Annotated in this window: 208 protein-coding genes and 4 pseudogenes (2 of these 212 only partly in view); 110 read left to right on the top strand and 102 right to left on the bottom strand. The window is 72.9% G+C overall.

The features are described from left to right. Window positions 1-43 carry the 3' portion of an aromatic-ring hydroxylase C-terminal domain-containing protein gene (locus O1G22_RS39435; RefSeq protein WP_270085701.1) on the top strand. It extends 602 nt beyond the left edge of the window, so only the last 43 of its 645 coding nucleotides appear in the window; the start codon falls outside the window, past its left edge; its stop codon occupies window positions 41-43. Between the two features lie 63 nt (window positions 44-106). Here O1G22_RS39435 and O1G22_RS39430 read toward each other — a convergent pair whose 3' ends face one another. Then, window positions 107-529: a CBS domain-containing protein gene (locus O1G22_RS39430; protein WP_270085700.1), complete on the bottom strand. Its 423-nt coding sequence runs from the start codon at window positions 527-529 to the stop codon at window positions 107-109. A gap of 180 nt (window positions 530-709) precedes the next feature. On the opposite strand from O1G22_RS39430, the gene O1G22_RS39425 reads away from it, so the two are divergent. Continuing rightward, entirely contained in the window at window positions 710-1,381 is a 672-nt protein-coding gene (locus O1G22_RS39425; protein ID WP_270086658.1) for a dienelactone hydrolase family protein, read from the top strand. Window positions 1,382-1,396: 15 nt separating this feature from the next. On the opposite strand, the gene O1G22_RS39420 is transcribed toward O1G22_RS39425, so the two are convergent. The 3 genes from O1G22_RS39420 to O1G22_RS39410 all read right to left on the bottom strand — a co-directional run bounded on the left by O1G22_RS39420 (window position 1,397) and on the right by O1G22_RS39410 (window position 3,434). Next, window positions 1,397-2,512, bottom strand: coding sequence for a CapA family protein (locus tag O1G22_RS39420; RefSeq protein WP_270085699.1), 1,116 nt, complete (start codon window positions 2,510-2,512; stop codon window positions 1,397-1,399). Window positions 2,513-2,530: 18 nt separating this feature from the next. Next, entirely contained in the window at window positions 2,531-2,716 is a 186-nt protein-coding gene (locus tag O1G22_RS39415; protein WP_270085698.1) for a hypothetical protein, read from the bottom strand. Between the two features lie 415 nt (window positions 2,717-3,131). Further along, complete coding sequence (locus tag O1G22_RS39410; protein WP_270085697.1) at window positions 3,132-3,434, bottom strand: muconolactone Delta-isomerase family protein; 303 nt, start codon at window positions 3,432-3,434, stop codon at window positions 3,132-3,134. 227 nt (window positions 3,435-3,661) lie between these two features. On the opposite strand from O1G22_RS39410, the pseudogene O1G22_RS39405 reads away from it, so the two are divergent. Both O1G22_RS39405 and O1G22_RS39400 read left to right on the top strand, forming a co-directional pair. Continuing rightward, window positions 3,662-4,325 (top strand): annotated as a pseudogene (locus tag O1G22_RS39405) (LysR family transcriptional regulator); the annotation flags it as partial. A gap of 152 nt (window positions 4,326-4,477) precedes the next feature. After that, a complete protein-coding gene (locus O1G22_RS39400; RefSeq protein WP_270085696.1) occupies window positions 4,478-4,990 on the top strand; it encodes a DUF2231 domain-containing protein in 513 nt (170 codons plus the stop codon). Between the two features lie 375 nt (window positions 4,991-5,365). Here the strand turns inward: O1G22_RS39400 and O1G22_RS39395 are convergent, their stop codons facing one another. Beyond that, window positions 5,366-5,950, bottom strand: coding sequence for a hypothetical protein (locus tag O1G22_RS39395; RefSeq protein ID WP_270085695.1), 585 nt, complete (start codon window positions 5,948-5,950; stop codon window positions 5,366-5,368). A 369-nt stretch (window positions 5,951-6,319) separates the two neighbouring features. Here O1G22_RS39395 and O1G22_RS39390 point away from each other — a divergent pair, with 369 nt between their 5' ends. The 4 genes from O1G22_RS39390 (at window position 6,320) to O1G22_RS39375 (ending at window position 12,111) form a co-directional block, all read left to right on the top strand. Then, the gene (locus O1G22_RS39390; RefSeq protein ID WP_270085694.1) at window positions 6,320-7,969 is read left to right on the top strand and encodes an allantoin permease; all 1,650 of its coding nucleotides are present in this window, start codon (window positions 6,320-6,322) and stop codon (window positions 7,967-7,969) included. Between the two features lie 190 nt (window positions 7,970-8,159). After that, a complete protein-coding gene (locus O1G22_RS39385) occupies window positions 8,160-9,887 on the top strand; it encodes a carbohydrate binding domain-containing protein (protein ID WP_270085693.1) in 1,728 nt (575 codons plus the stop codon). A 197-nt stretch (window positions 9,888-10,084) separates the two neighbouring features. Next, window positions 10,085-10,504: a tautomerase enzyme gene (locus tag O1G22_RS39380; protein ID WP_270085692.1), complete on the top strand. Its 420-nt coding sequence runs from the start codon at window positions 10,085-10,087 to the stop codon at window positions 10,502-10,504. A 164-nt stretch (window positions 10,505-10,668) separates the two neighbouring features. Beyond that, entirely contained in the window at window positions 10,669-12,111 is a 1,443-nt protein-coding gene (locus tag O1G22_RS39375) for an eCIS core domain-containing protein (protein WP_270085691.1), read from the top strand. Window positions 12,112-12,199: 88 nt separating this feature from the next. Here O1G22_RS39375 and O1G22_RS39370 read toward each other — a convergent pair whose 3' ends face one another. From O1G22_RS39370 to O1G22_RS39325, 9 genes are all read right to left on the bottom strand, one after another. Further along, window positions 12,200-14,950: an alkaline phosphatase family protein gene (locus tag O1G22_RS39370; protein ID WP_270085690.1), complete on the bottom strand. Its 2,751-nt coding sequence runs from the start codon at window positions 14,948-14,950 to the stop codon at window positions 12,200-12,202. A gap of 4 nt (window positions 14,951-14,954) precedes the next feature. Then, a complete protein-coding gene (locus tag O1G22_RS39365; RefSeq protein WP_270085689.1) occupies window positions 14,955-16,319 on the bottom strand; it encodes an ABC transporter permease in 1,365 nt (454 codons plus the stop codon). Continuing rightward, a complete protein-coding gene (locus tag O1G22_RS39360; protein WP_270085688.1) occupies window positions 16,316-17,329 on the bottom strand; it encodes an ABC transporter ATP-binding protein in 1,014 nt (337 codons plus the stop codon). Before O1G22_RS39360 ends, O1G22_RS39365 begins: the two co-directional genes overlap by 4 nt. Before the next feature lie 213 nt (window positions 17,330-17,542). Then, window positions 17,543-18,637 (bottom strand): enoyl-CoA hydratase/isomerase family protein, encoded by a 1,095-nt coding sequence (locus tag O1G22_RS39355; RefSeq protein ID WP_270085687.1) that lies wholly within the window; start codon window positions 18,635-18,637, stop codon window positions 17,543-17,545. Between the two features lie 96 nt (window positions 18,638-18,733). Further along, complete coding sequence (locus O1G22_RS39345; protein WP_270085686.1) at window positions 18,734-19,039, bottom strand: hypothetical protein; 306 nt, start codon at window positions 19,037-19,039, stop codon at window positions 18,734-18,736. A 130-nt stretch (window positions 19,040-19,169) separates the two neighbouring features. Beyond that, window positions 19,170-19,805, bottom strand: coding sequence for a DUF7003 family protein (locus O1G22_RS39340; RefSeq protein WP_428986532.1), 636 nt, complete (start codon window positions 19,803-19,805; stop codon window positions 19,170-19,172). A 427-nt stretch (window positions 19,806-20,232) separates the two neighbouring features. Then, window positions 20,233-21,930 (bottom strand): DUF885 domain-containing protein, encoded by a 1,698-nt coding sequence (locus tag O1G22_RS39335; protein ID WP_270085684.1) that lies wholly within the window; start codon window positions 21,928-21,930, stop codon window positions 20,233-20,235. A 70-nt stretch (window positions 21,931-22,000) separates the two neighbouring features. Beyond that, complete coding sequence (locus O1G22_RS39330; RefSeq protein ID WP_270085683.1) at window positions 22,001-22,831, bottom strand: M55 family metallopeptidase; 831 nt, start codon at window positions 22,829-22,831, stop codon at window positions 22,001-22,003. Between the two features lie 48 nt (window positions 22,832-22,879). Beyond that, on the bottom strand, window positions 22,880-23,890 hold the full coding sequence (locus O1G22_RS39325) for an alpha/beta hydrolase (protein WP_270085682.1): 1,011 nt from the start codon (window positions 23,888-23,890) through the stop codon (window positions 22,880-22,882). Window positions 23,891-24,014: 124 nt separating this feature from the next. Between O1G22_RS39325 and O1G22_RS39320 the strand changes: the two genes are divergently transcribed. Continuing rightward, entirely contained in the window at window positions 24,015-24,926 is a 912-nt protein-coding gene (locus O1G22_RS39320; RefSeq protein WP_270085681.1) for a TolB-like translocation protein, read from the top strand. Window positions 24,927-24,976: 50 nt separating this feature from the next. Here the strand turns inward: O1G22_RS39320 and O1G22_RS39315 are convergent, their stop codons facing one another. From O1G22_RS39315 to O1G22_RS39295, 5 genes are all read right to left on the bottom strand, one after another. Next, window positions 24,977-25,540 (bottom strand): hypothetical protein, encoded by a 564-nt coding sequence (locus O1G22_RS39315; RefSeq protein WP_270085680.1) that lies wholly within the window; start codon window positions 25,538-25,540, stop codon window positions 24,977-24,979. A gap of 82 nt (window positions 25,541-25,622) precedes the next feature. Continuing rightward, entirely contained in the window at window positions 25,623-29,243 is a 3,621-nt protein-coding gene (locus tag O1G22_RS39310; RefSeq protein WP_270085679.1) for a hydantoinase B/oxoprolinase family protein, read from the bottom strand. A gap of 85 nt (window positions 29,244-29,328) precedes the next feature. Then, on the bottom strand, window positions 29,329-30,186 hold the full coding sequence (locus O1G22_RS39305) for a 5-oxoprolinase subunit C family protein (protein ID WP_270085678.1): 858 nt from the start codon (window positions 30,184-30,186) through the stop codon (window positions 29,329-29,331). Beyond that, complete coding sequence (locus O1G22_RS39300) at window positions 30,183-30,839, bottom strand: 5-oxoprolinase subunit B family protein (protein ID WP_270085677.1); 657 nt, start codon at window positions 30,837-30,839, stop codon at window positions 30,183-30,185. Before O1G22_RS39300 ends, O1G22_RS39305 begins: the two co-directional genes overlap by 4 nt. Continuing rightward, window positions 30,836-31,588 (bottom strand): LamB/YcsF family protein, encoded by a 753-nt coding sequence (locus O1G22_RS39295; RefSeq protein ID WP_270086657.1) that lies wholly within the window; start codon window positions 31,586-31,588, stop codon window positions 30,836-30,838. Before O1G22_RS39295 ends, O1G22_RS39300 begins: the two co-directional genes overlap by 4 nt. Before the next feature lie 176 nt (window positions 31,589-31,764). Between O1G22_RS39295 and O1G22_RS39290 the strand changes: the two genes are divergently transcribed. From O1G22_RS39290 to pcp, 3 genes are read left to right on the top strand one after another with little or no spacing between them, the layout of a single operon-like run. Next, entirely contained in the window at window positions 31,765-32,484 is a 720-nt protein-coding gene (locus tag O1G22_RS39290; RefSeq protein WP_270085676.1) for a DUF969 domain-containing protein, read from the top strand. Continuing rightward, window positions 32,481-33,455: a DUF979 domain-containing protein gene (locus tag O1G22_RS39285; protein WP_270085675.1), complete on the top strand. Its 975-nt coding sequence runs from the start codon at window positions 32,481-32,483 to the stop codon at window positions 33,453-33,455. Before O1G22_RS39290 ends, O1G22_RS39285 begins: the two co-directional genes overlap by 4 nt. A 40-nt stretch (window positions 33,456-33,495) precedes the next feature. Further along, complete coding sequence (gene pcp / locus O1G22_RS39280; RefSeq protein ID WP_270085674.1) at window positions 33,496-34,146, top strand: pyroglutamyl-peptidase I; 651 nt, start codon at window positions 33,496-33,498, stop codon at window positions 34,144-34,146. Window positions 34,147-34,174: 28 nt separating this feature from the next. On the opposite strand, the gene O1G22_RS39275 is transcribed toward pcp, so the two are convergent. From O1G22_RS39275 to O1G22_RS39260, 4 genes are all read right to left on the bottom strand, one after another. Next, window positions 34,175-34,795, bottom strand: coding sequence for a phosphatase PAP2 family protein (locus O1G22_RS39275; protein WP_270085673.1), 621 nt, complete (start codon window positions 34,793-34,795; stop codon window positions 34,175-34,177). Between the two features lie 156 nt (window positions 34,796-34,951). After that, on the bottom strand, window positions 34,952-36,202 hold the full coding sequence (locus tag O1G22_RS39270) for an MFS transporter (protein ID WP_270085672.1): 1,251 nt from the start codon (window positions 36,200-36,202) through the stop codon (window positions 34,952-34,954). Then, a complete protein-coding gene (locus O1G22_RS39265) occupies window positions 36,202-36,957 on the bottom strand; it encodes a GntR family transcriptional regulator (protein WP_270085671.1) in 756 nt (251 codons plus the stop codon). Before O1G22_RS39265 ends, O1G22_RS39270 begins: the two co-directional genes overlap by 1 nt. A 601-nt stretch (window positions 36,958-37,558) precedes the next feature. Then, entirely contained in the window at window positions 37,559-38,752 is a 1,194-nt protein-coding gene (locus tag O1G22_RS39260; RefSeq protein WP_270085670.1) for an acyl-CoA dehydrogenase family protein, read from the bottom strand. A 243-nt stretch (window positions 38,753-38,995) separates the two neighbouring features. Here O1G22_RS39260 and O1G22_RS39255 point away from each other — a divergent pair, with 243 nt between their 5' ends. The 3 genes from O1G22_RS39255 to O1G22_RS39245 are packed head-to-tail and all read left to right on the top strand — an operon-like array spanning window position 38,996 to window position 41,558. Beyond that, window positions 38,996-40,387 carry an MBL fold metallo-hydrolase gene (locus O1G22_RS39255; RefSeq protein WP_270085669.1) on the top strand — a complete coding sequence of 464 codons (1,392 nt, stop codon included), beginning with the start codon at window positions 38,996-38,998 and terminating at the stop codon, window positions 40,385-40,387. Continuing rightward, window positions 40,384-40,803, top strand: coding sequence for a rhodanese-like domain-containing protein (locus O1G22_RS39250; RefSeq protein WP_270085668.1), 420 nt, complete (start codon window positions 40,384-40,386; stop codon window positions 40,801-40,803). The genes O1G22_RS39255 and O1G22_RS39250 overlap by 4 nt, the downstream gene beginning before the upstream one ends. Then, entirely contained in the window at window positions 40,800-41,558 is a 759-nt protein-coding gene (locus tag O1G22_RS39245; RefSeq protein ID WP_270085667.1) for a sulfite exporter TauE/SafE family protein, read from the top strand. Before O1G22_RS39250 ends, O1G22_RS39245 begins: the two co-directional genes overlap by 4 nt. 140 nt (window positions 41,559-41,698) lie before the next feature. On the opposite strand, the gene O1G22_RS39240 is transcribed toward O1G22_RS39245, so the two are convergent. After that, window positions 41,699-41,986, bottom strand: coding sequence for a metal-sensitive transcriptional regulator (locus O1G22_RS39240; protein ID WP_270085666.1), 288 nt, complete (start codon window positions 41,984-41,986; stop codon window positions 41,699-41,701). 84 nt (window positions 41,987-42,070) lie between these two features. Between O1G22_RS39240 and O1G22_RS39235 the strand changes: the two genes are divergently transcribed. Beyond that, window positions 42,071-42,661, top strand: coding sequence for a rhodanese-like domain-containing protein (locus O1G22_RS39235; RefSeq protein WP_270085665.1), 591 nt, complete (start codon window positions 42,071-42,073; stop codon window positions 42,659-42,661). A 215-nt stretch (window positions 42,662-42,876) separates the two neighbouring features. Further along, window positions 42,877-44,163 carry an FAD-dependent oxidoreductase gene (locus O1G22_RS39230; RefSeq protein WP_270085664.1) on the top strand — a complete coding sequence of 429 codons (1,287 nt, stop codon included), beginning with the start codon at window positions 42,877-42,879 and terminating at the stop codon, window positions 44,161-44,163. 25 nt (window positions 44,164-44,188) lie between these two features. Here O1G22_RS39230 and O1G22_RS39225 read toward each other — a convergent pair whose 3' ends face one another. After that, window positions 44,189-45,175 (bottom strand): M56 family metallopeptidase, encoded by a 987-nt coding sequence (locus O1G22_RS39225; RefSeq protein ID WP_225094758.1) that lies wholly within the window; start codon window positions 45,173-45,175, stop codon window positions 44,189-44,191. Window positions 45,176-45,194: 19 nt separating this feature from the next. Then, on the bottom strand, window positions 45,195-45,605 hold the full coding sequence (locus tag O1G22_RS39220) for a BlaI/MecI/CopY family transcriptional regulator (protein ID WP_270085663.1): 411 nt from the start codon (window positions 45,603-45,605) through the stop codon (window positions 45,195-45,197). 142 nt (window positions 45,606-45,747) lie between these two features. Between O1G22_RS39220 and O1G22_RS39215 the strand changes: the two genes are divergently transcribed. The 5 genes from O1G22_RS39215 to O1G22_RS39195 all read left to right on the top strand — a co-directional run bounded on the left by O1G22_RS39215 (window position 45,748) and on the right by O1G22_RS39195 (window position 50,792). Further along, on the top strand, window positions 45,748-47,130 hold the full coding sequence (locus O1G22_RS39215) for a glycosyltransferase (RefSeq protein WP_270085662.1): 1,383 nt from the start codon (window positions 45,748-45,750) through the stop codon (window positions 47,128-47,130). Continuing rightward, a complete protein-coding gene (locus tag O1G22_RS39210) occupies window positions 47,127-47,924 on the top strand; it encodes a polysaccharide deacetylase family protein (RefSeq protein ID WP_270085661.1) in 798 nt (265 codons plus the stop codon). Before O1G22_RS39215 ends, O1G22_RS39210 begins: the two co-directional genes overlap by 4 nt. 88 nt (window positions 47,925-48,012) lie before the next feature. After that, the gene (locus O1G22_RS39205; RefSeq protein WP_225094762.1) at window positions 48,013-48,681 is read left to right on the top strand and encodes a DedA family protein; all 669 of its coding nucleotides are present in this window, start codon (window positions 48,013-48,015) and stop codon (window positions 48,679-48,681) included. A 117-nt stretch (window positions 48,682-48,798) separates the two neighbouring features. Further along, the gene (locus tag O1G22_RS39200) at window positions 48,799-49,524 is read left to right on the top strand and encodes a polysaccharide deacetylase family protein (RefSeq protein ID WP_270085660.1); all 726 of its coding nucleotides are present in this window, start codon (window positions 48,799-48,801) and stop codon (window positions 49,522-49,524) included. Between the two features lie 83 nt (window positions 49,525-49,607). Then, the gene (locus tag O1G22_RS39195) at window positions 49,608-50,792 is read left to right on the top strand and encodes a glycosyltransferase family protein (RefSeq protein WP_270085659.1); all 1,185 of its coding nucleotides are present in this window, start codon (window positions 49,608-49,610) and stop codon (window positions 50,790-50,792) included. Between the two features lie 21 nt (window positions 50,793-50,813). On the opposite strand, the gene O1G22_RS39190 is transcribed toward O1G22_RS39195, so the two are convergent. The 5 genes from O1G22_RS39190 to O1G22_RS39170 form a co-directional block, all read right to left on the bottom strand. Then, entirely contained in the window at window positions 50,814-52,085 is a 1,272-nt protein-coding gene (locus tag O1G22_RS39190; protein ID WP_270085658.1) for a KAP family P-loop NTPase fold protein, read from the bottom strand. Window positions 52,086-52,175: 90 nt separating this feature from the next. After that, window positions 52,176-52,751, bottom strand: coding sequence for a TerD family protein (locus O1G22_RS39185; protein WP_225094766.1), 576 nt, complete (start codon window positions 52,749-52,751; stop codon window positions 52,176-52,178). A gap of 131 nt (window positions 52,752-52,882) precedes the next feature. Beyond that, window positions 52,883-53,167, bottom strand: coding sequence for a Sec-independent protein translocase subunit TatA (tatA, locus tag O1G22_RS39180; protein WP_225094767.1), 285 nt, complete (start codon window positions 53,165-53,167; stop codon window positions 52,883-52,885). Window positions 53,168-53,230: 63 nt separating this feature from the next. Continuing rightward, window positions 53,231-53,926, bottom strand: a complete 696-nt coding sequence (locus O1G22_RS39175; RefSeq protein ID WP_270085657.1) for a lytic transglycosylase domain-containing protein — start codon at window positions 53,924-53,926, stop codon at window positions 53,231-53,233. Between the two features lie 80 nt (window positions 53,927-54,006). After that, window positions 54,007-54,876, bottom strand: a complete 870-nt coding sequence (locus O1G22_RS39170; RefSeq protein WP_270085656.1) for an NmrA family NAD(P)-binding protein — start codon at window positions 54,874-54,876, stop codon at window positions 54,007-54,009. Window positions 54,877-54,983: 107 nt separating this feature from the next. On the opposite strand from O1G22_RS39170, the gene O1G22_RS39165 reads away from it, so the two are divergent. Further along, window positions 54,984-55,670: a TetR/AcrR family transcriptional regulator gene (locus O1G22_RS39165; RefSeq protein WP_270085655.1), complete on the top strand. Its 687-nt coding sequence runs from the start codon at window positions 54,984-54,986 to the stop codon at window positions 55,668-55,670. 69 nt (window positions 55,671-55,739) lie between these two features. Here O1G22_RS39165 and O1G22_RS39160 read toward each other — a convergent pair whose 3' ends face one another. The 7 genes and pseudogenes from O1G22_RS39160 to O1G22_RS39130 all read right to left on the bottom strand — a co-directional run bounded on the left by O1G22_RS39160 (window position 55,740) and on the right by O1G22_RS39130 (window position 63,993). After that, entirely contained in the window at window positions 55,740-56,408 is a 669-nt protein-coding gene (locus O1G22_RS39160) for a response regulator (RefSeq protein WP_270085654.1), read from the bottom strand. Then, complete coding sequence (locus tag O1G22_RS39155) at window positions 56,405-57,661, bottom strand: sensor histidine kinase (RefSeq protein ID WP_270086656.1); 1,257 nt, start codon at window positions 57,659-57,661, stop codon at window positions 56,405-56,407. The genes O1G22_RS39160 and O1G22_RS39155 overlap by 4 nt, the downstream gene beginning before the upstream one ends. A 65-nt stretch (window positions 57,662-57,726) precedes the next feature. Continuing rightward, on the bottom strand, window positions 57,727-58,572 hold the full coding sequence (locus O1G22_RS39150; protein WP_270085653.1) for an ABC-2 transporter permease: 846 nt from the start codon (window positions 58,570-58,572) through the stop codon (window positions 57,727-57,729). After that, window positions 58,569-59,516, bottom strand: a complete 948-nt coding sequence (locus tag O1G22_RS39145) for an ABC transporter ATP-binding protein (protein WP_270085652.1) — start codon at window positions 59,514-59,516, stop codon at window positions 58,569-58,571. Before O1G22_RS39145 ends, O1G22_RS39150 begins: the two co-directional genes overlap by 4 nt. A gap of 129 nt (window positions 59,517-59,645) precedes the next feature. Next, window positions 59,646-60,749: a LacI family DNA-binding transcriptional regulator gene (locus O1G22_RS39140; RefSeq protein ID WP_270085651.1), complete on the bottom strand. Its 1,104-nt coding sequence runs from the start codon at window positions 60,747-60,749 to the stop codon at window positions 59,646-59,648. 603 nt (window positions 60,750-61,352) lie between these two features. Beyond that, window positions 61,353-62,614 (bottom strand): annotated as a pseudogene (locus O1G22_RS39135) (beta-galactosidase); the annotation flags it as partial. 170 nt (window positions 62,615-62,784) lie between these two features. Then, window positions 62,785-63,993 carry an MFS transporter gene (locus O1G22_RS39130; protein WP_270085650.1) on the bottom strand — a complete coding sequence of 403 codons (1,209 nt, stop codon included), beginning with the start codon at window positions 63,991-63,993 and terminating at the stop codon, window positions 62,785-62,787. Window positions 63,994-64,217: 224 nt separating this feature from the next. Here O1G22_RS39130 and O1G22_RS39125 point away from each other — a divergent pair, with 224 nt between their 5' ends. Then, window positions 64,218-65,096 carry an MBL fold metallo-hydrolase gene (locus O1G22_RS39125; protein WP_270085649.1) on the top strand — a complete coding sequence of 293 codons (879 nt, stop codon included), beginning with the start codon at window positions 64,218-64,220 and terminating at the stop codon, window positions 65,094-65,096. A gap of 58 nt (window positions 65,097-65,154) precedes the next feature. Here the strand turns inward: O1G22_RS39125 and O1G22_RS39120 are convergent, their stop codons facing one another. From O1G22_RS39120 to O1G22_RS39110, 3 genes are all read right to left on the bottom strand, one after another. Then, complete coding sequence (locus O1G22_RS39120) at window positions 65,155-65,808, bottom strand: maleylpyruvate isomerase N-terminal domain-containing protein (RefSeq protein ID WP_270085648.1); 654 nt, start codon at window positions 65,806-65,808, stop codon at window positions 65,155-65,157. A 52-nt stretch (window positions 65,809-65,860) separates the two neighbouring features. Next, complete coding sequence (locus O1G22_RS39115; RefSeq protein ID WP_270085647.1) at window positions 65,861-66,223, bottom strand: 5-carboxymethyl-2-hydroxymuconate Delta-isomerase; 363 nt, start codon at window positions 66,221-66,223, stop codon at window positions 65,861-65,863. A gap of 98 nt (window positions 66,224-66,321) precedes the next feature. Then, on the bottom strand, window positions 66,322-66,879 hold the full coding sequence (locus O1G22_RS39110; protein WP_270085646.1) for a TetR/AcrR family transcriptional regulator: 558 nt from the start codon (window positions 66,877-66,879) through the stop codon (window positions 66,322-66,324). 103 nt (window positions 66,880-66,982) lie between these two features. Here O1G22_RS39110 and O1G22_RS39105 point away from each other — a divergent pair, with 103 nt between their 5' ends. Next, window positions 66,983-67,399 (top strand): nuclear transport factor 2 family protein, encoded by a 417-nt coding sequence (locus O1G22_RS39105; protein WP_270085645.1) that lies wholly within the window; start codon window positions 66,983-66,985, stop codon window positions 67,397-67,399. A 51-nt stretch (window positions 67,400-67,450) separates the two neighbouring features. Next, window positions 67,451-68,119: a hypothetical protein gene (locus O1G22_RS39100; protein WP_270085644.1), complete on the top strand. Its 669-nt coding sequence runs from the start codon at window positions 67,451-67,453 to the stop codon at window positions 68,117-68,119. Between the two features lie 195 nt (window positions 68,120-68,314). Here O1G22_RS39100 and O1G22_RS39095 read toward each other — a convergent pair whose 3' ends face one another. Beyond that, a complete protein-coding gene (locus tag O1G22_RS39095) occupies window positions 68,315-69,655 on the bottom strand; it encodes a COG1470 family protein (protein ID WP_270085643.1) in 1,341 nt (446 codons plus the stop codon). Window positions 69,656-69,882: 227 nt separating this feature from the next. On the opposite strand from O1G22_RS39095, the gene O1G22_RS39090 reads away from it, so the two are divergent. The 17 genes from O1G22_RS39090 (at window position 69,883) to O1G22_RS39010 (ending at window position 90,435) form a co-directional block, all read left to right on the top strand. Then, window positions 69,883-70,605 carry a helix-turn-helix transcriptional regulator gene (locus O1G22_RS39090; RefSeq protein WP_225094779.1) on the top strand — a complete coding sequence of 241 codons (723 nt, stop codon included), beginning with the start codon at window positions 69,883-69,885 and terminating at the stop codon, window positions 70,603-70,605. Window positions 70,606-70,840: 235 nt separating this feature from the next. Continuing rightward, the gene (locus O1G22_RS39085) at window positions 70,841-74,008 is read left to right on the top strand and encodes a hypothetical protein (protein WP_270085642.1); all 3,168 of its coding nucleotides are present in this window, start codon (window positions 70,841-70,843) and stop codon (window positions 74,006-74,008) included. Next, window positions 74,005-74,721 carry a Pvc16 family protein gene (locus O1G22_RS39080; RefSeq protein ID WP_270085641.1) on the top strand — a complete coding sequence of 239 codons (717 nt, stop codon included), beginning with the start codon at window positions 74,005-74,007 and terminating at the stop codon, window positions 74,719-74,721. Before O1G22_RS39085 ends, O1G22_RS39080 begins: the two co-directional genes overlap by 4 nt. Continuing rightward, on the top strand, window positions 74,718-77,048 hold the full coding sequence (locus O1G22_RS39075) for an ATP-binding protein (RefSeq protein WP_270085640.1): 2,331 nt from the start codon (window positions 74,718-74,720) through the stop codon (window positions 77,046-77,048). The genes O1G22_RS39080 and O1G22_RS39075 overlap by 4 nt, the downstream gene beginning before the upstream one ends. 113 nt (window positions 77,049-77,161) lie before the next feature. Continuing rightward, window positions 77,162-78,712, top strand: a complete 1,551-nt coding sequence (locus O1G22_RS39070; protein WP_270085639.1) for a phage tail sheath family protein — start codon at window positions 77,162-77,164, stop codon at window positions 78,710-78,712. Between the two features lie 35 nt (window positions 78,713-78,747). Further along, window positions 78,748-79,188: a phage tail protein gene (locus tag O1G22_RS39065; RefSeq protein WP_067043798.1), complete on the top strand. Its 441-nt coding sequence runs from the start codon at window positions 78,748-78,750 to the stop codon at window positions 79,186-79,188. Further along, the gene (locus tag O1G22_RS39060) at window positions 79,185-79,688 is read left to right on the top strand and encodes a hypothetical protein (protein WP_270085638.1); all 504 of its coding nucleotides are present in this window, start codon (window positions 79,185-79,187) and stop codon (window positions 79,686-79,688) included. Before O1G22_RS39065 ends, O1G22_RS39060 begins: the two co-directional genes overlap by 4 nt. Continuing rightward, window positions 79,685-79,843, top strand: coding sequence for a DUF6760 family protein (locus tag O1G22_RS39055; protein WP_177235491.1), 159 nt, complete (start codon window positions 79,685-79,687; stop codon window positions 79,841-79,843). Before O1G22_RS39060 ends, O1G22_RS39055 begins: the two co-directional genes overlap by 4 nt. A gap of 4 nt (window positions 79,844-79,847) precedes the next feature. Further along, window positions 79,848-82,733: a hypothetical protein gene (locus O1G22_RS39050; RefSeq protein ID WP_270085637.1), complete on the top strand. Its 2,886-nt coding sequence runs from the start codon at window positions 79,848-79,850 to the stop codon at window positions 82,731-82,733. A 25-nt stretch (window positions 82,734-82,758) separates the two neighbouring features. Further along, window positions 82,759-83,184: a phage tail protein gene (locus O1G22_RS39045; protein ID WP_225094786.1), complete on the top strand. Its 426-nt coding sequence runs from the start codon at window positions 82,759-82,761 to the stop codon at window positions 83,182-83,184. Beyond that, window positions 83,184-83,903, top strand: a complete 720-nt coding sequence (locus O1G22_RS39040) for a CIS tube protein (RefSeq protein ID WP_428986450.1) — start codon at window positions 83,184-83,186, stop codon at window positions 83,901-83,903. Before O1G22_RS39045 ends, O1G22_RS39040 begins: the two co-directional genes overlap by 1 nt. Continuing rightward, complete coding sequence (locus tag O1G22_RS39035) at window positions 83,900-85,726, top strand: VgrG-related protein (protein WP_270085636.1); 1,827 nt, start codon at window positions 83,900-83,902, stop codon at window positions 85,724-85,726. Before O1G22_RS39040 ends, O1G22_RS39035 begins: the two co-directional genes overlap by 4 nt. Window positions 85,727-85,790: 64 nt before the next feature. Beyond that, the gene (locus tag O1G22_RS39030) at window positions 85,791-86,108 is read left to right on the top strand and encodes a PAAR domain-containing protein (protein ID WP_270085635.1); all 318 of its coding nucleotides are present in this window, start codon (window positions 85,791-85,793) and stop codon (window positions 86,106-86,108) included. After that, the gene (locus tag O1G22_RS39025; RefSeq protein ID WP_225094788.1) at window positions 86,108-86,530 is read left to right on the top strand and encodes a GPW/gp25 family protein; all 423 of its coding nucleotides are present in this window, start codon (window positions 86,108-86,110) and stop codon (window positions 86,528-86,530) included. The genes O1G22_RS39030 and O1G22_RS39025 overlap by 1 nt, the downstream gene beginning before the upstream one ends. Continuing rightward, window positions 86,530-88,488, top strand: coding sequence for a putative baseplate assembly protein (locus tag O1G22_RS39020; RefSeq protein ID WP_270085634.1), 1,959 nt, complete (start codon window positions 86,530-86,532; stop codon window positions 88,486-88,488). The genes O1G22_RS39025 and O1G22_RS39020 overlap by 1 nt, the downstream gene beginning before the upstream one ends. Beyond that, the gene (locus O1G22_RS39015; protein ID WP_270085633.1) at window positions 88,485-89,048 is read left to right on the top strand and encodes a phage tail protein; all 564 of its coding nucleotides are present in this window, start codon (window positions 88,485-88,487) and stop codon (window positions 89,046-89,048) included. The genes O1G22_RS39020 and O1G22_RS39015 overlap by 4 nt, the downstream gene beginning before the upstream one ends. A 4-nt stretch (window positions 89,049-89,052) precedes the next feature. Continuing rightward, window positions 89,053-90,435: an NADase-type glycan-binding domain-containing protein gene (locus tag O1G22_RS39010; RefSeq protein ID WP_270085632.1), complete on the top strand. Its 1,383-nt coding sequence runs from the start codon at window positions 89,053-89,055 to the stop codon at window positions 90,433-90,435. 22 nt (window positions 90,436-90,457) lie between these two features. On the opposite strand, the gene O1G22_RS39005 is transcribed toward O1G22_RS39010, so the two are convergent. Further along, the gene (locus O1G22_RS39005) at window positions 90,458-91,309 is read right to left on the bottom strand and encodes a helix-turn-helix transcriptional regulator (protein ID WP_270085631.1); all 852 of its coding nucleotides are present in this window, start codon (window positions 91,307-91,309) and stop codon (window positions 90,458-90,460) included. An 87-nt stretch (window positions 91,310-91,396) separates the two neighbouring features. On the opposite strand from O1G22_RS39005, the gene O1G22_RS39000 reads away from it, so the two are divergent. Next, the gene (locus tag O1G22_RS39000) at window positions 91,397-92,200 is read left to right on the top strand and encodes an SDR family NAD(P)-dependent oxidoreductase (protein WP_270085630.1); all 804 of its coding nucleotides are present in this window, start codon (window positions 91,397-91,399) and stop codon (window positions 92,198-92,200) included. A gap of 12 nt (window positions 92,201-92,212) precedes the next feature. Here the strand turns inward: O1G22_RS39000 and O1G22_RS38995 are convergent, their stop codons facing one another. After that, window positions 92,213-93,085 (bottom strand): SGNH/GDSL hydrolase family protein, encoded by an 873-nt coding sequence (locus O1G22_RS38995; protein WP_270085629.1) that lies wholly within the window; start codon window positions 93,083-93,085, stop codon window positions 92,213-92,215. 221 nt (window positions 93,086-93,306) lie between these two features. Between O1G22_RS38995 and O1G22_RS38990 the strand changes: the two genes are divergently transcribed. Further along, on the top strand, window positions 93,307-95,142 hold the full coding sequence (locus O1G22_RS38990) for an AAA family ATPase (RefSeq protein WP_270085628.1): 1,836 nt from the start codon (window positions 93,307-93,309) through the stop codon (window positions 95,140-95,142). Window positions 95,143-95,232: 90 nt separating this feature from the next. After that, window positions 95,233-96,234: an NAD-dependent epimerase/dehydratase family protein gene (locus O1G22_RS38985; protein ID WP_270085627.1), complete on the top strand. Its 1,002-nt coding sequence runs from the start codon at window positions 95,233-95,235 to the stop codon at window positions 96,232-96,234. Between the two features lie 125 nt (window positions 96,235-96,359). On the opposite strand, the gene O1G22_RS38980 is transcribed toward O1G22_RS38985, so the two are convergent. The 3 genes from O1G22_RS38980 to O1G22_RS38970 are packed head-to-tail and all read right to left on the bottom strand — an operon-like array spanning window position 96,360 to window position 98,423. Continuing rightward, complete coding sequence (locus tag O1G22_RS38980) at window positions 96,360-96,533, bottom strand: hypothetical protein (RefSeq protein ID WP_270085626.1); 174 nt, start codon at window positions 96,531-96,533, stop codon at window positions 96,360-96,362. Between the two features lie 40 nt (window positions 96,534-96,573). Beyond that, window positions 96,574-97,686 carry a sensor histidine kinase gene (locus tag O1G22_RS38975; RefSeq protein WP_270085625.1) on the bottom strand — a complete coding sequence of 371 codons (1,113 nt, stop codon included), beginning with the start codon at window positions 97,684-97,686 and terminating at the stop codon, window positions 96,574-96,576. Between the two features lie 2 nt (window positions 97,687-97,688). Then, the gene (locus O1G22_RS38970; RefSeq protein ID WP_225094800.1) at window positions 97,689-98,423 is read right to left on the bottom strand and encodes a response regulator transcription factor; all 735 of its coding nucleotides are present in this window, start codon (window positions 98,421-98,423) and stop codon (window positions 97,689-97,691) included. Window positions 98,424-98,536: 113 nt separating this feature from the next. On the opposite strand from O1G22_RS38970, the gene O1G22_RS38965 reads away from it, so the two are divergent. The 3 genes from O1G22_RS38965 to O1G22_RS38955 are packed head-to-tail and all read left to right on the top strand — an operon-like array spanning window position 98,537 to window position 100,547. Further along, the gene (locus tag O1G22_RS38965) at window positions 98,537-99,229 is read left to right on the top strand and encodes a glycosyltransferase family 2 protein (RefSeq protein ID WP_270085624.1); all 693 of its coding nucleotides are present in this window, start codon (window positions 98,537-98,539) and stop codon (window positions 99,227-99,229) included. After that, window positions 99,226-99,843, top strand: a complete 618-nt coding sequence (locus O1G22_RS38960; RefSeq protein WP_270085623.1) for a TIGR04282 family arsenosugar biosynthesis glycosyltransferase — start codon at window positions 99,226-99,228, stop codon at window positions 99,841-99,843. The genes O1G22_RS38965 and O1G22_RS38960 overlap by 4 nt, the downstream gene beginning before the upstream one ends. Next, complete coding sequence (locus O1G22_RS38955) at window positions 99,840-100,547, top strand: class I SAM-dependent methyltransferase (protein ID WP_270085622.1); 708 nt, start codon at window positions 99,840-99,842, stop codon at window positions 100,545-100,547. Before O1G22_RS38960 ends, O1G22_RS38955 begins: the two co-directional genes overlap by 4 nt. Here O1G22_RS38955 and O1G22_RS38950 read toward each other — a convergent pair. Both O1G22_RS38950 and O1G22_RS38945 read right to left on the bottom strand, forming a co-directional pair. Next, on the bottom strand, window positions 100,450-100,917 hold the full coding sequence (locus O1G22_RS38950; RefSeq protein WP_270085621.1) for a hypothetical protein: 468 nt from the start codon (window positions 100,915-100,917) through the stop codon (window positions 100,450-100,452). The genes O1G22_RS38955 and O1G22_RS38950 overlap by 98 nt on opposite strands. After that, a complete protein-coding gene (locus O1G22_RS38945; protein ID WP_270085620.1) occupies window positions 100,917-102,149 on the bottom strand; it encodes a molybdopterin-dependent oxidoreductase in 1,233 nt (410 codons plus the stop codon). Before O1G22_RS38945 ends, O1G22_RS38950 begins: the two co-directional genes overlap by 1 nt. A gap of 113 nt (window positions 102,150-102,262) precedes the next feature. Here O1G22_RS38945 and O1G22_RS38940 point away from each other — a divergent pair, with 113 nt between their 5' ends. Together O1G22_RS38940 and O1G22_RS38935 are read left to right on the top strand one after the other, a co-directional pair. After that, on the top strand, window positions 102,263-103,633 hold the full coding sequence (locus O1G22_RS38940) for a hypothetical protein (RefSeq protein WP_270085619.1): 1,371 nt from the start codon (window positions 102,263-102,265) through the stop codon (window positions 103,631-103,633). 178 nt (window positions 103,634-103,811) lie between these two features. Continuing rightward, on the top strand, window positions 103,812-104,594 hold the full coding sequence (locus O1G22_RS38935; RefSeq protein WP_333492450.1) for a hypothetical protein: 783 nt from the start codon (window positions 103,812-103,814) through the stop codon (window positions 104,592-104,594). 74 nt (window positions 104,595-104,668) lie between these two features. Here the strand turns inward: O1G22_RS38935 and O1G22_RS38930 are convergent, their stop codons facing one another. After that, complete coding sequence (locus O1G22_RS38930) at window positions 104,669-105,139, bottom strand: DNA-binding protein (RefSeq protein ID WP_270085618.1); 471 nt, start codon at window positions 105,137-105,139, stop codon at window positions 104,669-104,671. A gap of 79 nt (window positions 105,140-105,218) precedes the next feature. Then, window positions 105,219-106,712: a long-chain-fatty-acid--CoA ligase gene (locus tag O1G22_RS38925; protein WP_270085617.1), complete on the bottom strand. Its 1,494-nt coding sequence runs from the start codon at window positions 106,710-106,712 to the stop codon at window positions 105,219-105,221. A gap of 159 nt (window positions 106,713-106,871) precedes the next feature. Here O1G22_RS38925 and O1G22_RS38920 point away from each other — a divergent pair, with 159 nt between their 5' ends. After that, on the top strand, window positions 106,872-108,038 hold the full coding sequence (locus O1G22_RS38920) for a PucR family transcriptional regulator (protein WP_270085616.1): 1,167 nt from the start codon (window positions 106,872-106,874) through the stop codon (window positions 108,036-108,038). A gap of 42 nt (window positions 108,039-108,080) precedes the next feature. Here O1G22_RS38920 and O1G22_RS38915 read toward each other — a convergent pair whose 3' ends face one another. Continuing rightward, window positions 108,081-108,821 carry a class I SAM-dependent DNA methyltransferase gene (locus O1G22_RS38915; RefSeq protein WP_270085615.1) on the bottom strand — a complete coding sequence of 247 codons (741 nt, stop codon included), beginning with the start codon at window positions 108,819-108,821 and terminating at the stop codon, window positions 108,081-108,083. A 222-nt stretch (window positions 108,822-109,043) separates the two neighbouring features. Between O1G22_RS38915 and O1G22_RS38910 the strand changes: the two genes are divergently transcribed. Next, on the top strand, window positions 109,044-111,572 hold the full coding sequence (locus tag O1G22_RS38910; protein WP_270085614.1) for a glycoside hydrolase family 127 protein: 2,529 nt from the start codon (window positions 109,044-109,046) through the stop codon (window positions 111,570-111,572). A gap of 261 nt (window positions 111,573-111,833) precedes the next feature. Continuing rightward, window positions 111,834-112,583: pseudogene (locus O1G22_RS38905) on the top strand (sugar-binding domain-containing protein); the annotation flags it as partial. Between the two features lie 92 nt (window positions 112,584-112,675). On the opposite strand, the gene tpg reads toward O1G22_RS38905, so the two are convergent. Beyond that, the gene (gene tpg / locus O1G22_RS38900) at window positions 112,676-113,230 is read right to left on the bottom strand and encodes a telomere-protecting terminal protein Tpg (protein ID WP_270085613.1); all 555 of its coding nucleotides are present in this window, start codon (window positions 113,228-113,230) and stop codon (window positions 112,676-112,678) included. 156 nt (window positions 113,231-113,386) lie between these two features. On the opposite strand from tpg, the gene O1G22_RS38895 reads away from it, so the two are divergent. The 4 genes from O1G22_RS38895 (at window position 113,387) to O1G22_RS38880 (ending at window position 116,853) form a co-directional block, all read left to right on the top strand. Further along, window positions 113,387-114,370, top strand: coding sequence for a TIGR01777 family oxidoreductase (locus O1G22_RS38895; RefSeq protein ID WP_270085612.1), 984 nt, complete (start codon window positions 113,387-113,389; stop codon window positions 114,368-114,370). A 145-nt stretch (window positions 114,371-114,515) separates the two neighbouring features. Continuing rightward, entirely contained in the window at window positions 114,516-115,430 is a 915-nt protein-coding gene (locus tag O1G22_RS38890; protein WP_270085611.1) for a TIGR01777 family oxidoreductase, read from the top strand. A 164-nt stretch (window positions 115,431-115,594) separates the two neighbouring features. After that, complete coding sequence (locus O1G22_RS38885) at window positions 115,595-116,464, top strand: class II glutamine amidotransferase (protein ID WP_270085610.1); 870 nt, start codon at window positions 115,595-115,597, stop codon at window positions 116,462-116,464. A gap of 155 nt (window positions 116,465-116,619) precedes the next feature. Further along, a complete protein-coding gene (locus O1G22_RS38880; RefSeq protein ID WP_270085609.1) occupies window positions 116,620-116,853 on the top strand; it encodes a hypothetical protein in 234 nt (77 codons plus the stop codon). A 103-nt stretch (window positions 116,854-116,956) separates the two neighbouring features. Here O1G22_RS38880 and O1G22_RS38875 read toward each other — a convergent pair whose 3' ends face one another. Further along, entirely contained in the window at window positions 116,957-118,663 is a 1,707-nt protein-coding gene (locus O1G22_RS38875; RefSeq protein WP_270085608.1) for an LCP family protein, read from the bottom strand. Between the two features lie 331 nt (window positions 118,664-118,994). Next, window positions 118,995-120,125 (bottom strand): TerD family protein, encoded by a 1,131-nt coding sequence (locus tag O1G22_RS38870; protein ID WP_270085607.1) that lies wholly within the window; start codon window positions 120,123-120,125, stop codon window positions 118,995-118,997. Between the two features lie 201 nt (window positions 120,126-120,326). On the opposite strand from O1G22_RS38870, the gene O1G22_RS38865 reads away from it, so the two are divergent. The 3 genes from O1G22_RS38865 to O1G22_RS38855 all read left to right on the top strand — a co-directional run bounded on the left by O1G22_RS38865 (window position 120,327) and on the right by O1G22_RS38855 (window position 122,146). Further along, a complete protein-coding gene (locus O1G22_RS38865; protein ID WP_067050267.1) occupies window positions 120,327-120,593 on the top strand; it encodes a GlsB/YeaQ/YmgE family stress response membrane protein in 267 nt (88 codons plus the stop codon). Window positions 120,594-120,811: 218 nt separating this feature from the next. Further along, a complete protein-coding gene (locus O1G22_RS38860) occupies window positions 120,812-121,195 on the top strand; it encodes a BlaI/MecI/CopY family transcriptional regulator (protein WP_270085606.1) in 384 nt (127 codons plus the stop codon). Between the two features lie 18 nt (window positions 121,196-121,213). Further along, window positions 121,214-122,146: a M56 family metallopeptidase gene (locus O1G22_RS38855; protein ID WP_270085605.1), complete on the top strand. Its 933-nt coding sequence runs from the start codon at window positions 121,214-121,216 to the stop codon at window positions 122,144-122,146. 8 nt (window positions 122,147-122,154) lie between these two features. On the opposite strand, the gene O1G22_RS38850 is transcribed toward O1G22_RS38855, so the two are convergent. From O1G22_RS38850 to O1G22_RS38840, 3 genes are all read right to left on the bottom strand, one after another. Further along, entirely contained in the window at window positions 122,155-123,834 is a 1,680-nt protein-coding gene (locus tag O1G22_RS38850; RefSeq protein WP_270085604.1) for an FAD-binding oxidoreductase, read from the bottom strand. A 424-nt stretch (window positions 123,835-124,258) separates the two neighbouring features. Continuing rightward, a complete protein-coding gene (locus O1G22_RS38845; protein ID WP_270085603.1) occupies window positions 124,259-124,987 on the bottom strand; it encodes a LamG domain-containing protein in 729 nt (242 codons plus the stop codon). An 829-nt stretch (window positions 124,988-125,816) separates the two neighbouring features. Continuing rightward, the gene (locus O1G22_RS38840; RefSeq protein ID WP_225094823.1) at window positions 125,817-126,419 is read right to left on the bottom strand and encodes an Rv1733c family protein; all 603 of its coding nucleotides are present in this window, start codon (window positions 126,417-126,419) and stop codon (window positions 125,817-125,819) included. Window positions 126,420-126,799: 380 nt separating this feature from the next. Here O1G22_RS38840 and O1G22_RS38835 point away from each other — a divergent pair. Then, window positions 126,800-126,947, top strand: a pseudogene (locus O1G22_RS38835) (pyridoxamine 5'-phosphate oxidase family protein); the annotation flags it as partial. A gap of 32 nt (window positions 126,948-126,979) precedes the next feature. On the opposite strand, the gene O1G22_RS38830 reads toward O1G22_RS38835, so the two are convergent. The 3 genes from O1G22_RS38830 to O1G22_RS38820 form a co-directional block, all read right to left on the bottom strand. Further along, a complete protein-coding gene (locus tag O1G22_RS38830; protein ID WP_270085602.1) occupies window positions 126,980-127,759 on the bottom strand; it encodes a TIGR03943 family putative permease subunit in 780 nt (259 codons plus the stop codon). Continuing rightward, the gene (locus tag O1G22_RS38825; RefSeq protein ID WP_270086654.1) at window positions 127,756-128,793 is read right to left on the bottom strand and encodes a permease; all 1,038 of its coding nucleotides are present in this window, start codon (window positions 128,791-128,793) and stop codon (window positions 127,756-127,758) included. The genes O1G22_RS38830 and O1G22_RS38825 overlap by 4 nt, the downstream gene beginning before the upstream one ends. A 145-nt stretch (window positions 128,794-128,938) precedes the next feature. Beyond that, window positions 128,939-129,172, bottom strand: a complete 234-nt coding sequence (locus O1G22_RS38820) for a hypothetical protein (RefSeq protein ID WP_270085601.1) — start codon at window positions 129,170-129,172, stop codon at window positions 128,939-128,941. 358 nt (window positions 129,173-129,530) lie between these two features. Between O1G22_RS38820 and O1G22_RS38815 the strand changes: the two genes are divergently transcribed. Beyond that, complete coding sequence (locus O1G22_RS38815) at window positions 129,531-129,785, top strand: response regulator transcription factor (protein ID WP_270085600.1); 255 nt, start codon at window positions 129,531-129,533, stop codon at window positions 129,783-129,785. 196 nt (window positions 129,786-129,981) lie between these two features. On the opposite strand, the gene O1G22_RS38810 is transcribed toward O1G22_RS38815, so the two are convergent. Together O1G22_RS38810 and O1G22_RS38805 are read right to left on the bottom strand one after the other, a co-directional pair. Then, window positions 129,982-131,787 carry an alkaline phosphatase family protein gene (locus O1G22_RS38810; RefSeq protein ID WP_270085599.1) on the bottom strand — a complete coding sequence of 602 codons (1,806 nt, stop codon included), beginning with the start codon at window positions 131,785-131,787 and terminating at the stop codon, window positions 129,982-129,984. Between the two features lie 191 nt (window positions 131,788-131,978). Then, the gene (locus tag O1G22_RS38805; protein WP_270085598.1) at window positions 131,979-132,899 is read right to left on the bottom strand and encodes a hypothetical protein; all 921 of its coding nucleotides are present in this window, start codon (window positions 132,897-132,899) and stop codon (window positions 131,979-131,981) included. A gap of 235 nt (window positions 132,900-133,134) precedes the next feature. Between O1G22_RS38805 and O1G22_RS38800 the strand changes: the two genes are divergently transcribed. Next, window positions 133,135-134,223 carry an FUSC family protein gene (locus O1G22_RS38800; protein WP_270085597.1) on the top strand — a complete coding sequence of 363 codons (1,089 nt, stop codon included), beginning with the start codon at window positions 133,135-133,137 and terminating at the stop codon, window positions 134,221-134,223. Next, complete coding sequence (locus tag O1G22_RS38795; protein WP_270085596.1) at window positions 134,220-135,425, top strand: PP2C family protein-serine/threonine phosphatase; 1,206 nt, start codon at window positions 134,220-134,222, stop codon at window positions 135,423-135,425. Before O1G22_RS38800 ends, O1G22_RS38795 begins: the two co-directional genes overlap by 4 nt. 9 nt (window positions 135,426-135,434) lie before the next feature. On the opposite strand, the gene O1G22_RS38790 is transcribed toward O1G22_RS38795, so the two are convergent. Next, window positions 135,435-135,785, bottom strand: a complete 351-nt coding sequence (locus O1G22_RS38790) for a DoxX family protein (protein ID WP_270085595.1) — start codon at window positions 135,783-135,785, stop codon at window positions 135,435-135,437. 61 nt (window positions 135,786-135,846) lie between these two features. Between O1G22_RS38790 and O1G22_RS38785 the strand changes: the two genes are divergently transcribed. Further along, complete coding sequence (locus O1G22_RS38785; protein ID WP_270085594.1) at window positions 135,847-136,743, top strand: LysR family transcriptional regulator; 897 nt, start codon at window positions 135,847-135,849, stop codon at window positions 136,741-136,743. 19 nt (window positions 136,744-136,762) lie between these two features. On the opposite strand, the gene O1G22_RS38780 is transcribed toward O1G22_RS38785, so the two are convergent. From O1G22_RS38780 to O1G22_RS38770, 3 genes are all read right to left on the bottom strand, one after another. After that, window positions 136,763-136,966, bottom strand: a complete 204-nt coding sequence (locus O1G22_RS38780; protein WP_270085593.1) for an antitoxin — start codon at window positions 136,964-136,966, stop codon at window positions 136,763-136,765. A gap of 183 nt (window positions 136,967-137,149) precedes the next feature. After that, window positions 137,150-137,854, bottom strand: coding sequence for a polysaccharide deacetylase family protein (locus tag O1G22_RS38775; protein ID WP_270085592.1), 705 nt, complete (start codon window positions 137,852-137,854; stop codon window positions 137,150-137,152). Next, a complete protein-coding gene (locus O1G22_RS38770) occupies window positions 137,851-138,522 on the bottom strand; it encodes a glycoside hydrolase family 11 protein (RefSeq protein WP_270085591.1) in 672 nt (223 codons plus the stop codon). Before O1G22_RS38770 ends, O1G22_RS38775 begins: the two co-directional genes overlap by 4 nt. Before the next feature lie 355 nt (window positions 138,523-138,877). Here O1G22_RS38770 and O1G22_RS38765 point away from each other — a divergent pair, with 355 nt between their 5' ends. The 8 genes from O1G22_RS38765 to hypA all read left to right on the top strand — a co-directional run bounded on the left by O1G22_RS38765 (window position 138,878) and on the right by hypA (window position 145,216). After that, window positions 138,878-140,350 (top strand): hypothetical protein, encoded by a 1,473-nt coding sequence (locus tag O1G22_RS38765; RefSeq protein WP_270085590.1) that lies wholly within the window; start codon window positions 138,878-138,880, stop codon window positions 140,348-140,350. Then, on the top strand, window positions 140,347-141,435 hold the full coding sequence (locus O1G22_RS38760) for an NADH-quinone oxidoreductase subunit B family protein (RefSeq protein WP_270085589.1): 1,089 nt from the start codon (window positions 140,347-140,349) through the stop codon (window positions 141,433-141,435). The genes O1G22_RS38765 and O1G22_RS38760 overlap by 4 nt, the downstream gene beginning before the upstream one ends. Window positions 141,436-141,501: 66 nt before the next feature. Then, a complete protein-coding gene (locus O1G22_RS38755; protein WP_270085588.1) occupies window positions 141,502-143,295 on the top strand; it encodes a nickel-dependent hydrogenase large subunit in 1,794 nt (597 codons plus the stop codon). Continuing rightward, window positions 143,288-143,848, top strand: a complete 561-nt coding sequence (locus O1G22_RS38750) for a NifU family protein (protein ID WP_270085587.1) — start codon at window positions 143,288-143,290, stop codon at window positions 143,846-143,848. The genes O1G22_RS38755 and O1G22_RS38750 overlap by 8 nt, the downstream gene beginning before the upstream one ends. Then, on the top strand, window positions 143,845-144,435 hold the full coding sequence (locus tag O1G22_RS38745; RefSeq protein ID WP_270085586.1) for a DUF5947 family protein: 591 nt from the start codon (window positions 143,845-143,847) through the stop codon (window positions 144,433-144,435). Before O1G22_RS38750 ends, O1G22_RS38745 begins: the two co-directional genes overlap by 4 nt. A gap of 19 nt (window positions 144,436-144,454) precedes the next feature. Continuing rightward, window positions 144,455-144,661, top strand: coding sequence for a hypothetical protein (locus O1G22_RS38740; RefSeq protein WP_270085585.1), 207 nt, complete (start codon window positions 144,455-144,457; stop codon window positions 144,659-144,661). Window positions 144,662-144,678: 17 nt separating this feature from the next. After that, window positions 144,679-144,861: a hypothetical protein gene (locus tag O1G22_RS38735; RefSeq protein ID WP_270085584.1), complete on the top strand. Its 183-nt coding sequence runs from the start codon at window positions 144,679-144,681 to the stop codon at window positions 144,859-144,861. Window positions 144,862-144,868: 7 nt separating this feature from the next. After that, window positions 144,869-145,216 (top strand): hydrogenase maturation nickel metallochaperone HypA, encoded by a 348-nt coding sequence (gene hypA, locus O1G22_RS38730; protein ID WP_270086653.1) that lies wholly within the window; start codon window positions 144,869-144,871, stop codon window positions 145,214-145,216. Between the two features lie 44 nt (window positions 145,217-145,260). Here the strand turns inward: hypA and hypE are convergent, their stop codons facing one another. The 7 genes from hypE to O1G22_RS38695 are packed head-to-tail and all read right to left on the bottom strand — an operon-like array spanning window position 145,261 to window position 153,385. Next, complete coding sequence (gene hypE / locus O1G22_RS38725; protein ID WP_270085583.1) at window positions 145,261-146,334, bottom strand: hydrogenase expression/formation protein HypE; 1,074 nt, start codon at window positions 146,332-146,334, stop codon at window positions 145,261-145,263. Continuing rightward, on the bottom strand, window positions 146,327-147,472 hold the full coding sequence (hypD, locus tag O1G22_RS38720; RefSeq protein WP_270085582.1) for a hydrogenase formation protein HypD: 1,146 nt from the start codon (window positions 147,470-147,472) through the stop codon (window positions 146,327-146,329). Before hypD ends, hypE begins: the two co-directional genes overlap by 8 nt. After that, window positions 147,469-147,759: a HypC/HybG/HupF family hydrogenase formation chaperone gene (locus O1G22_RS38715; protein ID WP_225094843.1), complete on the bottom strand. Its 291-nt coding sequence runs from the start codon at window positions 147,757-147,759 to the stop codon at window positions 147,469-147,471. Before O1G22_RS38715 ends, hypD begins: the two co-directional genes overlap by 4 nt. A gap of 3 nt (window positions 147,760-147,762) precedes the next feature. Continuing rightward, complete coding sequence (gene hypF, locus O1G22_RS38710) at window positions 147,763-150,117, bottom strand: carbamoyltransferase HypF (RefSeq protein WP_270085581.1); 2,355 nt, start codon at window positions 150,115-150,117, stop codon at window positions 147,763-147,765. Continuing rightward, the gene (gene hypB, locus O1G22_RS38705; RefSeq protein ID WP_270085580.1) at window positions 150,114-150,836 is read right to left on the bottom strand and encodes a hydrogenase nickel incorporation protein HypB; all 723 of its coding nucleotides are present in this window, start codon (window positions 150,834-150,836) and stop codon (window positions 150,114-150,116) included. The genes hypF and hypB overlap by 4 nt, the downstream gene beginning before the upstream one ends. A gap of 60 nt (window positions 150,837-150,896) precedes the next feature. Then, window positions 150,897-151,679, bottom strand: a complete 783-nt coding sequence (locus O1G22_RS44995; protein ID WP_428986448.1) for a hydrogenase maturation protease — start codon at window positions 151,677-151,679, stop codon at window positions 150,897-150,899. Next, complete coding sequence (locus tag O1G22_RS38695) at window positions 151,676-153,385, bottom strand: hydrogenase maturation protein (protein ID WP_270085579.1); 1,710 nt, start codon at window positions 153,383-153,385, stop codon at window positions 151,676-151,678. The genes O1G22_RS44995 and O1G22_RS38695 overlap by 4 nt, the downstream gene beginning before the upstream one ends. Before the next feature lie 868 nt (window positions 153,386-154,253). Here O1G22_RS38695 and O1G22_RS38690 point away from each other — a divergent pair. Next, the gene (locus tag O1G22_RS38690; protein WP_270085578.1) at window positions 154,254-154,706 is read left to right on the top strand and encodes a DUF2267 domain-containing protein; all 453 of its coding nucleotides are present in this window, start codon (window positions 154,254-154,256) and stop codon (window positions 154,704-154,706) included. A 273-nt stretch (window positions 154,707-154,979) separates the two neighbouring features. Here O1G22_RS38690 and O1G22_RS38685 read toward each other — a convergent pair whose 3' ends face one another. Beyond that, window positions 154,980-155,135, bottom strand: coding sequence for a hypothetical protein (locus O1G22_RS38685; protein ID WP_270085577.1), 156 nt, complete (start codon window positions 155,133-155,135; stop codon window positions 154,980-154,982). 179 nt (window positions 155,136-155,314) lie between these two features. Between O1G22_RS38685 and O1G22_RS38680 the strand changes: the two genes are divergently transcribed. From O1G22_RS38680 to O1G22_RS38655, 6 genes are all read left to right on the top strand, one after another. Then, complete coding sequence (locus O1G22_RS38680; protein ID WP_270085576.1) at window positions 155,315-158,209, top strand: ATP-binding protein; 2,895 nt, start codon at window positions 155,315-155,317, stop codon at window positions 158,207-158,209. Window positions 158,210-158,598: 389 nt separating this feature from the next. Further along, entirely contained in the window at window positions 158,599-159,429 is an 831-nt protein-coding gene (locus O1G22_RS38675; protein ID WP_270085575.1) for a hypothetical protein, read from the top strand. After that, complete coding sequence (locus O1G22_RS38670; protein ID WP_270085574.1) at window positions 159,426-161,561, top strand: bifunctional serine/threonine-protein kinase/ABC transporter substrate-binding protein; 2,136 nt, start codon at window positions 159,426-159,428, stop codon at window positions 161,559-161,561. The genes O1G22_RS38675 and O1G22_RS38670 overlap by 4 nt, the downstream gene beginning before the upstream one ends. Before the next feature lie 2 nt (window positions 161,562-161,563). Next, a complete protein-coding gene (locus O1G22_RS38665) occupies window positions 161,564-163,702 on the top strand; it encodes a bifunctional serine/threonine-protein kinase/ABC transporter substrate-binding protein (protein ID WP_270085573.1) in 2,139 nt (712 codons plus the stop codon). 83 nt (window positions 163,703-163,785) lie between these two features. Beyond that, window positions 163,786-164,487: a nitroreductase gene (locus tag O1G22_RS38660; protein WP_270085572.1), complete on the top strand. Its 702-nt coding sequence runs from the start codon at window positions 163,786-163,788 to the stop codon at window positions 164,485-164,487. A 102-nt stretch (window positions 164,488-164,589) separates the two neighbouring features. After that, window positions 164,590-165,777 (top strand): AI-2E family transporter, encoded by a 1,188-nt coding sequence (locus O1G22_RS38655; protein ID WP_270085571.1) that lies wholly within the window; start codon window positions 164,590-164,592, stop codon window positions 165,775-165,777. Between the two features lie 101 nt (window positions 165,778-165,878). Here O1G22_RS38655 and O1G22_RS38650 read toward each other — a convergent pair whose 3' ends face one another. Further along, window positions 165,879-166,436: a TetR/AcrR family transcriptional regulator gene (locus O1G22_RS38650; protein WP_270085570.1), complete on the bottom strand. Its 558-nt coding sequence runs from the start codon at window positions 166,434-166,436 to the stop codon at window positions 165,879-165,881. A gap of 103 nt (window positions 166,437-166,539) precedes the next feature. On the opposite strand from O1G22_RS38650, the gene O1G22_RS38645 reads away from it, so the two are divergent. Then, window positions 166,540-167,700 (top strand): FAD-dependent monooxygenase, encoded by a 1,161-nt coding sequence (locus tag O1G22_RS38645; RefSeq protein ID WP_270085569.1) that lies wholly within the window; start codon window positions 166,540-166,542, stop codon window positions 167,698-167,700. Between the two features lie 90 nt (window positions 167,701-167,790). Here the strand turns inward: O1G22_RS38645 and O1G22_RS38640 are convergent, their stop codons facing one another. Continuing rightward, on the bottom strand, window positions 167,791-168,474 hold the full coding sequence (locus tag O1G22_RS38640) for a hypothetical protein (protein WP_270085568.1): 684 nt from the start codon (window positions 168,472-168,474) through the stop codon (window positions 167,791-167,793). A gap of 311 nt (window positions 168,475-168,785) precedes the next feature. Between O1G22_RS38640 and O1G22_RS38635 the strand changes: the two genes are divergently transcribed. Then, window positions 168,786-169,142, top strand: coding sequence for a hypothetical protein (locus O1G22_RS38635; protein ID WP_270085567.1), 357 nt, complete (start codon window positions 168,786-168,788; stop codon window positions 169,140-169,142). Between the two features lie 142 nt (window positions 169,143-169,284). Here O1G22_RS38635 and O1G22_RS38630 read toward each other — a convergent pair whose 3' ends face one another. The 3 genes from O1G22_RS38630 to O1G22_RS38620 all read right to left on the bottom strand — a co-directional run bounded on the left by O1G22_RS38630 (window position 169,285) and on the right by O1G22_RS38620 (window position 173,026). Continuing rightward, entirely contained in the window at window positions 169,285-170,133 is an 849-nt protein-coding gene (locus O1G22_RS38630; RefSeq protein WP_270085566.1) for a lysozyme, read from the bottom strand. Window positions 170,134-170,283: 150 nt separating this feature from the next. After that, the gene (locus O1G22_RS38625) at window positions 170,284-172,155 is read right to left on the bottom strand and encodes a M1 family aminopeptidase (protein WP_270085565.1); all 1,872 of its coding nucleotides are present in this window, start codon (window positions 172,153-172,155) and stop codon (window positions 170,284-170,286) included. A gap of 214 nt (window positions 172,156-172,369) precedes the next feature. Continuing rightward, window positions 172,370-173,026, bottom strand: coding sequence for a maltokinase N-terminal cap-like domain-containing protein (locus O1G22_RS38620; protein ID WP_270085564.1), 657 nt, complete (start codon window positions 173,024-173,026; stop codon window positions 172,370-172,372). A 26-nt stretch (window positions 173,027-173,052) separates the two neighbouring features. On the opposite strand from O1G22_RS38620, the gene O1G22_RS44590 reads away from it, so the two are divergent. Together O1G22_RS44590 and O1G22_RS38610 are read left to right on the top strand one after the other, a co-directional pair. Next, window positions 173,053-173,361 (top strand): hypothetical protein, encoded by a 309-nt coding sequence (locus tag O1G22_RS44590; RefSeq protein ID WP_333492446.1) that lies wholly within the window; start codon window positions 173,053-173,055, stop codon window positions 173,359-173,361. Window positions 173,362-173,586: 225 nt separating this feature from the next. Next, window positions 173,587-174,504, top strand: coding sequence for an SGNH/GDSL hydrolase family protein (locus tag O1G22_RS38610; protein ID WP_270085563.1), 918 nt, complete (start codon window positions 173,587-173,589; stop codon window positions 174,502-174,504). A gap of 51 nt (window positions 174,505-174,555) precedes the next feature. Here O1G22_RS38610 and pgm read toward each other — a convergent pair whose 3' ends face one another. Together pgm and O1G22_RS38600 are read right to left on the bottom strand one after the other, a co-directional pair. Beyond that, on the bottom strand, window positions 174,556-176,196 hold the full coding sequence (gene pgm / locus O1G22_RS38605) for a phosphoglucomutase (alpha-D-glucose-1,6-bisphosphate-dependent) (protein WP_270085562.1): 1,641 nt from the start codon (window positions 176,194-176,196) through the stop codon (window positions 174,556-174,558). A 270-nt stretch (window positions 176,197-176,466) separates the two neighbouring features. Continuing rightward, a complete protein-coding gene (locus tag O1G22_RS38600) occupies window positions 176,467-177,315 on the bottom strand; it encodes a chitosanase (RefSeq protein ID WP_270085561.1) in 849 nt (282 codons plus the stop codon). Window positions 177,316-177,585: 270 nt separating this feature from the next. Between O1G22_RS38600 and mgrA the strand changes: the two genes are divergently transcribed. The 5 genes from mgrA to O1G22_RS38575 all read left to right on the top strand — a co-directional run bounded on the left by mgrA (window position 177,586) and on the right by O1G22_RS38575 (window position 181,442). Continuing rightward, window positions 177,586-178,629, top strand: coding sequence for an L-glyceraldehyde 3-phosphate reductase (mgrA, locus tag O1G22_RS38595; RefSeq protein WP_270085560.1), 1,044 nt, complete (start codon window positions 177,586-177,588; stop codon window positions 178,627-178,629). Between the two features lie 140 nt (window positions 178,630-178,769). Then, the gene (locus O1G22_RS38590) at window positions 178,770-178,952 is read left to right on the top strand and encodes a hypothetical protein (RefSeq protein WP_270085559.1); all 183 of its coding nucleotides are present in this window, start codon (window positions 178,770-178,772) and stop codon (window positions 178,950-178,952) included. 101 nt (window positions 178,953-179,053) lie between these two features. Further along, window positions 179,054-179,539, top strand: a complete 486-nt coding sequence (locus O1G22_RS38585; protein WP_270085558.1) for a cation:proton antiporter regulatory subunit — start codon at window positions 179,054-179,056, stop codon at window positions 179,537-179,539. Window positions 179,540-179,543: 4 nt separating this feature from the next. After that, window positions 179,544-180,773: a cation:proton antiporter gene (locus O1G22_RS38580; protein ID WP_270085557.1), complete on the top strand. Its 1,230-nt coding sequence runs from the start codon at window positions 179,544-179,546 to the stop codon at window positions 180,771-180,773. A gap of 45 nt (window positions 180,774-180,818) precedes the next feature. Beyond that, the gene (locus O1G22_RS38575) at window positions 180,819-181,442 is read left to right on the top strand and encodes a DedA family protein (RefSeq protein ID WP_270085556.1); all 624 of its coding nucleotides are present in this window, start codon (window positions 180,819-180,821) and stop codon (window positions 181,440-181,442) included. A gap of 28 nt (window positions 181,443-181,470) precedes the next feature. On the opposite strand, the gene O1G22_RS38570 is transcribed toward O1G22_RS38575, so the two are convergent. The 4 genes from O1G22_RS38570 to O1G22_RS38555 form a co-directional block, all read right to left on the bottom strand. Then, the gene (locus tag O1G22_RS38570; RefSeq protein ID WP_428986531.1) at window positions 181,471-183,138 is read right to left on the bottom strand and encodes an MFS transporter; all 1,668 of its coding nucleotides are present in this window, start codon (window positions 183,136-183,138) and stop codon (window positions 181,471-181,473) included. A gap of 197 nt (window positions 183,139-183,335) precedes the next feature. Next, window positions 183,336-183,758: a MarR family winged helix-turn-helix transcriptional regulator gene (locus O1G22_RS38565; RefSeq protein ID WP_270085555.1), complete on the bottom strand. Its 423-nt coding sequence runs from the start codon at window positions 183,756-183,758 to the stop codon at window positions 183,336-183,338. 62 nt (window positions 183,759-183,820) lie between these two features. Further along, entirely contained in the window at window positions 183,821-184,840 is a 1,020-nt protein-coding gene (locus O1G22_RS38560) for an MASE1 domain-containing protein (protein ID WP_270085554.1), read from the bottom strand. 218 nt (window positions 184,841-185,058) lie between these two features. Continuing rightward, window positions 185,059-185,889: a PP2C family protein-serine/threonine phosphatase gene (locus O1G22_RS38555; protein WP_270085553.1), complete on the bottom strand. Its 831-nt coding sequence runs from the start codon at window positions 185,887-185,889 to the stop codon at window positions 185,059-185,061. 413 nt (window positions 185,890-186,302) lie between these two features. Between O1G22_RS38555 and O1G22_RS38550 the strand changes: the two genes are divergently transcribed. Beyond that, window positions 186,303-187,466: a Cmx/CmrA family chloramphenicol efflux MFS transporter gene (locus tag O1G22_RS38550; RefSeq protein ID WP_270085552.1), complete on the top strand. Its 1,164-nt coding sequence runs from the start codon at window positions 186,303-186,305 to the stop codon at window positions 187,464-187,466. A gap of 14 nt (window positions 187,467-187,480) precedes the next feature. Here O1G22_RS38550 and O1G22_RS38545 read toward each other — a convergent pair whose 3' ends face one another. After that, the gene (locus O1G22_RS38545) at window positions 187,481-188,707 is read right to left on the bottom strand and encodes a hypothetical protein (protein ID WP_428986446.1); all 1,227 of its coding nucleotides are present in this window, start codon (window positions 188,705-188,707) and stop codon (window positions 187,481-187,483) included. A 193-nt stretch (window positions 188,708-188,900) separates the two neighbouring features. Here O1G22_RS38545 and O1G22_RS38540 point away from each other — a divergent pair, with 193 nt between their 5' ends. Further along, window positions 188,901-190,346: a glyceraldehyde-3-phosphate dehydrogenase gene (locus O1G22_RS38540; protein ID WP_270085550.1), complete on the top strand. Its 1,446-nt coding sequence runs from the start codon at window positions 188,901-188,903 to the stop codon at window positions 190,344-190,346. 75 nt (window positions 190,347-190,421) lie between these two features. Here O1G22_RS38540 and O1G22_RS38535 read toward each other — a convergent pair whose 3' ends face one another. The 3 genes from O1G22_RS38535 to O1G22_RS38525 form a co-directional block, all read right to left on the bottom strand. Then, entirely contained in the window at window positions 190,422-192,374 is a 1,953-nt protein-coding gene (locus O1G22_RS38535; RefSeq protein WP_270085549.1) for a collagenase, read from the bottom strand. A gap of 158 nt (window positions 192,375-192,532) precedes the next feature. Then, window positions 192,533-193,489: a LysR family transcriptional regulator gene (locus tag O1G22_RS38530; protein ID WP_225094877.1), complete on the bottom strand. Its 957-nt coding sequence runs from the start codon at window positions 193,487-193,489 to the stop codon at window positions 192,533-192,535. Between the two features lie 583 nt (window positions 193,490-194,072). Next, on the bottom strand, window positions 194,073-194,960 hold the full coding sequence (locus O1G22_RS38525; protein WP_270085548.1) for an NAD(P)-dependent oxidoreductase: 888 nt from the start codon (window positions 194,958-194,960) through the stop codon (window positions 194,073-194,075). Between the two features lie 79 nt (window positions 194,961-195,039). Between O1G22_RS38525 and O1G22_RS38520 the strand changes: the two genes are divergently transcribed. Then, complete coding sequence (locus tag O1G22_RS38520; protein WP_270086651.1) at window positions 195,040-195,396, top strand: winged helix-turn-helix transcriptional regulator; 357 nt, start codon at window positions 195,040-195,042, stop codon at window positions 195,394-195,396. 184 nt (window positions 195,397-195,580) lie between these two features. On the opposite strand, the gene proS is transcribed toward O1G22_RS38520, so the two are convergent. Beyond that, a complete protein-coding gene (gene proS / locus O1G22_RS38515) occupies window positions 195,581-196,993 on the bottom strand; it encodes a proline--tRNA ligase (protein ID WP_270085547.1) in 1,413 nt (470 codons plus the stop codon). 142 nt (window positions 196,994-197,135) lie between these two features. Here proS and O1G22_RS38510 point away from each other — a divergent pair, with 142 nt between their 5' ends. The 5 genes from O1G22_RS38510 to O1G22_RS38490 all read left to right on the top strand — a co-directional run bounded on the left by O1G22_RS38510 (window position 197,136) and on the right by O1G22_RS38490 (window position 202,861). Further along, window positions 197,136-198,668, top strand: coding sequence for an alpha-N-arabinofuranosidase (locus O1G22_RS38510; protein WP_270085546.1), 1,533 nt, complete (start codon window positions 197,136-197,138; stop codon window positions 198,666-198,668). Between the two features lie 3 nt (window positions 198,669-198,671). Continuing rightward, window positions 198,672-199,988, top strand: a complete 1,317-nt coding sequence (locus O1G22_RS38505; RefSeq protein WP_270085545.1) for a glycoside hydrolase family 27 protein — start codon at window positions 198,672-198,674, stop codon at window positions 199,986-199,988. Window positions 199,989-199,990: 2 nt separating this feature from the next. Further along, a complete protein-coding gene (locus O1G22_RS38500; protein WP_270085544.1) occupies window positions 199,991-200,998 on the top strand; it encodes a LacI family DNA-binding transcriptional regulator in 1,008 nt (335 codons plus the stop codon). A 62-nt stretch (window positions 200,999-201,060) separates the two neighbouring features. Then, window positions 201,061-201,630 carry a TetR/AcrR family transcriptional regulator gene (locus tag O1G22_RS38495; RefSeq protein ID WP_270085543.1) on the top strand — a complete coding sequence of 190 codons (570 nt, stop codon included), beginning with the start codon at window positions 201,061-201,063 and terminating at the stop codon, window positions 201,628-201,630. 64 nt (window positions 201,631-201,694) lie between these two features. Further along, on the top strand, window positions 201,695-202,861 hold the full coding sequence (locus tag O1G22_RS38490) for a GDSL-type esterase/lipase family protein (protein ID WP_270085542.1): 1,167 nt from the start codon (window positions 201,695-201,697) through the stop codon (window positions 202,859-202,861). A gap of 18 nt (window positions 202,862-202,879) precedes the next feature. On the opposite strand, the gene O1G22_RS38485 is transcribed toward O1G22_RS38490, so the two are convergent. Both O1G22_RS38485 and O1G22_RS38480 read right to left on the bottom strand, forming a co-directional pair. After that, a complete protein-coding gene (locus O1G22_RS38485; protein ID WP_270085541.1) occupies window positions 202,880-203,629 on the bottom strand; it encodes a class F sortase in 750 nt (249 codons plus the stop codon). 174 nt (window positions 203,630-203,803) lie between these two features. Then, window positions 203,804-204,205 (bottom strand): hypothetical protein, encoded by a 402-nt coding sequence (locus tag O1G22_RS38480; RefSeq protein ID WP_270085540.1) that lies wholly within the window; start codon window positions 204,203-204,205, stop codon window positions 203,804-203,806. On the opposite strand from O1G22_RS38480, the gene O1G22_RS38475 reads away from it, so the two are divergent. After that, complete coding sequence (locus O1G22_RS38475) at window positions 204,200-204,814, top strand: hypothetical protein (RefSeq protein ID WP_270085539.1); 615 nt, start codon at window positions 204,200-204,202, stop codon at window positions 204,812-204,814. The two genes, O1G22_RS38480 and O1G22_RS38475, sit on opposite strands and share 6 nt — an antisense overlap. Before the next feature lie 447 nt (window positions 204,815-205,261). Beyond that, window positions 205,262-206,140: an SCO6745 family protein gene (locus O1G22_RS38470; protein ID WP_270085538.1), complete on the top strand. Its 879-nt coding sequence runs from the start codon at window positions 205,262-205,264 to the stop codon at window positions 206,138-206,140. Window positions 206,141-206,361: 221 nt separating this feature from the next. Here the strand turns inward: O1G22_RS38470 and O1G22_RS38465 are convergent, their stop codons facing one another. After that, window positions 206,362-207,567 carry a cytochrome P450 gene (locus tag O1G22_RS38465; protein WP_270085537.1) on the bottom strand — a complete coding sequence of 402 codons (1,206 nt, stop codon included), beginning with the start codon at window positions 207,565-207,567 and terminating at the stop codon, window positions 206,362-206,364. Beyond that, a complete protein-coding gene (locus O1G22_RS38460) occupies window positions 207,564-208,274 on the bottom strand; it encodes a cyclodityrosine synthase (protein ID WP_270085536.1) in 711 nt (236 codons plus the stop codon). The genes O1G22_RS38465 and O1G22_RS38460 overlap by 4 nt, the downstream gene beginning before the upstream one ends. Window positions 208,275-208,462: 188 nt before the next feature. Here O1G22_RS38460 and O1G22_RS38455 point away from each other — a divergent pair, with 188 nt between their 5' ends. Beyond that, the gene (locus O1G22_RS38455; protein ID WP_270085535.1) at window positions 208,463-209,338 is read left to right on the top strand and encodes a fructosamine kinase family protein; all 876 of its coding nucleotides are present in this window, start codon (window positions 208,463-208,465) and stop codon (window positions 209,336-209,338) included. Window positions 209,339-209,345: 7 nt separating this feature from the next. On the opposite strand, the gene tap is transcribed toward O1G22_RS38455, so the two are convergent. Next, complete coding sequence (gene tap, locus O1G22_RS38450) at window positions 209,346-211,946, bottom strand: telomere-associated protein Tap (protein ID WP_270085534.1); 2,601 nt, start codon at window positions 211,944-211,946, stop codon at window positions 209,346-209,348. A gap of 16 nt (window positions 211,947-211,962) precedes the next feature. Then, complete coding sequence (locus O1G22_RS38445) at window positions 211,963-212,394, bottom strand: hypothetical protein (RefSeq protein ID WP_270085533.1); 432 nt, start codon at window positions 212,392-212,394, stop codon at window positions 211,963-211,965. 159 nt (window positions 212,395-212,553) lie between these two features. Between O1G22_RS38445 and tgmA the strand changes: the two genes are divergently transcribed. From tgmA to O1G22_RS38420, 5 genes are all read left to right on the top strand, one after another. Beyond that, complete coding sequence (gene tgmA / locus O1G22_RS38440; RefSeq protein ID WP_020938095.1) at window positions 212,554-212,745, top strand: putative ATP-grasp-modified RiPP; 192 nt, start codon at window positions 212,554-212,556, stop codon at window positions 212,743-212,745. 17 nt (window positions 212,746-212,762) lie between these two features. Continuing rightward, window positions 212,763-213,746: an ATP-grasp ribosomal peptide maturase gene (gene tgmB, locus O1G22_RS38435; protein WP_270085532.1), complete on the top strand. Its 984-nt coding sequence runs from the start codon at window positions 212,763-212,765 to the stop codon at window positions 213,744-213,746. A 35-nt stretch (window positions 213,747-213,781) separates the two neighbouring features. Beyond that, a complete protein-coding gene (locus O1G22_RS38430; RefSeq protein ID WP_270085531.1) occupies window positions 213,782-214,669 on the top strand; it encodes a Gfo/Idh/MocA family protein in 888 nt (295 codons plus the stop codon). Between the two features lie 204 nt (window positions 214,670-214,873). Continuing rightward, a complete protein-coding gene (locus O1G22_RS38425; RefSeq protein ID WP_270085530.1) occupies window positions 214,874-215,935 on the top strand; it encodes a PP2C family protein-serine/threonine phosphatase in 1,062 nt (353 codons plus the stop codon). A 178-nt stretch (window positions 215,936-216,113) separates the two neighbouring features. Beyond that, on the top strand, window positions 216,114-216,581 hold the full coding sequence (locus O1G22_RS38420) for a hypothetical protein (protein WP_270085529.1): 468 nt from the start codon (window positions 216,114-216,116) through the stop codon (window positions 216,579-216,581). 4 nt (window positions 216,582-216,585) lie between these two features. On the opposite strand, the gene O1G22_RS38415 is transcribed toward O1G22_RS38420, so the two are convergent. Further along, window positions 216,586-217,065: a hypothetical protein gene (locus tag O1G22_RS38415; RefSeq protein WP_270085528.1), complete on the bottom strand. Its 480-nt coding sequence runs from the start codon at window positions 217,063-217,065 to the stop codon at window positions 216,586-216,588. 244 nt (window positions 217,066-217,309) lie between these two features. On the opposite strand from O1G22_RS38415, the gene O1G22_RS38410 reads away from it, so the two are divergent. After that, on the top strand, window positions 217,310-218,560 hold the full coding sequence (locus tag O1G22_RS38410; protein ID WP_270085527.1) for a serine hydrolase domain-containing protein: 1,251 nt from the start codon (window positions 217,310-217,312) through the stop codon (window positions 218,558-218,560). A 120-nt stretch (window positions 218,561-218,680) separates the two neighbouring features. On the opposite strand, the gene O1G22_RS38405 is transcribed toward O1G22_RS38410, so the two are convergent. Then, on the bottom strand, window positions 218,681-220,222 hold the full coding sequence (locus O1G22_RS38405; protein ID WP_270085526.1) for a helix-turn-helix domain-containing protein: 1,542 nt from the start codon (window positions 220,220-220,222) through the stop codon (window positions 218,681-218,683). A 248-nt stretch (window positions 220,223-220,470) separates the two neighbouring features. Further along, entirely contained in the window at window positions 220,471-220,602 is a 132-nt protein-coding gene (locus O1G22_RS38400; RefSeq protein WP_270085525.1) for a hypothetical protein, read from the bottom strand. A 421-nt stretch (window positions 220,603-221,023) separates the two neighbouring features. Here O1G22_RS38400 and O1G22_RS38395 point away from each other — a divergent pair, with 421 nt between their 5' ends. The 3 genes from O1G22_RS38395 to O1G22_RS38385 all read left to right on the top strand — a co-directional run bounded on the left by O1G22_RS38395 (window position 221,024) and on the right by O1G22_RS38385 (window position 223,904). Then, window positions 221,024-221,644, top strand: a complete 621-nt coding sequence (locus O1G22_RS38395) for an L-threonylcarbamoyladenylate synthase (RefSeq protein ID WP_270085524.1) — start codon at window positions 221,024-221,026, stop codon at window positions 221,642-221,644. A gap of 152 nt (window positions 221,645-221,796) precedes the next feature. Then, window positions 221,797-222,552 carry a dienelactone hydrolase family protein gene (locus O1G22_RS38390; protein ID WP_270085523.1) on the top strand — a complete coding sequence of 252 codons (756 nt, stop codon included), beginning with the start codon at window positions 221,797-221,799 and terminating at the stop codon, window positions 222,550-222,552. Window positions 222,553-222,704: 152 nt separating this feature from the next. Then, window positions 222,705-223,904, top strand: a complete 1,200-nt coding sequence (locus tag O1G22_RS38385; RefSeq protein WP_428986445.1) for a glycoside hydrolase family 64 protein — start codon at window positions 222,705-222,707, stop codon at window positions 223,902-223,904. Window positions 223,905-223,957: 53 nt separating this feature from the next. On the opposite strand, the gene O1G22_RS38380 is transcribed toward O1G22_RS38385, so the two are convergent. Then, window positions 223,958-226,375, bottom strand: a complete 2,418-nt coding sequence (locus O1G22_RS38380) for a M4 family metallopeptidase (protein WP_270085522.1) — start codon at window positions 226,373-226,375, stop codon at window positions 223,958-223,960. Between the two features lie 196 nt (window positions 226,376-226,571). Further along, window positions 226,572-226,846: the final stretch of a prolyl oligopeptidase family serine peptidase gene (locus O1G22_RS38375; RefSeq protein WP_270085521.1), read on the bottom strand. It continues 1,801 nt past the right edge of the window; the window shows 275 of its 2,076 coding nt (coding positions 1,802-2,076); its start codon lies off the right edge, out of view; it ends in the stop codon at window positions 226,572-226,574.

Here is a 226,846-nt window from a genome sequence, read left to right as displayed (position 1 = left end):
GGGCGACCGGGCCGAGCCCTCGCTCAGCGGCGCGGGCCGCTGACCCGCGACGAGGACGACGAAGAGCCGGCCGTCGGCTTCCTCGCGGGTCGAGGCCCGCTTCCGCTCACCTCGCGTACACGCGGTGCACGAACTCCGCGAGCTTCTCGTCACTGAGGTGCCGGGCTATGTCTGCCTCGCTGATCATTCCGATCGTCCGCTTGTTCTCGACCACGGGCAGGCGCTTGATCTGGTGCCCCTCCATCTCCCGCAGGACCTCGGAGACGTCGGCGGCGGCGTCGATCCAGCGCGGTGTGCCCTCGCAGAGGTCACCGCACGTCACCCGCGCAGGGTCGTGGCCTTCGGCGACACACTTCACCACGATGTCGCGGTCGGTGATGATGCCGCACATACGGTCGCCCTGGTCGGGGTCGCTGACAGGGAGTGCGCCCACGTGATGGTCCCGCATCATCTGGGCCGCGCGGTCCAGCGTCTCGTAGCGGGGTATCCACTGGGTGCCCGGGCTCATGATGTCTTTCGCAGTGGTCATCGCTGTTCCCTCCGTCCTCAGCCAGCGTGCACCCGGCGGACGGCCTCTGTCCTGTTCAGCTTTCAATTGGTATCAGGGCGCGCCGCGGGGTAGGTGGGGCGCACGGGGGTAAGTGAGATATGCACGAGGTTCGACCCGACGACCGAGGATCCACACGGTCCTCCGGGGAAGTCGATGACCATGATGTCCGAGACGGTTGTGGTGCCCGCCGACGGCGCCCAGCTCCCAGGTGATCTGGTGGTGCCGGACTCCGCACCGGCCGTGGTGCTGTTCGCGCACGGCAGTGGCAGTTCCCGGCACAGTCCGCGCAACCAGGCGGTGGCCGCGGCTCTGCGGGAGGCCGGGCTGGCCACGTTGCTGATCGATCTGCTCACCGCTGAGGAGGAGCGCCGGGATGTCGTGACCGGTGAGCACCGCTTCGACATCGCGCTGCTGGGGCGTCGCCTCGTGGCCGCCATGGAGTGGCTCGGCGCCCGGCCCGGCACCGGTGAGCTGCCCGTCGTCCTCTTCGGCGCGAGTACCGGCGCGGCCGCCGCTCTGCGGGCCGCCGCGCAGCACCCCGACCGCGTCCTGACCGTCGTCTCCCGGGGCGGCCGGCCCGATCTGGCCGGCGACGCGCTGCCCGCCGTACGCGCGCCGGTCCTGCTCGTCGTGGGCGGCGACGACCACGAGGTGCTGCGGCTCAACGAGGAGGCGGCACGGCAGCTGCGGGCCCCGCACTCTCTGCGGGTGATCCCGGGAGCCACCCACCTCTTCGAGGAGCCGGGCGCCCTGGAGCAGGTCGCCGACGCGGTCCGGCAGTGGTGCGCGGAGCGTCTGCGCACGACGGCGACGGAACAGGAGCCGTCGTAGACGTCGTCGCGGAAGTCAGCTTCGCTCCGGCCCGGCCACAAGACTGAGCGTGCCGTCGGCCGCCGCGTCGACGCGCACGCCGCGGCTGATCCGGTCGAGGGTCGTGCACAGCCAGGCACGGTCCTCCTCCCCCGCATGCTCCAGCCGCATCCGCCGCGCCCGCAGGGGGAACATCCGCAGGCCGGCCAGGCGCCCGGTGTCCGCGTCGACCGAGGCGACGTACCCGAGCCGGAGGTCGTCGCGGTACTCCTCGTAGCCGGAGATGCCCTCGTAGTCGTCGATGAAGTCGCCGCAGCCGTAGAGGATCAGCCGGTCCCGGTACACCTCGACCGGGCGGGGATGGTGCGAGGAGTGGCCGTGGACGAGGTCGACGCCGCCGTCGATCACGGCGTGCGCGAAGTGCCGCTGCTCGCGGGGGACGAGATAGCCCCAGTTGGTGCCCCAGTGGATGGACAGGACGACGATGTCGCCCGGTCGCCTGGCCGCGCGCACCCGCCGGACAGCGCTCGCGGCCGCCGCCGACAGGTCACGGACGTGGGCGACACCGGGCCGGTCCGCGGTCGCGGCCCAGTCGGACGGGATGCCGCTGGACAGTGCGCCGAGGGCGAGGACGAGCACCCGGCGGCCGGGCCCGACGGGCACCGCCACCGGTGCGCGGGCCTCGTCGGCGTCATGTCCGGCGCCGGCGGCCCGGAGCCCCGCACCGCCCAGCACGTCCAGCGTTTCCCGCAGCCCCGGCCGGCCGAAGTCCAGCACATGGTTGTTGGCCAGGACGCACACATCGGGCCGGGCCACCGTCAGGGCGGCGAGGTTGTCCGGGTGCATCCGGTAGTGGATCGCCTTGCCCGGCGCGAACGCGTCACTGCGCGTGACAGCCGTCTCCAGATTCACGATCCGTGCGTCCGGGGCGCACCGCTCCAGCACCCGCAGCGCCTCGCCCCACGGCCACGCGGGATCGACCGGTGCGGGGATCGGACCACTGACCGCCTCGGCCAGCTCCACGTACGACCGCGCGTCCTTGACGTAGTCCTCGCGCAGCTCCGGCTCCGAGGGATGCGCCAGAATCTGATCGACACCGCGCCCGAGCATCACATCACCGCACAGGAACAGCGTCACCACACCGCCGCCCACATGCCCACCCTAAGACTTTCAGCGGGCCGGTCGGCGGCCACGGAGGCCGGCTGCCCTGCAGCAGGGGGTTGAGGGCCGGCGGGCCGGGTGCTCCCGCAGGTGGATCGGGAGGGAGTTGACAGCGACGACGAAGACCAGGGCGCCGGCCACCCCGGCGAGCAGCCGCAGCGCGAACAGCACCGGCGTCCCGTGGATGGCGGGCATGCCGGGCATGGCGGCCGGGCTCACGGTCAGCACGGCCGGGGAGGCACGCAGGAGAGCGGCGAGCGCACCAGTGCGGGGCGCAGGATGCGCGCGAGCGCGCCGATGAGACAGCCGACATAGTCGGCGGCGCCGGGTTCGCGCCGGCGCCCACGTACACCCGCCTGGGTGTGCGTGAGGGGAAGGGTCGGGGTGTGGACAAAGCGGCGACTCTCATGCCGGCGGCGGCCTGGGCGACGTGGCCGCAGGATGAGCGGAGCGGGCCGCTGCCTCGGTCCGGGGCCGCGCGCAGGGGTCGTGCGGTCGTGGGAGGAGTTCTCCTTGTCCGGCCCGTGGACCACGTGGCTGTCCGGAGCCTGGTATGTGCCGCGCCGTCTCGGCCCGGCGCCGCTGTGATGCCGGACCGACGGCGTACGGGTCAGCGGGTGCCGGCGCTCCGGCCGGGGTCGTTGGGGTGCGGCTCCAGCGCGGTGACGGCGAAGTTCATCCACGGGTTCAGCGGGAGCGTGCCGAGCACCCTCTCGTGCAGCTCGTCCTCGTCGGTGGCCAGCCAGACGCCGATGCTTCGCCGCTCGCCGACCGGGCGCCACAGCCGTGCCGGATGGCCGGCGGCGGCCAGCTCCCGGGCGCGGACGGCCTCGGCGGCGCGCCGGCGGTCGATCTCGTCCTGACTGGTGCCCTCGGGAATCGTGGTGGTGATCTCGACCAGGAACTCTCGCATGGCCCGACTCCGTTCGCTGGGGCGTCCGGGGGAAACCGGTGCGCCGCGGATGCTGCGGCGCCCTGGGTTCCGGACCGCCGGACCGCGGGCCGCCGGACCGCGGGCTGCCGGACCGCGGGCCGCCGTTCTCTCATCGTCCGTCGGCGGGCGGCCAGGCGCCACGGCCGGCTGTCTCCCTGCCGAGAGGCACAGCCTCCGACAGGCCGTAGCGTGAGGGCCGCGGGGAGCTGCGCGGACCCCGGTACTTCGTCGCGGTCGCCGAGGAGCTGAACCTCAGCCGGGCCGCCGAGCGGCTCCTGATCGCCGGCCCCTCCCTCTCCCAGCAGATCACGGCCCTGGAACGCGACCTCGGGGCGCGCCCCTTCGACCGCGACCGCCGGTCGGTCTCCCTCACCCCGGCGGGCTCCGCCCTGCTCTTCCGGGCCCGCGATCTGCTGGCCCACGCCGCCGGCCTGCAGCGCCACGCCGGCGCCCGGTCCGGGTCGGCACCGGTACGGCTGGGCTACGTCAACTGGCTTCCGCCGGAGCTGACCGCACGTACGTCGGCGGCGGCACAGGTCCATGTCGGCGCCTGGCTCGCCCCTCCCACACCCAGGCAGCCCGGGTCGCCGACAGCGGCCTGCACCTCGCGGTGTGCCGGGTCCGCACCGAGTATCTGGAGCGGCGCGGCCTGCGGGCCGGACTCATCGGCGCCGAGCGGCTCCACGCCGTCGCGACCGGTGCCGGCACGGATACGGTCCGCGTCCGCGCGGTGCACATCTCCGACGGCGGCATCACCGGCGCGGCCTTCTTCGACCACGTCCGCCGCTGCGACCCCCGGTCGTCAACTGCCCCAAGAGCCGGGCCACTTCGCTCCCGCCCGGTCTCGTACGACGCCCGGTCGTGGCGTCGTAGCTCTACTGGACCTGGTTCGTGATGTGGCGCGCCGACGAGGCCCGTGCCGCGGTGCTTCACGGGGGCGATCCGCGGCAGAGAAGGCTCAGAGGTAACTGAGAGCCTGCTGTGGCAGGCTGGCGCGCCTCACCCCCCTCAGGAGCGCCTGAATGACTCTGATCAACGGTCTGCCCGCCCATGTCCTGTTCGTCCATGTCGTGGTCGTGCTGATACCCCTCACCGCACTGGCCCTGGTCATGGCCGCGCTGTGGCCGCGGGCCGCCCGGCGGCTGGGTGTGCTGCTGCCGCTGGTGGCCTTCCTCGCCCTGGTCAGTGTGCCGCTGACCACCCACGCCGGCGAGTGGCTCGAACGGCACGTGGGTGACGACGCCCTGGTACGCCGGCACACGGAGCTGGGCGACGGGCTGCTGCCATGGGCCCTGGGTCTGTTCGTGCTGGCGGCGGTCGTGTGGTGGGCGGGCCGACGCGCCCAGGCGGAACCCGGCCGGGGCCGTACCGTGCGCTGGTCGGCCCTGCCCGTGCGAATCGTCGTGGGCGTGCTCTCGCTGGCCGTCGCCGTGGGAGCGGTCGTGGACGTCTACCGGATCGGCGACTCCGGCGCGAAGGCCGCCTGGCATGACGCCTACTCGAAGACGGCGACCGGCTCGGGCAACGGCTCCTGACGACGACGCTTCCCGACTGACTGAGCCTCGCTCGGCGGCGGTCGGGGAAGCGTTCGCCGGATGCAGGCGTACGAGCTTCGGGTGTGCGTGACCTCCCGGGGCGGACGCCGGCGCCCGGAGGCTCACGGACAACGGCTCGCACCACGCGGCGCACGGCCGGCAGACACCCGCCCGGCGCCGCGGACCGCGTGTGCTCGCGGCGGGCCCGGCGCAGGCCCGGCCGCATCCGCAGGATGGAGCGCGGTGTGGATGGCATCCATCTCGGTTGGCAGGCTCGGGTCATGTGCGAGCATGCGCTGCTCCCACACCCGTGACGCCCGGCCCGGTTCGGTTCCCAGCACCGTTCGCGGTACGGCGCCTCGATCATCGGCTGGTTCACGGCCGCGAGCGCGAACGCTGCAGCGTTCCTACGGCACCGGACGGAGCGGCGTCGGTCAGCTCCCCCGCGCCGCGCTCCACCCACTGCCCGAACAGGCCGCGGTCGGTCGCCTCCCGGGCCGGCGTGAGCCGATGGCCCTGCGGGACTCCAGGCACCTCCGGCAGTCGGCTCGGGGTCCCCGACCGCTTCGGCGAGCGTCGGCAGGAACCCGACGGCCCCGGCGCCGGCGGCGAGCGCCGGCGGCAGGCTGCGGGAATCGGGCCACCGAGCTCCGCGGCCCGACCGTCGGTCTCGACCCCGATCGGGCCGAGGGCCCGGCAGAAGATCACCGGCTGACCGTCGGTGATGGCACACGGACTCGCGCTTGCCGCAACGGCGTCGACGCCCACCACGGGCCTGGCGGCGACCGCCGACACCGGCCCGCGTCGGGCACGTACGGCTTCTTTCGGCGGCACCGTCAGCGGACCGACCCGCCCCGTCGAGCCCTTCAGCTCAGCGACACGTGTCTGCGCGATGCCGGACGAGTACAGGGCCGCACTGGCGCTCAGCCGGTCGGCCTGCCACCGGGGTTGCTTCGGCACGGCCGCCGCGGCGCTGGACACCGGCGGCGCAGCACGCCCCGACCATCCCGAGGGTACGCACCGCAGGTGGCGGGCGAATACCTGATCTCCCGGCTCGAAGCGACGCGTCCGTACCGGAATCCGCTGGCGGCGGCCCACGGACGGGCCGGAGGCGGAACAGCGGGTGAGCTCCCGGAAACGCCGCGTTCATGACAGGAGGAACCGGCGGCAACAACCCCTTTCTAGCGTGACCGGCCGTGGGATCAGAGTCGTATACACGGCCGCACGCGACACATGACGGTCCGTCGGCTCCCCCGGCCTGCCGATGACGCCAAGCGGGGGCTCATCCCTCGACGCAGTACGCGCACCAGGATCATCGGGAGGCGAGACATGAGCACCACCGAGTCACGGTCGCCTGCGGCAGGCACGGCGGAGGCAGCCGGCGGTCAGGCCGTCAAGGAGACACTGGAGGACTACACCCTCCGCTTCGCGCCCCGCAGTTACCGCCGCTGGACCCCCATGGTCGTGGCGACGACCGCGCTCGGCGGCATCGCCTACATGGCCGACTTCTCCATCGGCGCCGGTATCGGCCTGGCCCACGGCACCGGCAACGCGCTCGTGGCCATCGCGGTCGCCGCCGTCGTCATCTTCGTCACCGGCTTCCCGCTCGCCTACTACGGTGCCCGCTACAACATCGACCTCGACCTGATCACCCGCGGCTCCGGCTTCGGCTACTACGGCTCGGTCCTCACCAGCGTCATCTTCGCCAGCTTCACCTTCATCTTCTTCGCCCTCGAAGGCTCGATCATGGCCCAGGGCCTGAAGCTCGGCCTCGGACTGCCGCTGTGGTTCGGCTACTTGGTGTCCACGCTGATGGTCATCCCGCTGGTGATCTACGGCATGAAGGCGCTCAGCAAGCTCCAGGTGTGGACGACCCCGATCTGGCTGCTGCTGATGGTCGGCCCGCTGGTCTACCTGATCGCCACCGACCCGAGCACCGTCCACCGCTTCCTCTCCTACGCGGGCACCGGCGGCGACGGCGGCGTCAACACCGCGTCCGTCCTGCTCGGTGCGGGCGTGTGCCTGTCCCTGATCGCGCAGATCGGCGAGCAGATCGACTATCTGCGCTTCATGCCGCCCAAGTCCGAGGCCAGCAAGCGCACCTGGTGGACCGCCGTGGTCATGGCCGGTCCCGGCTGGGTGGTGCTGGGCGCGCTGAAGCAGGCCATCGGTGTCTTCCTCGCGGTGTACATCCTCGCGAAGGTCGGCCCGGCCGCGGCGACCGAGCCGATCCACCAGTTCCGCGGTGCTTTCGACGCGATGATGCCGTCCTGGATGGTCGTCCCGCTGGCCGTGGCGCTGGTGGTCATCAGCCAGATCAAGATCAACGTGACGAACGCGTACTCCGGTTCGCTGGCATGGACGAACTCTTTCACCCGCATCACCAGGCACTACCCCGGCCGCATGGTCTTCGTCCTGGTCAACCTGGGCTTCGCGCTCGCCCTGATGGAAGCGGACATGTTCAGCTTCCTGAACAGCATCCTGGGCTTCTACTCGAACTGTGCGATCGCCTGGGTGGTCACCGTCGCCACCGACATCGGCGTCAACAAGTACCTGCTGAAGCTGTCCCCGCTCACCCCGGAGTTCCGCCGCGGCATGCTGTATGCCGTCAACCCGGTGGGGGTCGTGGCCTTCGTCGCCTCCTCCGGCCTGTCGATCGCGATGTACTTCCACCTCCTGGGCGACGCCCTCCAGCCGTACTCCCCCGTCGCCGCGGCCCTGCTCGCCTTCGTCCTCACCCCCGTGATGGCCGTCGTCACCAAGGGCCGGTACTACCTGCGGCGCACCGACGACGGGATCACCGAGCCGCTGCTCGACGCGGACGGCAACCCGAGCGCGGTCACCCTCGACTGCCACGTCTGCCACCAGCCGTACGAGCGCCCGGACCTGACGGCCTGTGCCACGCACGACGCGGTGGTGTGCTCGCTGTGCCTGAGCACGGACAAGCTCGGCGACCACGTGCTGCCGGCCGACGCATAGGCCGGGCCCCATGGAAGCGCCGGTGGGAGAGGGCACCCACCGGCGAGAGGCCCGAGGACGCCGGTGACTATTTGGTCTAGTCCTCTTGACGGGTGCGCTCGCGGGCGGTTTGGTATGTACCAACGTCGGCCCGGTACGGCATCTCCCCACCCTTCAACACCCGAAGGGCATCCCCGAAAGGGGTACTGTCATGCACCTGGCAAGATTGGCGCGATGCGTGGCCTCCGCCTGCGCGCTCGCACTCACGGCCACCGGCGCGGCCGTCGCCCTGGCACCCGCCGGCCACGCGGCTGCGGCGGCGAGCAGCGTCTACTCGGTAGCCCCCTATGTCGACATGTCGAACGGTCAGGAAGGGCTGCTCGACACCGCCATCACCGGACACCAGCTCAAGGCCTACACCGCGGCCTTCGTCATCGGCGAGGGCTGCAACCAGATCTGGGGCGACACGCTCCCCATCGGCAACGACTCCTACACCGACCCCGAGATCGCCAGGGCGAAGTCGGAGGGCGCGTCCGTCGTCATCTCCTCCGGCGGGGCGAGCGGTGAGCCGCTGGCCTGGACGTGCTCCACCCAGAGCAGCATCGACGCCGGGTACCAGGCGATCATCGACGACTACGGCGTCACCCAGCTGGACTTCGACGTCGAGGGCGCCGCCGTCGCCGACACCGCGGCGGCGGCCCGGCAGATGCAGGCGATGAAGGACCTCAAGGCATCCAACCCCAGCCTGCAGTTCTCGATGACCCTGCCGGTGCTGACGAGCGGCCTCACCAATGACGGCGTCAACATCCTCAAGGCCGCCAAGAACGCGGGCATCAGGATCGACGTGGTCAACATCATGGCCATGGACTACTACGCGGGCACCGGCACCGAGATGGGCCAGGGCGCCGTCGACGCCGCCAGGGCCACCCTGGCGCAGATGCAGTCCGTCGACTCCGGCTACACCTACGCCAACCTCGGCATCACCCCGATGATCGGCAAGAACGACGACGGCTCCACGTTCACCCTGGCGGACGCCCGGACGGTGGAGAACTTCGCCGCGCAGAACGGCGTGGGACGGCTGGCGTTCTGGGCGGTCACCCGGGACCAGCCGTGCAGCGGCAGCGCCAACTCCCTGCCCACGTGCAGCGAGATCAGCCAGAACAGCCTCGCGTTCACGGACGCGTTCGTCCCGTACGAGGGCAGTGCGGGGGGCGGGGGCGGCGGCACGAGCGGCGACTTCTCGCTGTCGCTCGCGCCCGGCTCCGCCTCGGTCGCGCAGGGCGGTTCCGCGACCGCGACCGTCAACACGGCCGTCACCTCCGGCAGTTCGGAGTCCGTCAGCCTCTCCGCCGCCGGCGCGCCGTCCGGGGTCAGCGTCTCCTTCAGCCCCGGCTCCGTCACCTCCGGGGGCACATCGACACTGACGGCGGCGGTCGGCTCGTCCGTCCCTGCGGGCACCTACCCCATCACCGTCACCGGCAGGGCCTCCAGCGGCAGCCACAGCGCGACGTACACGCTCACCGTCACCTCCGGCGGAGGCGGAGGCGGAGGCGGCGGGGGCTCGCTGACCGACCCCGGCTTCGAGAGCGGCAGCCTCAGCCCCTGGACCTGCACGGGCGGCAGCGCGGTGGTCTCCAGTCCGGTCCACTCCGGCAGCCACAGCCTCCAGATCGTCCCGAGCGCGAGCAGTACCGGCGAGTGCGACCAGACCGTCACCCTGTCCCCCGACCACACGTACACGCTCACCGGCTGGGTCCAGGGCCCCTACGCCTATCTCGGCGTCAGCGGCGGAGCCGGCGCCAGCACCTGGTCGAGCAGCTCCAGCTGGAACCAGCAGTCGGTCACCTTCACCACCGGCAGCAGCGGAACCGTCACCGTCTACGTCCACGGCTGGTACGGCCAAGCCGACGTCTACGCCGACGACTTCACCCTCGGCTAGCCCACCCCGGACCGCTCCTCGCCGCGTGCGGCGCACCTCTCCCCCCACAGGAGGTGCGCCGCACGTCCGCCCGCCCGCTATGACAGTCGTTATAGGAACGGTGTAGGGTCCGGCTATAACGAGCGTTATAGGAGGCAGTCCATGACCGTCGTCACCTCACCACCTCGAAGGGGCGTCTGGATCGCGAGCAGCGCCGCGTGCTGGCCGAGACCCTGACGGACGCGGTGCTGGTCCCCGAGGTCGGCCGCTTCGCGCCCGCCGCGCGGGCCGGCTTCCAGGTGCACTTCACGGAGCGCGAGCCGGACATGACGGCCATCGGCGGCCGGCTGCTGGCGGATGCCGGTCCGGGAGCCGACGTCATGGTGATCGATGTGACGGTGATGGACGGCGACTGGCCGGGGGAGGTCCGGGCCGAGGTCATCGAGCGCGTGCTGGCCGCGCTGGCCGAGGCGTGCGGTCTGCCGGAGCCGTCGCCGGCCTGGTGGGTCACCTTCCGGGTGATCGAGGAGGGCAGCTGGGGCTCGCGCGGCGGTGTGCTGTCCGTCCTCTCCCTCCTCGACAGCGGGGTGTTCAGCGCGGGGAAGGCCGAGGCGATCCGGGCCGCCCTCAGCGACTGAGGCCGGTGGGACGGACTCCGGCCCACGAGGGCAGCGGCCACCGGCCGTTCGCGCCACGGAACCGCCCGGCGGTCCCCGTACTCTGCCCGCCGGTACATGGCCGTACGTCACGCCGCTCCGGTATACCGGGACGGCAGGTACACCGGCGCCAGGGAGCAACCGCCTTGTACGACCGCACGAGCAGCCGCGCAGCGAACCGCACCAGCGCCGCGACGACCCGGAAGGCCCCGGGGCGGGCGGTCGTACCCGCCGAGGCCCTGCTCGCCCTGCAGCGCTCGGCCGGGAACGCGGCCGTCGTCCAGATGGTGCGCCGGTCCGGGGCGCACGGCCGGCACCGGCACGGCCCCGGTGAGGACCAGGAGCAGTACGCGGTGCAGCGCTCCGCCGTGCACGACGTCCTGCGCGGCAGCGGACGGCCGCTCGGTGAGCGGGACCGCACCGAGATGGAGGCGCGCTTCGGCGCCGACTTCTCCGATGTGCGCATCCACACCGACGCGGCCGCCCAGGCCTCCGCCGCCGAGGTCGGCGCGGCCGCCTACACCTCCGGCAGCCACATCGTCGCCGGTGCCGCCGGCCTCGACCGGCACACCCTCGCCCATGAACTGACCCACGTCCTGCAGCAACGCTCGGGGCCCGTGGCCGGGACCGACCGGGGCGACGGGCTGCGGGTCAGTGACCCGGCGGACCGGTTCGAGCGCGAGGCCGAGGCCACCGCACGGCGCGTGCTGAGCGCCCCCGCGTCGGCGGGGCACGCGCTCACCGGACCGCATCCGGCGCGGACTGGGGCCGTCCCCGGCCAGCCGGCCGGCATTCAGCGGGTCGAGTACCCGGACAAGATCGACGACGAGGTCCAGCGGATTTTCACCCAACTCCAGGACGGTCTGGACGACTACCTCACGCACTACGGCACCTGGAGTGCGGGCGACTACAAGTGGATCACGAGGAATGCCGATGTCGCCGACATGATCGAGACCCTCGATTTCTATCTGGGCGAGCCCGACGGGCGCAGCAAGGGTGAGCTCCGCACCGCCCTCGCGGCGGGCATCCGGAGCGATCTGACGGACACCGCGGCGCAGACGATGACGGACACGCGGACGGCGAGCCGCGACGCGAAGAACAAGCTCGTCCTCGGCCGCACCGGCGACACATTGCGCTGGGCTGACCGGCAGAAGCTCAAGGCGGAGGGCGGCGACCGGCTTCCGCTGAGCGCGCGGCTGGGCAGGAGGCTGAACACCGGAAAGTGGTCCGTGCCCGTCAACTACGCCTTCATGGACGGCGGTATCGAGGAACGCGCGGTCTTCAAGATCCTCACCGGTCTGGGGCCCCGGCTCGAAACCATGCTGATCAGCGGAACACTTGACGCGAACAACTTCTGGGACGAGGTCGAGAAGCAGGGGAACAGCGCCCTGTGGGACACCGGCAAGACCGCCGACGAGGGCGGACCGCAGGCGATGCTGGGCCACGAGATCCTCCAACTGCTGCGGGCGGGCTACCGGTTCTACGGGCGGGACAGCCGGTACGCCCAGGGCTCCCGCCTGGTCGCGGTGCACCCCGACAAGCCGGCCGTCGACCCCGAGGACAAGACGCAACCGCTCACCCTTCCCTGAGCCCGCCGATGACGCCGCCGTCCGAAAGCGCAGCGGCCCCCGGCCGGCGCTGCTGCCGGTCGGGGGCCGTGTGCCGGATCGGCCTGGGTCAGCCGTCGTTCTCCGCGGACGGGATGTAGGCGCCGGGCACGTCGTTCGGCGCGTAGATCCTGTTCTCACCGGGGTACGGCTTGGTCCAGTTGTGGGTCTCGTACCACGTGAGGTGGTTCATCTGCGCGGGGTTCGCGTAGTCGGGCACGGCGTTCGGACCGGTCAGCCGCTGCTGCGACTTCCAGGTGTTCCACTGGGCCACGAGCGACTTCTTGTCCGCCGGGACCTTCGTCGCCGGGACGAGAGCCGCCTTGGTGTTCTGCGCGGCCGGGGTGTCCACACCGCAGGACGGCGGGGTGCTCAGGCCGTCGGTCAGCGAGGTCCGGTTGGGCAGCGCCGTGAACGGCGTGTAGTCCGGGTGGCTGGTGAAGGCGCCGCGCATCGGGGTGGCCGCGGTGTCCTTCTGGTTCATCGGGCGGATCCCGAGGATCTGCTCGATGGTGCGGATCATGGTGATCTGCGAGTAGTAGTGGCTGTCGACCGTGTCGTGCTGGGCCCACGGGCTGATGATCTGGATCGGCGCACGGTGGCCGTCGACGTGGTCGAGGCCGGCCTGGGAGTCGTCCTCGACGACGAAGATCGCCGAGTCCTTCCAGTACTTGCTGTGCGAGATCTCGTCGACGATCTTGCCGGTCGCGAGGTCGTTGTCCGCGACCTGGGCGGCGGGGCTCGCCGGGCCACCGGTGTGGTCGCTGGAGAGCCAGAACATGTTCAGGTTGGCCGGACCGTTCTTCTCGAAGTCCTGCTTCCAGATCTGCTCCCGGTAGACGTCCGGGACACTGGTGTCGAACTTCGGGAAGCCGGGCACCGACACGCTGTTGAGCGACGGGATCGGCGAGGAGGAGTTCAGGGGGTAGGCGGTGCCCTGCCCGGTCGCGGCCATGTTCTTGGCGTCGCAGTACAGGTTCTGCCAGGTCGCGCCGGCCGGCTTGGTCAGGAACTGCTGGAACTCGCCGAAGTCGCGCACGGACTTGCCGGCCGCCTGGGCGCCGGACCACAGGAAGCCGGACTTCTGGTGGCCGAGGGCGTCGTCCTCGGTGTCGTAGCTGCGCTGGTACTCACCGGCGGAGGACTCGGTGTACTCGGGGTTGTCGGCCTGCATCAGCCAGTTGTGGCCCTCGGCCGAGTTGGTGCCGATGTCGTAGGTGTTGTCGTAGAGCCCGAACTGCTCGGCCAGCGCGTGCTGGTTGGGCGTCACGTTCTCGCCGAACTGGGTCAGCGACGGGTCGCCGTTGCCCTTCGCGATGTCGCCGTAGACCTGGTCGTAGGTCCGGTTCTCCTTGACGATCAGGAAGACGTGCTTGATCGTCGAGGGGTCGCCGAGCCGCGCCGGGACCGGCACGGGCCTGGCCTTGCTGTTCTTGTTCGCCTGCTGGACCGCGCCCGCCGTCCAGCCGTTCTGCTGGAAGACCTTGCGGGTCTCGGACCGGATGACCCGGTCGCTGGGCAGCGCGAACTGCGTCAGGCTCGACGTGGTGTCGTGGGTGCCGTGGCCGGCGCTGTCGGGGCGGCGGGCGTCGATACCGCGGGTGTTGGAGACGACGACGGTCTTGCCCACGGTGGTGATCTCCGCCGGGAAGTAGTCCGTCGGGAGCAGGCCGACGTAGGAGACCGGCTCCTGCGCGGAGGTGTAGCGGTAGACGGCGACCGCGTTGGCCCGGCCGAGCGTCACCAGCAGGTGGCCGTCGTCGGTGAGGGTCACCGCGTTCGGCTCGTAGCCGACCGAGGCCTCCGGCCAGGGCTGGGTGGAGATGGTCTGGACGACCTTGTCGTTCTTGGTGTTGATGACCGACATGTTGTTGTCGGCCGTGTTGGTGACGAACACCGCGCCGTTCTTGGCGTACACGGCGGTCGGGTGCAGACCGACGTCGATGCTGCCGACGGCGGCGGACGGGTTCTTCAGGTCGATGACGCTGACCGTACCGGTGGTGGTGGCACCGGTCTTCGGGTTGGCCGGCACCTGGGTGCCGTAGGAGTTGATCGTGGTGTCGCCGGCCTTCGCCGGACGGCCGCCCTCGTTGCTGACGTAGAGCTTGTCGCCGACCTGGACCATGCCGCGCGGGGCGTTGCCCACGGACCAGCTCTGCTTGACGGCGCCGGTCGCCGCGTCGATGGCGACGACCCGGTTCTGGCCGTTGACCGCGGAGTACACGGTGGAGCCGTCGGCGGAGAACACGGCCGCGCTCGCCAGGGCGTGCTTGGTGCCGTCGGCCGGGATGGAGACGGTCACCGGGTTGGCGAGGGTACCGTCGGCGTTCACGGTGAACTTGGTGTAGCCGTCCAGCTGGCCCAGCCACAGCTGCGTGCCGTCGGGCGAGTACGTCGGGCCTTCCTGGCCGACGGAGCCGCTCTTGATGCGCAGGTCGTCCGCCGCGTTGGTGCCGACCTTCTGCTTCACCTGGCCGGTCTTCAGGTCCACGACGACCAGTGCGGCGTCACCGTCGGCGACCGCGGCGGCAAGGTGGCCACCGTCCGGGCTGACCGTGGACGACATGATCTTGCCGTCGTTGATGACGAGGCGGCTGCCGTACGGGTTGATGTACTGGTCGCTGGCGATGACCTGGCCCTTGTCGGTGACCTGGCCGACCTGGTCGGTGCCGAACTGGTGGGTCGAGGCGACCGCGGTGCCGGTGGCCAGGGCGACCGTGGTGATGCAGGCCGTGAGCAGCGCTGCCCGGCGGCCGACGCGTCTGCCCAGCAGGTCGACGTACTCCTTCTCGACCTGTCGACGGCGGCGCGTTATCTGCATGACGTCATCCCTTCGGGGAGGTGGTGAGCAGATCGACATGGCCGTCGAACTGCCAGAGCGGATTCGGTGCGTCGCCGGTAGCGGTGCGCACCAAGAAGTAGCCGTTGACTTCCTTCGGTCCGTCGCCGTCGGCCACGAACCGCCCGTCAGCGGTGATGTCGAGCTGGTAGACGGCCTGTCCCGTGGTCTGGGTGCCGGGCAGGTGCCAGGAGACGACGCAGCGCCAGTCGTTGCCCGCTCCCTGCGCGTCGTCCGCGACGTCGCCCTTGGTGCAGGCGGCCGTGGACCTCAGCTGGGCCTCGGTGACGGCGGGCCGGTTGAGCTGCGCGGTCTGCATCCGGTAGAGGTGGGCGAACGCCGTCGCGAGCGAGCGCTGCACCTTGTCCTGCTGGATGCCGGAGCCCGTACCCGCCCCGGTCACCGCGAAGACGACCGCGACCGTGACGCCGGTCAGCCCCGCGAGCGGCAGCAGCCCGGCGGTGACCGCGCGGCGCCCCGAACCGTCGTCGGTCGGGTTGGTGAAGTCGCGGCGCAGGAACAGCAGATACGCGAGCGTCGTCGCCGTCACGGCCCACGCCAGGCTGACCACGATGCCGATGACGAGCGGACCGAGCTGTGCCGGGCTGGTGAACAGGCCGTTCCAGGCGATGAAGGCCCAACTGGGCAGGGCGAGCCGGACGGTGACGGGCAGCGGCAGCATCTGGGCGAGCTGCATCGCGAGCGCGACGACCGCGGGCAGCAGCAGCCCCATCGGAGAGCGCCCCAGTGCGACGGACCCGAGGAGGCCGATCCCGGCGAGGGCCAGGGTCGGGGCGAGCACGCTGAGCCAGGCGAGCAGGACCTTGCCGGCCGCGTCACCGGGGGAGAGCAGATGGCCGTCGAGGCCGACCAGCGGATGGCTGCCGATGGCCAGCAGCCCGCCGATCGTGCTCGAAGCGGCCAGTCCGAGCACGAGCAGCAGGATGACGGTGAGACTCGCCAGGGCCTTGGCCACGAAGATCCGCCGGGGCGAGCGGACGGCGACGAGCAGATGCCGCCAGGTGCCGAGCCGGTCCTCGGCGGCGAACACGTCACCGGCGGCCACGGAGGTCAGCAGCGGAAGGGCCCATGTGCCCGAGAACCCGAGGATCACCAGGGGTCCGGCCCAGCCGGTGGCCAGCATCCAGCGGCCGAAGAGGGTGTCGGAGGGCAGGGTGCTCTGCTGGCTCACCCCGGCGACGAAGAGCGCCGACGCGATCCAGCAGGCGAGGACCAGCAGCCGGATCCGCCACTGTGAGACGAGTTTGACCAGTTCGAAGCGGTAGCCACGGGCCACGGAGACGCGGCCGGCGTCGGCGACGGGGGTGGGAGCGACGGCGGTCGAGGTCACGTGTCGGCCTCCTGCCGCGCGCTGTCGTGGTCCTGTCGTAGGGCTGGTACGGCGTCGGTCCGCTGCCGGTCGGCGCCGGCTTCCTGCTGCTCGGTGAGGGCGAGGAACGCGGCTTCGAGCGGGGAGACCACGGGGGCGAGTTCACGCAGCGCGATGCCGGCCCGCACGAGCCGCGTCACGAGTTCGTCCAGGTCGGGCACGAGCCCGCGCACGACGACCGGCTCGCTGCCCTGGCGTGCGCCGACGCCGTCGACCAGGCGGATCCCGGGCGCGTCGGCGGCGAGTGCGCGGGCGGCCGGCGGGTCGGAGGTGACGAGCCGGTAGTCGAGTTCGCGGTGCTCGGCCGCCAGTTTGCTCAGCGGACCGGAGAAGACCACCCGTCCGGTGGCGATGATGGTGACCTCGGAGCACAGCGCCTCCAGGTCGTCCATGCGATGACTGGAGAGCACGACGCCGGTTCCCTGCTCCGCGAGCCGGGTGAGCACCCCGTGCACATGTCTCTTGCCGGCCGGGTCGAGACCGTTGGCCGGCTCGTCCAGCACGAGCAGCCGGGGCTTGGTGAGCAGGGCGGCGGCGAGTCCGAGCCGTTGACGCATGCCCAGGGAGAATCCGCGGGCCTTGTCGTCGGCGACATCGGTGAGCCCGACCTGGTCCAGCACGTCGTCGACGCCGGCCGCCCGCGCGTCATGGCCGCGCAACGCGGCCAGCGCGGCGAGATTCTGCCGGGCGGTGAGCGACGGATAGAGACCCGGGCCGTCCACGAATCCGGCGACACCGTCGGGTGTGGCGTACGTCCGCCCGACCGGCGTGCCGAGGATCTCCAGGCTCCCGCCGTCGGCGACGGCCAGGCCGAGCAGCAGCCCGAGCAACGTCGTCTTGCCCGCGCCGTTCGGTCCGACCAGGCCGTGGATCTGACCCTGCGCCACATCCAGATCGATGCCGTCGAGCGCGACGACCTCACCGAAACACTTGGTGATACCGCGCGCCCGGACCGCAAGGAGTGTGTCCATGTGCCCCTTCCTTCACAAGCCTCAAGGAGGCTAAGGAGGGCACACAACGGTGACAGGGGTGGCCGGTTGAACGCTAGGGGAACGGAAGCCAACCGTGGCCCCCGTCCCGGGTGGCGCCCGGTGGGCGAGGCTGTGCTCCAACTGGCTTGTCGATAGGGACTGTTGTGATGAGGACAAGGCGCTCCGGAGCCCGCCCGTGCTGCCGCCACCGCCCTACGTGATCTGCCTCTCACGCCCGGCAAGTCCCAGTTCGCGCGCTCCGAGCGGGGCGAAGAAGCGGTCCACGTCGGTGTCGGTGACCTCCGCGAGGCTCGCCGGGGACCAGCGGGGACTGCGGTCCTTGTCGATGACCTGGGCGCGGATGCCCTCCACCAGGTCGGGGGTGCCGAGCGCGGCGCAGGAGACGCGGTACTCCTGGTCGAGCACCCGCTCCAGCGAGCCGAGGCGGCGGGCGCGGCGCATCGCGGCGAGAGTGACCTTCAGGGCCGTCGGCGACTTGGCGAGCAGCGTCTCGGCCGCCTCCTTGGCTCCCGGGTCGCCGTGGTCGAGGAGCCGCTGGAGGATCTCCTCGACCGTACCGGCGCTGTAGCAGGCGTCGATCCATACCCGCTGCTCGGCCAACTCCCCCGGCGGCGGCTGCTGCACATGGTGCGCGACGGCATCGTGCACGGGCTGTACGGCGAGGGCGGCCACGAAGTCCCGGAGTGCGGCGGACGGGATGTAGCGGTCGGCGAGCCCGCACAGCAGGGCGTCGCCGGCGCCGGTCTGCGCGCCGGTCAGCGCGAGATGGGTGCCCAGCTCGCCGGGTGCCCGGCCGAGCAGAAAGGTGCCGCCTACGTCGGGGACGAAGCCGATGCCGGTCTCCGGCATCGCCACCCGCGACCGTTCGGTGACGATCCGGACGCCGCCGTGCGCGGAGAGACCGACCCCGCCGCCCATCACGATTCCGTCCATGAGGGCGACGTACGGCTTGGGGTAGCCGGCGATACGGGCGTTGAGGTGGTACTCGTCGCGCCAGAACGCCGCGGAGGCGGTGCCGTCGCCGTCGCGGGCGTCGTCGTGGACGGCGCGGATGTCACCGCCCGCGCACAGGCCGCGCTCCCCGGCACCGGAAAGAACCACGGTCTCCACGTCGGGATCGTGCTCCCACGCGGTGAGGGCCGCGTCGATGCGGCGCACCATCTCATGGTTGAGGGCGTTGAGGGCCCTCGGCCGGTTGAGGGTGATGTGGGCGGCCCGTCCGGCGGTGTGGAACAGGACGGGTTCGTCGTCGGGGTGCGGCCGGTCGGTTCCCCCGGTGCCGGTCATCCGAACACCTCCGTCGGGCCAGGGGCCGCGTTGACGTGCATGATCTCTCCGGTTCCTTCCAGCATGCGGTGCGCCCGCAGGTCACGGACGATCTTCTCAATGCCGCACCCACTCCGGTAGCCCGGCCCCCGTGCACCCCGAGACGCGGACCCGCTCCTGGCGGAGGCCTCCGTGGCCGGTCCGGTCGACGGGGCGGTGTTCGTCGTGGGCGGCTGTCCAGGTCGCGAGGAGTTGAAGGCGTCGTGGCCGGGGGTACGGGGTGCGGAGCTGCAGGCGGTGGGGGGTCGTCATGGACTCCAGGACGCGCAGCGCACTGTCCGGCAGGGCAGCCCCGGCCTGCCGGGGGCTGATCTTGGCGCGGCGGGAGACGAGGAAGGAGCGGACGTCGCTCTCGGTACTCACGCCTTCCCATCCAGGCCGGTGGATCCGGGCTGGGGGTCCTGCCCTCACCTGGCATGCCGGCCCGGCGACACCCTTGCGACCTGGGTTTCCCGCGGGCCGGGAGCGGCCGCACCGGTCGGCACCGGCGGAACTACAGCGTGCCGGCCTCGGGCCAGTGGGACCAATGGGTGTTCGCGGGCAGGGTCGGCCGGTAGCGAGCCGGATCCCCGGAGTCCAGCACCTCGGCGATCAGCTGGAACGTCTCGTGGGCACTGGGCAGAACGTCCCAGAGGTCTTCCGGCTGGTTCCACTCGTCGATCCGCAGCAGCACCGGCACATCGCCGGGCAGGTCGGCCCGCAGCTCCGTCTCGTCGGCCAGCAGCAGCTCCCGGTGCTCCGGGACCAGTTGCCGGAACACGTCCTGCAACGGGGTGCCTGCGGCGGCCTCGACCGCCAGACCGGTCCCTCGTACGACGACCGGTGCCGTCGCCCCGTAGACCTCGGCGCCGTCGGGATCGACCTCCGCCATGTTGTCCACGCGGGCCAGGAAGTCCCCGAATCCCGGTTCGCCGCGCGTCAGACAGTTGCCGAAGCGGTGCACGACGTCGAAGAGGTTGCCACCCCGCGGGCTGTATCCGAGCAGTTCGGCGACCATGGCCCAGCGCGTGGCATCACCGAACAGGTGGATCCGCCCGTCGACGGGGTAGTAGTAGCCGTTGTCCAGGTCGGGGAACTCCGCCTTGTCCGCGCACAGGTCGAACTGCCCGAGGATCGATGAGATGGTCATCACGGGTCTCAGGCTAACCAGCCCGGTCAGGTGCCGATTCCGTCGACGAATGAGCCATCGAAGACGACGGCTCTCCCGCGCCGCGCCCCCGACGGACCCCCATCGAGTGGCCCGGACCGGGCAGGGTCGGGGGGAAATCAGGTCCGCCCGGGCCGGGCGGCGGACCGTGACGGCCTTGATCGCCCGCCGCGGGAGCGGGCCGGGCAGGGAGCCGTACATGGCGCCCCAAGGCGATCGGAGCAGCGCCCGAGCCCGTGCTCGACACGATGCCGGTGCGCCGCCTCGTGGCCACGCGGTTTTCCGCAATGGACCGAGCTGCCCCCTGGAGTTGCCGAGCCGGCGGGCTCGGACCAGGTGGAGCGTTCCATCGGCCGCCGGACGCAGGCCGGCCAGACGCACCGCCCGCCCGCGCCGGCGGAGCCGTGTCTCACAGCGCCGCGAGGGTGTCCGCCAGGTCGGCGAGGCCGAGCGAGCCCAGGGCGAGCGCCTTCGTGTGCCAGGCCCGCAGGTCGAAGTCGGCACCGAGACGGCGCCGGGCGGCGGCGCGGCCCTCCAGCCAGGCGCGTTCACCGAGTTTGTAGCCGATGGCCTGGCCGGGCCAGCCGAGGTAGCGGTCGATCTCGCTGGTGCGGCGGGCGGTGTCGCTGCCGTGGCGGGCGGCCATGAACGCGGTGGCGAGGTCCGGCGTCCAGCGTGCGCCGGGGTGGAAGCCGGAGCCGGCCGGGATGGCCTGCTCCAGGTGCATGCCGATGTCGACGATCACGCGGATGATCCGGAGCATCTGCTTGTCCAGGTAGCCCAGGCGGCGGGCGGGGTCGGTGAGGAAGCCCAGTTCGTCCATCAGGCGCTCGGCGTACAGAGCCCAGCCCTCCTTGTCGGCGCTGACCGCGCCGAGGGTGATCTGGTAGGCGCTGAGGCGGTCGGCCTCGGCCGTCCAGCGGGCGGTCTGCAAGTGGTGCCCCGGTACGCCCTCGTGGTACCAGGTGCTGACCATCTCCCAGGTGGGGAAGGTCTGTTGGCCCAGGGTGGGGAGATAGGTGCGGCCGGGGCGGCTGAAGTCGAGGCTGGGGCCGGTGTAGTAGGGCGCGCCCGAGCTGCCCGGGGGCGCGATGCGTGTCTCGACCCTGCGGATCGGCCCGGAGATGTCGAAGTGGGTGCCGTCGAGGGCGTCGATCGCCTCGTCCATGATCTGCTGGAGCCAGACACGGATGTTCTCCTCGCCGGTGACGGCGTGGCCGTGCCGGTTCAGGTGGTCCATGGTCTCGCGGACGCCGGCACCGGGGAGGACCCGGGCGGCCTCGGCCCGCATCTCGGCGTGCGTGCGGTGGAACTCCTCCCAGGCCCAGGCGTAGGCCTCCGCCGGGTCCAGGGCGGCGCCGGTGGCCCAGCGGGCCGCGCGCAGATAGCGTTCACGGCCGACGGCGTCCGGGGTACCGTCCGCGGCGGGCAGATAGGCGGTGCGCAGCCAGTCGCGGAACCCGGCAACCGCGGCCGTGGCCCGCTCGGCGGCGGCGTCCAGTTCGGTCCTGAGGCGGTCCGGGGCGCTCGCCACGAACGTCGCGAACCAGCTCGGTCCACCGGTGTCCTGGCCGGTCCAGGCCGCGAGCTGGCCGCGCACGACGTGGACCTGACGGGGCGCGCACAACAGAGCGCGGGCGATGCCCTCGGACAGGGTCGCCCGGTAACCGTCCAGGGCGCCGGGCAGGTTGCGCAGCCGGCCCGCGACGGCCGCCCAGTGCTCGTCGGTCTCGGTGGGCATCAGGGTGAAGATGCCCCGCACCCGGTGCAGGGGTGAGCCCACGTTGCGCAGCTCGCGGAGGTGGTCGCCCGCCTCGTGCTGGGCGAGTTCGGCGGTGAGCCGTTCCCGCAGGAGCCGGGCGCAGTTCCGTTCGGCCGCCGCGAACTCCGTGCCGTGCTTCTCGCCGTACCGCTCGGCCGCGTCGAGCGCGGACAGCGTGCGCCGGGCCACGTCGGCCAGTGCCGCGAAGCCGTCCGGCGACAGATCCGGCTGCCGGTCGTCCTCGGGACGCAGGCCGAGCCGGGTGGAGGCCATGGGGTCCAGGGCGGCAACCTGTGTGACATGGTCGTCGGCGATACGGCGTGGCGTGCTGGGTGTGTCGGCCATGACATCCATGCTGACGTACCCTCACGGAGCGTGTCAGCAGGGCGCGTTCCGTTTCGGCCGAGGGGGCGGTTCAGCAGTACGGCGGCTGGTCGGTGAGGGAAGCGGCCACGCGCATCCATACGACGAACTGGCGGTAGAGATCCGGGAGCGGGCCCCGCGCCTGGACGGTCCGGCTGTCCGTCGAGGTGACTCCGGGGATTCCCGGCAGGGTCGAGGCCACGGAGGCGGATTGCCAGCGGACGGTGAGCGTGGCCGGGCCGGCGGGGGCCGCCGGGGCCGGCAGAGGTGCGGAGAGGGCCGCCGTGACCGCCTCCTGGATGGCCGCATGTACCTCCCCGGCCGGGCGCAGTTCGGCCGCGAAGCGGCCCCGGGCGTACTTCACGGGCACGGTGGTGACTGCCGGGTCCCACGCGGTCATCTCCGCGCAGGCGCTGTCGTCGCCGGTGAGGACCACGGTCGGCACGCCCATGGCCGCCGCGGTGGCGTGGGCGAGCCCGATCTCCCCCACCGGCCGGCCGTCCAGCCAGATGTCCTCGATCTCGTGGCCCATGAAGCTGTGGCTCAGCACCCCGAGTTCGCCCGCCCGGGCGTGGTAGCCGACACAGACCATGGCGTCGTGCTCGGGCGTGAGACCTTCGAGCATGCTCATGTGCTTGGGCTTGCCGCGGACGAGGCGGACCGCCGGGTTCAGGTCTTCGGGAAGGATGTTACGCATGGGGCCGTGGGCGTCGTTGACGAGGAGGTCGGTGGCGCCGGCCGCCACGGCGCCCCGGACGGCCGCGTTGACGTCCTGCGCCATCATCCGGCGGCCGCGCTCGTAGTCCCGGCCGCCGGGCTGGACGTCGTGGGCGTCCACGAGCCCGGTAATGCCCTCCATGTCCACGCTGATGTAGATCCGCACCGTGTGCACTCCTCAGGCTTGATCACTTGGGAGACATCCGCCGCCGGGTCATCGGTTCCCGGATCGCTCCAGGATCCGGCGGAGCCAGCGGGTGCGGGCGTCGCGGGCGTCACGGCTGAGGGCGGCTTCGGGCGCGAAGGTGTCGAAGCCGTGGCACGCCCCGGGCCACACGTGCAGTTCGGCCTGGCCGCCCGCCTGCCAGAGGGCGTCGGCATAGGCCACGTCCTCGTCCCGGAACGTCTCGGCCGCGCCGACCTCGATATAGGCCGGAGGCAGCCGTGACAGGTCCGTGGCGCGGGCGGGGGCGGCGTACGGCGGCAGGTCGGCGGCGCCGTACCGGTCGCCCAACAGAGCTTGCCACGCGGTCGCGTTGGAGGTGCGGTCCCAGACGTCGACGCCGGCCATCTGGTGGCTGGAACGGGTGTCGTTGCGGTCGTCGAGCATGGGGCAGATGAGCAGTTGCCCGATCGGGGCCGGGCCGCCACGGTCCCGGGCGAGGAGGGCGAGGGCGGCGGCGAGTCCGCCGCCCGCGCTCTTTCCGCCGACGATGACACGGCCGGCGTCGATGCCCAGTGCGGTCGCGTGCTCGGCCGCCCAGACGAACCCGGCGTAACAGTCCTCCAGCGGACCGGGGTAGCGCGTCCGCGGCGCCAGCCGGTACTCGACCGAGATGACGGCCAGTTCCAGCGGGAGGGCCCAGTCGCGGAGCAGCTTCGGCAGGACGGACCAGGCGTTGCCCATGATCATGCCGCCGCCGTGCATGTAGTACAGCAGCGGCAGCGGCCCGGCGACCCCCGCGGGCCGTGCGCTGACGAGCGTGACGTCCGGTGCGTCCGGTGCGCCCGGCACCCGCAGTTCCTCCACCTCGAAGCGGCCGTCGGCCCGGAGGTCCCGCGCCGTCGGCCTGGGCCGGGCCGTGGCGTCGCGCGCCTGCCGGGCCGCGAGGTTCTCGGGGGTGAAGGGCTCCCTCGCCGCCGGCCCCAGCGCCGCCAGGGCCTCGCTCAGTTCGGGGTCGAGCGGCGGTGCCTCCCGGGTCGTCGAGGGCGAAGTGAAGTCCATACGGCGTAGTCAATCACCGTCACGGAACGGTGTTACGCCCCTGTGACGCGGAGCGGACCGTTCCGAAGACGGAAGCCGGTCATGCTCGGTCCCACCGAACCACGCTCCTGGGGGACTGCCAGTCATGACCACGCGTACCCGCACCACCACCGCTGCCGCCATCGCCGTGGCCGCGGCCGTCACCGGCACGGCCCTGCTGGGCGCCTCCGGCGCCGCCTCGGCCGCCGCCGGCACCTCGCACGGCACCCTGACCATCAGCAACGGCACCAACTACGTGCTGATCGGCGGGCACCGGGTGAACTTCGGGGTGCCCGTCCGGGACCTCGCCTGGTCCCCGGACGGCACCAAGGCCGCCTTCGTCGACGGTTCCGGAAACCTGGACATCGCGGACGCGGACGGCAGCCACCGCGTCGTCGTCGCCAAGAACCCCGGCAACCAGAACTGGTCCCACCCGACCTGGCAGGTGACCGCGAAGGACACCCAGAACGGCATCCCCGCCAAGGACAACCTCATCTTCGCGGCCCGGGACAAGGGCGTGTCGCGCCTGAAGTTCATCTCCGCCAAGGCCGTCCACGGCACGCCGAAGACGCTGTCCCTGTTCGGCGACCCGGGTCCGGGCGGGGCGCTCCCGCAGACCGGCAACGTGTGGCCCGACGCGGCCGGGCACTACGGCACTTCGGTCTACGCCAACGTCGACACCGGCGCGGTCTACATCCGTGACGACTACCTGCGTCAGCAGGGCGGCAAGCTCACCAAGGGCTCCCAGCCCGCGCTGTCCCCGAACGAGGAGGAGGTCGTCTTCGTGCGCTCGGTCGCCGGTCACGACCACGTCCTCGTCGAGGACTTCATGCACCACGACCGGGTCACGGACCTCACGCCGCACGCGACCACCGACTACACCGAGCCGGCCTGGTCCCCCGACGGCAAGACCCTCGCGGTGCGCACCCCGTCGGGCACGGTGACCCTGCCGGCGAACGGCACCGGCCGGCCGACGAAGGTCACCTCGACCGTGGGTCTGGCGGCGTACCGCCCCTGACCCAGGGGCCGATCATGCGGGCCGGGCGGGTACGGGCGGCGGGGTGCGGGTCACTTCGCCGTCCGGGCCAGCTCGGCCCGCAGTGCGTCCAGGTGCGTGTCGGCGGTGTCGTGCGGCAGGAACTCCACGACATCGAGGAACCGGAACAGCACCTGGCTGCTCGTGACGGCGTACTCGTACTCCGCGAAGCCCACCACCGCGCCCAGCGCGCCGCGGACGGCGCCACGCACCACATGTGCGGTCATCTCGTCCGGCTCGGCCGCCGACATGCCGCGCCGGGCGTTGGGCCGGGCCAGATACGGGCAGACCATCGAGGCGTAGAGCATGCAGGCCCGGTGTCCCGGTCCTTCGAGGGTCGGCGCGAGGTTGCGGTAGGGCCGGCCGACGGCCCGTGCCTCCGCGATCGCCGCGCTCTCCGCGGCCCCCACCACGCGCCACACCGGGCCCTGGGGCATGGCCCGGTTGCACACCGAACACAGCCGCTTGCGTGCACATTCGGCGCTGCGGTCGTAGTCGGTCAGGGCGAACTGCGGCTCGTCGTTCTCCCACGGAGTGATCGCCGGCACGGGATATCCGCGCACGTCCCGGGGACGCGCCTCGATGCCCGCGGGCATGGGAACCTTCTCGAATCGCACAGGACATGCCTATCAGGCCAGGCCCCCCGGCACCACCACGAGGCAGACACCGCCCGGCACGTCAGCGAGTGTCCTGGTCGCCGTCCACGGAGCCGTACCCGCCTCCGCCGGGTGTGCGGATCACCAGCACGTCGCCCTCGGTGACGTCCGCGGTGTCGCAGCCGCGCAGCCGCCGGCTGCGGCCGTCGGCGTGTTCGATCAGGTTCTCGCCGAGGGCGCCGGCCTCGCCGCCCGCCATGCCGTAGGGCGGGACGCGGCGGTGGCCGGAGACGACCGCGACCGACATCGGCTCGGTGAAGCGGATCCGGCGCTCCACTCCGCATCCGCCGTGCCAGCGGCCCGCGCCGCCGCTGCCCTCGCGGATACGGAACTCCTCCACCCGTACCGGGTAGCGCCACTCCAGGATCTCGGGGTCGGTCAGGCGGGAGTTGGTCATGTGGGTCTGTACGGCGTCCGCCCCGTCGAAGCCCTCGCCCGCGCCGGCACCGGAGGCGACGGTCTCGTAGTACTGGACGCGGTCGTTGCCGAAGGAGACGTTGTTCATCGTGCCGGAACCCTCGGCCTGGGCGCCCAGGACGGCGTACAGAGCACCGGTGACGGCCTGGGAGGTCTCCACGTTTCCGGCGACGGTGGCGGCCGGGAAGGCGGGCGACAGCATGGAGCCGGCGGGGATGCGCACGTCGAGGGGTTTCAGGCAGCCGCTGTTGAGCGGGATGTCGTCGGCGACGAGGGTCCGGAAGACGTACAGCACAGCCGCCATGACGACGGAGGAGGGCGCGTTCAGATTGCCGGACTGCTGGGGTGAGGTGCCGGTGAAGTCCAGTACGGCGCCACGCCGTTCGCGGTCGACGCGCAGGGCGACCTGGATGACGGCGCCGTTGTCGGTCTCGTAGCGGTGTTCGCCGTCGTGGAGGGTGGCGATGATGCGGCGCACGCACTCCTCGGCGTTGTCCTGGACGTGGCGCATGTAGGCGTGGACGACATCGAGGCCGAACTGGTCGATGACGCGGCCCAGTTCGTGGATGCCTTTCTCGTTGGCGGCGATCTGGGCGCGCAGGTCGGCGAGGTTGGTGTCCGGGTCACGTGAGGGGTGGCGGGCCGTGGTCAGCAGCTCCCGGGTCTCGTCCTCGCGGAAGTGTCCGCCGCGCATCAGCAGCCAGTTGTCGAAGAGCACGCCCTCCTCGTCGATGGTGGTGCTGAACGCGGGCATGGATCCGGGGCTGATGCCGCCGATCTCGGCGTGGTGGCCGCGCGAGGCGACGAGGAAGAGCAGCCGCTCGCCCGCCTCGTCGAAGACCGGGGTGACGACGGTGATGTCGGGCAGGTGGGTGCCGCCGTGGTAGGGGTCGTTGATGGCGTAGACGTCGCCGGGGCGGAGCGAGTCCTCGTTGCGGCGCAGGACCTCCTTGATGGACTCACCCATCGAGCCCAGGTGGACGGGGATGTGGGGCGCGTTGGCGATGAGGTTGCCGTCCGGGTCGAACAAGGCGCAGGAGAAGTCGAGGCGTTCCTTGATGTTGACCGAGTGGGCGGTGCTCTCCAGCCGCACACCCATCTGCTCGGCGACGGACATGAAGAGGTTGTTGAAGACTTCCAGCAGCACCGGGTCGACGGTGGTGCCGACCGCCGTACGGGCCGCGCGGGGCCGGGAGCGGGTGAGGACGAGGTCGCCGTGCTCGTCGGCCGCGGCGCGCCAGCCGGGGTCGACGACCGTGGTCGCATCCGACTCGGCGATGATCGCCGGGCCCTCCGCCGTGTCCCCCGGGCGGATGTCCTCGCGCCGGTAGAGCGGAGTGGGCAGCCGGCGGCCCTCCGTGAACATCCGTGCCGTGGCGGTTCGTTGCAGCGGGCCGGTCCGCGCCGGCAGCACCGGCGTGGTCTCGGTGCGCGGACCGGAGGAACCGATGGCTTCGACCGAGATGGCCTCGACGACCAGCGGCTTGTGCATCGTGAAGCCGTAGCGGTCGCGGTGCTCGCGTGCGAAGTCGGCCCGCATGCCCTCGGCCGGGCCCAGCGGCACGGGCAGCGAGAAGTCGGTGCCCTCGTAGCGCAGCAGCGCGCGGGCACTCGTACGGATGCCGTCCTCCGGCACGCCGTCCTCGCGCAGCTGGGTGCGCGCCCGCTGCGCCAACTCCGCGTGGACGGCTTCGAGGCGGGCGGCCGTCTCCGGCCGGTCGAGGGGGGCCTCGACGGAGCGTTCGCGCAGCGCGACCGCGTCCGCCGTCCCGATGCCGTACGCGGACAGGACCCCGGCGAGCGGCGGGATCAGGACGGTGTCGATGCCGAGCCGGTCGGCGACCGCACAGGCGTGCTGGCCGCCCGCGCCGCCGAAGGCGACCAGCGCGTAGCGGGTGATGTCGCGGCCGCGCTGGACGGAGATCTTCTTCACGGCGTTCGCGATGTTGAGCACGGCGATGTCGAGGAAGCCCGCCGCGACCTCCTCCGGGCTTCGGCGCTGCCCGGTCGCGGCGGCGGTCCGCTCGGCGAGTTCGGTGAAGCGGGCACGGACCGCGGCCTCGTCCAGCGGCTGATCACCGTCCTTGCCGAACACGCGGGGGAAGAAGCCGGGTTGGACGCGGCCCAGCATGACGTTGGCGTCGGTGACGGTCAGCGGTCCGCCGCGCCGGTAGCTGACCGGGCCGGGGTCGGCGCCGGCCGAGTCCGGCCCGACCCGGTAGCGCATGCCGTCGAAGTGCAGGACCGAACCGCCGCCCGCGGCGACGGTGTGGATGTCGGTCATCGGTGATCGCATCCGCACCCCGGCCACCTGGGTGCCCAGGACCCGTTCGATCTCGCCCGCGTAGTGCGAGACGTCGGTCGACGTGCCGCCCATGTCGAATCCGATCGCCCTGGTACGGGCCGCGCCGGTGGCGGCCCGTGCCATGCCCACGACGCCGCCCGCCGGGCCGGACAGCACGGCGTCCTTCCCCCTGAAGTGACCCGCCTCGCGCAGGCCGCCCCCGGACTGCATGAACATCAGCCGCACACCGTTCAGCTCAGCGGCCACCTGGTCCACATAGCGGCGCAGGATGGGGGAGAGATAGGCGTCCACCACCGTCGTGTCGCCCCGCGGCACGAGCTTGATCAGCGGGCTCACCTCGTGCGAGCAGCTGACCTGCGCATAGCCGATCGCGCGGGCCGCCTCGGCGACGGCGGTCTCGTGGTCCGGGTGACGGTAGCCGTGCAGGAAGACGACCGCGGCGCTGCGGAACCCGTCCGCGTACGCCTCCCCCAGCGCCTCGCGCGCGGCGTCCAGGTCGAGCGGGCGGATGAGTTCGCCGTGCGCGCCCAGCCGTTCCGGTACCTCGATCACCCGGTCGTACAGCGGCTCCGGGATCAGGATGCGGCGGTCGAAGATGTGCGGGCGGTTCTGGTAGGCGATGCGCAGGGCGTCCCTGAAGCCCCGGGTGACGACCAGGACGGTCGGCTCGCCGGTGTGCGTCAGCAGCGCGTTGGTGGCGACGGTGGTGCCCATCTTCACCACCTCGATCCGGTCGGCCGGGATCGGCTCGTCCGCCTCCAGCCCCAGCACCAGCCGGATCCCCGCGACCGCGGCGTCCCGGTACGCCTCCGGCCGCTCCGACAGCAGCTTGCGGCTGATCACCTCGGAATCCGGCGTCACCGCCACCACATCGGTGAAGGTGCCGCCGCGGTCGATCCAGAACTGCCAGCGACCGGTCATGCACCCATTGTGCGCCCTCGGCAGGTGACCGGAGGGCCGGTGAGCCGCGTCTGCGGACCCAGGGGCCTGCCGCGCGGGCGGTGTGTCAGCCCAGGGTGAAGCGGACCGGTGTCCCCGCCGCGGCCTGGGCCGCCGCCGCCAGGGCCGGTTCCGTGACGACGCCGATCACCGGGTATCCCCCGGTGGTCGGGTGGTCGTGCAGGAACACCACCGGGCGGCCGTCGGGCGGCACCTGTACGGCGCCGAGCACCATGCCCTCGCTGGGCAGTTCGCCCGTCGACGCGCGTGCCAGCGGCGGGCCCTCGGTGCGCAGGCCGATGCGGTTGCTGTGCTGGGACACGTGGTACGTCGCCGAGGTGAGGGTGCGCAGTGCCCCGGGGGTGAACCAGTCGGCGCGGGGTCCGAGCCGCAGCGGCAGGGTCAGCCGGGCGGGCGGCGCGGGCCAGGGGGCGAGGTCGGCGGGCGCTGGCTGCGGGGCGGGCGTGCCGAGCGGAAGGACGTCTCCGGCGCGCAGCGGGTCGGGGCCGAGTCCCGAGAGCAGGTCCGCCGAGCGGCTGCCGAGGACGGGCTCGACGGCGACGCCGCCGGCGACGGCCACGTAGGAGCGCACGCCCGCGGTGACGGCGCCCACGTCCAGGACGGCGCCCGCGGGCACCCGTACGGGCAGGCCCCAGGCGGCCGGCCGTTCGTCCACCGTCACCGGGCAGGGCGCGCCGCCGACCACGACGGTCACGGCGCGGTCGGGACGCAGGGCGCAGCCCGTCAGGGTCGTCTCCAGGACGGCGGCGTCCGGGGTGTTGCCGAGCAGCCGGTTGGCCAGGGTCATCGCCGGGGCGTCGAGGGCGCCGGAGCGGGGGACGCCCAGGTGGGCGTGGCCGCGCCGGCCGGCATCCTGGACGGTGGTGAGGGCTCCGGGGCGTACGACGGTGAGTCCGGCGGTCATGGCGCACCGCCCTCGGCGCCCTCGGCCACGAACCGCACGCGCGTGCCCGGGGTGAGCAGCGCCGGTTCGTCGCGGCTGAGGTCCCACAGCGGGGCCGGGTCCGGCATCGTGCCGATCAGCTGCCAGCCGCCCGGCGTGGCCCGCGGGTACACGGCGCTGTACGGACCGGCGAGGGCCACGGCGCCGGCCGGCACCCGGGTGCGTGGTGTGTCGCGGCGCGGCAGGTGCAACTCGGTGGGCAGTCCGGTGAGGTAGCCGAAGCCGGGGGCGAAGCCGCAGAAGGCGACGCGGTAGGTGTACGCGGAGTGCCGCACGGCGACCTCCTCGACGGCGACGTCCCACAGCGCGGCCACGTGGGGCAGGTCCGGTCCGTCGTAGCGCACGGGGATCTCCACGGCTCCGCTGTCGTCGGCGGCACGGGACGGCACGTCCCAGTCGGCGATCCGGCGCGCCAGCTGTTCGGGGTGCGTGACACCGTCCAGCAGCACGGTCCGTGCCCCCGGGACGATCTCCCCGAGCGCCGGCAGGGTTCCCGCCGCGCGCCGCCGCAGCAGCTCGGTGTGGAAGGCCGCGGTCTGCTCGGCGTCCGGCAGTTCGACGAGCAGTGCGCGTCGCCCGGCGAGGCGCACCCGCACGGACCGGCTCCCTGTCATGCGAACGCCCCGACCTCGACCCCGGCCGCCTCCAGGGCCGCGCGTACCCGCGTCGCGATCCGGGCGGCGCCCGGGGTGTCGCCGTGGACGCACAGGGAGCGGGCGGTCACCTCGACGGTCGTACCGTCCACGGCCTCGACCGCGCCGTCCACCGCGAATGCCAGCGCACGCCGGACCACCGTCTCCTCGTCGGCCACCACGGCGTTCGTCTCGCGCCGTGGCACGAGCGTGCCCTCCGGGGTGTACGCGCGGTCCGCGAACGCCTCGGGCACGCCGGTCAGGCCGGCCTCCTCGGCCGCGGCGAGCAGGCGGGAGCCCGGCAGACCGAGCACCGACAGCGCCCCGCCCGCCAGTCGTACGCCCGCCACCACGGCCGCGGCCTGCTCGGCGTCGTGCACGGTGCGGTTGTAGAGCGCGCCGTGCGGCTTGACGTAGGCCACCTCGGCCCCGGCGGCCTGCGCGAAGACCCGCAGGGCGCCGATCTGGTAGGCCGTCTCGGCCGCCAGTTCGTCGGGCGGTACGTCCATGGCGCGGCGGCCGAAGCCGGCCAGGTCGCGGTAGGACACCTGGGCGCCGATCCGCACGCCGCGTTCGGCGGCGAGGTCACAGACGCGGCGCATCACGACAGGGTCACCCGCGTGAAAGCTGCAGGCGACATTGGCGCTGGTCACGACGGAGAGCAGAGCGTCGTCGTCGGTGAGGGTCCAGCGGCCGAAGCCTTCACCGAGGTCTGCGTTGAGGTCGATCACCACGCGGAGAACGTAGTCGATTGTTGAACGATCCGACAAGACCTCGATTTTTCTGAACGCCCTCTTGTTCGATCGTTGAACGATCCCCTACGGTCCCTGCATCCCCGCGGATCCGAAAGGCCCCGGATCCGCGTCGCCCGGGCGCCCAGCCCCGTCTGCGGGAAGAAGGCCACCGCATGATCGTTCTCCTCGGCGTGGTCGTGGTGATCCTCGGATTCGTCACGCGCCGCAATCCCGTCCTCGTGATCGGTGCAGCCGGTGTCTTCACCGGACTGATCGGCGGGATGAACCCGCTGGAGGTCCTCGCGGCCTTCGGCCGGTCCTTCGCCGACAGCCGCTCGGTCACCGTCTTCGCCGTCGCGCTGCCGGTGATCGGCCTGCTGGAACGCTACGGCCTGCGCGAACAGGCCCGCCGGCTCATCGGCCGGCTCGGCGCCCTGAGCGCCGGCCGGTTCCTCACCGTCTACCTGCTGATCCGTCAGACCACCGCGGCACTCGGCCTCACCGGCATCGCCGGTCCCGCGCAGACCGTACGGCCGCTGGTCGCCCCCATGGCCGAGGCCGCCGCCGAACGCTCGACAGGCGCCGCGCTGCCCGACCGCCTGCGCGAGAAGGTGCGCTCCTACGCCGCCTCGGCCGACACCGTGGGCCTCTTCTTCGGCGAGGACTGCTTCATCGCCATCGGCTCGATTCTGCTGATCACCGGCTTCGTGAACTCGACGTACCACCAGGATCTCGAACCGACCCAGCTGGCCCTGTGGGCGATCCCGCTCGCCGCCTGCGCCTTCGTCATCCACGGTGCCCGACTGCTGCTCCTGGACCGGCAGTTGCAGCGAGAGACGGCTCTCGCCCACGCCGAGCACGATCTGCCGCTGCCGAAGGGAACCGACAAGTGATCAAGGTCGAATGGCTCTACTGGCTGGTGGGCCTCGTCCTCGTCGTCATGGCCGTACAGATGGCGGCCGACCGCACCAACCCCAGGCGCTGGACCTCCGCCGCCTTCTGGGGCCTGCTCGGGCTCGCCTTCCCCTACGGCACCGGGGTCGCCGACGCCACCGCGCACAACGGTGGTTGGACCCTGCCGGCCGAACCGCTCGGCGTCGCCGTGCTCGCCCTGATCGTGCTCGCCGGATTCAACTTCCTCGGCAAGGGCGAACCCGTCACCAGCACCGCGGAGGAACGCGAGGCCGCCGCGACCCGGCTCGGCAGCAGGATCTTCGTCCCCGCGCTGACCATCCCGCTCGTCGCCCTCGTGTGCGCCTCGCTGCTCGACACGTCCGGCCTGTTCGAGAAGGGCAAGGCCACGCTCCTCGGGCTCGGCATCGGCTGTCTCGTCGCCCTCCTCGTCGGCATGCTGGTCACGGGCGAGCGCAAGCTGTCCGTGCCGCTGCACTCCGGCCGCTCCATGCTGGAGGCGATGGGCTCCGCCCTGCTGCTGCCCCAGCTCCTCGCCGTGCTCGGTTCGATCTTCGCGCTGGCCGGGGTCGGTACCCAGGTCGGCAGGATCGTGCACGACGTCCTGCCGGACCACTCCAAGTACCTTGCCGTGATGGCGTACTGCGTCGGAATGTTCCTGTTCACCGTGATCATGGGCAACGCCTTCGCCGCGTTCCCGGTGATGACCGCGGCGATCGGCTGGCCCGTCCTCGTCCAGCAGATGCACGGCAATGAAGCCGCCGTCCTCGCGCTCGGCATGCTGGCCGGCTTCTCGGGCACGCTGTGCACGCCGATGGCCGCCAACTACAACATCGTCCCGGCCACGCTGCTCGAACTGAAGGACCAGTACGGCCCCATCAAGGCCCAGATCCCGACGGCGCTGCCGCTGCTGGCCTGCTCCACCGCGATCATGGCGCTGTTCGCGTTCTGACCGGTACCGGCCGCCCCTCTGCCCGCAGGAAGGAAGCGCCATGACCCGCGTACTCATCACCGGCTTCGCCCCCTTCGGCGGCGAGAGCGTGAACCCGTCCTGGCAGGCTGCCTCCCTCGTGGCCGCCGAGCCGCCCGCCGGACTGACCGTCACCGCCGTCGAACTGCCGTGTGTCTTCGGCGAGTCCGTCGACACACTGCGCGACGCCGTCCGCGTGTCGGCCCCCGACCTGGTCCTGTGCCTGGGCCAGGCCGGCGGCCGCCCCGGCGTGACGGTCGAACGCGTCGCCGTCAATCTCGACGACGCGCGGATCCCCGACAACAAGGGCCGTCAGCCGATCGACGAACCCGTGGTCCCGGGCGGCCCCGCCGCGTACTTCTCGTCCCTCCCCGTGAAGGCCTGCGTCGCCGCGGTGCGCGAGGCCGGAGTCCCGGCCGCCGTCTCACTCACGGCCGGCACGTTCGTCTGCAACCACGTCGCGTACGGCCTGGGCCACCTCATCGCCACCGAACTCCCGTACGTCCGGGGCGGTTTCGTGCACGTCCCCCGGGCCCCGGAGCAGGTCACCGACGGCACCGCCCCGGCCCTGGAGCCCACCACGGTCGCCCGCGGTCTGCGCGCCCTGCTGCGTACGGCGGCCACCACCCCCGCGGGCCAGGACCTGAAGGTCACCGAGGGGGCCATCCACTGACCGGACGGACGGGGCGGCGCAGCGGACGCTACGACGTGAGCAGCGGGCGCAGCGCGCCGTCCCGCAGCCGGTCCACCAGGGGCGGGGCGAAGCGGCGGGCCGCGAGGACCGTGGCGAGGGCGACGACACTGCCGACCAGGGCGCCCACCGCGACGTCGTGCGGGTAGTGGGCGCCGACATAGACGCGCGAGGCCCCCATCACGACGGCCGCGAGCAGGGCGACGGAGCCGAGCCACCGGCTCACCAGGAGGAGCGATACCGCGAAGGCGAAGGCGACAGTGGTGTGGTTGCTGGGGAAGGCGTAGTCGTCGGGGGCCGGGCACGCCTCGATGAGGAAGTCGTGGGGCAGCGCCCGGCAGGGCCGGGGCTCCTGGAAGACCGTCTTGATTCCGCTGTTGACCACATAGGCGAGGACGACGGCGAACGGCGTGGCCAGCACGGCCGCCATCATCGAGCTCCCCTGCCCCCGGGCGCGCCACCAGGCGACCAGCAGAACGAGTGCGAAGATACCGGTGCCGTACGCGCTGTACGCGGCCGCGGCCCCGTTCAGCCAGTGCGTATGGCGGGCGAAGTCGGTGACGTCGGTGTACAGGCCGCCGTCTATGGCCGCGCCGTCGAGTGCCTGAGCAGTCGGGGAAGAAGTCGTCATCGAGCGGATCTCCGGGCCGTGGTGCACGCGCGGCGCGCTCCGGGGAACGCACAGCGACACTGAGTGGACGTACAGATGACTGGCAGGCGTCCAGAAGTTGAACGTCTACAAGTGCGTAGACGTTATCAGGCGAAGATCGGTTCCCCCACCAGCGCGTCAGCTGATCGGGGCGAGGTCCGTGCGCAGGACCACCCGGCTCGCCCGGCGCAGGACGAGAGAGCTCAGTGTCATGCCGGCGGCACCGATCCACAGCGTCACCGCGGCTCCCCACACCGAGCCCGACACTCCGCCCAGCACTCCCCCCAGCGGAATGCCGCCCCAGGACACGAATCGCGCCGTCGCGCTCATCCGGCCCAGGAGCCGGTCCGGGGTGAGGGACTGCTGAAGGCTCGACTGGGACACCACCCGGACGACTCCGCCCAGGGAGAGAGCCGCGAGCCCGACCGCCGCCGCGCACACGCTCCAGCCCGGCCGCGCCCAGGACATCAGGGCGGTCGGCGGACACGTCACCAGGGGCGCGAGCCAGATGACCCGGCGCTGTCCGAGCCGCCGCGCGACTCCGGTCGCCAGCAGAGCACCGAGCAGCGCGCCGCAGCCCATTCCCGACAGGACGAGACCGATACCGAGGGAGCCGAGCCCGATGTCCCTGCCCAGGTAGACCAGCAGCATGGTCTGATACAGAACGAGGAAGAGATTGAACATCGCGTCCCCCGCTGTGATCGCGCGCAGCACGGGGTGCTGAAGAACGAAATTCAGCCCTTCCTTCACTTCCCGTGCCAGGTGACGTTTCCCACCCGCCGACGGTTTCTCCTCGCGGCTGCGCATACGGAGGGCGAGAAACCCCGACGCGGCCATTCCGACCGAACTCGCCAGCAGCGCCGCGGGAGCGCCGACCCAGCCCACCAGCGGGCCCGCCACCGCCGGGCCGCCGATGCTCGTCACCGAGCGCACGGCGGAGAGTCTGGTGTTCCCCTCGATCAGGTGGTGCCGTCCCACCAGGTGCGGGACATAGCTGACGTAGGCGACGTCGAAGAAGACGGTCAGCACTCCGTGCAACAGCGCAGCCGTGCAGAGCCACCCGATCGTCAGCAGATGCGCCCACCAGGCCAGCGGAATCGACAGCAGGAGCAGCGCACGCACCAGATCGGCGCTGATCATCACCGACCGTTTCCGCATCCGGTCCACCCACGCACCGGCCGGGAGTCCGATCAGAAGCGAGCCCGCGGTGGTCGCCGCGGTCAGCAGGCCGACCTGGAATTCACCGGCGTTCAGGACCGCGATCGCAACCAGGGGCAGGGCCAGGAAAACGATCCGATCGCCCAGCTGACCGAGCGCGGTGGCGGTGAAAAGGAGCCCGAAATCCGGATTGCGCAGGAGACCGAGCCGGGAGGAAGTCTCCTTCGACATCACCGTTCGACACCGAATTCGTAGACCACTGCCCGGCGGGCGTCCGGAATGACGATGTCGGCGGTTTCCACCGGGCGGCCGTCGGTGTCGTAGATGGTCCGCTCGATCTGCAGCACGAGGTCTCCGACGCCGATCCCCAGCAGGTTCGCCTGTGCCTGGGTGGCGCGGGCCGGGCGGGGCAGTTCGACGACGGTGTCGATGACCACACCGATGGAGCGCATGCGCGCCGGCACCCCCTTGCCCGCCAGGGGTCCCCGCTCGGGCAGCACGATCGGCGTGCCGTCCGTGATCGCCATCGGTTCCCAGGACTCGGAGAGCTGGACGGGCTGCCCGTCGGCCAGGAACTCGTAGTGCGTGGTGACGCAGGGCTCCCCGGGGCCGATGGCGAGCCGCTCGGCGATCGCCTCCGGCGCGGGGACCCGCACCTGACTGTGCGCGTCCCAGGCATCCGCCCTGCCCCGCTCCCGCGTGCCGGCGAGGAACGGAGGACCGCCCCGGCGCTCCTGGTGCCGTGTGCGGACCAGCCGCAGGCGTTCGCGGGGCGTGCGGACGTAGGTGCCCGAACCGGCACGCCCTTCGAGGAAGCCGTCGCCGATCAGACGGTCCATGGCCCGCTGGACGACATTGCGCCCGACCCCGTACTCCTCGGCGAGCCGGGCCCGGGACGGCAGGCGCTCGCCGATGTCCCACTCCCCCGAGAGAACGCGGGCGCGCAGCACGTCGGCCATCGCGAGATACGGCGCTTGTCGGGGCATGGGCGGCTCTCTCTCCGGTCGCTCCACCGGGCGACAGACAGTGATGTCAGGCGAGTTGAGAAGCTACCGCGCCACGCGAAAGCTACTGGAGCAGCAATACGCTGGGCCACACGCCCAGGATCGCGGCGGCGGTGCGGGCGAGGGCGCCGTCCCGGGAGCGCAGCCGTCCGTGCCGTACATAGGTGTCCTCACCAACTCGCCCGCCGCCCCGAGGCGTTGGTGATCAAAGGCGAGCAGCGCACCGGCCCAGCCCGCCGGGCCGGTGCGCGGGATCGGCGAGGCCGCGGGCCGGCAGGGTGACGGCGATGGCGAACACGCCGTCGCTGAACGCCCCGGCCCGGGTGGTCCCGAACCGGGAGAAGTCACGGCATCAGGTGCGGGACACACCGGCTCCTGACCTGCTCGGCCGGCGCCGCGACGATCAGGGTGTCTCCGGTCGCCCGCCGGCCTCTTGCCTCGCCGTGCCCCGCGCTGCCCGGGCAGTGCGCCGACCGCGCCCGCGTACCGACGTCCGGGACGGGCCCGGTGGCGGCGCAGGGCCGACCCGGTGGGCGGTGCGGTGGCGGCCGTCCTCCGCCGCCGCCACGGCTCCGCCCGCAACTCAGTGCCCGCGCTCCGCACCCTCCACGCCGAGCACCCAGGCGCCGAACGCGGCCCCGGCGGTCTCGAAGTCGAAGATCACATGGGACGCGGCGGTGTTGATGTCCCGCCAGTAGCGCTGGACGGGGTCGGACTCGAAGTGGGCCGTGGTTCCGCCGGATTTGAAGATGCGGTCGACGGCCGACACCAGCAGTTCCACGGCCAGCGCGAGGTCCCGCGGCCCGCGGACCGCCGCCTCGCCCTCCCGGGCCGGTTCGTCGCCGTCGGCGACCCGGGCGGCGCGCTGCATGAGGAGTTCGGCGGCGTCCACCTCGCCGGCCGCGCGGGCCAGTTCGATCTGCACCGGCGGCTTCTCCCGCGCCGGGGCGCCCCGGCGGTCGACCCGGCGCATGGTCTGCTCGGCGCCGACGCGCAGCGCACCCCGGGCGGCGCCCAGCAACGGGACGGCGAGCGGAAGGGCGTTCAAGGCGTCCACGGGGACGGTGTGGCAGCGGGCCTCGGAAGCGGGCGCCCGGCCCGCGTTGATGTCGAACCGCGACAGGGTCCGGTGCCCGGGCACGAAGACGTCGTCCAGAACCATGGTGTCGCTGCCGGTCCCGCGCATGCCCATCGTGAACCAGGTGTCCTTGACGGCGATGTCCGCCCGCGGCACCGCGAAGAACCGCACCTCGGGCCGCCCGTCGGGACCCACCTGACCGTCGGGCACGGCCGAGCAGGCGAACACCCAGTCCGCGAAGCGCACTCCGCTGATGTACTTCCACTCGCCGCTGAGCCGCCAGCCACCGGAGGCGGGCTCGGCCTTGCCGGCCGGCATCAGCGCGCCCGCCATCAACGCGTCCGGACCGTCGGCCCAGATCTCGGCCTGTCCCTCCAGGGGCAGGAAGGCGCCGTACCGGGCCGCGTACGCGGACAGCGAGGCGGCCCAGGCGGCCGAGGCGCAGCCCTGGCCGACCAGGGTGACCGCGGCGGTCATGTCCGTGAAGCGGCCCTCCGCGCCGCCGAAGGCCGCGGGGACGAAGTGCCGGCCGAATCCGGCCTCGCGCACGGCCTCGACCACCTCGGGCGCGAGCCGCCGGGCGGCCTCCGTCTCCGCGGCGCACCGGGCCGCGATCTCCGCCACGCGCGGCGCGCCGGCGACGACATCCGCCACGAGCGGACGCTCGGTCACGATCGTCGTTGTGCTGTCGCTGAGCATGCTGTTCGCCACCTCCACTGGGATGGCGGCAGTCTCCACGGCCGAGCCCACCAGGGGCCGCACCCGAGCCCTGGACCGGCCCGCCGATCACCCGAGTGGCTTCAGAACACACCGGGCGACTCCCGCTTCCCGCCCTGTCCAGCGCGGCGTCCACGGCTCCAAAAATACCCCCGGGGGTACCGTGCTACTGTCGGACACATACCCCCCGGGGTAATTGATGCACGGGAAAGGAAGGAGCACGTGGTGTACTTCGTCGACACGATCGAGGTGCCGGGGCTCGGCAACCGCAGCTATCTGGCGGGCGGCGAGCGGACGGCGGTGGCGGTCGATCCGCCGCGTGACATCGACCGCGTGATCGCGGCGGCGGCACAGCGGGGCGTGCGCATATCCCACGTGGTGGAGACACACGTCCACAACGACTACGTCACCGGCGGCCTGGAGCTGGCCCGGACCACCGGCGCCGCCTACCTCGTCCCCGCCGGCGCCCGGGTCTCCTACGCACGCGTGCCGGTGCACGACGGCGACCGCCACGAGGTCGACACCGCCGCGGGACTGGTCCTGCGCGCGCTGGCGACCCCCGGCCACACCCCGCACCACACCTCGTACGCGCTGGAGCAGGACGGATCGGCGGTCGCGGTGTTCACCGGCGGTTCGCTGCTGATCGGCACCGTCGGCCGTCCCGATCTGGTCGAGCCGCGCCTGACGGAGGACCTCGCCCGGGCCCAGCACGCCTCCGCGCACCGGCTGGCCGCCGAGCTGCCGGACGAGACGGCGGTGCTGCCCACCCACGGCTTCGGCAGCTTCTGCGCGTCGAGCCAGGCGGGCGGCGGCGAGACCACGACGATCGGCAAGGAGAAGGCGGACAACACAGCCCTCGTCCGTGACGTCGACACCTTCGTCGCCGGCCTGCTGGCCGCCCTGGACGACATCCCCGCGTACTACGCGCACATGGGCCCGGCCAACGCCGCCGGTCCCGCTCCGGTCGACCTGACACCGCCCCCCGTCGCGGACGCCGACGAGATCGCCGCGCGGCTCGCCGCCGGGGAATGGGTGGTCGACCTGCGCCATCGTGTCGCCTTCGCCGCCGGACATGTGGCGGGTTCGTTCAACTTCGAATCCGGCGGGCAGCTCGCCACCTACCTGGCCTGGCTGATCCCCTGGGGCAAGCCGGTGACGCTGCTGGCCGAGTCGGCCGATCAGCTCGCCGCCGCCCAGCGTGAGCTGGTCCGGGTCGGGATCGAACGTCCGGCCGCCGCGGCCACCGGGAATCCGGCGCACTGGGTGCCCGAGGGCACGGACCCGGCCTCCTTCCCCAGGGCCACATTCACCGATCTCGCCGAACGGCCCCGGGACGGCGTGGTCGTCCTGGACGTCCGCCGGGCTTCCGAGCGGTCGGGCGGTTTCATCGAGGGCTCGGTGCACATCCCCGTCCACAGCCTGCGCGACCGCCTCGGCGAGGTGCCCGCGGGGCAGGTGTGGGTGCACTGCGCGGGCGGCATGCGCGCCGCCGTCGCCGCGTCCCTGCTGGACGCCGTGGGGCGCGACGTCGTGGCCGTCGACGACTCCTTCGACTCCGCCGTACGGGCCGGGCTCGTCGTCCGCTCCCGGGAAGCCGGACAGGAGCGAGCGGCATGACGCGTCACGTCGGAGGAGGCCGCGCCGGCCGTCGCGGGCGACGGCGGGTGACCACACCCGAGGCCGCCGCGCGCACCGGCCACGGCCCGGTCAGCGGGACCCGTCAGATCACCGGGGGCGGCGAGGCCGCCGTACTGCTGGACGTCCGGCAAGCCGACGAGTGGCCGGCCGGGCACGCGCCGGGCGCCGTACGCCTGCCCCTGCCGGCGTCGGCCGCCGGTGCCGGGCTGCCCCCGGCGGCAGGGGTGCGGCCGGTGGTCGTGATCTGCCGTTCCGGGCGCCGCCCACAGCAGGCCGTCGAGCTGCTGCGGGCCAGGGGCGTCGAGGCCGTCGACGTGGTCGGCGGCATGCGGGCATGGGCCGACGCGGAGCTGCCGGTGGTGGGCCCGGCCGGCGCGAGCGGGATCGTCGCGTGAGCGCGGTCCTGCTCGCCCTGGCCGCCGGGGCCGTCATCGGTCTGACGCTCGGGGCGCTCGGGGGCGGTGGCAGTGTGCTGGCCGTTCCCGCCCTGATCTACCTGCTCGGCTTCACCCCGGTCGCGGCCACCACGGCCGCGCTGGTCATCGTCTCCGTCACCTCCGCGACCGCCCTGTCCGCGCACGCCCGCGACGGTCACGTGCGCTGGCGTACGGGGCTGCTGTTCGCGGCGGCGGGCATCGGTCCGGCCATGCTGGGCGGAGCGCTCGCCGCGCGGCTGCCGGCGGCCGCGCTGACGCTGGGCTTCGCCGTGGTCGCGGCGGTCGCCGCGCTGCGCATGCTCCGGCCGCGCTCGTCGGCACATGAGGTGGCACGGGAGGCGGCACGGGTCCGGCCGGGCCGCGCGGCGGCGGCCGGTGCCGGGCTCGGCGCGGTCACCGGCGTGCTCGGCGTGGGCGGCGGCTTCCTCGCCGTCCCGGCGCTGGTGGGCGTCCTCGGGATGCGGATGCGCGCGGCCGTGGGCACGAGCCTGCTCGTCATCACGGTCAACTCCCTGGCCGCGCTGGCGACCCGCACCGGCACGGCGAGCGGTCTGGACTGGGCCGTCATCGGGCCGTTCGCCGGTGCGGCCGTCCTCGGCGCCTGGGACGGCCGACGGCTGGCGGCGAAGCTCCCCGCGCGGACACTCCAGCGGGCCTTCGCCGTGGTCCTGCTCGGGGTGGCCGGCTTCATGCTGGCCGACGCGATGCTGTGACGGCCGGCGTGCGGCCGGACGCATCACGCCTGCTGCACGATCGCCGAAGCGGATGCCTCACATCGGCGACACGACAGACATACGGCCTGTCAGACATACGCCTGCCGAAGCCAAGGGCCCGACCCCGGACCACGGACGCCTCACGCCAGCGACAGGAACAGCTTCTCCAGCCGGGCGCGCATCGCCTCGGGGTCCTCGCCGTTCTGGCGGCCGGACTCCATGTCGGTCATGCACTGCTGCAGGCCGGTGGCGATGATCGCGAACCCGGCCCGGTCGAGCGCCCGCGAGGCCGCGGCCAGCTGCGTGACGACGTCCTCGCAGTCCCGCCCCTCCTCGATCATCCGGATCACCCCGGAGATCTGCCCCTGCGCCCGCCGCAGCCGGTTGAGCACGGCCTTCAGGGAGTCGCCCTCAAGTTCCAGTTCCACGATCAACTCCTCACCGAATACCCCTAGGGGTAACTTTACGTCCCCGAGCGGCACGACCACGAACAGCGAAGGACCACCTCAGCCATGACCAGCCCCCTCTCCCCCGTCGCGCTCGGCCCCGAGCAGGCCCGGACCCGCCTGACCGAACTCACCGTCATCGATGTGCGCACCCCCGGCGAGTACGCCTCCGGCCATCTGCCCGGGGCCCTCAACATCCCCGTGGACCAGCTCCGGCGCGCGCTGCCCGAGCTACGGCAGGCGGCCGAGCGCGGTGACGTCCTCATGGTGTGCGCGTCCGGCGCCCGGTCCGGCAACGCCTGCCGGTTCCTCGCCGAGCAGGGCATCCCCACGGCCACGCTCACCGGCGGCACCTCCGCCTGGGCCGGTGCCGGACACGCGCTGGACCGGCCCACGGCCTGCGAGACGGCGAAGGCCGGCTGGTCCATGGAGCGGCAGGTCCGCTTCACGGCCGGGACACTGGTCCTGCTGGGCCTGCTGCTCGGTCTGCTCGTGCATCCGGCCTTCGAGATCCTCTCGGCGGGCATCGCCGGCGGCCTGGTCTTCTCAGCGCTGACCGACACCTGCGGCATGGCGGCGGTGCTCGCCAGGCTGCCGCACAACCGGCCGCGCTCGGCCGACCTCGCCGCCACGCTCGCCGCGCTGCGCGCCCGCTGAGCCGCGCCGCTCCCCGCTGTGACGTCTCCGGTGACGTGCAATACACCGCACACGGTTCGACCATGTTTCGGGCAACGTGCGTCGTTTTCACACACCGTTGAAGGGCGACAGGTCACACTCGGTGGCGGAGGGGGGACGAGTGCGACGGCGGTCGCACCATCCCGACGTGGCGCGCCGCCCGGGGGAGGGCGGCGAGCGGACCAGCAGGGGGATGCATGACGCAGTCGCTTCCGGGTCAACGCTCCGCCCACGAACGGGCGTTCACCGGGCGCGCGGGGCTTCCGGTCGTCGTGGTGGGGGCGGGGCCGTACGGGCTGTCGGTGGCCGCGCATCTGCGGGCGGCCGGGGTGCCGGTGCGTGTCTTCGGGGAGGTGATGGGCAGTTGGCGGCACGCCATGGCCACCGGGATGTTCCTGAAGTCGACCCCGGCGGCCACCGATCTGTCCGCTCCGGAGCCGGGCGCCCGGCTCGCCGACTTCCGCCGGCTGCGGGGCGAGCCGGAGCTGACCGAGCTGACGCCGATCCCGTGCGATGTGTTCGTGCGCTACGGGCAGTGGTTCCAGGAGCGGTACGTCGGTGACGTGGATCCCGCCCGGGTGGTGGCCCTCGACCGGGCCGGCGCCGGCCCGGGGTTCACGGTCCGGCTGGCGGACGGGCGGGAACTCACCGCCGGGACCGCCGTCGTGGCCACCGGACTGAACGGACTGGCACACATACCGGGCCAGTTGCGGCGGCTGGCACCCGACGGACCGGGGCCCGGGGCTCTTGTGTCCCACACCAGCCACCACACCGACCTCTCGCGCTACGCCGGACGGCACGTCGCCGTGATCGGCGGCGGCCAGTCCGCGCTGGAGAGCGCCGCGCTGCTGCGCGAGTCCGGCGCCGAGGTGCGGGTGCTGGTCCGGGAGAGCCGGGTACGGTGGGGTACGACACCGGTCCTGTCCCGCCCCTGGGCGCAGCGCCTCGCCCAGCCGGCGTCGCCCCTGGGCACCGGGTGGGTTCTGGCCGCGGTGTGCAAGGCCCCGTACGCCGTACGCCGGTTGCCCGCGTCCGCGCGGCTGCTGCTCTTCCGGCGCGCCCTGGGCCCGTCGGGCGGCTGGTGGCTGCGGGACCGGGTCGAGGGCGTCGTACCGGTGCACACCTCGTGCCGGGTCACGCACGCCGAGGTGACACCTCGGGCTGCGGTGCGCCTGCGGCTCGCCGAGCCTGACGGTACGTCCGCGCTCACCGTCGACCATGTCCTCGCGGCCACCGGCTACCGGCTCGACCTGGACGCCCTGCCGTTCCTCTCACCGGAGGTCCGGCGGGCGCTGGTGTGCGTGCCGGGGTCGAGGGCCCCGGAGCTTACGGGCGCCTTCGAGTCCTCCGTTCCCGGGCTGTACTTCACCGGGTCGCTCGCCGCGCCGGTGTTCGGACCGATGATGCGGTTCGTCGCCGGGACGGAGTTCGCGGCCACCCGCATCGCCGGGGACGCGCTGCGCCGGATCCGGACCGCTCACTGAGCGCGGCGGCCGCGCCGGCCGGGAGCTATGCGTGCCGCTCGCCCGGCCGGTGATGCCGGCAGCAGAAGTGGGCGTCCACGCCGAACTGCGCGGCCGCAGCGGCACACTGGGCCCGCTGTGCGTCGTCGACCATCTTGTCGCTGTCGGAGGCCGCGTTGGCCAGGCCGGCACAGCACAGGGTGAGCAGCAGGGCTCCGCCGGCGATGGGCAGGGTCCGGCGGGGCGGGGGCGGGGCGAGCAGGGCGCGGACCCGCTGGGGAACGGCACCCCCGGTGACGGCGAGCGCCGGGGGGCTCGACGCGTGTGCCGAGGCGGCGAGGGCGGCCCGGCCGACGGCGCGGGCCACGACCTTGCGGCTGCCGACGTGCGCGGCCGCCTCCTCGTCGGCCCAGCGCTCCAGGACGTAACCGCCCGCCTCGGCCAGGGGCCGCAGCAGCGGATTCACGGCGGCGGTGAGCCGCCACAGGGTCTGGAACAGGTGGTGCCGGCCGCGCAGATGGGCGCGCTCGTGCGCGAGCAGGGCCTCGCGTTCCGCGTCGTCGAGGCAGCGCAGCATGCCCCGGGAGACGACGATACGGCCGGGCGCGCCGGGCAGGGCGAACGCCTGGGGCGCGTCGGCGTCGACCACGGCCAGTTCGCCGTCGCCGGGCACGCGCGCGCACTCGCGCCGGGCCCACAGCAGATGGCGCAGCTGCCGTACGGCGGCGAGCACCAGGGAGGCGAATCCCACGAGCAGGACGAGGGCGCCGGCGACCGCGACGGTGAGATGGACGGGGTCTTCGGCCCGCAGGACGGACACCGACCAGCGGCCCTCCGCGGCCACTTCGGGGATCTGGGCGACGCCGGTGAAGGCCAGCAAAGCCAGCGAGCCTGTCCAGCCGACGGTCGTCACGAGCGCGGCGCAGGCGAGGGCCCAGGCGGCGGGGCGCGGGGCGAGCCGACGGGCCGGGCGGGGCGCGAGGACGCTCAGCACGGCCGTCACGACGAGCGGGACGTAGACACTGATCAGCACCGGCTCACTTCCCGTCGTCTCAGTGGCCGGCGCCGTGGCGGCCGTCGGGCCCCTCGGGGCCGGACAGCAGGTGCTGGAGCAACTGCTCGTCCTGCTCGGACAGTTCGGAGACGAAGCGGGTCAGCACCGCCTCGCGGTCGGAACCGCCCTCCAGCAGCGACTTCATGCGGTGCGCGGTGTGCGAGGCCTCGTCGCGGGCCGGTTCGTAGGCGTAGCCGCGGCCCTCGCGGTGCCGGACGAGCATGTCCTTGTCGTACAGCCGGGACAGGATCGTGAGGACCGTCGTGTAGGCCAGGTCGCCCGGCAGCCGCTGAAGGACCTGTCGTGCCGTCAGCGGTCCGTCGGCGGACCAGAGGGCGGCGAGCACGTTGCTCTCCAGTTCGCCGCGCGCCCGCCTGCCGGGTGTGCCGCCGTCCCTGAAGCCGTTCACCGTTCACCCTTCCGTCGCCTTGCCGTGGGACAGACTACCCGGCGATCTCCTACTAGTTGTAGGAGGTATGCTCCGGGCTTCGAAGCGCGAACTACTACAACTTGTAGTCGCACGTCCTTCCACTTGCGCGGAGGAAAAGCCCATGGCCATTCCCGGACGTACGCTCCCGAGATCCGCTCCCACGGGTCTCCTGCCGGTGCCCCGCGCCGTGGCACCGGCCTCGGGCCGGGTCGCGATCGTCTCGGCGAGCGTCGGCGCCGGCCACGACGGTGCCGCGGCCGAGCTGGAGCGCCGGCTCGTCGCGGACGGCTTCGCCGTCGACCGGTACGACCTGCTGGATCTGCTGCCCGCCGGTTTCGGCCGGGCCGTCCGGGACGGCTACCACCGCATGCTCGTCGCGGCGCCCTGGGCCTACCAGCGGATCTACGCCGGCACCGAACGCGCCGGCGGCAGCGGTCCCCTGGCACGGGCGCTGCTGCGCGCCGCCGAGGACCGGGTGCTGCGGGCGTTGCGGCCGGACGTCGGCGCGGTCGTCTCCACGTATCCGGGAGCCAGCCGCGTGCTGGGCGAACTGCGCCGCGCCGGACGCCTGGCCGTCCCCGTCGTCACCTACCTGACCGACTTCTCGGTGCATCCGCTGTGGGTGGCGGACGGTGTGGACGTCCATCTCGCCGCCCACGCGGTGCCCGCCGCGCAGGCCCGGGCGGCCGGGGCCCGGGACGTCCGGGTGTGCGGGCCGGTCACCGACCCCCGCTTCCGCCCCGGCGGCCCGGACGACCGCGCCCGAGCGCGGGAGCGGTTCGGGCTGCCGGCGCACGCCCCGCTCGCGCTGCTGGTCGCCGGGTCCTGGGGAGTCGGCCCGGTCCGGCAGGTCGCGCGGGAGCTGCGGGACTGCGGGGCCGCCGTCCCGGTCGTCGTCTGCGGCCGCAACCAGGTCCTGGCCCGGCAGCTGCGGGCGGACGGGATCGAGTACGTCTACGGCTGGGTCGACGACATGCCCGGCCTGATGCAGGCGGCGGACGTCCTCGTCCAGAACGCGGGCGGTCTCACCTCGCTGGAGGCCTTCGCCGCGGGGCTGCCCGTGGCGAGCTACCGCTGCATACCGGGCCACGGGCCGGCCAACGCCGCCGCCCTGGACGAGGCGGGCGCGGCCGTCTGGATCCGGGACCCGGCCGACCTCAAGAGCGCGCTGTGCGCGCTGGTCGACGGCCCGTTGGGACTGCGCCAGCGTGCGGCCGGGCTCGCCCTGTTCGCCCGGTCCCCGGGCGACGGCCCCGCGGCCGAGATAGCCCGCGTCCACCGGCCGGGCCCGCCACCCCCGCCGCCGGGACCCGGCCCGCGGCGCCGCCCCCGCGCCCGGCGGCTCGCGCTCACCACCGCCGCGGCCTGCGCGGTGTGGGGATGCGCCGTCGGCACCGGGGTCGCGACGACGTACGGCGGTCCCGCGCTGCTGCACACGCTGGGCCACGATCTCGATCCGGCGCGTCTCGCGCCCGCCTTCGGCGAGGAGGGACACCACTCGTGACCGCGTCCCGCCCGCTGCGCACGGCCGCGCTGGCCGCCCTGCCGGCCGCCGCCCTCGCCGCGGTCCACTGCGCCCCTGTCGTCTCCACCTTCGGCCCGCTGCGCAATCGCACCATGCCCCGCCTCTCCGGGCGGGGCCGCGCGGACCATGTCGCCCTCACCTTCGACGACGGTCCCGACCCGCTGTCCACACCGTTCTTCCTGCGACTCCTCGACCGGCGCGGGGTGCGCGCCACCTTCTTCCTGCTCGGCGCCGAGGCCCGCCGCTCGCCCGGCGTGGTGCGCGAGATCGCGGCGGCCGGCCACGAGATCGGCATCCACGGCTGGCGCCACCGGCCCCTGCTGCTGCGCGGCCCGCGTGCGACGTACGACGACTTCGCCCGCGCCCGCGACACGGTCGCCGACCTCACCGGAACCCGGCCCACGCTCTTCCGCCCGCCGTACGGGGTCATGTCCGCCGCCGCCCATGTGGCGGCCCGGCGCCTCGGGCTCACCCCGGTGCTGTGGACGTGCTGGGGCGAGGACTGGACGGCGCGGGCCACGCCCGAGTCGGTGCACCGGACGGTCACCGCGGACCTGGAGGGCGGCGGCACGATCCTGCTGCACGACTCCGACTGCACCTCGGCCCCTGGTGCCTGGCGCTCCGCCCTGGGCGCACTCCCCCGCATCCTCGACACCTGCGAGGAGCGGGGCTACGAGGTCGGTCGGCTGTGCGACCACGGACGGTCCGGTACCGGTACCGTTCCGGACGTTCACCCGGCCGGTGCCGGTGCCCCGGGCCGCGCCGGCCGTTAGACACCGGGAACGCGCCACCCTTTCCGCTCGTCTACAGTTCATAAACCGTCTACATGCTTGTAGTCACCCTCCTGGAGGCTCGGAGCCTATGACCACATCGGTGCACCTCGCCACGCAGCTGGCCGTCAACGTCCTCGACGCGCGTTCGCTGCTGGCCGCGTTCGGCGTCCTGGGCGTCGGCGTGGTCATGTTCGCCGAGACGGGGCTGCTCGTCGGCTTCTTCCTCCCCGGCGACTCGCTGCTGTTCACCGCCGGCCTGCTCTGCACGGGTTCGGCCGACCAGAGCCTGCATCTCTCGCTGGGGCCGCTGCTGGTCTCGGCGGCCGTGGGGGCGCTCGCCGGCGCCCAGTTCGGATTCCTGCTCGGCCGGAAGGCGGGCGGGGCGCTGCTCGCCCGCAGCCGTTCGAAGCGGTTGCTCGAAGGAGCCCAGCGGGCCGAGGAGCTGCTGGAGCGGTACGGCCACGCGAAGGCGGTCGTCCTGGCCCGCTTCGTGCCGGTGGTGCGTACGGTGCTCAACCCGATGGCGGGCGCGCTGGGCGTGCCGGCGCGGACGTTCACGATCTGGCAGGTGGCCGGCGGTCTGGTGTGGAGCCTCGGCCTCACGCTCGGCGGATACGCGCTGGGTTCCTCGATCCCGAACGTCGACCGCTATCTGCTGCCGCTGGTCGGCCTGATCGTCGTCGTGTCCCTGCTCCCGCTGCTCGCCGAGATCCTCCGCTCCCGCCGGGCCGCCCGCGCACAGGAGGAGCGCGGCTGAGGACCGCCGCCCCGGCCCGCCGTTCTCTCCCCGTTCTCACCTGCTTCTCACGCCCCCGGATTACGCTGACGATGTTCCGGGGGCCGGCGCCCCGGCCCCCTGCGGAAGGAGCAGGGCATGTCCGGTCTCCCCCGCCCACTCGCCGCCCTGGCGGCCGTGACGCTGCTGTCCGGGGCCGCCGCCGTTCCGGTCACCGCAGGCGAGCGGACTCCTCAGGCCCCTCCGGTCGACTGCCGGGCCGTCAAGTGCGTCGCGCTGACCTTCGACGACGGGCCGACCCGGTACACGGCCCCGATCCTCGACACGCTCCAGCACCGGCACGTGCCCGCCACGTTCTTCCTCATCGGACCGCATGCGCTGCGCTACCGCGCGGACGTGCTGAGGGAGTACCGGGACGGCGACGCGATCGGGGACCACACCGTCACCCATCCGCGCCTCATCCGGCTCCCGCTCGCCCGCGTCAAGTACGAGATCGGCACCGCGGCACGGCAGATCGCCTCCGTCACCGGGCGGCGGCCGACGCTGTTCCGGCCCCCGTTCGGAGCGTGGAACGCGCGCGTGCGGGCGGCGGCCGGTGCGGAGGGCATGCCGGTGATCATGTGGAGCGTCACGGCCCGGGACTGGAAGTACCGTGACCCGCCCCGCATCGAGCACCGCGTGCTGCGCCTGGTGCGGCCGGGCGCGATCGTCGTCCTGCACGACCGGTACGCCACCACCCCGCCGGCGATCTCCTCCATCGTCCGCGCGCTCCAGGCCCGCGGCTACCACCTGGTCACCGTCCCCCAGCTGTTCGCCACGAGCACCGGCCTGAGACCGGGCATGGTCTACCACCACGGGCCGTGACCGACGCCGGGCCTCGCTCCGTGCGGGACCCGGTGGGCGGGTTCCGGATTGCGTCCGGGGTCCCGTCCGTTCATGGTCGAAGGGTGAGCACGTCCTCCGCGCTGAGGCGATCGGACCGTCCCGGCGGGACCGGACGTCCACCGGTCGAGAGTCCACCGGGTGTTCTGCGGGCCCTCGCCCTCTTCGCCGCCGTCCGTCTGGCCGGGGTCGCCGTGGTGGTGGCGGTCGACGGGGTCGCCGGTCGCCCGTTCGGCAAGAGCCTCGCCCATGCCTGGGACTCGGTCTGGTACCTGCACATCGCCGAGCACGGGTACGGCACCCAGGTCCGCATCACCTCGACCGGCGCGGTGCAGACCGACTGGGCGTTCTTTCCCCTGTATCCGGGGCTCATCCGGGCCCTGAGCGGCCTTCTGCATCTGACGGCGGGGCAGGCCGGCGTGCTGATCGCGTGGGCCTGCGCGCTGATCGCCGCGTACGGCGTCTACGCCGTCGGACACCACCTCCATGGGCAGGCGGTCGCCACTGCCCTGGTCGCGCTGTGGGCGGCGCTTCCGCACGCGGTCGTCCTGAGCCTGGCCTACACCGAGCCGCTGTTCACCGCGTGCGCGGCCTGGGCCCTGTACGCCGTGCTGAACGGCCGCTGGCCGGCGGCGGGGGCGCTCGCGCTGGTGGCCGGCCTGTCCCGGCCGAGCGGCATCGCGGCTGCCGCCGCCGTGACCACCGCGGCGGTGTACGAGGCCGTACGACGGCGCGGGCGCGTGCCACCCGGGCTGTGGGCCGGCGCCGTTCTCGGCCCCCTGGGCTGGATCGCGTACGTGCTGTGGGTGGGCCGGCAGACCGGGGACCTGCTGCACGGCTACTTCCGGGTGCAGAGCGCCTGGAGGTCACAGCTGGACCTCAGCGTCGGGCCCCTGCGCATCCTGCGGTCGATGCCCCTGGACGGCACCGGAGCCGCCTATCCGGTGGCCGTGTGCGTCGTCCTGGCGGGGATCCTGCTCTTCTGTCTGCTGTGCCTCGACCGCGCCCCGCTGGTGCTGGTGGTCTTCGCGGGCTCTCTGCTCCTGCTGGTGCTCGCCATGTCCGGCCCCTTCTCCTCCAGGCCGCGTTTCCTCCTCCCGGCGTTCCCCCTGCTCATCCCGGCGGCCCGTGCCCTGGCGACGGCCTGGCGCACCCGCCTGCGCCGGACCCGTGCCCTGTACGCCGGTCTCACCGCCGTGTCCCTGCTCTACGGCGCCTATCTGGCCGCCCTCGCGCCCAAGCCGCTGTGAGACCGGTGTCGTCCGCTGTGTCTACTCCGGGTCGGCCGGGCCGGCGGTGCTGCGCAGGGTGCTGATCATCTGCCGGACCGCGGGGCCGTCCGGCGGGCTCAGTCGCTCCTGGCCGTTGTGGGTGAGGAGGCGTTCGAGGACCGAGTCCGTGGCGACATCGTGCAGGTACGGGGGGAGTTGCAGAGAGGCCGTCTGGCGGATGGTCGCATTGGTCTGGGCCTGCTCGAAGAACCTGGTCAGCGTCAGCCAGGAGTCGGGCTCGGCGGTCAGGGTGTGGTAGAAGCCGCGGTGCAGTGTACGGATGATGAGCAGCACCGCCAGCTGGAGGCTGTACCGCCGGTCGATCGCGCCGGGCGGCAGCTGTCCGCGTGCGACGGCCAGCGCCATGTTGAAGACGTTGATGTACCGCTTGAGCCGACGCGGATTGCTGCCCAGACCGCGCTGGAGCAGCTCCCAGAAGAAGGGGTCGTCCGCCAGCTCCGAGACATAGGGTCTGAAGGCCTCACGCAGGGTGTCGAACCCCACGTCCGGGAGGAAGAACGGCAGCTGGACGATCTTGTCGAGGTAGGCCATGCCGGAGGCCACCTCGGCCGGTGCCCCCTTGAGGGCCTCGCCGAACTTGTTGGTGGCGATCGCGGCCAGCACGTCCACGTCCAGGGCGAGGACGAAGACGCACTGTGCCTGTGCCAGGTACAGCTTCAGCGACTCCAGCACCGTCATCGCCGACTCGGGGGTGCAGCGGTCGAGGTCGTCCACGAAGACCACCAGCCGGCCGTCCGCACCGACGAACTCCCGTACGGCGTCGGCGAAGTCGGCCTCGAAGCGGTTCACCTGCCGGTACTGCTCCGCGTCCCCCTCGGACAGGCCCTGCAGCAGCTCGTCGACGTCTTCGCGCTTGATGACGCCGCCGGTGCCGAGCGCCGCCGCGGTACCGAGCCCGGCACGGACCGACAGCCAGGTCGCGGCCTTGGCGAGCCGGACGGCCTTCTCCTTGAGGGTCTCCTCCTGCTCCATCTCGGCGAGGATGGTGTGCAGCAGGGCCGCCCAGACCTCGACCTTGCGGTCGTACTTCCAGGGGTTGAACCAGATGGTCCGCGTCTTCCCCGCCTCGAACCGCCGCTCCCACAGTCGCAGAAAGCTCGACTTCCCCGCACCCCAGGAGCCGAACACCCCGACGGTCAGCGGCAACGGTGTCGCCTGCTCCACCGCCGCGTGCAGGACGTCGACGTACGGCCCGAAGTGGAACGAGTCGTCCTCGGGGCTGGTGACGGGGTTGTCGGTGAGCGGACGCAACGAGGCTTCTCCAGTCGGTCGATGGCGGGGAAGTCACTTGCCCTGGGGGCGAGTTCGGTCGTCCAGTGTGTCAGGTCGACGCGTGCCGGGTCAGACGTTGACGCCGAAGTCCTGGGCGATGCCCCGAAGTCCGGAGGCGTAGCCCTGGCCGACCGCGCGGAATTTCCACTCGCCGGCGTGCCGGTACAGCTCGCCGAAGACCATCGCGGTCTCGGTCGAGGCGTCCTCGGAGAGGTCGTAGCGGGCGATCTCCTGGCCGTTCGCCTCGTTCACCACGCGGATGAACGCGTTGCGCACCTGGCCGAAGCTCTGGCCGCGCACATCGGCCTCGTGGATGGAGACCGGGAACACGATCTTGGCGATCTCGGCCGGTACGGCGCTCAGGTTCACCTTGATCGACTCGTCGTCGCCCTCGCCCTCACCGGTGAGGTTGTCGCCGGTGTGCTCCACCGAGCCGTCGGGGCTCTTGAGGTTGTTGTAGAAGACGAAGTGCTGGTCGGAGACAACCTTCCCCGAGGCGTCGCAGAGCAGGGCGGAGGCGTCCAGGTCGTAGTCCGCTCCGGTGGTGGTCCGGACGTCCCAGCCCAGTCCGACCACCACGGCGCTCAGTCCCGGCGCCTGCTTGCTCAGCGACACGTTGCCGCCCTTGCCCAGGGAAACTCCCACGACACATCCTCCCGACTGCGGTCACTTGTCCGTTCACTGGGTGGAACGTCATCCCCGCCGCCGCGGTTCCATGATGTGCGCAAACGTTGAACTGTGGGAGGCCGTCGGCCCGGACGCGTCCGCGGATCGCGTCAGTGGGCCGCGCGGTTCTCCGTGACCGGTGCTGTGGTCTCCGGCGCCTCGGAGGCGACCGGGGTGAGGCGGGGTGCCGACGCGGGGGTGTCCGTCGTGTCCTGCGCGCGGGCGGGGGACGGGGTGGGGGCGTCCTCCTTCATCGCCGCGGCCTCGCTCTTGAGGATGCGCAGGGACTTGCCCAGCCCGCGAGCGGCCTCCGGCAGCTTCTTCGAACCGAACACCAGGATGATCACGATCGCCACGATCAGCAGGTGCCAGGGTTCCAGCCCGTTGCGGAGCATCCCGCCCACCCCTCCCTAGATTGCCTTTTTGCGCAACTGTACAACCGAGCCTGGGCCGTCGCCTCAGTCCGTGCCGACGGCCTGTTCCGCCTTGGTCCAGTTGGCGTGCAGCCGGTCGAGATACGAGCGGGCCTGACTGCCGGGGGTGGCCCCGCGGGCGAAAGCGAGCATGTTGCCCGCGCCGGTGTTGTAACCGAGCGCCAGCAGGTCGTCCCGGGTGTAGGCGGCTGACCGGCCGGCCGGCAACTGGGCCGCCAGGTCGTGCAGATACCAGGCCTCGGCCTCGATCGCGAGGTCGCGGTCGTCCGGCAGTTCGTCCCAGCTGCGGCCGGCGAAGTCCCGGCCCTGCTTGACCTCGTCGAAGGCGGCCCGATGCATGTTCGCGATACCGAAAGCAGCGTCGGGCTTGTACTTCTGCCAGGCCCGCTCGAAGGCCGGATCGTGCGGTTTGTACGCCTCGTTGTAGAGGATCGCCATCAGCAACTGGGCGCTGACACCGGCCTGCCGGGCCCGGGTGCGGACCTGGGCGGCGTACCGGGCGGGGTCGTACGACGGGCCGGCCGCCGCAGCGGGAGAGGGACGGGTGTCACTGGCCGACGGGGTCGGCGCGGAAGCCGACGCCCTGGCCGGTGGCGGGGTGTCGTCGCCGTCGTCGTCGCCGCCGAAGAGGCCGGCGGCACGCAGGACGACGTACAGCGCCAGGGCGAGGACCGCCACAGCGAGCAGGCGGCGACGCCTCGGCCGCACGGAATCCGGCATGCCCGTCTCCTCCGGGAGTCGGCCGCGCGCGCCGATCGGGCCGCCGGGCGGACGGCCCGGCGCACGCGTGCCGGATCAGTTTAGGCATCCGGTCCCGACACCCGGGCGCGCAGCACCGTGTCCATGGCGACGGGTGCACGGCCGAGGAGGCCGGCCAGGGTCGGGTCGACGCCGGCGAACTCGCCGGCGCGGCTCGCCGCGAAGATGCCCAGCAGCTGGTCGGCCCGCTCGGCGGGGAGGCCGTGGCCCGTCAGCCGCTCCCTGAACTGCTCGTCGGAGATGGTGATCCGCTTGACGGCGCGGCCCGTGACGCGGGTGGCGATACCGGGGATGTCGGCGAACGTGAGCGCCTGCCCGGCGGTGAGCGACGGCGTGGGACCGTCGAAGCGGCCCTCGTCGGCCAGGAGCACGGCGGCGGCCTCGGCGAGGTCGTCGTGCAAGGTCCAGCAGACGGGCCCGTCCTCCGGGAGGGCGATCTCGCCGGTCTCCAGCGCGGGGCCGAGCAGTTGCAGAGCGCTGGCCGCGTGGAAGCCGTTGCGCAGCGCGGTGAACGGCACACCGCAGGCGCGCAGCGCCGCTTCGTCGGCGGCATGGTCACGGCAGGCCTCGAAGCGGGACGTGGCCGCCGTACCCATGTGGCTGGTGTACAGGACGCGGCGGGCGCCTGCCGCGACGGCCGCCTCGAAGGCGGTCCGGTGCTGCCGTACGGCCTCGTCGCCCATCTTGTCGACAGAGACGACCAGCACCTGTGTGGCGCCCTCGAAGGCGTGGGCGAGAGCCGCCGGGTCGGTGAAGCTGCCCTGTCGCACCCGTACGCCCCGGTCGGCGAGGGCCTGCGCCCTGAGCGGGTCGCGGACGCTCACGCCGACCTGTTCGACGGGCACGCGCGTCACCAGCCTGTCGACGACGCGGCGTCCGAGATGTCCGTTGGCTCCGGTCACGATGATCACGATGCACTCCAAGAAGTCCGGGAGATCCCCGGCAGAGTTCCAGTGGAATCACTTTGACGTTATCACCGATACTAACGACGGAAACAAGAGTCGGATAGCATTGATACATGCCATCGCCGCCCTCTCGTACGCGCATCGTCGAGGCCGCCATCGGCCTGCTGGAGTCCAGCGGCCGGGACGCGGTCACCACCCGCGCGGTCGCCGATGCGGCAGGCGTGCAGCCGCCCGCCCTCTACCGGCTGTTCGGCGACAAGGACGGTCTTCTGGAGGCCGTGGCGGAGCATGGCTTCGCCACGTTTCTCGCGTCCAAGCGGGTCGACCCCGATCCGCCGGACCTGATCGAGGACCTGCGGGCCGGGTGGGACCTCGCCGTCGAATTCGGCCTGGCACATCCCGCGCTCTACTCGCTGATGTACAGCGAGCCCACCCGTGCCGCCTCGCCCGCCTACCAGGCGGGCCTGAAGATCCTGAAGGGCCGCATCCGGCGCCTCGCCGCCCATGGCCGGCTGCGCGTGGACGAGGAACTCGCGGCCGCGATCATCCACGCCACGGCGCGCGGGGCGGTGCTCACCTGGCTGTCCCTGCCCGAAGACGGCCGCTCCCCGGCCCTGCTGACCGCGCTGCGGGAGGCGATGGTCACCGCCATCACGAACCAGGAGCCCGCCGTACGAGAGACGGGCCCGGCCGGTGCCGCCCGCGCCCTGCGCGCCACACTGCCCGAACAGACGGTCCTCAGCGGCGCCGAACAGCATCTGCTCCACGAGTGGCTCGACCGCCTCGCCGCACAGGACTGAACCCTCGCGAGATGCCGTGAACCGCCCAGGAAACCGCGGCGGGTCGGGTCCAGCCGGCTGCGCCCGGCGTCACCCGCCGTTCGGGCGGGCGAGGCCCTGGTCGTAGGCGAAGATCACGGCCTGGATGCGGTCGCGGGCACCGATCTTGGCCAGGACGCGGCCGACGTGGGTCTTGACCGTGGACTCGGACAGGACGAAGCGGGCGGCGATCTCGCCGTTGGTCCAGCCCTTGCCGATGGCGACGAGGATCTCGCGCTCGCGGTCGGTGAGGGAGCGCAGCCGCGCGTCGTCGGTGCCGTCGGTGCCGTGCACGGGGCCGTAGCGGGCGAACTCGTCGAGGAGACGGCGGGTCAGGGACGGGGCGATCACGGCGTCGCCGGCGGCGACGGCGCGGATCCCGGCGAGGAGTTCCTCGGGGCGCGCGTCCTTCAGCAGGAAGCCGCTGGCTCCGGCGCGCAGCGCGGCGTGGACGTACTCGTCCAGGTCGAAGGTGGTCAGCACGAGAACACGGGAGCGGGCGCCGGCGGCGGTGATCCGGCGGGTGGCCTCGATGCCGTCCATGCCGGGCATGCGGACGTCCATCAGGACGACGTCGGGCCGCAGTTCGGCGGCCTTGCGGACGGCCTCGGCGCCGTGCGCCGCCTCGCCGACGACCTCCGTCTCGGGCACGGCGTCGAGGAGCATCCGGAAGGCGAAGCGCTGCAGCGGCTGGTCGTCCACGACGAGCACGGTGGTCACCGGGCACCGCCCTGGGGCGTCAGGTCGAGGACGGCCTCCACGGCCCAGCCGCCGCCCGCGGCGGGTCCGGCGCTGACGTGCCCGCCGTAGAGCGCCGCTCTCTCACGCATGCCCACCAGGCCGTGTCCTTCCTCGTTCGGTGGTCCCGGGCGCGCGCCGGGGCCGTTGTCCCGGACCCGGATGCTCAGCCGTGAGTCCTCGACGACCACCGACAGCGTCACCCGGGTGTCGGCGCCGGCGTGCTTCAGGGTGTTCGTGAGGGCCTCCTGGACGATGCGGTAGACCGTCAGCTGCACCCCGCTGTCGAGGGCGTCCACCTCGCCGACCGTCCGGTAGACGACCTCCAGGCCGGCTGTGCGCACACCATCGCACAGCGTCTCGACGTCGGCGATGCCGGGCTGCGGACTGAGCTGCGGCGCCTTGGCGGGGCCGTCCGGGTCCTCGCGGAGCACGCCGAGCACGCGCCGCAGCTCGTCGAGGGCCATCCTGCCGGTGTCCCCGATGAGCCGCAGGGCCTCCTTGCCACGCTCGGGGGCCGTGTCCGTGGCGTACACGCCGGCGTCGGCGAGGGAGATCATGACGGACAGGTTGTGTCCGACGATGTCGTGCATCTCGCGGGCCACCCGGGTGCGTTCGGCCGCGGTCGCGAGTCTGCTGCGCTGGTCGCGCTCGATCTCCAGGCGGGCGGCGCGCTCCCGCAGCCCGGCGAGCTGGGCCCTGCGGATGCGGACCATCAGGCCGAGCGCCAGGGCCGCGATCGTGGTGCTGAGCAGGAAGAACAGCGCGTCCCAGACGGACACCGCCGCCGAGGCGCGCACCGCGACCAGGGTCATCCCGGCCGCCATGACCCCGCAGGCCCACGGCAGCTGCCGCAGGCTGCCGTGCAGGGCCAGGCTGTACAGGGCGATGAACAGGGCGACGTCCGCGCGCAGTACGGCGTCCACGGACCACTGGGCGATGAACACGGCCGCGATGACGCCGAAGGCCGCCATGGGCCGGCGCCGCCGCCACAGCAGGGGCAGCACGAGCCCCGCCTGGAAGGCCAGCATGCCCGCCGGGGGAAGCTGGGTGAAGGCGAGCCGCAGGCGGCGGGGGGCGTCGCGGTCTCCGGCGTGCCCGTGGGCCAGGTCGGGCAGGCAGAACAGCAGGAAGACGACGACCACCACCGCGGTGTCCAGCACCCAGGGATGGGCGGCGTCGGCCTGGCGCAGCCGCTGGCCGCCCCGGGACAGCCGGGCGACCAGCGGTCCCATGCCGCTGACGTCGTCGGTGGTGGTCGTGGTCGTCGAGGGTGTCACCCGACCATGGTGCAGCGCGATCACACGTCGCTGCGCACCAGCCGGTACGCGGCTCCGGCCAGGGCGAGTGCCGTCCAGCCGAGGAAGACCAGCAGACCGGCCGTCGGCGAGAGGGTGGTGGAGTCGTGCGTCAGGGCGAAGATCGACTCACCGGCGTTGCTCGGCAGGTAGGGGCTGATGTTGTCCTGCCAGGAGCTGGGCAGGAGCGAGATCAGGCCGGGGATCAGCATCAGCGTCGCCACGAGCACGGAGATCCCGCCGGCCACGGAGCGCAGCAGCGCGCCGAGTGCGGTGCCGATCACGCCGACCAGGCCGAGGTAGAGCCCGGCGCCCAGCAGGCTGCGCAGGACTCCCGCGTGGGAGAGGCCCAGGGCGGCGGGGGTGCCGGAGACGATCTGGCTCCCGATCCCGAACGTGACGAACGCGCCGAGGGTCGCGACGACGAGTGCGACCAGCCCGTAGACGGCCGCCTTGGACCACAGCACGGGCAGCCGGCGCGGTACGGCGGCGAGCGTCGACCTGATCATGCCGGTCGAGTACTCCCCGGCCGTGACGAGCACACCGAGGACGCCGAGGGCCAGCTGGGCGAAGTGCGTGCCGAAGAGGGACAGGCTGACGGCGGTGGAGTGGGCGAAGTCACCGTCCATGTGGTGGCCCGAGTCGATGTTGGACTTGTAGCGGGCGGAGGCGATCAGCCCGAACGCGACCAGGAACAGCAGGGCCAGCCCGAGGGTGATCCAGGTCGACCGCAGCGTCCACAGCTTGGACCACTCCGAGGAGAGCACGCGCCGGCCGGTGACCCGGTAGGCGGGGCGGGCGGGAGCGGAGGCGGGTGCCTCGGGCTCGGCGGTGGTCAGGGCGCTCATGCGGGCCTCCCGGCGGCTTCCAGGGTCTCGGTGGCGGTCGTGGAGCCGTGGTATTCGACGGCGTCCCTGGTCAGGTTCATGAAGGCTTCCTCCAGCGAGACCGTCCGCGGGGTCAGCTCGAACAGCGCGATGCCGTGCTCGGCCGCCGCCAGTCCGATCTGACGGGGGGTCAGCCCGGTGACCTGGAGTTCCTCCGAGCCGATCCGTCCGGTGATGTCGACACCGGGCCCGGCGAGCACGTCCCGCAGCCGCGCGGGGTCCTGCGTGACGACCTTCACGGTGTCGCCGCCGGCCTCACGGATGAGGTCCGGCACAGTGGTGTCGGCCAGCAGCCGGCCGCGCCCCACGATGATGAGGTGGTCGGCGACCAGTGCCATCTCGCTCATCAGGTGGGAGGAGACGAAGACGGTACGGCCCTCGTCGGCGAGCGCCTTGAGCAGGTTGCGGATCCAGAGCACGCCCTCCGGGTCCAGCCCGTTGACCGGCTCGTCCAGCATCACCGTCTGGGGGTCGCCGAGCAGGGCGGCCGCGATGCCGAGCCGCTGGCCCATGCCCAGGGAGAAGGCCCCGGCACGCTTCTTCGCCACGCTGGCGAGGCCCGCGAGGTCGATGACCTCGTCGACCCGGCGCCGGGGGATCCCGTGGGTCAGCGCGAGCGCGCGCAGATGGTGGTAGGCCGAGCGGCCCGGGTGGATCGACTTGGCCTCCAGGAGCGCCCCGACCTCCTGCAGGGGCGCCCGGTGCCGGGCGTAGGGGTGGCCGTTGACCGTGACGGAGCCGCTGGTCGGGGCGTCGAGCCCGACGATCATGCGCATGGTCGTGGACTTCCCGGCACCGTTGGGGCCCAGGAAGCCGGTCACGGTGCCGGGCTTGACGGTGAAGTCCAGCCCGTCGACGGCGGTCTTCTCGCCGTACCTCTTGGTCAGCTGCTGTGCCTCGATCATTCGCGTTCTCTCTGTCGGCCGCGGCGCCCGCCGATAGCCCCTGGCGCCTCACGGCCAACCTAGGTCCGGCGGCACCCGGATCCGGTCGTACCGGGGGCCGAACCGGAGGTGTCCCGTGGTACCGCGGTACTACGCACGCGGGCCGACGGGATCGGAGAGTGGGCCGGGTCGGCGGGCCGGGGCCGGGCCGGTGCTGTGGCGGACGACGAGTTCCACGGGGACGACGGACGCCGCCCGCGCCGAGGTGTCGCCGTCGATGCGGTCCAGCAGGAGGCGCAGGGAACGGGTGCCGATCTCGGCGAAGTCCGTGCGCACGGTGGTCAGCGGCGGCAGGAAGTGCGCGGCCTCGGGAATGTCGTCGTAGCCCACCACGCTGACCTCGTCCGGGACGCGGCGCCCGGCCTCGTGGAAGGCCCGCAGGACGCCGAGGGCCATCTGGTCGTTGGACGCGAACACGGCTGTGACCTCGGGGCGTTCGGCCAGCCGGCGGCCCAGCGCGTAGCCGGAATCGGCGCTCCAGTCACCGAAGAGGGGCTCGTGGACCCGCGCACCGGCGGCCTCCAGGGTGGCCCGCCAGCTCGCCGCGCGCAGCTCGGCCGAGGTCCAGCCGTGCGGGCCCGCGAGGTGCCAGACGGTGGCGTGACCGAGGCCGAGCAGATACTCGGTGGCGGCGCGCGCCCCGGCCGTGGAGTCCGCGGTGACACGCGGGGGGCCCTGCCCCGGGTCGTTCTCCAGCACCACCATGGGCCTGTCGAGCCCCGCCTCGGCCAGTGCCGCGCCGACCGGGCGCTGCGGGGCGATGGCGATGACACCCTCGGCGCCCTCGGCCGAGAGCCGGTCCAGGGCGCGTACCACCGTGTCCCGGGAGGCGGTGTCGAGAGCGATGGAGCTGACCAGGTAACCGGCTTCCTGGGCCGCCCTGTTGATGGCGGTCAGGATCGACGCGGGCCCGAACCTGGCCGCGTCGAAGGAGATCACCCCGAGCATCCCTGACCGCCCGCTGGCCAGCGACCGCGCGCTGCGGCTGGGCCGGTAGCCGAGTGTGCGCATCGCCTCCAGGACCGCCTCACGGGTCTCCGGCCGCACGGCCGGGTGGTCGTTGAGCACCCGGGAGACGGTCTGCTTGGACACCCCGGCCAGTTTGGCCACGTCGTCCATCACGGGACGGCTCCCCGCGAAGTTGCGCCGGCTGCGCCGCTGGGGTCCCGAGCCGTCTGCGGTGGATGCGGTCATACGGGTGTGTGTCCTCCGGCCTCGATACGGTGGTGGTGCTCTCCCGCCCGGCGGGTTCCCAGGATAGGCCGGGCGGGACAGGCGGCCGTCCGGGACCGTGCCGTGGCCGGGTCTCAGCCCGCGCGGACCGCCCGGACCCGGGTGGTCAGCAGGTCGGCCCGGTGGATCACGGCCGTGCCCCTGGCGGTGTCCGCGGGTGCGGGCAGGTACACGGGAGCGTCCGCGGAGAGCGGCAGGATCCGCAGGCGCAGCCCGGCACCGCGCAGCGCTTCGGCGGGGAGCCGGTCGAGGGCGATGTCCCAGGGCCGTCCGGAGTGGAACTGGTCGGCGACGAGGGTGTCCCCGGCGTAGGCCCGGGCCACATCCCCGGTCCACGTCAGGCGCAGCAGCGTACGGTCCGCCCGGTCCAGGACGGCCTCCGGCAGCTCGACGCGGTACTCGGCGGCGACGGTGTCGAAGTGCGTGTCGTCGGGGACGCTCGCCCTGCCCTGCACACCGGTGACGGTCGCGGGTGCCGTCCCGGCGGCGCGCACCGCTGTGACCACCGCCGGGAACGCGTCGCCGTGCTCGGCGGTGACCAGCGTGAAGCGGGTGAGGACGCCCTCCGCGCACCGCCCAGCGCAGGGTGTTCCGGTCGTGCTGCCCGGCCGGCCGGCGCTCGGGCAGCACGGACGCCATGGGTGCGATCCGCTCCCCGAAGTCGGCCAGCAGCAGGTGCTGAAGCCGCAGTTCGTGGTACGAGGGCCGGACCTGGCCGTACTCGCCGAGGGGGCCTGGAAGTCGTACGTCAGCAGGGGCAGGTCGTTGGGGTAGCCGGTGGCGTGCGACTCCTGGAGGGAGGTCAGTTCGCCGGCCGGGTTGGTGCCGCCGTGGAACATGTAGTAGCCCTGCCACACCGAGCCGCAGCCGATCTTCGTCAGGCCCAGCGCACCGATGTCGGCGGCGTCCACGCACGGCCGGCGGTGGTAGGCCACGGCCATGCCGCCGCCCAGCTCGCGGGTGGCCCACGGGGAAGCGGTCGGTGTGGGCCTCCGGGTCTGCGCCGCGCACGGTGGTGGGGCGCAGGTCGGCGCCGATGCCCTCGTCGTCGCGCTGGTGGGTGAAGAAGAAGTGCTTGCGGCAGGTGTCGGGCCGGCCGCCGTCGGCCTCGGTCCAGAAGGCCTCCGGGTAGCCGCCGTACAGCGGCAGGAGTTCCTCGCCGGGCAGCTGGACGCCGCCCCAGGCCGTCGACGTCCACAGCGGCGCGCTCAGTCCTGCTTCCTGCGCCATCCGCTTCAGGGTCAGCAGATGGCCGGGCTGGTCGTACAGCTCGTTCTCGATCTGGATCGCGACGATCGGGCCGCCGTGTGCGCGGTCCAGGCCGCGCAGTTGCTCGGCGAGGGCCGCGAACCAGGTGCGGACCGGTTCCAGATAGGCGGGGTCGTCGGTGCGCGGGGTGCAGTCGCGGGCCAGCACCCAGTCGGGCAGTCCGCCGCCCCGCACCTCGGCGTGCGACCAGGGGCCGATGCGCGGGATGAAGTCCAGGCCGTGCCGGGCGCACAGCCGCGCGAACCGGCGCAGGTCGCGGTCGCCGTCGAAGCGGATCCGGTCCTCGGTCTCCTCGTGGTGGATCCAGATGACGTAGGAGGCGACGGCCGTCACCCCGGCCGCCTTCATCTTCAGCAGCTCCTCCTCCCACTCTCCCGCCGGACAACGGGAGTAGTGGAACTCGCCGGAGGCCGGGAACCAGGGGCGGCCGCCGCGGGTGAGTAGCGGCTGGTGACCTCGATCGGGTCGGCAACGCCCGGTGCGTCCGTGAACGGCAGATGGCCGGTGAGCGGGGGCGCGGCGGGGCGCGGCACGCGCAGGCGGTGCGGAAAGGGCATCAGGGGTTCTCCGGTCCGGGGTCGGGGAGGTCGGTGAGCCGGGCGGTCAGGCCGGTGGGTGGCGTGCCGTCCGGGCAGGACGAGGTCATGGCGTGCCGGGGCGCAGGACCGGAGCGGGGACGTACAGGGTGCGCTGCGGCCCGCGGGTCCCGTGGCTGCCGGACGGCGGTTCAGCGCGGGCGGGTGGCGCGGATCAGCCAGCGGGTGGCGGCCAGGCACAGGGCCGAGACGGCGCCCAGCAGAAGGGGTACGGCGCGGACGCCGGAGCACTCGATGGCCTTGCCGAGCGCCGGCCCGGCCGCGACCCCGCCCACCATGGACGCGGCGATGACCATCGCCCCCGCCCGGCGGGCCCGGGGGGCCGTGCGGTGCAGCCAGGGCAGTCCGGTGGGGAAGACGGGCGCGATGAACAGGCCGACACCGGCGTACGCGTAGGGGGCGAGCCCCGCCACGGAGGCCAGCAGCAGACAGCAGGTCATGCCCGCGCAGGAGACGGTGATGATGGCCTGCGGGCTGAACCGGAGCGCGATGGGTGCGACGAGGAACCGGCCGACGGTCATCATCAGCCAGTACACGGAGGTAGCCGTCGCCGCGGTCCCGGCGCCGTAGCCGACGGTCTCCAGATGGGTGGGCTCCCAGCCGCCGACGCCCGCCTCGATGCCGACGTGCAGCACGTAGAGGGCGACGAACACCGCGAGCACCGATGCCAGGCCGCGGACGAGCGCCTGTCCGCCGCCGGCGTCCCCGGCGGCGTCCGACGGCTGCGGGGCACGGTCCCGTACGCCCTTCAGGCACAGCAGCAACGGCAGGTTGACCAGCGCGAAGCCGAGGAAGATCGCCGGGTAGTGCCCGGCGCCGACCGTGCCGACCAGCGCGGGGCCGAGGATCGCGCCGATGCCGAAGTGCGCGTTGAGGACGTTCAGCATGGCCGTCGAGCGGTGTCCGAAACCGACCGCGAACAGCTGATTGAGGCCGTAGTCGATGCCGCCGAAGCCCAGCCCGCCGAGCAGCGCGGTGGCCAGCGCCACGGGCCAGTTCGGGGCCCAGGCGAAGCCCGCCGCGCCGACGGCCATCAGCAGGTAGGAGGCACCGAGGATCTGCCGGTTGCCGAGCCGCCCGTACAGCCGGTCGAAGAGCAGCACGCCCGCCACACCGCCGACGAAATGGGCGCTCAGTCCGAGGCCGGCGGCCGCGGGGCTGAGCCCGAACTCGCGGCGGAAAGCCGGGATCGACGGCCCGTAGAGCGCCTGGAGCACGCCGATCAGCACGAAGCCGACGCACGAGGCGACCACGGCCGCCGGGCTGAAGACGGGCGCCTCGGGGGCGGCGGAGGCCGCACGGGTGCCCGTGTCGCACGGCCGGGTCGATGGTTCGCTCATGCCGACTCCACAAGTCACAGGTGTCCAGGGCGAGTTGCCTCGGCTCCGACGGGACATGAATGTTACCGGTAACATGACGTGCGTCAAGGTCACGTGCCAGAGCAGTAAGCCCCCGCAAGAACAAGGTCCGGACCCTCTTCCGGTTTCCGCCCGGCGCGGGATACCTCTGGACGTGCGCGGCCGCTCGGCGAGCGCGGTACAGAAAGGAACGGACCATGGGTGACATGCGCTTACCAGAGGGCTGGCATGTGACCGAGCGATGCACGAACTGCGATGTCGCCCGGCAGCTGGCCCCCGGCCTGATCGGCGAGGTCGACGGCCGCTCGGCGGTGTTGCGCCAGCCGAGCGGCGAGGCCGAGGTGCGGCAGCTCCTCGCCGCCGCGCACGCCTGCCACACCCGCGCCGTCCGCCCTGTGACCGGACGGCTGGACTCGGCCCTGGACCCCTTCCCGCTGGCCCTGGACGACGCCGTGCTCCTGTGCGGGCACAACTCCCCGCACACCGCGGGCGCCAACTCCTATCTGCTGCGCCGGCCCGACGGCACCGCGATGCTGGTGGACACCCCGCGCTGGAGCACCGCGCTGGCCACGCGCTACGAGGCACTGGGCCCCGTCACCGACGTCCTGCTCACCCACCGCGACCACGCCGCGCACGGCCGCCGGTACGCCGACCGGCTGGGCGCCCGGCTCTGGATCCACGAGGGTGACCTCGACGCCGCTCCGGACGCCGACCAGGTGCTGCGCGGCACCGATCCGGTGGAGGTCGCCGACGGGGTGATCGCCCACCCGCTCCCGGGACACACCAAGGGCAGCGCGCTGTTCGTCGCGGACGAGCGGTACTGCTTCAGCGGCGACAGCTTCTACTGGTCACGCGGCACGGGGGACATCGAGGTGGCCGAGAGCGTCACCTGGTACTCCATCCGCGAACTGGCCGCCTCGCTGGCCCGGACCGCCGGCCGGCTGCGCTTCGAGTGGCTGCTGCCGGGCCACGGCGACCGGCGCCGGCTGCCCGCCGACGACATGGCCGAGCGGATGCGGCGGCTGGCGGCACGCACCCGCGAACTGCGGCCCCGGCCGGTCGACTTCACGGCGGTGCGCTGGTGACGGGCGCCGTGTCGGCCGTGTCCGCGCCGGAACCTTCGACCGCCACGTGGACGACCGTTCAGCCGAGAATGAAGGGGAGTTGTTCCGCGAAGTCGCCCAGCGTCTCGCGCTCCGCGTCGGTCGGTGCGCGCCGGCCCGTGCCGATCAGCAGTGCTTCCCTGTCGGAGAGCGAGGCGGGGAACCCGGATCCCGCGATCTTCTCCAGTGACACGCGCGCCGCCGCGAGGGTTTCGGCGGGGGGATCGGGGGCCGACGGCAGATGGGCGATCAGGTCGAGGTGATGCAGGGTCCATTCGACGACGTACGCGGACAGGTAGTCGCCGACGGTCAGCACCTCGTCGCGGGTGCCGACACGCGCGGCCGGATCGGCGAGTTCGGCGGCGCGGCCCGCGGCGGAGCCGACGTCGTCCAGATGGAACCTCAGCAACCCCGGCTCGCCGTAGGCGGCGGCCAGCCGGGGGATCAGCGCGTCGAGCGGATCCTCACCGGTCGGGGGTTCGACGAGCTTCCAGTAGGTGACCGCGTCCACGGTCGGTGCGCCGGTCGCGGGGGTGACCAGGGTGATCAGCACGTCCTGGGCGTCGATGACCAGATGGCAGACCAGGTCCCGCACCAGCCAGCCGGCACAACCGGAGGGCCGCTCGAAGTCCTCGTCGGCGAGTGCGGCGACCGCCTCGCGCAACGCCGTCCAGGAACGTGAGAAGAGCTCCACCGGGGCACCGTAGTGCGGAACGGCAACGGTGCTCAAGCGCATGCGCGGTCGGTCAGCGCGCGGACGGCGAGAGCCGGTAGGAGCCGGTGAGGTCGCGCACCTCCACCGAGAAGACCGCGTCCGGAGGTACGCCCTCGACCCGTAGATGCTTCTCCAACAGCGCGAGCACCCCCTCGGACAGCCGCGCCTTCAGCGCCTCGGGACGACCGGGCATGAGCCCCACGTCGACGTGCACAAAGGCCGCCTCCTCGCACGGCCGGTCCCCGACGTACGTCTCCACCGGCCGGAACAGTGTCTTGCACACACCCCTCGTACCGGACTCCTCGACCACGAGCGGATGCAACTCCTTCACCAGGGCCGCCCGGTCGAAGGTTCCGGCCAGGTGGGAGGAGTAGTCGACGGTGAGGTACGGCATGGAGGGCCTTTCCCGGGGTCCCGGTGGTTTCGCTAGGCAACCAGTTTCCCTCACGGGCTCCAGCAGCCGCACCGCGGCCCCCCTCGGGGGTCGAAAGGTCACTCCCGCTCCGCCAGGATCCGCTCCGCGAGTTCACGGGCGGCCGCGGCCGGGTCGGTACCGGGGCGGGTGGCGCCGGCCGCCATGACTCCGTCGATGAGGAGCAGCAGCTGGTCGGCGGCCCGCGCAGGCCGGGGATGGCCGAGCCGGACCAGTTCGGCCGCGAGAAGCCGGGTCACGCGCGCGCGGTAGTCGCGGGTGACGGCGTGGGCAGGATGGTCGGGGTCGGCCAGGGCCAGGTCGGCGGCGAGATAACGGCAGCCCCGGAAGTCCGGCTCCGTGATGACGGTGCCGAGCTGGTCGAAGATCGCCAGCAGACGCTCGCGCGGATCCTCTCCCGCGGCCCCCATGGTTCGTTCGTAGCCCGCCTCGTCCTCGGCGGCGCTGCGCCGCAGCACCTCCGCGATCAGGCCGTCCTTGCCGCCGAAGTGCTCGTACAGCGACCTGCGGGCCACGTTCGCGCTCTTGAGCAGTGTGTCCACGCCCACTGCGACGCCATGACGGTAGGTCAGCTGCTGCGCCGCCTCCAGCAGGCGATCACGCGGTCCCGGCTTCATGGGCGCCAGCCTGCCACCCGTTGACCGGTAGATCAACCGGTCTATATGGTGGAGATAGACCGACTGTTCTATCTACGACGTCCTTCCCCTCTGAGGAGCGACCATGTCACCTCGTACGACCGCAGCAGTCATCGATCTGTTCAACCAGGCCTTCGTCCATCACGAGCCCGATCTGCTCGACGATCTCGTGGGCGACGGATGTGTCATGGAGGCGATCCAGCCGGCGCCGGACGGCGAACGCGTTGAGGGGCGGGAGGCGTGCCTCGCCTTCTGGCGGACGCTCGCGGCCGACCGCACCACCCGGTTCGCACCCGAGGACGTCACCGTCGCCGGCGACCGGGCGACGATCCGCTGGCGCTACCACTTCGGCGACGGCCCTCACGACTCCGTACGCGGCGTGAACCTGATGCACGTCGAGAACGGCCGGATCGTCCAGGCCCTGGGGTACAGCAAGACGGGCGGCGAAGTCCCTTTGGCCACCGACGGAGAGGCGGCTGCCGCAGGGCACTCGGGCAGCTGAAGGGCGGACCTCGGCCGGGGTGATCGCGGGCGCGGACAGCAGAACGGCGGTATGTTCGGGGCCGTCTGGAACATCGTCACCCTCGCGGTGATCGCCGCGCCGGCGCAGTGGTTCTGGGGCGGTCCGCCGACACCGGCGCCGTTCGCCGGCGACGTCCTGCTCCCCCATCGGATCGACGCGCTGTTCGGCGAGACCGTTCGCGGCACCGATCCCCGCGACGTCGCCGGGAGTTCGGGGGCGATGCACTTCCTCGCCGCGATCCTGGCGGCCGGACTCCTGCCGACCAGCCCGGCCACCGGGGAACGACTGCCGGCAGCATGCGTCCCCGCTGCCGGGCTCGCGATGTGGGTGGTCCAGGAGAACCGGCGTAGCCTGCTGGCCTGTTACGGCTTCGTCCTCGGCGGGGCCGTGCTGCTGATCGGCCGCCTCGTTCCTCACGGCGGGGCTGCCGCGGTGGCGGGACAGGCACTACCGGCAGCCCCGAGGCCGCGACGGCTCACCCGTGCCGACGGCGCCGCCGCCTCTCCGGACAGGGCCGTACGGCTGGCCGTACTGCACGGTCGGCCAGTGACGGTCAGGGTCCCCGTGGGCACGGGGGTGACCATGGCGCTGCCGCCGGGCACGAAGCTCGCGGAGTCCGGCGCACGCACGGTGGACGAATTCGGTGTGCCGCCGAGGGAGGCGTTCGCGGTCCCGCGGGCGCCGGTCAGCAGCGCGTAAACCGGCCAATTCACTTACGACGGTGGGTAGTTCGGGCCGCAGGACGTCACCGGTGCGGACGCCGGGATTCCGGGGTGTGTGACGGCATGCGAAACATGCACGTTACATGGAGTCCCTTGGTGGTTTTCGGCCGGAGTGGGAGTCACCCCTTCCCCTTACGCCACACGAAGGCGAACGATGTGCGGGGGCACCACCTCACCGTGCGACGTCGCTGAGCACACCACTGACGTTCAGGACCTCGTGACACTGCGTCGCCTGCCGGCCGGTGGCCGGTGTCCCCGGCTTCGCGCACGTCACGTTCATGGTGACGGTGGCGTCCTCGGGGATCTTGATGGGGGTGACCCAGTGGTAGTCCTGGTTGCGGAAGGTCTCCAGCGCGATCGTGGTGATCTTCCGGTCGCCGAAGGTGATGGTCATGACCCCCTCGTCGCCCTGGAAATTGGCGACGACGATATCGGTGATGCCGAAGATCTTGCCCTTGGGGACCACATAGGTGCCGGTCTTGTCCACCCCACCCGATGTCTGTACGTCGATCGTGGCCGAGCTCTGCTGCCCGGCTCCGGCCACCGTGCCGTCGGGGCCGTCGCCTCCGGCGCCCGGTGCCGTGTTCGCGCCCTGGCCGCCCTGCCGGGAACCGGTGCCGGTACCCGTGCCGGTGCCGGCGCCGGTCCCCGGGGACTGCCCGTTCTGGCTCCCGCCGGGGGTCGGGCGGGGCTGGACCACCTCGTCGGCCGCCTGCTTGGCGGCGCTGCGCACCGCCGGGCGGACCAGCGCGAACCAGGCCACGATCAGCGCGATCAGGGCCGCGAGCAGCGCCAGCAGCCACTTCGGGAAGACGGGGATCTGGACGAACTCGGCCTCCAGCGGCGGCCGTACGGCGGTCCCGGGCCGTTCGGCCTCCCCCTCCGCCGTGCTGTCGCCGACGCCCACCGTGAATGGCCAGACCACCGGCTTGCCGAACCAGACCGGTTTGCCGGTGCGCACCCGCAGCCGGGTCTCCGCCGACTCACCGGGCTCCAGGGCCAGTTCGGCGGGAGTGAAGCCGAACTTCAGCTCCTCGCCAGGCTGTTCCGGACTGAAGCTCACCCGGGCCGGGGTGTTGCCCTCGTTGCGCACCGCCAGCCGGTAGCGGCCGCGCAGCCAGCCGCGCCGACGACGGGGAAGCAGTTCGGTGCGCAGCTCGTGGAACGCCTCGATGTGCACGGTGGTCTCGGGCACCGTCACGGACTCGGGGTGCTCGGCCGGCAACACCCGTACGCCCAGCGGCACATCGCCCGCGCGCACGTGCGGGGAGCGTGGCGGGGCCAGCCGGATGGCCACCGTCTCGGAGGTCCCGGGGTAGAGCGAGACCCGTGCGGGTTCCACGGTGGTCCAGGCCGCGCAGTCGCCCACGACCTCCAGGGTGTACGCCTCGACGATGTCGCTGTCGTTGCGGACGGTCAGGTTCGTGGCGGCGGTACCGCCCGGCGTCACCGTCACGGCGGGGATGTCGAGGCCGGGCGCCCCGGGTCCGGAAGAGGCTGCAGATGGCGTCACGCCACGACCGTAGAGCCGGCACCGGAGTGTCACGAGAGGTGCGAGGGCAACATCCGGGCAGTGGACATGCCCCCAGCGGGCACCGTCAACTCCGCTGAATGGACGGCCTGTTGAGCGGATTCGGCGCGGCGCGTGGTCCGCCGGCCGGGGATCGTCGCCCGTCCCGCGCGCCTCCTTGGCCCCGTACGTCTCTCTCCGCTCTTCTCGTCATGAAACAGGTACTCAGTATGTCCGGCTCCGTGAAGGAGAACCCGCTCATGGCCGCCCGCACACCCCGCGCGACCAATCCCCCCGTGACCACGCACCGAGCCGCCCCCGAGGAACGGCCACACCGGGTGTCCGTCGCGGTGTACGCCCAGGACCTGGTGCTGCGCATCGGTGTCGTCCACCAGCTGCGCCAGCGCCCGGAGGTGGAGCTTCTCGACGAGGCCGAGGCGGACCGGGCGCGGACGTCGCTCGTGGTCGTCGACGCCGTGGACGACGACGTCATAGCCCTGCTGCAACGGTTGCAGCGCAACGCCGGGACCCGCACCGGGCTCGTGGTCGGCACGTTCGAGTCCGCGGCGCTGCAGCGGGTGATCGAGTGCGGTGTCGCCGCGGTGCTGCGGCGCGCCGAGGCGGACCAGGACCGGCTGCTGCATCTGGTGCTCGCGATGGCCAAGGGCGAGGGGGTGCTCCCGGGTGACCTGCTGGGCAAGTTACTCACCCATGTGGGCGGTCTGCAGCGGTCGGCGCTCGATCCGCGCGGCCTGACCCTGTCCACGCTGACCGCACGCGAGGCGGACATGCTGCGTCTGGTGGCGGAGGGGTTCGACACCACCGAGATCGCGCAGAAGACCGCGTACTCCGAGCGGACCGTCAAGAATGTGCTGCACGAGATCACCACCCGGCTGCAACTGCGCAACCGCGCCCACGCGGTGGGCTACGCCCTGCGCAACGGACTGATCTGACAGGCCGGTTCACCGCCGGGTGTGCTGTGGGCAGCCCTGCCCACAGCACACCCGGCACCCGAACACCGACCCACGCCCGCCCAGGCCCCGTGCCGGCGCACCCCGCACCCGGCCGCTGCCCGAAAGCGCAGCCCCCGCTTCCCCCGGGCACGGCCCCGTCGCCCTCCCGTGTGACGCGCGCGCGGGCACACAGTGGCGGGGCACACCCTGGTGTCCCAAGACTGCGAGGTGGACCGTGAACGGCAGCGCTGGCCCCGGCGGGGAGCGCCGGCTGGGGAGATTCGGTGCGTCGTTGCTCCTGCTGGTCCCGCTGCTCGTGGTGACGGCGGCCGCCGGGCCGGACAGCGCTGAGGCCCGGCCGCAGGCGGCCGCCGACGCCGCCACCCGCATCGCCTACGCCGGCACCGGGCACCGCAGTCTCGGCAGGGTGGTCGGCACCAAGTCCAGCGAGCCGCTGTTCGGCGCGGGTCCGGCGCACTACGACGTCGAGCCGTCGGCGCTCGGCGACACGATGGTGTTCGCGAGCCGCCGCGACTCCAAGAACCCGCAGATCTACCTGCGCGCCCCCGACGGCTCGGTGCGCAAGCTGACCAGCGGCCGGGACGCGGCCCACCCCCGGCTGACCCCCGACGGCAAGGCCGTGGTGTTCGACTCGGCGGAGCCCGGCGGCCCGAGCGGCAAGAAGCAACGCGACCTGTGGCTGGTGCGCACCGACGGCACCGGGCTGACCCGGCTGACCGACACGCCGTACGACGAGGAGAGCCCGACCGTGTCACCGGACGGGCAGCGCTTGGCGTACTCCAGCGACAGCAACGCGGTGCTCGGGTTCCAGATCTATGAGCAGCGACTGGCCGGGGGCACCGCGACCCGGCTCACCACCGTGGCCGGCAAGGCGACGGAGCCGGTCTGGAATCCGGTGAACGACGCGGCACACCGGGACCTGATCGCGTACACCTACACCTCGGACTCCTCGACGGGCCCGCGACTGCGGGTGACCGGCGGGCCGGCCGGGGACCAGGTGCTGCTCACCAAAACCTCGATCTACTGGCGGACCCATGGGGCAGCCTGGATGCCCGATGGGGAGGGCGTGCTGTTCCTCAGCCCCGACCGCACCTGTGGCTGCGAGGGCGACTGGGACCATGTGTACCGGGTGGACAACCGCGCACAGGACCCCCAGTTGGTGCTCATGGAGGACCGCGCGGTCGGCACGCCGACCTGGGTCGGCCCGCAGAACGGCGGTTACGTCGTGGTGGACCGCACCACGGCGAAGGCCAGCGACCCGCCGAACGGCGTGCACGGTCCGCACGTGGTGACCCTCCAGGACGTCCGGACGGACGGCGCCGACCCGCGCGACCTCGGGTTCACCATCCTGAACGAGGACCCGGCGGCCGACACCAACACCGATCCGACGAAGGATCCGCTGTTCAACCCGGCGTCCGGGTACGACCCGTGGACCGAGCGGCAGAGCTACACACCGGACGGCCGCCGCATCGTGGTGACCCGGTTCGAGGGCACGGGGGACAACCGGATCGAGCGGATCTGGATGGTGGACGCCGACGGTTCCAACCCTGCGGCGATGCCGCTGGCCGGGCGCGGGCCGAGGGACTGGGACACCGACCCGGCGTTCTCGCCGGACGGCAAGTACCTTGCGTTCACCCGGACTTCGCCCGGCGGGGTCGGATCCGCGTCCGGACCGGGCCGTATCCTCGTCGCCGACGCGACGACCGGGGCGATCGTGCACGAGATCGTCCCGCCGGCCGGACAGCAGACGGGCGGCGACGCCCAGCCCACCTGGTCCTCCGACGGCACCACGCTCGCGTTCACCCGGAACATGACGATCGGCGGGAGCGGCGGCAACAAGCACATCTGGACCGTGCCGGTCGACGCCCTCGACCAGCAGCGCGACCTGAGCGCGCGGATCTGCCCCGGCGACTGCACGGTCATCGACGACAGCCCCGCGTTCTCCCCGGACGGACGCCGGATCGCCTTCAACCGCAAGGACGGCGGCGGCCGTGTCAACGAGCGCAACGGACTCCTGCTCACCTCCGTGTCCGGCGCCGGCTGCCAGGTGCTGCTGCCCGAGTCGGCCCGCTCCACCGAGGACGCCTGCCACCAGCAGCTGCCCGACACCTCCGGCACCGGCCCGCACCAGCCGCGCGACGCGGCCTGGACCGCGGACGGCAACGGGATCGTCTACAGCTCCCGCACCGACACCCCACCCAACTGCCCCGAGAAACTCCACCTGTTGAACATCACGACCGGCCACCTGACGCCGCTCACCCTGGAGCTGCCGGGACGCCAGAAGGAGCCCGGCGTCCAGCAGTCGGTCGACTTGGCCGTGCACGCGCCGGGTACGGTGCCCGCGGTCACCGTCGGCCGCTCCACGGACATCCGCGTCGACGTCGTCAACAACGGCCCGGCCGCCTCCCCCGGCACCCGGCTGACCGTCGCACCGCCGGCCGGTGTCTCCGTCACCCGGGTCCGCCGGCCCGGCGGCACCTGTGACGCGGCCTCCCTCCAGTGCGACCTCGGTGTGGTGCCGCCCGGTACGACCGTGCCGGTGACCGTGACCGTGACCGGGCGCACCGCCGGCGAGCAGCCCGTGGACTGGTCGGTCACCGGCAGCGTCGTCGACCCGCGGCCCGGCGACAACGCGGCGCGGACCGTCGTACCGGTGCACAAGGCCGCCCCGCCGGCCCCCAGCCCGTCCCCGACCCCTCCGGCACCCACACCGCCTCCGACACCGCCTGCGCCGAAGGCCGGCCCCGGGGTCCGGGTCACCGCCCAGCCGAACCCGGGCTATGTGGGGGGCCGGGTCGTGGTGACGTACACCGTGCGCAACGGCCGCAACGCGCTGGCCACCGGGCTGCGGCTGCGGATCGGGCTGCCCGCCGGGATCCCGGACGGCGGGCCGCCGGCGGGGTGCGACAGCGGCTGGGTGTGCGCGCTGCCGGACCTGGCGCCGGGGGACAGCACGGTCGTCCGGGTGGTCCTCGCCCCCGACCACGCCACGACCGGCCGGGCCACCGGCGTGCTGACCACCACCGGTACGGACGCCGACCCGACCGACAACCGGACGCGCACCACGCTGCGGATCCTCCAGCCGAAGATCGTCGCCGTGCCGCCGATCGGCAAGCCCGGCTTCGTCACCTCGGTGCGCGGCAAGGACTTCCCGCCGGGCGTGCCGGTGCGGTTCACCTGGCAGCCGGGGATCACCGCGGCCGCCGCGCCGACCGTGCCCGAGCCGGACGGCACGTTCATCGGGCAGCTGCTGATCCTCGCCAAGGACCAGACGGGTCCGCGCACCATCACCGCGCGCGGCCCCGGCTTCTCCCCGGTGAAGACCGACTTCCTGGTGGTGAACGGCAGTGTGCAGCCGCCCGACGAGGTGACCCGCCGATGATCCACGAGGTCGACGAGGCGCTGCGCGGCCTGCTCGGCGAGTCCGGGCTGGCGGCGTCCGGGGTCGAGATCGTCTTCGACGCGCCGACCCGCGACTGGGCGGCCCGCCGCACCGCCCCCACCGTCTGCGTCTTCCTGTACGACATCCGGGAGGACGCGACCCGGCGCGGCAGCGGCGCCGGGGAGGTGTACGACGCGGACGGGTATGTGGTGGCGCGGCGCACCCCGCCGCGCTGGTACGAGCTGACGTACCTGGTCACGGCGTGGGCGAGCCGCCCGCAGGACGAACACCGGCTGCTGTCGCAGGTACTGGCCTTGCTGGCGGCCGCCGACGCGCTGCCGGACCGGCATCTCACGGGCTCGCTCGCCGAACTGGGCCTGACCGTGTCCCTGGACACCGCGGGAGCCACGCTCGACGCGCCCGCCGCCTCCGACGTGTGGTCGGCACTCGGCGGCGAGCTGAAGGCGTCCCTCGGCGTACGGGTGCGCGCGCCCCTCGCCGGGACGAGCAGGGCCGCCGCGCCGCCGGTCACCGAGGGGCTCGTGGTGCGTTCCGCGCAGGGACGGCGGGAGGGTGAGGACGGGGCTCCGGTGCCGGGGCGCCGGCTGCGGTACGACGGGGTGAGCGACCCGGGGCCCGAGGAGGGGTTCGCCGGTCCGCGCGAGCGGCGTCCGGCCCCCGCGCGCCGCCGCCGGGGAGGCCGCCAGCCGTGACCTACCTGGAGGAGACGATCAGGGACATCGGCGCGGACCCGCTGTGGGCACGGCTGCGCCTGGTCGAGGAGCGGGTCCGGTACGCGGTGGCGGCCCGGCGCGCCGTCGATCCCGACCCCGACGATCCGTACCGGGGGCAGTACCTCACCCCGGAGGCGGCCCAGCGGATCCTGGACGGACCGGGCGGCCTCGACGTACCGGGCTACGACCCGCAGCCCCCGCCGCCCGGTTCCGCGCTCGGCACCCTGGCCGAGCGGTTCGGCCTGGCGCCGCTCGACACGGACCTGCTGCTGATCGCCCTGGCCCCGGATCTGGACGCCCGCTTCGAGCGGCTCTACGGCTATCTCAACGACGATCTGACCCGCCGTCGGCCGACGGTCGGGCTGGCGCTGGAGCTGTGCGGGCTCGGGCCGGCGTCGGCAGCCCGGTTCCGGTTCTCGCCCGGGGCGCCGCTGGTCGCGGGCGGCCTGCTGGAGGTCACCGATCCCGAACGCCCGCCGCTGTCACGGGTGTTGGTGGTCCCGGACCGGGTCACCGGATATCTGCTGGGCGACACCGCGCCCGACGCCCGGCTCGCCGGAGTCCTCGGCACGGCCGCGGCGGACCCGACGGCGGAGCCGGACGAGGTCCGGCGAGCAGCCCGCGCGGTCCGGTCCGGGCCGGGCCTGGTGCATCTGCTGGACCGGGGCGGGGACGCGCCGGGACTGGCCGCCACGGCGCTGTGCGCGGCCGGACTCGGCACGCTGGTCCTGGACACGGCGGCACTCGCCCGGCGCCCCGCCGACCTGCCCGTGCTCGCCCGGGTCGCGGCGCTGGAGGCCCGGCTCACCGGCGCGGGCGTCGTCCTCGGCCCGCTGGCGGACCTGCCGTCCGCGCCCGCCGAACGGGCCCGCAGCGCAAGCGAGTTGTGCGCGGCGCTGCGCGGCATCCCCCTGTTCACCCACGGCACGGACGGCTGGGACCCGTCGTGGGCGGCCGACACCCCGATCGTGCTGCCGGTCAACCCGCCCTCCCCCGCACGACAGGCCGCGCGCTGGCGCCACGCCCTCGCCCTGGCCGGCGCCGACACCTCCGCGACCGGCGCCACGCTTCGCCTGGCGGGGACACCGGTGGACAGCATCACGCTTCCCCTGACCGAGGCCTCCAGGAACGCCGACGCCCTCCCGCTGACCGAGGCCCCCACGAACGGCGAGGCACTTCCCCCGACCCGTGACTCCCCGGACGGCCGGACAGCTCCCCCGACCCGTGACGCCCCGGACGCCGACGCCCTCCCGCTGACCGAGGCCTCCACGGACGGCGAGGCACTTCCCTCGACCGGCACCCCCACGGCCGGCGATGCCGATGCGCTGGCCCGGGCGGTCGCCGCGCATCGTCTCGACGGCGGGCAACTTCGGCGGGCCGCCGGTGCCGCCGTGCGCAGCGCGGGGCTCGCGGGGCGTCCGGTCTCCCCCGGTGATCTGCGTGCGGCCGTGCGGGCGCAGAACGGGGCGGGGCTGGCGCGGCTGGCGCGCAGGGTGGAGCCGGACGTCGGCTGGGACGATCTGGTGCTGCCCTCGCCGACCCGGCGCAGGCTGCGCGAGCTGGCCGTACGCGCGCGCCATCGCGATCAGGTGCTCGGGCAGTGGCGGATGCGGCCGGGCGGCGGCCGGGGGCGCGGGGTGATCGCGCTGTTCGCGGGCGAGTCGGGCACCGGAAAGACCATGTCCGCCGAGGTGGTCGCCGCCGACCTCGGCATGGACCTGTACGTGGTCGATCTGTCCACGGTCGTGGACAAGTACGTGGGCGAGACCGAGAAGAACCTGGAACGGATCTTCACCGAGGCGTCCGCCGTCAACGCGGTGCTCCTCTTCGACGAGGCCGACGCGATCTTCGGCAAGCGCTCGGAGGTCAAGGACGCCCACGACCGGCACGCCAACATCGAGTCCGCGTATCTGCTCCAGCGCATGGAGTCCTTCGACGGGATCGCCGTGCTCACCACGAACCTGCGGGCCAACCTGGACGAGGCGTTCACCCGCAGACTCGACGTGGTGGCCGAGTTCCCCGTGCCCGACGCAGCTCAGCGCCTCGCCCTGTGGGAACGCTGCCTGGGCGAGCGGCTGCCGCGCGCCGCCGACCTCGACCTCCGTTTCTGCGCGGACCGTTTCGAACTGGCCGGCGGGTCCATCCGGGCGTGCGCGGTGACCGCCGCCTATCTCGCGGCGGAGGCCGAAGGACCGCTCACCATGCGGCAGTTGGTGTCGGCGGTGGTGCAGGAGTACCGCAAGCTCGGCCGACTGGTCCTGGAGAGCGAGTTCGGGCCGTATCTGGCGGACGTCCTCGGCGCCTGAAAAGGCAGCGCGGTTGCCCCCGGCAAGGTACCCACGCACCTGTCCGTGAGCCGGACCCGCCTCGGAGACTCGGCATCGACGCAGGTGACCCGATGGAACGTGAAGGAGCGAGCATGCCGACGTACCTCACCCCGGGCGTGTACGTGGAGGAGGTGCAGTCCGGTGCCCGTCCCATCGAAGGGGTCGGCACCGCCGTCGCCGCGTTCGTCGGGTTCGCCCAGCGCGGGCCCTTCCACGAACCGACCCTGGTCACCAACTGGGACCAGTACACCCAGCTGTTCGGCGGCTTCACCGAGGGCACCTACCTCGCGCACGCTGTCTACGGCTACTTCTCCAACGGCGGCGGCGCGGCCTACGTGGTGCGCATCGGCGGCTCCGCCGAGGGCACGTCGGAGGGCGGCCGGGGCTCCCGTGAGGTGCGGACGGCCGAGCCGATCACGCTCGGCGGGTTCCAGATCACGGCCCGGCCCGGCATCTCCGGCCTGTCGGTGGAGATCGCCGACGCCGACGGCGAGAACCCGCCCGAGGACCGCTTCAAGCTGCTGGTCCGCCAGGGCGAGCAGGTCGTCGAGACGTACGACGTCTCCACCCGCAAGAACGTCAAGGGCTATGTGGTCAGCCAGCTGCGCGCCTCGAAGCTGATCGAGGTCACCGAGCAGCGCGACGCCGGCCAGACCCGCCCGGCGAGCCAGACAGTGGCCGTGCCCGACGCGCCGGCCGCGCCCGCCGTGCCCGGCCCGGGCGCGGCGAACCGGCTCGACCCGGCCGAGTACGTCGGCGACGCCGCCGCCCGCACCGGGTTCGCCGGGCTGGAGGCCATCGACGAGATCACCATGGTCGCGGTGCCCGACCTGATGGGCGCCTACCAGCGCGGCGACATCGACGCCGAGGGCGTGCGCACCGTCCAGCTCGCGGTCATCTCGCACTGCGAGCAGATGGGCGACCGGGTCGCGGTCCTGGACACCCCGCCGGGCCTCACCGCCCAGCAGGTGCGCCACTGGCGCAACGAGGAGGCGGGCTACGACTCCCGGTACGCCACCCTCTACTACCCGTGGGTGCGGGTCTTCGACCCGGCGGCGGGCCGCAACACCACTGTTCCGCCGAGCGGTCACATCGCGGGCGTGTGGGCGCGCAGCGACGCCGAGCGCGGGGTGCACAAGGCGCCCGCCAACGAGGTGATCCGGGGCGCGGTGGACCTGGACATCCGGCTCAGCAAGGGCGAGCAGGACCTGCTCAACCCCATCGGCGTGAACTGTGTCCGTGCCTTCCCCGGCCGGGGCATCCGGATCTGGGGCGCCCGCACGCTGTCCTCCGACCCGGCCTGGCGCTATCTGAACGTGCGCCGCCTGTTCAACTACCTTGAAGAATCCATCCTGTTGGGCACCCAGTGGGTGGTCTTCGAGCCGAACGACGACCGGTTGTGGTCGAGCATCCGGCGCAACGTCACCGCGTTCCTCACCGAGGAATGGCGCCGGGGCGCGCTCTTCGGCCGCACCGCCGACGAGGCGTTCTACGTCAAGTGCGACCGCGACAACAACCCGCAGACGTCCATCGACCAGGGAAGGGTCGTCTGCGAGATCGGCGTCTCCCCCGTCAAGCCCGCCGAGTTCGTGGTGTTCCGGCTGGCCCAGTTCTCCGACAGCACCAGCCTCATCGACGAGTGACCCGCGGGTCGGACAAGGAAAGGTGACAGGCAGTCATGGCAGAGGGCGATGCTCTTTCCACACACGTCTTCGGTGTGCAGCTCGGCGGGTACATGGTCGAGTCGATCCAGGAGATCAGCGGGTTCTCCGTCGAGGAGGAGGTCGTCGAGGTCAAGCAGGTCACGTCGACGGGCAAGCAGATCATCCGGAAGCAGCCCGGGGCACGGCAGGCCGGCGAGATCACGATCACACGGGGACTCGACAAGAGCAGTGAGTTCACCAAGTGGATCAAGGAGACACTCAACAACGGTGCCGTCGACACCGCCCGGCAGAACCTGACGATCGAGATCAAGGACACCAAGGGCGACACGGTCCGCCGTATCCAGCTGATGAACGGCTGGGCCTCCAAGTGGGAGGGCCCCTCCCTCAAGGCCGGCGAGTCCTCACCGGCCACCGAGACCGTCACGATCGTGTTCGAGGAGATCGTCGTCGAATGAGGCGCCGTACCGTCACGGCCGGCAACCTGGAGGAGCTCCTGGAGGTGACGTCGCCCGCTCAGGCAGCCGACCAGCCCCAGGCTCAGCCTCAGGCTCCGGCCCCCGGCCCCACGACACCGCAGGACCACGGGCTGCGCACGGAGTTCGAGTTCGAGCTGCCGCGCGGGTACGTGGACGAGGCGGGCACCCTGCACCGGCACGGCGCGATGCGCCTGGCCACCGCCCGGGACGAGCTGCGGCCCCAGATCGATCTGCGGGTCAAGGAGAACCCGGCGTATCTGAGCGTGGTGCTGCTGAGCCAGGTCATCACCCGGCTCGGCACCATCACCGATGTGCACGCGGGCGTCGTGGAGCGGATGTACGCCACCGACGTCGCGTTCCTCCAGGACTTCTACCGCCGCGTCAACAGCGAGGGGCACACCCGCGCTGCGGTGACCTGCCCGCACTGCGAGGGCGCCTTCGAGGTCGACCTCTCGGGTGGGCGCCTGGGGGAATCGTGACGTACGCACTCCCCCGGCTGCGGGAGGAGATCGCGTACATCGCCTACCACTTCCACTGGCAGCGCGAGGAGATCCTCGACCTCACCCACGCCGAGCGGCGCCAATGGGTGACCGAGATCGCCCGTATCAACACCCGTGTGAACGAAGGTGGTTGAGCACATGGCATGGCGGGACAGGCTGCGCCGTCGGGCCCCGGCGCGGACCCCCGCGCCCGGCTCTCCCGCGGGTACGTCCGCTTCCGGTGCGGCCGCCTCCACGGGTTCCGGCGCGGAGTCGTCGGTGCCGGGCACAGCGGATACGTCCCGGTCCGTGCCCGGCGACTGGGACGGCGGCTGGCGCCGCACCGCGCCGCCGACGCTGACCGTGGCCCGCGCCCCGCTCGGCGTGAGCGACGGCCTCACCTTCCGCGCCGGCCTCGCGTCCTGGCAGAACCCCTCCTTCGACGCCGGCCTCGGGCACGCACTGCTGCCGTCCGCGCCGGTGGGCCTGATCCATGGCGTCACCGGGCGCGCCGTAGCAGGTGGCACGTACGCCGACGGCGGACCGCTGCTGTTGCGGGCGCTGCGGACGGATGCCGAGGAGGGCGAAATCCCGGCCGTGCCCGACCGTCCGGCCCCTGCCTCCGCGGAGAGCCCAGCGGGCGACAAGGGCAGCAAGGGCAGCAAGGGGAACAAGGGAGCCGGGGGAGACAAGGGAGACAACGAGGCGGCACGTACGCGGTCTTCGGCTCCGTCACACAGGTCCGGACGTTCTCCCGCCGCGGCCGGCATCCCGTCCGTCCAGCGCTCGGTGACCGCGTCCGCGCCCAGCCGTGCGCTCGTGCCCGCGGAACCCCTCGTGCCGACGGCCGCGCCAAGGACGCCGGTTCAGCGGGCCGGAGCCGAGGGCGACGCCGCCCGTGCGGTCCGGCCCGGCGATCCCGGCCGCCTGGCACGGGGGCCGGAGATTCCCGTGGTGCGGCGCATTGCCGTGGTGCCGGACACATCGGGCCGCTCCGCTGTGCCCGGGGCTCCGGCCGGCCGCCGTACCGCAGCGCAGGCCAAAGACTCCGCACGGCGGGAGCGGTCGGCGGACGGCCCCGTGCGCCCGGTGGCCGTCGGCCCCTCCCTGACCGTGGCCCGACGCATGGCCACGCCGGTACGACGGATCACCGCGCTACGGCCCGCTGCTCCGCCCACCGAGGCACCCACTCCCCCTGCCTCGGGCAAGCACGCGGCACCGACCGCCGTCACCGATGAGGCTCCTGCACCCACACCCGCTGGGCAGCACGCCGCCACCTCCGCACGACCCGGCACCCGGCCACCACTGGGCGCCCCCTTGCCCGAACTCCCCTCCACAGCCCGCCCGTTGCCCTCCCATGCGCCGGACGCGACACGACCGGAGAACGTCCCACACCCGGCTCCCGGACCGGCACTGCCGGTCGTGCAGCGCCACGTGGACACCACCTCTGCTTCCCCTCCGGGCTCGTACGGCAGCGGCCTCGCGACGCCCAAGAGCGAGGAGAGGCCGGCCGCCGCACCGGCCGGACCCGAACCGGCTCGCCGTGCCACCCCGCCCCGCCGGTCCGACGACCACCCGTCCGACGACCGCCCACCCGACGATCGCCCGTCAGGCGCCCGTCCGTCAGGCCCCCGTCCGTCAGGCGCCCGGGCCCGTGGCGGCCTGGGGGCACCTCTGCCCGCGATGCCACCGACAGCGGACGTCCCACGCGCTGCCCGCCCCGGTGGCCGGCCGCACACCCCGGCCCATCCGCCCGCTCCGCACGTCCAGCGCTCCCCCGCGCGCCCGGACCGGACCGCCGCAAGCACACCCGAGTCCCCCGCGGCCGCCTCCCCGCTGCTGGGCGCAATGGACACCGAACTCAGCAAGCCAGACGTCAACTTCGCTACCCCACAGTCAACTTCAGCCGCGGTTCCGTCCACCGCCCCGACTCCCGCCACACCCCTGGTGGCCCGGTCAGGGCCCTCCGCCGGACCCGCACCGGAGGCCCGAGCGGCCTCCTCGGACGAGCCGACGGCGCCGGCCGGCACAGCGGCGAGGGCTGTGCCCGCCTTCGCGAGCGGATCGGCGACACCGGCACGGACGCAACCCGATGGAGCCATTCCGGTCGTCGTCGCCCGGGCCGTCGGCGCTCCCGTCCACTCCCCCGCCCGCGTCCCCGCCCCCGGCCGACCCCCGGGCACCACCGGCGACCAGCCCTCAGGTGTCATCGGCGTACACCCCCTCACGCCTCCGCGTCGGCCGCCGCACCGCAGTCTTTCCCTGCTCGCCGCCCGCCGGCTCACGGTCAACACCCGTGTCCCGGAGGGCGTTGCGCCTCCTGCCGCTGTCCGCTCCACCGAGCGTCCGGTCGTGGCCGCCTCCTGGCGACGCGACCCGAACCCGCCACAGGCACAGGCACCGGCACCGGCACCGGCACCGGCACCGGCACCGGCACCGGCACCGGCACCAACGTCGTCCGCTCCCTACGTGCAGAGAAGCAGCGTCTCCCCGCCGGCGTCGACGACGTACAACTCGCCTTCGCACAGCCCGAGTTCCGCGCAAGCTCGCCGCGCCGTCCCCGTCGTACGCCCGGATCCCCCCGTCCAGCGGGCCACACCCATAAGGCCGCAGGCGCTGCCGGTGACCGATCCGCAGGCGCCGCCGACGCAGGAGCGCCCGGCGAGCCCGGCCCGGCAGACCGGCCCGCCCGTGCCCGTGGTCCGCGCCACCCGTACGACGGCCGGGGCGCGTACCGGCACCGCCCCCGCCCCGGCGACACCCCTCGTCCAGCGGGACGTGGCCGGTGCCGGTGGTGTTCCCCCCGGTGTGCCGGTGACCGCCATGCCCCCGAGGCCGGTGCAGCGGACGTCCGACAAGCCACCGGAGGCGGCGCGGAAGGCCCCGGGCAAGGACACGGTCCGGTCGGCCGGAACGTCCCAGGACCCCGGGATCGATCTGGACGAGCTGGCGCGGCGGCTGCTGGATCCGCTCGCCCGGCTGCTGCGGGCCGATCTGCGCAGGGGCCGGGAACGTGCGGGCCGGCCGTATGACGGACGGCGCTGAGGAACAGGGAACGGATGGCCAAGGGATGACGGACAACATCTTCGCGACGAGCGTGTTCTTCCGGCTCGCGATCGGCGGCAACGACCTGGGTGCCTTCCACACCTGCTCCGGGATGGGGGCGGAGGTGGAGATGGAGACCTATGCCGAGGGCGGCAACAACGGCTTCACCTGGCAGTTGCCCGGCCGGGTGACCTGGTCGAACATCACGTTCACCCGGCCGGTCACCGCCGACACGGCGAAGATCGGGCGCTGGCTCGACCAGACGCTGCGACGGGTGGAACCGAAGGACGGGGAGATCGTGGCGCTGAGGCCGGATCTGAGCCGGATCATCAGCTGGCAGGTGCTCGGCATCGTGCCGGTGCGCTGGCAGGGGCCGTCGTTCGATCCCTCGTCCTCGCAAGCCGCCGTGGAGACGCTGGAGATCGCGCATGAGGGACTGAGGCCCTCCTGATGACCACTGTGCGCACCAGCCGGGCCAGGGCGCAGCTGACCCTGAAGGAACCTCCGGCGGCGGTGGGCGCGAAGCCCGGTGGGACGATCGCGCGGCTGGCTCTGCAGTTCAATCCGAACACCCTCCAGTTGCGCAAGACCACCGAGTGGCGGCGCACCCCGTCGCGGATGGCCGGGCAGTCGGCGCTGCCGGAGTTCGTGGGCAGCGGGCCTCGGGAGCTGAGTCTTGAGGTCTTCCTCGACGCGACGTCGACGCATGACAACTCGGTCGAGCAGGCCGTGGAGACGCTGATGAAGGCGTGCGTGCCGAGTCCGGCGAGCCTCGCGCGGAAGAAGCCGGCCAGTCCGTGGGTGCGGTTCGAGTGGGGTACGGCCCGCACGACGTCGTTCGACGGGGTGCTGTCGAGCCTGTCGGTGACGTACACGCTGTTCGACGTGGACGGCAAGCCGCTGCGGGCGACCTGTGCGCTGTCGGTGGAGGAGGCGAGCGTCGACCCGCCGGGGCAGAACCCGACGTCCGGTGCGCGCACCGCCCGCAGCACGCACACGGTGGTGGCGGGGGACAGTCTCGCGCTGCTGGCGTGGCGGGAGTACGGCGACGCGACGGCCTGGCGGGTCATCGCGGAGGCGAACGGGATCGACGACCCGATGGCCCTGGCGCCCGGCACCGAACTGGTGGTGCCGGCGCTCGGGGACGCGGGCGGTGAGGAGGAGCGGTGACCACACCCGAGGCGCGCGGCGGCCGGTCGTTCGCGGCGGACCCCGTCGTGGAGGCGCCCGGTGAGCTGCCGCGGATCTGGGCGGCCCAGCTGGTGAGCTGTGTGGTGGACGAGAACGTGGGTCTGCCGGACACCGCCGTGCTGACCTACCGCGATCCCGACCACGAGTTCCTGAGGTCGACCGGTATCACGCTCGGCACCCCGCTGCGGGTGTCGGTGGTGACGGTCGCCGGGCAGGCGCGCGAGCGGCTGTTCAACGGCGAGGTCACGGCCGTGGAGATCGACCGGGACTCCACCGGGTCGTTCACCGTCGTACGTGCCTACTCGGTCGCGCACCGGCTGCAGCGCGGCCGGAGGGTGGTGGCGTACCGCAACATGACGGCCGCCGCCATCGTGCGCAAGGTGGCCGCCGGGGCGGGGCTGCCGTGCGGGAAGGTGGAAGCCGCGCCGGTGACGTACAAGCAGCTGTCGCAGGCCAATGTCTCCGACTGGGACTTCCTGCAGTATCTGGCGGGCGAGAGCGGTGCGCTGGTGCGAGTGGACGACCAGGGAGTGCTGCAGTTCACCAAGCCCGAGAAAGCCTCGGGTGCGCCCGCGCCGTCGACGCCGGCCACGCAGAGCCCGATGGTGCTGGAGTACGGGCGGAATCTGCTCGCGCTGCGGGCCGCGCTGTCGGGAGCGGACGGGGCGGCCCAGGTCGAGGTGCGCGGCTGGGACGTCACCACGAAGACGCCGCTCGTGGCCCGGCAGCAGTCCGTGACCAGCGACACGGTACTGCCCGGTCTGGCCCCGGAGTTCGGCGCCCGGTTCGGGAAGTCGGCGAAACTGACGGTGACGGACACGCCGTACCGGACGCAGGCCGAGACCACCGCGGCCGCCGCTGCGGTCGCCGGTCAAGTGAGCGCCGGGTTCGGTGAGTTGGAGGCGGTGGCCGAGGGCAATCCGCGGCTGCGGGCGGGCCTGCCGGTGGCGCTCGGCAATGTGGGGCCGGCGTTCTCCGGCCGGTACACGGCGACGGCGGTGCAGCACAGCCTGGAGCCGCACGGTGGCTACCGGACCACGGTATGGGTGAGCGCCAGCCCGGACCGTTCCCTGGCGGGCCTGGTGACCGGCGCGAACGCACCCGGGCGCGGGCCGCGCATGCCGGGTCTGGCGATCGGCGTGGTGACGGACGTGCGTGAGCCGGGGGGCGCGCAGAGCGGCGGGGTCCGGCTCACCTTCCCCTGGCTGGACGACACGTACGTGACCGACTGGGTGCGAACCGTGCAGTGGGGCGGCAAGGGTGGCGGGGGTGTGGTGAGTCCCGAGGTCAACGACGAGGTGCTGGTCGGCTTCGAACAGGGGCTGCTGGACCGCCCGTACGTCATCGGGGGTCTGTACAACGGCGTGGACCGGCCCTCGCCGCACGACGTGCCGCTGGTCGACGCGACCAGCGGCAAGGTCAACCGCCGTTCCGTTGTGTCGCGTTCGGGGCACCGGCTGGAGCTGCTGGACACGCCCGCACCGGGCCCGTCCGGGGTGCGGCTGCGCACCGCGGACGAGCGGCTGGAGGTGCTGCTGGACGACCGGCACGACCGGATCGAGCTGACGGTGTACGCGGCCGGCGGCCGGCGGGCGGTGTCCTCGGTACGGCTGGACGAGCACGGCATCACGCTCGACGCGACGACCGGCAAGGTCAGCGTGAAGGGCGGCAGCGTGGAGATCGACGGCACCGGCGCGGTCAAGGTCGGCGGCCGGTCGGTGAGCGTCGCCGGGCAGGCGGACCTCACGCTCGACGGCGGTCTGCTCGGTGTGCTGAAGGCGGATCTCGTGCGCATCAACTGACGTCGACCCGAGCTGTTTCCACGGCCGTCGAGGCCATGACCACCCCTTCGGAGAGGAGCCCGGCATGCCCGCCGCAGCCCGTACCGGCGACCCCACCAGTCACGGGGGTGTGATCGCCACCCCGCCGCCCGGCGCCGCCGCGGCGGTGGCGCGTGTGCTGATCGGCGGCCGTCCCGCCGCCGTCGTGGGCAGCCTGCACACCTGTGTGATGCCCCCGCACGCGGCCCTGGGCCCGGCCAATGTGATCCTGCCGAGCCCGGCCGCGCTCCTCTCGGGCGAGGTGCTCATCGGCGGGCTGCCGGCCGCCCGGATGGGCGACACCACCGCGTGCGGCGCGACCGTTCAGCTCGGCGCCCTGAACGTGCAGATCGGAGGGGTGTGATGAGCGAGCGGTTCATCGGGCGCGGCTGGGCGTTCCCGCTGCGGGTGGGGCCGACCGGCGGGATCGCCATGGTGGAGCGGGAGCGGGAGATCGAGGAGGCGATCCGGCTGGTGCTGGGCACTGCGCCCGGCGAGCGCCCGATGCGGCCCGAGTTCGGCTGCGGCATCCACGACTACGTCTTCGCACCCGGTGACGGCGCCACCGCGGGGCGGATCGCACAGGCGGTGCGGGAGGCGCTGGAGCGGTGGGAGCCGCGGATCACGGTGGACGACGTGGCGGTCGCCTTCGACGCGGTGGACGACGGAACCCTCTACATCGACGTGCGCTACACGGTGCGCTCCACCAACGACCGGCGCAATCTGGTGTTTCCCTTCTACACGATCCCCTCCGAGGAGGGGGCCGAGGAAGCGGTCGCGGACTGATGGCCCTGCCCTCCCCCAACCTGGACGACCGGCGGTTCCAGCAACTCGTCGACGAGGCGAAGCGGTACGTGCAGCAGCGCGCCCCGGAATGGACCGACCACAACGTCTCCGATCCGGGCGTCACCCTGATCGAGACGTTCGCCTATCTCGTGGACCAGCTGCTGTACCGGCTGAACCGGGTGCCGGACAAGAACTACACCGCCTTTCTCGACCTGCTGGGCATCCGGCTGTTCCCGCCGGCGGCTGCCTCGGCCGAGGTCGACTTCTGGCTGTCGGCACCGCAGCCCGACACGGTGACGCTGCCCGCCGGGACCGAGGTGACGACGGCGGACGGCGACACGGAGGAGCCCGTGGTGTTCGCGACCACGGACGAACTGCGGGTCGTACCCGCCGAGTTGATCCGGCTGGTGACCGCGCCCCGCACCGGCGACCAGGCCGACCGGACGCGTGAGCTGACCGAGGGCCGGGACGTACGGTGCTTCCAGGCGGCCCCCGAGCCGGGGGACGCGGTGCTGTTCGGGCTGCCCGCGGCGGTACCGCGGTGCATCGTCGCCGTGCGGCTGGACAGCCGGGTGGAGGGCGTCGGGGTGGACCCGCGCCAGCCGCCGCTGGTGTGGGAGGCGTGGGACGGCGTGCGCTGGCAGGTGTGCGAGACCGGCTCGGACACCACCGGCGGTCTGAACCGGCCCGGTGAGGTCATCGTGTACGTCCCGGCCGGGCACACCGCGTCGGTGATCGGCGGCACGCGGGCCGGATGGCTGCGCTGCCGGGCCACCGAGGCGGAGCCGGGCCAGCCGTTCTACTCGGAGTCCCCGACCGTGCGCGAGGCCACGGTGTTCACGGTCGGCGGCACCATCACCGTCGAGCACGCGGAGACGGTTACGGACGTGCCGCTCGGATCGTCCGAGGGGGTGCCGGGGCAGACGTTCCGGCTCGGCCGGCCGCCGGTGCTGCTGGACGGCGAGCCACCGGTGGTGGAGGTCTCCTCGGCCGACGGCTGGCGGCGCTGGGAGGTGGTCGAGCACTTCGGCCGCTCGGGCCCCACCGACCGGCATGTCCAAGTCGACGCCACCACGGGCGAGTTCACCTTCCCGCCCGCGCTGCGTGAGCCGGACGGCACGCTGCGGCCGTGCGGGGCGGTGCCGGAGAAGGGCGCCCGGATCCGGGTGTCCCGCTATCGCACCGGCGGCGGTCCGGCCGGCAATGTGGCCCGGGGCGCGATCTCGGTGCTGCGCAGCTCGGTGCCGTACGTCGCGCGGGTGACCAACCGGGAGGCGGCGCGCGGCGGGGTGGACGGGGAGAGCGTCGCCAACGCCAAGCTGCGGGCCCCGGACGCGCTGCGGATGCAGGAACGGGCGGTGACGGCGGAGGACTACGAGATCATCGCCCGGCAGGCGGCTCCTTCGGTGCGCCGGGTGCGCTGTCTGCCCGCCGCTGAGGGCGCGGGTGCGGTGCGGGTGCTGGTGGTGCCGGACGCGGTGGCCGACGAGGGCGACCGGCTCCGCTTCGAGCAGCTGATCCCGTCGGACCAGGTGCTCGCCACGATCACCGAGAGCCTGGACGAACGACGGCTGATCGGGACCCGGTTGGTGGTGGAGCCGCCGGTCTACCAGGGCGTCACGGTCGTCGCCCGGCTCGCGGCGGCACCCGGGGAGACCGACCGGGTACGGGACGCGGCCCTCGCCGCGCTCTTCGGGTACCTCAATCCGCTGCACGGCGGACCGGACGGCACCGGATGGCCGTTCGGGCGGCCCGTGCAGTACGGCGAGATCTTCGGCCTGCTGCAACGCGCCACCGGCAACGCGCTGGTGGAGGAGATCCGGCTGTTCCCCGCCGACCCGGTCACGGGCCGCCGGGGCGCTCCGGCGGACCGCGTCGACGTGACCCCGGGCGCGCTGGTGTTCTCGCACCAGCACCAGGTCGTCGTACAGCCCCTGGAGCCGGGAGGCCGGGCATGAGCCGCGCCGCCGTACCCGGCCTGCCGAGCCGGCACCCCATCGGCGGGCTGCTGCCCGCGCTGTACGCCGACGACGATTTCGCCCAGCGCTTCACCGCCGGTCTGGACACGGTCCTCGCCCCGGTGTTCGCCACCCTCGACAATCTGCCCGCCTATCTCGACCCGCGCATCGCGCCGCTCGACTTCGTGGCCTGGCTGGCGTCCTGGGTGGGCGCCGACGACGACCCCGGGTGGCCTGCTGAACTGCGCCGCGAGGCGGTCGTCCGCGCGGTGGAGCTGCACCGGCGGCGCGGCACCCGGCGCGGGCTGGTCGAGCGGCTGTGGCTCACCCTCGGGGTGAACGCCGACGTCAGCGGCGACGGCACGGCGGTGTGGTCCCGCACCGCGGGCGCCGACCTGCCCCCGGAGCCGTCCGAAGAGGTACTGGTCCGGGTGTGGCCGGGCCGCGACCCGGAGGTGGACGAGGGCCGGGTCCGGGAGGTCGTCCGGTCCCTGTGTCCGGTGCATGTCTCGTGCCGGGTGGAGATCCTGCCCGGCCCGCCCGCCGACGAAGGGAGGTGACGCCATGCGCGCCTGTCCCGCGTGCGGGGCGTCCAACGACCCCGCTGACGACTTCTGCGGCAACTGCGGGGCCTACCTGGGCTGGTCCGAGGAGGGTTCGCGCGATACGTCCGCCCCGCCGGCCGCACCGGAACCGCCGGCCCCACCCGCCCCGGCGGCCGACGAAACCGCCGCTTCCCGTCCTTCGACGTCCCGCACGTCACCCTCTCCCGCACCCCGTACCTCGTCCCTGCGGACCAGGCTGACGGGGCGGTCCCGGCGGAGTTCGGACGACACGCCCGAGCCGGAGCGAGCCCAGGAGGCCCTGGCTCCGGTGGCCCCGGTGCCGGCATCACCGGTCACGGACGGGCCCCCGGGAGACAACGACCTTACAGAGGGCGCGAGTTCGGGCCAAGGGATCGGCGCGGGTGGCGCGGAACGCGGTGCGGACGAGCAGGGCCCCACCACATCCCGCACCCCCGACACCGCCTCCACCCCGTCCGGCACCCCCGACACCGCCACCGCGCCCCCGCCCGCTCCGGCTCCGCCGGTCCGCCCGGCCGCACCTGCCCCTCCGGTCCACCCCGCCGCCTCCGTCTCGACGCCGTCCTCGCCGCCGCAGTCCGAGGACGTCGGGCCCGTGCAGCCCGCGAAGCCGGTCGCACCGCGTCCTGTCGTGCGGGCGGCGGCCGTGCCGGAGGAGGAGGTGTCCGGTGTGCCGTGCCCGGTGTGCGGCACACCCAATCCGCCCGGCCGCCGGTTCTGCCGCCGCTGTGCGAGCCTGCTCACCCCGGCGGCGGACCGGGCGCCGCTGCCCTGGTGGCGGACCATCTGGCCGCTGCGGCGCCGGGTGCGGGCGGGGTCCGGGCGGTGGATCCGGGTGCTGGTCACCCTGGCCGTGATCCTGGCGCTGTGCGTGGGCGGGTTCTTCCTGCTGCCCGCCGGGCGCGCCCTGTTCGAGGACACCCGCGACAAACTCGGCGGCGTCAAGGCCGTCACTCCGGTGGCCGTCCACGCGAGTGCCGAGGTGCCCGGCCATCCGGCGAAGAACACCACGGACGGGCTCAGCAACCGCTACTGGGGCGCACCCGGCGCGGGGGCCTCGATCACGTACACCTTCGGCAAGCCGTTCCGGATGGTCGACCTCATCATCACGAACGGCGCGTCGAACGAGCCCGAGGAGTACGACCGTGAGGCGCGGGCGCTCCGGATGGACATGGAGGTCACGTCGGCCGACGGGACGGTGCACCGCAAGGAGATCGACCTCGGCGACAAGGCGGGATGGCAGACCGTCACGACCGGGATCGACGACGTGGTGAAGGTGCGGCTGGTGCTGGGGTCGGTCACCGGGCTCACGGCTCGGCGTCATGTCGCCGTCGCCGAGGTGGAGTTCTTCCAGCGGAGCTGACACCCGGGCGGCAAGGGCGGGGTCAGCGGGGGGCGTCCATGCGCTGGGTGCCGATGACCGACAGCAGCCGGAGCGCCTCCTCGGAACGCGAACCGGGGACGGCGGTGTAGATGACGACCTGCTGGTCCCGGTCGGTGAGGTCGAGGGCGTCGCAGTTGACGGTGACCGCCCCGACCAGCGGGTGCTGGAAGGTCTTGCGCAGGGTGGGTGCCACGGCCACGTCGCGGGAGGCCCACAGCCGGGCGAACTCCTCGCTGCCGTCGAGGAGTTCACGGATCAGCCCGGTCACCTCGGGATCGTCCGGGTAGCGGGCCGCGGCGGTGCGCAGCCGCCGGGCCGCGTGGCGGGCGAACGCGTCGGCGTCGGACACGCCGTACAGCCGGCGTCCCCCGGGGCGCGGCCCGAGGAAGGCCCGGCGGGCGAGGTTGCGGTCGCGGCGGGGCAGAGCCGAGAAGTCCTCCATGAGGGCGGCCGCCAGCTCGTTCCAGGCGAGCACCTCCAGCGTGGCGGAGGTGACGAAGGCGGCGGACCCCGGCAGCCGGTCCACCAGATCGAGGATGCTCTGCCGCACCTCGCGCGGGGGTCCGGGCGGCGGCTCCACCGGGGCGCCGGCCAGGAGGTGGAGGTGGTCGCGTTCGGCGTCCGTCAGCCGCAGGGCCCGGGCCAGCCCGGTCAGCACCTCACGGGACGGGCGCGGGCCTCGGGCCTGCTCCAGCCGGGTGTAGTACTCGGTCGAGATGTACGCCAGCTGCGCCACCTCCTCGCGGCGCAGGCCCGGTGTGCGGCGGCGCGGCCCGGCGGGCAGGCCCACGTCGGCGGGGCCGATCCGCTCGCGCCGGCTGCGCAGGAAGGCCGCCAGTTCCGTTCTGTCCACACCCCCAGTGTGCGCGGGCGCCGGGTGGCCGATCCAGGTACCGCCGGTGCCTGGATGAGCCCTGCTCACGGGCGCAGGCTCGCTGCCATGGAGAACAACACACAGACCGTCGGGACATCCGCCTCGGCCGCTCCCGGCCTGCTGGCGGGCAAGGTCGCCTTCGTGACGGGTGCCGGGCGCGGGATCGGCGCCGCCGCGGCCCGGCTCTTCGCCCGGGAAGGGGCCCGGGTGCTGCTCGCGGCCCGTACGGAGGCCCAGCTGAAGGCGGTGACCGAGGAGATCCGGGCGGCGGGCGGCACCGCGGACTTCGTGGTGTGCGATCTCGCCGAGCCGGAGAGCGTACGGGCCGCGGTGGACCGTGCCGTCGGCCTCCACGGCCGCCTCGACATCGCCTTCAACAACGGGGCGACGATCCAGCGGCCCGGCCCGCTGGACGAGCTGCCGGAGGCCGACTTCGACCACGTCTACACGGTGAACCTCAAGGGCGTGTGGCTGGCCATGGCCGCGGAGGTCGCCGCCATCCGGGCGACCGCCGGGACGGGCGCCATCGTCAACAACTCGTCCGTCGGCAGCCTGCGGGCCAACCCCGAACTGCCCGCGTACGGCGCGATGAAGCGGGCGGTGAACAGCCTGACGGAGTCGGCCGCCGTGACGTACGGACCCGAGGGGATCCGGGTCAACGCCATCGCACCCGGCAACACGCTGACCGAGATGATCCGGGCCTGGGAGGAGGAGTCGCCCGGACTCCAGGACCGGCTCACGGCCCTGACGCCGCTGCGCCGCGCGGCCGACCCCGGGGAGATCGCCGAGGCCGCCGCCTGGCTGCTGAGCGACCGCGCCTCCTTCGTGACCGGCACGGTGCTGCGGGTCGACGGCGGCGCTCGGGCCTGAAGTCCCCGGAGGTCAGCCGAGGCCGAGCACGCTCATCGTGTGCTCGGCCATGCGCTGCTCGCCGAGCGCGTCGGGGTGCACGGGGACGATGTTCGTCCCGAAGAGGAGCGGCTCGATCCACCGGGTGCCGAGCGCCTGGCACGCGTCGTGCCCCGCGGAAACCTGGGAGAAGTCCACGTACGTGGCCCCGGTCTCCTCGGCGGCGCGCTCGACGACGGCGTTGAGGTGGGCCTGCAGGGCGTGCAGGTACGGCACGTCGCCTTCGGCGATCGGCAGCTGGGCGAAGCAGGACGGGTCGGCCGTGGCGGGCGTGATCCACGGGTAACCGAGCACCGCCACCCGGGCGTTGGGCGCTTTGGCCCGTACGGCGCTCAGCGCGCTCTTCAGCGCGGGGTAGGTGTTCGTGTCGATCGCGTCGTCGAAGGACGTGCCGTACGTGTCCTTGCAGGGGCTGCCCTTGCCGCCGCTGAGGATCCCCGCGGTGCCGCAGTCCAGGATGGCGTTGATGAAGGTGCCGTTGTCGTTGCCGCCGATGGTCAGGGTCACCAGGTCGGTGTCCGCGGTGACGGCGTCCGCCTGCGGGGCGACCCCGGGGTACTGGGACGCGGTGAAGTCCTTGGTCTGGGCGGCCCCGCAGGTGACGTCCGTCAGCCGGGCGCCGGTGCGGGCGGCGATGACGTGGGGGTAGTTGGCCGTGGAGCGCAGGCACAGCAGGTTGCCGAGGTCGACGGGAAGGACTCCGGACGCGGCGCTGTAACTGTCGCCGAGGGCGGCGTAGTTCAGGGGGGTCGCGGCCTGGGCGGGCGCGGCGGTGAGGCCGAGGGCCAGCGCCCCGGCGAGTGCGGAGGTCGCGGCGATGACACGGCGCAGGGCAGGCTTGGGCATGGCAGGTGCTCCCTCTTCTCGGGGTGGGGGTGCGCGAGAAAGCGGCGGCTCGGAGCAAGGGGAGTGCCGGAGCAGGGGAGTTACTTCGGGGTTCTACCGATAAGTAATGTGAGGGTGGCGCACCCTGGAGTCAACGTTGTCGACGGAGATTCTTAAGACGCTGACGACGTGCGAGTTGCCCGGAGATCATGGGGACTTGGGCGAGGGACGGGAGGGGTGCCGTGGGTGGAGTGAGTGGAGTGGGGCGCCGGGGTACGGGACGGGGTGGCTGGGACGACCCGGGGGCGGGCAAGGGGCTGCGGATCGCGGCGGGAGTGGCCATGTGGGGCGGTCTGGCGTGCGTCCTCGCCGGTGTCGCCGGGTTCTTCGTGCGGGAGAGCCGGCCCCGGGTGTGGCACGGATCCTGGTGGCAGATCGGCGGGCTGATCGCCGTAGGACTCGCGGGAATCATGGTCGATGAGGGGATCGGGAGACACGTCCGGCGGATCGAGCGCTTCCTCGCGTACCGGACGATGCTGGAGAACCCGGGCCGTACGAGCGTGCACCCGGATGCCGACCCCGGTGTCTTCCGGCTGCTCTCGCCGCTGCACAGCCCCGTGCCCTTCCGCGACCGCGAGGACGAGCTGGCCCGGCTGCGGGCCTGGTGCGACGGCGAGGCGGACCCGCACCCGGTGCTGCTGCTCGCCGGTGCCGGCGGGGTCGGCAAGTCCCGGCTGGCGCTGGAGCTCGCGCGGGCGCTCGGCGAGGACTGGACCGCCGGACGGCTGCTGTCCGCGCACACGCACACGGTGTTTCGAGCACTGCGCGACCGTGGCAGGCCCGCGCTGGTCGTCGTGGACGACGCCGACATCTGCTCCGACCTCGACAGCCATATGCACTCCCGGGTGCGCGCGGACGTGGTCCCGCTGCTCGACGCGTTCCGCAGGCGCCCCCAGGACGGGCCGCCGGTGCGGTTGCTGTTCGTCGTGCGGCACGCGGAGCGGTTCCGCGCGGTGGTCTCCGAGGAGCTGGGCCAGGACCATCGCAGCCGTGACACCCGGTACCTCATCGACGAGGCTTCCGTGCTCGATCTGGCGCCGCCCGTGCTCGACCGCGCCGCCCGGGCCGAGCGCCACGCGCAGGCCCTCGCCGCCTTCACCGCCGTACTCGGGGACGCCCCCGCCGATGCCCCGCGCGCCGCGGCCCCCGCGCCTGACGGCCAGACCCTTCTGGACCTGCACGCCCAGGCCCTGGTCACCGCACTGACCGGCGGACCCGCACCCCACGCCTTCGAGGACATCGCCGCCGTCCTCTTCGAGCGGGAGCGGGACCGCTGGCGGCGCGGTGCCGCGTCCTTCACCGCCCCCGGAGTCGCCGCGCTGCCCGGCTTGTCCGACCACCCCGAGCTGCCCGAACGCGTCATGCTGGCCATGCTGTTGAACAGCCATCGGGAGTACGTCGCCGCCACGCACCTCGTCGAACGGCTCCCCGGATTCGAGGGGCTGGACCGGGACCGGGCCTGGACCGAGACGTACGCGTGGGTGCGCTGGGCCCTCGCGCTGCACGGCGGCACGCGGACGGCCGAACGCATGGCGGAGCCCTGGATCGGGCCGGAGCGGTTCACCAACTGGTTCCTCACCACGCGGCTGCGCGCCGAGCCGGAACTGTTCGACCGCCTCCAGTCGGGGCTGACCATGCGCCGGGCCGAGCATGCGGCGGCCCTGCTGTGCCGGGCCTGCGAGGACTTCCCCGAGGCGGGAGAGAACCTGCGGCGGTTCGTCGCGGCGGCCCCGCCGGGGCACGGCTACGGCGCCCTGCGCGCCGCCCTGACGCTCGCGCATCCCGAGCGGGTCGACCCCTGGATCGCCGAGGGCCTGCGGAAGCTGGAGCCCGAGATCCGCACCGCCTTCACCAACAGCGCCGTGTACGGCCTGGCACGGGTCACCGATCCCGAGCTGCTGCCGCGTTCCTTCGCCGTCCTGGCCGGCACGTACCAGCAGCTCAAGCGGGCCGAGGCGAAGAAGGAGCGACGGCGGAAGTGGGACCAGCGATGGCAGGCACTTCTCAAGAGGGCCTGACGGCCGGCACGGCGAGGCCACCTCTTACGGAGTCATGACGTGCCGGCCACGCCACCCGGTCATGGGGCGGTCCAGGGCTAGCGTGACCGTATGCGTGTACTGGTCACCGGCGGTGCCGGGTTCATCGGGTCCCATGTCGTCGAGGCGCTGCGGGCCGGCGGGCACGAGCCGCTGGTGTACGACGTCCGGGAGGATCCCGGCGCGGATGTGCGCAACCCGGCGGCGGTCGCCCGGGCGCTGGCGGGCGTGGACGCCGTGTGTCACCAGGCGGCGATGGTCGGGCTCGGCCACGGTGTCGCCGACGCGGCGGAGTACGTCTCGCGCAACGATCTGGGTACGGCCGTCCTGGTCGCGGCCATGGCGGAGACGGGGGTACGGCGCCTGGTGCTGGCCGGGTCCATGGTGGTGTACGGGGAGGGCCGTTACGCGTGCCCGCGACACGGTGTCGTACGCCCCGGTCCCAGGACGGCGGCCGACCTCGACGCGGGCCGGTTCGAGCCCGCCTGCCCGCGCTGCGGGGCGGAGCTGAGCCCGGGGCTGGTCGGCGAGGACGCCCCGGCCGATCCGCGGAACGTGTACGCGGCGACCAAGCTGGCCCAGGAACACCTGGCCGCCGCGTGGGCCCGCAGCACGGGCGGATCGGCGGTGTCCCTGCGCTACCACAATGTGTACGGCCCCCGGATGCCGCGCGACACCCCGTACGCAGGGGTCGCCTCCTTCTTCCGCTCGGCACTCGCCCGGGGTGAGGCCCCGCGGGTGTTCGAGGACGGACGGCAGCGGCGGGACTTCGTCCATGTACGGGACGTGGCGGAGGCCAACGCGGCAGCTCTGGAGGCGGCGGCCGCCCCGGGTGTCCTCACGGTGTACAACACCGGCAGCGGCGAACCTCGTACCGTCGGTGAGATGGCCCGGGCCCTGGCCGACGCCTGCGGCGGTCCCCGGCCTGTGGTCACCGGGGAGTACCGGCTGGGCGACGTACGGCACATCACCGCGGACTCCTCCCGTCTGCGCGCCGAGCTGGGGTGGAAGCCGCAGGTCGGGTTCGCGCAAGGCATGCGCGAGTTCGCGCGGGCGGAACTGCGCGAGGGGTGAACACGGGCCTGCGGTGTGCCCCTTGGGAGGTCAGGCGACGGCGGCCCCCTCGTGCCGGCCGGGCTGCCGCGCCCACCGGACCGCCGCCGGCGCCACACACCCCACGCTCAGGAAGACACCGCCCATCAGCGGCCGGCCGAGCGTGCCGCCGCAGTGGAAGACGCCCGCGTACTCGCCCTGCGCGTGGGCAGGGCGAGGGTGTAGCGCAGCTCGAACGAGCCCGCCGCGTAAAGAAATTCAGCGAGGGTGTGCACGCCTACGCCGAGCAGGATCAGCACGACGGCACCCCAGGCGGACATCCCGTCGACGAAGCTGACGGTGGCTGACGATTCCCGCGACTCACGCCGTCGGAAAAGGCAGAGTCACCTCGAAACTGCACCCCCCGGGAATGTTGCGGACGCTCGCCCGGCCCTGGTGGGCCTCGACGATGCCTCGGACGATGGCCAGCCCCAGCCCCGCCCCCGCCGGGGGTGTGCGGGCGTCGGTGCCGCGCCAGCCGGTGTCGAAGACGCGGGGGAGGTCTTCCTCGGGGATGCCTCCGCAGCCGTCGGTGACGGAGAGGACCACCCCGTCGGGGGTGCGTTCGGCGGCGATCGCGACCGTGCCGTCGGGCGGGGTGCGGCGGATGGCGTTGACCAGGAGGTTTCCGAGGACGCGGGTCATCTCCTTGGCGTCGACCTCCACGGGGACGGGTTCGACGCCGTCGCCCACCAGCCGTACACCGTGCTCCCGGGCGAGCGGATCGGCCCCGGCCAGCGCGTCGCCTACGAGGTCGTACAGGGAGATGCGGCTGGGGCTCAGGGGGAGGGTGCCCGCATGGATGCGGGAGAGTTCGAAGAGATCGCCGACCATGTCGTTGAGGCGTTCGACCTCGGTGCGGATCTGTTTGAGGTAGCGGTCCGGGTCGGCCGCCACGCCGTCCTCCAGCGCCTCCGACATGGCGCGCAGGCCGGCCAGGGGGGTGCGCAGGTCGTGGGAGATCCAGGCGACCAGTTCGCGCCGTGACTTCTCCAGCGCCCGCTCCCGCTCGCGGGATTCGGCCAGGCGTGCGCTCGTCGTGGCCAACTCGCGGCTGAGCGCGTCCAGTTCGGCGGTGGTGGGGCCGTGCGGGGCCGCGAAGGCTCCCGCGTCGCCGAACGAGCGGGCGGCGTCGGCGAGTTCGCGGCTGCGGGCGACGACCCAGCGGCCGAGGAGCAGCGCGGTGGCGAACGAGACCACCGCCGCCATCGCCACGACGGTGGTGACCACGGTCAGGTCGTGCGGGGACAGGAACATCGCCCAGGCCACCGCCAGCGTGCCGGCGAGCATGGCGACGACACCGACGGCCGCGACCACGGCGAGGGAGGCGGTGAGCGAGCGCCGCCGGATCAGACGCAGCACGCCCGCTCCCGTCACCCCCGCGGCGGCGGCACCGGCGAAGGCGTACAGGGCGATGAGGAGAGTGTCGCGCATGGTCAGGACGCCCCCTCGGCCGGCTCGAAGCGGTAGCCCACGCCCCAGACCGTCTGGATCAGCCGGGGGCGGGCCGGGTCGTCCTCCACCTTGCCGCGCAGGCGGCGGACGTGGACCGTGACGGTCGACAGGTCGCCGAAGTCCCAGCCCCAGACCTCACGCATCAGGTCCTCGCGGCTGTAGGCCCGGCCCGGGTGCCGCAGGAGGAAGGCCAGCAGGTCGAACTCTCGCAGGGTGAGGGCCAGTTCGGTGCCGTTCTTGGTGGCCCTGCGGGCGGCCGGGTCGACGGTGAGGCCGGCCGCGGCCAGCCGGTGCCCGGTGCCGCCGGCGGGGCGGCTGCGGCGCAGGACCGACTCCACGCGCAGGACCAGTTCGCGGGGGCTGAAGGGCTTGGTGACGTAGTCGTCGGCGCCGACCTCCAGGCCCAGGATGCGGTCGTCCTCGTCGCCGCGCGCGGTCAGCATGACGACCGGCACGGGGCCGTCGTCCCGCATCCGCCGGCAGACCTCCAGGCCGTCCATGCCGGGCAGCATCAGGTCGAGCACCACCAGGTCGGGCCGGTGCGCGGCGGCGCGGGCCAGGGCCATGGGGCCGTCATCGGCGCGGTCGACCGTGAAGCCGGCGCGGTGCAGATATCCGGTGACGACCTCGGCGACGGTCGGATCGTCGTCCACGACCAGGATCCGGGCCGTCGGCTCGGCGGCTTCGGTCCCGTGGGGCTCGTACGGTGCGTGCATGCCTCCAGCGTCGCACCGCCAGGTCGGCACCACCGGGGCCGCCCGGTCCGGCGTCCGCGTTTCGTAAGGTCCTGGAGCCCGAAATGCCCTATTGACGTTCGTAGGGTGAGACTGTGACGACCACTTCCACGGACGTCGACGTGGTGCTGCCCTGTCTGGACGAGGCCGAGGCCCTGCCCTGGGTGCTCGGCCGGATCCCGGCCGGCTGGCGCGCCCTCGTCGTCGACAACGGTTCCACCGACGGCTCCCCCGACATCGCCCGCGCGCTCGGCGCGACGGTGGTGCACGAGCCACGGCGCGGCTTCGGCGCCGCCTGCCACGCGGGACTGACCGCGGCCACCGGCGACATCGTGTGCTTCTGCGACTGCGACGCCTCCCTCGATCCCGGGCTGCTCGAACCCTTCGTGCGGCAGGTCCACGAGGGCGCGGCCGACCTGGTGCTCGGCCGGCGCCGGCCGCAGGGGCGGGGCGCCTGGCCGGCGCACGCCCGGGCGGGCAATCTCGCCCTGGCCCGGATGCTGCGCCGCCGTACCGGGCTGCGCCTGCACGACCTGGGCCCGCTGCGCGCGGCCCGCCGCGAGGCGCTGCTCGCGCTGGACCTCACCGACCGGCGCAGCGGCTATCCGCTCCAGATGGTCGTCCGCGCGGCCGACGCCGGCTGGCGCATCACCGAGCGCGACGTGCCGTACCGGCCGCGCACCGGCACCTCCAAGGTCACCGGCACCTGGCGGGGCACCTGGCAGGCGGTGCGGGACATGAGCCGCGTGCTGGCCGAAGCCCCGGCCGAGGGGAGGTCCGTACGGTGACCACGCTCCTCGTCATCGCCAAGGAACCGGTCCCGGGGCGGGTCAAGACCCGGCTGACCCCGCCGTTCACCCCGCGGCAGGCCGCTCTCCTCGCCGAGGCCGCCCTCGTCGACACCCTGCACGCGGTGGCGGCCACCCCGGCGACCCGGCGGGTCCTCGTCCTGGACGGCTCGCCGGGCGACTGGCTGCCGCCCGGCTTCGAGGTGCTGCCGCAGTGCGCGGGCGGGCTGGACGAGCGGCTGGCGGACGCCTTCGCGCACTGCCACGGCCCGGGGCTGCTCATCGGCATGGACACCCCGCAGGTCACGCCGGACCTGCTCACCGTGGATCTCACGGACTGCGACGCCTGTCTCGGCCCGGCGGAGGACGGCGGCTTCTGGGCCCTCGGTCTTGCGACGCCCGATCCCGCGCTGCTGCGGGGCGTGCCCATGTCGGCACCGGTGACCGGGGCCGTGCAGCGGGAGCGCCTGCTGGCCGCGGGACTGCGGGTGCGTGAGCTGCCCCGGCTCCGTGACGTCGACACCGCCGCCGACGCCCACGCCGTCGCCGCCCTGGCTCCCCACAGCCGGTTCGCGGCACGGCTGGCCGACTGCACATCCGTCACCCCGCGATGACGGGCAGCTACGTCGCCTGGGCGGCAGCCGCCCCCTACGCTGCCGCGCTGCGCACCGGCCGGGGCCCGCTGTTCCTGCGCCGCACCGACGGCCGGCTGCTGCCGCTGGAGATGGAGCGCTGGTGCGCCCGCGCGGACGCCGTGGCCGCGGCCGTGCCGGACCGCTGCGAGGGCGCCGTCCTGGACGCCGACTGCGGTCCGGGCCGCCTGGTGGCGGAGCTCGCCGCCCGGGGCCGTGCCGTGCTCGGCGTCGACGTCGGCGAGGCCGCCGTCGACCACACGGTCGGCCTCGGCGGGCAGGCGCGGCGGCGCTCGGTCTTCGAGCCGTTGCCCGGCGAGGGCCGCTGGGACACCGTGCTGCTCATGGACGGCGACATCGTCATCGGCGTAGAGCCGTCCGTGCTGCTGGAGCGGGTGGCCACGCTGCTCCGCCCGGGCGGCCTGCTGATCGCCGAGACCGTGCCGGGACGCGTCGACGCACGCGCCGGGTCCAGGTGGTCGACACGGTCGGCGCGTCCCGGGCCACCGGTGCCCCGTTTCCCTGGGCGCGCCTCGGCACCCCGGCCCTGCTGCGGTACGCGCGCAGGACCGGGTGGCGGTCCGTCGCTCAGTGGTCGGCGGGCGGCCGCTGCTTCGCCGCCCTGCGCACCCCGAACGCCCGCGCCGCCATCAGCAGTGCCGAGCCGCCGAAGAGTACGGCCGTGATCAGCAGCCAGCGGGCGAGGAAGCCGTCCGGGGAGAGTCCGGTGGCGATCCGGTAGCTCTGGGCCGTCATCCCGCTGATCAGCGGGAACCACACGAGCAGGAGCAGCAGGGACAGCGCGGCCGGGACGCGTACGTACGACGTCCGGCCGCGCCGGCCGGCCGCCCCGAGGCAGCGGACGACCAGCCGGTCCGCCAGCCCGTACAGCGGCACCAGCACGAGGTCGTGCAGCAGGGCGGCGCCGACGATCCACAGCGCCACCCCGAACCAGTCACCGGCGAACAGCCGGACCCCGGCGTAGGCGGCGAGCGCGAACGAACAGGCGAGCAGCAGCAGTTGGAAGGGGCTGCCGAGGCGTACGCGGCGCGGCATCACAAGTCTCCGAAGGTCAGCCGGGCCACCCACTTGGTGTTGAGCACACCGGGTGCCGCGGGCACGATGATCCGCGCCGGCCGGCCGTGGTCGGGGGACAGTTCCTCGCCGTTGACGAACAGGGCGAGCAGTGAGCGCCCGTCGGCCACCTGGTTGGCGCGCAGGGCCGCGCGGCGGAAGGCGCCGTGGCGTTGCAGGGACTCCACGAGCACGTCCGGCGGATCACCGTCGTACCCGACGAGCGCCGCGAGGTCGCGCAGCCGCACCCCGTGCCACCACTGGTCGGCGGTCGACCATCCCTCGACGCACGCGATGGGCAACGACGAGCTGTGTTGCGGCAGTTGGAGCAGCTGGGCGCGGCTGAGCCGGACGGTGCCGGTGCGGCCGGTGACGACGAGGCGCCAGTTGTCCTCATGGCTGTCGGCCGCGGTGATCCCGGCGTAGGCGGCGGTCTTGTTGATCTGGAAGCCGTTCGGGCCGCCACCGGGGTCGGCCGTGCCGTGCGGCGCGAGCAGGGCCGTACGCCGGAAGGGCCCGCCGAGACTCTGTCCGACCGTGGTCAGGAACAGCAGCAGAGAGCCGCCGCCGACCAGTCCGAGCGCGCCCCGCCGGGACACCGTGGGCGCGTCGGGACGCGGCGGGACCAGGTCGCTCCTCTCCGTCAGCCGGTGCCGTACGGCTCGTACCGCGGTCGGGGTCTTCAGCACGGCGTGGGCCACGAAGGCGGCGAAGAAGACCCAGGCGCCGTAGAAGTGCAGCGGGTAGAAGGAGCCGGGGAAGACGTAGTCCAGCTGGACGTTGAGCACCCCGGTGGTGAACTCGAACAGGCCGCCGCCGACCAGCAACAGCAGCGAGATCCGCTCCAGCGCGTGGGCGAGGGAGCGGGCGGGCGGCAGCGCGAACAGCCTCGGCACCACCGACCACAGCTTGGCCAGCAGCACCGGGACCAGGGTGATGCCGAGCGTGACGTGCAGGCCCTGGGTGAAGCGGTACAGCCACACCGGGCCGGTGGGCCAGGCGAAGAGGTAGAAGCCCAGGACGCCCTTGTCCGGTGTCATGTCGTTCACCCGGGACAGGTCCGGGTTGTAGGCGGCGTACGACACCAGGCCGGTCACGAACAGCACGGTGACGCCGACGAGCAGGACGAGGCCGAGCACGGCGGTGAACCAGGGGCCGCGCAGCGGGCTGCGCCAGAAGCCTGGGGAGGTGGGGAGCCGGGGATGGTCGCGCATGTCCCGACCGTAGGCCGGGAAACCCCCGGAAAAGGGTGCGCGACGCATGACGAAACGCTGACGTCCGGCCGGGACAGCGGCCGCTCACCGCTCCCCCGGCCTAGCGTTCCGGTGTGATCCGCTTCCGCCACCTCGACCTGTCCCGCGCCGCACGCCGCGATCTGTACGCCGTCCTCGCCGCCGCTCTGCTCGTGACGGCGGCCGTCCTGGTCGGCCGGCACATCCAGGACACCCGCCACACCCTGTACGTGCACTGGCCGCCGCTGTTCGCCGACTGGGACCCGCACCTCGGCCCCGGCACTCCGGCGGCCCTGGCGGTGGCGGCGGCCGTCGTGGCGTACGGCCCCGCGCTCGCCGCCCGGCTGTCCTGGCGGGCGCTGCTCGCGGCGGTCTGGGCGAGCGCCGTGGCCTGGATCTTCTCCCTCGCGTCGATCGACGGCTGGCAGCGCGGCATCGCGGGCAGGCTCACCACGACCAACGAGTACCTGCGGGTCATCGGCCGCTTCCACGACATCCCGGCCACCCTGCGCGACTTCACCCACCACATCGTCGACGGCACCCCTCACCCCTGGCCCGCGCACATCGCCGGGCACCCGCCGGCCGCCACGCTCACCTTCGTCCTGCTGGACCGGATCGGGCTGCGCGGCGGCGGCTGGGCCGGGGTGTGGGTCATCGTCGCGGGCGCGACGGGGTGTGCCGCCGTGCTGATCGCGCTCCGGGCCCTCGCCGACGAGACGCTCGCGCGCCGGGCCGCGCCGTTCCTGGTGCCGGCCCCGGCCGCGGTGTGGCAGGGCGTCTCCGCGGACGGCTGGTTCGCCGCCGTCGCCGCCTGGTCCGTGGCCCTGCTCGCCCTCGCCGTGACGCGCCGCTGCCTGGGGTGCGCGGCGGCCTCGGGCCTGCTGTTCGGCCTGACCTGCTATCTGTCCTACGGCCTCACGCTCTTCGCGCTGATCGGCGCGGCGGTGCTGGTGCTCGGCCGGTCCGGACCGCGGGCGCGCCCCCTGCTGGTGCTGCCGCTGCTCGCCGGACTGGCCGTGGTCCCGGTGGTGTTCGCGCTCGCCGGTTTCAACTGGTGGGAGGGCTACCACCTGCTCGTCACGCGTTACCACCAGGGCGTGGGCGGCACCCGGCCGTACGGCTACTGGGTGTGGGCCAACCTCGCCTGTACGGCGATCATCACCGGCCCGGCCACGGTGGCGGGTCTGCGCCGCACGACCGCCGTGCTGCTGCGCCGCCGTGGCTCCCGGACCGCGCGGCCCGCTCCCGCGTCCGTCCGGCTCGCGGTCCTGGTGACGGCCGCCCTGCTCGCGCTGCTGATCGCCGACCTGTCCGGCATGAGCAAGGCGGAGACGGAACGCATCTGGCTGCCGTTCGCCCTGTGGCTGCTCCCGGCCTGCGCCCTGCTCCCCCGCCCCCGCGCCTGGCTCACCGCCCAGGCCGTGCTCGCCCTGCTCATCAATCACCTTCTTTTCACGGGCTGGTGACGTGATGTCAACTTCCCGCTGACTGCAGACACGCGTGTCCTGGTGTGCGTGAGTGCCTCGGTCACGGGACTCGCGGGTCCGGAAGCATGAGTGTTCGCTCATCGAATGCGTGACCTTTTCCGGTGGTGGTCGTTGGGTGTGGTGACCGGATGTTCGGCCGGCACGGGGGGGTGAGGGTGTGGGCGCGCTGCGGGAGATGGCGGCGCCGTTCGTCACGCTCGGGCCGTCCGGTGTTGCGGTCCGCACTCGGTTCAAGCATCTGACCTCCGAGCACGAGAAGGTTCTTCGTCTGGTCGGTGATCTGCTCGGCACCCTCGCCTGCCGTGACCTCAAAGCGCGGTGTGCTGCCGGGCTGGGCCATGACACCGGGCATTGGGCCGAGCGCAAGCGCGCCCTGACGCAGGAGCCCTCCTCGCGGCGGGCCGGTTCTGCCACGAAGGCCTCCCGTGATCAGTGGGCGCTGGCCCGGCGCGGCCTGCTCGCACACATCCACAGCCTGGAAGCCGGGATCGCCACGATCACGCACCGGCTGTCCCTGCCGGTCGGAGAGAAGGGAAGCGAGCGGGCGCCGGGCGGTTGTCGCAGCAGGCGGGAGTGGCACGCGAAGGCACGCCGCCTGCACGTGCTGGCCGACCGGCTTGAGCGGGCGCGGGCGGACTGGCAGGCCGGTGTCGTGCACGTGGTGCGCGGCGGGAAGCGGCTGCTGAAGACCCGCCACCATCTGCAGGCCGCTCATCTCACCGAGGAACGGTGGCGTGTCCGGTGGCAGGCCGAGCGCCGCTTCCTTGCGGCGGACGGCGAGTCCGGGAAGCGGTACGGAAACGAGACCATCCGCGTCACATCGGACGGCGAGGTGAGCATCAAGCTCCCCGCGCCGCCGGCGCACCTCCCCCGCGTCGTCCGTGGTGGAGGCGCGCACAGAGCCGCGTCACACACGCGGTGGCGGCGGTCGCGCCCCTGAGCCGTCTCCTGCCGGCGGCTGCGCTGCCCCCGGGATCACCACAGCGGGAATCACAGCCACGCCGAGCGGTACGGTCAGGCGTCGGTGTCCGCGTCCTGGTCCACGTTCTCGCCCTCGCCCTCGCCGGTCCGGTCGGCCAGGCGTTCGTACCGCTGCCGCGCGGCCTGCGGGGTGCCGAGGCCGAGTCCGAAGGCGACCTCGGGCCAGGTCATGTCCCGGCCGCGGGCCATCTTGATGAGGCCGGCCTCCAATTCGTCCAGTTCGGCCCGGACCAGCGGGACGAGGCTCAGCGCGGCCGTGATGTCCGCGTGGTCCACCTCCGGTTCCCCGTCGTCGAGCAGAGCGGCGCCGCTCATCAGGAACGTCACCAGGCGGACGGCCTCGTGCGGTCCGAGGACCGACGGGTGTGTCTGGCGGCGCCGTTGCCCGTCCGTCGCCGCGTGCCGCTCGGCGATGCGGAACAGGGAGGCGTGGACCCTTCGGGCGCGCGCCTCGTCCGGCCGCGGCGGAAGGAAGGGGTCGTTGTGGTCGGTGGTCGATGTCATGAGGCAAGCATCGAGTTCAGCACGACATGGCGTCAACTTGTTATTGTGAACGATCTGTTCACACCTGGGTGCCACACCCTCAGGAGGCCGGTGCGGTGATCTCCCGCTTGAGGATCTTGCCGCTCGGGCCCATGGGCAGCGCGTCGGTCAGCCAGACCTGGCGCGGGTACTTGTAGGCGGCCACCCGGTCGCGGACGAACCGCTGCAACTCCTCGGTGTCCGCCCGGGCCCCGGGGCGCAGCACCACCGCGGCCGCCACCTCCTCGCCGAGCCGCTCGTCGGGCACGCCGAGGACGGCGGCGAGGGCGACGGCCGGGTGCTCGTGCAGGACCTCCTCGATCTCGCGCGGGTAGACGTTGTAGCCGCCGCGGATGATCAGGTCCTTCTTCCGGTCCACGATGTAGAGATAGCCGTCCTCGTCCCGGCGGGCCAGGTCGCCGGTGCGCAGCCAGCCGTCGGGAATGGTGGCGGCCGTCTCCTCGGGGCGGTTCCAGTACTCCTTCATCACGTTCGGCCCGCGCACGGCCAGTTCGCCGGTCTCGCCCGGCGCGACGTCCCGGCCGGTCTCGTCCAGCAGCCGGACCTCGACGTCACGGATCGGCGTACCGACGGAACCCGGCTTGCGCGGCCGGTCGGGGTGGTTGAACGAGACGACCGGGCTGGTCTCGGACATGCCGAAGCCCTCCAGCACCATGCAGCCGAAGCGCCGCTCGAACCCGTGCAGGACCTCCACGGGCAGGGAGGCGCCGCCCGAGATGCACATGCGCAGGCTGGACACATCGGCCTCGGCGGCGCCCGGGTGCTGGAGCAGCGCCGCGTACATGGTGGGGACGCCCTCGAAGACGGTGGCCCGGTCGCGGGCGATGGCGTCGAGCACCGTGGCCGGCTCGAAGCGCGGGACCAGGGTGAGCGCGGCGCCGCTGCGGACGGCGACGTTCATCGTGCAGGTCTGCCCGAAGATGTGGAACAGCGGCAGACAGCCGACGATCACGTCCTCGCCGGTCAGCCGCTGGACCTCGGTGACATTGACCTCGGTGTTGTGGCGCAGCCCGGCGTGGGTGAGCGCGGCGCCCTTGGGGCGGCCGGTGGTGCCGGAGGTGTAGAGCAGTACGGCGATGTCGTCGCCGGCGGCGGGCGCCACCTCGTACCGCGGCTCCAGACGCGCCAGTTCGGCGGCGAACACGGCGGGCTCGACCGCCAGGTGCCGCACCCCTGCGGCGGCCGCGCCCGCGCCGCCCTCGCCGGGCGCCTGGTGCCACTCGAAGAGCAGCACGGCACCGGAGTCCCGCAGATGGTAGGCGGTCTCGCGCTCCTTCAGCAGCGGGTTCATCGGTACGACGATGCCGCCGGCGCGCAGGACGGCGTAGTACAGGACGACGAACTCGGGCACGTTCGGGAGCATCAGCGCGACCCGGTCGCCGGTGCGCAGGCCCTCGGTGCGCAGCAGGGCGGCGGCCTGGGCGCTGAGCCGGTCCAGTTCGGCGTAGGTGGTGGTCACCGGCCCCAGGCGCAGCGCCGGACGGTCGGGCAGGCGCCGCGCCGTGTCCACCAGAAAGTCCGCCAGATTGGCCATGATGCCTCCTCGCACCCCTGCTCCCGGCGCGCCACGGGTCCCGCCGCCGACGCTCACGGCATGGTCGCCCGCGCGCTCACGGTCGTCCATGGCGGCGCCCACAGTCCACGACCCCCGCATTTGTTCCTAGGCACAAACAACCCCTCGTAAGCTGCACGTATGGGTCTGCAGAATGTGGGCGCGGCGTTGCGTGGCCGCCTCCCGGAGCTGGGCGTGCGGATGGCCGAGCGCATCCGGGCGGAGGTCGAGTCGTACGCGGACGACGCGCTGATCCCCTTCGCGTCGCTCAGGGAGTCCTGCGAGGACAACGCCGATCTGCTCCTCGGCCGGTTCGCCTACGGCAGCGAGCCCGATGTGGGCGCCGCGGTGCAGACCGGGCGCCTGCGCGCGGAGCAGGGGGTGCCGCTGGCGGACACGCTCCACGCCTACCGGGTCGGTTTCGGGCTGTTCTGGTCGGAGGTGGTCGACGAGGCCCGTCGGCATCCGGACGTCACGGACGCCGACCTGGTGGCCGGTTCCTCGGAGGTGTGGGCCCTGTTCGGCCGGTACGCGGAGGCGGTGGCGGCCGCGTACCGGGAGGCCAGCGCGGAGCTGGCGCTGCAGCGCGAGGCACGCCGGTCGGCGCTGGCCGAGGCGCTGTTCACAGGCGCGCTCGCGGACCGTACGACGCCGTGGGAGGCGGCCCGGCAGCTCGGTCTGCCGGAGCGTGGCCCGTACGCGGTCGTGGCCGCCGCCGTGCCGGATCCCGGTCAGGAGCCACTGCCCGGCATCGAGGCGGCGCTGCTCCGGTCCGGGGTGTCGTCGGTCTGGCGGCTGCTGCCGGACCAGCAGATCGGGCTGGTCTCGCTCGCGCACCGGGATTCGGAGTCGGTGAGCCTGCGGGCGCTGCGCCGGCATCGCGCCCGGGTCGGGGTCAGCCCGCGCTTCGACTCGCTGCGAGACACCCCGCAGGCGCTGGGCTTCGCGCGGCTGGCCCTGGCCGGACCGCCCGGTGACGGGCCGGGAGTCACGCGCTTCGACGACAGTCCGCTGACCATGCTGGTCGCCGCGGCGCCGGCGGAGGCGAGCCGGCTGGTCGAGGTCGCCCTGGGTCCGGTGCTCGCCCTGCCGCAGGCGGAACGGGGGCGGCTGCTGCGGACGCTGGGCCACTGGTTCACCGCGGGCGGCGTGGCAGCCGACGCGGCGGACCGTCTCTTCGTCCACTCCAACACCGTCCGCTACCGGCTTCGCCGCATCGAGGAGCTGACGGGCCGCTCCCTCTCGGACCCGTCCACGCTGGCCGACCTGGGCGCCGCGCTGTACGCCTTGCGGCTGCTGCCGTCCTGAGCGGGCGTCAGCGGGGCACCGGAAGGCCGGTCAGGAGTGCGGTCAGGGCGCCGGAAGCCGGTACACCGACACATGCGAACGCGACTCGGCGGTGAACGCGCCGCCCTCCCAGTCGGCGTGCCGGGACTCCAGCTCGAATCCGGCCAGTTGGGCCATGAGGTCGAGTTCGGCCGGCCAGATGTAGCGATGCGGGCTGCGGTACAGCTCGGCGCGCTCGGTGTCGTCGAAGCGGACGTGGTGCGACACGACGCGCTGGTCGAGGACGTCGTAGGTGTCGAGGCCGATGTAGCCGGCGTCGGCGCGCCAGACGGTGGCTGTCTTGCCCGGCGGGAGGGTGCGCAGCTCGGGCACCCACAGCTCGATCACGAAGCGGCCGCCGGGGCCGAGATGGCGGGCGGCGTTGCGGAAGCACTCGACCTGCTCGGCCTGGGTGAGCAGATTGGAGATCGTGTTGTAGACGAGGTAGACGAGGCGGTACGTCCCCGGGGCGGCGGTCGTCGCCATGTCGCCGATGACCACGGGGATCGCCGCCGCGTCGGCCTTGGTCCGCAGTCGCTCCACCATCGGCTCGGACAACTCGATGCCGGTGACGGGGACTCCACGCTCGGCGAGCGGGACGGCGACGCGTCCGGTCCCGATCGCGAACTCCAGCGCCGCTCCGCCGCCCGCCAGTTCGGCGAGCCGCGCCACCGTGGGCTCCAGGACCTCCGGTGCGAACATCCCGGTACCTGGTGTGTCGTAGCGCCGGGCGGTGGCGGCGTCCCAGATGTCCTTCTGCTCCATGGCACCAACTCTCGTCGCACGGCTCCGCGTTGTCGACTCGGTTTCGGCCAGGCGCTCCTGTCTCTCCCTTGCCATTGACACCAGGATCCAGTCCTCTACGGTGGATCCCCGCACAGCATGTCGCACAGCTTTCGATATTTCGAACATGCCGTTTCGAACGACGTGCCAGTGGGGCGGGGACCGGGACTCCCCGCCGCACGCCACCGACATGCGGAGGACTTCGTGACCCCACCCCTCGGCAGACGCTCCTTCCTGACCGCGGCCGGCGCCACCGCGGCGGCCCTGACGGTGACCGACGCCGTCGCCGCCCACGCGGCACCCCACCGGACCGGAGCGCCGCGCCGGCAGGCCGCCCAGGTACAGCCCTTCCCGCTCACCGCGGTGACCCTGCTGGCCGGGCCGTTCCAGGACAACCAGCGTCGCAACACCGCCTACTTGCGTTTCGTCGACATCGACCGGCTGCTGCACACCTTCCGGCGGAACGTCGGCCTGCCCAGCACCGCCCAGTCCTGCGGCGGCTGGGAGGCGCCGAGCGTCGAGCTGCGCGGGCACTCCACCGGGCATCTGCTCTCCGGTCTCGCCCTCGCCTACGCGAACACGGGCGACACCGCGCTGCGCGACAAGGGCCGCAGCCTCGTCGCTGCGCTGGCCGCCTGCCAGGCCGCGTCACCGTCGGCCGGTTACGGCAAGGGGTATCTGTCGGCGTTCCCGGAGAGCTTCTTCGACCGGCTGGAGGCCGGAACGGGCGTCTGGGCGCCGTACTACACGATCCACAAGATCATGTCGGGCTTGGTCGAGCAGTACCGGCTGGCCGGGAACAGTCAGGCCCTCGACGTGGTGCTGCACCTCGCGCAGTGGGTCGACAGCCGGACCGGCAAGCTGAGTTACGCGCAGATGCAGCAGGTGCTGGAGACCGAGTTCGGCGGGATGAACGACGTCCTCGCCGATCTGCACACGATCACCGGGGACGCCGTCTGGCTGGACGTCGCCGAACGCTTCACCCACGCCCGGGTCTTCGACCCCCTGGCCGCCGGCCAGGACCAGCTCGCGGGGCTGCACGCCAACACCCAGATCCCGAAGATGGTCGGCGCGATGCGGCTGTGGCAGGAGGGCCTGACCGACCGGTACCGCACCATCGCCCAGAACTTCTGGCAGATCGTCACCGATCACCACTCGTACGTCATCGGCGGCAACAGCAACGGCGAGGCCTTCCACGAACCGGACGTCGTCGCGGGGCAGTTGTCCAACGGTACCTGCGAGAACTGCAACAGCTACAACATGCTCAAGCTGACCCGGCTGCTGCACTTCGAGAACCCGGACCGCACCGACCTGCTCGACTACTACGAACGCACCCTGTTCAACCAGATGCTCGGCGAGCAGGACCCGGACTCGGCGCACGGCTTCAACATCTACTACACGGGCCTCGGCCCGGGTTCATTCAAGCAACAGCCGTCGTTCATGGGGACGGATCCCAACGCGTACTCGACCGACTACGACAACTTCTCCTGCGATCACGGCACCGGCATGGAGACCCAGGCGAAGTTCGCGGACACGATCTACACGCACGACGGACAGCGGCTGCTGGTCAACCTGTTCATCCCCTCGGAGGTGCACTGGCAGGAGCAGGGCATCACCTGGCGGCAGACCACCCGGCTGCCCGACTCCGCCTCGACCGTCCTCACCGTCACCGCCGGAAGCGCGCGGCACGAGCTGCTGGTACGCATCCCGGCCTGGGCCTCCGGAGCGAGCGTCAGACTGAACGGCCGTACGGTCAAGAGCCGCCTGGCGGCAGGTAGTTGGCAGAGCCTCGACCGCGTCTGGAAGACCGGCGACCAGGTCGAGGTCACCCTGCCGATGCGGACGACCGTCGAGGCCACCCCCGACGACCCGGACGTCCAGGCCGTCCTGCACGGTCCGGTGGTGCTGGCCGGGGCGTACGGCACCACGCAGAGCCGCTCGATGCCCCGGCTGAACCCCGGCACCATCCGGCAGACGTCGGCCGACCCCCTGCGGTTCACGGCGACGGCCGACGACGAGACGGTGACGCTGCTGCCCATCGCCCGGGTCCACCACCAGTACTACAACGTCTACTGGCTGACCGGCCGACCCCCGTCCCCACCACCGGCGTTCGCCGCCTGGCACCGTTTCGACGAGACGTCCGGCACGACGGCCGCCGACGCCACCGGGAACGGGAAGACGGCGACCCTGACCGGCGGAGCCTCCTGGACGCAGGGACACCTCGCGGACGCCGTCGCCCTGGACGGCACGGACGGCCATGTCGCCCTCGCCGACGACCTGCTGGCGGGCGCCTCCGCCTACTCGGTCGCCACCTGGGTCAACCTCGCCGGGCAACCGGCCACCTGGAGCCGGATCTTCGACTTCGGCACCGGCGTGAGCGCCAACATGTTCCTCACCCCGCTCAGCGACGCGGGAACCCTGCGCTACGCGATCACCACGAGCGGCGGCGGCGCGGAGCAGCGCATCGACGCCGGCCCGCTGCCGACGGACCGCTGGGTCCATGTGGCCGTCACCTACGGCGACGGGACGGCCGTGCTGTACGCCGACGGCCGCGAAGTGGGCCGCAACACGGCCGTCTCCGTCGAGCCCCGCGACTTCGGCAATCACATCCGGGCCAACTACATCGGCCGGTCGCAGTACCCGGACCCGTATCTGAAGGCGACGGTCGACGACTTCCGGGTCTACGGCAAGACTCTGACCGCGGCCGAGGTCACGGCCCTGGCCGGCGCCTAGCCGAGCCCGCGGCACACCTGTCCGCATTCCTTTGCCCAGCAGGAGAGACGGTGACGGGACAGACGGCCGGGGTGTCACCCGGCGGCAGGCGCTCGCGTTCGGCGCGGCGGTGGCGGGCACGGTCGCCCTCGAACCGGAGGCCGCCACGTCCGCCGCCGCCACCCCCGGCGGCGGGCCGCGCGAGCGGTCCTTCGACGAGGGCCGGCTGTTCCTGCGCGGGGACGCCGACGGCGCTCGGTCTCCGGCGTACGACGACTCGTCCTGGCGGCCCCTCGACCTCCCGCACGACGGGAGCATCGAGGACCTCCCGTACGCCACGTCCACCGACGGCGGCGCCGCGAGCGATCCCTCTCTGCTGGTGCTGAAGGATCCGGACCCGGGTGCGCCGCAGGCTCCGCAGGAGATCGGCCCGTTCGACACCCGGCGCAGCCAGAACGGGGCTCGACCGGGTACACGGTCGGGGGCGTCGGCTGGTACCGCAAGCACGTCCGGCTCCCGGTACCGGCCGGCGCCGCCGAGCAGCACGTGGAACTGCGCTTCGACGGCGTCCACCAGAACGCCGACGTCTGGCTCAACGGCGTCCACCTCGGTTTCCACCCCTACGGCTACACCTCCTTCGCCCACGACCTCACCCCGCACCTGGCCGCCGACGGCTGCAATGTACTGGCCGTGCGGGTCGACAACAGCGGCCAGAACAGCCGCTGGTACTCGGGATCGGGCATCCACCGGCACACCTGGCTGACCGTGACGGGCCCCGTGCGCATCCCCCTGTGGGGCGTCCACGTCACGACACCCGAGGTCGGCACGGACCGCTCGGTCGCGCCTCTGGACGTGTCGGTGGCCAACCTCGGCGCCGCGCCCGCCGAGGCGACGGTACGGGCCGCGGTCCTCGACCCGCACGGCCGTACCGTGGCCGAGGGCCGGGCACCGGCGGGGACCGTCGCCCCCGGTGCCACCGCCGTCGCCGCGCTCGACCTCACGGTGGCCCGGCCGTCTCTGTGGTCGCCCGAATCGCCCAGCCTGTACACCGCGCGCGCAGAGGTGCGGGTGCGCGGCCGGGTCGTCGACACGGCCGGCGGTCCAGCCGCGCGCACGGCCGCCGCTCACAGGGAGATGTCGATGTCCTCGACGTCGGTGAACTCCACCAGCAGTCCCTGGGCGCGGCGGCCGGCGTCGCGGAAGTACATCTCGCCCAGCCCCTCGGCGGCGATCCGCTGCAGCTGGGACTCGGTGGCGCCCTGGTCGCGGGCGGCGAAGAGACGCTCGGCCCAGCGGGGTGGCAGTGCCTGGGTGATGTGGCGCAGCCGGGCGTCGTCCGTGGTTCCCGGTGCCGCGGTGAAGCCGAACCGGGCGCGCGCCGAGACGACGATGCCCTCTGCCGTGGCGGCCCGGTCCCTGGCCCGCGCCCGAACCTGCGGCTGCCAGCGCTGCCGCACCTCGTGCTCCAGCCGCGCGGCGAGGTCCTTGCGCGGGTGCTTGAGCGTGCCGACCACGTACCGCTCCACGGTGCGCTGCGAGACACCCAGCAGCTCGGCGGCCTGCCGGGTGCCCTTGAGCTGCCGTACCAGGTACTTCATCCGGGCTTGCGCGGACTTGGGGACGGGACGGGTGAACGCCCCTTCCAGCGCCCGGTCCAGACTCTCCCCGACGGTGTCCACGGGCTTCTCCTCTCCACGTCGAGGCGACTCGCGGCGGCCGTCTCGCAGGTCAGCCTATGCGACGCGGCCGGCGCTGCAGGCCACTCGCGCCACGCCTTCTTTTGAACACGTTCAAATCGAGGCTACGCTGGGTCCGACACGAACGGAGGGGGAGCGATGAAGGTGGTTCTGCCCGGGGGAACCGGACAGGTCGGCACGATCCTGGACCGCGCGCTGACGGCGGCCGGTCACGAGGTCACGGTGCTGACCAGGCATCCGGAACGCGAGCGCCAGATCGGCTGGGACGGGGTCACGCTCGGTCCGTGGGCCAGGGCGATCGACGGCTGCGACGTCGTGATCAACCTGGCGGGCCGCAGCGTCTCCTGCCGGTACACCCCTGAGAACCTGCGGGCCATGATGGACTCCCGGGTGGACTCCGCGCGGGTGGTCGGCGAGGCGATCGCCACGGCCGTACGGCCCCCGCGGGTCTGGCTGCAGATGAGCACCGCGACGATCTACGCCCATCGCTTCGACGCGGCCAACGACGAGGCGGCCGGTGTGTTCGGCGGCACGGAGACCGGGGTGCCGGACCACTGGCGCCACAGCGTCGAGATCGCGCGGAAGTGGGAGCGGGCGCAGCGCGAGGCGCCGACGCCGGCGACCCGGAAGGTCGCGCTGCGCTCGGCGATGGTGATGAGCCCCGACCGGGGCGGCGTCTTCGACGTGCTGCTCGGCCTGGCCCGGCTGGGGCTCGGCGGGCCCGTCGCGGGCGGTGCGCAGTACGTCTCCTGGATCCACGACGAGGACTTCGTCCGCGCGGTGGAGTTCCTGATCGACCGGGACGATCTCGACGGCCCGGTGAACCTCGCCGCCCCCGGCCCGCTCCCGCACCGGGACTTCATGCGGACCCTGCGGGCGGCCTGGGGCGTCCCGTTCGGGCTGCCCGCGACGCGCTGGATGGCGGAACTGGGCGCGTTCGCGCTGCGCTCGGACACCGAACTGCTCCTCAAGAGCCGCCGGGTGACACCGGGCCGGCTGCGGGAGGCGGGGTTCCGCTTCGCGTATCCCACCTGGGAGCCGGCCGCCTCGGACCTCGTCCAGCGGGCACCCGGACGGCTTCGGCTGCCCAGGCCCGTGCCGTACCGGTCCGGCCCCCGATGAGTTCGCACGCCCCTGGGACGCACACGTGGCCTCACGCCGCCCCGCACAGCATCCCTTTACTTGAAACTACAAGCACCCGGTGTATCGTCCCTCGTGATTCAAATTTGGATCACGAGAACAGCTCACGCCTCCTCGGGAGGACGCCATGCGCGTCGCGATCACCGGGTCCACCGGACTCATCGGCTCCGCACTCACCCGGTCGCTGCTGGCGGACGGCCACCAGGTCGTCCGCCTCGTCCGTGACCGGTCCGCCACCGCCCCTGCGGACGGCAGCGAGACCGCCCACTGGGACCCGGTCGCGGGGTGGGTCCAGCCCGGTGCGCTGGACGGCGCCGACGCCGTCGTCCACCTCGCCGGCGCCGGAGTCGGGGACAGGCGGTGGACGGCGGCCTACAAGCGGGAGATCCACGACAGCCGGGTGCTCGGCACCGGGACCATCGCGGGCGCCGTGGCCGATTCCGCCGCCCCGCCGCGCGTCCTGGTGTCCGCGTCGGCGACCGGCTTCTACGGCGACACCGGCGAGCGCGTCGTCGACGAGAGCGAGCCGGCCGGGGAGGACTTTCTGGCCTCCGTGTGCGTCGACTGGGAGGCGGCCGCCGATCCGGCGCGGCAGATGGGCGTCCGTGTCGTCCACCCGCGCACCGGTCTGGTGGTCTCGGCCAAGGGCGGGGCATTCGGCCGTCTCTTCCCGCTCTTCCGCCTCGGCCTGGGCGGCCGGCTCGGCTCCGGCGAGCAGTACTGGCCCTTCATCTCGCTGACGGACCACGTCGCCGCGCTGCGCTTCGCCCTCGACACGGAGGAGTTGTCCGGTCCCGTCAACTTCACGGCCCCCGAGCCGCTGACCAACCGCGAGGTGACCCGGGCCCTCGGCCGCGCGCTGCACCGCCCGGCGTTCGCGGCCGTCCCCGCCGTCGCCCTGCGCGCGGCGCTGGGCGAGTTCGCGGGGACCATCACCTGCAGCGCCCGGGCCGTCCCCGGTGCCCTGCACAAGGCGGGGTTCGTCTTCGCCCACCCGAGGATCGCCGAGGCGCTCGACTCGGTGCTGCGCACGGCCGGTTGAGGCCCCGTGCCGACGAGCGCGCGGGAGTGGATGCCGCCGGCACCCGGTAACTCGTCCGCCGCGCCGAGTGCGCGAACGCCCGGCACGCGGGACCATGGTCGCCCGGCCGTACGGTGACGGGTCCCGGCGTCAGGCCCGGGACAAGGGGCGCCAAGGAGGATGCCGTGTGCCGACTGTTCGGACTGATCAGCTCTCCCCACCGCACGCACGCCACGTTCTGGCTGCTGGACGCCCCCGACAGTCTCAGCGCGCAGAGCCGTCGCGAACCCGACGGCACCGGGCTGGGATTCTTCGACGCGGACGGGACACCGGAGGTGCACAAGGCGCCGATCGCCGCGTACGAGGACCGGTCCTTCGCCGAGGAGGCCCGGGAGGTCGAGTCGGCCACCTTCCTCGCCCATATCCGCTATGCCTCGACCGGAGGCCTGGACGTGCGCAACACACACCCCTTCGCCCAGCAGGGGCGGTTGTTCGCACACAACGGGGTGATCGAGGGGCTCGACCAGCTCGACCGGCATCTGGGCGATGACCGGTCGCTGGTGCGCGGCGACACCGACTCCGAGCGCTTCTTCGCCCTGGTGACCCGGGAGACCGCGGCGCACGGCGGCGATGTGTCCGCCGGGCTGGTGTCCGCGGCGCGCTGGGTCGCCGGGCACCTTCCCCTGTTCGCCCTCAACGTCATCCTCGCCACCGACGACGAATTGTGGGCCCTGCGCTACCCCGCCACGCACGAGCTGTACGTCCTGCGGCGCCCGCCCGGCGGCCATCACGGCTCGCGGCACCTGGACCACGCCGGACGGAACGGCCATCTGCGTGTCCGCTCGGCACGGCTGAGCGTGCTCCCCTCCGTCGTGGTGGCCAGCGAGCCCATGGACGACAACCCGCTGTGGCGGCTCATGGACCCCGGCGAACTGCTCCACGTCGGCCCCGACCTGCACACCACAGCCCGCATCGCCCTGCCCGACCCGCCGGCCCACCCGCTCACGCTGGCCGACCTGGAACCCACCGCGGCGGCCTCCCAGCGTCCGGCGTAGGTCGTGCCGTCAGGGCATTGCGGACGACCGGAGCCGACACGAAGTGACCGTCGGGGGGCAGGCCCGTCGGCTTCGCCATGTCCGGCCGGGTGGGCTGACGGCGCCAGTGATCGGATTCACGGGATCAAAACTTGCGCAAGCCGTAAACTGTCGCCGTGGAGACTACCGAAGTGACGGGTTGGGAGACCGCCGTACTCGCGGGCGGGCCGGCGGACGGGACACGGATGAAGGTCTCCGGCCGGCCGCGGGTGATCCAGGTGACGTGCCCCTGCAAGGTGGAGGCCGCCTCCGCGGACGGGGTTCGCGCGGAGGCCGTGTACGTGTACCGCCGGGACTACCACGTGACCAGCGAGCCCCTGCGGTACGGCTTCGACATCGCCAGTCCCTGACCGGCACCCTGGACAAGGCCGAGCCGGCCGGCCCACCCCCGGCGACGGGGGTGGCGGCCGGCTGAGCCATGTCGTCGTTCCTCGGGGCCCGGCTCCCGGCCGGTCAGCTGTCGGAGTCGGGCTGGCTGCGTGCCGCCGCGTACGCCTGGGACGGTGTCATCGCGATGCCGTTGACACTGACCGTCTTGTACTGGCTGACCTTGGCGCAGGTCTTGGCCTCGTCGGCGGTGGAGGCATGGGCGTTGGAGACGGCCGCGTGAGTGTCCGCCGGCGCGGGCGCGGACGTGCCGCCCGGGAAGCTGGTGCCGCTCGGCCAGTCGGCGCCGATCACCAGGGTCAGGCCGGTTCCGGTGCCCTGCTTCAGATGCGCGGAGGACAGACCGAGCGCCTTGGCGACCGTCTGCGCCTCCCCCTTCTGGCCGGCGCCGTAGGTCAGCGTGGTCGTCGCGGAGGCCGGGGCGTAGCGCGTGACCGTGGCGGAACCGAACCCCTGGTCGGTCAAGGCGGTCGCGATGTCCGAGGCCCGGCCGGTGACCGTGGTGCCGTTCCCCACCGTCACGGCGATCTGCGACGCGGGCACGGCCGGGGTGGTGGGCTTGGCGGTGGCGGAGGCCGCCGCGGACTTCCCGCCCGAACCGGTCGTCAGCGACTGGTCGTTGGCGATGGTGGAGAACAGGGTCTGCGCACCGGGGCCCACGACGAGGCGGTCCTTGTTGTTCGGGTCGGGGGCCGTCTGCATCGTCGTGAAGGTCATGCGTTTGGTGGGCACCTTGTTCACGTCCGATGCGAGACCGATCAGCTTCTTCACGGTGCCCAGGCCGTCGTCCACGGTCAGCGCCTTGGTCGCGGCGTCGGCGAGGTCGTAGACGGCGGTGGGGTCGGTGAGCGTGCCCGCGCTCTTGAACTTGCGGATCAGCGAGCTGAGGAAGATGTGCTGCGTCGTCGTACGGCCGAGGTCGCTGCCGTCGCCGAAGCCGTGCCGGGAGCGGACGAACTCCAGGGCCGCGACGCCCTTGAGGGTGTGGGTGCCCTTGGACAGCTTCAGGTGCGAGTAGGTGTCGTAGACGTCGTCGTTGACACACACGGAGACACCGCCGACCGCGTCGGACATCTTCACGACGCCGGAGAAGTCGAGCTTGACGAAGTGATCGATCGGGATGCCGGTGAGCTGGTGGACGGTGGCCACCTGACAGGCGGGGCCGTACTGCAGCGCGCTGTTGATCTGGCCGTAGTAGCCGTTCGTGGACTGGTGACTCTCGCTGTCCGTGCAGGCGGGCACCTTGGTCATGGTGTCGCGCGGGATGCTCATCACGGTGGCGTTGGAGCGGTCCGCGGATATGTGCAGCACCATCTCCACATCCGCGTTGCTGCCGGTCTGCACACCGGTGTGGGAACAGCCGCCGCCGAGCTTGCAGTCCTCCTGGCTGGTACGGCCGTCCGAGCCCATGACCAGGATGTTGATCGGGGTACGGCCGAAGGCGTCGGCCTTCTCGGTGCCGCCCTTGCCGTCGAGCGAGACGCTGTGGATGTTGCCGTTCAGGTGCTCGTAGAACCACCAGCCCGCACCGGCCGTGACCACGATCAGGGTTGACATGCCGATGCCGAAGATCTTCAGCGCCTTCTTGCCGCGCCCCACCGGGCGGGCCCGGCGTCCGCGCCGGGCGCCGTGCGAGCGGGCCGCCGCCCGGGCCGCGGCCCTGCCGCCCTGGGCGCGGCCCCCGTCGGACTCGGACGCCCGCTGCGCGGGCACCACCCGTGCACTACGGCTCCGCGTGGCCTGCCCGGAGGGCCCGTCCCACGGGTCGCTCATCTCCCACTCCCATGAACGGTCGGGCCCGTCAGTCCCTGCCGTGGGGTGTTACGGCCGGGACCGCGCGGCGGCGTAAGGGCAGGTGAAGCGGTATCGCTCCACCTCGCTTGCGTAGTTGCGCAATCTAGCAAACCTGTGGCCCGAACAGCACAGATACACACTCGATTCACAGGCGAGGCACCACTTGGAACCGCCGTGCGACCTGGGACGGTACGGGAGGCGGAGTGTACGCCCCCCGATTAAGAACGGTGTCAGGTGCGCTTCCAGGTGGGGCTTGTGCCGGAATAAATCGGCATCAAATACCCACCCGCGTGGAGTCGGCGGGGACGGATCAGTCCTCGTAGTAGTTGTTCACCACGACCTCCGGCTCATCGTCGTCGAACGCCTCGTTGAGCAGCGCGCCGCCGATGAGACCGGCCGCGCCGGCGCCGATCAGCGCACCGGCGCCGAAGCGGCGGCCACCGCCCTGCTGCTGGTGGTCGTGGTGATCGCCGTACGGCTCGCCGTAGCCCTGCTGGGGGTAGCCCTGGGGATAGCCCTGCTGGGGATAGCCCTGCGACACGGGCTGCGGGTAGCCCTGCTGGGGCGGGGTGTAGAAGGGCGGGACCGTGGTCTGCACGCGCTGGGCGCAGCCGCCGCAGGTCTGTACGGGCCGGGGCACGCCCCACTGCGGGGACCAGGTCACGGTCGTCGTGCCCGGGCCGTGGTTGGGGTCGAAGAAGCAGGTCACGGTGGAACTCCCGGTGGTTTGTGGTGATGCGGTGAACGCCGGGGCCGGCGAGGCGGCGACCAGCGGCTTGGACGGGGCGGGCGGCACGGGCGCTGCCGCGCTCGCCGGCGGTGCGGCGAGCGGGGCCGGGCCCGGCGCCGGGGCGGGTGCGGCGCTCGGGGATGCCTCCTGGAGCACCGTCACGCCGTAGTCGCCGGCGATGCCGGCCAGGCCCGAGGCGTAACCCTGGCCGACCGCGCGGAACTTCCATTCCGCGCCGTGCCGGTACAGCTCGCCGAAGACCAGCGCGGTCTCGGCCGACAGACCGCCGGACGCGAGGTCGTAGCGGGCGAGTTCGGTGTCGCCGTCCCGGTCGAGGACGCGGATGTGCGCCCGGTGCACCTGCCCGAAGGCCTGGCCCCGGCTCGCGGCCTCGTAGAGGGACACGAGGAAGACGATCTTCTCCGCCTGGGCCGGGACCCGGGTCAGGTCGACCTGGATCCGCTGGTCGTCACCGCCGGCCGGCCCGCCCGCGCCGCCATGGCGGACCGAACCATCGGGGCTGGTCAGGTTGTTGAAGAAGACGAAGTGCTCGTCGGACAGCACCTGACCGGACCCGTCACAGAGCAACGCGCTGGCGTCCAGCTCGTACCCGGTGTTCGCCTGCCAGCCCAGCCCGACCGTCACAGCAGTCAGGCCGGGGGCCTGTTTGCTCAGCGACACATTGCCGCCCTTGGTCAGGGACACACTCATCCACGTCCTCCGCAGCCGCTCACGCTTCCCGCGTCCATCACGATCAACGCCACCGGAGCCCTTCCGGTTCCCCAGTTGCGCAATGTCTTAATCATGTAGCAGAACCTCGACGGGACATCACCAGAGGCCGGCGCGTGCCGGGCGATCACGTCAACCGCCCCTAGTCTGGCCCGAACACGCTACCGACTGGAGGACAACACCGTGGGCATCATCGGCTGGATCATCCTCGGCCTGGCCGCCGGGGCCATCGCCAAGGTGCTGCTACCGGGCCGCGACCCGGGCGGCCTCATCGGCACCACCGTCATCGGCATCGCGGGCGCCTTCATCGGCGGCTGGCTCTCCGCCCGCTTCCTCGACCGCCCGGTGGAGAAGCACTTCTTCGACCTCTACACCTGGGGCGCGGCGATCGGCGGTTCCCTGGTGCTGCTCATCGGTTACCGCATCCTGTTCGGCAACTCCCGCGACTGACCCGGCCCGTGAGGATCGGCGCCCGGACAGCAGAACACCCACGTTTCGTCCCTCCACGCACACGGTCGGACGGCTCCGCCTCCCGGAATGCCTTGAATCTACATCACTGTAGAATCAAGGCGCCGGTACGACACCTCCGTGACTGCCGGATCTGTACGATGTGACGTTCCCCCGGCACGAGGAGTCGAGGCGAGAGACGCGAGCGAAGGGAGACGCGGGTGACGGACCTCGATCCGCGCCGTCGGCGCAGGGCGCAGGGCGCGCTGGAGACACAGGTGCTCGCGGCACTGCACGAGGCCGGGGGCCCGGTGACCGCAGGCTGGGTGCAGGATCATCTGGCCGCCGACCTCGCCTACACGACCGTGATGACGGTCCTGGCCCGGCTGCTGGCGAAGGGCGCCGTGACGCGCCGGCGTGAGGGGCGGTCGTTCCTGTGGCTGCCCGCCGCGGACGAGGCCGGGCTGGCCGCGCTGAAGATGCGCAAGGTCCTCGACGGCGAACAGGACCGGCGCGCGGTGCTGGCCAGCTTCATCACCGCACTGCCCGAGGGTGACGAACAAGTGCTGCGCGAACTGCTGGACCAGGCCACCGACGAGGACTGAGGACAAGGCCGAGCGCGCATGGGAATCTTCGTCCTCCTCCCCCTGGTGCTGCCGCTGACGGCCTGGCCGGTCGCCCGCCTGGCCGAGCAGCGCCTCCACCCGCACACCGCGACCACCCTGCTGACCTGGGTGTCCACGGTCATGGCGCTGTGCAGCACGGTGTGTCTGGCACTGCTGATGGTGGTCGGCACGGCCCAGCTGCCCGGCAATCCTCTCCCCGACGGCTGGTCGGACCCCGAGGTGCGGGAGAGCGTGCCCCGGCACGAGGTCGCGGGCAAGGCCGCGATCCCGGCGCTGCTCGCGGTCCTCGCCGCCTGCGGCCGGGCCCTGCTGCGCCATTGCCGGGTACGGCGGCGAGCCCACGCCGCGCTCTGGGGGCTGCCGGACACACAGGTCGCGGTACTGCCCGACGACCGGCCGTACGCCTACGCGCTGCCGGGCGGGCCGCGCGACCGGATCGTGGTGTCCGCGGGCATGCTCGGGTGCCTCGCCTCCCGCGAGCGTCGCGCGCTCTTCGCCCATGAGCGCGCCCACCTCACCGCCCAACATCACCGGCACCTGCTGCTCGTCCAACTCGCCGCCTGCGCCAATCCGTTCCTGCGCCCGCTGCGGACGGCGGTCGCCTACACGGCGGAGCGGTGGGCGGACGAGGAGGCGGCCCAGGCGGTCGGCAGCCGCAAGGCCGTCGCCCGCGCGATCGGCACCGCGGCACTCGTCTCCCGCCCCGTCACCGCGCCGACGCTCGCCGCCCTGGCCGCCCCCGGTCCCCTCCCCCGCCGGGTCGCCGCGCTGCTGGCCCCGGCGCCGCACGCACGCTCCTGGCCGTCCGTCTTCACGACCGCGGGCCTGGCCCTGTGGACCGCGGCCGGCGGAGCCGCCCTCTCCGCGATGTTCTCGGCCGACTCGGCCCTGACGCTCCTTCTTCTGCTCCGCGCGGCGACCCCGCTCTGAGCCGGCCCCTATGGGTGTGCCCCCGTCCCCGGAAGGCGGACGGACTGCCGGTGGCGGAAGACGTCGCGGGGATCCCAGTGGGCCTTGGTGCGCTGGAGCCTGTCGTAGTTGTCCTTGTAGTAGAGGCGGTACCAGGGCTGCTCGGCCTCGGGCGGGTTGAACTCGGGGTCGCTGAGGTCGGCGTCGCAGTAGCCGATGTAGCAGCCGTCGGTGTTCTGTTCCGGTGCCTCGGCCCCGCCGGGCGGGAGGACGGCCGGGACGCCGTCGGTGGCCGCGTACATCTCGCGGTAGAAACGTCGGATCCAGTCGAGGTGGGGCGCGGCGATGCCCGGGTCGTCGCGCGCGTCCTGGAAGTCGTAGACACCGTCGAAGTTGGCGTCCCTGTTCCAGGTCCAGTACGTCTGGAACTGGAGCTTCAGCACCGAGGAGCGCTGCGGTACGGCGGTGGCGTCCGCGGGGAGGTCGTTGATCCGGCCGCCGTAGGAGTCGACCTGGAGCAGCGCCTGGTCGTTGCTGTACTCCGGGTCGGTCAAGTAGTCGTAGATGGTGGCCAGTTGGTCCTCGGTGAAGCCGGCCGTGTGGTAGGCGGACTTGTATTTTCCGCAGCGGCTCGGGCCGGACTCGTTGAGGTTCTGTGTGGCCGTCAGCCAGGGCAGCCGGGTCGGGATGTACAGCTCCCCAAGCGCCGGATGCTCGCCCATGCGCAGGTCCAGGGGGTGGCGCGGATAGTCCGGTTCCGGGGCGAGGTAGTCCAGGAACGTCTCCAGGCGGTGCACGGAGTCGGCGCGTGTCGCGTCCAGCTGCACGATCAGGCCGACCTTGCCGGCTTTGCGGTGGTTCAGCTTGAGCAGCGTGAACATGTCCCAGTGGTCGTACCGCCCCGGGAAGTCCGAGTCGCCGCCGCTCTGTTCGCCCTCGAAGAAGCTGCCGTAGCGGCGCACCAGACCGAGGAACAGCTCCGGGTTCTCCTCGAACAGCTTCCACTCCCAGGCGACGGTGCGCAGCAGCACCTGGGCGGGCGGCCGGGGCAGGTCGCGGAACCAGTACCGGGTGATCACCCCGAAGTTGCCGCCCCCGCCGCCGGTGTGCGCCCACCACAGGTCGCGTACGGCGGGGTCGGCGGAGTCCTTGCGGGCGACCGTCACGGCGGCGCGGGTGCGGTCGCGTACGGTGACGACCTCCACGGCGTACAGATGGTCCACGGTGAGCCCGTGCAGCCGGGACAGCAGGCCGAATCCGCCCGCGGAGATGTGTCCGCCGGCTCCGACGGAGTAGCAGGAGCCGCCGGGCACCGCGAGGCCGTAGGTGCGGTAGAGCTGGGTGGCGATGTGCCAGTTGCTCGCGCCGGCCTCGACGCAATACGCGTCCATCTCGGGGTCGTAGGAGACCCGGTTCATGGCGCTGACGTCGATGATGACCGCGACGTCGTCGCCACAGACGAAGTCCTCGTAACAGTGGCCGCCGGAGCGGACGGTGATCCGGCGCGGCGGTGTCCCGGTGCCCGGATGCCGGTCCAGCCACGCGTTCACGGCGGCCTCGACGTCGGCCGTGCTCGTGGCCACCACCACGTGCTCCGGAGAGGCGATCCACCGCTGGTTGAAGCCCCGGCGGAGCGCCTCGTAGCGGTCGTCGCCCGGGCCGACCTCGATCGGGGCGCGCGAGCGGGAGCCAGTGGACGGGGTGGACATGACGGCGCCTCCGCACAGGTTGACCAGCGCTGATCACAGTAAGTTACCGAGCGCTGCCGACCGGGCACTCCGCCGTTCGGGTGAAGCGGGGCGGGCGCGCGGATCCCCGGGCAGGTGGGTGCGGGCGCCGGGGCACGCCGTGGGCCACGAGGGCGCCCGACGGTGTCACGAGGGGCGCGCGCTCCGGGCCGGGCGCGCGCTCGCCCGCGCCCGCAACGGAGGTGCCGAGCGCGATCGCCGTGGGCAGCCCGCAGAGCGCCTGCTGGACCGTGACGACCTGGTCGTACATCTCGCCCGGCCCGGGAGGGGCCGTCGGTGACGCGAGACCACCGGATCGGGGTCTTTTCGTCCGCGTGCGCCACGGTGCGGCGAGCTCGGGCACACGCGGAGGGACCCAAGGGTTGTATTGATCAACGGGGAATGATCAATTGACCGGCGTGCGGTCGGCCGGATGCGGGCGGCGTACGACGAGCCCGGTCACCTCGAAGGACATCCGCGTCGTCTCCGGATCGGGGGCGGGGTGGTAACGGCCCGCGGAGACGGAGAGGTTGACGATGAGGCAGGCGTGCCAGTCGTGTCCCACGCCCCGCCCGTCGGCGAAGACCCGGGCGCCGTTCACCGACCATACGACGGAGCGGGCCCCGAACTCGGTGCGCAGGTCGACCCAGGCGCCGGGGCTGACGGCGGGGTCGCGGACACAGTGCCCGGTGCCGCGGACGTGGTTGGTGAACTCCAGGAGGTCCGGGTGGTCCGGGTGGTACTCGAAGACGTCGATCTCCTGGCCGCCGTCGCGCCAGGTCCAGATCGCCGGCCACGCTCCGACCTCTCGGGGCAGCCGTACCCGGGCCTCCAGCACGTCCCCGGACCGGACCGTGAAGGCCTCCTCGCTGCCCTCGGTCGTCAGCAGACCGGTGTCCCAGTCGCCGTCCGGGCGCCGGGTCGCCTTGAAGACGCCGGAGCGGGAGTAGGAGGGATCGGACACCAGGTGGTCCAGTTTGTCGTCGCCCGGGTTCACCGGGCCGCCCCCGGGATACGCCCAGGAACGGCCCGCGACCCACTGGCGGGGGGAAGTGAAGTCCGCCGTGAAGACAATGCGGGGCTCGGACGGGGGGCGCTGGGCCGGGAGCGGGTGTCCCTGAGCAGGATTCTCCATGCCAGAGGTCTCACCCTCCCGGGCCGGGTCATGCGCCCCAGCGACCCGCGCGGTACAGGAACGCCCCTTTCGGGTGATGGGCACACCCGGATCCGGACCGGCAGGGCGGGGCCGTTCGCCCCTGGTGGACCGGCGGTTTCCGTGGTGTGCTGGTTAGTGGCGGGAAGGACCGAGAAAGACGCGGAGAAGCGGTCGGGAACCGTGCACCGCGCAATCCGGATCCGCGAGAAGCGGGTGGCCCTTCCCGCCCTGACGTTTTCGGCAACCGCCGGTGCCGCGTGGGCGGCGGGGGGAAGCGCGGGTACCTCGTGGGCGGCGGGGTGGAGAGGGCAGGTGCCGCGCGGATCGAGGAGGCACCGGGTGCCGCGTGGGTTCCGGGGGCCGGGTGCCGCGTATATGCCCCGACAGGCCGGTGCCGCGCAGGGTCCGGGCGGGGGCGGGGGCCGCATGCACAGCTGGGCAGGCCGGATGCCTTGCACGGCCCGGGAAAGGGCGGGAGCCGCGCAACGCTCAGGAAAGGGCGGAAGCCGCGTGCACGGCCCGGGACAGACGGGTGCCACGTCGACGCGGGGACGGGTCGGTCGGCGTGTGCACGGCCCGGGACAGGTCGGTCGGCGTGTGGATCTGGGAACGGTCGAGTGCCGCAGAGTGCCGCACCGATTCCGCGAACGGGGCGTCGCACAAGGTCAAGGAAGGCATGGGTGCCTGCCTAGGTCCCGGGGAGGGCCGGGTGCTGCCTGGGTCTGGGTCCCGGGGCCGAGGACCGCGTGGCCGGTGGGAGGAGGCGGCTCGTGTCTTCTGGACCACCGGCAGCGGCAGTGTCGGACGGTCAGCCACGGCCTCCGCTGAGGTTTCCCCACCTCGGCCCTATCTGCTTCCACTCCTCGTCCCACTCGGCCATACGCCGCCGGATGAGCCGGGTGCGGACTCCCCAGCCCACGACCCAGACCGCAGCGCCGGCCGACGGGGCGACGAGGGCGCCGGTCAGGGCCGCCTGGAGGTCCGCCGCGGCGCCGGTGACCGGCGCGGACACGATGCGGCCCGCGCTGTTCGTCCAGATCGTGACCTGGGAGCCGGCGGGGGCGCCGGGCACGACCTTCGCCCGGTCGGTGTGGACCACGCCGTGCGCGTCCGTCCAGCGCACGGACGCCCAGACCCGCCCGTCGTCGTAGCCGGTCCCGGTGACGGAGGTGCGCGCCGCGTCGTCGGTGAGCACGGCGTGCACCGCGTGCACCTCCGCCCGCCGCGCGGAGAACGTCGAGTCGGCCGAATGGGCCGCCGCGAGACCGGCGACGGCCCCGCACAGGACGGCGAGCACCCAGGTCGCGAGGACGATCCAGGCCTCGACGACGTCGCTGTGCCGGCGTAGCGGATTGCGCCGCCATCGCCACAGCCGTACCGGGGTGACTGTCGTGGGAGGTGTCCGGGTCATCGTCACCGCCTCCTCTCCACCGCGCCAGGCGTGCCGCGGGGTGCCACCACTCCATCGTGCACCTCATTCGGGATCGCGGCGGCGTGAGTGCCGAAGACACCCGCGACGGGCTCACACCGGGCCCCCTCGGATCCGTCCGCTTCATCACCATAGGCACCGTTTCACCGGGTTGCGGGGGCGGTGCGCCGGGGACGTCCGGCCCCCCTGAGCCAGGGCCGAAAGGCACTGGTCCGAACCGTACGAGAGGGGACACAGTGACATCAGGAGCGGCACCGATCCCCCGCGGTGTCGCTCCGCGCTCCGCTCATGGTGTGCCGCCGCGCGTACGGATCATCGGAATCCGCGAGGAGAAGAGTCACATACCCGCGAAGAAGCCGGCCATGATCTGTGACAGCGTCCCCACCGACCGGCGCGTCGGCCTCGACCGGGTCGACGCGCTGCGGCTGCTGGGAGTGTGTCCCTGGGAGGATCGTCTTCACCCGCCAGGCCCTGCCCACCGTCCGCCCGGTCGACCACGTCCTCGACGGTCACGGGCGTGCTGCTCGCCGACGCGGTCGGACCTACGAGGGCGTGAGCGGCAGGTCGTCCGTGTAGGCGTTCACCGGCTGGGCGATGGGCCGGGCGTCCCGCACGTCGAGCGCCGCCTGCGCGGTCCTCGTGCCGAGCACGCCCTGGGGATGCCAGGTACCGGTCACCGCGAGCCAGGTGTTCGCGGCGGGTGCCTCGGTGCCGCCGTACATGCGGATCTTGACGGTCTGCGAGTCGGCTGCGCAGCACGTGAAGATGATGCGGGTCAGGTACCAGCCGTCGCCGTCCTCGGCCGGGGTGACGAAGCCCGTGAGCTGGACGGCGCGGCGCTTGATGGCCAGGCTGCGGTCCTGCTGGACGCGCTTGGTGAAGTCCGTGAGGGTCAGGGGCAGGGGTGAGGTCGCGGGCAGCGGGGCGAATCCTTTCTTCTGCACGGTGGCCGGCTTGGCGTTCGAACGTGCCGCGGTGTACGCGCCCAGGGCGGGTGGGGCGTAGAAGAGCAGGCTGAGGGCGGGGAGGAACAGCAGCCAGGCGATGCGCGGTGCGCCGGAGTGGTCGTGGCCGTGGCGGTCCTGGCCCTGGTCATGGCCGTGCTCGTGCCCGTGCGCGTCGTGGGCGTGGCCCTGCCGGTCCCTGTCGTCCCTGATCACCACCGACGCCACGCCGAGCAGCAGCAGGACCATCCCGGAGACGATGAGCAGCGGGCGCAGGCCGGCCTTGACGTAGCGCAGGTAGATGTCGGTGAACAGGGCCGTGTGCAGCAGGCCGGTGCCGGTCAGGGCCAGCAGCAGGGTCTGTACCGGGCGTCTCACAGCAGCGCCCCTCCGATCAGGGTGCTCGCGGCGACCGCCACGGCGGTGGTGGCCGTGGAGAACCGCCAGGCGAAGGCGCGCCCAAAGGTGCCCGCCTGGAGCGCGATCAGCTTCAGGTCGACCATCGGGCCGACCACCATGAAGGCCAGCCGGGCGGTCGGCGAGAACCCGGCGAGCGAGGCGGCGACGAACGCGTCCGCCTCCGAGCAGACCGCCAGCAGCACGGCGAGCCCGGCCAGGAAGAGCACCGACAGCCAGGGCGAGCCGGAGAAGGTGTCGAGGACGGAGCGCGGCACCGCGACGTTGAAGGTGGCGGCGGCCATGGCGCCGAGCACCAGGAAACCGCCGGCGTGCAGGAAGTCGTGCTGGAAGCCGAGCCGGAACTCGTTCCAGCGGCTGCCCCCGTGCCGGTGGCCGGTGTGCCGTTGCCGCAGGACGGGCCGCAGCCACTTCTCCTGGCCCAGCCAGAGCCACAGCCAGCCCATCACCGCCGCGGTGGCGAGGGAGGCGAGCAGCCGGGCGGCGACCATCGCGGGGTTGCCCGGGAAGGCGACGGCAGTGGCGGTCAGCACGACGGGGTTGACGGCCGGCGCGGAGAGGAGGAACGCGAAGGCCGCGGCCGGGGTGACGCCCCGCCGGATCAGGCTGTTGGCGACGGGGACGGAAGCGCACTCGCAGCCCGGCAGCACGGCGCCCGCGACCCCGGCCACCGGCACGGCGAGCGCGGGCCGCTTCGGCAGCACCTTGGTGAACAGTTCGGCCGGCACGAAGGCGTTGATGGCACCGGACAGGGCGGTGCCCAGGAGCAGGAAGGGAAGCGCCTGGACGGTGATGGCGAGGCAGACGGTGCGCCAGGCCTGGACGGCCGGCTGGTCCAGCCACTCGGTGCCGGCGAGGAGCGGTACGGCGACGGCTCCGGCCGCGATCGCCAGGGCGGCGCCGTGCGGCCACGACCGGACGCGGCGCACGGGCGGATCGACGGGTGCGACCGTCACGCCCTCGGCCACACCAACCAATTCATCCGTTTTTTCCATCATCACTCCGGATGTCGGTGTCCGGCCGACGATAGGCGAGAGGCGTCGCCGGACCCCGCGTACACGCCGCCGGCCGGTCGACCCGCGCGAGGATTGGGCCCCATGGGTGGACACAGGGCCCGTCCGCGGGCCGCCGCCCGGCAGCTCAGCGGTGCGCCGGGCGTCGGGGCCGGACGACGGTGGTGGCCGTGAGCGCTGCCGACGCGGCCAGGCAGAGCCAGGCGCAGGTGTCCCCGATGCGGTCATAGACGGTCCGCACGCCGCGCACGCGGACGTAGGCCACCATCCAGCGCCTCATCGACACCGTCACCGCGCTGCCGCCCGCGCTGCCGCCGACGGCACCGACGCCCGCCGGGGCACCGGTCGACGGCGGGCTCACCGAGCGCGAGGTGCAGGTTCTGGTGCTGGTCGGCGCGGGCTGTCCGACGCGCGCATCGCAGTGGACCTGGGCCTGAGCAAGGCGACGGCGAGGAGCCGGGTCCACCGGATCCCGACCCGGCCGGCCCTGGAGAACCGGGTGCAGGCGGCCCTGTACGCCCACCGGACCGGGCTCGCCAGGGACACTCCCGAGCCGCCGGCGGCGGGGTCCGGCCGCTGACGTCGGCCAAACCGCTCACCCACCCCTGTGACACTCCTGTGACAGTCGGCGGACAGGCTCATGAAGTACGGCGCGCAACGTGGAGGAACAAGGGCAAATCGCCCTAATCGGCCAAAACATTCCGCTGGAGGTCAGCCTCATGAGTGCCACTCTCGTCGCACCGCACTCCGAAGCTCCCGCGTCCGCTGCCGCCACCGCGCCCCAGCCCTCGCTGGCGCCGCGCGAGCGGGAGACACTGCGGCACATCGCCGCCGGCCGCACCTATCTCCAGACGGCCCGCCACATGGGCCTGTCCACGCACACCGTGGATGCCTATCTGCGCCGCATCCGGGCCAAGTTCAACATCACCAACACCGCCGAGCTGACCCGCGCGGCCATCGCCCTGGGCCTGTGACCGGCCGGTATCCGCCGTTGCAGCGCGCCGTGAACCAGCTCCCTCCATGCTGTGGCCCGGCACAATTCGCCGGGCCGCGCGCACTGCACGGCTTCCCACCCGTGCCGGACCTCGGCGACCCCGGCCGGCGCCTGCTGACGACGCATGTGCGCCGGCTGCTGCGGGCGCGGCCGGGGCGTCGGCCCTCTGCGGGCCGTCAGCCGACGGTCACGGTGAACGGTCCGGCCAGGACCGAGTAGCCGTCATCGGCCAGGTAGTACACGTCGTACGTCCCCGCGCCGCCCATTTTGCCGGTCGAGAACGTCAGTGCGCCGCTGGCGTTCGGGGCGTAGGCCCAGGTGCGCGACGACTGCCCGCCCGGGGTGACACCCGCCGGGTAGACGCCGACCCAGTTCTTGGCGTTCACCTGCGCCGCCGACGGCACCGCGTAGCGGAAGGTGACGTTGCCGCCGTTCGCGACCGCGTTCAGGCCGCCGGTGAGCGTCGGCGTGGTCGCGGTGGACGGCACGAAGGCGTCGTCGAGCGGGGTGGCGTAGGTGTCGTTGGCCGTGAGACCGGGCAGGCCGAGCGCGCCTTCGATGGTGCGGGCGATGCCGTAGTGGTCGTAGTGGGCCGGGCTGCTGGTGCCGGCCGGGACGGTGCCCTGGGACCCGAGGACCGTGGTGGCCACGTGGTCGTAGGCCTCGTTCTGGCTCTCGTCCCAGGTCAGGATGAGCAGCGAGCGCGCTTGCGTCCAGGCCGGGGAGGCGAGGACCGGGGCGAGGGTCTGTTTCAGCCAGCCGTCCTGGGTCTTCAGGCTGGTGGCGTTGCCGTTGCCGGAGGCCTCGCCGTCGTAGTAGTCGTCGGCGGCGATCCAGGAGAAGTTCGGGGTGGTGGCCGCGGACTTGAGATCGGTGGTGAGCTGCGTGGTGTCGAACAGGTGGGCCGCGCAGCGTGTGGCATCGCCGCTGATGTCGGTGTAGTTGATGAAGGGCGCGTCGTCGGGCTCGTAGTAACTGTCGTTGTTGTTCTTGGTGTTGCAAGGGGTGCCCATGCCCTGCTCGTAGGCCTTCCAGGTCTTGTCGGCCGCCTCGATGGTGTCGCCGAGGTTGCGCTCGGGAGAGTTGATGTTCGGGAAGTACGTGGCGCCCTTGGCGTAGGTGTCGCCGCCGGCGACGGCCAGGTAGTTCTCGTCGCTCGGGTGGTAGACGGCGTGGTGGTCGGTGAGCGTGGCGCCCTGGGCCATGAGGCTGTGCATGTACGGCGTGTCCGCGGGGTCGTTCATGACCTCGGAGTAGTCGGTGTTCTCCATCATGACCATGAACACGTGGTCGTAGCCCGGGACCTTGGAGACGGGCGGCGCGAGCGGGGCGGGCGCGGTGACCGGGGTGTCCAGGGTGAGGGAGAGGTTGTCGAGGTAGCCGGTCTCGTTGCTCGTCGACAGGAACTGCACCTCGACCTGGATGGACCGGGTGCCGGCCGGTACCGCGCCGGTGGTGCTGCGCGCGAGGAACTTGGTGGCGAGCCCCCGGTCGGTCGCGGAGACGGTCGGCAGCCCGGCGGTGGCCCCGAGGCGGTGTCCTCCTGCGTCGTGGAAGTGCAGGCTCACCGCGACATAGCCGGAGTAGGTGGTCCAGCCGCCGAGCCAGCCGGAGAGGTCGTAGTGCACTCCGCCGGCGTCGATGGCGGAGGCGGCCGAGGAGACGTCGACGGTCTGTGTCATCGCCCCGTCGCCGAGGTTGCCCGGTCCGAAGAAGGCCTTGCCGGGTGTGTTGCCGTCGCTGGGCAGCCCGAAGGGGGCGACGGAGTGGCACATGACGTCCGGGCCGCCGGCCTCGGTCGTCCAGCCGGGCATGGTGGTGGCGGCCGACCAGTCACTTGTGCAGTAACCACCGCTCTCCGCATCGCCGTTGACGATGAGGTTGCCGCTGCTCCCGGCCGCCTGGGCCGGTGCGGGAGCGGAGACGATCAGCGCGCCGAGGAGGGCGAGCGGCCCGCCGAGGGATCTCCAGCGCAGTCGCATACGTGGTACCTCGTCCCGTTGGTGAGGGTGCCGTGAGGAGTGTGGTCTCACGGCCTGACTGTGCACGACGAACGGGACATGAGTAGTGGCCGCCGCTGTCGGAGGGAAGAACCACGACCAAACTTGACCAGACAAGTTGGGGGCGGGGTGCCCACCCTGCCGCGCCGGGGAGGCCGGTCGCCGTACCGGGGTCAGCGGCGCAGCGCCGCCAGGTCGCGGTAGCCGATGGCCGCGTGTCGCAGGCACTGGCCCGGGTCGGCCGGGGTCGGGGCGTTGTCCTGTTCGACCATCGGCTTGTGAGAAGTGCGGTGGCCCACGCGGGAGAAGACGGTCCGGTAGTCGATCCCGATGCCGAACGGGACCATGGCGTAGCCCATCCCCTTGGTGGTGTCGACGACGCCGTCCTTGGCCCGGAACAGCGGGTAGCGCTTGTCGTGGCGGACCACCAGGGCCGCCGGGACGAGGCCCTGGCCGCCGGGGCCACGGCGCAGTTGGTCGTCGAGGCCGTCCGCTCTCTCCACTCCGAGGACGAAGGGCCGGAAAGGCGGTCGGGTCAGTAACTCGACCCCGGTGTCCGCGTGGTGTAGGCGCACTCCGTGCAGATGTAGCCGGACCGAAGCTCGGCGGTGTCCGAGGCCGGGCTCGTCCTTGCCGCTGTCGTTGCACGGCTTGAAGCCGGACAGCAGCGTGTCGGCGAGGGTGTACGACGTGCAGCTGCCACAGGCCTTGAGGGTGAAGCTGCCGGTGACGGGGCCGACGTAGAGGACGGTGATGACGTGCGGACTGTCGTTCTTCACCGTGACGGAGATGCTGCCGCCGGAGGCGGTGGTGGGCAGCTTCTTGCCGGCATCCGGGAGTGTCTGGGCGACCTCGGCGGCTATGGCGACCTTCATGGCGCGGGCGGTGTTGCCGTCGTTCTTGTCGTCCGCGACGAACTGTTCCATGGGTTTCCGGGCCGCCGCGAAGTCGCCGTCCTTGTACTGGGAGACTCCGCAGGCGTACTCCCCCGCGTCACCGCTCCGGCCGGCCCGTCCGGCGGCCTCGGCCGGGCGGCCGTCCTTGTCGCCCGAGGACTTCGACAGCCCGCCGATGCGCGTGTCCAGATCACGCAACCGCTCTCCGCTCCCCCCATCAGCAGCACCCCCGCGGCTGCGGACTCGCAGTTCACGGGCCCTTCAACCGGCCCGACAGAGGAAGAAGCGCCGCCCATCCTGTTGAGGTTTGAACCACCATGGCCGCACCACCCATGTCACACGGCCCGTATTTGGCATATGCCCTATTTGTCTGATTACCCTGGGCGGCTCGACCGACCCGACGGACTCGCTCGCGGAAGGAAGACGGCCCGACATGCACAGCGCACAGCTGTCCGCTCTCACATCCCGGCTGCGCCGGGCCGGCTGCGCCGAGGCGGCGCGGGCGACCGTGGCGGCCGGGTTGACCTGGCAGACCTGCGTCCTGCTCCTGCACGTCTCCGACCCCTACGCGGGCGCCGTCGCGGCCCTGCTCGTCGTCGAGACGACCGTGGCAGCGACGGTCGGCGCCGCCGCGCGGTACGCCGCCGGATGCCTGATCGGCGTCCTCGTCGCCGTGCCCGGCGCGCTGTACGCCGGCCCCGGCACGGCCGGCCTGGCACTCGTCGCCTTCGTCTCCGTGCTGCTGGCCCGGCACGGCTTCCTCGGCCACCACGGCCTGCACGTCCCGATGACCGCCCTCATCACGTTCGCCCTGATCCGCGGCCGCCACCACGACGAGCTGATCACCCACCTCGCGGAGATGGTGCTCGGCATCGGCTTCGGCCTGGCGTGCGGCGCGCTGCTCTTCCCCGTCGTACGCGTACGGTCCGCCGAGCGGGCGCTGGAGGACCTGCGGCTGCTGGTCGCCCGGCATCTCGACGGCCTGGCCGACGCGGTCGTACGGCACGAGCGCCCCCGGAGTGTGCTCGGACCGGCCTGGGAGAACGATCTGGACACGGCGCTCACCCGGGCCCGCACCGCCGTGGACGAGGCGCACGAGAGCATGCGCTGGAACCCCCGGCCGACCGCCCGGCGCCGCCGCCGGCACCTGGACCACCGGGTACTGCGCACGCTGGGCGGTGTGGCCGGGCAGGTGACCGCGACCGGCCGGCTGCTGGACACGGAGTCCGGTCCGGCTGACGACTCCGGCTTCTCACGGCCGTACGCGCACCTGCTGCGCACGACGGCCCTGTGTGCCTACTCCTGCCGGGGCGGACGGCCGCACCCCGCACTGCCCGCCGCCCGGCACGCCCTCACCCGGCTCGGCGCCCCCGGCTGCGATCCCCCGCCCGGCGCCGCCGCGGACCGGCGTCTGCTGCGGCCCCTGGAGTCGGCGCTGAGCTGTCTGTCGGAGCCGGCGCCCGCACCCGCCGCCCGGTCCCACCGGATCCTCGACCCGCTGCGACCCACCCCTCGACGATGACCCCTCACGCCACCGATCACCCCACCGCCCGTCCGGACACCGCCACCGCGGCCGCCGCACCCCACCGGCACCGGGACCCTGGGCCGGCGTGGCACCGACGCGTCCCGGCCCGCGCCCTCCTTGTGTCGGCTCCCGTGCTGTTCATGGCCATCGTCACCGTCACCGATCTGCTCACCCCGGACTGGCTGCACATCGCTCCGGTGCTGGCCGCCGTTCCGGTGCTGGCCGCCGCGCTGCTCCCCCGGTGGGCGACGGCGGCGCTGGCGTGCGCCACGCTCGTGATCACGGCGCTGCTCCAGTGGGCGGCCGGGAGCTGCGGGCGTCCGGACGCGGACGTCACGCTCGCCGGCCTGTTCGTGGTCGGACTCACCTCGCTGGCCGCGTGCGCGCTGCGGCAGCGCCGGGATCGGCAGCTGCGCCAGGTCCGCTCCGTCGCCGAGACCGCGCAGCGCGCCCTGATGCATCCGCTCCCCCACCGCGCCGGCTCGCTCGCCCTGTCCGGGGTGTATCTGCCGGCCGAGTCGGAGGCGCGGATGGGCGGCGACTTCTACGAGGCGCTGCGCACACCGTACGGCACCCGGATCCTGATCGGTGACGTACGGGGCAAGGGGCTGCCGGCCGTCGGCGCCACCTCGACGCTGCTCAGCGCGTTCCGCGAACTGGCCTACGGCGAGGCGTCGTTGACGCGGGTGGCGGAGCTGCTGGACGCCCGGGCGAGGCGGCACATCGCCGCACTGGACGGGGATCCGGGCCCGGCACGGCCCGCCGGCCGGGGCCGGGACGCGCTGTTCACCGAGCGGTTCGCGACCGCGCTGCTGGTGGAGTTCCCGCCCGGCGACCGCGTGGCCCGCCTGGTGCACTGCGGCCACCCCGAGCCGTACCTCGTGCGGGCGGGCGAGGTGCGCCCCTGCGAGCCGGACCGCCCGGGGGCGCCGCTCGGGCTCGGCGATCTGCTGACCGCGGAACCCGCCGCCCAGACCGTGCCGTTCGGCCCCGGTGACCGGCTCGTGCTGTACACCGACGGCTTCATCGAGGCCCGCGACCGCCTCGGCCGCTTCCCTGACCTGGCCGCCCGGATCCACGCGCACGCGGGCCGGCCGCTGGAGGCGATGGTGGCCGCGCTGCGCCGTGACCTCCTGCACCACGTCCGCGGCGACCTCGACGACGACGCGGCCCTGGTGGCGCTGGAGCGGCTGCGGTGACCGCTCCGGTCAGCGGGCTGCCGCCAGGGTCAGCGCGCCCGCGGCCAGCGCGAGGAACAGTCCGGGGAAGGCGATGTTGTGGAACACCCGCGCCCGGACGTGGGCGGTCAGGGCGCCGACGTAGAACAGCACCAGTCCGGCGCCTGCCGCGATCCCCAGGGGCCGTATGCCGAACAGGCCGAGGAGCAGTCCGGCCGCTCCCGCCGCCTTCAGCAGTGCCAGGGCGGGGAGCCAGGTGCGCGGCACGCCGACCTCGGCCGAGTTGGCGAGGACGAACGGCGCCCTGGCGGCGTCCGCCGCCGCGATGCCGGCGTTGGCCAGGACGGCCGCGCAGGTGACGACCACAGAGGCGATATCCATGCCTCCACCCTCACCGGACGGCTGTTGTGCCGTCCAATACCAGCTTCTATAACCTGTGGGAATGGATGTCGACACGCGTCTGCTGCGTGCGTTCCTCGCCGTCGCCGAGGAGGGCAGCCTCACCCGTGCCACGGAGCGCGTGTTCGTGTCCCAGCCGGCCCTGACCAAGCAGGTCCGCCAGCTGGAGAACCAGCTCGGCGTACGGCTCTTCGACCGCTCGCGCACCGGGATGGCACTGACCGACGCGGGTCGTGAACTGGCCGACCGGGTGCCGGAGTTGCTCGCGTCCTGGGACGAGGCGCTGCGCACCACGCGGGCCGCCGGGCGGCGTTCGGCGCGGGTGCTGCGCGTGGGGTTCGTGGCGAGCGCGGCCAACGAGGCGACCCACGAGATCGTCGCCGAGTTCGCCCGGCGGCGGCCCGGCTGGCGGGCCGAACTGCGGCAGGCGGCCTGGACGAACCCGAGTGCGGGCCTGGCCGACGGCGAGGTGGACGCGGCGCTGCTCCGGCTGCCGTTCCCGGGTCAGGGCGCGCTGCGGGTGGAGGTGCTGTTCAGCGAGGCGCGCTGGGTGGCGCTGCCGAGCGGGCATCCGCTCGCGGGGCGCACCGAGATCGCCTTCCGCGAGCTGTGGGACGAGCCGTTCGTCGCCGCGCCGGCGCACACCGGGGCGTGGCGCGACCACTGGCTGGCCGCCGACGAGCGCGCGGGCCGTCCGGTGCGGATCGGCGCGGTCACCGAGCAGCCGGACGACTGGCTGAGCGCCATCGCGAGCGGCTACGGCATCGCCCTCGCGCCGGAGTCCGCCGCGCGGTTCTACGCCCGCCCCGGTGTGGTCTACCGGCCGGTCACGGGAGTGGGGCCGACGTGGGTTGGCGTGGCCTGGGCCCGGGCCGACGACCGGAATCCGGTCGTACGGGACTTCGTGCGCTGCTGCCTCGACCTCGCGCGCTCCCCGTGACCGGTGCGCACACCCGGGGTCAGTGCTTCTTGCCGTTCTCGCCCAGCTTCTCGACGAGGTCCTGCGCCTTGTCGACGGCCTTGTCGATCGTGTCGCTGTGCTTGCCGTCGGTACGGTCGTCGATGAAGTCGCCGGCCTTCTCCAGACCGTCGGCGATCTTGTCGCCGTGGGCCTCGGCGATGTCCTCGATCGTGTCCTTCAGGTTCTTCAGAGCGTCGAACATGTGCGGATCCTCTCTCCTTCGGCTGCCGGGGCGGACCCGGTCCATGATCCCATGCGGAGGGGGCCCGAAAGACGGCGTTCGAGGCACCGGGGAGGGCGCGTTCGAGGCATCGGGGCGGCGGCAGCGCGCGAAAACCCGTCGGCACGGCGGCCGTTGCGCCGTGCCGACGGGGCGCGGGCCGGGTCAGTCCGTGGGAGCGACGGCGTGGCCCGTCTGCGGGGAGATCATGCCCGCGCACAGGCCACGGCTCGCCAGGGTCTGGGCGATGCGCGGGATCGCGGCCAGGGTGTTGGCCGGCCACTCGTGCATGAGGATGACCTGGCCGCTGGTCAGCCGGGACACGGCCTGGACGATGGCGTCGGTGGTCGCGCCGTTCCAGTCCTGCGAGTCGACGTCCCAGATGACCTGGGTCAGGCCGTACTTGGCCGCCACCGCCCTGACCGTGGCGTCGGTCTCGCCGTACGGCGGGCGGAACAACCGGGGTGTGCCGCCGCCTGCCGCCGCGATCGCCTGCTGGGTGCGGGAGATCTCGGAGTCGACCTGCGCCTGGCTGAGCTGGGTCAGATGCGGATGGGTGTAGCTGTGGTCACCGATCCACATCCCGGCAGCCGCCTCGGCCCGGACCTGGGCGGGGTAAGCCGCCGCGTACCGGCCCTCGTTGAACATCGTGGCCCGCAGCCCGTACTGCTTGAGCGCGCTCAGCAGGGCCGGGGTGTGGGCGTCGGACGGGCCGTCGTCGAAGGTGAGGCCGACATAGCCGGAGCAGCCGGCCGCGTGGGACGGGGCGGCGCCGACGGTGAGCATGCCGGCGGCGGCCAGCGCGGCGGCCGTGGCTGCCGTGGCTGCCGCCGTCAGCGGACGGGACGCGAGCGGCCGTACGGCCCTCATGACATCACCGTGATGTTCGAGTTGCCGCTGCTCTGGTAACCCTCGGTCGCCAGGATCATGTAGTACTTGAAGCTGCCGAGGGCCATCCCGGCGCGGGCCCAGGCGTCGAAGTGGTTGCCGGTGGTTATGGTGCCGCCGGTCCGCTTCGACTGCCGCACGCTCCAGTACTGGTTGAAGGTCCTGGTGCCTTCGACGGACGGGGCGTTGTACCGCGTCGTCTCGTAGATGTCGTACGTGCCGCCGTCGCTGGTGACGCTTCCCTTGTACGTGCCCGTGGGCCGGTAGGTGCCCCAGTTGTCGACGATGTAGTACTCGACGAGCGGGTTCGACGTCCATCCGTAGAGGGACAGGTAGCCGTTGCCGGACGGGTTGAAGCTGCCCGAGTACGTCACGCTCCGGCGTCCGCCGGTGCTCCAGCCCTTGCCCGCGACGAAGTTGCCGGTGTTGCTCCAGCTGGTGCTGTAGTTGCCGCCCGAGCCCAGGGTCATGGAGACCGTGCCCTGGGCGTCGGTCCAGAACGAGTAGTAGTAGCCGTTGTTGGTGCCGGTCTGGTTCGTGGTGATGACCGTGGCGGCGCGGGCGGTGCCGGGCAGGGCCAGTGCGGCCCCGGCGCCCAGCAGCAGGGCGCCTGCGCTCCTACGGCTCAGTGCGTGGTCGAACACGCTCATGTCGTGCCTCCTCCTCGTACGGCCTGTGCGGGTGTGACTTGGAGGGGAGTGTTGGCCTGGGCATGTCAGCTGTCAACAGTTTCGGTGATTATTTCGAAACATTCGTCTACGCGATCAAGTGGCCTGATTCTTATTTCAGCAGTTCAAGTGACTTGTTAAAGAGGAAACTTCACCAAGAGAGTCGGCACCCTGGAAGGCAAGATCGTAATTTGAACTCCGCGCTTCGAATGTTTCGAAGCACTGTTCGTCGTCCCCTGAGCGGCCCAATGACAGTCCTCCGGAGGGGCGAGCGGCCGTGACGGGTGTGACCGTGAGGGATAGGGATCCGCGCGTACACCGGCGACGAGGAGGCGGCATGACGGACGGACTCGGGCCCGAGGGCTTCGAGCAGGTCGGCGCCGTCGCGGACGCGGTGCTCTACGAGGGCTACCTGCTCTATCCGTACCGCCGGTCCTCGCCGAAGAACCGGGTCCGCTGGCAGTTCGGGGTGCTGCTGCCGCGTGCCTGGGCGGAGCGGGACGGCCCGGTCGAGCCCGGGATCGCCGGCTCCGCGGACTCCTGGTACCAGCGGACCGAGTGCCTGCTGCGGGTGCGGCGGGCCGACGCGGTCGTACGGGTGCGGGTGCGGTATCTGCAGATGCGGGACAAGCAGGTCGAGGCGCCCGGCGGCGACGGCCGGCACCGCCCGGTCGCGTCCCTGCGGTCGGCCGACGGTGCCGCGCATCTGTCGTTCGAGGAGGCGGTGCCGCGCGAGACCGACCTCGTGCTGCCGTTGCGGGACCTGCTGCACCGCGGGCGCACCGTCGAGGTCGGCGCGCCCGCCGGCACGGAGTACGAACCGTTGCCGTCGGACGCCGGACGGACCGTGCGGCGGTGCCGGGAGGTGCGGGCCCGGACCACCGTGGCGGCCGAGCCGCTCGCGCCGGACCTCTACCGGCTGCGGGTGCGGACCGAGAACACCGGCGAGCTGCCGGATCCCCGGGCCCCCCGGGGCGAGGCGCTGCGGCAGGCGCTGATCGCCACCCACACCCTCGTCGGCGGGGACGGCGTGGAGTTCGTGTCCCTGATCGATCCGCCCGAGGGCCTCGCGGAGCACGCGCGCGGCTGTCGCAACGCCTTCACGTTCCCCGTGCTGGGCGGCGCGCCCCGGGCGGACGGCACGGGCGCCGTGCTGCTCTCCGCGCCGATCATCCTGCCGGACTTTCCGCAGGTCGCTCCGGAGAGTCCCGGTGATCTGCACGACGCGGCGGAGATCGACGAGATCCTCACGCTGCGCACGATGCTGCTGACCGATGAGGAGAAGGCCGAGGCGCGGGCCACCGACGCGCGGGCCGCACAGATCCTCGACCGGGTGGAGACCCTGCCCCAGGAGGTCCTCTCCCGGCTGCACGGCGCGATCCGTTCCCTGGCCCCCGCGCAGCCCCAGGCGGACGCCGCGCAGACCCCGGCTTCCGGGCGGCCCGCGTGGTGGCAGGAGGGCGGCGACGAGGGGCTGTCCCCGACCACCGACTCGGTGCTCGTGGCCGGGGTGCCCGTCGGTGCCGGCAGCCGGGTGCGGCTGTGCCCGCGCGGCCGGGGTGCGGACGCCCAGGACATGTTCCTGGCGGGGCGGACCGCGCAGGTCGCCGCGGTCCTCCACGACGTGGACGGCAGCGTGCACCTGGCCGTCACGGTCGACGACGATCCCGCCGCCGAACTGCACGGCTGGTACGGCCGTTTCCACTATTTCCGGCCCGCCGAACTCGAACCGCTCGCGCCCGCGGACGGCCCGGACCCGGCGGTCCACCACCCACTCGGCGACCGGTTCCGACGGAAGGCGCAGACATGACGACACAGCGCGACACCACCGAGGTCCGCGACGAGCCCGGCGGGGCCGAGGCACCCAGCGGGTTCGACGAGATCCACATCCTCTGGATCTCGGAGGGCATGAGCTGCGACGGCGACACCGTCTCGCTGACCGCCGCGGACCAGCCCTCGCTGGAGGACGTGGTGCTCGGTCTCATCCCGGGCCTGCCGAAGGTCCATCTCGTCAACAAGGTGCTCTCGCCGAGCCTGGGCGGCGAGGACTTCCTCGCCCCCTACCGGGCGGCGGCACGGGGCGAGCTGACCCCGTTCCTCCTCGTGATCGAGGGCTCGGTCCCGAACCAGAACGTCATCAAGGGCGACGGCTACTGGACGTCGTTCGGCAACGACCCGGAGACGGGCGAGCCGCAGCCGCTCAACTGGTGGATCGACCAACTGGCGCCCAAGGCCTGGGCGGTGGTCGCCGCCGGGACCTGCGCGGCGTACGGCGGCATCCACGCGATGGCGGGCAACCCGACCGGCTGCATGGGGCTCGCGGACTACCTGGGCTGGGACTACCGGTCGCAGGGCGGGCTGCCCGTGGTCAACGTGCCCGGGTGTCCCATCCAGCCGGAGAACTTCATGGAGACCCTGATCTGGGTGCTCCAGCACGCGGCCGGTGCCGCTCCCCCGCCGCCGCTGGACCACATGCTGCGTCCACAGTGGCTGTTCGGCAAGACCGTGCACGAGGGGTGCGACCGGGGCGCGTACTACGAGCAGGGCGACTTCGGCCTGGACTACAACTCCCCCAAGTGCCTGGTGAAGACCGGGTGTTGGGGCCCGGTCGTCAACTGCAACGTGCCCAAGCGGGGCTGGATGGCCGGGATCGGCGGCTGCCCCAACGTCGGCGGCATCTGCATCGGCTGCACGATGCCCGGATTCCCCGACACCTTCATGCCGTTCATGGACGAGCCGCCCGGCGGCACCCTGTCGTCGCTCGTCATCAAGCCGTACGGCGCCGTCATCCGCCGGCTGCGCGGGCTGACCAACGACATGGTGAACCACGAGCCGCGGTGGCGGCACAACAAGCGCAAGCTGACCAGCGGTTACGACCCGCACTGGCGTGCCTGACACCGTTCGTCCCGTATCCCCGACCCGCCCGCACCACCACCCCAACAGCGAGGGGCAGCACCGCAGATGACCACCACCGAGTCCCGGCCCACAGCACGCAAACCCGCCCAGCTCGTCGACATGTCCTGGGATCCGATCACCCGGATCATCGGCAACCTGGGCATCTACACGAAGATCGACTTCGCCAACCGGGAGGTCGTCGAGTGCCACAGCACCTCGTCGCTCTTCCGCGGCTACTCGGTGTTCATGAAGGGGAAGGACCCCCGCGACGCGGGCTTCATCACCTCCCGCATCTGCGGCATCTGCGGCGACAACCACACCACGTGCTCCAACTACGCCCAGCAGATGGCGTACGGCGTCAAACCGCCGAAGCTGGCCGAGCACATCACCAACCTCGGCGAGGCCGCCGAGTACATGTTCGACCACACGCTCTTCCAGGACAACCTGGTGTTCGTGGACTTCTGCGAGGCGATGGTCAAGGCCACCAACCCCGGGGTGCTGGCCCGCGCCGAGCGCACGGCCGCGCCCCGCGGGGACGTCCACGGGTACCGGACCGTCGCCGACATCATGAAGGCCTTCAACCCCTTCGAGGGCGAGGTCTACAAGGAAGCGCTGAAGATCAGCCGGGTCACCCGGGAGATGTTCTGCCTGATGGAGGGGCGGCATGTGCACCCCTCCACGATGTATCCGGGCGGTGTCGGCACGATGCCGCAGCCGAACACCTTCACCGACTACCTCTCCCGGCTGATGCGTGTCATCGACTTCGTGAAGAAGGCGGTGGCGATGAACGACGACGTCTTCGACTTCTTCTACGAGGCCCTGCCCGGCTACGAGGAGGTCGGCCGGCGCCGCGTCCTGCTGGGCTGCTGGGGCGCCTGGCAGAACCCCGACGTGGTCGACTACCGGTACGCGACGATGAACGAGTGGGGCCGGGCGATGTACGTCACGCCCGGCATCGTCGTGGACGGTGAGCTGGTCACCAACAACCTGATCGACATCAACCTGGGCCTGCGCATCATGCTGGGCAGTTCCTACTACGAGGACTGGGTGAACGAGCAGCCGTTCGTCACCCACGACCCGCTCGGCAACCCCGTCGACATGCGCCACCCGTGGAACCAGACCACCGTCCCGGTGCCGCAGAAGCGGGACTTCGACGGCAAGTACAGCTGGGTGATGAGCCCGCGCTGGTACCACCCGGAGACGGGACAGCACCTCGCGCTGGACACCGGCGGCGGGCCGCTCGCCCGGCTGTGGTCGACGGCGCTGAGCGCCCTGGTCGACACGCCGTACGTCAAGGCCACCGGCGACAGCGTGCGCATCTCCCTGCCCAAGGGCGAGAAGCTGCCGGAGACCACGCTGGAGTGGCGCATCCCGAAGTGGAGCAACACCATCGAACGGGACCGCGCCCGGCCCTACTTCGTCGCCTACGCCGCCGCCATGGCCCTGCAGTTCCTGGAGGAGGCGATGGGGATGCTGCACTCCGGGGACACCAAGGTGTTCGAGAACTTCGAGGTGCCGGACGAGTCGATCGGCTGCGGCTTCCACGAGGCGGTGCGCGGTGTCCTCTCCCACCACCTGGTGATCAGGGACAAGAAGATCGCCAACTACCACCCGTACCCGCCGACCCCGTGGAACGCGAGCCCCCGCGACATCTACGGCACGCCCGGCCCGTACGAGGACGCCGTGCAGGGCCAGCCGATCTTCGAGGAGAACGGTCCGGACGACTTCAAGGGCGTCGACATCATGCGCACGGTGCGCAGCTTCGACCCGTGTCTGCCGTGCGGTGTGCACATGTACATGGGCAAGGGCCGCACGCTGTCCACGGTGCACTCGCCGACGTACGGAGCGAACCATGGCTGACGCAGTACGGCTCGCCGACCCGGCGATGGAGGCACGGCTGGCCCGGCTCGACGAGGTGCTGGCCGAGCTGGAGTCCGCACCCGGACCGGCGCTGGAGGCGGTCTCGCTGCTGACCGAGGTCTACGGCGAGGCGCTCGCCCGGGTGCTGGACCACGCCGACGCGCCGCTGCGGGCGGGGCTCGTCGAGGACGAGCTGGTGGGGCATCTGCTGGTGCTGCACGCGATCCATCCCGAGCCACCGGAGCGCCGGGCGGCCCGCGCGGTCGAGCGGCTGCGGCCCGCGGTGCGCGAGCGCGGCGGCGACCTCCAGTGGGCCGGCGTCGACGGGAGTGTGGCCCAGGTCCGGCTGAACGCGGGCGGCGGGTGCGGGGCGGGGTGCGGCAGCGGGACCGACGACGCCCTGGCGGCCGTCCGGGCGGCCGTGCTGGCCGCGGCGCCCGAGCTGACGGCCGTGTCCCTGGTGCCGGAGGCCGCCGGGCGGCGGACGGCGCCGGCGTTCGTCCCGCTGGCGACGGTGACCCACCGCGCGGTACGGCCGCAGGGGGCGCGGTGACCACGGCCGGAGCGCTGGCCCGGGTCATCCGGTCCGCCGCGGACCGCGCGGCGGCCGCCGAGGCCGAGCGCTGTGACCTGTGCGCCGCTGCCGTGGCGGACGGCCACCCGCACCTGTACGACACCGGTGCGGCCGCCGTGCGGTGCGTGTGCGCGCCGTGCTCGGTGCTGTTCCCCGGGGACGCGGCGGGCCGGTACCGGCTCGTGCCCCGGCGCCGGGTCCGGCTGCCGACCGTGGACACGGCGGTGCTGGGCGTCCCGGTGGGGCTGGTGTTCTTCGTGCCGCACGAGGACGGCACGGTCACCGCCGAGGGCCCGAGCCCGGCCGGGGTCATGCGCTGGGAGGTGGACGCGGCGGCCTGGCAGCGGCTGTCCGCCGGGTGTCCGCGGCTCGCCTCCGTGGCACCCGAGGTGGAGGCGCTGCTGGTGAACACCGTGCGGGGCCTGGACGAACACTGGATCGTGCCGGTCGACGACTGCTACCGGATGGTCGCCCTCGTACGCCGTGAGTGGCGGGGGCTGTCCGGCGGCGGTCGCGTGTGGCCGGCCGTCGAACGGTTCTTCGCGGAGCTCACCGAGCGGTCGTGAAGCCGGAAAGGAGATGACCATGGGCAGCATCCGAGTGGGCCGAGCCCAGGCGAGGCCCGACACGCCAACGCACGTACCCGGTCTGCACCAGGGCAACAAGGGCCCGTACGGCCGGCAGGGCGGACACCACGAGGACGGCACCGCGGACGCGCGCCGCTCCACGGGGATCCACTCGAAGCGGCATGACGCCGTGCTGAAGGCCATGCCGAACATCTCACCGGGATGAGGAAACAGGGAGTGATCGTGAGGAAGCGCTGCCCGACCGCGAGGTCGGCGATGTCCGGCCGCCAGGTGCTGATCGCCCAGGCGGCCGTGGTGGGCGGCCTGCTGCTGGCTCTGCTCATCAGGCAACTACCCAGTGTGAGGCGCGAGTTGAGGATCTACCGGATGACCGGTGGCCCGTGCTCCGACCGCCGCCACCGCTGAGCCGGCCGTGCACGAGTTGTCGATCGCGACCGCGATCGTGGAGCAGGCCGAGAAGATCGCCCGCGCGGACGGGGCCGGCGGCGTCTCGTCGGTGACGGTACGCGTGGGCGAGCTGTCGGGTGTCGTCCCCGACGCGCTGGACTTCGCCTTCGAGGTCGCCCGGGAGGGCACCGCGCTGACCGCCGCCCGGCTGGTGGTCGAGCAGGTGGCCGCCCAGGCGTACTGCGCGCCGTGCGCCGAGGAGTTCGCGGTCGGCATGCCGCCGTTCTTCTGGTGCCCGCGCTGCGACCGGCCCTCGCAGGACCTGCGCAGCGGGCGGGAGTTGGAGATCACGGGCGTCGAACCGGCGCGCTGAGCGGGCGGCCGGCCCCACCCGGGGACGGCCGCCTCGCCGGTTTCTCAGCAGATGCGGGGCAGTTGCTCGCCCAGCGGCAGGTCGACCACACGGGTGCCGCCGAGGCCGGTGGCGGCGACCACCATGCCGGGGTGATCGGCCACGCACGTGCCGATACGGGCCGCTCCGGTGCCCTGCGGATGGGACCGCATCGCCGCCAGCACGGCCTCGGCATGCTCCGCGGGCACGAAGGCGACGAGCCGGCCCTCGTTGGCCACGTACAGCGGGTCCAGCCCGAGGAAGCCGCAGGCGCTGCGGACCTCGTCCGGGACGGGCACGGCCCGCTCGTCCAGCCGTACCCCGGTGCCGGAGGCGCGGGCGATCTCGTTCAGGGACGCGCCGAGCCCGCCGCGGGTCGGGTCGCGCAGGACGTGGAGGTCCGGCGTGACCGCCAGCATCGCCGCCACGAGGCCGGCCAGCGGCGCGGTGTCGGAGGCGATCTCGACGCCGAACTCCAGGCCCTCGCGCACGCTCATGACGGCGACACCGTGCAGGCCGATGGGTCCGCTGACGAGGACGGCGTCGCCGGGCCGGGCGCGCTGCGGGCGGATGTCGACCCCGTCGGGCACGAGGCCGACGCCGGCCGTCGTGACGTACACGCCGTCGCCGTGTCCGGCCTCGACCACCTTGGTGTCGCCGGTGGCGACGGTGACGCCGGCGGCCCGCGCCGCGGCGCCGATGGCCTGCGCGACGCGCCCGACGACGCTGATCTCCACCCCCTCCTCCAGGACGAAGGCGGTGGAGAGGAAGGCGGGCCGGGCGCCGCTCATCGCCAGGTCGTTGACCGTGCCGTTGACGGCCAGGTCGCCGAGACTGCCGCCGGGGAAGAACAGCGGCCGCACCACGTAGGAGTCGGTGGAGAAGGCCAGCCGGGTGCCGGCGAGGTCGAGGACGGCCGAGTCGGTGAGCGCGGCCAGCGTCGGGTTGCCGTAGGCCGGCGCGAAGACCTGCTCGATCAGTTCGGCGGACAGGGCACCGCCTCCGCCGTGGCCCATGACGACGACCGGCTGGTCGCGCAGGGGGGCGGGGCAGGTCCAGTTCGCGGGGTCGACGACCGCATCGGTGGCCAGGTCAGCCAACGGGATTCACCTCCGTCTGCGGGATCCGGGACCCCTGTCGTGCCGGGCCGTCGGTCATCCGGCGATACAGGTAGTAGGCCGCGCACGCGCCCTCGCTGGAGACCATCGTGGCCCCGAGCGGGGTACGCGGTGTGCAGGCCGTGCCGAACGCCTCGCACTCGGTCGGCTTGATCAGCCCCTGGAGCACCTCGCCGGCCCGGCACACGGCGGGCTCCTCGGTGCGGATGCCGGTGACGTCGAACCGGTGCTCGGCGTCGTACGGCCGGTAGGCGTCGGACAGCCGCCAGCCGCTGGCGGGGATGCGGCCGATGCCGCGCCAGTTGCGGTCGGTGACTTCGAAGACCTCCTGCAGCATGCGCAGGGCCGCCGGGTTGCCCTGTTCGCGTACGGCGCGCGGGTAGGCGTTCTCCACGAGGTGCTCGCCGCGCTCCAGCTGGCGTACGGCGCGGCGGATGCCCTCCAGGATGTCCAGCGGCTCGAAGCCGGTCACCACGATCGGTACCCGATGCCGGTCGGCCAGGTCGGGATACTCGGCGGTGCCCATCACGCTGCACACGTGTCCGGCGGCGAGGAAGCCCTGCACCCGGCAGTCCGGTGCCGTCATGATGGCCTCGATCGCCGGCGGTACCCGGACGTGGGAGACCAGCAGGCTGAAGTTGCCGACACCGAGACGGCGGGCCTGGTGGACGGCCATGGCGTTGGCGGGGGCGGTCGTCTCGAAGCCGATCGCGAAGAAGACGACCTCGCGGTCCGGGTTCCTCCGGGCGAGGTCGAGGGCGTCCAGCGGCGAGTACACGACGCGTACGTCACCGCCCTCACCCTTGACCCGGAACAGGTCGCGGTCGGTGCCGGGCACGCGCAGCATGTCCCCGAAGGAACAGAAGATCACCTCGGGGCGGGCGGCGATCTCCAGGGCCTTGTCGATGACGTCGAGCGGGGTGACACACACCGGGCAGCCGGGGCCGTGGATCAACTCGACCTCGTCCGGGAGCAGTTGGTCGATGCCGTGGCGGATGATGGAGTGGGTCTGGCCGCCGCAGACCTCCATCAGCGCCCAGGGCCGGGTGGCCGTGGCGCGGATCTCGTCCAGCAGCCGCCGGGCCAGCTCGGGGTCGTTGAACTCGTCGATGTATTTCACCGGGCCTCACTCCCGTTCCGCTGCCGGGCCGCCTGCTCCCAGGCATCACCGAACTCCTCGTCCAGCAGCCCCAGTTGCTCGAACAGTTCCAGGGACGCGCGGGCCGACTCCTCGTCCAGGCGCTGGAGGGCGAAGCCGACGTGGACGATGACGTACTCCCCCACCCGCACGTCGGGCAGGTATTCCAGGCATGCCTGTTTGCGCACACCGCCGAAGTCGATCAGCCCGGTCAGCGGACTGGCATCGCGGTCGATGGACACGACCTTGCCGGGCACTGCGAGACACATGGGTCACTCCGTCCGTCGGTTCCTTGCCGTTCCCGCGACCATGAGCTGACCGAGCGCCAGTCCTCCGTCGTTCGGGGGGACTTCGCCGTGCCTGAGGACCGTGAAGCCGTCCGCGGCCAGCAGCGCGGTGCATTGCCGCTCCAGCAGGCCGTTGGCGAAGACGCCGCCCGTCAGCGCGACCGTGCGCAGGCCGGTGTCGGCGCGGGCACGGCGGCAGATCCGGGCGACGGCGTGCGCGACACCCCGGTGGAAGCGGGCGGCGAGCACCGGTGCGGGGGTGCCGCGCCGCCGGTCCGCGAGCAGGTCCCGCAGCATCGGCGCGGGACTGCACACGAGGACACCCCTGCCGGTGAGGCCGAAGGGGTACGCCACCGTGTCGTGGTCCGCGGCCTGGAGCGCCGCCGCCTCCAGCTCCAGCGCGGCCTGCGCCTCGTACCCCGCCCGCTGGCACACCCCCGCCAGGGACGACACCGCGTCGAACAGGCGGCCCATGCCGGACGTCGGGACGCAGGCCGTCCTCCTGGTCAACTGCTGCCGGAGCAAGGCGAGTTCGGTCTCGGTGCAGGCCCGCACGCTCGGCAGGTCCGGCTCCCAGGGCAGCCCGGCCGCCCGCAGCCTGGCCAGCGCCTGCCGGCACGGGTTGGCCACGCCCGCGTCCCCGCCGGGCAGCGGGGCGGGCGCCAGATGCGCGTAGCGCCGGTATCCGCTGTAGCCGGCGAGCAGGACCTCGCCGCCCCACACGGTGCCGTCGTCGCCGTACCCGGTGCCGTCGAAGGCGACCCCGATGACGGGGGCGGTGCCGTCGAGTCCGTGTTCGGCCATCGCGGAGGCGATGTGGGCGTGGTGGTGCTGGACCAGCCGCAGACAGCCGCCCGGCAGTCCCGCGGCCCGGTGCCGGGCCCGGCGGGTGGAGTGGTAGCCGGGGTGCCGGTCGGCGGCGACGAGGGCCGGGGTGACCCCGGTCAGGCGGGCCAGGTGCCGTTCGGCGCGCTCGGCGGCTTCCAGGGTGGCCAGTTCGCCCATGTCGCCGATGTGCGGCCCGAACCAGGCGTGGTCGCCCTCGCCCAGGCAGAGGACGTTCTTCAGATCGCCGCCGACCGCGAGCGTGGGGCGGACCGGGACCGGCAGGCGCAGGGGACGCGGCACGTATCCGCGGGAGCGGCGCAGCACCTGGGTGCTGCCGTCGGGGCGCACCCGCAGCACCGAGTCGTCGCATGGGCAGGCGATGGGCCGGTCGTGGGTGAGCCAGGCGTCGGCGAGCCCGGCCAGCCGGGTGAGCGCCTCGGTGTCGTCGGTGACGATGGGTTCGCCGGAGCGGTTGCCGCTGGTCATGACGAGCATGCGGGGGCCGGGGGGATCGCCGGGCAGCCCCAGCAGCAGCGTGTGGACGGGGGTGTAGGGCAGCATGACCCCCACGTGCGGGCTGCCCGGACAGACCTGGTCGGCCAAGCCGGGGCCGTCTGCCGGGGTGCGGCGGCGCAGCAGGACGATGGGGCGGTGCGGGCCGGTCAGGGCCGCCCGCTCCGCGTCGGAGACGACCGCGATCCGCTCGGCCGTGGGCAGGTCCGCGCACATCACCGCGAAGGCCTTGCCGCCCCGTTCCTTGCGGCCGCGAAGGGTGGCCACGGCCCGGGCGTCGGTGGCGTCGCAGGCCAGGTGGTAGCCGCCGAGTCCCTTGACGGCGACGATCCGCCCGGCGGCCAGCAGCGCCCGCGCGGCCGCGAGGGCGTCCGCGTCCCGGGCCGGGCGCACCCCGAGGCCGTCGGCCGGGATCAGGGCGAGCCTCGGGCCGCAGTCGGGACAGGCGACGGGCTGGGCGTGGAACCGCCGGTCGGCCGGAGCGCCGTACTCGCGGGCGCAGGCGGGGCACATCGGGAAGCCGGCCATGGTGGTGGCCGCGCGGTCGTACGGCATGCCGGTGGCGATGGTGAACCGGGGGCCGCAGTGGGTGCAGGTGACGAACGGGTGCCGATGGCGCCGGTCGGCCGGATCGGCCAGTTCGCGCAGGCAGTCGGCGCAGGTGGCGGTGTCGGGCGGAAGCTCGGTGCGGCCGCCGGCCCGCTCGGTGGAGCGGATGACGAAGGGGCCGGTGTCGCCCGTGGCGGGCAGGTCCGCGCAGTCGACGGCGGTCACGGTGGACAGGGGCGGCGGCTGTTCGGCGAGGCGGACACAGAAGCGGTGCACCTCCTCCGCGGGGCCCTCGATCTCGATGTGCACGCCGTCGCCGGTGTTGCCGACGAATCCGGCGAGGCCCAGTCCGGCGGCGAGGCGGTGCACGTACGGCCGGAAGCCGACCCCCTGCACGGTGCCCCGCACGATGACGACGCGGCGCACGAGGCCGGCGGCGGGGGCGGTCATGCGAGGGAAGCGGGGGAGGCGGGGTGATGGCCGTGCGGATGCGAGGCGAGGGGCGGGCGATGCGGGATGCCGTCCCGGGCGGCGAGGGCGCGGTCCAGGAGGGTGTCGACACCGGCGCCGGTACGGGCGCAGGACCGGACGATCTCCACGCCCGGGTTGACCCGGTGCACGTTCGTCCGGAAGGCGCTCTCGTCGAAGCCGGCCGGCTCGGCGAGGTCGGTCTTGGTGATGACGACCAGATGGGCCGAGCCGAACGCGGTCGGGTACTTCAGCGGCTTGTCCTCCCCCTCGGTGACCGCCATCAGCACGATCCGCAGGGTCTCCCCGAGGTCGTACGCGGCGGGGCAGACGAGGTTGCCGACGTTCTCCACGAAGAGCAGCCGGGTGTCCGGCGGCAGCCAGCCGTCCAGCCGGGCGCGCACCTGACGGGCCTCCAGGTGGCACAGTCCGTCGGTGAGCAGCTGCTGGACGGGCGCCCCGGACCGGGCGAGCCGTACGGCGTCGTTCTCGGTGGCGAGGTCCGCGGTCAGCGCGGCCACCGGCACGCCCCGCCCGACCGCGCGGGCCAGGACCCGGCCGAGGAGTTCGGTCTTGCCGCTGCCGGGGCTGGACAACAGGTTGACGACGCTCACGCCCTGTCCGGCGAGGTCGCCGCGCAGGCCCGCGGCCAGGTCGTCGTTCTTGGCCAGGACGGCCTGGCGGACGTCGGACCGGCACATGGGCGCTGCTCCTCGGATACGGCGGCGGGGACCGGGCCGCATCGGATGCGGCCCGGGGTCTCACCGATCTTCGGTTCCGTCGGCCGCGCTTCCGGGCAGCACAGCCGGGCGCGGGGGCCCGGATTCCACCGGGCGGCCCAACGTCGGGACGGGACCGGAGGGGACCGGGCGGCCCGAGGCGGGGACCGGACCGGAGGGGACCGGGCTACCCGACGCGGTGACAGGCCCGGCGGGGACCCGGCGACCCGACGCAGGGACCGGACCGGCGGAGACCGGGCTACCCGACGCAGGCACCGGACCGGCGGAGACCGGGCTACCCGACGCGGTGACAGGCCCGGCGGGGATCGGCACGGGCCCGGCGGGGTCGGCGAGCAGGGCCGGGATCAGGGTGTGCAGTGCGGCCACGGCATGGTCGACGGCGGTCCGGACCGGTGCGCTGAGCCCCGGGAGGATGTCGTCGTCCCCGCTCGGCAGCACGGCGGGTTCGCAGGCCAGCAGGAGCACCCGGGGCAGTGGCTCGTCGCCCAGGTGCCGGGCCAGGGCGAGCACCTTCGCGGGATCCATGCCGTGGGCCTCGGGTACGACGGTGGCGTCGGGCGGTTCGGTCTCGATCAAGGTGAGGGTGCCAGGGTGGTGGCCGCGCCGCGCGGTGTCGACGAGGACGGCGGTGTCGTATCCGTCGAGCAGGTCGTAGGCGAGGTCCATGCCCCGGATGCCGTAGTCGCGCACGCGCACCTGGGACGGCAGCGGGCGCTGTTCGAGGGCGCGGATCACCTCGGGGCCGAAGGCGTCGTCGGCGAGGAAGACGTTGCCGACGCCCGCCACCAGCAGGCGGGCCGTCACCGGACGTCCCCGGCGGGCGCGGCCAGGGGCCGGGGCGAGCCGGTGGGTGTCTTGCGCACGAAGGCCGAGCGCAGCGCGTGGTAGGGGGCCCGCGGGTCGTAGAAGAGAGCGTGCATGCGGGCGAGTTCGGCCGCGCGGTAGTCGGCGAGGGGGCACTCGTGTTCGTCCGCGGCGCGGGCGGCGGCCTTGCCGGCGATCCGCCGGTCCAGGCCGGGTGCGGCGGCGAGTCCGGCCGCGAGCCGCTCGACCTCGGCCGGGAAGTCAGCGGTCGTGGCCGGTACGAGCCGGTCCACCAGCCCCAGCCGCGCGGCGGACGCGGCGCTGACGGGCAGGGCCTCGGTGGTCAGCCGGCCGGCCTGCTCGGCTCCGGCGCGGCGCGGCAGGGTGTAGGTCCAGAACTCGGAGCCGTACAGGCCCATGCGCCGGTAGTGCGGGTTGAGGACGGTGCCGGTGCGGCACCACACCTCGTCGGCGGCGAGGGCGAGCATGGCTCCGCCTGCCGCCGCGTTGCCCGCGAGGGCGGCCACCACGAGCCGGTCGGTGGTGCGCAGCACCGCCTCGACCAGGTCGTCCATGGCGTTGAGGTTGGTCCACGACTCCTCGGCCGGGTCGGGGGCCGCTTCGATGACGTTCAGATGGATGCCGTTGGAGAAGAAGTCGCGCTCCCCGCCGAGCACGAGGACCCGGGTGGGGCGGGTCAGCGCGTCCCGGTAGGCGGCGAGCAGACGGCGGCACTGGTCGGTGCTCATCGCGCCGCCGGGGAACGTGAAGCCCAGGAAGCCGACGTCGCCGCGCTGCCGGTAGCGGATGTCGGTCCAGGTGCGCCGGCCGGCCGGCAGTTCCAGCGGTGCGGCGGCGTCCGGGAGACGCAGGTCGGGCTCCCAGGCGGCGAGGACGGAAGTGGCCGGGCGCCGGAAGGGTGCGGGGTCGCCGGAGCTCTTGCGAGGGCGGAGTTCCGGGATCCAGACGGCGCCGTCCCGGGTGGCCCGGCAGACGGCGCCCGCGCGCTGTGCCAGCAGCTCGCCGGGCCGGCCGCGCAGCTCGTCCTCGGGGTGTCCGCCGTGCAGGAACACCTCCCGCCCGAGGAGCTCGTCCAGGACGCCCGGCTGCGAGTCGGCACCGCGGAGTTTGCGCAGCACCGTCCCGGTGTCGTCGTCCGCCCAGTCGATGCGGCGCCGCTCCTGCCTCAGGGCGCCCCGCCAGACCACGCTGACGGACTCGTCGGTCTGCGGGCGGGGCTTGTAGGACCCTTCGGCGTAGCGCCGTACGGCCGTGAGGACGGCGGTGACGGCGGCGTCCGAGACCTCGTTGCGGTACAGGTCGCTCTTGCCGACGGGCGGTACGGGGAACGCCTGCGCGGCCCAGATGCCGCCCGCGTCCATCGCCGCCTCGGCCTGCAGGACGGTCACTCCCCACTCCGCCGCCTGTCCGTCGATGGCCCAGTCCAGCGCGGACGGGCCACGGTCACCGGGCGGCCCCGGGTGCACGATCAGGCAGGTGTGCTCGCGCCACACGTCCTCCGGCAGGGCCGTTCTGAGCATCGGCGCGACGACCAGATCCGGCCGCGGGTCGCGCACGGCGGCCCGGACCGGGTCGGGGCCGTGCGAGGCGAGGACGACGTCGACGTGGTGACCGAGATCCGACAGTTCGGCGTACAGACGCTGGGAGAGGCTGTTGAACGCGCTGGCCACGAGCAGAATGTTCATGACATGCCATGGTCGTCGCTGTTCCGGGTGCGGTGAAGGACCGCTGCGGCGTTTCGTCCGCGCGGCTCAGGTCTCTTCCTCCATCCGGATCGCCTGGCGCAGGTCCTCGAAGGCCTGGCCGTGGTCGTCGTCGTGCCCCTCCGGCAGCATGACAGCCGTCATGGACTCAGCGGCGAGCAGCGGCAGTTGCGACAGAGGCGAGCGCGGGGCTCGGCTCCCGTGGCCTCGGGGTGACGGCCGTCAGGCCGCCCTGCCTTCTTGAGTGCGCCCCGCGAGGGCAGCGACAGCGGGTGCGGCCGGTGCCGGCTCGGTGAGCAGCGCCGCCGCCCAGCCGGCCACCACCTCGTCCACCCAGGTGCGCCAGGCCCGGCCGTCGCGTCGCCGTCCGGTACGGCGCCGGTGATCCCGTCGGGGCGGCCGGCGCCCCGGAACCGGCCAAGCCGACCAGGGCCGCGTCGATCTCGGTGGGACAGCGCAGCCAGGCCGCGACCGTCGCGGCCTGCCGGGCCTGCACCTCGCGCGGCGCGGAGGCCGGCGCGCCGCCGCTCGGAGGGGAGGCGGTCACCGCGTATCAGGTCATGTATGGCTTCGCCCACGTCACGCGTTCGCCCATGTGCCGCCGGTGCCCGTGTGCCGGCTCGCGCCCGCGTGTCGCCCGCTCGCCCTGGGGAACCCGGTGCGCACCGCCGCAGGTCCGGACAGGCACCGGAGGCCCCATGACGACGGACACCGCACGCGAGGACGACCAGGGTGACGTCCCGCTCGCGGGCTACGGCTCCCTCACCTCCTTGTTCACGGCTCCGGTCCTGCGGTGGCCTCGGTGCGCCGACCGTGCCCGGGAGAACTTCATCCGGAAAGGACCGGCCTCATGCGGCACGACGAGATGATCGGAAAGGTGCAGGCACTCGCCCAGTTGCCCGACCGGGGGTCGGCCGAGCGGGCCGCGCACGCCGTGGTGTGCACGCTGTCGGAGCGGCTCCCGTCCGGCCTGGCCCGGCATGTGGCCGCTCAGCTGCCGCCCGACATGGCGGCGGCGATGCGGGAGGCGGCCGACGCCTGCGCGGGGGCCGACGCGGGCACCGCGGGCGAACGGTTCGGGCTGACCGCGTTCGCCGGCCGTATCGCCGGCCGGGCGGGCACGGACGAGGACACGGCGCTGCGGGAGGCCGCCGCCGTGCTGGAGGTGCTGGACGCCGCTGTCGCCCCGGAACTGACCGAGCGGATGGCGGCCGCGCTGCCCGCGGACATCCGCGCGCTGCTGCCGGTGGGCCGGGCGTCCGAAGAGACCGAGGGCACCGAAGGCACCGGGAACGCGGGCTGAACCGAGGCGGCGGCAGGCCGGTGCGGGCGCACGGCGCAGTGGCGGGAGCTGTCGCGGGGCAAGGTCGCAGGGCGCGGTCCGGAGCGTGACCTCCGACGCCGTCATCGACCAGGTCACCGTCATCGACCAGGTCATCAGGACCCGCCATCGTCGACCAGCTCATCGGCACCCGCCGCTGTCAACAGGTCATCGGGACCGGGCCATGGGGGTGAGACCGGAGCCGCCGGAGCCGGACCGCTCATCAGCCGCAGGCAGACGAGTCCCGGCGACCGCTCAGCGCCGGCCGGCCGGGAAGCGGCCCCGGCCCCGGCGGCGGCGGCGGGCGTGGTGGGGGGTCGGAGGCCGGGCGATCCACCGGTCCTCGACCTGGTCGAGGCCGAACAGCAGAAAGGTCAGGACGGGCAGCAGCAGAACCGCGACGATGATCACTGGAGGCTCTCCCTCCGTGCGACGACATCTCCCGAGTCCCCCGGTCCGCGGGCACCCACCGTCCGCCGTTGTGAAGGTCCTGTGACCGTCTTCTGCAGTCCCCGGCCACAGGCGATGATCTGTCTGACAGATGCGCAGGCGAGGACCACCGGGGCGGACGGATGCACGGAGGGGGACATGTGGAGGCTGGGATCGACGCGGAGGCGGCGGCCGGGCGGACCGCCCCGTTGGTCGGCCGGGCCGCCGAACTCGCGCGGCTGGCGGAGGTGCTCGCGGGCGGGGGTGAGCGGGGGACGCCGTCGGTGGTGGACATCACCGGGGAGGCCGGCATCGGCAAGAGCCGGCTGCTGAGCGAGGTGTGCCGGCGGGCCCGGCAGCGCGGGTTCACGGTGCTGCGCGGCCGGGCGACGGCGTACGAACGGCATCTGCCCCTCCAGCCGTTCACCGACGCCTTCGCCGACCTCGACCCGCGCGCACCGGAAGGCTTCGCCGCGGTCGCCGACGCCGCCCCCGTGTTGCACGGCTGTGCCCGCGGCGGTGTGGACCGGTTCCGGCTGCACCGGGCGACGGCCGCACTGCTGGCCCATGTCAGCGGCCCGGGGCTGCTGTTGGCGCTGGACGACCTGCACTGGGCGGACCCGGCGTCCTGGGATCTGCTGGACCATCTGGTACGGCACCCCGCGCCCGGGCCCGTCGTCCTCCTGGTCGCCCGCCGGGCCCGGCAGAGCCCGGCACCGCTCGCCGCGTCGCTGACCCGGGGCGTCGAGGCCGACACCGTGCTCCGTCTGGACCTCGGCCCGCTGCCCCGGCAGGAGTGCGCCGAGCGCCTCGCCCCCGATCTGGCGCCCGCGGAGCTGGACCGGCTGCACGCGGCGAGCGAGGGCAACCCGCTCTATCTGCTGGCCCTGCTGCACGCCCACCGCACGGCCGGCGCCCAACGGGCCCTGCCCGCCCTGGGGTTGACGTCGCTGCTGCTGGAGGAGCTGAGCCCGCTGACCGAGGACCAGCTGCGCACGCTGGAGACGGTCGCGGTCCTCGGCGACCAGGCGACCCCCGCTCTGGTGCGGGCGGTCAGCGGCCGTCCGGAGGTCGAACTGCTGGACGACCTGGGCGTGTTGGCGCGCCGTGATCTGCTGCGCTCGGGCACCGGCGACCGGCTGGCCCCGCGCCACCCGGTGCTGCGCTCCCTCGTGCACGACGGCATGGAACCCTGGCGGCGCGCGGCCGTGCATCGCCGGGCCGCCGCCGAACTGGCCCGGACCGGTGCTCCCCCGGCCGAGCAGGCGCACCATGTGGAGCGTGCCCTGACCGGCTGGGACCCGGACGCGGCGGGTGTACTGGTGCGGGCGGCCCGGCAGACCGCGCGGACGGCGCCGGCGAGCAGCGCGCACTGGTGGGAGGCGGCGTTGCGCCATCTGCCGCACACCGCGGAGCACGCGGCCCGGCGCCGGGGCTGGCTGCTGGAGCGGGCCCGGGCGCTCGGCGCCGCCGGGCGGCTGCGGGACAGCAGGGACCTGCTGCACGAGGTGATCGCCCTGGCGCAGGGCCCGGACGACGGCCCGGTGCGGGTGCCGGCCGTGGTGAGCTGCGCGGACATGGAACGGCGCCTGGGCCGCTACGCGGAGGCGGTCGCGCTCTTGCGCCGGGAGCTGGACCGGCGGCCCGGCCCGGCGCCGGCCGACATGGTGGCGCTGGGCCGGGAGCTGGGCTCGTCGGCGTCCCGTGCCGCCGCCTACGGGGAGGTCCGGGCGACCGTCGTACGGGCGCTCGCGGCGGCCCGGTCGCTGGGCGACGAGGTGGCGGAGGCGGGCGTGCTCGCGGTGTCCGCGCTCGGTGAGGCGTACGAGGGTGACATGGCGGCGGCGCGCCGGGCCGCCCGGCGGGCCGCCGCGCTGGTGGACGCGCTGCCCGACGACGAGCTGACCGGGCTGTGCGAGCCGCTCGCCCGGCTGGCCTGGGCGGAGACGCTGCTGGAGGATTTCGCCGACGCGGGCCGACACGCCGATCGGGGTCTCGCCGTCGCGCGGCGCACCGGCCAGGTGGCCCAGCTGCCGTATCTGCTGCTGGTCAAGGCACACATCGGCAATCAGACCGGGGAGCTGCGTACGGCGCTGGAGCAGGTCGCCGAGGCCGAGGAGGTCGCACGCGGGCTGGGCAGTGACGAGGCGCTGTCGTTCGTGATGGCGCTGAAGGCGCAGGTGCTGACCGCGGCCTGCCCGCCAGGTGATCCGGCTCCGGTGGCCGCGGCGCGGGAGGCGGTGGCCGTGTCGGGTCCGGGCGTGGACTGGTGGGCGTCGACGGCGTGGAGCGTGCTCGCCTACACGGCGTTCCTCAGCGGCGATCCGGAGGGCGCCCGGGACCTGGTGCTGCGGGCGGGCGGGCCCGGTCTCGAACGGTTTCCGCCCTCCCGGCACGTGCTCTTCCTGGAGATCCTGGTCCGGGCCTGTCTGGCCCTCGGTGATCTGCCGGGGGCCCGCGCGTACGAGGGGCGGGCCCGCGAGGTGGCCGGCCGACTGGACCTGCCGCTGCCACGGGCGCTGGCGCTGCGCATCTCCGCGCAGCTCGCGGTGGCCGAAGGCAGGCCGGGCGACGCGGCCGGGCTGCTGGCCGAGGCCGCCGCCGAGTGCGAGCGGTCGGGGGCGCGGTTCTGGGAGGCGTACTGCCTGCTGCTCGGCGCCCCGCTGATGGCGGCCTCGCCGCAGCACGCCGGCCGGGCCGGACAGGCGTGGCGGCGCGGCCGGCGGCTGGCGCTCGACGGCGGTGCCGCGGCGCTCGTGGGCCTGGCCGACGCGACCCGGGACGCCGTACTCGGCGCCGCGGACCGGCCGGACGCCGCGCTGGCCGGACTCACCGCGCGCGAACGGGAGATCGCCACCCTGGTCGCCGAGGGGCTGACCGGCAAGGACATCGCGGGCAAGCTGGTGCTCAGCACGCGCACGGTGGAGACCCATCTCTCCCGCATCTACCGCAAGACTGGTGTGTCGTCCCGTACCGCCCTGGCCGCGCTCGTACCGCGTCCCGACAGGTCTTCGGGCCCGCACACGCCGTACCAGGGTCTGCGGGCCACGGAATGACACCGGGCTGCCCCGCCGGCGCCGTCCGCCCGCGGATACGTAGGAAGTTACGTGGTGACACGGACGTAGGAGCCCGCTGTGATCTGCGAGATTGGCCGGTGCCGCGGGGCTGGGGAAGGTGTCGTGCGGTGCTGCGGGGGCGGCGGACACGCGAGCCGAAGGGGATCGTACGGAGCGACGCGCGAGGGTGCCCGGGGGTCGCCGGCCGCGCCGCATGCCATGTCCGGTGACCGGCGGCCCTGGGGACCGGTCCGGCCGGTCCGGCAGGACGGCCGCCCCCTTCCCGGAAGGCCTCGGCGGGAAGGTCGAGTTGATCCCGCTCCTCGCCTCCGGGCGCCCGCCCGGTGTGGCGGGGCCCGGCGGCGAGGTGGGGAACGGAACGGAGAACGGTGGGAAACGCAGGGACGCGAAGGCACGGCGGGCGGGCGGGCGCCGCGCTGGCCGTCTGCGGGGTGCTGCTCGCAGGGTGTTCGGGATCGGGCGGCGGATCCGGCGGGCCGGGTACGGCGAGCCCGTCCGCGTCGGGTTCCGCGAGCGCGCGGGTGGACGACGGCTCGACCGCCGCGGCCACGCCACGTTTCACGGCGGACCCGGCGAAGCTGCCCAGGACCCGGTCCGCGGCGCTGGAGCTGCTGCGTGCCGTGACCGCCGGCCCGGACAGCTACGGACCCGGCTACCTCAGGCGCAGCCCGTTCGAGAGCGACCCCGCCGACTGGCCGGTACTCGGCACCGACTGTGTGTGGCAGCAGCAGCCGCTGCCGGGTGACGTGCTGGCCAGCCTGACCCGTTACAGCAGGCTCCCGGCCGGCGGCGGCAAGGGCGAGGTGCACACGGCGGCGACCGTGACCGTCCACCGGACCACCGCACAGGCCGACCAGGAGATCGCCGAGACGCTGGAGGAGGCGCTGCGCTGCCCCGACCAGCAGCTGCGCGCCACCGAGCGGATCGCCGGGCTGAACTCCGTCGGCTCCGGCTACGGCACCAACGGCAACACGTCCGCCGACGACGTGCTGGAGGAGATCGGCGCCTACTACAACTCCGCTTTGGACAAGGGCCCGTTGTTCTATCTGTGGGACCAGGTGCGGCTCGGTCCGGTGACGATCGCCGTCGCGGTCCAGGGCGGCAAGGGGTTCAGGCAGGAGGATCTGCTGATCGTGCAGGCGCGGGCGGTCGCGGACATGGAGACGAGAGTGCGCAACCAGCTGGGAGCGAAGAAGTGACCGACCGTTCGCTGCGTCCCTTGGACCCGTCCTTCGTCGGCGGCCACCGGCTGCTGGCCCGGCTCGGCGAGGGCGGCATGGGTGTGGTCTATCTGGGCCGTACGGAGTCCGGGGCGCTCGCCGCCGTCAAGGTGATCCAGGCGGAGTTCGCCCACGACGAGGAGTTCCGCGGCCGGTTCCGCCGTGAGGTGCGGGCCGCCCAGCGGGTGACGAGCCCCTGGGTGGTGAAGGTGACCGGCGCGGACGCCGAGGCCGAACAGCCGTGGCTGGCCACGGCGTTCGAGCCCGGCCCCGCCCTCGCCGACGCCGTGCGACGGCACGGTCCGCTGCCGCCGCGGGCCATGCGGGTGCTCGGCAAGATGCTGGCGCGGGCGCTCGCCGCGGTGCACGAGGCGGGTCTGGTGCACCGGGACGTGAAGCCGGGCAACATCCTGCTGGCCGCCGACGGCCCGCGGCTGATCGACTTCGGCATCGCCCGTTCCCCGCACGACACCGCCGTCACCTCCACCGGCCTGGTGGTCGGCACACCGGGTTTCCTCTCCCCCGAGCAGGCTGCGGCCGGGGAGCTGTCTCCCGCGAGCGATGTGTTCTCGCTGGGCTGTGTGCTGGCGTACGCGGCGACCGGGCGGCCGCCGTTCGGTGCCGGGGCGACCGACGCGCTGCTCTACCGGACCGTGCACGACGAGCCCGATCTCGACGGCGTGGACGCGGAGTCGGCGGCCGTCCTGGCCCGCTGCCTGGCCAAGGATCCCGCCGCCCGGCCGACGCCGGCCGAGCTGGACGCCGCGCTGGTGGAGGACGTGCCGTCGGGGACGGCGGACTGGCTGCCGGCCGACGTGGTCCGTATGATCGCCGAACGGTCGGCCGAGATGTTGGCGCTGCCCGAGATCGAGGCCACCCTCGCCGAGCCGCCGACCGTCCCCGCACCGTCCCGGTCCCGCCGGGGATTCCTCACGGCCGCGTCCGCCGGGGCGGCCGTCCTCGCCGTCGGCGGCGGGGCGGCGGCCTGGGCCGCGCTGCGCGGCACCCACGACGGGTCGGGCACACCGGCCGCGCCCGGCTGGGCGATCGGTGTACAGGCCGACCTCAGCGGCCCCGGAAAGGAGGCCGGGCAGGCACAGCTCCAGGGCGCGCAGCTCGCCGTCGAACAGTTCAACGCCCGCCGCGACAAGCCGTTCACGCTTCGCCTGCGCAGCGCCGACGACCGCGGCAGCACCGGCGGCGCGACGGTGGCTGCCCGTCAACTCGCCGAGGACAAGGACGTGTTGGCCGTGATCGGGTCGAGCACGGACGCCACGACACAGGCCGCGCTCCCGGTGTACGACGCCGCCCTGCTGCCCCTGCTGAGCATGTCCGCGGGCCAGAATCTGCTCCAGAACACCCGCTCTTTCCTGCGCGGCCGCCCGCTGCACAACGCGGTCGCGATGAAGCTGGCGTTCCAGTGGGCGGCCACCAGCGCGGCGGCGCCCGTCGGGGTGCTGCTGGACCGCAGCGGCGGCGATCTGTCCTGGATGACCATCCAGATGGCCAACTTCGTCATACGACAGTACGGCCGCGCCACCCACCCCCGGGTCGTGCCCGCCGGTACGACCGACCTGAAGCCGGTGCTCGACGAGATGCGCGCGGCCGGCATCGCGGCCTTCGTGTACGCCGGTCCGCTGGACGGCGCGCTGCGTGCCGCGCGGGGCATGGCCGATTTCAAGGGCCCCAAGTACGCGGCGGAGCCCGCGCTCGACACCCGCTTCGCCGCCGAGCCGGCCGCTGACGGCTGGACGGTCGTGGCGAGCGCGATCGGTCCGGGCGCGGCCCAGGTCCGGTCCTTCGCCGAGGCGTTCCGCACCCGGTACGGGCACGCACCCGGGTTCTGGGCGGCCGAGGGGTACGACGCGGCGAACCTGTTGATCGACAGGCTCCTGGCGACGAAGGGCGGACGTCCGGCCCCCAGGGACCTGATCGCGCCCCTTCAGAAGACCAAGTACCAGGGCCTCACACGGCAGTTCGTCTTCGACTCGACGACCGTGGGGACCCCGATGCTCGCCACTCCGGCCACCTTCGTCCACCAGGTGCGCGGCGGCGCCCTGCGCTATGTCGGCCCGGCTCCGGACAAGGCGCCCGTGCCCCGGGGGAAGTGACGGTGCGTCCGCTTCTCACCACCGACCCGGAAGCCATCGGCCCGTACCGGCTGCTCGCCCGGATCGGAGCCGGCGGCATGGGCGTGGTCTACCTCGCGCGCTCCGAGGGCGGTGCCCTGGCCGCCGTCAAGGTGATCCGGGCGGAACATGCCGCCGATCCCTCCTTCCGGGCCCGGTTCCGTCGCGAGGCGCAGGCGGCGGCGCGGGTCGACGCCCGCTGGACCACTCCGGTGCTGGCCGCCGACCCGGAGGCCCCCGAGCCGTGGCTCGCCACGGCGTTCGTGCCCGGCCCCTCGCTCGCCGAGATCGTCGCCGGGCACGGCCCGCTGCCGCCGGGCACCGTACGAGCACTGGGGGCCCGGCTGGTCGAGGCGCTCACCGCGGTGCACGCGGCCGGGCTCGTGCACCGCGACATCAAACCCGGCAACGTCCTGCTCGCGCTCGACGGCCCACGCCTGATCGACTTCGGCATCGCCCGCGCGGGCGGCGCGACCGCGCTGACCGCAACCGACGTCGTGATCGGCACCCCCGGCTATCTGTCCCCCGAGCAGGCGCGGGCCCGGGGCGGCGAGCCGGGTCCACCGAGCGATGTGTTCTCGCTGGGCTGTCTGCTCGCCTACGCCGCGGCGGGCCGCCCGCCGTTCGGCACGGGCATGCCGGCGGCGGTGATCTTCCGCACCATCCACGAGGCCCCCGACCTCGCGGGGGTGCCGGACGACCCGCTGCGCACGCTGATCGCCCGCTGCCTGGCGAAGTCCCCGGCCGCCCGCCCCACACTGCCCGAACTCCGGGTGGCGCTGGGCCACTTCGGCACCGACGACTGGCTGCCGCCCGGCCTGCCCGCGCTCATCGCCGAACGCTCCGCCCAGGTCCTGGAACTACCCGAGCCGCAGCGCGCCGAGCCGCCGACGCTCGCGGACGCGCCGCCCGCGCCGACCAGACGCCGCTTCCTCCTGCTGGGCACCTCGGCGGGGGTCCTGGCGGCGGGCGGGGCCACGGCGGCCTGGCTCGCCACCCGTTCCTCCGCCGCCCGCGATGCCGTCCCCTCCCGCATGATCGCCGTCCACGCCGACCTGACCGGCCCCGGCAAGGACCTGGGCACGGCGGTCGAACGGGGCGTACGGCTGGCCGCCGCGCAGCACAACGCGCGCGCCGACCGGTCGTACGACCTCGTCGTCCAGTCCCATGACGACCGGGGCGAGGCCGACCGGGCGCGTGCGGTGGCGCGCCGGCTGGTGGCCGCCGGGCAGGTGTCGGCGGTGATCGGCCCGACCTCGGACAGCACGGCGCTCGCCGTGCGGGACATCTACAACACGGCGCAGCTGCCCCTGGTGACGGCCTGGTCGGACTCCGACGACCTGTATGCCACGCAGTCGACCCACGCGCCCGCCGTGTTCCAGATCCGCCCGTCGGACAACGTGATGGCCGCCCCGCTCGTCCACTACCTCGCCGCCGTCCGCCCGGCCGTCCGCCGGGCGCTGATCAGCGACGGAGCGGCGAGCGGTTACAGCTGGCAGATCTCCGGGGCGCTCGCCGAGAACACCCTGCCGCACGGCACGGTCGTCACCCCCACGGTCGCCGCCGGCAGCGACGACTTCGGCCCCGCCGTCGCGGCGGCGATGTCCGCGCGTGCGCAGGCCGTGGTCTACTGCGGGCGTTCGCCCCAGCGGGCCGCCGCCTGTGCCCGGGCGCTGCGCGCCGCCGGGTTCACGGGTACGGCCGCGGCGACGGAACCGGTCCTCGGGCCCGCGTTCCTGGAGGCGGCGGGCTCGGCGGCCGAGGGCTGGGTCTTCTCGGCCACCTTCGTGGACCCCGCCCGCCTGGAGTCCGCCGCCGGATTCGTCCGAGCGTACGAGAAGCGGTACGCGGTCCACGGCGTCCCGGTCGGCGCCGCCGAGGCCTACGACGCGGCAGGGATGGTCATGACCGCGCTGACGGCCGCCGGGACGGGCCACGTGGACCCGGGCACCCTGGCCCACCGGCTGCGGGCCCTGTCGTACCGGGGCGTCACCCGCACCTTCGCCTTCGACACGCGCACCGCCGCCGGCGCGGTCCAGATGGCCCCGGGCCTCTTCCTGTGGCAGGTGCGCCGGGGCGAACCGGTCTTCCTCGGGCAGTACCAGCAGGTCACGAGGGCCTGAGCCGGCTCCGTCACATCCGTCGCCCCGCATCCGTCAGTACGGCGGAAGACGCGGAAGACGGAACCGGCCGGGAGGTCGTACGGGTGGATGTGTACGAGGCGGTGGCGAGCCGGCGCGCGGTGCGGGCCTTCACGGACGAGCCGGTTCCGCGCGCGGTGCTGGAACGGGTCCTGACCGCCGCCGCGCGCTCGCCCTCGGGCGGCAATCTCCAGCCGTGGCACGTCTACGTGCTCACGGGTGCGCCGCTGGCCGAGCTGAAGAAGCGCGCCGGCGAGCGGGTCACGGCCGGTGACCCCGGGGACGAGCGCGCGTACGAGATGTATCCGGCGGGGCTGCGGTCCCCCTACCGGGAGCGCCGGTCGACGGCGGCCGACCGGCGTTTCAGGGCGCTCGGCATCCGGCGCGAGGACCTGGGGGCCCGCCGGGCGGCCGTCGCCGCGAACTGGCGGTGTTTCGGCGCCCCTTGCCTGCTGCTGTGCTACATCGATCGCCACATGGGCGCGGCCCAGTGGGCCGACCTCGGGATGTACCTCCAGACGGTGATGCTGCTGCTGCGTGCCGAGGGGCTGCACAGCTGTGCGCAGATGGCGTGGTCCGTGTACCACCGTACGGTCGCGGAGGTCGTGTCACCGCCGGAGGAACTGATCCTTTTCGCGGGCCTGTCCATCGGCTTCGCGGATCCGTCGGCGCCGTACGCCCGGACCGACCGGGCACCGCTCGCCCGGACACTGACCTTCCTGGACGACGACAGGACCGCGGCAGGCCCCGGCCGGACGGGCTCCTAGGTGTGCGCGGGCGCGTTGTGCGGGACCCTTCCGGGCCGGGCGCTTACGGTTCTCTCTATGTGACCGACCGTCAGCAGGGGTGACGGAGAGGAGCCGTAAGCGGTGGTGGGCGATGCGCGTCGGCGGGCGGTGGGGCCGGGCGGCCGGCGCCGGACGCGGGGTGTGCTGGGCAGCCGGCCGGCATACTCCGTACGGCTCGCACCCGCCGCGCGCCCCAGGCCGGCGTCGGCGGCCGAGTGGACGGTGCCGTGGCTGCGGGTCGCTGCGGCCTACGCCTGGCGGCTCATCCTCGTCGGCTTCGCCGTGTACGGCGTCTTCAGCATCCTCGGCAGTTTCCAGCTCATCGCCGTGGCTCTGTTCCTCGCGCTGATCGTGACCTCCGTGCTGCGCCCGCTGACGGATCTGCTCGACCGGGTGCTGCCACGCCCGCTGTGCGTCGCCATCGCGCTGGTGGGCAGTGTGCTGTTCATGCTGGCGCTGCTCGCCCTGGTGGGCAACGCGGTGGCGGGCGAGTCGGGGCGGCTGGCGGGGGAGTTCCGCGGCGGTGTGCACCGGATCGAGCAGTGGTTGCAGCGGCCGCCGTTCCGGCTGAGTCCCGGCCGGCTCTCCCAGCTGCAGAGCCAGGTCACCCACTACATCTCCACCCACCGGTCGAGTCTGCTCAGCAACGCGGTCAGCGGGCTGAGCCGGGCGGTGGAGGTGGCCACCGGGGGCGCGCTCGCGCTGTTCGCCTCGGTGTTCTTCATCCACTCCGGTGAGCGTCTGTGGGGCTGGATGCGCGACGAGCTGCTGCCGAGTCCCGCCCGGCCGGCCTGGGACCGGGCGGGGCGGGCGGCCTGGCGGGCCTTCGCCGGGTACACGCGCGGCATCATCATCGTGGCCGCCAGCAACGCCGTGCTCGTCGGGATCGCGCTGCTCGTCCTGCGGGTGCCGCTGGCGCTGCCGCTTGCCCTGCTGGAGTTCTTCGCGGCGTTCGTGCCGCTGGTCGGCTCGCCCGTGGCGCTCGGCGTCGCCACGATCGTCGCGCTGGCCGGGCGCGGACCGCTCACGGCCGCGGCCGTGCTGGCGCTGATCGTGGTGATCGGCCAGCTGGAGGGGCATGTGCTGCATCCGCTGGTGATGAGCTGGGCGGTACGGCTGCATCCGCTGGTCGTCGCCGTTTCGGTGATCGCCGGGAGCATCGTCGGGGGGGTGATCGGCGCCGTGGTCGCCGTCCCGCTGGTCTCGGTCGTCTGGTCGGTACTGCGCGCCCTGCGCGCGGTGCCACCACCCGGACCGACTCACCTGTGAATCACGGCAGTTGACGCTGACCAGAACAAGGGATCAGTTGTCCCCCGGAACAGGTGACCTTCACTCAGGAGGAGGCGGCACCGCCGTCGCCTTGCGGCCGGTCAGCGCAGTGCCGCGGCCACGAGTCCGCGGATCTCCTCCTCGCGCACACTGCCACCGTTCACCAGCCGGTCGAAGACCAGACCGTCCACGCAGGTCAGCAGCGTCACCGTACGCTCCTCCACCTGTGCCACCCCCTGCGCGGCGAGAAAGTCGCGCACCGTGCGCCGCCCCCGGTTCTCGCGCGGCACCAGGATCTCGCGCAGTTCAGGGTGGTGCACACTCTCGACGGCGCACGCGTAGCGCGCCAGCGAGCGCCTGCGCCCCTCGCCCGTGAGCCGCGCTTCGACCAATCCAGCGATGCCCTGGGCCAGTTCGGCCGCCGTGCGCACCACCGGCACCCTGCCCCCCGCCTCCTCCAGCTCTGCCTGGTCGAGCGCCACCAGCCGCCGCACCAGCGCGATGAGCAGGGCCTGGCGGGTGCGGTAGTAGGCGGACGTGGTGCCGGGCGGAAGGTCCGCCGCCCGGTCCACGGCGCGATGCGTCAGTCCCCGCATGCCGGTGTCGGCGAGCACCGCGATGGCCGTGTCGGCAAGGAGAGTACGTCGGTCTGCGGTCACCCCCTCTTTCTACACCCCCGGTTCTACAGCTGTAGAACACGACTGTAGGGTCTTCTACAGCTGTAGAAAGACGTGAGCGATGCGAGGTCGAAGGGGGTCCGTCATGGGCGGTACGGCGGTGGTGGTCGGGGGCGGCATCGGCGGGCTGGCGGCGGCCATCGGATTGCACCGGATCGGCTGGGACGTCCGGGTGGTGGAGCGGGCCGGCACCCTGGCCGACGCGGGCGCGGGCATCTCGCTGCACGCCAACGGCCTGCGCGCGCTGGACACCCTCGGCGTCGGTACGGCGGTGCGCGCGGCGGCCCGCCCCCAGTACACCGGGGGTACCCGCACCCCCGAGGGCCGCTGGCTCGCCCGGATGGACGGCGCCGCCCTCGAACGCGCCCTGGGCACGCCGATCGTGGGCATCCGACGGGCCGACCTGCACCGGGCGCTGCGCGCGGCCCTGCCCGCCGCGTGCCTGCGCATCGGCGTCACCGTGTCCACCCTGGACCGCTCGGCCCCGGACCGGGTGGCCGTGCCGGTCGCGGACGACGTCTGGGACGCGGACCTGGTCGTCGCGGCCGACGGGGTGAACAGCCGGCTGCGCGGACTGCTGTTCCCCGGGCATCCCGGCCCGGTCTACGCCGGTTCGACGGTCCTGCGAGCCATCACCGACCAACCCCTCGACCTGGACACCGACTTCGAGCTGACGTGGGGCGAGGGCGCCGAGTTCGGGCACATCGGCTTCACCGACGGCCGGGCCGAGTGGCACGCGGTGCTCACCGCGCCGGCCGCCGTACGCCACGACGACCCCCTGGACTGGCTGCGCCGCCGCTTCGACGGCTGGCACGCCCCGATCCCGGAGCTGCTGGCGGCCACACGTCCCGAGGCCGTGCTCCACCACGACATCCATGAACTGGTCACGCCCTTGCCGTCGTTCACCGCCGGCCGGGTGGTCCTGCTCGGTGACGCGGCGCACGCCATGACGCCGAATCTGGGGCAGGGCGCGTGCCAGTCCCTGGAGGACGCCGCCACGCTGGCCGCCGCGCTCGCCACGGAGACCTCGCTCGCCTCGGCGCTCGCCCGCTACGACGCGGAGCGCCGCCCCCGCTCCCAGGCGGTCGCCCGCGCCGCCCGCCGGGCGGGCCGCATGGGTCAGCGGCTCACCCACCCGCTGGCCGTCTCCCTGCGCAACACCGCGATGCGGCTCGCGCCGTCCGGCGCGACGATGCGCGCGATCCTGCGCCACGCCGACTGGACACCGCCGAGCCTCCGGCACTGAGGCCGCCGTAGCCGGCGCGGTCCGGTCAGGCGACGGTGGCGGGGGCCGGGGTCGGCGAGCCGGCCGTGCAGGGCTCGCCGACGCCGTGATCTAGGCGTAGAAGGGGCCGGGGGTGGACCAGGTGGTGTGGCCGAAGACATTGTCGTCGGCGATGGTGAGGCTGACGTCGGTGACCTTCAGGCCGTACTGGGTCGGCGTCATGCCGTCGGGACAGTTCACCTGCACCGCGGGGAAGTTCATGAAGAAGTACGGCCCCGAGTCCCGCGTGGGGTCCGAACGCAGGTCGGACAGGACCCAGTTGGCCTGGGTCAGGTAGTAGGTCGGCATCAGCTGCTGGTGTTCGGTGCGTACGACGAAGCCGGTGCTGTGGTCGAAGGTGCCGTCGGGGCGCAGACAGCCGAAGGTGCGGGCGGTGTCGGCGTAGGCGTTGAAGTAGTAGTCGCTGCTGCTGAGTCCGGCGGTGTAGCCGGGCCGGCTGCGGACGTTGTGCAGGGTGAAGTCGAGCTTGAACCCGCCGCAGCCGGGCGTCGGGTCGTAGTCGTGGTAGATCAGCCGGCACTTGTGGTCCCCGAAGGCGGCGTCGGGATCCGGCCGGTACGGCTGCGGGACGACGGCGCCGTGGAAGGTGACCGTGGCCGAGATCCCGCCCTCGGTGGCGGCCGGTATCTCCGCGGTCGCCGTGGCACTCGCCGCGCCGGATCCGGCCAGCACCAGACCGGCGCCGACGAGCAGCGCCAGGGACAGTCTGGCGAGCGTTCTGCGTAATGACTCCATGGGTGAACCCCCCTTGTCGACAAGCGACATGACGTCGGCCCGCGCTCTGACGAACCGTGCGTGCACACGCTAACCGCGCATCGGTGACGCGTCCGGCGAACAGCGTGAACCGGCGTGAAACAGGCCACCGGTCGGGAAAGCGCGGGCTCAGTGGTCCGGCCGCCCGCCGGCACGTGCCGTCGGTCGGCTCGCCTGGCGCCCGGCCGAGTAGCACGCGCACTTCCGACTGAGTACGCGTGCTCAGGTGTCGCCCGCCCGGCGCTCGTAGCGTCGCGGGCATCGGGTCGGTCGAGGCCGAGGGGGAACTGCCCATGCATGCCGGTGTGTACGGCGCGAACGCGAGCGGAGCGAGTCGGTGGCCCACCGCGTATCTGATCGTCGCGGGAGTGCTGACCGCGGCCGGCGCCCTGCTGAACGCGGGCGTCTTTTTCATCTCCGTCTTCGCCACGGACGACTGCTCGCCGCAGAACCCGGCGTTCCGCTGCACGGGCACCGGGATCCTGATGATGATGGGCCTGCCCTGGCTGGGACTCGCCGCCGCCGCGGGCGCGGCCCTGGCCGCCGCGGCCTGGTGGCACGGCGGCCAGGTGTGGTGGGGGCTTCCGGCGGGAGCCCTGCTGTACGCGGCGGGGCTGGCGGCCACGTGGAGCGTGATGACCTCCTCGTGAACCCTGGTGCGCGGCGAGGGCGTCGACGCGGAGCACCGCCGGTCCGCCCGTGAGAGCCCCGGTCAGGTCTCGCCCAGCCGTGCGTCACACGGGTGACGACGAGCTCCGCGGCCACCGTCTTCCTGGACGCGGCCGGACCGGGTCAGCCGGTCGCGAAGCTTCGCAGCTGGTCCTGGGCCCCGTTGAAGCGGTCGTGGTCGCCGACGGTCTTGCCGGTGGCGGTGTACTGCCACATCGTGTACGACGACCAGCCCGACGGCAGCGGCCCGGCGCTGGAGGCATAGCGGGCGATCCACAGCGGGTTGTTCGCCGCGAAGCCGCCGTAGTCCCCGGTGCACTGCTGCCACCAGTTGGTCGCCGTGTAGATGACGGCGTCGCGGCCGGTGCGCTCCTTGTAGCGGTTCAGGAAGTCGCGGATCCAGCCGACCATCGCACTCGCGGACTTGCCGTAGCAGGAGTCGCCGTACGGGTTCCACTCCATGTCGAGGGCGCCGGGCAGGGTCTTGGCGTCCTTGGACCAGCCGCCGCCGTGGGCCGCGAAGTAGTCGGCCTGAGCGGCGCCGCCGGAGGTGTCCGGGGTGGCGAAGTGGTAGGACCCGCGGATCAGGCCGGTGGTGTACGGGCCGTTGTACTGCCCGGTGAAGTAGGGGTTCCGGTAGCTCGTCCCCTCGGTGGCCTTCGTGTACGCCCACTTGACGCCACTGCCCCACAGAGTGGACCAGTCGACCTCGCCCTGATGACTGGAGACGTCCACCCCTTCGGTCTGGCTCGCGCGGGTCACCGGGGACAGGGCGTCCGGGTCGCTGTCGCCGCCGTCGTGGGCGAGGACGCCCATGCCCATGTACGCGGTGCCGCGCCGGGGTGTGTCCGGGTCCGGCGCGGGGAAAGCCGCGGGGACGGACGCGCTGAGGAGGAGGCCGGTGAGGGCGCCGGTGAAGGCCAGGCGGGTCCGGCCGCGCTGAAGGGATATGGAGAGTCGCACGCCTACCATCTGACCCGCCCGCGGACCGCGCCGCACGCCGGGTACCGCCCAACGATGCCATCCCGGGCCCTGCTTGGGCCGTACGGGTGGCCCGGCGCTCGGGTACGGGCCGGTCGCGACGGACGCCGGGGGCGGCTTCCGTGACCGGCCCGCACCGGGTCAGCCGTCGATGCGGTGCTGGGTCCAGAAGGAGGTGAGGTCGGTGCTGGTGACGGCCTGGGCGGCGGCCTTGAACTCGGCCGTGGTCGACACGCCGTACCAGTGCGCGGTCGCGTAGTCCTTCAGCAGCTTGGCCATGGCGGTGTCGCCGAGGACGCGGCGCAGGTCGTGCAGGGCGCACTTGCCGTAACCGTAGACGACGGTGGAGTAGCGCGAGGAGTGCGCGTCCCAGTAGGCCATCGAGTTGGTGATCTTCTCGTCGGCGGAGGCCCAGGAGACGCTGCTCCAGCAGTTGCTGCCGGTCTTGCCGAGGGCGAGGTCGGTGGCGTAGTCGGTGAAGGCCTCGTCCAGCCAGGGGCTGTTGTACTCGTCGTCGCCGACGATGCCGTACCACCACTGGTGGCCGATCTCATGGGTGAGGGCGGTGGTGCTGACCAGGTCCAGGACGAACCCGGGGTACTCCATCCCGCCGAACCAGTAGTTGTTGTCGAGGACGGCGTCCAGTTCGCCGTAGGGGTAGGCGCCGAAGCGGCTCGCATGGGAGTCGACGGCGGTCTTGGCGGTGCTGAGCATCGACTGGGCGCTGGAGGAGCTGATGCCCGACACGGAGTAGACGTTCACCGCGACGCCGGCGGACGAGGTGCCGGAGATCTTGCTGAACGGGCCGGCGGCCCACGCGAAGTCACGCACCTCGCTCGCCGTCGCCGTCGTCACCGTACGGCCGCTGGAGCCGGGGGTGTCGGTGGAGGTGCCGGTGGCCGGGACCAGCAGGCTGGTGGGGTGGTCGAGGGTCACCTTGAAGTCGGCGGCCAGGGAGTAGAACGACTCGCCGTTGTTGGTGTAGGGGTCCAGGTGCCAGCCGGAGCTGTCGCGGACGGCGAGGACGGGCAGGGCGTTGCCGATGAAGCTGTAGGCACCGTCGTGGCCGAAGCGGTCGGCGCCGCTGGGCACGGTGATGCCGAGGTCGAAGCCGATGGTGGCGCTCTGTCCCTGGGCGAGCGGGGCCGGCAGGTCGATCTCCAGCGCGGTGCAGGCCACCGTGGGCGCCTGCGCCGTACCGCCGGTGACGTTCGTGACCCGGATCGGCATCGCGTCGCAGGTGCCGTGGTAGTTGTCCCACAGCCGCAGGTAGACCTCGTTCAGTGCGGTGGCCGAGGCATTGGTGAAGGTCACGCTCTCGTGTCCGGTCCACTCGGTGCCGGTCGTGTCGCTGCTGAGGTTCACGGTGTACGACGGCGCGGCCGGGGTGCGGGTGGAGTCGCCCGGCGGTGTGGTGCCGCCGGAGGTGTCCAGCGCGATGTCGTCGAGGACGAAGCTCGTCTGGAGGCTGGAGTCCTCGGTTCCCGTGAAGGACAGGCTGACGGTCTGGCCCGCGTACGCCGACACGTCGATGGACTTCTTCACGTACCCGGTGTTCTCGTCGAGGTTCGAGTACGTGGCCAGCGTGGTGCCGCCGATCCTGGCCGTGAGCTTGTCGTAGGCGACGGACGACGTCGTCTCGTCGGTGTCGATGTGCAGCCAGAAGGTGAGCGTGGCCGTGCCGCATCCGGCCGGGATGGCGACGCTCTGGGACAGGGTGTCCGTGTGGGTGCCGCCGGTGCCGTCCAGCCAGGCGTAGGAACTGCCGCTGTGGGCGGTCTGTCCGGTGCGGCTGGTGATGACGTCGGAGGAGGACGCCGTCCAGGGCGACGTGCCGTTCTCGAAGCCGCCGTTGCCGACGACCTGTGCCGGGGTGCAGGCGGTGGCCGCTCGGTGTGCGGACGGGTGCGTGGCCGGCTGAGCGGCGGCGGGGCTTGCGGGCAGGACGAAGGCGGCCAGCGCGGCGACGGTGAGCGCACCGGCGCCGAGGGCCTTGTGGGGGGTCGGTCTCACACGCTACTCCTTTGCGGCGGCCGGGATCCCGGCCGGCTCGATGGCGGCCGGCCGGCTGGGGTGCGCCGGACGGCCACGGACGGGGCTTGCGCGATCGCTGCACCGTGAGGTGCGCCGTGCCCTCAAGAGGTCAGGGCGCGGGCTGCCGAAAGAGTGACAGATTTGACCAGTCCATGCCAGAAGGCCGGGCGGGGTGCGGGTGAGACAGGCCGGATCAGGCGGTACGCAGCGTCATGAACAGCGCCGCCGGCCGGCTGCCGTCCGGCGCCTGCCAGCCACGGGCCACATGCCCAAGGGCTCCCTCGGGGCGCAGCGGCGGATTCTCGGGGACGGGTGCCAGGACCCGGTGCACATGGAGGACCGTGCCGTGCGGCAGGAGGAGGCGGGTGCCCTCCGCGTCGTCGGCCGGCTCCGGCGTGAAGCCGTCCAGGGTGAAGGGGGCTCCGCTGTAGGAGTGGACCACTTCGGGGTCGGGGGTGTCGTTGATGCTCTGCGCCTGCGCCCGGGCCCTGCCCTCCATCAGCGAGAGCAGCTCGGCGACCAGCACCGGGTCGTGGCAGCCGTCGTAGACCCAGCGCTTGCCCAGCACGCCGTGCTCCATCGTGCCGATGAGCGCGTGCTCGGCACCGTCCAGCGGTGCGCCGCGGTAGGTCAACGGGACGAGGTAGGCGGTCGGTTCGGTGGTGGAGGTGTCCGTGGCCACCATGAACTCGATGCCGACCTCGCCCTCGGGGTCGTCCAGCCGGAAGCCGCCGGACTTGGTCAGCACCGGGGCGCCGGAGCCACCGTGGTACCAGGGGCGGCTGGGCAGCCAGTCGGTGAGCAGCTCCAGCTTCGTGGGCTTGAGCGTGGTGTGGTGGATGATGGCCATGACGACGGCTCCCCTCCCGTGCGCGGTTGCTGACCGGAACAGCTTCGCACACCGTTCCCGCTGGTCAGTGGCCCGCCCCGGACAACGCCGACGTCAACTGGGGCCAGGGATCGGGTGGTTCGCCGGTCACCGGCCGGCACACGTCCGCGCCGCGCTCGGGTGCGGACGGCGAGCGGGACGTGAACCTCGGGGACGCCGTGGACGAGACGGCGGAACCGGTCGGGGGGATGCCGGCCGGTCCGGGCCGGCCACGTGAACTCCGTGGCGTACGTGGACCAGTGGCCCTCGAAGGTGTCGGTGAGGTCGGCGAGGCGGGCGCGGCCGGGGTCGGCTGAGCCGGGTCGAGGACGGCAGGGGCCGCGCCGAGCCGCCGGATCGCCTGGACCGGGCAGCGGCAGGCGGGCAGGCCGGCCCGGTCGGCGGCGGCGGCGAAGGGGGTCTCCTGGCGCCGTTCGGTCTGCGTCTCGGCGGCGGCGAAGAACTCGTCGCTTCCGGCTTCTGGTCGGCGACACCTACCGGACGGTATACAGACCCCCAGTCGAACTCAGGGGGAGGATGTCATGGCGAAGGACACACATCCGGCGGACGGGACGAGAGGCCGGCGGCGGGCGGCCGTGCTCGGGGCGGCACTGGGCGGCTGCGCCCTCGTGGCCGCCTCCACCACCCCGGCCGCCGCACACCCCGGCGGACACGGCCGCGACACCGCCTATGTGGCGCTCGGCGACTCCTACACCTCGGGCCCCGGCATCCCGGCCCAGGTGGACGCCAACTGCGCCCGTTCCGACCACAATTACCCCTCGCTGGTGGCAGCACAGCGGCAGGTGACCGCCTTCACGGACGTCAGCTGTGCCGGGGCGACGACCGCCGAGATGTGGCAGGCGCAGGGCACCAACAAGCCGCAGCTCGACGCCGTGCACCGGGACACGGACCTCGTGACGCTCCAGATCGGCGGCAACGACGTCGGGTTCGGCCCGGTCATCGCCACCTGCGCCCGGCTCGCCGCCCAGGACCCGACGGGCAACCCCTGCGAGCGCTCCTACCGGGCCGCCGGCTACGACCAGTTGACCTTCGCGATCGCCAGGACCGCGCCGAAGGTCGACCGGGTCCTGCGAGACGTGCACGCCCGGGCACCGCACGCCCGGGTGGTCGTCGTCGGCTACCCGGACCTGCTGCCCGACGACGGCACCGGCTGCTTCCCCCAAGTTCCCTTCGCCCAGGGGGACTTCTCCTACCTGCGGGACACCGAGAAGCGGCTGAACCTGATGCTGCGGCTGGTGGCCGCCGTCAACCGGGCCGAGTACGTGGACACGTACGGCCCCACGGTCGGCCACGACATGTGCAAGTCGCCCGCCGACCGCTGGATCGAGCCCCTCCAGCCCGCCTCCCCCGCCGCCCCGGCACATCCCAACGCCAAGGGCGAGCAGGCCATGGCCCAGGCCGTCCTGGACCGGCTGGACGAGCACCGCCGCCGCGGCTGAGCGAACGGCGGCCGGTCGCGAACGGACCTGCGACGGGCCGCCGTCGGTCACTCAGCCGCCGAGGGCGGCCTGCACCACGGCCTGGGCCTCCTCCTGCACCCGGGCGAGGTGGCCGGGGCCGAGGAAGGACTCGGCGTAGACCTTGTAGACGTCCTCGGTGCCCGAAGGGCGGGCCGCGAACCAGGCGTTGTCCGTGGTGACCTTGATCCCGCCGATGGCGGCGCCGTTGCCGGGCGCCTCGGTGAGGACGGCCGTGACGGGCTCACCGGCGAGGGTGTCGGCGGTTACCTGGGCCGGGGACAACGTGCCGAGCAGCGCCTTCTGTTCGCGGGTCGCGGGGGCGTCGATACGGGCGTAGGCGGGTTCACCGAAGCGGGCGGTCAGGCCGGCGTAGTGCTCCGACGGGGTCCGGTCCGTGACGGCCGTGATCTCGGACGCGAGCAGGGCCAGGATGATGCCGTCCTTGTCGGTGGTCCACACCGAGCCGTCCCGGCGCAGGAAGGACGCGCCGGCCGACTCCTCGCCGCCGAACCCGAGGGTGCCGTCGGCCAGTCCGTCCACGAACCACTTGAACCCGACCGGCACTTCGACGAGTTGACGACCGAGGTCGGCGGCGACCCGGTCGATCATCGTGGAGGACACCAGTGTCTTGCCGATGCCGGCGCCGGCGGGCCACTGCGCGCGGTGCCGGTAGAGGTAGGAGATGGCGACCGCGAGGTAATGGTTGGGGTTCATCAGGCCCGCGTCCGGGGTGACGATGCCGTGCCGGTCGGCGTCGGCGTCGTTTCCGGTGGCGATCCGGAAGCGGTCGCACTGCTCGATGAGGGAGGCCATCGCGTACGGCGAGGAGCAGTCCATGCGGATCTGGCCGTCCCAGTCCAGCGTCATGAACCGCCAGGTGGGGTCGGTGTGCGGGTTGACCACGGTCAGGTCGATACGGTGCTGTTCGGCGATCCGGCCCCAGTAGGCCACGGAGGCGCCGCCGAGCGGGTCGGCGCCGATGCGTACCCCGGCCGCCCGGATCGCGTCCAGGTCCAGCACGCTCGGCAGATCGGAGACGTAGGCACCCAGGAAGTCGTACCGTCCGGTCGTCTCCGCGGCGAGCGCCCGCGTGTACGGCACCCGGCGTACGTCCTTCAGGCCGCCGGTGATGATCTCGTTGGCCCGGTCCTGGATCCAGGAGGTGGCGTCGGAGGCCGCCGGACCGCCGCTCGGCGGGTTGTACTTGAAGCCGCCGTCGGCGGGCGGGTTGTGCGATGGGGTGACCACCACCCCGTCGGCGAGACCGGAGGCACGGCCGCGGTTGTGGGTGAGGATCGCGTGCGAGACGGCGGGGGTGGGCGTGTAGCCGTCGGCGCTGTCGATGAGCACCGTGACGCCATTGGCGGCGAACACCTCCAGCGCGGTGGCCTTCGCGGGCTCGGACAGGGCATGGGTGTCGGCGCCCAGGAAGAGGGGGCCGTCGGTGCCCTGGTGGGCGCGGTATTCGCAGATGGCCTGGCTCGTGGCCGCGATGTGGTCCTCGTTGAACGCACTCGCCAGGGAGGAGCCCCGGTGCCCGGAGGTGCCGAACGCGACCCGCTGTCCCGGGTCGGCCGGGTCCGGATGGAGCGCGTAGTACGCCGTGACCAGCCGGGCCACGTCGACAAGGTCCTCGGGACCGGCCGGGCGGCCCGCTCGCTCGTGCGGCATGAGTTCCGTTCCTCCGCGTCGGGTGGGATCGATGTCCGTGTGATCGATCGCTCGCGTCCATCTTTCCTCGCCAGGACCCTGACATGCGAGTGCGTCCCGCCCAGGGATCCGGTGCGCCGGTCCCCGCGCCGCGCCGTGCTGCCGCCCGTGCAGGACACCTCCCGCAGTTCGCAGAGAGGTTCGCCCGATGCCGGCGCAGGCAGGCCGCCAGTGGCGACGCGGGTCTGCGGGATCCGCGTCCGACGGCCTGCCGCACGCCGCGTGGCGCCGTCAGCCGATGTGGTAACTGTCCCCGTACGTCTTCCAGTCGAGCGGGGTGTTCAGGTCCAGGTTGCCCTTGCGCAGGAACACCCGCTGCTCGGTGTCGACGCGGCTGGTGTCGCTGTGCGCCTCCTCCTGCTTCATGGCCCACACCCGGGCGTCGAGGAAGGCGTTGAGGTACCTCGTCTCGTCGCCGCCCTGCGCCGGCGGCTCGGCGCTGCGCAGGGCCCGCTTGCGGATGTTCCGGAAGCTGGTGGGGTCGTCGCCGTCGCCGTGCATCACGATGGCGTCGTAGTAGCAGAACTGGCCGAGGGTGCGCAGACCGTCCGCCTTGCCCTGCGCGACCGCGGGGTTGAAGTAGACCCGGTCGCGTTCGTCGTTCTGGCACTGCTGGAAGACGGTGTCCTTGGCCGCCGTGCGCCAGTCCCTGGGGTAGTCGGGGTCGAGGCCGGCGTGCGAGTCGCTGCCGTTGACCTTGCGCAGGGCGGGCAGGTATTTGGCGAGGACGTTGCCGGGCCTGCGGCCGGCGTAGAGCTGGACGAGGTCGAGCATGTCGCCGGTGCCGGAGCAGAAGCCGATGATGCCGGCGGTGTACCCGCGGCCGTCACCGATGTCCTCGATGTACTTGTACTGGGCCTTCCAGTCGAGCGAGGAGTTCTCCGCGCTCGACACGAGTTCCATGGCGATCTCCTTCTTCGCCGGGTCGTCGAGGCCCGTCGCGGCGGCCCGCGCCGAGGGGGCCGCGGTCGCGCGCTGGGTTCCGATCAGGGCGCCGGAGGCGACGGCGGCGCCGAGCGCGGCGACGACGGTGCGGCGAGAGATGATGGCGGGGGCTGTGTCGCGGTCTGCGTGCACCACAGAGACTCCAAGTCGAGGCGGGGGGTGGGGAGTTGGTCCGTGCAGTACTGGTAGGAAAGTTTCCTATCAAAAGCCGGGGAGGTCGGTAACCCGGTCGGCTTGAAGTTCGTAGGATCGAACAATCACCCCGCGAGGCGCCCGATTCAGAAACGGAAGCGCTCAATCCCATCCGGGACGGCGGTTGGACTTGCACAGGGCGCCGGAGCAGGGTGGACGAGCCCGTCCGCACCCGGAGGGGCTCCCCTACGGCACCACCCGGAGAAAGACCCGATGACCCACGTCGCTGATCCCGCTCGCTACGACGGCACCATGCGTTACCGGCGCACCGGCCGCTCAGGACTGGACCTGCCGGTCCTGTCGCTCGGCTACTGGCACAACTTCGGCGACGACCGCCCCTTCGAGACCCAGCGCGAGATCGCCCTGCGCGCCTTCGACCTCGGGATCACCCACCACGACCTGGCCAACAACTACGGTCCGCCGTACGGCGCGGCCGAGCTCAACTTCGGCCGGCTGCTGAAGCGTGACCTCGCGCCGTACCGGGACGAGCTGGTGATCTCCACCAAGGCCGGCTGGGACATGTGGCCCGGCCCGTACGGACAGGGCGGCGGCTCCCGCAAGTACGTACTGGCCTCGCTGGACCAGTCGCTGCGCCGCATGGGCGTGGACTACGTCGACATCTTCTACTCCCACCGGCTGGACGCGAGCACGCCGCTGGAGGAGACGATGGGCGCGCTCGACACCGCAGTGCGCCAGGGCAAGGCCCTCTACGTCGGCATCTCCTCCTACGACGCCGAGCGCACCCGGCAGGCGGCCGCGATCCTGCGCGAGCTGGGCACCCCGCTGCTGATCCACCAGCCGTCGTACAGCATGCTCAACCGCTGGATCGAGACCGACGGCCTGCTGGACGCGGCCGAGGAGGAGGGCTTCGGGGTCATCGGCTTCACGGCGCTCGCCCAGGGGCTGCTGACGGGCCGTTACCTCGACGGCGTGCCGCAGGACTCGCGCGCCGCGCAGGGCACGTCGTTCGACCCTGCCTGGCTGACGGACGACACGCTGCACCGGCTGCGCGCCCTGAACGACATCGCGGCCCGGCGCGGCCAGACCCTGGCCCAGCTGGCGCTGGCCTGGGCGCTGCGCGACGAGCGGGTGACATCCCTGGTCATCGGCGCCTCGCGGACCGAGCAGCTGGAGCAGAACGTCGCGGCCCTGGAGAACCTCGACTTCAGCACCGAGGAACTGGCCGAGATCGACACGTACGCGACCGACGGCGGCGTGGACCTGTGGCGGGAGGCGCGGCTCGGCAACCTCGGCTGACCCACGGATTCCGAATGGGACGGCTCCATGTGACATGCATCACAGACATAAGGGATAAGTCCGACATAATTGGGAACGGTTGACAGCGTTGTCAGCGCCCAGGCAGAACACCCCGCGACGCCCGAGGAGCCGCACGCCTCATGGCACACGGAGCCCACCACAGCCCCCTCCTGACTCCCCGCCCCGACCTGGAACTCGCCCGCGAGTGCGAGATGTGCCTCGGCTGGGGAACCGTCGTCACGCGCGACGGGGACCACGAGCTGTGCCGCACATGCCAGCCCCTCCCCGAGGACGACGAGGCCGTCGCGCGCCCCGACGCGTAGCCACCCTCCGCCCGGCCGGACCCCTCAGCGGCCGTGAGTCGTCGAGATAAGGTTCCGGCAATGATTTCACCAAGAAATCTCCAAGCGGGCAGGGGGCGGCTGTGGGCGGCGCACGCACGACGAGTACACCGTTGCCGGGCATCGGGGTCCGGTACGACCTGACGACCCGGGAGCAGCGCAGACTGTCGGTGGTGGCCCACCGGGACGGGTCGAGGACACTGAGCGCCTACCGGGGCGACGACCCCGACGCCTGCGCGCTGTCGGTCCACCTCACCGGCCAGGAGGCGGAGGCGCTGGCCGGCACGCTGAAACCGGCCCACCACAGCCCCAGCCTGCTGTCCACGACAGAACTGGGCCTGGTGGCCGAGCGGATCGAGCTGTCCTCGGTCTCGTACTGGAACGGCCGGCTGCTCGGCGAGACCCGGATGCGCACCGAGACCGGCGTGTCGATCGTGGCCGTTCTGCGCCGCGCCGCGGCCATCCCCTCCCCCGGCCCCGGCTTCCGGCTGGGCGGCGGGGACACACTGATCGTGATCGGCACCCGCGAGGGTGCCGACGCGGCCGCCGCGATACTCGGGCGGGTGTGAGCGCGTGCACTCCTCCGCGGTCTTCCTGATCGAGTTCGGTGCCATCATCCTCGGCCTCGGCCTGCTGGGCCGGCTCGCCGCGCGTCTCAGGTTCTCGCCGATCCCGCTGTATCTGCTGGCCGGGCTGGCCTTCGGCGAGGGCGGGCTGCTGCCGCTCGGCGCCAGCGAGGAGTTCGTGGCGATCGGCGCCGAGATCGGCGTCATCCTGCTGCTGCTCATGCTGGGCCTGGAGTACACGGCCGGCGACCTGGTCTCCAACCTCAAGACGCAGTACCCGGCCGGCCTCGTCGACGCCGCCCTCAACGCCCTGCCCGGCGCCGCGACGGCCCTGCTGCTGGGCTGGGGCCCGATCGCCGCCGTCGTCCTCGCCGGCATCACCTGGATCTCCTCCTCCGGGGTCATCGCCAAGGTCCTCGGCGACCTGGGCCGCCTCGGCAACCGCGAGACACCGGTGATCCTCAGCATCCTGGTGCTGGAGGATCTGTCCATGGCGGTCTATCTGCCGGTCGTCACGGCCCTGCTGGCCGGCACCGGCCTCGCCGCCGGCAGCCTCACGCTGGGTGTCGCGCTCGGCGTGGCGGGCGTGGTCCTGCTGGTGGCGGTGCGGTTCGGCCGGCACATCTCGCGCTTCGTCTCCAGCGACGACCCGGAGAAGCTGCTGCTCGTGGTGCTCGGGCTGACGCTGCTGGTCGCCGGTGTCGCGCAACAGCTCCAGGTCTCGGCGGCCGTCGGCGCGTTCCTGGTCGGCATCGCGCTGTCCGGCGAGGTCGCCGAGGGCGCCCACCTTCTGCTCGCACCGCTGCGGGATCTGTTCGCGGCGGTGTTCTTCGTCTTCTTCGGCCTCCACACCGACCCGGCGAGCATCCCGCCAGTCCTGCTGCCCGCGCTCGCGCTGGCCGTGGTGACCGCCCTCACCAAGATCGCGACGGGGTACTGGGCGGCCCGGCGCGCGGGCGTCTCGGTCCGGGGCCGCTGGCGGGCCGGCGGCACTCTGGTCGCGCGCGGCGAGTTCTCCATCGTCATCGCCGGACTCGCGGTCACCTCCGGGATCGACTCCGATCTCGGTCCGCTGGCCACGGCCTATGTGCTGATCCTCGTCGTCCTCGGCCCGCTGACCGCCCGGTACACCGAGCCGGTCGCGCGCCGGCTGACCGGACGGCCGGGCGGGCGGACGGTGCCGGCCGAGGGGCCGCGCTCCGTGGTACCGGAGGAGGACACGATGGCCCGCCCCTGACCGGCCGCCGCCCGGGAGCGGCCCGCCCGGACGTACCGTGGTGCCATGTCCGCCCCTCCGCTCCCAGGCCCGCTGGCTCATCTGGCGCCGCTGCTCGAACATTACGGCTACTGGGCGGTGGGGGCCGTGGTCCTGGTGGAGGACTTCGGGGTGCCCGCGCCCGGCGAGACGATGCTGATCGCGGCGGGGGTGTACGCGGGCGCGGGCCGGCTGAACATCGTCGCGGTCGCCGCCATCGCCTTCGCCGCGGCCGTCATCGGGGACAACATCGGCTATCTGATCGGCCATTTCGGCGGACGGGCGTTCGTGCACCGGTGGGGGAAGTACGTCTTCCTGACGCCGGAACGGTTCGCGGCCGCCGAGGAGTTCTTCGCCCGGCACGGCGGCAAGATCGTCACCGTGGCCCGGTTCATCGAGGGCCTGCGCCAGGCCAACGGCATCATCGCCGGCACCTCCGGGATGCACTGGCGCCGCTTCCTCGCCTTCAACGCCCTCGGGGCGGCCCTGTGGGTGGGCCTGTGGACGGCCCTGGCCTATGTGGCGGGCAGTCACATCACGGTGATCTACGACGAGGTCAACCGTTATCTGCTCTACGCCGTCATCGCCGCCGCCGTCCTCGTCGCGGCCCTCGTCGTACGGCACTTCGTGCGCAGGCGGCGCGCGGACTGACGGCGTCCGCGTCGAACAGGACCGGCGCTCACCGGCGCTTGGGGACGCGCGCCGTGCGCCGCGAGGGCTGTCCTTCCGTGTCGCTCCCGGCCGTCGGGCCTGTGCCGGGGGCGCGCTCGTGGCCGCCGCGCAGGGCGGAGGCGAGGGCGGAGACCAGGGCCATGCCGGCGGCGACGCAGAAGACGATCGTCAGGCCGTGGTGGAAAGGCCCGGAGACCAGTTCGGGGAAGAAGGTGTGCCCGGTCAGGGTGGTGCGCTGGGCCGCGGTCAGCTGGTCCAGGGTGCCGCCCGAGCCGAGCAGGTGGCCGACGGGGTTGTTGCCGAGGAAGGTGGCGAACAGGGTGCTGACGGGCGGCAGCGAGGCCACCTCGTGGGCGGTGCCGGCGGGAACGCCATGGGCATGGAGCCCCTGGGCGAGCGTCCTCGGCAGGGTGGCGGCGAGGCCGGACACCATCAGCGAGAAGAAGACCCCGATGGACAGCGCCGTACCGGAGTTCTGGAAGGTGGAGCGCATCCCGGAGGCCACGCCCCGGTGGCGGGCCGGCACGCTGCCCATGACGGCGGAGGTGTTGGGCGCCGAGAACATGCCCTGGCCCAGCCCGTTGAGCAGCAGCAGCGCCGCGAAGACGCCGTAGTCGAAGTTCACCGGCAGCGCGAGCAGGCCGAGGAAGGACCCGGCGACCACGAGCAGCCCGGCGGTGGAGAAGAGCCGGGCGCCGAACCGGTCGGACAGATAGCCGGAGACGGGCCCGGCGATCAGGAAGCCGAGGGTGAGCGGCAGCATGAAGATGCCGGCCCACAGCGGAGTGTCCTCGAAGGCGTAGCCGTGCAGCGGCAGCCACATGCCCTGGAGCCAGATGATGAGCATGAACTGCAGCCCGCCCCGGGCGATCGCGGTCAGCAGCGCGGCCAGGTTGCCGGCGGCGAACGCCCGCACCGTGAACAGCGACAGCCGGAACATGGGCTCGGCGACCCGGGTCTCGACGAGGGCGAACACCAGCAGCAGGAAGAGGCCGCCGAGGAGTCCGGTGAGGACCCAGGGGCTGGTCCAGCCGGTGGAGTGGCCGCCGTAGGGCTGGATGCCGTAGGTGATGCCGGCGAGCAGGACGCCGGCGCCGCAGGCGAAGGTGAGGTTGCCGAGCCAGTCGATCCGGCCGCGTGCGCCGGCCGCGGTCTCGCGCAGGCTCAGATACGACCAGACGGTGCCGGTGACACTGACCGGGACGCTCACCCAGAACACCGCCCGCCAGTCGACCGCGGCCAGCAGACCCCCGGCGAGCAGACCGAGGAACTGCCCGGCGAGCGCGGTGATCTGGTTGATGCCGAGGGCCATGCCGCGCTGCCGGGCCGGGAAGGCATCGGTGAGGATGGCGGCCGAGTTGGCGGTGAGCATGGACCCGCCGAAGGCCTGCACGATGCGCCACAGGATCAGCCACAGCGCGCCCGCGCCGGCCCGGAACGGGTCGAGGGACAGGGCGACGGAGGCACACGCGAAGACCAGGAAGCCCAGGTTGTAGATCCGGACCCGGCCGAACATGTCGCCGAGCCGGCCGAGCACGACCACCAGGACGGCCGAGACCAGCAGATAGCCGAGGATCATCCACAGCAGATAGCCGATGTTGCCGGCCGCGAGCGGGTCCAGGCCGATCCCGCGGAAGATCGCCGGCAACGAGATGATCACGATCGACGCGTCCATCGTGGCGATCAGCACGCCCAGCGTGGTGTTGGAGAGGGCGATCCACTTGTAACCGGGTCCCGGGGACGTGTCCCGCAGCCGGGCGGCACGAGCGAGCAGCCGGGACCGTATACCGCCGGCCGCGCCGGGGCCGTCCGGAGCGGGCCGGGCCCCGGCCGATGCGGGCCTGGCGCCGTTCGGAGCGGGCCCCGTGCCGCTCACAGCCGTTCCGCCAGTCGGTCGAGCAGGGGCAGGACGTCCTGCAGGGCCTGCCGTTCGCGCGGGGTGAAGTCGTCCAGGGCGTGGGCGAGCCGGCTCACGGACTCGGAGCGGCGCTGCTCCAGCATGGTCCGTCCCTCGTCGGTGAGGGAGACGATGGCCCGGCGCCCGTCGGCCGCGTCGGGGGCACGGCTCACCAGCCCGCGCTGTTCGAGCCCGGCGAGCGTACTGGCCATGGCCTGCGGCCGGACCCGCTCCAGTTCGGCGAGCGACCCGGGCGAGTCCGGGCCGCCACGGGCGAGCCGCGCCAGCACCGAGACCTCGGAGAGCGACACGTCCCCGACCGCGTGCGCCTGCCGCAGTCGCCGGACGATCCGGCCCATGGCCAGCCGGAGCCCGGCGGCGAGTGCAACCGTGTCCATGGTGATAACGATAGGTTTATCAGTCTGGACTGTTCAATCAAGCGTAAGCAATGACGCGGCCCTCACGAGGCCGGTGGGAGACGGCCGGGGCGTGGGTTCTCCGGGCCCTCGTCGTCCGGTTGCGGGCGCGGCGGCGGGGCCTCGCCCGCGGTGAGGTGTTCCAGGACCTCGACCAGCTCCTGGCAGGCCTTCTCCACGGAGCTGCGGGTGTTGCGCTGCTCGGTGATCACGGCGGACAGCAGCAGCGCGGTCAGGGCCATCGAGCCGTTGAACGCCTGGAGTTTGGCCATGACCTCGATCCGGCTCAGCCCGGCGAAGGCGCCGACGGCGTCCGTGGCGGCGACCGTGGCCAGCACGGAGGTCAGCAGCGCGCACAGCACGCTGCCCACCAGCTGGAAGCGCAGGGCGGTCCAGATGAGCAGCGGGTAGACGAGGTAGAGCAGGCTGAGCGAGCTGTAGACGGCCAGCGGCAGCAGCGCGCAGGCGATGACGGCGAGCGCGGTCGCCTCCTTCCAGCGGGCCGTGGGCAGCGGCCGGCGGGCGTTGCCCAGCGACAGCAGGAGCGGGGTCACGATCAGGACGCCCATCGCATCGCCCACCCACCAGGCCAGCCAGACCGGCCAGAAGCTGTGCGCGGCCAGGTGGCCCGTGACGACGAGCAGGCCGACGCCCACGGTCGCGCTGATCAGCATGGCGCCGAGCGCGCCCAGGAACACCAGGGCGAGGCCGTCGCGTAACCGGCCGAGGTCGGGGTGGAACCGGGCCCGGCGCAGCAGCAGGGCCGCGCACACCGGCGCCGCGGTCTGGCCGGCGACGGTGACGAGCACGTCGATGCGGGGGATGACGATGGACAGCACGACGAAGAAGGCGCCGATCGTGATGCCGGGCCAGCAGCGCGTGCCGAGGATCAGCAGGGCGGCGACCGCGACGCCGCTGGCGGGATAGACGGGGGTGACGACCGCGCCCTCGACGACCAGCTCACGTATGAGCCCGATCCGGCCCGCGGCGAAGTAGCAGGCACCGACGACCAGCACCTGGACGACGGAGCCGCCTCGCCGGCGCAGATCCTCGTTGCCCACCACAGCAGCAATCTCACACCGCCGGCCCCGGCTCGGCGAGGCGAGACCGGGTGCCGTCCAGCCCTATGGCGTAATGCCGGGATGCCCCGGACCGGGGCGGGGGGCAGCGCCGGTGCGGGCCGGCAGTGACCGTCACGGCCTGCCGGGGACAGGGCCCGCCCGAGCCCACCACAGGACACCCCCGCCAAGGACACGGCCCGCCCACCCTCACGCCACGACGGTCAGGAAGGGGAGCGGGGGCCGTCCAGGCCGACGACGAGGACGGCCGCGTCGTCCTCGTGTCCGACGCTCTCGGCGCCCTTGATCACGGCGGCGGCCAGTGCGTGCACCTCCAGGCTCGCGACGGCGGCGATGCCGGCGAGGCGCACCACCTGGTCGAGCCCGTCCTCGACGGTCAGCGACGGTCCCTCGACCACGCCGTCGGTGAGCAGGACGAACACCCCGCCCGTGGTCAGCCGGTGCCGGGTCACCGGGTACTCCATGCCCGACTCGATGCCGAGCGGCGGCCCGCCTTCGTCGTCGACGACACCCGACTTGCCGTCCGCCGTGGCCCACACGAAGGGGATGTGGCCGGCCCGGGCGCTCTCCAGCACCCCGGTGGCCAGGTCGAGGCGCATGAAGGTGCAGGTGGCGAACAGATCGCTGCCCAGGGCGAGCAACAGCTCGTTCGTGCGGGCGAGCAGTTCACCGGGGTCGCTGGTGACCGAGGCGAGGGCGCGCAGTCCGGCCCGCACCTGCCCCATGAAGGCGGCGGCCTCGATGTTGTGCCCCTGGACGTCGCCGATCGCCAGCCCGATCCGGCCGTCGGGCAGGGCGAAGGCGTCGTACCAGTCACCGCCCACGTTGAGGCCGAGGTTCGCCGGGGTGTAGCGCACAGCGAGGTGCAGGCCGGGGGCGGTGGGCAGGTCCCGGGGCAACATGCCGCGCTGCAGGGCGATGGCCAGCTCGACCTGGCTGCGCTGCAGCTCCGCGCGCCGGCGTGCCTGGGCGGTGAGCGAGCCGAGCCGGGCCAGCAGCTCGTCGCCTTCGTCCATGGGGCGCTTGCGGGGCATCGATCACTTCCGGCACGGCGGTGACCCTCGGCGGCCGACCACCTGAATCTTCGGCAAACGTCTAGATTTTACCGATATCTGATATTTCCGCCCTGAGAGGGAGCCTCGGGGTCATGCCGAAATCGGGTGGCACCGGTCCGTGTCCGGGCGTTAGCGTGCCATCCGTGTCGAGTCCCGAGGCATCCAGAGGTTAGCCACCGGCCGTCCGGTGGCGTTCTCGTCGTTCTTCTCATGGCGCGAGCCGCACAACCACGCCTTCACCGGACCGCCGTTCCGCACGCGGTGACCCGTGCGCTCGGCTGGATGTCCGATTCCGACTGCACTCGCCTGTCGTGAACGACCGCACGCACCGGTCGTGAGCGTCACGGGTCCGCGTTCTCGCCCCCGTCCGCGACACGGTGTGTGGAGTCTTCATGCCTTTGGCTCTCTATCTGCTCGGGCTGGCCGTCTTCGCCCAGGGCACGTCCGAGTTCATGCTGTCCGGCCTGGTGCCGGACATCGCCCGGGACCTCGGGGTCTCCGTCCCCGCCGCGGGCACGCTCACGTCCGCCTTCGCCGCCGGCATGACCGCCGGGGCGCCGCTGATGGCGTTGCTCGGCCGGCGCCGGCCGGCACGGCAGACGCTGCTGGTGTTCCTGAGCGTGTTCCTGGCGGTCCATGTGGTCGGGGCGCTCACCTCCGACTTCGGTGTCCTGCTGGCCACCCGGGTCCTCGCGGCCCTCGCCGACGCCGGTTTCCTGGCCGTGGGGCTGACGGCGGCGACCGGCATGGTCGCGCCCGACGCCAAGGGCCGGGCCACCTCGGTCCTGCTCGGCGGCACCACGCTCGCCTGTGTGGTGGGCGTGCCCGCCGGCGCCGCCCTGGGGCAGTCGCTGGGCTGGCGCTCGGCGTTCTGGGCGGTGGCCCTGCTGTCCGCACCGGCACTGGCCGCGATCGCCCGCTCGGTGCCGGGCGGCCTGACCGAGCCCGCCGCGCCCGGCATCGGGGCACGCGCGGAGCTGCGGGTACTGCGCCGGCCCCGGCTGCTGATGACGCTGGGCCTCGGCGCGCTGGTCAACGGGGCCACCTTCTGCACCTTCACCTACCTTGCCCCGCTGGCCACGGAGGTGACCGGGCTCGGCGCCGGGTGGCTGCCGGGCGTGCTGGCGCTGTTCGGCGCCGGCGCGTTCGCCGGGGTGGCTTCGGCGGGCCGGCTCGCGGACCGGCGGGCCGTGCCGGTCCTGCGGGCGGGCGGGGCGGCGCTGTCGGCCGGCTGGGTGCTGCTGGCCCTGGCCGCCGGGCACGCGGCGGCGGCCGTCCTGCTCGTCCCGGTCCTCGGGCTGCTGGCGTTCGGCGTCGGTGCGACGCTGATCACCCAGGTGCTGTACGAGGCGGCCGACGCCCCGTCCCTCGCGGGCGCGTTCGCGACGTCGGCGCTGAACGTCGGCGCCGCCCTCGGCCCGCTGCTGGGCGGTGCGGCGATCGACGGCGGGCTCGGCTACCGCTCACCGGTCTGGGTCAGCGCCCTGCTGATGACAGCGGCGCTCGCCGGCCTGGCCGTGGCCGGGCGCGGCGAGCGCGAGTGGGAGCCCGTGTGACGGATGGCGGTGGCTCACAGCGGGGACTTGGCCACCGTCGTCACATAGGCTCCGAACAGCAGGGACGCGACGGTGAGGGCGCCGTAGACGAGCACCGCGTGGGCCGGGCGGACCCGCCAGGTCCGCATCAGCGCGCGGGCCATGGGGATGAGCAGCGGGAAGGCCGGCAGCAGGAACCGCGGCTTGGAGGAGAAGGAGCCGGACCCGCCGACCACGAGCAGGAGCAGGACGCCGGAGAAGACCACCAGCGCCAGCGGGGCACGATCCAGGCACAGCAGCGCGAACAGCAGGATGCTCGCCGCGACGATCACCAGAGCCACCGGATAGACGACGCCCCCGCCGTGCAGCAGCAGGGCCTTGACGAACTTGGCCGCGCCGACGCCGCCGTCGAACTTGGAGTCCCAGGCGCTCTGCACCGTGAAGTAGCCGCCGAGCAGGTTTCCGGTCTGGCTGCCGACCCACAGCACATAGCCGAGCCAGCCCAGCGGGGCGAGCACGGCGCCGGCCCACAGACTCACCGGGACCCGGCCGCGCTGCCGCAGTGCCTCGTAGCCGGCGGCGAGGGAGACGGCCAGCGCGATCGCGAAGCCGCTGGGCCGGGCCAGGCCGGCGAGCGCGGCGAGCGTCCCGGCCCACAGCCAGCGGCCCTTGAGCACGTGGTACAGGGACCAGATGGCGAGCGCGGCGAACAGCGACTCGGTGTAGGCGATGGTCAGTTCGGCGGCGTGCGGCATGGCGGCCCACAGGGCGACCAGGGCGGTGGCGACGCCGCGCCCGTAGAGCATGTGACCGATGGCGTAGACGCCCCACGCCGCCACGACCGCGGCGATCCACGAGATGAGCAGCGCGGCCTGGCCGGGGGTCAGCGGCAGGACTGTGGTGAGGGCCCTGATCATGCCCGGGTACAGGGGAAAGAACGCCCAGTCGGCCTGTACGGAACCCTGCGGGGTGATCCAGATCTTGTGACTGTAGCCGTACTCGGCGATGTGGAGATACCAGCGGGAGTCCCAGGAGTGGGCGAGGTTCTTGACGAGCGGGTGCCCGCGCACCGCGTTGGTGAGGATCATCACCAGAATCCCGGCAAACCGGACTGCCGCGAACAGAGCGAGGGCCGGCAGCACGCCCTCAGGTGTCCCGCGCCGGGTGATCCGGGGCAGGGCCGGGCGTCGTAGGGGGCCGGCGGGAGCGGCCGACTCGGGCCGGGGTACGGATGAGGTGCTCACCCTCTTGACCTTGAACACGCCTGGTAAGACGTGCAATCCGCGACCCGGGTTTCTTACATTCTTCCACCCTGATTCAGGAAATTCCCCTCGTTCAGAAATCTGGGCAATCGAGGACAAATACCCCATACCAGTACTCATCGAGGACCCTCGGGAAGATCAACATAGGGTGTGGTAAACATATGAGCGCTGCCTAGCTCGAAAGATGGATGTTGTGACTGTCAACGACGACTCGTTCACCAACTGGAAGATCCGCGAGGAGATCGCGGAGTCGATGATCCCGCTCATCGGGAAGCTGCACCGCGAGCGGGACGTGACCGTCCTGCTGCACAGCCGCTCCCTGGTGAACAAGTCGGTGGTCAGCATCCTGAAGACGCACCGCTTCGCCCGGCAGATCGACGGCGCGGAGCTGTCGGTCACCGAGACCATGCCGTTCCTGCAGGCCCTGACCGCCCTCGACCTCGGGCCCTCCCAGATCGACCTCGGCATGCTGGCCACCGCCTACAAGGCCGACGACCGCGGCCTGGGCGTCGCGGAGTTCACCGCCGAGGCCGTCGCCGGCGCGACCGGTGGCAACAAGATCGAGCGCCGTGAGCCGCGCGACGTCGTCCTGTACGGCTTCGGCCGCATCGGCCGGCTCGTCGCCCGCCTGCTGATCGAGAAGGCCGGCTCCGGCAACGGTCTCAGGCTGCGCGCCATCGTCGTGCGCGGCGGCGGTGCGCAGGACATCGTCAAGCGCGCCTCGCTGCTGCGCCGCGACTCCATCCACGGCCAGTTCCAGGGCACGATCACCGTCGACGAGGCCGACAGCACCATCGTCGCCAACGGCAACGCCATCAAGGTGATCTACGCCGACGACCCGTCGCACGTGGACTACACCGAGTACGGCATCCGGGACGCCATCCTCATCGACAACACCGGCAAGTGGCGTGACCGCGAGGGCCTGTCGAAGCACCTGCGCCCCGGCATCGACAAGGTCGTGCTGACCGCGCCGGGCAAGGGCGACGTCCCCAACATCGTGCACGGCGTCAACCACGACACCGTCAAGCCGGACGAGCGGATCCTGTCCTGCGCCTCCTGCACCACCAACGCCATCGTGCCGCCGCTGAAGGCGATGGACGACGAGTACGGCGTGCTGCGCGGCCACGTGGAGACCGTCCACTCGTTCACCAACGACCAGAACCTGCTCGACAACTACCACAAGGCCGAGCGCCGCGGCCGCTCCGCGCCGCTCAACATGGTGATCACCGAGACCGGCGCCGCCTCCGCCGTCGCCAAGGCGCTGCCCGACCTCAAGGCGAAGATCAGCGGCAGCTCGATCCGCGTCCCCGTGCCGGACGTCTCGATCGCGATCCTCAACCTCCAGCTGTCCCGTGAGACCACCCGCGAGGAGGTCCACGACTACCTGCGCGAGGTCTCGCTGACCTCGCCGCTGCGCCGCCAGATCGACTTCACCACGGCGCCCGACGCGGTCTCCAGCGACTTCATCGGCTCGCGCCACGCCTCGATCGTGGACGCAGGCGCCCTCAAGGTCGACGGCGACAACGCGATCCTCTACCTCTGGTACGACAACGAGTTCGGCTACTCCTGCCAGGTCGTCCGTGTCGTTCAGCACGTCTCGGGCGTCGAGTACCCCACGTTCCCGGCGACGGCCGTCTGATCCTTTTCGCCGAGACGCGTACGGCCGCCGACCGGGGTTCCGGTCGGCGGCCGCCGTGCGGCACGGCCCGGACGCTCAGGCCTTCGCCGGTGCGGCGCAGGCTCCCGCGGCACACGCCGTGAGCCACTGGTCGAAGTCGGCGTCGTAGCGGGTGCCGATGCCGTCGTGGTAGACGGCGTACCCGCCGGCGTAGTCACCGGCGCGGAAGCGGGCGAGCATCCGCTGGACGTCGTCGGGGTGGTGCTCCGCCATGTAGCGCACGGCGAGATAGCCCCACGGGTAGGTGCGGGTCACGTCACTGTTGGCGTAGGTGTTCTCGAAGAGCGTGCTCAGCTTGTACGTGTGCCGGCCGGCCTCCTGGATCGCCTGGTCGTCGGCGATCCCCCGGTACCCGTAGGAGACGTACTCGGCGAGGCCCTCGATCCACCACACGTCCGGCACCGAGGTCTGCTGGGTGAAGTCGCCCTTCATGTCGTCGCGGGCGTCCAGGAAGTGCGTGTACTCGTGGTTGAGGTTCCAGATCCGGGCGGTGAAGCCGTCGTCGGAGCCCTTCTGGTACATGATCGACGTCGGTTGGTTGGCCGGGTCGGACGGGTCGCCGTCGAGCGTGATGCCGCCGTTGTCGGTGCTGACGCCGTAGATCGCGCCGGCGTAGGTCTGGTAGTCGGCGCGGTCGGCGAAGACGACGAGCTGGATGGTGGAGACGTACTGGCCGGGTATGGCGCCGTCCGCCTTGACCAGGTTCCGGAAGTAGGCGTCCTGGTTGAGCACGCTGGCGCATACGGCGGCGAGGTCGTCGGCCGTCAGGGACTGGGCGCGGACGGTGTGGGCCGCGTCGCAGTGGTGGGTGATCGGCAGCGCGGCGGCGGTGAGCTTGGCGGGCAGGTCGCAGACGTCGTAGTACGCGCAGTCGCCGCCGTCGTAGGCGTTCGCCTGCGTGGCCACCGCGACCCACAGGGCGGCCGTCGGGCCGGTGATCTCCGACTCGTCCAGCAGGTCCTTGGTCAACGGCCGTACGGCTTCCTGGAGTTCGGGATGCTCGACGTAGCGGGCCAGGTTCGTCCCCGCATTGGAGTCCAGGAAGGCCAGAGAGGTGCCGAGCAGGTCGGTGTGGTCCAGCGCGAAGTCGTGCAGGGTGTCGGTGATCGACGGGTCCGCGGCGACGGCGTTCACATAGTCGGGGTTCCAGTTGCCGCGCCACAGCGGAGTGTAGACGTCGTTGACCGCCCGGACCATGCTGTCCACGGAGTCGTACGAGCTGTCGTAGCCGCTCAACAGCCGTTCATAGACCGGGAGATATCTGCCCTGCTGGTCGGCGCTGTCGGTGAGGACGACGGTCTCGCCGAGGATGTCGCCGTTGGCGGCCGTGACGTCGTACGCGTGCGCGCGGGCGAAGAAGGCGTCCAGGCCGGCGGTGACGGCGGTGGTGAGGCGGGAGGTGTACGGGCCCACGTCCGCGGAGTGGTTGAACTGCACGTAGTACCCGGCCCGCAGGAACAGGACCAGTTGCTGCAGGCTCCCGGAGTCGTCGCCGCGGTACCGCCCGGCCTCGCGGGTGAACGCGGCCGCCACGGTGAGCATCTGGGCCTGGCGGAAGATGGCGTGCGCGTCCTGGCCGGTGACCGGGAAGAGGGTGTTCACGCAGTCCGTGGTCGAGGCCTTCACGAAGGCGACGAGGGCGGAGCCGGTACGACTGCCGAAGTCGGCCGGGGTGCAGGAGGCCGCCGTGGCCGGCCTTCGGGCGGCCGGCCGGGACAGCAGCGGCTGCCGGGGCGGGAGCCGGTCCGGGCTGAGCCGGCGGGACTGGCTCGCCGGGCGCTCGGTGACGGGTGCGGTGGCGCCGGTGGGCGACGGTGGGGCGGAGGTGTGCGCGCGGGACGTGGCGGCCGTGCCGGGGTGCGGCTGGGGCGCGGCCGACGCCGGTGCGGACAGCAGGCCGGCCACGGTGACACCGACGGCGGCGGCAGCAGCCAGGCGTGCGGCCGTACGCCCGGGCCCGCGTACGGGCAGCGCGAAGCGATAGAGCATGGGGGGGTTCCTCCACGAAGGGATGTGCCTCGGTGGGGTGTTGAGGCGTGTGAGGCACTGTCTCAGCGGGCCACCCGCCCCAACAATGCCGTGTGACATAGCACATGACACCGGTGCCGCATAACATCACGGCACGCTCTTGGCATGCCGGCACGCCGCTACGCCCCGGTGGCGCTCCAGGTGCGCGAGGCCCAGGCCCTCAGGTGCGGTGCCTGGGCGACGAGGTCGCGGTACGCGGCCGAGGCGGACTGGGTCAGCGCCTCCAGGACCTCGTCGTCGACGGTGTCGGGCCGCCAGGCCAGCACATAACGGCACCACAGCGGCGAGCCGACCAGCGGCTTGACCACGACGTGCGGGATCGGGCGCAGCGTCGGCTGCACGAGAGACACCCCGAGGCCGTCGGCGATCATGCTCTGCAGCTGGCTCTGGTCGCCGAGGAACTCATGGACCGTGACCGGGGTGAAACCGGCGGCCGCACAGGCGTCGTAGAACACCCCGGGCCAGCCGGCGCCGTCGTCCGGGGTCACGAACCAGGCGTCCTCGGCCAGGTCCGCGAGCTGCACCTGGGCACACTGGCGCAGCCGGTGCCGGGAGGGCAGGGCGACGAAGGTCGGCTCGGTGACGATCCCGCGATGCTTCACCGCGTCCGAGTGGCGCAGCTCCATGCCCGGGTAGTCGGCGGCGATCGCGGCGTCCACCGCGCCCTCCTCCAGCAGCTCCACGATCCGTGAGGAGGCGTAGACGCTGTTGACCGCCAGGGACAGCTCCGGCAGCCGGGTGCGGACGCGGGAGACCGTGCCGGACAGCATGGGCGAGTTGGTCGCGGCCACGCGCAGCGTACGGCGGCGGGGGCGCGCGGCGGCGGTGCGGTGGCCGATGGCATCGGCGCGGGCCAGCACGTCGCGCGCCTGAGCAACCACCTCCGCGCCGTAGGCGGTGGGCCGGACCCCGCTCGTGCCGCGTTCGAAGAGCGGCTCGCCGAAGTGACGCTCGATGCGACGCAGTTGCGTGCTCACGGCGGGCTGCGAGTAGCCGAGCTGTGTCGCCGCGCGCCCGACGCTCCCGGCGTCGGCGATCGCGCACAGCACCCGCAGATGCCGCAGCTCCATCTCCATCGCACCCCTCCTCGTCCCACGTCCGAGCCCGCCCGCCTCGGAAAACCCGCAGCTCACCACCATCGCCGCAGCTGACCGCACCCGGCGCGCCGAAGCGTTCCATTGTGTCGCACCCCGCACAAGACACAGCCCAGCCGACCTCGGGCCCCGACTCAAGGGCACAGCCCGGCCGACCTCCAGGATCCGGCCCGAGCCCGCAGGCCCACCAGCCCCGGGCCCCGGGCCCCGGCCGAGCGCAGGACCACAGACCTCCGGAATCCGGCCGCACACACCGGCCCAACAGCCCAGGACCAGACCGAAGGCCCGCCCTCGCCGCAACACCCACCCCGGGCGCACAACCCCGCCGGCCTCGGAACCCTGCCCGCGCTGGGGCCCACCCACCCCGGGCCCCGGCACAGCACACGGGACCGCCGGCCCCGGCCCCGGCCCGACGGCCCCCTCCACCCGCCCCGGAGCCCGCCCCGAGGTCAGCCGATCCGTCTCCGTTGTGGGCCTGTGCCGCCACTGCCCCGGCCCCGGGCGCCCTCGCGCCTCGCCCCGTAACGGCTCCGGACCGCCCGGACTCGTCCCACCCGGCCACCCCTCACCGGCGGCCCAGCACCTCCGCGACGCGGATGAAACCGTCCCTTCCATGGCCCAGGTCGATGACCCGTCGGGCCAGGCCCGCCGTCGCGCGCATCACGCTCGCGTCGATGCCGTGGGACTCGGAGACGGCGATGATGTGGGACATGGCCGAGGCGGCGGAGGTGATGGGGTTGATGGCGCCGGAGTAGGTGCCGTCGTCGGCGTCCTGGGCGAACCTGGTGAACAGCGGCGGCAGGATCGCGCCGATGCCCTGTGCGAAGGGGGCCAGTTCGCCGGCCGTGACGCCTTCCGCCCGGGCGAGCGCCACGGCGTGGGCGTAGCCGGCCATCGCGGTCCAGAAGATGTCGAGCAGCGCGATGTCGAACGTCGCCGCGCGCCCGATCTCCTCACCGAGGTGGGTGTGCGTCCCGCCCAGCGCCTCCAGTACGGCGCGGTGTTCGTCGTAGAGGGCACGCGGGCCGCTGTGCAGGAACACGGCTTCCGGTGTGCCGATGCTGGGCGCGGGGGTCATGATCGCCCCTTCCAGGTAGCGGATGCCGTGGGCGGCCGCCCAGTCGGATGTGTCCCGGGCCCGCCCCGGGGTGTCGGCGGTCAGGTTCACGACGGTGCGGCCCTTCAGCGCCCGGGTGACGGGCTCGGGTCGCAGCAGGGCGTCGGCCGCGTCGTAGTCGACCACGCAGACCACGGTCAGGCCGGAGGCGGCCACTGCCTCCTCCGCCGAGCCCGCGCCGGCGGCGCCCTGCGCGATCAGCTCCCGGTCCCTGCCCGGCGTACGGTTCCAGACCGTCGTACGCAGCCCCGCCCTCAGGAACGCAGCGGCGAGCGAGCGGCCCATGGGCCCGAGTCCGAGCACGGTGACGGCGGGAAGGTCCAGAGATGCGGACATGTTCCAACTCCTGTATGTGTGCGAGAAGTACGTGGTCGAGAACGTGGCCGTACGGCCCGGTGAGGAACCGAGGACGCCGATGACACGCAGCCGTGCCCAGGACCCCGGCGTCTGCGGGGTGACCGCCGCGATCGCCGTGATCGACGGCAAGTGGAAGACGTCCCTGTTGTGGCTGCTGGAGTCCGGCCCGCACCGGCCCGCCGCCCTGCGGCGCCGGCTGCCGGGGCTGAGCGAGAAGGTGCTGACGCAGGCGCTGCGCGAGATGGAGGAGGACGGTCTGGTGCACCGGGAGGTGTACGACGTGCTGCCCCCGAAGACCGTCTACTCGCTGACCGCCTTCGGCCGCGACCTGTCCGAGGCCCTGGGCCCCGTCTCCGACTGGGGCCACCGCCGCCTGGACCGGCTCCGCGAGCGCGAACACCAAGCCCCAGCCTGACGTATCGTCAGCAAACCTCCACTTCCCGTCCGTTGTGCCGTCGCGCGCCCCGGCCTCGTGTCACGAGCCTCTCCCGGCCGGGTGCCGGCTGCCTAGTACGCACAAAAAAGTGGGTGTGCGAGAGGGGCGGGCCGCGGCATACCCGCGGGCCGCCCCTCGACAGGGACCCCGACTCAGGAGGCGCTCAGTAAGCCCGACCCACGATCGCGACGCTCCCCGGCTCGTCGTCGCTCGCGGGCACCGAACCGTCCGCCGCGACCAGGCACCGCACGGACACGCCCTGCTCGCCCAGCCGGGCCTCGCCGGCGGGGCCCAGCGCGGCCCAGGGGATGCGGGCCCAGCCGGTGCCCGCGGCCTCGACGGCCTCGTCGACGGTGCTCACCTCGACCGTGCGCTCCTCGCGTCGCCGGCGGGACTGCGCGAGCAGCAGCGCCTGGTCGTCCTCCAGCGTCCGGGGCAGGAGCACGGGCAGCGCCGTGACGGCGACCGGCTCCTTGGTGCCCGGGATGCGGCGGACCAGCACGGCGGTGCCGCTCTCCAGATCGCGCGGGCCCACCTCGATCCGTACCGGCACGCCCTTCAGCTCCCAGTCGACCGCGCGCCGGCCGAACGGCACGTCCGTGCGGTCGTCGACCTCCACGCGCACGCCCGCCTCCCGCAGCCGCTCGCCGAGCGCGCGGACGGCGGCCGACACCTCCTCGTCGCCCTTGACGGCGAGGACCACCGCCTGGACCGGGGCCAGCCGGGGCGGGACGCGCAGCCCGTCGTCGTCGCCGTGGGTCATCACCAGCGCGCCGATCATGCGGGTGGTGGAGCCCCAGGAGGTCTGCCAGACGTGCTCCTGCCGGCCCTCCCGCGACACGAACCGCGTGTCGAAGGCCTTGGCGAAGTTCTGGCCCAGCTCATGGCTGGTGACCATCTGCAGGGCCTTGCCGTCGCCCATCATGCTCTCCAGCGTGAGGGTGTTGATCGCGCCGGCGAACCGCTCCCGGGCCGTCTTGCGCCCGGAGACGAAGTCCATGGCGAGGACGTCGCGCAGGAAGGCGCCGTAGACCTCGCTCTGGATGCGGGCCGCGAAGGCGCGGGCCTCCTCCCGCGTGGCGTGCGCGGTGTGGCCCTCCTGCCACAGGAACTCGGTGGTGCGCAGGAACAGGCGCGGGCGCAGTTCCCAGCGCACCACGTTGGCCCACTGGTTGATCAGCAGCGGCAGATCGCGGTAGCTCTGCACCCACTTGGCGAAGTACTCGTTGACGATCGTCTCGGAGGTGGGGCGGATCACGACAGGCTCCTCCAGCTCCTTGCCGCCCGCCCGGGTGACGACCGCGAGCTCGGGCGCGAAGCCCTCGACGTGCTCGGCCTCCCGGGTCAGATAGGACTCCGGGATGAGCAGCGGGAAGTACGCGTTCCGCGTGCCGGTCGCCTTGATCCGGGCGTCCATCTCCTGCTGCATCCGCTCCCACAGGCCGTACCCGTACGGTCGGATGACCATGGTGCCGCGCACCGGGCCGTTGTCGGCCAGCTCCGCCTTGGTGATCAGGTCCTGGTACCAGCGCGGGAAGTCGTCCGCCCGGGGTGTGAGAACGGGTGCTTTTGCCATGCCGGGCAGGCTAGGACGACCGGTCGCCGCCGCGCGAACCAATTCCCTCCCCCCTTGACCCGGCCGGGTCGGGCTGCCATTTTTTTATCGATACAAAGGATCTCGGCATCGTCTCGTTCCATCGCTGAATCGGAGTACGCCCGTGCCCACAGCCACCGCGATCATCAACCTCGACATCGAGGGACCCACGATCAGCCGTCACCTGTACGGGCACTTCGCCGAGCATCTGGGCCGGTGTGTCTACGGCGGGTTCTGGGTCGGCGAGGACTCCCCGATCCCGAACGAGGGCGGTATCCGCCTCGACGTCGTGGCCGCGCTGCGCGCCCTGGACATCCCCAACCTGCGCTGGCCGGGCGGCTGTTTCGCCGACGAGTACCACTGGATGGACGGCATCGGCCCGCGCGAGCAGCGGCCCCGGATGGTCAACACCCACTGGGGGAACGTCGAGGAGAACAACCACTTCGGCACCCATGAGTTCATGGCGCTGTGCGAACTGCTCGGCGCCGAGCCGTACATCAGCGGCAACGTGGGCAGCGGCACGGTCCGCGAGATGAGCGAGTGGGTGGAGTACCTCACCCGGGACGGCGACAGCCCGATGGTGCGGCTGCGCAAGGAGAACGGGCGCGAGGAGCCGTGGCGGGTGAAGTACTGGGGCATCGGCAACGAGACCTGGGGCTGCGGCGGCAACATGCGCGCCGAGTACTTCGCGGACCTCGCCCGCCAGTACGGCACGTACTGCCGCGATCACGGCGACAACAAGCTGTACCGCATCGCCTCGGGCGCCTCCGACGAGGACTACAAGTGGACCGAGACGCTGATGCGGCAGATCAACTGCTTCGGCTGCGAGGCCACCCCGCGGACCTACTACCAGGCCCTGTCCGTCCACTACTACACGCTGGCCGGTCCCTGGGAGGCCAAGGGCAGCGCCACCGGCTTCGACACCGACGACTACTACCGGACGATGGTCTCCGCCCGGCGCGTCGACCGTATCCTCACCGGCCACTCCACCGTCATGGACTGCTACGACCCGGGGCGCACGGTCGGCCTCGTGCTGGACGAGTGGGGCACCTGGTGGGACGTGGAGCCCGGCACCAACCCGGGCTTCCTGTTCCAGCAGAACACGCTGCGTGACGCGCTCGTGGCGAGCACCCACTTCGACATCTTCCACCGGCATGCGGCGCGCCTGGTCATGGCCAACATCGCGCAGACCGTCAACGTCCTGCAGGCCATGCTGCTCACCGACGGGGACGCGCTGGTGCTGACCCCGACGTACCACGTCTTCGAGATGAACAAGGGCCACCAGGACGCCACGTCGCTCCCCGTCCATCTGCGCGCGGACGACGCCCGGCGCACCGTCGGGGACACCGAGCTGGAGACGGTGTCGGTCTCCGCCAGCGTCAAGGACGGCACGCTCCTCGTCTCGCTGAGCAACCTGGACGCCGAGGAGAGCACCGAGGTCACCCTGGACCTGCGCGGCGGCCGGATCGGCGAGGCGCGGGCGCGGATCCTCACCGCGGACAAGCTCCAGGCCCACAACACCCCGCGGACGCCGGAGGCGGTGGCGCCGCGCGCCTTCGACGGCGACGGGGTGCGGGTCACCGACCGGGGGCTGGTCCTGACTCTGCCGCCGCACTCCTTCGTGACCGTCCAGGCCCCCACGACCGCGGAGGGCTGACACATGGCGGCCATGGAACGGCCCCTGCCCGACCGGCGGCTGCGTCCCCCGATGGGCTGGAACAGCTGGGACTGCTACGGCACGACCGTCACCGAGGAGGAGGTGCTCGCCAACGCGGAGTTCCTGCGCGACCATCTGCTCCCCCACGGCTGGGACACGGTCGTGGTGGACATCCAGTGGTACGAGCCGACAGCCCGCGCCCACGGCTACAACCCGGATGCGCCGCTGGTCCTGGACGCCTACGGCCGTCAGCTCCCGGCGCCGAACCGGTTCCCCTCCGCCGCCGGCGGGGCGGGCTTCGCACCGCTGGCCCGGCGAGTGCACGACCTCGGTCTGCGTTTCGGCCTGCACATCATGCGCGGCATCCCCCGCCGGGCCGTCGCCGCCCGACTGCCCGTGTACGGCACGGAGTTCACCGCCGACGAGATCGCCGACACGGACTCGGTCTGCCCGTGGAACTCCGACAACCACGGCCTGAACCACGACCACCCGGGTGCTCAGGCCTACTACGACTCCCAGGTGGCCCAGTTCGCCGACTGGGGCGTGGACTTCGTCAAGGCCGACGACATGCTCTTCCCGTACCACGAGCGGGAGATCGCGGCCTACGCACGGGCGATCGAGCGCAGCGGCCGGCCCATCGAGCTGAGCCTGTCCCCCGGCACCGATGTCTCCGTCGCCCACCTGGACCATCTGCGGGAGCACGCCACGATGTGGCGGGTCTGCGACGACCTGTGGGACCGCTGGGCGGACGTGGAGGCCCAGTTCGCGCGGATGGCGCGGTGGGCCCCCTGGCAGGGCGAGGGCGGCTGGGCGGACGCCGACATGCTGCCGCTCGGCCGGATCGGCATCCGCGCCGAACGCGGCGAGGACCGGATGTCCCGGCTCACCCGGCCCGAGCAGATCAGCCTGCTCACCCTGTGGCTGATCTCCCGCTCGCCGCTGATGATGGGCGGCGACCTGCCGACCAGCCCGCCCGAGACCATCGAACTCCTCAGCAATGACGAGGCGTTGGCCGTGCTGTGGCACAGCACCGGCAACCGCGAGGTGCTGCGCGAGGGCGACCTGGTGCTCTGGACGGCCCGCGACACCGACGGCCGTACCCGCTACGCCGCCGTGTTCTCGCTTGCCGACGAGCCCCGCCGGTACGAGGTTCCGCTCGGCTCGCTCGGCGCCCGGCCCGGCGACCGGGTCCGCGAGCTGTGGAGCCGTACGGCGGTCGCGCACGACGGCCGGCACCTGACCGTCGACGTGTCCGCCCACGGCGCCGCCCTCTATCGTCTTGCGCAGGACAGCGGGGTGGAGGACAGCGGGCGGGAGTGAGCGTGGCGACGATCCAGGACGTGGCGAAGGCGGCCGGGGTGTCGGCGATGACGGTCTCCAACGTCATCAACGACCACCCCAACGTCCGCCCCGCCACCCGGGAACGCGTCCTCGCGGCGATGGCCCGGCTCGACTACCGGGTCAACGTGGCCGCCCGCAACCTCCGCAAGGGCCGCACCGGCACCATCGGCCTCGCGGTCCCCGAGCTGAACCGCCCGTACTACGGCCGGCTGGCCGCGGCCATCTTCACCGCGGCCGGCCGGCACGGCCTGAGGGTGAGCGTCGAGCAGACCGGCGCCCGCCGGGAGAACGAACTGGCGGCGCTGTCGCTGTCCCGCAACCGGCTCTACGACGGGCTCATCCTCAGCACGGTCGGCATGGGCCCGGCCGACGTCGAGGCGCTCAAGGTGGACCACCCGGTGGTGATCCTCGGCGAGCGGATCTTCGGCGGGCCCGTGGACCATGTCGCCATGCCCAACGTCGAGGCGTCGGCGGCCGCCACCCGGCATCTGATCGAACGGGGCTGCCGGCGCGTGGCCGTCGTGTGCGGGGAGCTGCGCGACGAGGTCCACATGTCGAACCTGCGCCACACCGGCTACCGGCAGGCGCTGCGGGCGGCCGGGCTGCCCGCCGACCCGGCCCTGGTACAGAGCGTGCCGGAACTCACCATGGCGGAGGGGGCCCGGCGGGCGCGGGCCATGGTGGCGGGCGGCCTGGACTTCGACGGCGTGTTCTGTGTGACGGACACCGTGGCGATGGGGGTGCTGCGGGGGCTGGCGGACGCGGGGGTGCGGGTGCCGGAGCAGGTCAAGGTGATCGGTTTCGACAACGTCGACGAGGGCGCCTTCCTCGTCCCGTCACTCTCCACGGTGGATCCGGATCACGACCTGATGGCCGAGCGTGCCGTCGGCCTGCTCGTCGCGCGCCTCGGCAGCGCGGGGCCTCCGACGGAGCAGGAGGAGTTCGTCAGCCCCTTCTCACTGGTGCTGCGCGAGTCCACCTCTACCTAAAGGTATTTGCCTAAAAGTATTAGGTAGCTCCATAATCCTCTCTGTCGGAGAGGAGAGAGCTGATGGTTCGCGCAGGTCTGAGCACCGAGCGGCTGGTCCGTGCGGGGGCCGAGCTGGCCGACGAGGTCGGCTTCGAGCAGGTGACCGTGTCCGCGCTGGCCCGGCGGTTCGACGTCAAGGTCGCGAGCCTGTACTCGCATCTGAAGAACTCCCAGGACCTCAAGACCCGGATCGCGCTGCTCGCCCTGGAGGAGCTCGCCGACCGCGCCGCCGAGGCGCTCGCCGGCCGGGCGGGCAAGGACGCCCTGACCGCGTTCGCCGACGTGTACCGCGACTACGCCCGCGAGCACCCGGGCCGCTACGCGGCGACCCGCCACCCGCTCGACCCCGAAGCGGCGGCGGCGAGCGCGGGCGGCCGGCACGCGCAGATGACCCGGGCGATCCTGCGCGGCTACGACCTCGCCGAGCCCGACCAGACCCATGCGGTCCGGCTGCTCGGCGGCTTCTTCCACGGCTACGTCAGCCTGGAGACGGCCGGCGCCTTCAGCCACAGCGCCCCCGACGCGCAGGAGTCCTGGACGCGGAACCTGGACGCGCTCGACTCCCTGCTGCGTGCCTGGCCCTCCCCCTGACCCGCTTCGCCCTCCACTCATCCCTCATCGAAACTCATCCCTCATCGAAACGCAGGCGGACACCATGCACGCCATCCCCCTCACCTCCGACCTCCTGCGCGGCGCGCTCGACCTGGAGCGCACCGAGCGCGGACTGCTGCCGCACCGGCTGCCCGCCCGCGCCCGCGCCCAGTGCGCCGACCCGCAGCTGGCCATGGCGGAGTCGCAGCCCTCCGGCGTACGACTGGTGTTCCGCACCCGCGCGACCACCGTGGAGCTGGACACGCTGCCGACCAAGCGGGTCTACGTCGGCGCGCCGCCCCGCCCGGACGGTGTGTACGACCTGCTCGTCGACGGACGGCTCGCCGGCAGCGGCCGGGTCGAGGGCGGCAACACGCTCACGATCGACATGGCGGCCGGCCGCGCCGAGCAGCGTCCCGGCCCGGTCGGCACGGTCCGCTTCACGGATCTGCCCGGCACGCTCAAGGACGTGGAGATCTGGCTGCCGCACAACGAGACGACCGAGCTCGTCGCACTGCGCGCCGACGCGCCCGTCGAGCCCGTGGCGGACCGTGGCCGCGCGGTGTGGCTGCATCACGGCAGTTCGATCAGCCACGGCTCGGACGCCGCGAGCCCGACCACCACCTGGCCGGCGCTCGCCGCGGCCCTGGGCGGGGTGGAGCTGATCAATCTGGGGCTGGGCGGCAGCGCCCTGCTCGACCCGTTCACCGCGCGCACGCTGCGCGACACCGCGGCCGACCTGATCAGCGTCAAGCTCGGCATCAACGTCGTCAACACCGACCTGATGCGGCTGCGCGCGTTCGGCCCGGCCGTGCACGGCTTCCTCGACACCGTCCGCGAGGGGCACCCCGACACCCCGCTGCTCGTCGTCTCGCCGATCCTGTGCCCGATACACGAGGACACGCCGGGCCCCAGCGCCCCGGACTTCTCCGCCCTGAACGAGGGACGGCTGCGGTTCCGGGCCACCGGGGACCCCGCGGAGACGGCGAGCGGAAAACTCACTCTGCGTGTCATCCGGGAGGAGCTGGCCCGGATCGTGCGCGAGCGGGCCGCCGAGGACCCGAACCTGCACCACCTCGACGGCCGTGAGCTGTACGGCGAGGCCGACTTCGGCGAACTGCCGCTGCCCGACGACCTCCACCCGGACGCCGCCGCGCACCGCCGGATCGGCGAGCGGTTCGCGGCGCGGGCGTTCACACCGGGCGGCCCCTTCGCGGACGGCGCCGCCTGACCCGTACGGGCGGCCGGCTCACACCAGGTGAGCGAAGACCACCAGGTTGTCCTTGTAGTCCTTCGCGTCGTGGTCGTACGGCCCCGCGCAGGTGATCAGCCGGACCTCGGGGCGTGACGCGTCGGCGTACACGCGCTGGTCGGGGAAGGCGTCCTTGGCGAAGGTCTCGGTGTCGTCCACGACGAATTCCGCGTCGCGCCCGTCGGCCCGCTCCACGGTGAACTGGTCGCCCTGCTTCAGCTCGTCGAGGCCGGCGAAGACGGCGGGGGAGGTCGTGGTGTCGAGGTGCCCCGCGATGATCGCGGTGCCCTTCTCACCGGGCGAGACGCCCTTGGCGTACCAGCCGACCAGGTTGGTGTCGTCGGCCGTCGGGGGCTGCAGCTGGTTCCCGGCGCCGATGGTCAGGGTGGTGAAGGGGGCGTCCACGTCGATCTTCGGGATGAGCAGCCGGGTCGGTGCGGACCGGGGCAGTTCCTCGTCGTCCTGCTGTGGGTCGTCCTGCTGTGGGCGGGCCGTCGCAACAGCGCCCGGACCGGCGCCTGCACCTTTACCAGCGCCTGCTCCTGTGCTTGTACCAGCACCTGCGCCAGCACCTGTACCTGCTGCACCAGGAGGACGCGCGGCCTGCGAGGCGTCGCCCGCCTTGTGGTGGCCGCCCAACACGGCGGCGAAGAGGACGAGGATCGCCACAATCCACAGGCTCAGTCGTCCGCCACGGCCGGAACTCTGCCCGTCCGCCGTTGTCGGGGAGGAGGGATTTGCTGCCATCGGACACCACCTCGCTCGGGCACGGCAGCACGGGGATGAGAACAAGGGCGCCGGCACGCAGGGCCCGGCGCGGGGAGAGGGACACGGGGACCGGCCCCCGGCGGCGGGCCGCCGACGCGGTGAGCACGTCGGCGGCGGCCGCTGCCTCAGGAACGAGCCGTCGGATCGGTCGGATCAGGACGCCCGACCGGCCTTCCGGCGGCGCATCACGTAGACGCCGGCCGTACCCGCGGCCAGCACCGCCAGCCCGCCCGCGGTCAGACTCGGACCGGCGAGCGCGCCGCCGCCCGTGTGCATACCGCCGTTGGGCCGGTCGCGGTCGTTGCCACGCTCGTCGTTGCCACGACCGTTCTCCCGGCCGCCGTCACGCCCACCGTCACGGCCGCCGTCACGCCCACCGTCACGGCCGCCGTCACCCCCGCCGTCGCGGCCGCCGTCACCCCCGCCGTCGCGGCCATTGTCACGGCCTCCGTCACGCCCGCCGTCACGGCCGTTGCCCCGGCCGTTGTCGCGGCCCGAGTCCGAACCCCAGTCGTCGCCCTGCACCAGGGCGAGCGCGCCACCACCGGTGTGCACACCGCCACGGGGCTCGCCACGCCCGCGGCCCTCGCCCCGACCATGGTCGTCACCCCGGCCGCGCTCGTCGCCGCCACCCCGGCCGCGGTCACCGCCGTGGTCTTCGCCACGCCCGTGGTCGTCGCCGCCGCGCTCGTCGCCGCCGCGCTCGTCGTCGCCACCCCGGCCGCGCTCGTCGTCGCCACCCCGGCCGCGCTCGTCGTCGCCACCCCGGCCGCGCTCGTCGTCGCCGCCCCGGCCGCGGTCACCGCCGTGGTCATCGCCTCGCACGACGGAGAGTGCTCCGCCGCCGGTGTGAATTCCACCGCGCGGCTCGTCGTGTCCGCGGCCGTTGTCGTGGTCGTCTCCGCGATCGTTGTCGTGGTCGCGGCCGTTGTTGTCGTGGTCCCGGCCGTGGTCGTCGCCACGGCCGTGGTTGTCGTCGCCACCCCGGTCGCGGTCACCGCCCCGGCCGTGGTTCCGGCTGTGAGAAGAGTCGTCGCGGCCACCGTCGTCGCCCATGTGGGCGGCGAACGCGGCGCCGGGCGTGGCGAAGGCGAGGGCGGCAGTGACGGCCGCCGTTGCCAAAAGCCTGCGGGCAGAACGCATAGCGATGTCCTTCCGCCGTGACCGGGCAGCGGATACCTCATCAGCTGGATAGACCCGGCCTCGACATGAACCACCGTCAGCGAGCAACCGGACTCGCACCATCCGAGCCACCCAGCCGGGTCACCCAGCCACCCGTCTGACCCAGTGATCGCCTCCTTTGAACCGCCGTCCGGGTGAATCGAGCGGCGTGGCGCCACCGTCGTACGGCACCTCGCCGTCTATTACGCCCACCTCACGCGGACGTCCGCAGCACAGGGCGCGTCACCCATGGTTGCCTGGATGACAACTCCCCCACTCAGAACCGCAGTTGATGGAGCCGTCCCGGTGTCGACGGGATCCGGTCCAGACCCTTCCCCAGCGAGATCACGCCGATCGGTCACGAAGATTCACGATCCCCTTGTTATGACTGCCGTCATAACGCAGGCTGGTGCCGACAGGCACGGCAGGCGGAAGCGGTGGGAGGAATCAGTGGCGGACGGGATGGCGCGGGCGCTGTGGGAACGGTACGAGCCGGTGCACGATCTCGTGTACTTCGCACCGGAGGTGCGCCGGGCGGCGGACGCGCTCGGGATGCGCGGGTACTGGATGGGATATTTCGCGCTGCGGGCCGCGCCGCTCGGCGCCGTGTCTCCGTCCGTGGTGACCAGTTGCTTCTACGTCTTCCACCCCGACCGGGTGGCCCGGGCCCTGCCGGACGCCTGGCAGTACGCGGCACCCGGTGACGTCCTGGCCGCCCGCCTGGACGCCCTGGACGCGGCGATGACCGGCCTGTTCGGGCCGGACACCGTCGGCTCCGCCGACTTCGCCGAGGCCGCCGACCTCGCGTGGCAGGCCGCGGCCGCCGCGGACACCACGGGCCGGGTGCTGGGCGCCGCCAACCAGGCGCTGGAGCGGCCCGAGCGCCCGGCCGCGCGGCTGTGGCAGGCGCTGACGACCCTGCGCGAGCACAGGGGCGATTCGCATGTCGCGGTGCTGGTGAGCCAGGGGCTGGGGCCGGTCGAGGCGATGCTGCTCAAGACGGCGGCCGACGAGTCGGACGAGGCGTTCCTGCGGGAGACGCGCAAGTGGGAGCAGACGGACTGGAACGCGGCCGGGGCCCGACTGCGCGAGCGGGGTCTGCTCGCGGCGGACGGGTCCCTCACCCCGGCCGGTGCGGTCGTACGCACGGAGGTCGAGGCCCTGACCGACGCGGCGGCCGAAGGACCGTGGACCGCCCTCGGCCCGGACCGCACCGCGCGCCTGGCCGGCCTGCTGGAACCGCTGGCCCACGCCGTCGAGGGCTCGGGTCTGCTGCCGCCGGCCAATCCGGTGGGGGTGACGCGGGGGTCGTACGCCGTCGGAGGCTGAGGGCGTTCCGAGGACCCCACAGCGCGGCGGGCGCACGCCGGGGTGCGGGCCGGGTGAGCCCGTCGAGCGGCCGGCCTGATGTCTCCCGCGCCGGCCGCCCGCCGAGCCGTGGGAGGCCCGTCGGCACCTCGGCCCCGGGCCGTGCTCCCCGAGCCGCGCGGTGCGCCCGTACGTCGTCCCCGGCGGCTTGGCCCGGGACGGCGTACGGGTGACCCCTGGGGTTACCAGGTCACCGGCAGCCGTTCGGGGATGCGTTTCATGAAGCCTGTGCGCCAGACCAGCTGGCCGGGCGGAACGGCCAGGGCGAGGTCCGGCAGGCGGGTGAGGAGGACCTCCAGGGCGATACGGGCGTGGGCGCGGCCGAGGGCGGTCGCGGGGCAGTAATGGGCTCCGCCGCCGAAGGAGAGGTGATCGGCGGTGTTGTCGCGGTGGACGTCGAAGCGGTGCGGGTCCCGGAACTTGGCCGGGTCGAGGTTGGCGCCCTCGACCAGCACCAGGACCAGTTCGCCCTTCTTCACCACGGTGTCGCCGAGCCGGATGTCGTCCAGGGCGAGTCGGGGCAGGGCGTCGCCGATGGAGAGGTTCACCCGCAGCAGTTCCTCCACCCCGGGGCCGATGAGGTCCGGGCGGTCCCGGAGGAGGTCGCGGGCGACGGGGTGGGTGAGCAGGTAGACCAGGGCCATGGCGAGGAAGCCCGAGGTGGAGATGACCCCGGCGCCGAACAGGGTGACGCCGACGGTGGCCAGCATCTCGTCGGTGACATGGGCGTAGTCGGGGTCGTCGCGCAGGGCGGCCAGTTCGCCCATCAGGCCGACTGTCGCGGGGTCGTCGAGCAGGGCCGTCATCCGGGTGATGTCCCGGTCCCAGTTGATGCGCGCGCCGGCGATCGGGCAGGGCGCGTTCATGAAGGCGATGTCGAGGCTGCGCAGGAAGGCCGGGGCCTCGGTCTGCGGGATGCCGAGGATGTGGCAGTGCATCCCCGCCGAGTACGGCTCGCAGAACGCGCCCCGCAGATCCGCCGTGGGCCCGTCGGCCAGCAGCCGGTCCACCAGGCGGTGGGCCTCCGTGCGCAGCCACTCCAGCAGGCCCGGTGACTTCGGGTTCAGCGCCTTCAGCACCGCCCGGCGCAGCCCGGCCCCGGTGATGTTGCCCATGTTGTTCACGACCTCGGGCGGGATCGTGAGCGCGTACTGGCGGGGCACGCCCGGGGCGGAGGTGTCCTTGAGGGAGAAGCGGTCGTCCTTCAGCACCTGCGCGCACAGTTCGTACGACGACACCAGCCAGGCCTCGTCGCCGGCGATGGTCCGTACCCGCCGCACGGGGGTGGTGGTACGCAGTTCCTCGACCTCGGCGGGCACCCGGGTGCCGTCCCAGGAGAACGGGAAGCCGAGCAGGGGCGGGGCGCTCGGAGCAGGGGCGGTGGTCATGCGGCGGTTCCTTCCAGGGCGGCGGGGGTGACGACGGCGTGGCCCTGGTTGCGGGAGGCACGCAGACCGGCGCCGCGGGAGTACAACAGCTCGGCCATCGGCAGCAGTTGGTGGTAGCAGTTGAGCGAGGACGGCACCTTGAGGATCGCGGGGGTGTCCAGGAACAGCGGGGCCTCGGCGCACACGTATTCCAGGCACACGGCCCGCAGCTGCTCGGTCGGCTCCTCTCCCCGGGCGGTGAGGAAACGATTCACCAGGGTGTCGCAGACGGTCCGGAAGGCGCCGTCGGAACCCAGCCGGGCCTTCAGCTGCCGGTGGATCTCCTGGTAGGCGGGGTTGGTGCGGAACTCCGACATGGGATGCCAGTCGAGCCGGGTGCCGTCCGGATCTGCCGCCGCCACGGCGTCCCGGATCTTGGCGCGCACTCCGCGCAGGTTCTTCACCGCTTTGCGCCGGGCCTCGTCCGGCCGGTATCCGGACGCCTCGTACATCTCGGCGACGTAGAGGTCGGTGTAGACGAAGTCGACGCGGTCGAAGCGGTCCAGTCCCCAGCGGGCGAGGGCGTGCAGGCGGCGGGCCGAGAAGTAGCTGTTGCCCGGGGACACACCGATCACGGCGTGCGCGCCCTCGCCCAGGATGACCTCGCAGTGGGAGGTGTACGGCTGGACTTCGAAGACGTCGGCCATCAGCACGGATGCTGTGGTCACAGAGGGAGTCCTCCGCCGCGCGCTAGTCCCGTCGGGGCCCGGTGCCCCTGGTGTGGCTGCGCGGCGCCCTCACGCTAGCGGTACGGAATCAGCACGGGTAGTGACCATCTGAGTTTGGCTGGAAACAGTCGTAGTAATGGTCGAAGTTCCGTGAGCCGTACATCTGTTGAGGGCCGTACCCTGGGGCCGTGGTCAACGGAGACGGGGCTTACGAGGATCCGGGCCGGGCAGCGTCCCGGCTCACCGGCCGCCCGGTCGGCGAGGGGCGGGCGGGGGCCGGATCGCCGGCCGAGGTCATGCTGGACGGCGATATCCCGGTGATGGTCAAGCGCGGTGACGCGCCCGGGGCGGTACGGGCCGAGGTGGCCGGGCTGCGCTGGCTGGCCGCGGCGGGTGCGGTCCGGGTGCCCGAGGTGCTCGGTCACGACGAGCGCTGGATGGTCACGGAACGGGTGCCGACCGGCCGACCGGACCCCGGAGCGGCGCTGCGTTTCGGCCAGGCCCTTGCGGCCCTGCACGGCGCGGGTGCTTCGGATTTCGGAGCGCCGCCGCCCGACGGCCCCGAGGACGCGTTCATCGGCCTCGCTCCCATGCGCAACACGCCCGGCACCGACTGGCCCCGCTGGTACGCCGAGCACCGCGTACTGCCCTATGTGCGCGGCGCGGTCGACCGCGGCACGCTCCGGCACCGGGAGGCGGAGGTGTTCGAGCGGGTCTGCGTGCGGCTGCCGGAGCTGGCCGGACCCGCCGAGCCGCCCGCCCGGCTGCACGGCGACCTGTGGAACGGGAACGTGCTGTGGGGCGCCGACGGCGAGGTCCGGCTGATCGACCCGGCCGCGCACGGCGGGCACCGGGAGACCGACCTGGCGATGCTCCAGCTGTTCGGCTGCCCCCATCTGGACCGGGTGCTCGCCGGGTACGAGGAGGCGGCGCCGCTCGCCGGCGGCTGGCGGGACCGGGTGGGCGTGCACCAGCTGTTCCCGCTGCTGGTGCACGCCGTGCTGTTCGGGCGCGGATACGCGGACCAGGCGCTGGCGGTGGCCCGGAGCGCGCTGCGGGCGTGATGCGGGGCTACTCCTCCGCGTCCGGGGCGGTGATCAGCCCGGACTTGATGTAGCGGGCGAGGTTGAGGTGGTCGCCGTGCTCCTCGCGCAGGCCCTCCGCCCACAGCACGCTCTGCGTGCCCTCGTGCTTGACCATGCCGGGGCTGACCCCGATCCGGAAGCCGCCGGGCAGGGGCTTGCCGTCCCGGTACGGCAGGAAGCCCAGCGGGGTCGGGCCCGGCGAGGCGTACACCGCGCAGTCGGAGAGGACCGCGACCGGGTACTGGCCGGTGGCGCGGGCGGTGGCGAGCATCTTGCGGTGCATGTTGATCCGCGCCTTGGCGATGACCGCGGCCCGGATGTCCGGGCGCCAGGTCGGCCGGTCCATCGCCGGCCACCGCTCCCCCGGCCGCCAGCCGGAGCGGCCGCGCTCGCGCAGTTTCCCGATGCCGCCCTTGACGGTGGCCTTGATCGCCGAGAGCACGAGGGCGAGGTGCGGGTCGCGGTCCTTGTGGCCCGCCATCGCCGTGAGGTACTCCTCGGGCGTCATGCCGGTGGTGACGCCGAGGTCGGCCATCGTGGCGATGTAGGCGTCGCGCAGCCTGGTGTACCAAGCGTCCAGGTAGGGGCCGTGCTCGGGACGGACGTACGCCTCCAGCGGTGCCACCTCGTAGCCGAGTTCGAGGGCGTACGCCACGGTCGGCGTCGCGTACCAGGCCGGACCCTCGGGCGTTTCACCGTCCGGTGTGAAGGGGCTCGGCAGTCGGGGGTCGAGCCGGACGTGGGAGAGGTCGACCAGCCAGGAGCCGGGCAGCGCCGGGTCGAACTGCGGGTTGTGCACATGCGCCGGGGCGCCGAGGCCGACGACGGTACGGTTGGCCGCCGCCGCGAACGCCATGTTGACGTCGATGCCGACGAGGTACGGCCGCATGCACTCCTCGTCGGTCAGCGGCCGGGCCCAGTCGTAGGCCTCCTCGCGGAGCATCTCGGCCGGGGTGCGCTCGTGGAAGCGGGGCAGGTGGGCGAGGAGCGGGTGCCCGTCCGGGGCCTCGCAGGGCGCGCAGTCGACGGCCTCGGTCAGGGCACCGGGGTTCGGCGCGGACACCCACGTGCCGTGCTCGTCCCGCACCGCGCGGGTCGGCGGATGCAGGGCCGTCATCAGCTCCAGGCCCGTCACGGCCGTGGAGCCGCACGGGGTGAGGACGCGGGCCGCGTAGGCGCCGAGGACCCGGGCGAGTTCCGCCGCGGGCAGGCCGCCCGCGTCACCCCAGTACCGGCTGTCCAGCGCGTTCCAGGACGGCAGACAGAAGTGGACACTGTGGCGCCGGCTGCCCTCGGCGGGGCGGTAGACCCAGGCCCAGGGGCCGAAACCGCGCCGGGTGAGCAGCCAGTCGGCCTTGAGCAACTGCCGGACAGCTTTGTTCGTGTCGGGGATCCGTCCGGCGAGCCGTTCCTCGTCGCTCAGCTTCGGTGGCAGCCCGTACCGCACGCACGCCGACTCGGTGAGCACGACCAGCGGATCGGCGTCCTTGCCGGACCGGTGCAGCCGCGGCTGTCCGAGCCGTGCCTCGGCGAGGGTCCACTCCACGAGCGCGGGCAGCGACCTGGCAGGCACGTCGAGCACGAGCCCGCCGACGCAGTACGCGCTCACCCGGCCGTCGTCATCGACGTCGATCACGGCGAGCGGCCCGTGCGCGAAGCGGGGGTCCGCCGGTTCGGGGGCGGAGGGGGTGCGGGACTTTCCGGAGGCGGCCTTCTTGCCGGCGGGACGGCGCGCTGGACGAGGGGCCGGGTCGGTGCCGGCGGTGGTGGCTGAGGTGGGAGTGTGATGTCCGGGCTCGGGGCGGCCAGGGGGTGCCGACCGATCGGCGGCCGGCGGAGCGGGGACGGTCTGCGGCGGGGCGGCGGATTCCGGGGCGGCCGGAGATGTGTCGAGCCCGGCCGCCGGGTGGATCGAGGTGGCGGCCGTGGGCGCCACGGAAGGCTCGGTGGCGTCCGCGGGCGTCCCGTCGGCTGTGGACGTTCGCTGGAGGGGCGCCGCCGAGGACGTCTGCGGGCCCGGTGCGGCGGCCGGAGACGTGAGGGATGCGGACGCAGTGGCCGGAGCCGTCACCGTTCGGTGGGGCTCGGCGGCCCGAGCGCTCGGCTCGGACAGTGCGGTGCCGGGCGGCGGCGCGGCGTGAGCGGTCGCGGTGGGGGCCGACGGGGTGAAGGGCTGCCGGGACCCGGCAGCCGGGGCGGCCGGGGGCGCCGTGGAAGGCTCGGTGGCGTCCGCGGGTGTCCCGTGGGTTGCAGACATTCGCTGGAGGGGCGCCGCCGGAGATACCTGTGGACCCGGAGTGGCGGCCGGAGGAGACGTGGGCGGTGGAGCCGGGTAGCGGTGGGAGAGGCCCTCCAGGAGGCGGCGGTAGGCCTCGCGGCGGTCGCCCTTCGGTTCGGCGCGGCCCGCCTCCCAGGCCTGGATGCTGGGTACGCGGACGCCGAGGGCCTGCGCGACCGCGGCCTCGGTCAGGCCGGCCGCCTCCCGCAGCCGTGTCCGCTCCGCGGGGGCGGGGAGCACGGTGCCGTCGTCCACGGCGGCGAGCAGCGAGTCCACCGCCGAGAAGAGGTCGTCGGGCTGGTCCGTCATTTCCACATCCGTCTTTCTACCTGACGCCCTGGCGGATCTCTTCGAGCCGGGTCGTCAGCCGCTGATGGCGCTGCGAGGCCGCCTGCGCGGAGTTCATCCCCTGGTGCAGGGCGATCTGCCGCCAGTCCATACCCCGGCGCCGCGCCTCCATCACCACCTGGCTCTCCAGCCGGTCCAGTTGACGGCGCAGTCCGTCCACGAGACCGAGGGCGGCGCCGACGTCGTCGGCCGTGACGCCCGACGGCGCGCCGGTCCCGGGCCCGCGGCGGTCGGTCGCGCTCAGCAGCCGGGCGAGGAGCGCCGCGTCCTCGGCGACCCGGTGTGCCGGGGTACCGTCGAGCGCGGCGTCGGCCGCGAGGGCGGCGAGCCGCAGCCGGGCCGCGGCCTGGGCGGCCTGGGAATCCCGGGCATCGTGAACTTCGTGGGCGTCGTAGGCGTCCTGTGCCATGCGGGCATGCTATCCGGCCCGGCCAACGGAACAACGTTGTGTTGTTTCCTTACGGGGAGGACTCGCGGCACCCACTCCGGCCTGCGGTTACGCAGCGTAAGGAAACCAATCACCCGTTCGATTCGTATAAGGACGTGAAAGCCGAACCAGGGAGAGACCATGCAACCGTTCACGCTCAACTACGCGCGCCCCGCTGTGCAGTTGGACGTCACCACTCCGTATGCGTATGACTCCGGACTGCAGTTGAACGTCCTCCCGGACGGGCGGATCGCCGCCACCGACCACGCGACCCTGAGGGCTCTGGGGACCACGACGTCGACCGCCGGTTCCAAGACGCACTTCGACGACTGAACCGCGGACCCGAGAACATGACCGTGCTCATCCTGACCAGTGAAGAGGACGTGACGGCGGACATGGTGGTCCTCCGGCTCGGCGAGGCCGGCGTGCCCGTCGTCCGGCTCGACCCCGCCGATCTGACCAACGGGGTGGCGCTGTCGGGCGAGTACGTGCAGGGCGCCTGCCGTGGACATCTGTCCGTCGGCGGGCGCCTGGTGAGCATGAGCGGCCTGCGCTCCGTCTGGGTGCGCAGGCCGGGTACCGCGGCCGCCCGCGCCGTCCACCCGTCGGCCTGGCTGACGGAGGAGTCCGCGCAGGCGCTGTACGGCATGCTGCGGTGCACCGACGCGCGCTGGATGAACCATCCCGACGCCGCCCAGCGCGCCCGGCACAAGCCCTGGCAGCTGCGTCACGCCCAGCACTGCGGCCTGCCGGTGCCGGCCACGCTGATCACGACATTCCCGCAGGCGGCGCGGGAGTTCGCCGCGCGCTACCCGGACCTGGTGGTCAAGCCGGTCTCCGGTGCGCATCCGCAGGAGCCGCCGCGCGCGGTGCCGACCAGCCGGGTCGCGCCGGACACGGACTTCGCGGCGGTCGCCTTCGGTCCGACACTGCTGCAGCGGCGGATCGCCAAGCGGGCCGACGTCCGGCTCACCGTCGTCGGCGACACCCTGCTGGCCGCGCGCAAGCCCACCGCCCCCGACGCGCACCCCGACGACGTGGACGTCCGGTTCGCCCCGTCGGTCTCCCCGTGGCTGCCCGCTCAGGTGCCGCCGAGCGTCGCGGAGGGCGTGCGGCGGTACATGAGGGGCGCGGAACTCGCGTACGGCGCATTCGACTTCGCCGAGGACGCGGACGGGATCTGGTGGTTCCTGGAGTGCAACCAGTCGGGCCAGTTCGGGTTCGTGGAGATGGACACAGGTCAGCCCATCGCCGCCACGATCGCCAACTGGCTTGCCGCGGGCGGGGATTCTGACGTCAGGTGTGCGAAGGGCGACCGGAGCGCAGCATCTTGAGGGTGCGGGGATCGGCTCGGAGAAGGGAACACGGCATGCGCATCGGACTGCTGGGAACGGGCCCGTGGGCCCGGGCGGCCTACGCCCCCGCGCTCGCCGGACACACCGGCCTGCGGTTCGCGGGGGTGTGGGGGCGCCGGCCGTCGGCGGCCAGGGAACTGGCGGAGCGGTACGACGTCACGGCGTACGACGACGCGGACGCGCTGCTGGCCGACGTGGACGCGGTGGCGGTGGCCCTGCCGCCGTCCGTGCAGGCGGAGCTGGCGGTGCGGGCGGCGCGGGCGGGCCGTCATCTGCTGCTGGACAAGCCGCTGGCGTTGTCGGTCGCCGAGGCCCGGTCGGTCGTGGCGGCCGTGGACCGGGCCGGGGTGGCGTCGGTGGTCTTCTTCACCGCACGCTTCCAGAAGGAGCCGGAGGCCTGGATCGAGGAGCAGGCGGCCGTGGCGGGCTGGTTCACGGCGCGGGCGCAATGGCTGGGGGCGGTGTTCACGTCCGACAGCCCGTTCGCGGACTCGCCGTGGCGGCGGGAGAAGGGTGCGCTGTGGGACGTGGGCCCGCACGCCCTGTCCGTTCTGCTGCCGGTCCTGGGTGACGTACGGCAGGTGGTGGCGGCGGCGCACGGTCCCGCCGACACCGTCCACCTGGTCCTCGACCACGCCACCGGCGCCTCCAGCACGCTCACGCTGAGCCTGACGGCGCCGCCGGCCGCCGCCGGGGCCGATGTGGAGTTGAGGGGCGAGGCGGGGGTGACGGTTCTCCCCGGCAGCTCCGAGGGCGCGGTCCCCGCGCTCACCCGGGCGGCCGACGCCCTGCTGACCGCCGCCCGCACGGGCCGCCCGCACGCCTGCGACGCCGCGTTCGGCCTCCGCGTCACCGAGATCCTGGCAACGGCGCAGAGCCACTTGGCCACCACCACAGCCTGACCCCGGGCCCCGCACCGCCGACCCGCCTGCGGACCCCGGGCCGGCCCCGGCGCCGTGGCCGCCCTGCCGGGAACTCGGGGCTCCGGCCGGCTTCAGGCGCCCGCCTCTCCCGCCGCGGAGCGAGAGGCCCGGTCCGGGGTGGCGGCGTACGTTGGGGGTGTGGGACTGGTGTGCGGGTGGGGGGCGCGGGAGGAGCGTGGGTGGTTGCGCGGGGCGCCGCCGCCGGGGTGGGTACGGGTGCTGCCCGTGGCGCTGCTCGTCGGCGTCAGCACCGCCACCGCGGTCACCCCGCACGCCCGCGACCTCGGCTTCCTGCTGGGCGCCATCCCGCCACTGGCGGTCCTGTCGTACGGCCCGCTGGCGACCGCCGTCCTCGGTGCCGGAGTGGTCGCGGCGCTGAACGTCCCGGCCACTCATCTGAACCGTCCCGGCAACACCGACCTGCTCACCATCGTCTTCGTGGCCGTGCTGAGCGTGTTCGTGTCGTACGTGCGCAGTCGCCGGGACGCCCAGCTGGACGCCGAGCGGGCGATCGGCGAGGCCGTGCAGCGCGCCGTGATGCCACTGCTGCCGCAGCGGGTCGGAAGCGTGGAGTGCACGGGTTTCTACCGGGCCGCGCAGGACGGGACGCTGGTCGGCGGGGACTTCTTCGACGTGCGCGACGGGCCGTACGGGGTGCGCGCGGTGATGGGGGACGTCCGGGGACACGGGCTGTCGGCGGTCTCCACGGTCGTGTCCCTGCTGGGTGCCTTCCGGGAGGCCGTGCTGGACCAGCCGGACCTGGAGTCGGTGGCCGCGCGGATGGACCGCCGGCTGGCGGTGGACTCGGCGGGTGTGCCGGACGGGGAGCTGTTCGCCACCGGCGTGCTGCTGGAGTTCTCCGCCGACGGGCGGGCGGTGCGGGTGGTGGGCTGCGGTCATCCGGCCCCCGTCCTGCTGCACGAGGAGCACGCCCTGGAGGTGACGGTCGCGCCGGGGCCACCACTGGGCCTCGGGCTGCTCGGCGTCGAACCGCCGAAGGAGATCACCGTGGCGCTCGGGCCGGGCGACCGGTTGTTCCTGGCCTCCGACGGGGTGTGGGAGGCGCGGGACGCCAGCGACGTCTTCTATCCGCTGCCGGCGCGGCTGGCCGCCCTGAGCGGTACCGGGCCCGCCACCGACCTGCCCGGACTGGTCTGGCAGGACCTGGTGCGGCTGCGGTACGAGGTCCGGGACGACGTCTCCATGCTGGTGCTGGCCCCCGGCTCGGCGGACGCCCCCAATTGACGAACCCACAGCCGTAGTTCGAACGAACCGTCTCAAACGCCAGGCCGCGCCACCCCTTCCGCCACGTAGAAATATCTACGAGCATGCATATGCCGGGTCGCTGTGCGGGCGCACGACGTGCCCGGCCGTGGTCGCTGCCTGCGCCGAGGCAGGCGAGCGAGGACATCCGGAGCAGCGCATGACGAACACGATGTGGATGCGGGGCGTGGAGTGGCTGGCCGCCGCGGCGGCGGACCCGCGCTCGTGCAAATGGGAGTGGGATCACGGTGAGGGGATCGCGCTGCTGGAGGCGGGCCGCTTCTGGGACGTGCTGAGCGTGCCCGACCGGCTCGGGCTGCTCACCCTGGACCTGCTGTGGCGGCCCGGGATGCCCGTCCCGGGGCCGACACTGGTCGACTCGGCGGCGGGCCGGGTCGGGTTCTTCGTGCCGCCGGACCCGTCCGGGGGCTGGGTGGGCGCCGGTCTGCGGTACGCGACCAAGGGGTCCTGGGTGGCCGTACCGCCGCCGTACCGCCCGGCGCGCTTCCTGGAGTGGCTCGTGCCGCCCGACGGCACCGGCACGCTGCACGCGCCCGGCACTCTCGAAGAAGCCCTGCGGGAGGCCAACGGCACCCTCGCCGTCCTCGCCCCGCTGTGCGGGCAGTGACGGATCAGGTGCGCTCGGCCGCGGCCGGGGTGCGCGAGGCGAGACCGGGAACGACGGCCCACAGCACGTCCGGTTCCGCGGGCACGGCCCGCCCCTGCGCTCGCCACTCGGCGACGAGCCGGGCGTAGATCGGCTCCCGGGCCCGGTCCGCCTGCTCGCGCCGGTCCGCGCGGCGCGTCTGATCGGTCCGGTCCACGTGACGCGTCCGATCGGTCCGGTCCGCCCGGCGCGTCTGATCGGTCCGGTCCACGTGACGCGTCTGATCGGTTCGCTCCGCCCGGCGCGCCTGGTCGATCCGGTCCACCCGGCGCGCCTGCTCCGTCCGGTCCCCCGGGCCCGCCTGCTCCGGACGGCCGGTACGGTGCCTACGCTCCAGCCGGTCCAGGCGGTAGGCGGGGTCCAGGCGGTACGCCGCGTCCGGCCGGTCGGGGCGGTACGCCGGGTCCAGGCGGTCCGAACGGTCCATGCCGTCCAAGCGGTTCATGCCGGGGCAACGCCCGTGAGTCACCGCCGGTACGCCCGGCCCCGTCGGGTCACCGGGCCGGGTGAGGCCGTCCCCCGAATGGGCCCCTCACCTGTCGGACAAGCATCCCGCCGGCGCTCCCGCGCGCCCTGCCGGCCCGCCCGGTCCGACGGGCGGGCCGGGGTGCGCGCTCCTATGCTGGGAGGTCCGGGCTCCGACGTCCCGCTCAGCGCAGGTTCGGCTCTCACGTGCTTGGAGTCAGCCCATGTCGCAATCGTCCGCACGCCTGCTGAGGGGGGCGACGGTGGCCGTCACGGTGGGGACGCTGCTGGCACCGCCCGCCGCCGCGCCCGTATGGGCAACGCCGGCTTCCGCACCCGCCGCACCGGCCACCGGGTCACCCGGCCCCTCCCCCTCGGGACCGGCCGTCCGCGACCTCACGCCGGTCGTGGCACGCCAACTGGACGCCGCCGTACGGAAGGTGATGCGCGAGGCGGACATTCCCGGCGCCACCGTCGGCATCTGGACGCCGGGGCAGCCGAGTTACGTCCGCTCGTTCGGTGTGGCCGACACGAGCACGGGCCGCAGGATGACGCCCGACCTGTACATGCGCATCGGCAGCGAGACCAAGACGTTCACCGTGTCCGCGCTGCTGCAGCTGGTCGACCGGAAGAAGGTCGGTCTCGACGACCCGATCGGCAAGTACGTCGACGGGGTGCCGGGAGGCGACCGGATCACGCTGCGGCAGCTCGCGGACATGCGCAGCGGGCTGTTCAACTACTCCGCGGACCCGGGCTTCGTCAAGGAGCTCACCTCGCATCCGCAACGGGGCTTCACACCCCGGCAGTTGCTCGCCTACTCCTTCAAGCATCCGGTGCTGTTCCCGCCGGGGCAGAAGTTCTCCTACTGCAACACCAACCTCATCCTGCTCGGCCTGGTGGTGGAGAAGCAGAGCGGGCAGCGCCTCGGGGACTACATCGAGCAGCACGTCACCGATCCGGCCGGCATGCGGGACACGCTCTTCCCGACGGGCAACGAGTTCCCCAGCCCGCACGCGCAGGGCTACACCGAGCAGACGGCGAACGGCGAGGTCGCCGACGCGGCCGACTGGAACCCGTCCTGGGGCTGGGCGGCCGGCGCGATGATCTCGACCCTGGAGAATCTGCGGATCTGGGCGCGTACCGTCGCCACGGGCCAATTCCCCGACGGCGAACGGATGATCAGCGCCGCCACCCAGCAACAGCGGCTGATCACACCGCAGACCGGCACGATCAAGGGCGCCGGATACGGCCTGGGCATCTTCGACGTGCAGGGCTGGATCGGCCACAACGGCTCCCTGCCGGGTTACGAGTCCCTGACGGTCCACCTGCCGTCGACGCGGACGACGCTCGTCGTGCTGCTCAACACCGACACCGACTACCAGGGCCAGGAGCCCACCACGGTGCTGGGCAGGGCGATCACGACGATCATCACCCCCGCCCACGTCTACAACCTCCCGGTCACACCCACGGGTTGACGCAGCGGCGCGGGGCCGCGACCGGTCCCCCGTGCCGGTCGTGCCCCGCGGACCACTGAACTTACGTGCGATACGGGGCCCGGGGTAGCGCACCGGTGCCCGGCCCGGTCCGCCGGGCACTCACCCGTGCACAGCCGAGTCCGGTTCCTCCCGGTTCGTCGTACCGAGTTCGGGTACGGGCAGCTCGCCGGTGACCAGGTGGGCGAGGACGGTCTCGTACAGATCGGTGCCGCCGCCCGTCAGCCGGCGTTCCAGGACACCTTCGGCCGCCCGGAGATGTTCGCGCACGGTCTGGGCGTGGACACCGAGCGTCTGGGCGGCGCGCTCGGCGTGCGCGTCGGCGGCTGTCCAGGCGCGCAGGGTGGCGCGCAGGTCCCGGCCGTCCTCGTCGAGCCGGCCGAGGAGCCCCTCGGCCCAGGTGCGCAGCGCCCGCGTGCCGAGCAGGTCCGCGAGCCCGTCCCGGTCCGCCGGATGGCCCGCGGGGCCGCCGGGGTCGTACGGGCCGTGCGCGGCCTCGGTGTTGAGGGCGAGATGGGCGACGGCGCGGACGGCGAGCCGGGAGAAGTCGGCGCCGAGCAGGCCGGCGACCCGGTCCATCCGGGCACGGACCGTGTTCCGGCTGACGCCGAGCACCTTGGCGGCGCTGACGGCGGTGAACTCCAGGCCCAGCCCGGTGGTGGCGAGCAGTTCGGCCCGCACATGGTGCGGCAGTGTGTCGAGCGGGCGCAGCACCCCGGCGGCCCAGGTGCGCACTCCGGCCGGGTCCATGAGCTGGGCGGGGCGGGTGCGGGCGGCGTAGACCGCGGACCGTTCGGGCCGGAAGCGGGCGACGGCCAGGGCGGTGACGGCCTGTCCGTAGGCGGTGGCGGTCAGGGCCAGGCGCTGGCGGGGGCTGCCGCCGAGGAAGGTGCCGGGGTGGCCGGCGACGAGGGACCGCAGCCGCTCCCCCACCTCGGCCGACGGGCCGACGACGATGACGTGTCCGTCCATCGCGGGGCAGCGCACGACGAGGGCCCGGCCCTCGGTGCTGTCCGCGCAGGCGTCGGCGAGCCGGTCGCGTTCGGCGGCGGAGGTCTCGACGACGTACACGCGGGCGGTGTCCTCCTCCAGCAGCCCCGGCCACAGCCCGGCGGCGACCCGGCGGGCGGAGACGGTGTCCTCCACCATCAGCAGTTGCAGGATCGCGAGGCGCAGATCGGCCGTGGCCCGCCGCAGCCGCCGCCCGGCATCGGCCAGCTCCCGCTCCCTGAGCAGCAGTTCCAGCACGCCCGCGGTGTGGTTGAGGATCTCGGCGGCGTGCCGGTCGAAGGGCGCCGGGCGGGCCACGGCGAGCACGGCTCCGGCCGCCGGGCCGGGTCCCGGGTGCCGTATCCCGACCAGCCGCACATGCCGTACGCCGTCTTCCAGGGCCGCGGCGGCGACCCGGCCGGCGGCGATGTCGCGGGCCACGGCGGCATCGAGCGGCAGGCGCTCACCGGCGAGCAGGCGGCCGTGCGCGTCCTGGAGGCACACGACCGCCCGGGTGGTGCGGGCCAGCCAGGCGACGAGCCGGCCGAGGTCGCGTCCGGCGGGCCGCAGATGGTCCAGCAACTGCTGCTCCCAGGCGCCGTCGCCGCCGTACGGCAGCACGGGTGCCGTGTCCTCGTCCGGTCGGGCCGCCACGTCTCCGCCCCCTCCTCGCCTCCGCTTCGACCTGGGCATACGCAGCGGCACGTTACCCGAAGGGGCCCGCTCGCGTCCCTGCCCCGGGCTCGGCTCCGCCGACGGCCCGGGGGGGGTGGGCCGTCGGCGGAGACGCGGCGCCCGGAGCGGGGGGTGCCCCGGACGGCTCAGAGGTCGGATGCCCCGGAATCCGGAACGTACACGGGAGAACGCGAGGGACTTTCGGGGCGGTCGGGGCGGGAAACGGCTCACTCGGTCCGGGCCGGCACCGCTTCCGCACGCATCCCGGCCGTCGCGAGGACCGCGCCCACCAGGCACAGGGCGGGGGTGCCGAGGGCGCCGCCGATCTGCAGGGTGGTGGCCTGGAGCCCGCCAGCCACATCGTGGCGGGCAGGGTGTGCAATCCCGCCTGAACGGGCGTCATACGACGAAGAAGTTGGGCGCGGTGATGATCGTGCCGATCGTCAGGGGACACGACGGACCCGGCAACGCAGACGAGGTGGAAGGTACGTGGCCGCGGGAGTCCGGCTGGGAGACCAGCGCGCTGACGTTGTCGGGCTTCAGTCGCGGCCGGCCCGCCGGTCCAGGGCTCGGTACAGCGCGGGGAGGCAGTCGGCGAGCGGCGTGGCGACGCTGTCGACGTCTCGCCGGGAGGCGCTGGGTTCGGGCATGGCTGCCGCAACAGGTATGACCTCGGTATGACCTCATAGGCATCTCAAACAGGTATGCCGTCACAGGCATGCGCGCCACAGGCCTCCGCGGCTGCGCGGGCCGCGCCCGGCGACGGCATAAGCTCGATGGATGGCGAAGTACTTCGACGTGCATCCCGAGAACCCGCAGCCGCGCAGCATCGCCCAGATCGCGGACGCGGTGCGCTCGGACGCGCTCATCGCATACCCGACCGACTCCTGTTACGCGCTGGGCTGCCGGCTGGGCAGCCGGGACGGCATGGAGCGGATCCGTTCCATCCGGCAGCTGGACGACCGGCACCACTTCACGCTGATGTGCCGGGATTTCGCGCAGCTCGGCCAGTTCGTGCGGGTGGACAACGACGTCTTCCGGGCGGTGAAGGCGGCCACGCCCGGCAGCTACACCTTCATCCTCCCGGCGACCCGTGAGGTGCCGCGCAAGCTGCTGCACCCGAAGAAGAAGACCGTGGGCGTGCGCATCCCCGACCATGTGGTCACCCAGGCGCTGCTGGCGGAGCTGGGTGAGCCGCTGCTGTCCAGCACGCTGCTGCTGCCGGACGAGGAGGAGCCGCTGACCCAGGGCTGGGAGATCAAGGACCGGCTCGACCACGTGGTGGACGCGGTGGTGGACTCCGGCGACTGCGGCACCGAGCCGACCACCGTCGTGGACTTCTCCGGCGGCGAGGCGGAGATCGTCCGGCGGGGCGCCGGGGACACCGACCGCTTCGAGTGACGGCCCACTCCTACGGCCCAACGGTGCGGCTCCGTCCGGTCGTACGGCCCACCCGGTGCGGCGCCACCGATCTTGCATGACAGCATGGCCGTAGCCCTGGCGCCGGGGGCGAGTGCCGTCCGGCGCCCATTCTCCAGGGAGGCCTGCTCACCATGACCGATGTCCAGGGAATCGACCTCGACATCCAGACCGAGGACGGCGTCGCCGACGCCTACCTCGTCCACCCCGCGGACGGGCTCCCCCGTCCGGGTGTGCTGTTCTACCAGGACGCCTACGGCCTGCGCCCGCACCTGAAGTCGATGGCCGACCGGCTGGCCGCCGCCGGCTACACGGTGCTGGTGCCCAATGTGACCTACCGCCTCGGCCGGTCTCCGGTCGTGGACCTGCCCGAGTTCAAGGACCCGGCCGCCGACCCGACCATCTGGCAGAAGCTCGGTCCGATCGTCTTCTCGCTGACCCCGGATCTGATCGAACGGGACTCGGCCGCCTATCTGGGCTGGATGGCCGACAGCCCGCTCGTCGCCGACGGTCCGGTCGGCGTCACCGGCTACTGCATGGGCGCCCGGCTCGCCCTGTGGACGGCGGCGGCGCATCCGGACCGGGTGGCGGCCGCGGCCGGGTTCCACGGCGGCGGGCTCGCCACCGACGACCCGACCAGCCCGCACCTGGGTGCCCCGCGCATCAAGGCTGAGGTGTACTGCGGTCACGCCGACAACGACCAGTCGCTGCCGCCGGAGCAGATCGAGCGCTTCGAGAAGGCCCTGACCGAGGCCGGGGTCCGGCACACCTGCGAGGTGTACCCGGGCGCCCAGCACGGCTACACGCAGGCGGACACCCCGTCGTACGACAAGGAGGCCGACGACCGCCACTGGGCGGCCCTGCTCGGCCTGCTCCAGCGCACCTTCTGACACCGGCGCACGGCGCCCGCCACACGGTGGGCGTCGTGCGCACGTCTGCCCATGGCATTGACATGCACGCGGCGCAGCACGAGTCTGAGAGCGCTCTCAGACAGGTACGGACCAATATCCGTACGACCCCGACCCCACACGGAGGTAGGAGAGTGCCGCATCACCTCACGCGCCCCGCGCTGCCCTTGGCGGCCGCAGCGGCCCTGATCGGCGGGGCGCTCGCCCTCGGTGTCCCGGACCCGGCCGGCGCCGCCGTCCCGGACACCGTCCCGCTGAACATCACCAACAACTCCGGCCGTTCCGAACCCGTCTACGTCTACGACCTCGGCACCCAGCTGTCCTCCGGGCGGCAGGGCTGGGCCGACGCGGCCGGCGTCTTCCACGCCTGGCCCGCGGGCGGCACCCCGCCGACACCCGCGCCGGACGTGTCCATCGCCGGCCCGGCCCCCGGGCAGTCCACGACGATCCGGATCCCGAAGTTCTCCGGCCGGATCTACTTCTCCCACGGCCAGAAGCTCGACTTCCGGCTCACCACGGGCGGACTGGTGCAGCCGGCCGTGCAGAATCCGTCCGACCCGAACCGGAACATCCTCTTCAACTGGTCCGAGTACACGCTGAACGACTCCGGCCTGTGGCTCAACAGCACCCAGGTGGACATGTTCTCGGCGCCGTACGCGGTCGGCGTGCGGCGGGCCGACGGCAGTGTGAGCACCACCGGACACCTCAGGTCCGGTGGCTACACCGGCTTCTTCAACGCCCTGCGCGCACAGCCTGGCGGCTGGGCCGGGCTGATCCAGACCCGCTCCGACGGCACCGTGCTGCGCGCGCTGTCCCCGTTGTACGGGGTGGAGACCGGGGCGCTGCCGGCGAACGTGATGGACGACTACGTGGGCCGGGTCTGGCAGAAGTACACGAACAGCACGCTGACCGTGACACCGTTCGCCGACCAGCCGGGCACCCGGTACTTCGGGCGGGTCTCGGGCGGCGTCATGAACTTCACCGACGCCTCGGGCGCGGTCGTCACCAGCTTCCAGAAGCCGGACGCGGACAGTGTCTTCGGCTGCCACAAGCTGCTCGACGCACCGAATGACACGGTCCGGGGCCCCATCTCCCGCACGCTGTGCGCCGGCTTCAACCGCTCGACGCTGCTGAGCAGTTCGAACCAGCCGGACACCACGCCCTCGGACTTCTACCAGGACGCGGTGACGAACCAGTACGCCCGCGCGGTCCACGCGGCGATGGCCGACGGCAAGGCCTACGCGTTCGCCTTCGACGACGTCGGCGACCAGGAGTCGCTGGTGAACGACGGCAACCCGCAGCAGGCGTATCTCACACTGGATCCGCTGAGCTGACATGCCGCGGTCCCGCGCCCGAGGGTGCGGGACCGCGTCGTACGGGTGGTGGCTCAGCTGGTCGTCAGGGCGGTGTCGTCCACGACGAAGCTGGTCTGGAGCGAGGAGTCCTCGACGCCGTTGAACTTCAGGGTGACCGTCCGGCCCGCCAGCGAGGACAGGTCGAAGGTCTTCTGCGTGTACCCGGAGGCGGCGTTGACGTTCGAGTACGTCGCCAGGGTGGTCGAACCGGCGCTCACCGTCAGCTTGTCGTACGCGGTGCTGCCGGACTCGGCGGTGTCGATGTGCAGCCAGAAGGTCAGGGTCGCCTTGCAGCCGGCCGGAATGGTCACCGACTGGGACAGGGTGTCGGTGTGCGAGCTGCCGTACCCGTCCAGCCAGGCCTTGTACGAGCCGCCGTGGGCCGCCTCACCGGTGTCGTTGGTGATGACGCCGCTGGTGGCGGTCCAGCCGGTGCTGCCCGACTCGAAGCCGGGGTTGGCCAGCAGCTGGGTCGAGGAGCAACCGCCGCCACCGCCACTGGGGTTGACCGTCCAGGTGAAGGTCGCGGTGCCGGTCGCGCCGGTGGAGTCGGTCACCGTCACCGTGGTGCTGTACGTGCCCGCGGTGGTCGGCGTGCCGGTGATCAGGCCGGTCGAGCCGTTGATCGACAGACCCGAGGGCAGGCCGGAGGCGCTGTAGCTGAGCGCGCCGCTGTTGGTGCTGCTCGCCTGGACCTGGAGGCTCACGGCCGTCCCCACGGTGGCGGTCTGGCTGCCCGGGTTGCTGACCGTCACTCCGCTGCTCGGCGGGGTGATGTGGCTGCCCACGTTGATGCCGGCGAAGGCGTTGCCGACGCCCGCGTACTGCGTTGAGTTGGTGCCGTACAGCGCGGCGGCCGCGTTGAGGGCGGCGGTGCGGGCGCCGGCGTAGTCGGTGCTCGACGTCATGTACGTCGTCAGCGCCTTGTACCAGATCTGCAGCGCGGCGGCCCGGCCGATACCGGTGACGGCGACGCCGTCGGAGGTCGGGCTGTTGTAGGTCACGCCGTTGATGACCTTGGTGCCGCTGCCCTCGGACAGCAGGTAGAACATGTGGTTCGCCGGGCCCGAGGAGTAGTGCACGTCGAGGTTGCCGACACCGGAGTACCAGCTGTCCGCCGACGAGCCGTCCTTGCTCGGCTTGTCCATGTACCGCAGCGGCGTGCCGTTGCCGTTGATGTCGATCTTCTCGCCGATGAGGTAGTCACCGGGGTCCGAACTGTTGTTGGCGTAGAACTCCACACCCGTGCCGAAGATGTCGGAGGTCGCCTCGTTCAGCCCGCCCGACTCGCCGCTGTAGTCGAGCCCGGCGGTGTTGGCGGTGACGCCGTGGCTCATCTCGTGGCCGGCCACGTCCAGCGAGGTCAAGGGGTCGTTGTTGTTCGAGCCGTCGCCGTAGGTCATGCAGAAGCAGCTGTCGTCCCAGAAGGCGTTGACGTAGCTGCTGCTGTAGTGGACGCGGCTGTAGGCGGCGACGCCGTCGTTGCGGATGCCGCTGCGGCCGAAGGTGTTCTTGTAGAAGTCCCAGGTCTCCTGTGCGCCGTAGGCGGCGTCGGCGCCCGCGGTGGCCGCGTTGGAGTTGGTGCCGTCGCCCCAGGTGTCGGTGGACTGCGAGAACAGCGTCCCGGTGCCCGAGGTGCCGTGGTTCAGGTTGTACGTCTTGTGCCCGCCGCGCGTGCCGTCGGTCAGCGTGTACGTCGAGCCCGACTGGGTCGTGGACAGCGTCACCTGCCCGCTGTAGTGCGTGTTGCCCACACCGGTCTCGATCGCCTGGTACCGGTGCAGTTCCTTGCCGGTGGTGGCGTCGGTGATGACGTGCAGCCGGCTGGGCGTGCCGTCGTCCTGGAAGCCGCTGATCACGGTCTCCCAGGCGAGCTTCGGGGTACCGGTGCCGGCCCAGATCACCTTGCGGGCGCTGTCGGTGGCGGGCTTCTTGGCGTCGAGGGCCTTGGCGGTCTTCAGCGCCTTGCTCTCGGCGGCCGACTTGGTGAACGTCGCGGTGGTGGAGGCGACCTTGATCCGGTGCTGGTTGTTGTAGGTCGTGGTCACCGTGCCCTTGGCCAGGGAGGCGGGCGGGGTGTGCACGACGAGGTCACCACCGAGGACGGGCAGGCCCGCGTAGGTGCGCTCGTAGCGGGTGTGCACGGTGCCGTCGTTGTCCTTGACGACGTCCTTGACGACCAGCTTCTCCTGGGCGCCGAGCCCGAGGGTGCGGGCGGTGGCGGCGGTCTGCTGCCGGGCACTGTCCATCAGTGCCTGATGCTGGGCCGGGCTGAGCCTGGCCTCCAGGCCGCCGGCGCGCAGCGGGCTCGGGTGGGGTGCCGCGGGCTTGGCGGCGGCCGGGCCGGCCTGGATGCCGACGGCGAGGAAGGCCGCGGTGGAGATCAGGGCGGCGGCGGTGACCGTGGCGCGCTTGCGACCTGCGTGGGGAACGGGTCTGTGGGGTCTCACTCGTACTCCTCCTGCTGCGGCCGCCGGGTCGCGGCCGGTGACAGACAGCCGGGCAGACGGGTCCGCTGCCCGGGCGAGCTGAGTCGTGCGGGGATGCGTGCACACCATGGAGGTGCGGTGTGCCGGGGAAGGATTGCAGTCTTGTCCCGCACATGTCAGTCACGTCGAGGTCATTCGAGGGTTTTCCCTATGCCGGTCACTGACCGGTGCGGACGGAATCCGGGACTCCGGCATCCAAGTGCCCCCGCAAGAAGCGGAGCTGGTGCCGCAGCAGGTTCTCGGTCAGCTCACCGCCCACCGGCTGGTGGCCCGCACCGGGCAGGAGCAGCACCTCGTGCGGGCGCCCGGCGGTGAGCAGTGCGTCGGACAGCCGGAGGGTGTGGGCGGGCGGGACCTTGGGGTCGGCGAGGCCGTGCAGAAGCAGCAGGGGCCGGGTGAGCCGGGGTGCCTCGCGGAGCAGGGAGCAGGCGT

Origin of the sequence: Streptomyces camelliae (assembly GCF_027625935.1) — a bacterium.
GTDB lineage: Bacteria > Actinomycetota > Actinomycetes > Streptomycetales > Streptomycetaceae > Streptomyces > Streptomyces camelliae.
The sequence above is the reverse complement of the archived record's forward strand: the minus strand, read 5'-3'. Positions and strand labels throughout refer to the sequence as shown.

What these genes read in the sequence shown, in the direction of transcription:
- O1G22_RS39430 (WP_270085700.1), bottom strand. Translation starts at nt 529, where the DNA reads ATGACCACTGCGAAAGACATCATGAGCCCGGGCACCCAGTGGATACCC.
- O1G22_RS39425 (WP_270086658.1), top strand. Translation starts at nt 710, where the DNA reads ATGATGTCCGAGACGGTTGTGGTGCCCGCCGACGGCGCCCAGCTCCCA.
- O1G22_RS39415 (WP_270085698.1), bottom strand. Translation starts at nt 2,716, where the DNA reads ATGCCCGCCATCCACGGGACGCCGGTGCTGTTCGCGCTGCGGCTGCTC.
- O1G22_RS39410 (WP_270085697.1), bottom strand. Translation starts at nt 3,434, where the DNA reads ATGCGAGAGTTCCTGGTCGAGATCACCACCACGATTCCCGAGGGCACC.
- O1G22_RS39400 (WP_270085696.1), top strand. Translation starts at nt 4,478, where the DNA reads ATGACTCTGATCAACGGTCTGCCCGCCCATGTCCTGTTCGTCCATGTC.
- O1G22_RS39390 (WP_270085694.1), top strand. Translation starts at nt 6,320, where the DNA reads ATGAGCACCACCGAGTCACGGTCGCCTGCGGCAGGCACGGCGGAGGCA.
- O1G22_RS39385 (WP_270085693.1), top strand. Translation starts at nt 8,160, where the DNA reads ATGCACCTGGCAAGATTGGCGCGATGCGTGGCCTCCGCCTGCGCGCTC.
- O1G22_RS39370 (WP_270085690.1), bottom strand. Translation starts at nt 14,950, where the DNA reads ATGCAGATAACGCGCCGCCGTCGACAGGTCGAGAAGGAGTACGTCGAC.
- O1G22_RS39360 (WP_270085688.1), bottom strand. Translation starts at nt 17,329, where the DNA reads ATGGACACACTCCTTGCGGTCCGGGCGCGCGGTATCACCAAGTGTTTC.
- O1G22_RS39355 (WP_270085687.1), bottom strand. Translation starts at nt 18,637, where the DNA reads ATGACCGGCACCGGGGGAACCGACCGGCCGCACCCCGACGACGAACCC.
- O1G22_RS39340 (WP_428986532.1), bottom strand. Translation starts at nt 19,805, where the DNA reads ATGACCATCTCATCGATCCTCGGGCAGTTCGACCTGTGCGCGGACAAG.
- O1G22_RS39335 (WP_270085684.1), bottom strand. Translation starts at nt 21,930, where the DNA reads ATGGCCGACACACCCAGCACGCCACGCCGTATCGCCGACGACCATGTC.
- O1G22_RS39325 (WP_270085682.1), bottom strand. Translation starts at nt 23,890, where the DNA reads ATGGACTTCACTTCGCCCTCGACGACCCGGGAGGCACCGCCGCTCGAC.
- O1G22_RS39320 (WP_270085681.1), top strand. Translation starts at nt 24,015, where the DNA reads ATGACCACGCGTACCCGCACCACCACCGCTGCCGCCATCGCCGTGGCC.
- O1G22_RS39315 (WP_270085680.1), bottom strand. Translation starts at nt 25,540, where the DNA reads ATGCCCGCGGGCATCGAGGCGCGTCCCCGGGACGTGCGCGGATATCCC.
- O1G22_RS39310 (WP_270085679.1), bottom strand. Translation starts at nt 29,243, where the DNA reads ATGACCGGTCGCTGGCAGTTCTGGATCGACCGCGGCGGCACCTTCACC.
- O1G22_RS39305 (WP_270085678.1), bottom strand. Translation starts at nt 30,186, where the DNA reads ATGACCGCCGGACTCACCGTCGTACGCCCCGGAGCCCTCACCACCGTC.
- O1G22_RS39300 (WP_270085677.1), bottom strand. Translation starts at nt 30,839, where the DNA reads ATGACAGGGAGCCGGTCCGTGCGGGTGCGCCTCGCCGGGCGACGCGCA.
- O1G22_RS39290 (WP_270085676.1), top strand. Translation starts at nt 31,765, where the DNA reads ATGATCGTTCTCCTCGGCGTGGTCGTGGTGATCCTCGGATTCGTCACG.
- pcp (WP_270085674.1), top strand. Translation starts at nt 33,496, where the DNA reads ATGACCCGCGTACTCATCACCGGCTTCGCCCCCTTCGGCGGCGAGAGC.
- O1G22_RS39275 (WP_270085673.1), bottom strand. Translation starts at nt 34,795, where the DNA reads ATGACGACTTCTTCCCCGACTGCTCAGGCACTCGACGGCGCGGCCATA.
- O1G22_RS39270 (WP_270085672.1), bottom strand. Translation starts at nt 36,202, where the DNA reads ATGTCGAAGGAGACTTCCTCCCGGCTCGGTCTCCTGCGCAATCCGGAT.
- O1G22_RS39265 (WP_270085671.1), bottom strand. Translation starts at nt 36,957, where the DNA reads ATGCCCCGACAAGCGCCGTATCTCGCGATGGCCGACGTGCTGCGCGCC.
- O1G22_RS39260 (WP_270085670.1), bottom strand. Translation starts at nt 38,752, where the DNA reads ATGCTCAGCGACAGCACAACGACGATCGTGACCGAGCGTCCGCTCGTG.
- O1G22_RS39250 (WP_270085668.1), top strand. Translation starts at nt 40,384, where the DNA reads ATGACGCGTCACGTCGGAGGAGGCCGCGCCGGCCGTCGCGGGCGACGG.
- O1G22_RS39235 (WP_270085665.1), top strand. Translation starts at nt 42,071, where the DNA reads ATGACCAGCCCCCTCTCCCCCGTCGCGCTCGGCCCCGAGCAGGCCCGG.
- O1G22_RS39230 (WP_270085664.1), top strand. Translation starts at nt 42,877, where the DNA reads ATGACGCAGTCGCTTCCGGGTCAACGCTCCGCCCACGAACGGGCGTTC.
- O1G22_RS39215 (WP_270085662.1), top strand. Translation starts at nt 45,748, where the DNA reads ATGGCCATTCCCGGACGTACGCTCCCGAGATCCGCTCCCACGGGTCTC.
- O1G22_RS39205 (WP_225094762.1), top strand. Translation starts at nt 48,013, where the DNA reads ATGACCACATCGGTGCACCTCGCCACGCAGCTGGCCGTCAACGTCCTC.
- O1G22_RS39200 (WP_270085660.1), top strand. Translation starts at nt 48,799, where the DNA reads ATGTCCGGTCTCCCCCGCCCACTCGCCGCCCTGGCGGCCGTGACGCTG.
- tatA (WP_225094767.1), bottom strand. Translation starts at nt 53,167, where the DNA reads ATGCTCCGCAACGGGCTGGAACCCTGGCACCTGCTGATCGTGGCGATC.
- O1G22_RS39175 (WP_270085657.1), bottom strand. Translation starts at nt 53,926, where the DNA reads ATGCCGGATTCCGTGCGGCCGAGGCGTCGCCGCCTGCTCGCTGTGGCG.
- O1G22_RS39165 (WP_270085655.1), top strand. Translation starts at nt 54,984, where the DNA reads ATGCCATCGCCGCCCTCTCGTACGCGCATCGTCGAGGCCGCCATCGGC.
- O1G22_RS39155 (WP_270086656.1), bottom strand. Translation starts at nt 57,661, where the DNA reads ATGGGACCGCTGGTCGCCCGGCTGTCCCGGGGCGGCCAGCGGCTGCGC.
- O1G22_RS39150 (WP_270085653.1), bottom strand. Translation starts at nt 58,572, where the DNA reads ATGAGCGCCCTGACCACCGCCGAGCCCGAGGCACCCGCCTCCGCTCCC.
- O1G22_RS39145 (WP_270085652.1), bottom strand. Translation starts at nt 59,516, where the DNA reads ATGATCGAGGCACAGCAGCTGACCAAGAGGTACGGCGAGAAGACCGCC.
- O1G22_RS39140 (WP_270085651.1), bottom strand. Translation starts at nt 60,749, where the DNA reads ATGACCGCATCCACCGCAGACGGCTCGGGACCCCAGCGGCGCAGCCGG.
- O1G22_RS39130 (WP_270085650.1), bottom strand. Translation starts at nt 63,993, where the DNA reads ATGAGCGAACCATCGACCCGGCCGTGCGACACGGGCACCCGTGCGGCC.
- O1G22_RS39125 (WP_270085649.1), top strand. Translation starts at nt 64,218, where the DNA reads ATGCGCTTACCAGAGGGCTGGCATGTGACCGAGCGATGCACGAACTGC.
- O1G22_RS39115 (WP_270085647.1), bottom strand. Translation starts at nt 66,223, where the DNA reads ATGCCGTACCTCACCGTCGACTACTCCTCCCACCTGGCCGGAACCTTC.
- O1G22_RS39110 (WP_270085646.1), bottom strand. Translation starts at nt 66,879, where the DNA reads ATGAAGCCGGGACCGCGTGATCGCCTGCTGGAGGCGGCGCAGCAGCTG.
- O1G22_RS39105 (WP_270085645.1), top strand. Translation starts at nt 66,983, where the DNA reads ATGTCACCTCGTACGACCGCAGCAGTCATCGATCTGTTCAACCAGGCC.
- O1G22_RS39100 (WP_270085644.1), top strand. Translation starts at nt 67,451, where the DNA reads ATGTTCGGGGCCGTCTGGAACATCGTCACCCTCGCGGTGATCGCCGCG.
- O1G22_RS39090 (WP_225094779.1), top strand. Translation starts at nt 69,883, where the DNA reads ATGTCCGGCTCCGTGAAGGAGAACCCGCTCATGGCCGCCCGCACACCC.
- O1G22_RS39080 (WP_270085641.1), top strand. Translation starts at nt 74,005, where the DNA reads ATGATCCACGAGGTCGACGAGGCGCTGCGCGGCCTGCTCGGCGAGTCC.
- O1G22_RS39070 (WP_270085639.1), top strand. Translation starts at nt 77,162, where the DNA reads ATGCCGACGTACCTCACCCCGGGCGTGTACGTGGAGGAGGTGCAGTCC.
- O1G22_RS39065 (WP_067043798.1), top strand. Translation starts at nt 78,748, where the DNA reads ATGGCAGAGGGCGATGCTCTTTCCACACACGTCTTCGGTGTGCAGCTC.
- O1G22_RS39060 (WP_270085638.1), top strand. Translation starts at nt 79,185, where the DNA reads ATGAGGCGCCGTACCGTCACGGCCGGCAACCTGGAGGAGCTCCTGGAG.
- O1G22_RS39050 (WP_270085637.1), top strand. Translation starts at nt 79,848, where the DNA reads ATGGCATGGCGGGACAGGCTGCGCCGTCGGGCCCCGGCGCGGACCCCC.
- O1G22_RS39045 (WP_225094786.1), top strand. Translation starts at nt 82,759, where the DNA reads ATGACGGACAACATCTTCGCGACGAGCGTGTTCTTCCGGCTCGCGATC.
- O1G22_RS39040 (WP_428986450.1), top strand. Translation starts at nt 83,184, where the DNA reads ATGACCACTGTGCGCACCAGCCGGGCCAGGGCGCAGCTGACCCTGAAG.
- O1G22_RS39030 (WP_270085635.1), top strand. Translation starts at nt 85,791, where the DNA reads ATGCCCGCCGCAGCCCGTACCGGCGACCCCACCAGTCACGGGGGTGTG.
- O1G22_RS39025 (WP_225094788.1), top strand. Translation starts at nt 86,108, where the DNA reads ATGAGCGAGCGGTTCATCGGGCGCGGCTGGGCGTTCCCGCTGCGGGTG.
- O1G22_RS39020 (WP_270085634.1), top strand. Translation starts at nt 86,530, where the DNA reads ATGGCCCTGCCCTCCCCCAACCTGGACGACCGGCGGTTCCAGCAACTC.
- O1G22_RS39015 (WP_270085633.1), top strand. Translation starts at nt 88,485, where the DNA reads ATGAGCCGCGCCGCCGTACCCGGCCTGCCGAGCCGGCACCCCATCGGC.
- O1G22_RS39010 (WP_270085632.1), top strand. Translation starts at nt 89,053, where the DNA reads ATGCGCGCCTGTCCCGCGTGCGGGGCGTCCAACGACCCCGCTGACGAC.
- O1G22_RS39000 (WP_270085630.1), top strand. Translation starts at nt 91,397, where the DNA reads ATGGAGAACAACACACAGACCGTCGGGACATCCGCCTCGGCCGCTCCC.
- O1G22_RS38995 (WP_270085629.1), bottom strand. Translation starts at nt 93,085, where the DNA reads ATGCCCAAGCCTGCCCTGCGCCGTGTCATCGCCGCGACCTCCGCACTC.
- O1G22_RS38985 (WP_270085627.1), top strand. Translation starts at nt 95,233, where the DNA reads ATGCGTGTACTGGTCACCGGCGGTGCCGGGTTCATCGGGTCCCATGTC.
- O1G22_RS38980 (WP_270085626.1), bottom strand. Translation starts at nt 96,533, where the DNA reads ATGTCCGCCTGGGGTGCCGTCGTGCTGATCCTGCTCGGCGTAGGCGTG.
- O1G22_RS38975 (WP_270085625.1), bottom strand. Translation starts at nt 97,686, where the DNA reads ATGCGCGACACTCTCCTCATCGCCCTGTACGCCTTCGCCGGTGCCGCC.
- O1G22_RS38970 (WP_225094800.1), bottom strand. Translation starts at nt 98,423, where the DNA reads ATGCACGCACCGTACGAGCCCCACGGGACCGAAGCCGCCGAGCCGACG.
- O1G22_RS38955 (WP_270085622.1), top strand. Translation starts at nt 99,840, where the DNA reads ATGACGGGCAGCTACGTCGCCTGGGCGGCAGCCGCCCCCTACGCTGCC.
- O1G22_RS38950 (WP_270085621.1), bottom strand. Translation starts at nt 100,917, where the DNA reads ATGCCGCGCCGCGTACGCCTCGGCAGCCCCTTCCAACTGCTGCTGCTC.
- O1G22_RS38945 (WP_270085620.1), bottom strand. Translation starts at nt 102,149, where the DNA reads ATGCGCGACCATCCCCGGCTCCCCACCTCCCCAGGCTTCTGGCGCAGC.
- O1G22_RS38930 (WP_270085618.1), bottom strand. Translation starts at nt 105,139, where the DNA reads ATGACATCGACCACCGACCACAACGACCCCTTCCTTCCGCCGCGGCCG.
- O1G22_RS38925 (WP_270085617.1), bottom strand. Translation starts at nt 106,712, where the DNA reads ATGGCCAATCTGGCGGACTTTCTGGTGGACACGGCGCGGCGCCTGCCC.
- O1G22_RS38920 (WP_270085616.1), top strand. Translation starts at nt 106,872, where the DNA reads ATGGGTCTGCAGAATGTGGGCGCGGCGTTGCGTGGCCGCCTCCCGGAG.
- O1G22_RS38915 (WP_270085615.1), bottom strand. Translation starts at nt 108,821, where the DNA reads ATGGAGCAGAAGGACATCTGGGACGCCGCCACCGCCCGGCGCTACGAC.
- O1G22_RS38895 (WP_270085612.1), top strand. Translation starts at nt 113,387, where the DNA reads ATGAAGGTGGTTCTGCCCGGGGGAACCGGACAGGTCGGCACGATCCTG.
- O1G22_RS38890 (WP_270085611.1), top strand. Translation starts at nt 114,516, where the DNA reads ATGCGCGTCGCGATCACCGGGTCCACCGGACTCATCGGCTCCGCACTC.
- O1G22_RS38875 (WP_270085608.1), bottom strand. Translation starts at nt 118,663, where the DNA reads ATGAGCGACCCGTGGGACGGGCCCTCCGGGCAGGCCACGCGGAGCCGT.
- O1G22_RS38870 (WP_270085607.1), bottom strand. Translation starts at nt 120,125, where the DNA reads ATGAGTGTGTCCCTGACCAAGGGCGGCAATGTGTCGCTGAGCAAACAG.
- O1G22_RS38855 (WP_270085605.1), top strand. Translation starts at nt 121,214, where the DNA reads ATGGGAATCTTCGTCCTCCTCCCCCTGGTGCTGCCGCTGACGGCCTGG.
- O1G22_RS38850 (WP_270085604.1), bottom strand. Translation starts at nt 123,834, where the DNA reads ATGTCCACCCCGTCCACTGGCTCCCGCTCGCGCGCCCCGATCGAGGTC.
- O1G22_RS38845 (WP_270085603.1), bottom strand. Translation starts at nt 124,987, where the DNA reads ATGGAGAATCCTGCTCAGGGACACCCGCTCCCGGCCCAGCGCCCCCCG.
- O1G22_RS38840 (WP_225094823.1), bottom strand. Translation starts at nt 126,419, where the DNA reads ATGACCCGGACACCTCCCACGACAGTCACCCCGGTACGGCTGTGGCGA.
- O1G22_RS38825 (WP_270086654.1), bottom strand. Translation starts at nt 128,793, where the DNA reads ATGGAAAAAACGGATGAATTGGTTGGTGTGGCCGAGGGCGTGACGGTC.
- O1G22_RS38815 (WP_270085600.1), top strand. Translation starts at nt 129,531, where the DNA reads ATGAGTGCCACTCTCGTCGCACCGCACTCCGAAGCTCCCGCGTCCGCT.
- O1G22_RS38810 (WP_270085599.1), bottom strand. Translation starts at nt 131,787, where the DNA reads ATGCGACTGCGCTGGAGATCCCTCGGCGGGCCGCTCGCCCTCCTCGGC.
- O1G22_RS38800 (WP_270085597.1), top strand. Translation starts at nt 133,135, where the DNA reads ATGCACAGCGCACAGCTGTCCGCTCTCACATCCCGGCTGCGCCGGGCC.
- O1G22_RS38795 (WP_270085596.1), top strand. Translation starts at nt 134,220, where the DNA reads ATGACCCCTCACGCCACCGATCACCCCACCGCCCGTCCGGACACCGCC.
- O1G22_RS38790 (WP_270085595.1), bottom strand. Translation starts at nt 135,785, where the DNA reads ATGGATATCGCCTCTGTGGTCGTCACCTGCGCGGCCGTCCTGGCCAAC.
- O1G22_RS38785 (WP_270085594.1), top strand. Translation starts at nt 135,847, where the DNA reads ATGGATGTCGACACGCGTCTGCTGCGTGCGTTCCTCGCCGTCGCCGAG.
- O1G22_RS38780 (WP_270085593.1), bottom strand. Translation starts at nt 136,966, where the DNA reads ATGTTCGACGCTCTGAAGAACCTGAAGGACACGATCGAGGACATCGCC.
- O1G22_RS38775 (WP_270085592.1), bottom strand. Translation starts at nt 137,854, where the DNA reads ATGAGGGCCGTACGGCCGCTCGCGTCCCGTCCGCTGACGGCGGCAGCC.
- O1G22_RS38770 (WP_270085591.1), bottom strand. Translation starts at nt 138,522, where the DNA reads ATGAGCGTGTTCGACCACGCACTGAGCCGTAGGAGCGCAGGCGCCCTG.
- O1G22_RS38765 (WP_270085590.1), top strand. Translation starts at nt 138,878, where the DNA reads ATGACGGACGGACTCGGGCCCGAGGGCTTCGAGCAGGTCGGCGCCGTC.
- O1G22_RS38760 (WP_270085589.1), top strand. Translation starts at nt 140,347, where the DNA reads ATGACGACACAGCGCGACACCACCGAGGTCCGCGACGAGCCCGGCGGG.
- O1G22_RS38755 (WP_270085588.1), top strand. Translation starts at nt 141,502, where the DNA reads ATGACCACCACCGAGTCCCGGCCCACAGCACGCAAACCCGCCCAGCTC.
- O1G22_RS38750 (WP_270085587.1), top strand. Translation starts at nt 143,288, where the DNA reads ATGGCTGACGCAGTACGGCTCGCCGACCCGGCGATGGAGGCACGGCTG.
- O1G22_RS38740 (WP_270085585.1), top strand. Translation starts at nt 144,455, where the DNA reads ATGGGCAGCATCCGAGTGGGCCGAGCCCAGGCGAGGCCCGACACGCCA.
- O1G22_RS38715 (WP_225094843.1), bottom strand. Translation starts at nt 147,759, where the DNA reads ATGTGTCTCGCAGTGCCCGGCAAGGTCGTGTCCATCGACCGCGATGCC.
- hypF (WP_270085581.1), bottom strand. Translation starts at nt 150,117, where the DNA reads ATGACCGCCCCCGCCGCCGGCCTCGTGCGCCGCGTCGTCATCGTGCGG.
- hypB (WP_270085580.1), bottom strand. Translation starts at nt 150,836, where the DNA reads ATGTGCCGGTCCGACGTCCGCCAGGCCGTCCTGGCCAAGAACGACGAC.
- O1G22_RS38695 (WP_270085579.1), bottom strand. Translation starts at nt 153,385, where the DNA reads ATGAACATTCTGCTCGTGGCCAGCGCGTTCAACAGCCTCTCCCAGCGT.
- O1G22_RS38690 (WP_270085578.1), top strand. Translation starts at nt 154,254, where the DNA reads ATGCGGCACGACGAGATGATCGGAAAGGTGCAGGCACTCGCCCAGTTG.
- O1G22_RS38645 (WP_270085569.1), top strand. Translation starts at nt 166,540, where the DNA reads ATGGGCGGTACGGCGGTGGTGGTCGGGGGCGGCATCGGCGGGCTGGCG.
- O1G22_RS38640 (WP_270085568.1), bottom strand. Translation starts at nt 168,474, where the DNA reads ATGGAGTCATTACGCAGAACGCTCGCCAGACTGTCCCTGGCGCTGCTC.
- O1G22_RS38635 (WP_270085567.1), top strand. Translation starts at nt 168,786, where the DNA reads ATGCATGCCGGTGTGTACGGCGCGAACGCGAGCGGAGCGAGTCGGTGG.
- O1G22_RS38630 (WP_270085566.1), bottom strand. Translation starts at nt 170,133, where the DNA reads ATGGTAGGCGTGCGACTCTCCATATCCCTTCAGCGCGGCCGGACCCGC.
- O1G22_RS38620 (WP_270085564.1), bottom strand. Translation starts at nt 173,026, where the DNA reads ATGGCCATCATCCACCACACCACGCTCAAGCCCACGAAGCTGGAGCTG.
- O1G22_RS38610 (WP_270085563.1), top strand. Translation starts at nt 173,587, where the DNA reads ATGGCGAAGGACACACATCCGGCGGACGGGACGAGAGGCCGGCGGCGG.
- pgm (WP_270085562.1), bottom strand. Translation starts at nt 176,196, where the DNA reads ATGCCGCACGAGCGAGCGGGCCGCCCGGCCGGTCCCGAGGACCTTGTC.
- mgrA (WP_270085560.1), top strand. Translation starts at nt 177,586, where the DNA reads ATGACCCACGTCGCTGATCCCGCTCGCTACGACGGCACCATGCGTTAC.
- O1G22_RS38590 (WP_270085559.1), top strand. Translation starts at nt 178,770, where the DNA reads ATGGCACACGGAGCCCACCACAGCCCCCTCCTGACTCCCCGCCCCGAC.
- O1G22_RS38575 (WP_270085556.1), top strand. Translation starts at nt 180,819, where the DNA reads ATGTCCGCCCCTCCGCTCCCAGGCCCGCTGGCTCATCTGGCGCCGCTG.
- O1G22_RS38570 (WP_428986531.1), bottom strand. Translation starts at nt 183,138, where the DNA reads ATGGACGCGTCGATCGTGATCATCTCGTTGCCGGCGATCTTCCGCGGG.
- O1G22_RS38565 (WP_270085555.1), bottom strand. Translation starts at nt 183,758, where the DNA reads ATGGACACGGTTGCACTCGCCGCCGGGCTCCGGCTGGCCATGGGCCGG.
- O1G22_RS38555 (WP_270085553.1), bottom strand. Translation starts at nt 185,889, where the DNA reads ATGCCCCGCAAGCGCCCCATGGACGAAGGCGACGAGCTGCTGGCCCGG.
- O1G22_RS38550 (WP_270085552.1), top strand. Translation starts at nt 186,303, where the DNA reads ATGCCTTTGGCTCTCTATCTGCTCGGGCTGGCCGTCTTCGCCCAGGGC.
- O1G22_RS38535 (WP_270085549.1), bottom strand. Translation starts at nt 192,374, where the DNA reads ATGCTCTATCGCTTCGCGCTGCCCGTACGCGGGCCCGGGCGTACGGCC.
- O1G22_RS38530 (WP_225094877.1), bottom strand. Translation starts at nt 193,489, where the DNA reads ATGGAGATGGAGCTGCGGCATCTGCGGGTGCTGTGCGCGATCGCCGAC.
- O1G22_RS38525 (WP_270085548.1), bottom strand. Translation starts at nt 194,960, where the DNA reads ATGTCCGCATCTCTGGACCTTCCCGCCGTCACCGTGCTCGGACTCGGG.
- O1G22_RS38520 (WP_270086651.1), top strand. Translation starts at nt 195,040, where the DNA reads ATGACACGCAGCCGTGCCCAGGACCCCGGCGTCTGCGGGGTGACCGCC.
- proS (WP_270085547.1), bottom strand. Translation starts at nt 196,993, where the DNA reads ATGGCAAAAGCACCCGTTCTCACACCCCGGGCGGACGACTTCCCGCGC.
- O1G22_RS38505 (WP_270085545.1), top strand. Translation starts at nt 198,672, where the DNA reads ATGGCGGCCATGGAACGGCCCCTGCCCGACCGGCGGCTGCGTCCCCCG.
- O1G22_RS38495 (WP_270085543.1), top strand. Translation starts at nt 201,061, where the DNA reads ATGGTTCGCGCAGGTCTGAGCACCGAGCGGCTGGTCCGTGCGGGGGCC.
- O1G22_RS38490 (WP_270085542.1), top strand. Translation starts at nt 201,695, where the DNA reads ATGCACGCCATCCCCCTCACCTCCGACCTCCTGCGCGGCGCGCTCGAC.
- O1G22_RS38485 (WP_270085541.1), bottom strand. Translation starts at nt 203,629, where the DNA reads ATGGCAGCAAATCCCTCCTCCCCGACAACGGCGGACGGGCAGAGTTCC.
- O1G22_RS38465 (WP_270085537.1), bottom strand. Translation starts at nt 207,567, where the DNA reads ATGACCACCGCCCCTGCTCCGAGCGCCCCGCCCCTGCTCGGCTTCCCG.
- tap (WP_270085534.1), bottom strand. Translation starts at nt 211,946, where the DNA reads ATGACGGACCAGCCCGACGACCTCTTCTCGGCGGTGGACTCGCTGCTC.
- O1G22_RS38445 (WP_270085533.1), bottom strand. Translation starts at nt 212,394, where the DNA reads ATGGCACAGGACGCCTACGACGCCCACGAAGTTCACGATGCCCGGGAT.
- tgmA (WP_020938095.1), top strand. Translation starts at nt 212,554, where the DNA reads ATGCAACCGTTCACGCTCAACTACGCGCGCCCCGCTGTGCAGTTGGAC.
- tgmB (WP_270085532.1), top strand. Translation starts at nt 212,763, where the DNA reads ATGACCGTGCTCATCCTGACCAGTGAAGAGGACGTGACGGCGGACATG.
- O1G22_RS38430 (WP_270085531.1), top strand. Translation starts at nt 213,782, where the DNA reads ATGCGCATCGGACTGCTGGGAACGGGCCCGTGGGCCCGGGCGGCCTAC.
- O1G22_RS38420 (WP_270085529.1), top strand. Translation starts at nt 216,114, where the DNA reads ATGACGAACACGATGTGGATGCGGGGCGTGGAGTGGCTGGCCGCCGCG.
- O1G22_RS38415 (WP_270085528.1), bottom strand. Translation starts at nt 217,065, where the DNA reads ATGAACCGCTTGGACGGCATGGACCGTTCGGACCGCCTGGACCCGGCG.
- O1G22_RS38410 (WP_270085527.1), top strand. Translation starts at nt 217,310, where the DNA reads ATGTCGCAATCGTCCGCACGCCTGCTGAGGGGGGCGACGGTGGCCGTC.
- O1G22_RS38395 (WP_270085524.1), top strand. Translation starts at nt 221,024, where the DNA reads ATGGCGAAGTACTTCGACGTGCATCCCGAGAACCCGCAGCCGCGCAGC.
- O1G22_RS38390 (WP_270085523.1), top strand. Translation starts at nt 221,797, where the DNA reads ATGACCGATGTCCAGGGAATCGACCTCGACATCCAGACCGAGGACGGC.